The organism is Flavobacterium sp. MDT1-60, assembly GCF_014844035.1.
In the GTDB taxonomy this organism is placed as follows: Bacteria; Bacteroidota; Bacteroidia; order Flavobacteriales; family Flavobacteriaceae; genus Flavobacterium.
This window is the reverse complement of the sequence record NZ_CP062159.1, coordinates 3,921,298-4,151,983: the sequence shown is the minus strand read 5'-3', so window position 1 is coordinate 4,151,983 and position 230,686 is coordinate 3,921,298. Positions and strand designations below refer to the sequence as shown.

General features: G+C 33.5%; 210 protein-coding genes (1 of these 210 cut by a window edge). 134 read left to right on the top strand and 76 right to left on the bottom strand.

Going from position 1 to position 230,686, the window contains the following annotated elements:
• Window positions 1-763 carry the 5' portion of an SDR family oxidoreductase gene (locus tag IHE43_RS17390; RefSeq protein WP_192185079.1) on the bottom strand. 20 nt of this gene lie to the left of the window's left edge, so 763 of the gene's 783 nt are visible here — the first part of the coding sequence; it begins with the start codon at window positions 761-763; the stop codon falls past the left edge of the window.
• A 312-nt stretch (window positions 764-1,075) separates the two neighbouring features.
• Here IHE43_RS17390 and IHE43_RS17385 point away from each other — a divergent pair, with 312 nt between their 5' ends.
• The 24 genes from IHE43_RS17385 to IHE43_RS17270 all read left to right on the top strand — a co-directional run bounded on the left by IHE43_RS17385 (window position 1,076) and on the right by IHE43_RS17270 (window position 32,867).
• A complete protein-coding gene (locus tag IHE43_RS17385) occupies window positions 1,076-1,942 on the top strand; it encodes an AraC family transcriptional regulator (protein WP_192185078.1) in 867 nt (288 codons plus the stop codon).
• Between the two features lie 132 nt (window positions 1,943-2,074).
• Complete coding sequence (locus tag IHE43_RS17380) at window positions 2,075-3,217, top strand: aldo/keto reductase (RefSeq protein WP_192185077.1); 1,143 nt, start codon at window positions 2,075-2,077, stop codon at window positions 3,215-3,217.
• Between the two features lie 175 nt (window positions 3,218-3,392).
• The gene (locus tag IHE43_RS17375; protein WP_192185076.1) at window positions 3,393-4,235 is read left to right on the top strand and encodes an SDR family NAD(P)-dependent oxidoreductase; all 843 of its coding nucleotides are present in this window, start codon (window positions 3,393-3,395) and stop codon (window positions 4,233-4,235) included.
• Between the two features lie 15 nt (window positions 4,236-4,250).
• Entirely contained in the window at window positions 4,251-5,132 is an 882-nt protein-coding gene (locus tag IHE43_RS17370) for an AraC family transcriptional regulator (RefSeq protein WP_192185075.1), read from the top strand.
• A 187-nt stretch (window positions 5,133-5,319) separates the two neighbouring features.
• On the top strand, window positions 5,320-6,333 hold the full coding sequence (locus IHE43_RS17365) for a S9 family peptidase (protein ID WP_225585181.1): 1,014 nt from the start codon (window positions 5,320-5,322) through the stop codon (window positions 6,331-6,333).
• A 54-nt stretch (window positions 6,334-6,387) separates the two neighbouring features.
• On the top strand, window positions 6,388-7,071 hold the full coding sequence (locus IHE43_RS17360; protein WP_192185074.1) for an NAD(P)H-dependent oxidoreductase: 684 nt from the start codon (window positions 6,388-6,390) through the stop codon (window positions 7,069-7,071).
• 36 nt (window positions 7,072-7,107) lie between these two features.
• Window positions 7,108-7,713, top strand: coding sequence for an NAD(P)H-dependent oxidoreductase (locus IHE43_RS17355; RefSeq protein ID WP_192185073.1), 606 nt, complete (start codon window positions 7,108-7,110; stop codon window positions 7,711-7,713).
• A gap of 34 nt (window positions 7,714-7,747) precedes the next feature.
• A complete protein-coding gene (locus tag IHE43_RS17350; RefSeq protein WP_192185072.1) occupies window positions 7,748-8,350 on the top strand; it encodes an NAD(P)H-dependent oxidoreductase in 603 nt (200 codons plus the stop codon).
• Window positions 8,351-8,367: 17 nt separating this feature from the next.
• Window positions 8,368-8,808 (top strand): putative quinol monooxygenase, encoded by a 441-nt coding sequence (locus tag IHE43_RS17345; protein ID WP_225585180.1) that lies wholly within the window; start codon window positions 8,368-8,370, stop codon window positions 8,806-8,808.
• An 878-nt stretch (window positions 8,809-9,686) separates the two neighbouring features.
• Window positions 9,687-10,238 (top strand): DUF6252 family protein, encoded by a 552-nt coding sequence (locus IHE43_RS17340; protein WP_192185071.1) that lies wholly within the window; start codon window positions 9,687-9,689, stop codon window positions 10,236-10,238.
• A gap of 212 nt (window positions 10,239-10,450) precedes the next feature.
• Window positions 10,451-11,521 (top strand): magnesium/cobalt transporter CorA, encoded by a 1,071-nt coding sequence (gene corA / locus IHE43_RS17335; RefSeq protein ID WP_192185070.1) that lies wholly within the window; start codon window positions 10,451-10,453, stop codon window positions 11,519-11,521.
• 52 nt (window positions 11,522-11,573) lie between these two features.
• Window positions 11,574-13,667, top strand: a complete 2,094-nt coding sequence (gene pta / locus IHE43_RS17330) for a phosphate acetyltransferase (protein WP_192185069.1) — start codon at window positions 11,574-11,576, stop codon at window positions 13,665-13,667.
• Window positions 13,668-13,766: 99 nt separating this feature from the next.
• Window positions 13,767-14,951: an acetate/propionate family kinase gene (locus IHE43_RS17325; protein WP_192185068.1), complete on the top strand. Its 1,185-nt coding sequence runs from the start codon at window positions 13,767-13,769 to the stop codon at window positions 14,949-14,951.
• Between the two features lie 145 nt (window positions 14,952-15,096).
• Complete coding sequence (locus IHE43_RS17320; RefSeq protein ID WP_192185067.1) at window positions 15,097-15,492, top strand: hypothetical protein; 396 nt, start codon at window positions 15,097-15,099, stop codon at window positions 15,490-15,492.
• Window positions 15,493-15,608: 116 nt separating this feature from the next.
• Window positions 15,609-18,353 carry a histidine kinase gene (locus tag IHE43_RS17315; RefSeq protein ID WP_192185066.1) on the top strand — a complete coding sequence of 915 codons (2,745 nt, stop codon included), beginning with the start codon at window positions 15,609-15,611 and terminating at the stop codon, window positions 18,351-18,353.
• 244 nt (window positions 18,354-18,597) lie between these two features.
• A complete protein-coding gene (locus tag IHE43_RS17310; RefSeq protein ID WP_192185065.1) occupies window positions 18,598-21,615 on the top strand; it encodes a SusC/RagA family TonB-linked outer membrane protein in 3,018 nt (1,005 codons plus the stop codon).
• 4 nt (window positions 21,616-21,619) lie between these two features.
• A complete protein-coding gene (locus tag IHE43_RS17305; protein ID WP_192185064.1) occupies window positions 21,620-23,074 on the top strand; it encodes a RagB/SusD family nutrient uptake outer membrane protein in 1,455 nt (484 codons plus the stop codon).
• A gap of 18 nt (window positions 23,075-23,092) precedes the next feature.
• Window positions 23,093-24,070 carry a LamG-like jellyroll fold domain-containing protein gene (locus tag IHE43_RS17300; protein ID WP_192185063.1) on the top strand — a complete coding sequence of 326 codons (978 nt, stop codon included), beginning with the start codon at window positions 23,093-23,095 and terminating at the stop codon, window positions 24,068-24,070.
• 72 nt (window positions 24,071-24,142) lie between these two features.
• A complete protein-coding gene (locus tag IHE43_RS17295; protein ID WP_192185062.1) occupies window positions 24,143-25,531 on the top strand; it encodes a glucoamylase family protein in 1,389 nt (462 codons plus the stop codon).
• A gap of 10 nt (window positions 25,532-25,541) precedes the next feature.
• The gene (locus IHE43_RS17290; RefSeq protein WP_192185061.1) at window positions 25,542-26,255 is read left to right on the top strand and encodes a prolyl oligopeptidase family serine peptidase; all 714 of its coding nucleotides are present in this window, start codon (window positions 25,542-25,544) and stop codon (window positions 26,253-26,255) included.
• Window positions 26,256-26,265: 10 nt separating this feature from the next.
• Window positions 26,266-28,566, top strand: a complete 2,301-nt coding sequence (gene bglX / locus IHE43_RS17285; protein ID WP_192185060.1) for a beta-glucosidase BglX — start codon at window positions 26,266-26,268, stop codon at window positions 28,564-28,566.
• 151 nt (window positions 28,567-28,717) lie between these two features.
• Window positions 28,718-29,326, top strand: coding sequence for a glycerophosphodiester phosphodiesterase family protein (locus IHE43_RS17280; RefSeq protein WP_225585178.1), 609 nt, complete (start codon window positions 28,718-28,720; stop codon window positions 29,324-29,326).
• A gap of 137 nt (window positions 29,327-29,463) precedes the next feature.
• The gene (locus tag IHE43_RS17275; protein WP_192185059.1) at window positions 29,464-31,392 is read left to right on the top strand and encodes a discoidin domain-containing protein; all 1,929 of its coding nucleotides are present in this window, start codon (window positions 29,464-29,466) and stop codon (window positions 31,390-31,392) included.
• A gap of 86 nt (window positions 31,393-31,478) precedes the next feature.
• On the top strand, window positions 31,479-32,867 hold the full coding sequence (locus tag IHE43_RS17270) for a M28 family peptidase (protein WP_192185058.1): 1,389 nt from the start codon (window positions 31,479-31,481) through the stop codon (window positions 32,865-32,867).
• Between the two features lie 106 nt (window positions 32,868-32,973).
• On the opposite strand, the gene IHE43_RS17265 is transcribed toward IHE43_RS17270, so the two are convergent.
• From IHE43_RS17265 to kdsA, 3 genes are all read right to left on the bottom strand, one after another.
• Window positions 32,974-33,651, bottom strand: coding sequence for a YiiX family permuted papain-like enzyme (locus IHE43_RS17265; RefSeq protein ID WP_192185057.1), 678 nt, complete (start codon window positions 33,649-33,651; stop codon window positions 32,974-32,976).
• Window positions 33,652-33,730: 79 nt separating this feature from the next.
• Window positions 33,731-34,633: a hypothetical protein gene (locus tag IHE43_RS17260; RefSeq protein WP_192185056.1), complete on the bottom strand. Its 903-nt coding sequence runs from the start codon at window positions 34,631-34,633 to the stop codon at window positions 33,731-33,733.
• Between the two features lie 18 nt (window positions 34,634-34,651).
• On the bottom strand, window positions 34,652-35,470 hold the full coding sequence (gene kdsA / locus IHE43_RS17255; RefSeq protein WP_026982277.1) for a 3-deoxy-8-phosphooctulonate synthase: 819 nt from the start codon (window positions 35,468-35,470) through the stop codon (window positions 34,652-34,654).
• Window positions 35,471-35,813: 343 nt separating this feature from the next.
• Between kdsA and IHE43_RS17250 the strand changes: the two genes are divergently transcribed.
• The 3 genes from IHE43_RS17250 to IHE43_RS23700 are packed head-to-tail and all read left to right on the top strand — an operon-like array spanning window position 35,814 to window position 37,326.
• Window positions 35,814-36,371 carry a LemA family protein gene (locus IHE43_RS17250; RefSeq protein WP_192185055.1) on the top strand — a complete coding sequence of 186 codons (558 nt, stop codon included), beginning with the start codon at window positions 35,814-35,816 and terminating at the stop codon, window positions 36,369-36,371.
• The gene (locus IHE43_RS23705; RefSeq protein WP_225585176.1) at window positions 36,371-36,883 is read left to right on the top strand and encodes a hypothetical protein; all 513 of its coding nucleotides are present in this window, start codon (window positions 36,371-36,373) and stop codon (window positions 36,881-36,883) included. The genes IHE43_RS17250 and IHE43_RS23705 overlap by 1 nt, the downstream gene beginning before the upstream one ends.
• The gene (locus IHE43_RS23700) at window positions 36,835-37,326 is read left to right on the top strand and encodes a DUF3137 domain-containing protein (RefSeq protein ID WP_225585504.1); all 492 of its coding nucleotides are present in this window, start codon (window positions 36,835-36,837) and stop codon (window positions 37,324-37,326) included. The genes IHE43_RS23705 and IHE43_RS23700 overlap by 49 nt, the downstream gene beginning before the upstream one ends.
• A gap of 59 nt (window positions 37,327-37,385) precedes the next feature.
• On the opposite strand, the gene IHE43_RS17240 is transcribed toward IHE43_RS23700, so the two are convergent.
• From IHE43_RS17240 to IHE43_RS17155, 18 genes are all read right to left on the bottom strand, one after another.
• On the bottom strand, window positions 37,386-38,177 hold the full coding sequence (locus IHE43_RS17240) for an arylamine N-acetyltransferase (protein WP_192185054.1): 792 nt from the start codon (window positions 38,175-38,177) through the stop codon (window positions 37,386-37,388).
• A 12-nt stretch (window positions 38,178-38,189) separates the two neighbouring features.
• Window positions 38,190-38,681: a DUF6169 family protein gene (locus IHE43_RS17235; RefSeq protein WP_192185053.1), complete on the bottom strand. Its 492-nt coding sequence runs from the start codon at window positions 38,679-38,681 to the stop codon at window positions 38,190-38,192.
• Complete coding sequence (locus IHE43_RS17230; protein WP_192185052.1) at window positions 38,665-38,814, bottom strand: hypothetical protein; 150 nt, start codon at window positions 38,812-38,814, stop codon at window positions 38,665-38,667. The genes IHE43_RS17235 and IHE43_RS17230 overlap by 17 nt, the downstream gene beginning before the upstream one ends.
• A gap of 391 nt (window positions 38,815-39,205) precedes the next feature.
• The gene (locus tag IHE43_RS17225; protein ID WP_192185051.1) at window positions 39,206-39,529 is read right to left on the bottom strand and encodes a hypothetical protein; all 324 of its coding nucleotides are present in this window, start codon (window positions 39,527-39,529) and stop codon (window positions 39,206-39,208) included.
• A 4-nt stretch (window positions 39,530-39,533) separates the two neighbouring features.
• On the bottom strand, window positions 39,534-39,836 hold the full coding sequence (locus IHE43_RS17220; RefSeq protein WP_192185050.1) for a hypothetical protein: 303 nt from the start codon (window positions 39,834-39,836) through the stop codon (window positions 39,534-39,536).
• Between the two features lie 77 nt (window positions 39,837-39,913).
• A complete protein-coding gene (locus IHE43_RS17215) occupies window positions 39,914-40,366 on the bottom strand; it encodes a 2-dehydro-3-deoxyphosphooctonate aldolase (RefSeq protein ID WP_192185049.1) in 453 nt (150 codons plus the stop codon).
• A gap of 142 nt (window positions 40,367-40,508) precedes the next feature.
• A complete protein-coding gene (locus tag IHE43_RS17210) occupies window positions 40,509-41,186 on the bottom strand; it encodes a lysoplasmalogenase (protein ID WP_192185048.1) in 678 nt (225 codons plus the stop codon).
• Between the two features lie 9 nt (window positions 41,187-41,195).
• Window positions 41,196-42,467, bottom strand: a complete 1,272-nt coding sequence (locus IHE43_RS17205; RefSeq protein ID WP_192185047.1) for a sterol desaturase family protein — start codon at window positions 42,465-42,467, stop codon at window positions 41,196-41,198.
• Between the two features lie 104 nt (window positions 42,468-42,571).
• Complete coding sequence (locus tag IHE43_RS17200; RefSeq protein WP_192185046.1) at window positions 42,572-44,119, bottom strand: WG repeat-containing protein; 1,548 nt, start codon at window positions 44,117-44,119, stop codon at window positions 42,572-42,574.
• Between the two features lie 54 nt (window positions 44,120-44,173).
• Complete coding sequence (locus IHE43_RS17195) at window positions 44,174-44,449, bottom strand: ATP-dependent Clp protease adaptor ClpS (protein ID WP_192185045.1); 276 nt, start codon at window positions 44,447-44,449, stop codon at window positions 44,174-44,176.
• A 35-nt stretch (window positions 44,450-44,484) separates the two neighbouring features.
• Window positions 44,485-45,318: a 50S ribosomal protein L11 methyltransferase gene (gene prmA / locus IHE43_RS17190; RefSeq protein WP_192185044.1), complete on the bottom strand. Its 834-nt coding sequence runs from the start codon at window positions 45,316-45,318 to the stop codon at window positions 44,485-44,487.
• Window positions 45,319-45,466: 148 nt separating this feature from the next.
• Window positions 45,467-46,219 carry a triose-phosphate isomerase gene (gene tpiA, locus IHE43_RS17185; RefSeq protein ID WP_192185043.1) on the bottom strand — a complete coding sequence of 251 codons (753 nt, stop codon included), beginning with the start codon at window positions 46,217-46,219 and terminating at the stop codon, window positions 45,467-45,469.
• A gap of 59 nt (window positions 46,220-46,278) precedes the next feature.
• Window positions 46,279-46,788 (bottom strand): TlpA disulfide reductase family protein, encoded by a 510-nt coding sequence (locus IHE43_RS17180; RefSeq protein ID WP_192185042.1) that lies wholly within the window; start codon window positions 46,786-46,788, stop codon window positions 46,279-46,281.
• A gap of 375 nt (window positions 46,789-47,163) precedes the next feature.
• Complete coding sequence (locus IHE43_RS17175; RefSeq protein ID WP_192185041.1) at window positions 47,164-47,832, bottom strand: Mbeg1-like protein; 669 nt, start codon at window positions 47,830-47,832, stop codon at window positions 47,164-47,166.
• 69 nt (window positions 47,833-47,901) lie between these two features.
• On the bottom strand, window positions 47,902-48,054 hold the full coding sequence (locus IHE43_RS17170) for a hypothetical protein (RefSeq protein WP_192185040.1): 153 nt from the start codon (window positions 48,052-48,054) through the stop codon (window positions 47,902-47,904).
• A complete protein-coding gene (locus IHE43_RS17165) occupies window positions 48,051-48,524 on the bottom strand; it encodes a hypothetical protein (RefSeq protein ID WP_192185039.1) in 474 nt (157 codons plus the stop codon). The genes IHE43_RS17170 and IHE43_RS17165 overlap by 4 nt, the downstream gene beginning before the upstream one ends.
• Before the next feature lie 91 nt (window positions 48,525-48,615).
• The gene (locus IHE43_RS17160; protein ID WP_192185038.1) at window positions 48,616-49,737 is read right to left on the bottom strand and encodes a BT_3928 family protein; all 1,122 of its coding nucleotides are present in this window, start codon (window positions 49,735-49,737) and stop codon (window positions 48,616-48,618) included.
• A 91-nt stretch (window positions 49,738-49,828) separates the two neighbouring features.
• Window positions 49,829-50,371, bottom strand: a complete 543-nt coding sequence (locus IHE43_RS17155; RefSeq protein WP_192185037.1) for a DUF1599 domain-containing protein — start codon at window positions 50,369-50,371, stop codon at window positions 49,829-49,831.
• A 151-nt stretch (window positions 50,372-50,522) separates the two neighbouring features.
• Here IHE43_RS17155 and folP point away from each other — a divergent pair, with 151 nt between their 5' ends.
• Window positions 50,523-51,347 (top strand): dihydropteroate synthase, encoded by an 825-nt coding sequence (folP, locus tag IHE43_RS17150; protein ID WP_192185036.1) that lies wholly within the window; start codon window positions 50,523-50,525, stop codon window positions 51,345-51,347.
• 136 nt (window positions 51,348-51,483) lie between these two features.
• A complete protein-coding gene (locus IHE43_RS17145; protein ID WP_192185035.1) occupies window positions 51,484-52,131 on the top strand; it encodes a hypothetical protein in 648 nt (215 codons plus the stop codon).
• 61 nt (window positions 52,132-52,192) lie between these two features.
• On the opposite strand, the gene IHE43_RS17140 is transcribed toward IHE43_RS17145, so the two are convergent.
• The 8 genes from IHE43_RS17140 to IHE43_RS17105 form a co-directional block, all read right to left on the bottom strand.
• Window positions 52,193-52,663: a CHRD domain-containing protein gene (locus IHE43_RS17140; RefSeq protein ID WP_192185034.1), complete on the bottom strand. Its 471-nt coding sequence runs from the start codon at window positions 52,661-52,663 to the stop codon at window positions 52,193-52,195.
• A gap of 264 nt (window positions 52,664-52,927) precedes the next feature.
• Window positions 52,928-53,401, bottom strand: coding sequence for a 23S rRNA (pseudouridine(1915)-N(3))-methyltransferase RlmH (gene rlmH, locus IHE43_RS17135; protein ID WP_192185033.1), 474 nt, complete (start codon window positions 53,399-53,401; stop codon window positions 52,928-52,930).
• 93 nt (window positions 53,402-53,494) lie between these two features.
• Window positions 53,495-53,797: an antibiotic biosynthesis monooxygenase gene (locus IHE43_RS17130; protein ID WP_192185032.1), complete on the bottom strand. Its 303-nt coding sequence runs from the start codon at window positions 53,795-53,797 to the stop codon at window positions 53,495-53,497.
• 93 nt (window positions 53,798-53,890) lie between these two features.
• Entirely contained in the window at window positions 53,891-55,309 is a 1,419-nt protein-coding gene (locus tag IHE43_RS17125) for an adenosine deaminase (RefSeq protein ID WP_192185031.1), read from the bottom strand.
• A 226-nt stretch (window positions 55,310-55,535) separates the two neighbouring features.
• Window positions 55,536-55,820, bottom strand: coding sequence for a GNAT family N-acetyltransferase (locus IHE43_RS17120; RefSeq protein WP_192185030.1), 285 nt, complete (start codon window positions 55,818-55,820; stop codon window positions 55,536-55,538).
• A gap of 6 nt (window positions 55,821-55,826) precedes the next feature.
• Window positions 55,827-56,222 carry an OsmC family protein gene (locus IHE43_RS17115; RefSeq protein WP_192185029.1) on the bottom strand — a complete coding sequence of 132 codons (396 nt, stop codon included), beginning with the start codon at window positions 56,220-56,222 and terminating at the stop codon, window positions 55,827-55,829.
• A 4-nt stretch (window positions 56,223-56,226) separates the two neighbouring features.
• On the bottom strand, window positions 56,227-57,108 hold the full coding sequence (locus tag IHE43_RS17110) for a pirin family protein (protein WP_192185028.1): 882 nt from the start codon (window positions 57,106-57,108) through the stop codon (window positions 56,227-56,229).
• Between the two features lie 315 nt (window positions 57,109-57,423).
• On the bottom strand, window positions 57,424-58,524 hold the full coding sequence (locus IHE43_RS17105) for a DNA alkylation repair protein (RefSeq protein WP_192185027.1): 1,101 nt from the start codon (window positions 58,522-58,524) through the stop codon (window positions 57,424-57,426).
• 238 nt (window positions 58,525-58,762) lie between these two features.
• Here IHE43_RS17105 and nadC point away from each other — a divergent pair, with 238 nt between their 5' ends.
• From nadC to priA, 7 genes are read left to right on the top strand one after another with little or no spacing between them, the layout of a single operon-like run.
• Window positions 58,763-59,620: a carboxylating nicotinate-nucleotide diphosphorylase gene (gene nadC, locus IHE43_RS17100; RefSeq protein WP_192185026.1), complete on the top strand. Its 858-nt coding sequence runs from the start codon at window positions 58,763-58,765 to the stop codon at window positions 59,618-59,620.
• A 53-nt stretch (window positions 59,621-59,673) separates the two neighbouring features.
• A complete protein-coding gene (locus tag IHE43_RS17095; protein ID WP_192185025.1) occupies window positions 59,674-60,597 on the top strand; it encodes a YihY/virulence factor BrkB family protein in 924 nt (307 codons plus the stop codon).
• Window position 60,598: 1 nt separating this feature from the next.
• The gene (locus IHE43_RS17090; protein ID WP_192185024.1) at window positions 60,599-61,027 is read left to right on the top strand and encodes a DUF2147 domain-containing protein; all 429 of its coding nucleotides are present in this window, start codon (window positions 60,599-60,601) and stop codon (window positions 61,025-61,027) included.
• 7 nt (window positions 61,028-61,034) lie between these two features.
• Window positions 61,035-61,790, top strand: coding sequence for a subclass B1 metallo-beta-lactamase (bla-B1-FLAV, locus tag IHE43_RS17085; RefSeq protein ID WP_192185023.1), 756 nt, complete (start codon window positions 61,035-61,037; stop codon window positions 61,788-61,790).
• A 57-nt stretch (window positions 61,791-61,847) separates the two neighbouring features.
• Entirely contained in the window at window positions 61,848-62,084 is a 237-nt protein-coding gene (locus IHE43_RS17080) for a hypothetical protein (RefSeq protein WP_192185022.1), read from the top strand.
• A complete protein-coding gene (locus IHE43_RS17075) occupies window positions 62,084-62,488 on the top strand; it encodes a PIN domain-containing protein (protein WP_192185021.1) in 405 nt (134 codons plus the stop codon). The genes IHE43_RS17080 and IHE43_RS17075 overlap by 1 nt, the downstream gene beginning before the upstream one ends.
• Window positions 62,489-62,534: 46 nt before the next feature.
• Window positions 62,535-64,985, top strand: a complete 2,451-nt coding sequence (gene priA / locus IHE43_RS17070) for a primosomal protein N' (protein ID WP_192185020.1) — start codon at window positions 62,535-62,537, stop codon at window positions 64,983-64,985.
• Here priA and IHE43_RS17065 read toward each other — a convergent pair whose 3' ends face one another.
• Complete coding sequence (locus tag IHE43_RS17065) at window positions 64,986-65,684, bottom strand: LytTR family DNA-binding domain-containing protein (RefSeq protein ID WP_072971141.1); 699 nt, start codon at window positions 65,682-65,684, stop codon at window positions 64,986-64,988.
• Window positions 65,685-65,861: 177 nt separating this feature from the next.
• Between IHE43_RS17065 and rpsF the strand changes: the two genes are divergently transcribed.
• The 10 genes from rpsF to IHE43_RS17015 all read left to right on the top strand — a co-directional run bounded on the left by rpsF (window position 65,862) and on the right by IHE43_RS17015 (window position 88,651).
• Window positions 65,862-66,203: a 30S ribosomal protein S6 gene (rpsF, locus tag IHE43_RS17060; protein WP_192185019.1), complete on the top strand. Its 342-nt coding sequence runs from the start codon at window positions 65,862-65,864 to the stop codon at window positions 66,201-66,203.
• A 5-nt stretch (window positions 66,204-66,208) separates the two neighbouring features.
• Window positions 66,209-66,505, top strand: a complete 297-nt coding sequence (rpsR, locus tag IHE43_RS17055) for a 30S ribosomal protein S18 (protein WP_002987043.1) — start codon at window positions 66,209-66,211, stop codon at window positions 66,503-66,505.
• A 66-nt stretch (window positions 66,506-66,571) separates the two neighbouring features.
• Window positions 66,572-67,012: a 50S ribosomal protein L9 gene (rplI, locus tag IHE43_RS17050; RefSeq protein WP_192185018.1), complete on the top strand. Its 441-nt coding sequence runs from the start codon at window positions 66,572-66,574 to the stop codon at window positions 67,010-67,012.
• 100 nt (window positions 67,013-67,112) lie between these two features.
• Window positions 67,113-70,283 (top strand): TonB-dependent receptor, encoded by a 3,171-nt coding sequence (locus tag IHE43_RS17045; RefSeq protein WP_192185017.1) that lies wholly within the window; start codon window positions 67,113-67,115, stop codon window positions 70,281-70,283.
• A gap of 106 nt (window positions 70,284-70,389) precedes the next feature.
• Window positions 70,390-70,863 carry a DUF6495 family protein gene (locus IHE43_RS17040; RefSeq protein ID WP_192185016.1) on the top strand — a complete coding sequence of 158 codons (474 nt, stop codon included), beginning with the start codon at window positions 70,390-70,392 and terminating at the stop codon, window positions 70,861-70,863.
• Between the two features lie 1,219 nt (window positions 70,864-72,082).
• Complete coding sequence (locus tag IHE43_RS17035) at window positions 72,083-82,792, top strand: gliding motility-associated C-terminal domain-containing protein (RefSeq protein WP_192185015.1); 10,710 nt, start codon at window positions 72,083-72,085, stop codon at window positions 82,790-82,792.
• Window positions 82,793-82,838: 46 nt separating this feature from the next.
• Window positions 82,839-83,771, top strand: a complete 933-nt coding sequence (locus tag IHE43_RS17030) for a type IX secretion system membrane protein PorP/SprF (protein WP_192185014.1) — start codon at window positions 82,839-82,841, stop codon at window positions 83,769-83,771.
• An 11-nt stretch (window positions 83,772-83,782) separates the two neighbouring features.
• The gene (locus IHE43_RS17025) at window positions 83,783-85,717 is read left to right on the top strand and encodes an OmpA family protein (RefSeq protein ID WP_192185013.1); all 1,935 of its coding nucleotides are present in this window, start codon (window positions 83,783-83,785) and stop codon (window positions 85,715-85,717) included.
• 245 nt (window positions 85,718-85,962) lie between these two features.
• A complete protein-coding gene (ligA, locus tag IHE43_RS17020) occupies window positions 85,963-87,969 on the top strand; it encodes an NAD-dependent DNA ligase LigA (RefSeq protein ID WP_192185012.1) in 2,007 nt (668 codons plus the stop codon).
• Complete coding sequence (locus IHE43_RS17015; protein WP_192185011.1) at window positions 87,956-88,651, top strand: lysoplasmalogenase family protein; 696 nt, start codon at window positions 87,956-87,958, stop codon at window positions 88,649-88,651. The genes ligA and IHE43_RS17015 overlap by 14 nt, the downstream gene beginning before the upstream one ends.
• Here the strand turns inward: IHE43_RS17015 and IHE43_RS17010 are convergent.
• Together IHE43_RS17010 and IHE43_RS17005 are read right to left on the bottom strand one after the other, a co-directional pair.
• A complete protein-coding gene (locus tag IHE43_RS17010) occupies window positions 88,637-89,548 on the bottom strand; it encodes a bifunctional UDP-sugar hydrolase/5'-nucleotidase (RefSeq protein WP_192185010.1) in 912 nt (303 codons plus the stop codon). The genes IHE43_RS17015 and IHE43_RS17010 overlap by 15 nt on opposite strands.
• 52 nt (window positions 89,549-89,600) lie before the next feature.
• Window positions 89,601-90,380: a 5'-nucleotidase C-terminal domain-containing protein gene (locus IHE43_RS17005; protein ID WP_192185009.1), complete on the bottom strand. Its 780-nt coding sequence runs from the start codon at window positions 90,378-90,380 to the stop codon at window positions 89,601-89,603.
• 46 nt (window positions 90,381-90,426) lie between these two features.
• Between IHE43_RS17005 and IHE43_RS17000 the strand changes: the two genes are divergently transcribed.
• From IHE43_RS17000 to IHE43_RS16930, 15 genes are all read left to right on the top strand, one after another.
• Complete coding sequence (locus IHE43_RS17000; RefSeq protein WP_192185008.1) at window positions 90,427-90,939, top strand: hypothetical protein; 513 nt, start codon at window positions 90,427-90,429, stop codon at window positions 90,937-90,939.
• 15 nt (window positions 90,940-90,954) lie between these two features.
• Entirely contained in the window at window positions 90,955-91,842 is an 888-nt protein-coding gene (gene dapA / locus IHE43_RS16995) for a 4-hydroxy-tetrahydrodipicolinate synthase (RefSeq protein WP_192185007.1), read from the top strand.
• 130 nt (window positions 91,843-91,972) lie between these two features.
• Window positions 91,973-92,767 (top strand): outer membrane protein assembly factor BamD, encoded by a 795-nt coding sequence (locus IHE43_RS16990; RefSeq protein WP_056185383.1) that lies wholly within the window; start codon window positions 91,973-91,975, stop codon window positions 92,765-92,767.
• Between the two features lie 8 nt (window positions 92,768-92,775).
• Window positions 92,776-93,093 (top strand): DNA-directed RNA polymerase subunit omega, encoded by a 318-nt coding sequence (locus IHE43_RS16985; RefSeq protein WP_007807938.1) that lies wholly within the window; start codon window positions 92,776-92,778, stop codon window positions 93,091-93,093.
• 9 nt (window positions 93,094-93,102) lie between these two features.
• Window positions 93,103-94,317, top strand: coding sequence for a bifunctional phosphopantothenoylcysteine decarboxylase/phosphopantothenate--cysteine ligase CoaBC (gene coaBC / locus IHE43_RS16980; RefSeq protein ID WP_192185006.1), 1,215 nt, complete (start codon window positions 93,103-93,105; stop codon window positions 94,315-94,317).
• A gap of 66 nt (window positions 94,318-94,383) precedes the next feature.
• Window positions 94,384-95,268, top strand: coding sequence for a DUF4835 family protein (locus tag IHE43_RS16975; protein WP_192185005.1), 885 nt, complete (start codon window positions 94,384-94,386; stop codon window positions 95,266-95,268).
• A 52-nt stretch (window positions 95,269-95,320) separates the two neighbouring features.
• On the top strand, window positions 95,321-96,973 hold the full coding sequence (recN, locus tag IHE43_RS16970; RefSeq protein WP_192185004.1) for a DNA repair protein RecN: 1,653 nt from the start codon (window positions 95,321-95,323) through the stop codon (window positions 96,971-96,973).
• A gap of 107 nt (window positions 96,974-97,080) precedes the next feature.
• Window positions 97,081-98,271 (top strand): enoyl-ACP reductase FabV, encoded by a 1,191-nt coding sequence (gene fabV, locus IHE43_RS16965; protein WP_192185003.1) that lies wholly within the window; start codon window positions 97,081-97,083, stop codon window positions 98,269-98,271.
• 122 nt (window positions 98,272-98,393) lie between these two features.
• The gene (locus IHE43_RS16960; RefSeq protein ID WP_192185002.1) at window positions 98,394-99,392 is read left to right on the top strand and encodes a glycosyltransferase family 2 protein; all 999 of its coding nucleotides are present in this window, start codon (window positions 98,394-98,396) and stop codon (window positions 99,390-99,392) included.
• Window position 99,393: 1 nt separating this feature from the next.
• Window positions 99,394-99,990, top strand: a complete 597-nt coding sequence (gene coaE / locus IHE43_RS16955; RefSeq protein ID WP_192185001.1) for a dephospho-CoA kinase — start codon at window positions 99,394-99,396, stop codon at window positions 99,988-99,990.
• Between the two features lie 59 nt (window positions 99,991-100,049).
• On the top strand, window positions 100,050-101,636 hold the full coding sequence (locus tag IHE43_RS16950; protein ID WP_192185000.1) for a sensor histidine kinase KdpD: 1,587 nt from the start codon (window positions 100,050-100,052) through the stop codon (window positions 101,634-101,636).
• A gap of 3 nt (window positions 101,637-101,639) precedes the next feature.
• Entirely contained in the window at window positions 101,640-102,356 is a 717-nt protein-coding gene (locus tag IHE43_RS16945) for a response regulator transcription factor (protein ID WP_154781780.1), read from the top strand.
• Between the two features lie 521 nt (window positions 102,357-102,877).
• Window positions 102,878-104,269, top strand: coding sequence for an RtcB family protein (locus tag IHE43_RS16940; protein WP_192184999.1), 1,392 nt, complete (start codon window positions 102,878-102,880; stop codon window positions 104,267-104,269).
• 14 nt (window positions 104,270-104,283) lie between these two features.
• On the top strand, window positions 104,284-104,973 hold the full coding sequence (gene prfH, locus IHE43_RS16935) for a peptide chain release factor H (RefSeq protein WP_192184998.1): 690 nt from the start codon (window positions 104,284-104,286) through the stop codon (window positions 104,971-104,973).
• Window positions 104,960-105,496 carry a M48 family metallopeptidase gene (locus IHE43_RS16930; protein WP_192184997.1) on the top strand — a complete coding sequence of 179 codons (537 nt, stop codon included), beginning with the start codon at window positions 104,960-104,962 and terminating at the stop codon, window positions 105,494-105,496. The genes prfH and IHE43_RS16930 overlap by 14 nt, the downstream gene beginning before the upstream one ends.
• 133 nt (window positions 105,497-105,629) lie before the next feature.
• Here the strand turns inward: IHE43_RS16930 and IHE43_RS16925 are convergent, their stop codons facing one another.
• The 8 genes from IHE43_RS16925 to IHE43_RS16890 form a co-directional block, all read right to left on the bottom strand.
• Window positions 105,630-106,376 (bottom strand): acyl-[acyl-carrier-protein] thioesterase, encoded by a 747-nt coding sequence (locus IHE43_RS16925; RefSeq protein ID WP_192184996.1) that lies wholly within the window; start codon window positions 106,374-106,376, stop codon window positions 105,630-105,632.
• A gap of 72 nt (window positions 106,377-106,448) precedes the next feature.
• Window positions 106,449-107,369 carry a tRNA (adenosine(37)-N6)-dimethylallyltransferase MiaA gene (miaA, locus tag IHE43_RS16920; RefSeq protein WP_192184995.1) on the bottom strand — a complete coding sequence of 307 codons (921 nt, stop codon included), beginning with the start codon at window positions 107,367-107,369 and terminating at the stop codon, window positions 106,449-106,451.
• 155 nt (window positions 107,370-107,524) lie between these two features.
• Window positions 107,525-108,367 (bottom strand): ion transporter, encoded by an 843-nt coding sequence (locus tag IHE43_RS16915; protein ID WP_192184994.1) that lies wholly within the window; start codon window positions 108,365-108,367, stop codon window positions 107,525-107,527.
• A gap of 30 nt (window positions 108,368-108,397) precedes the next feature.
• Window positions 108,398-109,759, bottom strand: a complete 1,362-nt coding sequence (locus tag IHE43_RS16910) for an exonuclease domain-containing protein (RefSeq protein ID WP_192184993.1) — start codon at window positions 109,757-109,759, stop codon at window positions 108,398-108,400.
• An 82-nt stretch (window positions 109,760-109,841) separates the two neighbouring features.
• On the bottom strand, window positions 109,842-110,486 hold the full coding sequence (locus tag IHE43_RS16905) for a YggS family pyridoxal phosphate-dependent enzyme (protein WP_192184992.1): 645 nt from the start codon (window positions 110,484-110,486) through the stop codon (window positions 109,842-109,844).
• Window positions 110,477-110,998 carry a hypothetical protein gene (locus IHE43_RS16900; RefSeq protein ID WP_192184991.1) on the bottom strand — a complete coding sequence of 174 codons (522 nt, stop codon included), beginning with the start codon at window positions 110,996-110,998 and terminating at the stop codon, window positions 110,477-110,479. Before IHE43_RS16900 ends, IHE43_RS16905 begins: the two co-directional genes overlap by 10 nt.
• A 12-nt stretch (window positions 110,999-111,010) precedes the next feature.
• A complete protein-coding gene (locus IHE43_RS16895; RefSeq protein WP_072971110.1) occupies window positions 111,011-111,898 on the bottom strand; it encodes a 3-hydroxyacyl-CoA dehydrogenase family protein in 888 nt (295 codons plus the stop codon).
• A gap of 87 nt (window positions 111,899-111,985) precedes the next feature.
• Window positions 111,986-112,951, bottom strand: a complete 966-nt coding sequence (locus IHE43_RS16890) for a Gfo/Idh/MocA family protein (protein ID WP_192184990.1) — start codon at window positions 112,949-112,951, stop codon at window positions 111,986-111,988.
• 143 nt (window positions 112,952-113,094) lie between these two features.
• Here IHE43_RS16890 and IHE43_RS16885 point away from each other — a divergent pair, with 143 nt between their 5' ends.
• Complete coding sequence (locus IHE43_RS16885) at window positions 113,095-113,736, top strand: protein-L-isoaspartate(D-aspartate) O-methyltransferase (RefSeq protein WP_192184989.1); 642 nt, start codon at window positions 113,095-113,097, stop codon at window positions 113,734-113,736.
• Between the two features lie 25 nt (window positions 113,737-113,761).
• On the opposite strand, the gene IHE43_RS16880 is transcribed toward IHE43_RS16885, so the two are convergent.
• The 3 genes from IHE43_RS16880 to smpB form a co-directional block, all read right to left on the bottom strand.
• Window positions 113,762-114,769, bottom strand: a complete 1,008-nt coding sequence (locus tag IHE43_RS16880; RefSeq protein ID WP_192184988.1) for a helix-turn-helix domain-containing protein — start codon at window positions 114,767-114,769, stop codon at window positions 113,762-113,764.
• A gap of 88 nt (window positions 114,770-114,857) precedes the next feature.
• The gene (locus IHE43_RS16875; protein WP_192184987.1) at window positions 114,858-115,496 is read right to left on the bottom strand and encodes a lipoprotein; all 639 of its coding nucleotides are present in this window, start codon (window positions 115,494-115,496) and stop codon (window positions 114,858-114,860) included.
• Window positions 115,497-115,573: 77 nt separating this feature from the next.
• Entirely contained in the window at window positions 115,574-116,029 is a 456-nt protein-coding gene (gene smpB / locus IHE43_RS16870; protein WP_192184986.1) for an SsrA-binding protein SmpB, read from the bottom strand.
• A gap of 140 nt (window positions 116,030-116,169) precedes the next feature.
• Between smpB and IHE43_RS23695 the strand changes: the two genes are divergently transcribed.
• From IHE43_RS23695 to IHE43_RS16860, 3 genes are all read left to right on the top strand, one after another.
• A complete protein-coding gene (locus IHE43_RS23695) occupies window positions 116,170-116,319 on the top strand; it encodes a hypothetical protein (protein ID WP_225585174.1) in 150 nt (49 codons plus the stop codon).
• 71 nt (window positions 116,320-116,390) lie between these two features.
• Window positions 116,391-116,792 (top strand): hypothetical protein, encoded by a 402-nt coding sequence (locus IHE43_RS23690; RefSeq protein ID WP_225585172.1) that lies wholly within the window; start codon window positions 116,391-116,393, stop codon window positions 116,790-116,792.
• A gap of 108 nt (window positions 116,793-116,900) precedes the next feature.
• Window positions 116,901-117,122: a VF530 family DNA-binding protein gene (locus IHE43_RS16860; RefSeq protein WP_072971103.1), complete on the top strand. Its 222-nt coding sequence runs from the start codon at window positions 116,901-116,903 to the stop codon at window positions 117,120-117,122.
• Here IHE43_RS16860 and IHE43_RS16855 read toward each other — a convergent pair.
• From IHE43_RS16855 to IHE43_RS16845, 3 genes are all read right to left on the bottom strand, one after another.
• Window positions 117,119-117,676: a DUF3575 domain-containing protein gene (locus IHE43_RS16855; RefSeq protein ID WP_192184985.1), complete on the bottom strand. Its 558-nt coding sequence runs from the start codon at window positions 117,674-117,676 to the stop codon at window positions 117,119-117,121. The two genes, IHE43_RS16860 and IHE43_RS16855, sit on opposite strands and share 4 nt — an antisense overlap.
• A gap of 134 nt (window positions 117,677-117,810) precedes the next feature.
• On the bottom strand, window positions 117,811-118,359 hold the full coding sequence (locus IHE43_RS16850; RefSeq protein ID WP_192184984.1) for a GNAT family N-acetyltransferase: 549 nt from the start codon (window positions 118,357-118,359) through the stop codon (window positions 117,811-117,813).
• 10 nt (window positions 118,360-118,369) lie between these two features.
• Window positions 118,370-119,221 (bottom strand): aldose 1-epimerase family protein, encoded by an 852-nt coding sequence (locus IHE43_RS16845; protein WP_192184983.1) that lies wholly within the window; start codon window positions 119,219-119,221, stop codon window positions 118,370-118,372.
• 189 nt (window positions 119,222-119,410) lie between these two features.
• Here IHE43_RS16845 and IHE43_RS16840 point away from each other — a divergent pair, with 189 nt between their 5' ends.
• The 11 genes from IHE43_RS16840 (at window position 119,411) to argH (ending at window position 133,345) form a co-directional block, all read left to right on the top strand.
• On the top strand, window positions 119,411-121,681 hold the full coding sequence (locus IHE43_RS16840; RefSeq protein ID WP_192184982.1) for a M1 family metallopeptidase: 2,271 nt from the start codon (window positions 119,411-119,413) through the stop codon (window positions 121,679-121,681).
• A gap of 617 nt (window positions 121,682-122,298) precedes the next feature.
• On the top strand, window positions 122,299-122,940 hold the full coding sequence (locus IHE43_RS16835; RefSeq protein WP_192184981.1) for a GNAT family N-acetyltransferase: 642 nt from the start codon (window positions 122,299-122,301) through the stop codon (window positions 122,938-122,940).
• A gap of 64 nt (window positions 122,941-123,004) precedes the next feature.
• Window positions 123,005-124,198: an argininosuccinate synthase gene (locus IHE43_RS16830; protein WP_192184980.1), complete on the top strand. Its 1,194-nt coding sequence runs from the start codon at window positions 123,005-123,007 to the stop codon at window positions 124,196-124,198.
• On the top strand, window positions 124,191-125,168 hold the full coding sequence (gene argC, locus IHE43_RS16825) for an N-acetyl-gamma-glutamyl-phosphate reductase (protein WP_192184979.1): 978 nt from the start codon (window positions 124,191-124,193) through the stop codon (window positions 125,166-125,168). The genes IHE43_RS16830 and argC overlap by 8 nt, the downstream gene beginning before the upstream one ends.
• A gap of 159 nt (window positions 125,169-125,327) precedes the next feature.
• Window positions 125,328-126,467, top strand: coding sequence for an aspartate aminotransferase family protein (locus tag IHE43_RS16820; RefSeq protein ID WP_192184978.1), 1,140 nt, complete (start codon window positions 125,328-125,330; stop codon window positions 126,465-126,467).
• 84 nt (window positions 126,468-126,551) lie between these two features.
• Window positions 126,552-127,745 (top strand): glutamate-5-semialdehyde dehydrogenase, encoded by a 1,194-nt coding sequence (locus IHE43_RS16815; RefSeq protein ID WP_192184977.1) that lies wholly within the window; start codon window positions 126,552-126,554, stop codon window positions 127,743-127,745.
• Between the two features lie 165 nt (window positions 127,746-127,910).
• Entirely contained in the window at window positions 127,911-128,672 is a 762-nt protein-coding gene (gene proB / locus IHE43_RS16810) for a glutamate 5-kinase (RefSeq protein WP_192184976.1), read from the top strand.
• Between the two features lie 62 nt (window positions 128,673-128,734).
• Window positions 128,735-129,682, top strand: coding sequence for an N-acetylornithine carbamoyltransferase (locus tag IHE43_RS16805; protein ID WP_192184975.1), 948 nt, complete (start codon window positions 128,735-128,737; stop codon window positions 129,680-129,682).
• A gap of 102 nt (window positions 129,683-129,784) precedes the next feature.
• Window positions 129,785-130,558, top strand: a complete 774-nt coding sequence (gene argB / locus IHE43_RS16800) for an acetylglutamate kinase (RefSeq protein ID WP_192184974.1) — start codon at window positions 129,785-129,787, stop codon at window positions 130,556-130,558.
• A 228-nt stretch (window positions 130,559-130,786) separates the two neighbouring features.
• Complete coding sequence (locus tag IHE43_RS16795) at window positions 130,787-131,857, top strand: M20 family metallo-hydrolase (protein ID WP_192184973.1); 1,071 nt, start codon at window positions 130,787-130,789, stop codon at window positions 131,855-131,857.
• A gap of 207 nt (window positions 131,858-132,064) precedes the next feature.
• Window positions 132,065-133,345 (top strand): argininosuccinate lyase, encoded by a 1,281-nt coding sequence (argH, locus tag IHE43_RS16790; RefSeq protein WP_192184972.1) that lies wholly within the window; start codon window positions 132,065-132,067, stop codon window positions 133,343-133,345.
• Between the two features lie 76 nt (window positions 133,346-133,421).
• Here argH and IHE43_RS16785 read toward each other — a convergent pair whose 3' ends face one another.
• Complete coding sequence (locus IHE43_RS16785) at window positions 133,422-134,738, bottom strand: T9SS type A sorting domain-containing protein (RefSeq protein WP_192184971.1); 1,317 nt, start codon at window positions 134,736-134,738, stop codon at window positions 133,422-133,424.
• Window positions 134,739-134,957: 219 nt separating this feature from the next.
• Here IHE43_RS16785 and IHE43_RS16780 point away from each other — a divergent pair, with 219 nt between their 5' ends.
• A complete protein-coding gene (locus IHE43_RS16780) occupies window positions 134,958-135,959 on the top strand; it encodes a DUF2157 domain-containing protein (protein ID WP_192184970.1) in 1,002 nt (333 codons plus the stop codon).
• Entirely contained in the window at window positions 135,956-137,119 is a 1,164-nt protein-coding gene (locus tag IHE43_RS16775) for a hypothetical protein (RefSeq protein ID WP_192184969.1), read from the top strand. Before IHE43_RS16780 ends, IHE43_RS16775 begins: the two co-directional genes overlap by 4 nt.
• Window positions 137,120-137,202: 83 nt before the next feature.
• On the opposite strand, the gene ytxJ is transcribed toward IHE43_RS16775, so the two are convergent.
• Window positions 137,203-137,592 carry a bacillithiol system redox-active protein YtxJ gene (gene ytxJ, locus IHE43_RS16770; RefSeq protein WP_192184968.1) on the bottom strand — a complete coding sequence of 130 codons (390 nt, stop codon included), beginning with the start codon at window positions 137,590-137,592 and terminating at the stop codon, window positions 137,203-137,205.
• 207 nt (window positions 137,593-137,799) lie between these two features.
• On the opposite strand from ytxJ, the gene clpB reads away from it, so the two are divergent.
• The 4 genes from clpB to IHE43_RS16750 all read left to right on the top strand — a co-directional run bounded on the left by clpB (window position 137,800) and on the right by IHE43_RS16750 (window position 143,633).
• Window positions 137,800-140,403, top strand: coding sequence for an ATP-dependent chaperone ClpB (gene clpB, locus IHE43_RS16765; protein WP_192184967.1), 2,604 nt, complete (start codon window positions 137,800-137,802; stop codon window positions 140,401-140,403).
• 386 nt (window positions 140,404-140,789) lie between these two features.
• Window positions 140,790-141,680 (top strand): DUF808 domain-containing protein, encoded by an 891-nt coding sequence (locus tag IHE43_RS16760; RefSeq protein WP_192184966.1) that lies wholly within the window; start codon window positions 140,790-140,792, stop codon window positions 141,678-141,680.
• 382 nt (window positions 141,681-142,062) lie between these two features.
• Window positions 142,063-142,473, top strand: a complete 411-nt coding sequence (locus IHE43_RS16755; protein ID WP_192184965.1) for a hypothetical protein — start codon at window positions 142,063-142,065, stop codon at window positions 142,471-142,473.
• Window positions 142,474-142,745: 272 nt separating this feature from the next.
• Window positions 142,746-143,633 carry a carbon-nitrogen hydrolase gene (locus tag IHE43_RS16750; RefSeq protein ID WP_192184964.1) on the top strand — a complete coding sequence of 296 codons (888 nt, stop codon included), beginning with the start codon at window positions 142,746-142,748 and terminating at the stop codon, window positions 143,631-143,633.
• Between the two features lie 117 nt (window positions 143,634-143,750).
• Here the strand turns inward: IHE43_RS16750 and IHE43_RS16745 are convergent, their stop codons facing one another.
• Window positions 143,751-145,016 (bottom strand): OmpA family protein, encoded by a 1,266-nt coding sequence (locus IHE43_RS16745; RefSeq protein WP_192184963.1) that lies wholly within the window; start codon window positions 145,014-145,016, stop codon window positions 143,751-143,753.
• 209 nt (window positions 145,017-145,225) lie between these two features.
• Window positions 145,226-146,743: a choice-of-anchor I family protein gene (locus IHE43_RS16740; RefSeq protein ID WP_192184962.1), complete on the bottom strand. Its 1,518-nt coding sequence runs from the start codon at window positions 146,741-146,743 to the stop codon at window positions 145,226-145,228.
• 186 nt (window positions 146,744-146,929) lie between these two features.
• Here IHE43_RS16740 and IHE43_RS16735 point away from each other — a divergent pair, with 186 nt between their 5' ends.
• The gene (locus IHE43_RS16735) at window positions 146,930-147,970 is read left to right on the top strand and encodes an agmatine/peptidylarginine deiminase (protein ID WP_192184961.1); all 1,041 of its coding nucleotides are present in this window, start codon (window positions 146,930-146,932) and stop codon (window positions 147,968-147,970) included.
• A gap of 137 nt (window positions 147,971-148,107) precedes the next feature.
• Here the strand turns inward: IHE43_RS16735 and fahA are convergent, their stop codons facing one another.
• Window positions 148,108-149,391 carry a fumarylacetoacetase gene (fahA, locus tag IHE43_RS16730; RefSeq protein WP_192184960.1) on the bottom strand — a complete coding sequence of 428 codons (1,284 nt, stop codon included), beginning with the start codon at window positions 149,389-149,391 and terminating at the stop codon, window positions 148,108-148,110.
• A 108-nt stretch (window positions 149,392-149,499) separates the two neighbouring features.
• Here fahA and glyA point away from each other — a divergent pair, with 108 nt between their 5' ends.
• The 5 genes from glyA to IHE43_RS16705 all read left to right on the top strand — a co-directional run bounded on the left by glyA (window position 149,500) and on the right by IHE43_RS16705 (window position 154,289).
• The gene (gene glyA, locus IHE43_RS16725; RefSeq protein WP_192184959.1) at window positions 149,500-150,774 is read left to right on the top strand and encodes a serine hydroxymethyltransferase; all 1,275 of its coding nucleotides are present in this window, start codon (window positions 149,500-149,502) and stop codon (window positions 150,772-150,774) included.
• A 128-nt stretch (window positions 150,775-150,902) separates the two neighbouring features.
• A complete protein-coding gene (locus IHE43_RS16720) occupies window positions 150,903-151,496 on the top strand; it encodes a tRNA-(ms[2]io[6]A)-hydroxylase (RefSeq protein WP_007810758.1) in 594 nt (197 codons plus the stop codon).
• A gap of 230 nt (window positions 151,497-151,726) precedes the next feature.
• Window positions 151,727-152,767, top strand: coding sequence for a GMP reductase (locus IHE43_RS16715; RefSeq protein WP_192184958.1), 1,041 nt, complete (start codon window positions 151,727-151,729; stop codon window positions 152,765-152,767).
• A 17-nt stretch (window positions 152,768-152,784) separates the two neighbouring features.
• Window positions 152,785-153,282, top strand: coding sequence for a GNAT family N-acetyltransferase (locus tag IHE43_RS16710; RefSeq protein WP_192184957.1), 498 nt, complete (start codon window positions 152,785-152,787; stop codon window positions 153,280-153,282).
• Window positions 153,283-153,314: 32 nt separating this feature from the next.
• The gene (locus IHE43_RS16705) at window positions 153,315-154,289 is read left to right on the top strand and encodes a hypothetical protein (RefSeq protein WP_192184956.1); all 975 of its coding nucleotides are present in this window, start codon (window positions 153,315-153,317) and stop codon (window positions 154,287-154,289) included.
• Window positions 154,290-154,302: 13 nt separating this feature from the next.
• Here the strand turns inward: IHE43_RS16705 and IHE43_RS16700 are convergent, their stop codons facing one another.
• On the bottom strand, window positions 154,303-154,881 hold the full coding sequence (locus tag IHE43_RS16700; RefSeq protein WP_192184955.1) for a pentapeptide repeat-containing protein: 579 nt from the start codon (window positions 154,879-154,881) through the stop codon (window positions 154,303-154,305).
• A 248-nt stretch (window positions 154,882-155,129) separates the two neighbouring features.
• On the opposite strand from IHE43_RS16700, the gene IHE43_RS16695 reads away from it, so the two are divergent.
• The 5 genes from IHE43_RS16695 to IHE43_RS16675 all read left to right on the top strand — a co-directional run bounded on the left by IHE43_RS16695 (window position 155,130) and on the right by IHE43_RS16675 (window position 160,392).
• Entirely contained in the window at window positions 155,130-156,350 is a 1,221-nt protein-coding gene (locus IHE43_RS16695; RefSeq protein WP_225585503.1) for a BamA/TamA family outer membrane protein, read from the top strand.
• 167 nt (window positions 156,351-156,517) lie between these two features.
• Window positions 156,518-157,192 (top strand): response regulator transcription factor, encoded by a 675-nt coding sequence (locus tag IHE43_RS16690; RefSeq protein WP_192184953.1) that lies wholly within the window; start codon window positions 156,518-156,520, stop codon window positions 157,190-157,192.
• Window position 157,193: 1 nt separating this feature from the next.
• A complete protein-coding gene (locus IHE43_RS16685) occupies window positions 157,194-158,597 on the top strand; it encodes a HAMP domain-containing sensor histidine kinase (RefSeq protein WP_192184952.1) in 1,404 nt (467 codons plus the stop codon).
• Between the two features lie 77 nt (window positions 158,598-158,674).
• On the top strand, window positions 158,675-159,397 hold the full coding sequence (locus tag IHE43_RS16680; RefSeq protein WP_192184951.1) for a hypothetical protein: 723 nt from the start codon (window positions 158,675-158,677) through the stop codon (window positions 159,395-159,397).
• 47 nt (window positions 159,398-159,444) lie between these two features.
• A complete protein-coding gene (locus IHE43_RS16675) occupies window positions 159,445-160,392 on the top strand; it encodes a bestrophin family protein (RefSeq protein ID WP_192184950.1) in 948 nt (315 codons plus the stop codon).
• Between the two features lie 63 nt (window positions 160,393-160,455).
• On the opposite strand, the gene IHE43_RS16670 is transcribed toward IHE43_RS16675, so the two are convergent.
• The gene (locus IHE43_RS16670) at window positions 160,456-161,874 is read right to left on the bottom strand and encodes a PLP-dependent aminotransferase family protein (protein WP_192184949.1); all 1,419 of its coding nucleotides are present in this window, start codon (window positions 161,872-161,874) and stop codon (window positions 160,456-160,458) included.
• Window positions 161,875-162,057: 183 nt separating this feature from the next.
• Here IHE43_RS16670 and IHE43_RS16665 point away from each other — a divergent pair, with 183 nt between their 5' ends.
• Both IHE43_RS16665 and IHE43_RS16660 read left to right on the top strand, forming a co-directional pair.
• A complete protein-coding gene (locus tag IHE43_RS16665) occupies window positions 162,058-162,975 on the top strand; it encodes an EamA family transporter (RefSeq protein ID WP_192184948.1) in 918 nt (305 codons plus the stop codon).
• Between the two features lie 230 nt (window positions 162,976-163,205).
• A complete protein-coding gene (locus IHE43_RS16660) occupies window positions 163,206-165,467 on the top strand; it encodes an acyl-CoA dehydrogenase (RefSeq protein WP_192184947.1) in 2,262 nt (753 codons plus the stop codon).
• 120 nt (window positions 165,468-165,587) lie between these two features.
• Here the strand turns inward: IHE43_RS16660 and IHE43_RS16655 are convergent, their stop codons facing one another.
• The gene (locus IHE43_RS16655; RefSeq protein WP_192184946.1) at window positions 165,588-166,334 is read right to left on the bottom strand and encodes an NUDIX domain-containing protein; all 747 of its coding nucleotides are present in this window, start codon (window positions 166,332-166,334) and stop codon (window positions 165,588-165,590) included.
• 309 nt (window positions 166,335-166,643) lie between these two features.
• Between IHE43_RS16655 and IHE43_RS16650 the strand changes: the two genes are divergently transcribed.
• On the top strand, window positions 166,644-169,091 hold the full coding sequence (locus IHE43_RS16650; RefSeq protein ID WP_192184945.1) for a glycoside hydrolase family 3 C-terminal domain-containing protein: 2,448 nt from the start codon (window positions 166,644-166,646) through the stop codon (window positions 169,089-169,091).
• A gap of 148 nt (window positions 169,092-169,239) precedes the next feature.
• Here the strand turns inward: IHE43_RS16650 and IHE43_RS16645 are convergent, their stop codons facing one another.
• Window positions 169,240-169,584 carry a 5-carboxymethyl-2-hydroxymuconate Delta-isomerase gene (locus IHE43_RS16645; protein WP_192184944.1) on the bottom strand — a complete coding sequence of 115 codons (345 nt, stop codon included), beginning with the start codon at window positions 169,582-169,584 and terminating at the stop codon, window positions 169,240-169,242.
• 210 nt (window positions 169,585-169,794) lie between these two features.
• On the opposite strand from IHE43_RS16645, the gene IHE43_RS16640 reads away from it, so the two are divergent.
• The 4 genes from IHE43_RS16640 (at window position 169,795) to IHE43_RS16625 (ending at window position 176,096) form a co-directional block, all read left to right on the top strand.
• Window positions 169,795-171,435, top strand: a complete 1,641-nt coding sequence (locus IHE43_RS16640) for a DUF6377 domain-containing protein (protein ID WP_192184943.1) — start codon at window positions 169,795-169,797, stop codon at window positions 171,433-171,435.
• A 206-nt stretch (window positions 171,436-171,641) separates the two neighbouring features.
• Window positions 171,642-173,858: a glycoside hydrolase family 3 C-terminal domain-containing protein gene (locus IHE43_RS16635; RefSeq protein WP_192184942.1), complete on the top strand. Its 2,217-nt coding sequence runs from the start codon at window positions 171,642-171,644 to the stop codon at window positions 173,856-173,858.
• A 205-nt stretch (window positions 173,859-174,063) separates the two neighbouring features.
• Window positions 174,064-174,714, top strand: coding sequence for a DUF1349 domain-containing protein (locus tag IHE43_RS16630; RefSeq protein ID WP_192184941.1), 651 nt, complete (start codon window positions 174,064-174,066; stop codon window positions 174,712-174,714).
• Between the two features lie 242 nt (window positions 174,715-174,956).
• Window positions 174,957-176,096, top strand: a complete 1,140-nt coding sequence (locus tag IHE43_RS16625) for an acyltransferase (RefSeq protein WP_192184940.1) — start codon at window positions 174,957-174,959, stop codon at window positions 176,094-176,096.
• Window positions 176,097-176,392: 296 nt separating this feature from the next.
• On the opposite strand, the gene IHE43_RS16620 is transcribed toward IHE43_RS16625, so the two are convergent.
• Window positions 176,393-177,499, bottom strand: a complete 1,107-nt coding sequence (locus tag IHE43_RS16620; RefSeq protein ID WP_192184939.1) for an NADH:flavin oxidoreductase — start codon at window positions 177,497-177,499, stop codon at window positions 176,393-176,395.
• Between the two features lie 6 nt (window positions 177,500-177,505).
• Complete coding sequence (locus tag IHE43_RS16615; protein ID WP_192184938.1) at window positions 177,506-177,808, bottom strand: helix-turn-helix transcriptional regulator; 303 nt, start codon at window positions 177,806-177,808, stop codon at window positions 177,506-177,508.
• Between the two features lie 140 nt (window positions 177,809-177,948).
• Here IHE43_RS16615 and IHE43_RS16610 point away from each other — a divergent pair, with 140 nt between their 5' ends.
• A complete protein-coding gene (locus IHE43_RS16610) occupies window positions 177,949-178,446 on the top strand; it encodes a TlpA disulfide reductase family protein (RefSeq protein ID WP_192184937.1) in 498 nt (165 codons plus the stop codon).
• Between the two features lie 18 nt (window positions 178,447-178,464).
• Window positions 178,465-178,935: a hypothetical protein gene (locus IHE43_RS16605; RefSeq protein ID WP_192184936.1), complete on the top strand. Its 471-nt coding sequence runs from the start codon at window positions 178,465-178,467 to the stop codon at window positions 178,933-178,935.
• A gap of 180 nt (window positions 178,936-179,115) precedes the next feature.
• Here IHE43_RS16605 and IHE43_RS16600 read toward each other — a convergent pair whose 3' ends face one another.
• Genes IHE43_RS16600 through IHE43_RS16585 form a run of 4 tightly spaced genes read right to left on the bottom strand, consistent with a single transcriptional unit; the run spans window position 179,116 to window position 182,105 of the window.
• The gene (locus tag IHE43_RS16600) at window positions 179,116-180,276 is read right to left on the bottom strand and encodes a chromate transporter (RefSeq protein WP_192184935.1); all 1,161 of its coding nucleotides are present in this window, start codon (window positions 180,274-180,276) and stop codon (window positions 179,116-179,118) included.
• A gap of 12 nt (window positions 180,277-180,288) precedes the next feature.
• Entirely contained in the window at window positions 180,289-180,789 is a 501-nt protein-coding gene (locus IHE43_RS16595; protein ID WP_192184934.1) for a hypothetical protein, read from the bottom strand.
• A 56-nt stretch (window positions 180,790-180,845) separates the two neighbouring features.
• Window positions 180,846-181,712 carry a chromate resistance protein ChrB domain-containing protein gene (locus tag IHE43_RS16590; protein WP_192184933.1) on the bottom strand — a complete coding sequence of 289 codons (867 nt, stop codon included), beginning with the start codon at window positions 181,710-181,712 and terminating at the stop codon, window positions 180,846-180,848.
• Window positions 181,713-181,721: 9 nt separating this feature from the next.
• A complete protein-coding gene (locus IHE43_RS16585) occupies window positions 181,722-182,105 on the bottom strand; it encodes a hypothetical protein (protein ID WP_192184932.1) in 384 nt (127 codons plus the stop codon).
• 222 nt (window positions 182,106-182,327) lie between these two features.
• On the opposite strand from IHE43_RS16585, the gene galA reads away from it, so the two are divergent.
• The 5 genes from galA to IHE43_RS16560 all read left to right on the top strand — a co-directional run bounded on the left by galA (window position 182,328) and on the right by IHE43_RS16560 (window position 188,679).
• Window positions 182,328-185,150 (top strand): beta-galactosidase GalA, encoded by a 2,823-nt coding sequence (galA, locus tag IHE43_RS16580; protein WP_192184931.1) that lies wholly within the window; start codon window positions 182,328-182,330, stop codon window positions 185,148-185,150.
• Between the two features lie 334 nt (window positions 185,151-185,484).
• On the top strand, window positions 185,485-186,357 hold the full coding sequence (locus IHE43_RS16575; protein WP_192184930.1) for an AraC family transcriptional regulator: 873 nt from the start codon (window positions 185,485-185,487) through the stop codon (window positions 186,355-186,357).
• A gap of 182 nt (window positions 186,358-186,539) precedes the next feature.
• A complete protein-coding gene (locus IHE43_RS16570) occupies window positions 186,540-186,953 on the top strand; it encodes a cupin domain-containing protein (protein WP_192184929.1) in 414 nt (137 codons plus the stop codon).
• 30 nt (window positions 186,954-186,983) lie between these two features.
• The gene (locus IHE43_RS16565) at window positions 186,984-187,388 is read left to right on the top strand and encodes a cupin domain-containing protein (RefSeq protein ID WP_192184928.1); all 405 of its coding nucleotides are present in this window, start codon (window positions 186,984-186,986) and stop codon (window positions 187,386-187,388) included.
• Window positions 187,389-187,626: 238 nt separating this feature from the next.
• A complete protein-coding gene (locus IHE43_RS16560) occupies window positions 187,627-188,679 on the top strand; it encodes an NAD(P)-dependent alcohol dehydrogenase (protein WP_192184927.1) in 1,053 nt (350 codons plus the stop codon).
• Between the two features lie 165 nt (window positions 188,680-188,844).
• Here the strand turns inward: IHE43_RS16560 and IHE43_RS16555 are convergent, their stop codons facing one another.
• Window positions 188,845-189,432, bottom strand: coding sequence for a DUF4142 domain-containing protein (locus IHE43_RS16555; RefSeq protein ID WP_192184926.1), 588 nt, complete (start codon window positions 189,430-189,432; stop codon window positions 188,845-188,847).
• Between the two features lie 307 nt (window positions 189,433-189,739).
• Between IHE43_RS16555 and IHE43_RS16550 the strand changes: the two genes are divergently transcribed.
• The 6 genes from IHE43_RS16550 to IHE43_RS16525 all read left to right on the top strand — a co-directional run bounded on the left by IHE43_RS16550 (window position 189,740) and on the right by IHE43_RS16525 (window position 193,330).
• Window positions 189,740-190,180 carry a hypothetical protein gene (locus tag IHE43_RS16550; protein ID WP_192184925.1) on the top strand — a complete coding sequence of 147 codons (441 nt, stop codon included), beginning with the start codon at window positions 189,740-189,742 and terminating at the stop codon, window positions 190,178-190,180.
• Between the two features lie 58 nt (window positions 190,181-190,238).
• Entirely contained in the window at window positions 190,239-190,727 is a 489-nt protein-coding gene (locus IHE43_RS16545; RefSeq protein WP_192184924.1) for a hypothetical protein, read from the top strand.
• Window positions 190,728-190,895: 168 nt separating this feature from the next.
• Entirely contained in the window at window positions 190,896-191,126 is a 231-nt protein-coding gene (locus IHE43_RS16540; protein WP_192184923.1) for a Rho termination factor, read from the top strand.
• 110 nt (window positions 191,127-191,236) lie between these two features.
• Entirely contained in the window at window positions 191,237-192,328 is a 1,092-nt protein-coding gene (locus IHE43_RS16535) for a DNA topoisomerase IB (RefSeq protein WP_192184922.1), read from the top strand.
• 106 nt (window positions 192,329-192,434) lie between these two features.
• The gene (locus tag IHE43_RS16530; RefSeq protein ID WP_026985414.1) at window positions 192,435-192,596 is read left to right on the top strand and encodes a DUF1328 family protein; all 162 of its coding nucleotides are present in this window, start codon (window positions 192,435-192,437) and stop codon (window positions 192,594-192,596) included.
• Between the two features lie 302 nt (window positions 192,597-192,898).
• Entirely contained in the window at window positions 192,899-193,330 is a 432-nt protein-coding gene (locus IHE43_RS16525; protein ID WP_225585170.1) for a DUF5661 family protein, read from the top strand.
• Window positions 193,331-193,438: 108 nt separating this feature from the next.
• Here IHE43_RS16525 and IHE43_RS16520 read toward each other — a convergent pair whose 3' ends face one another.
• Complete coding sequence (locus IHE43_RS16520) at window positions 193,439-193,957, bottom strand: hypothetical protein (RefSeq protein ID WP_192184921.1); 519 nt, start codon at window positions 193,955-193,957, stop codon at window positions 193,439-193,441.
• A gap of 191 nt (window positions 193,958-194,148) precedes the next feature.
• Between IHE43_RS16520 and IHE43_RS16515 the strand changes: the two genes are divergently transcribed.
• From IHE43_RS16515 to IHE43_RS16505, 3 genes are all read left to right on the top strand, one after another.
• The gene (locus IHE43_RS16515) at window positions 194,149-194,751 is read left to right on the top strand and encodes a ferritin-like domain-containing protein (RefSeq protein ID WP_192184920.1); all 603 of its coding nucleotides are present in this window, start codon (window positions 194,149-194,151) and stop codon (window positions 194,749-194,751) included.
• A gap of 73 nt (window positions 194,752-194,824) precedes the next feature.
• Window positions 194,825-195,556, top strand: a complete 732-nt coding sequence (locus tag IHE43_RS16510; RefSeq protein ID WP_192184919.1) for a DNA-formamidopyrimidine glycosylase family protein — start codon at window positions 194,825-194,827, stop codon at window positions 195,554-195,556.
• On the top strand, window positions 195,553-196,266 hold the full coding sequence (locus tag IHE43_RS16505) for a DUF72 domain-containing protein (protein ID WP_192184918.1): 714 nt from the start codon (window positions 195,553-195,555) through the stop codon (window positions 196,264-196,266). Before IHE43_RS16510 ends, IHE43_RS16505 begins: the two co-directional genes overlap by 4 nt.
• A 106-nt stretch (window positions 196,267-196,372) precedes the next feature.
• Here the strand turns inward: IHE43_RS16505 and IHE43_RS16500 are convergent, their stop codons facing one another.
• Complete coding sequence (locus tag IHE43_RS16500; RefSeq protein ID WP_192184917.1) at window positions 196,373-196,876, bottom strand: pyridoxamine 5'-phosphate oxidase family protein; 504 nt, start codon at window positions 196,874-196,876, stop codon at window positions 196,373-196,375.
• Window positions 196,877-197,124: 248 nt separating this feature from the next.
• On the opposite strand from IHE43_RS16500, the gene IHE43_RS16495 reads away from it, so the two are divergent.
• The 3 genes from IHE43_RS16495 (at window position 197,125) to IHE43_RS16485 (ending at window position 199,737) form a co-directional block, all read left to right on the top strand.
• Entirely contained in the window at window positions 197,125-197,553 is a 429-nt protein-coding gene (locus tag IHE43_RS16495) for a response regulator (protein WP_192184916.1), read from the top strand.
• Between the two features lie 519 nt (window positions 197,554-198,072).
• Window positions 198,073-198,411, top strand: coding sequence for a hypothetical protein (locus IHE43_RS16490; protein ID WP_192184915.1), 339 nt, complete (start codon window positions 198,073-198,075; stop codon window positions 198,409-198,411).
• Between the two features lie 495 nt (window positions 198,412-198,906).
• A complete protein-coding gene (locus IHE43_RS16485) occupies window positions 198,907-199,737 on the top strand; it encodes a hypothetical protein (RefSeq protein ID WP_192184914.1) in 831 nt (276 codons plus the stop codon).
• Between the two features lie 169 nt (window positions 199,738-199,906).
• On the opposite strand, the gene IHE43_RS16480 is transcribed toward IHE43_RS16485, so the two are convergent.
• Window positions 199,907-200,170 carry a SemiSWEET family sugar transporter gene (locus tag IHE43_RS16480; RefSeq protein ID WP_192184913.1) on the bottom strand — a complete coding sequence of 88 codons (264 nt, stop codon included), beginning with the start codon at window positions 200,168-200,170 and terminating at the stop codon, window positions 199,907-199,909.
• A gap of 122 nt (window positions 200,171-200,292) precedes the next feature.
• Window positions 200,293-201,141, bottom strand: coding sequence for an SDR family oxidoreductase (locus IHE43_RS16475; protein ID WP_192184912.1), 849 nt, complete (start codon window positions 201,139-201,141; stop codon window positions 200,293-200,295).
• 311 nt (window positions 201,142-201,452) lie between these two features.
• Between IHE43_RS16475 and IHE43_RS16470 the strand changes: the two genes are divergently transcribed.
• The 5 genes from IHE43_RS16470 (at window position 201,453) to IHE43_RS16450 (ending at window position 208,112) form a co-directional block, all read left to right on the top strand.
• Window positions 201,453-202,667 carry a response regulator gene (locus IHE43_RS16470; RefSeq protein ID WP_192184911.1) on the top strand — a complete coding sequence of 405 codons (1,215 nt, stop codon included), beginning with the start codon at window positions 201,453-201,455 and terminating at the stop codon, window positions 202,665-202,667.
• A gap of 13 nt (window positions 202,668-202,680) precedes the next feature.
• Window positions 202,681-206,250, top strand: a complete 3,570-nt coding sequence (locus IHE43_RS16465) for a response regulator (RefSeq protein WP_192184910.1) — start codon at window positions 202,681-202,683, stop codon at window positions 206,248-206,250.
• Window positions 206,251-206,350: 100 nt separating this feature from the next.
• Window positions 206,351-206,716: a response regulator gene (locus tag IHE43_RS16460; RefSeq protein ID WP_192184909.1), complete on the top strand. Its 366-nt coding sequence runs from the start codon at window positions 206,351-206,353 to the stop codon at window positions 206,714-206,716.
• Between the two features lie 11 nt (window positions 206,717-206,727).
• Complete coding sequence (locus tag IHE43_RS16455; protein ID WP_192188240.1) at window positions 206,728-207,537, top strand: protein-glutamate O-methyltransferase CheR; 810 nt, start codon at window positions 206,728-206,730, stop codon at window positions 207,535-207,537.
• The gene (locus IHE43_RS16450; RefSeq protein ID WP_192184908.1) at window positions 207,519-208,112 is read left to right on the top strand and encodes a chemotaxis protein CheB; all 594 of its coding nucleotides are present in this window, start codon (window positions 207,519-207,521) and stop codon (window positions 208,110-208,112) included. Before IHE43_RS16455 ends, IHE43_RS16450 begins: the two co-directional genes overlap by 19 nt.
• On the opposite strand, the gene IHE43_RS16445 is transcribed toward IHE43_RS16450, so the two are convergent.
• Together IHE43_RS16445 and IHE43_RS16440 are read right to left on the bottom strand one after the other, a co-directional pair.
• On the bottom strand, window positions 208,109-208,882 hold the full coding sequence (locus tag IHE43_RS16445; protein ID WP_192184907.1) for a porin family protein: 774 nt from the start codon (window positions 208,880-208,882) through the stop codon (window positions 208,109-208,111). The two genes, IHE43_RS16450 and IHE43_RS16445, sit on opposite strands and share 4 nt — an antisense overlap.
• Before the next feature lie 10 nt (window positions 208,883-208,892).
• Window positions 208,893-210,014, bottom strand: coding sequence for a hypothetical protein (locus IHE43_RS16440; protein WP_192184906.1), 1,122 nt, complete (start codon window positions 210,012-210,014; stop codon window positions 208,893-208,895).
• 318 nt (window positions 210,015-210,332) lie between these two features.
• On the opposite strand from IHE43_RS16440, the gene IHE43_RS16435 reads away from it, so the two are divergent.
• From IHE43_RS16435 to IHE43_RS16415, 5 genes are all read left to right on the top strand, one after another.
• Window positions 210,333-210,656, top strand: a complete 324-nt coding sequence (locus IHE43_RS16435; RefSeq protein WP_225585167.1) for a DUF6660 family protein — start codon at window positions 210,333-210,335, stop codon at window positions 210,654-210,656.
• A 93-nt stretch (window positions 210,657-210,749) separates the two neighbouring features.
• A complete protein-coding gene (locus IHE43_RS16430) occupies window positions 210,750-213,869 on the top strand; it encodes an efflux RND transporter permease subunit (RefSeq protein WP_192184905.1) in 3,120 nt (1,039 codons plus the stop codon).
• Window positions 213,870-214,095: 226 nt separating this feature from the next.
• A complete protein-coding gene (locus tag IHE43_RS16425) occupies window positions 214,096-215,343 on the top strand; it encodes a TolC family protein (RefSeq protein WP_192184904.1) in 1,248 nt (415 codons plus the stop codon).
• Between the two features lies 1 nt (window position 215,344).
• Window positions 215,345-216,586: an efflux RND transporter periplasmic adaptor subunit gene (locus tag IHE43_RS16420; RefSeq protein ID WP_192184903.1), complete on the top strand. Its 1,242-nt coding sequence runs from the start codon at window positions 215,345-215,347 to the stop codon at window positions 216,584-216,586.
• Between the two features lie 381 nt (window positions 216,587-216,967).
• Window positions 216,968-218,959, top strand: coding sequence for a heavy metal translocating P-type ATPase (locus IHE43_RS16415; RefSeq protein ID WP_192184902.1), 1,992 nt, complete (start codon window positions 216,968-216,970; stop codon window positions 218,957-218,959).
• 104 nt (window positions 218,960-219,063) lie between these two features.
• On the opposite strand, the gene IHE43_RS16410 is transcribed toward IHE43_RS16415, so the two are convergent.
• From IHE43_RS16410 to IHE43_RS16400, 3 genes are all read right to left on the bottom strand, one after another.
• Window positions 219,064-219,714, bottom strand: coding sequence for a VOC family protein (locus IHE43_RS16410; protein ID WP_192184901.1), 651 nt, complete (start codon window positions 219,712-219,714; stop codon window positions 219,064-219,066).
• Window positions 219,715-219,930: 216 nt separating this feature from the next.
• Entirely contained in the window at window positions 219,931-220,365 is a 435-nt protein-coding gene (locus IHE43_RS16405) for a DUF1810 domain-containing protein (RefSeq protein WP_192184900.1), read from the bottom strand.
• Window positions 220,366-220,691: 326 nt separating this feature from the next.
• The gene (locus IHE43_RS16400) at window positions 220,692-221,063 is read right to left on the bottom strand and encodes a helix-turn-helix domain-containing protein (protein WP_225585165.1); all 372 of its coding nucleotides are present in this window, start codon (window positions 221,061-221,063) and stop codon (window positions 220,692-220,694) included.
• Window positions 221,064-221,132: 69 nt separating this feature from the next.
• Here IHE43_RS16400 and IHE43_RS16395 point away from each other — a divergent pair, with 69 nt between their 5' ends.
• Window positions 221,133-221,744 carry an FMN-dependent NADH-azoreductase gene (locus IHE43_RS16395; protein ID WP_192184899.1) on the top strand — a complete coding sequence of 204 codons (612 nt, stop codon included), beginning with the start codon at window positions 221,133-221,135 and terminating at the stop codon, window positions 221,742-221,744.
• Between the two features lie 112 nt (window positions 221,745-221,856).
• Here IHE43_RS16395 and IHE43_RS16390 read toward each other — a convergent pair whose 3' ends face one another.
• Window positions 221,857-223,137, bottom strand: a complete 1,281-nt coding sequence (locus tag IHE43_RS16390) for an acetyl-CoA C-acetyltransferase (protein WP_192184898.1) — start codon at window positions 223,135-223,137, stop codon at window positions 221,857-221,859.
• Window positions 223,138-223,459: 322 nt separating this feature from the next.
• Between IHE43_RS16390 and IHE43_RS16385 the strand changes: the two genes are divergently transcribed.
• On the top strand, window positions 223,460-225,907 hold the full coding sequence (locus IHE43_RS16385; RefSeq protein WP_192184897.1) for a TonB-dependent receptor: 2,448 nt from the start codon (window positions 223,460-223,462) through the stop codon (window positions 225,905-225,907).
• Between the two features lie 147 nt (window positions 225,908-226,054).
• Here the strand turns inward: IHE43_RS16385 and IHE43_RS16380 are convergent, their stop codons facing one another.
• From IHE43_RS16380 to IHE43_RS16370, 3 genes are all read right to left on the bottom strand, one after another.
• Window positions 226,055-227,074, bottom strand: coding sequence for an LLM class flavin-dependent oxidoreductase (locus tag IHE43_RS16380; protein WP_192184896.1), 1,020 nt, complete (start codon window positions 227,072-227,074; stop codon window positions 226,055-226,057).
• A 167-nt stretch (window positions 227,075-227,241) separates the two neighbouring features.
• Window positions 227,242-227,649 carry a DUF1634 domain-containing protein gene (locus IHE43_RS16375; protein ID WP_192184895.1) on the bottom strand — a complete coding sequence of 136 codons (408 nt, stop codon included), beginning with the start codon at window positions 227,647-227,649 and terminating at the stop codon, window positions 227,242-227,244.
• Complete coding sequence (locus IHE43_RS16370; RefSeq protein ID WP_192184894.1) at window positions 227,636-228,472, bottom strand: sulfite exporter TauE/SafE family protein; 837 nt, start codon at window positions 228,470-228,472, stop codon at window positions 227,636-227,638. The genes IHE43_RS16375 and IHE43_RS16370 overlap by 14 nt, the downstream gene beginning before the upstream one ends.
• A 280-nt stretch (window positions 228,473-228,752) precedes the next feature.
• Here IHE43_RS16370 and tnpA point away from each other — a divergent pair, with 280 nt between their 5' ends.
• The 3 genes from tnpA to IHE43_RS16355 all read left to right on the top strand — a co-directional run bounded on the left by tnpA (window position 228,753) and on the right by IHE43_RS16355 (window position 230,611).
• On the top strand, window positions 228,753-229,214 hold the full coding sequence (gene tnpA, locus IHE43_RS16365) for an IS200/IS605 family transposase (RefSeq protein WP_192184893.1): 462 nt from the start codon (window positions 228,753-228,755) through the stop codon (window positions 229,212-229,214).
• A 299-nt stretch (window positions 229,215-229,513) separates the two neighbouring features.
• Entirely contained in the window at window positions 229,514-229,996 is a 483-nt protein-coding gene (locus tag IHE43_RS16360; protein ID WP_192184892.1) for a TlpA disulfide reductase family protein, read from the top strand.
• Window positions 229,997-229,999: 3 nt separating this feature from the next.
• Window positions 230,000-230,611, top strand: a complete 612-nt coding sequence (locus tag IHE43_RS16355) for a thioredoxin family protein (protein WP_192184891.1) — start codon at window positions 230,000-230,002, stop codon at window positions 230,609-230,611.
• Window positions 230,612-230,686: the final 75 nt, after the last annotated feature.

Here is a 230,686-nt window from a genome sequence, read left to right as displayed (position 1 = left end):
CTTGTATTTCTTTAAACCCTCTATGTGCAAAATTAAGTAATATATTGGGCATTAGCCTGCTTACGGTTTTTATCACTCGAATTAAGAATGGTTTAAGTTCTTTCTTGTCTTTCAAAATCCCATCAATGGCAACTTTTACCATTTTGTCGGCAGTCATCATCCTTTTTTCATTGGGTTTTTTTACCCATTCATTTTGCAAATTGGTTTTCACTCCGGGGGGTATCATTTCAAACACCTTTATATTAGTATTTTCTAATTGCAAACGCAATGCTTGTGTATAGGCTCTAACGCCAGCTTTTGTAGCACTGTAAATTGGTGCAGCAGAGTAACACATAAATGCAATACCAGATGAAACATTTACAATGGCAGCCGATTTTTTACTTGTCAAATGTGGTAAAAATTGATGCACCATTTGAATAGTCCCAGAAAGATTGGTGGCAATTTCATGGTTGATATTTTCTAAATCCAAAGAAGTGTCCTGCAAATCAATCAGTCGCATTAATCCTGCATTGTTGATGATGATATTCAAGTCTGGAAACTTTTGTATCACCTCTTTGAATAACATTTCAATGTCTTTCGGATTGCTCACATCACTTTGAAAAGTGTGTACGTTTGGAAACGCCTTTTTTGTTTCGTTCAATGCGCCAAGCTTTCGTCCTGTAACAATAATATTTGCTCCTAGTTCAGTCAGTTGTTTTACAAACTCTAAACCAATTCCGCTTGTTCCTCCTGTAATGAGGATCGTGCTATCTTTTAAATTCATTTTTTTGATAATTTAATGTTAATTAATACTGCAAAGGTCAGCAGCAATCAGAAATTGAATGTAGTCAAAAGTCGTAACGTTGTAGTCAAAAGTAGGTTTCTTTTGGGATGAGAGTTTCGGTAGCTTTGCATACTTTCAGTTGATTACATCATTTTTAATTACTAAAAGTTATATCTATACATAAATAATAAGTTTTAAAAATCATAAATTTGAATTCTAATACTATTCCTTTAAAATTTAGAACTTAGAATAAAAATGTTTTTATTTTAAGATTTTCAATTACTTTTTGTCTAAAATTTCAATTTTACATATATGAAAACATTTACGGATTTTAAATCATATAATCAGTTTATGGGTATGGAAATGCCTTTAGATAATGATATTGACGTAGGTTATTATGATCCTCCAAAAATAATTTTAAGTTCTCAGCCTGTTCTTGTTGATTTTTACAGAATTTCTATCAAAATAAAATATAAAAGAAAATCTACTCCGGATGTTGCGCCTGTTTCTGCGGTATTTTTTAATACACGAGATTTAATTATCGAACCAGGTTGGGATGCCGAACCTACTTATACTGGGATGTATCTTCAACTATCAAAAAAGATCATCGAAGAAAACAGGTTTTTATTCAAAACTTACTTAGATTACGGACAGCACGAAGCTTTATATTTAACCGATGATGAGGTCGAAGAAGTGTCTGCAGTTTTTAAATTAATGATTAAATATTATGAAAGTGAGATAAAACATTTTGGAGTTTTACTTTCTTATGTGAATGTGCTTGTATCTTTGGTAGAAGCTTTTTATAAAAGGCAGTTTTCTACTGATCCCAAACAGTACAATCGTGTTGTCACAGATTTTCAGCAAAGTCTAATCGACTATTATAATCAGCCAGTAAAGCAACTTCCAAATGTCCAGTATTTTGCAGATCAATTGGGATTGACGGCGAATTACTTGGGCGATATCATGAAGCACTTTACTCAAAAATCGGCTTTGGAGAATATCCACGATTTTATTATTAAAAGAGCAAAAGAATTATTGGTTCAAAATCAAAAATTAAATACGGCTGAAGTTGCTTACGAATTAGGTTTTGAATATCCCAATTATTTTTCAAAATTCTTCAAAAAGCAGGTCAATCTCACACCAAGAGAATTCCGATTGCAAGCCATCGGCAGAAATTAAATAAAATCAAAACACCTCCCCAATAGGTGTTTTTTCATTTTCAGTAATTTGTATCTTTTTTATAGGTAATCTGTTTCTGTCGATTGTTTTTTACAATGGTAAATTTGCTAAGCAATTTTAAAACATCTTAAAATGAAACACGATAATACCAGTAACAAGGACGAAAATTCGAGACGAAAATTCTTTCAGCAAACAGCAATTGCCGGAGCAGGCTTAATGCTTACACCAAGTTTGATCACTGCTTCATCCGGCAATATTGAAATTAGTGAACAAAACAAGGATAGAGAAAATAAAATGACTACAAGAAATCTTGGAAAGTTAAAAGTTTCTGCATTGGGAGCAGGCTGTATGAGTATAAGTGCCAATTATGGTGCGCCGGCAAAAATTGAAGAGGGTATTAAAACCATTCGCAAAGCGTATGAAAGCGGCGTTACATTTTTTGATACTGCTGAAGTTTACGGACCTTATACAAACGAGAAATTAGTAGGAGAAGCATTGGCTCCATTTAGAGATAAAATATCTATTGCTACTAAATTTGGTTTTGAAATTGGTGCTCCAAATATCACATTAAACAGCAGACCCGAACATATTAAGAAAGTGGTTGAAGAATCATTAACCAGACTCAAAACAGATAGAATCGACCTTTTATATCAACACCGTGTTGACCCTAATGTACCAATTGAAGATGTTGCAGGTGCGGTAAAAGACTTGATTGCAGCAGGTAAAGTATTGCATTTCGGTTTGTCGGAAGCAAATACTGCAACCATTCGTAAAGCACATTCTGTACAACCTGTTTCAGCTATCCAGACAGAATATTCATTTATGGAACGAAGCGTGGAGAAAAATGGCGTTTTAGATTTATGTGAAGAATTAGGAATTGGTTTTGTGCCGTGGGGACCACTTGGAATGGGGTATCTGACGGGAAAACTTAATGCACAGACTCCTTTTGATAGTAAATTAGATTTACGTTCTGCATTTGACCGCTTCACTCCTGAAGGTTTGGCAGCCAATATGCCAATTGTGAATCTTCTCAACCGATTTGCATCCAACAAAAATGCAACAGCTTCTCAGATTGCACTTGCCTGGCTTTTGGCGAAAAAACCTTTCATCGTTTCTATTACCGGAACTAGAAATATTCCTCATCTTAAAGAAAATTTAGGTGCTTATGATGTTCAGTTATCTGCTGCGGAATTTCAGGAATTGGAAACCGAGTTTGCTAAATTAAAAGTATATGGAGGAAGAATGAATGAAATGCAAATGACTTTTTGCCAATAATACCGTAATTCATTTGGTATAACTAAAGATTAAATTATGTTACAAAAACGCTCTCTTTCCGGGAGCGTTTTTTTGTACCAGTAAAATGTTTCTTTTTTACTAGTAATCCGTTTCCATCAAAATTATTGCCTCTCTATACCTTTGTGTTGTAATTATAACATTAAAACATTAAAAAATGACAAATAATAAAGTTTGGTTAATAACCGGGGCAAGCAGTGGAATAGGATTGGAAATTACTAAAGCAGCACTTGCTGCAGGCAACAAAGTAATCGCCACTGGTAGAAATGCAGACAAGGTAGTAAAGGCACTTGGAGAGTCTACCGATAACTTATTGGTGGTACAAATGGATGTTACTAATGCTGAAGAAATAAATACAGCCTTAGATGCCGCCATAGAAAAATTTGGAACTGTAGATGTGTTAGTTAACAACGCAGGCAGCTTTTATGCAGGCTATTTTGAAGAATTAAGCCAGGCTCAGATGGAGCGTCAATTTGCTGTTAATGTATTTGGACCTATGAATGTGACAAGAGCCGTTCTGCCAATTATGAGAAGCAATAAATCAGGACACATTATTACCGTTTCATCAACAGCGGGATTAGTGGGTTATGAGCTTTGTACGGCTTATGCAGGATCTAAATTTGCATTAGAAGGCTGGATGGAATCGCTACAGTTGGAAGTTTCACAATTTGGGATCAATACTACTATCGTAAATCCGGGATTTTTCAGAACCAATTTATTAGAACCATCTTCAACCATTTGGAATGAATTGCATATTGAAGATTATGCAGAACGTATTGCAATGCTTCGTCCGGGTTGGCAAGCAATGAGTGGAACTCAGGGTGGAGATCCTGCAAAATTAGCAGCGGGTTTACTTACAGTAGCAAGCGAGGCAACACCTCCAAAACGTTGGTTTGCTGGCGCAGATGCGATTGCAGAAACAGAAAGAAAAATCCAAGAATTACAAGACCAAGCCGATGCCTACCGAGAATTATCTTCTTCATTGGCAATTGATAAATAATATCTAATTTTTTCAATGAAATTATTCAAAGACATAGAATCGTTTAACGAATACATTGGTTTACCAAAACCATTGGATAATAATATTGATATAGGATATTATGATGTTCCGGCAATACGCCTGAAATCAGAACCTGTGGCGATTGATTTTTATCGAATTTCGATCAAGAGTAATTTCATTGATAAATCTGTTCCCGGCTATGATCCACAAAACACTAAGCCTATTAATGCCGCTTTCTTTAACAGCCCGGAAATCGGAGGTGGATGGGATATGGAGCCTAATTTTAATGGGATTTATTTACAGTTTTCTAAAAAAATGATCGAAGAAAACCGTTTTCTTTTTAAGAACTATTACAATTACGGACTTCACGAACCATTATTATTAATTGAGGATGAAGAAAAGGAAATAAGAATGATTTTTAGTTTGATGTTGAAATATTATGAACAGAAAAAAGACAATTTCACCGTACTGATTTCTTATGTTCACGTAATGGTTTCTTTGGTAGAATCATTTTACAAAAGACAGTTTTCTACAAATATTAAACAATACAGTCCAATCATATCAGAATTTCAGCAACTGCTGATGGGGTATTACAATCATCCGGTCAATCAGATTCCTGCAGTTCAGTATTTTGGCGATAAGATGGGATTAACTCCAAATTACTTGGGTGATATTATAAAACAAATCACCAAGAAAACAGCCATAGAAAACATTCACGAGTTTGTAATTGCAAAAGCAAAAGAAATGCTTGAAAACAGAAACGATCTTAATACCACCGAGATTGCTTATACTCTGGGATTTGAGTATCCAAATTACTTCTCAAAATTTTTTAAAAAACAAGCAGGATTGACTCCGAAAGAATACCGTTTACAATACAATAAGATGCTTCAAAATTAATGCAAATACTTCGCCTTCGGGAATAGACTGAGAGTTTGTAAGACATAGTAAATTTAGAGAATTATTAGTTAATCAATAAAAAGGATAACGGTAAAATGTTTCTTTTATAGTGGTAATGTGTCTCCATCCGTTTCAGCACTGAGGTCTAATTTTGCAGTATCAAATTAATCATCAATTTAATATAAATATGTATAGAATTATTAAGGCATCTATCGTTGCATTTTTTGCTCTTACTGCTGTTCCTGCAATGGCACAAAATAAGACAGAACATAGTTTACAAAAAGAGATAAAGAATACAGAAGAAGCAAAAAATGATGAATTTATCAACGGAATTGCTGAGCTAATGGCACACTCTACCCGCACACCAATTTTGCGCACACCAAACGAATATGGGATGATTTATGAAGATATATTTTTTCCTGCAATAGATGGCGTAACATTAGAAGGCTGGTTTATTCCTGCGAAGAATTCAAATAAGCTAATCATTTGTAATCATCCAATGCCTGCAAACCGTTATGGTTATCCCGGACATTTGGAACCCTGGAAAAATTTTGGAGGTTTTGAAGTCAATTTTTTACCAGAATACAAAATTTTGCACGATGCAGGTTACAATATAATTGCTTATGATATGCGCAATCACGGACGTAGTGGTGCTGGTAACGGCGGCATTGTAGGACATGGAATTGTGGAATATCGTGACGTAATTGGTTCATTGCGTTATGCCAGATCCAGACCAGACACAAAAGATATGAAAATAGCATTGTACAGCCGTTGTCTGGGTGCCAATTCTACATTTGTTGCTATGGAAAAATATCCAGAAGAATTTAAAAACATTACTTCAATGATTGCATTGCAGCCTTCGCCTCCGCGTGCCTTTGTAAAGACGGCGATGGATAATGCAAAAATACCTAACGGTTATGAATTGTTCGATGCGGCCCTGCAAAGAAAAACCGGTTACGTATTGGATGATTTCAGACCAGTAGAAAATTCTCAGGCTGATCATATACCTACACTTGTGGCTCAGGTGAAAGCAGATTTTTTAATGCCTTTTCACTATGTGGAAGAAATCTACAATAACATTTCTGCAAAAGATAAAAAGCTCTTTTGGATTGAAGGAACAGACCAGCGTTTTCAGGGATATAATTATTTTGGGCAAAATCCAAGAGTAATGTTAGAGTGGTTTGATACGCATTTTAAATAGTGTAGCGCTTAAAAGTAGATCAGGAAATTAGATGTAATTTTAAATAACAATAGAATGAAAACAAGAATATTTTTTGCAATGCTGATAACAGTATTAACATTCGGAACTAAAATTAATGCACAAACAAAATCAGCAGATAAGCAGAAGACTGTTTTACTGATTAATGCACATTTAACTTATCTGGGATTATCAGAAGGTAAACTTAACAAGGCTTTTTATGATAAAGCCAAAGAATTTTTCCTGTCACAAAATTTTAAAGTTTTAGAAACGAAAATTGAGGCTGGTTATAACGTGGAAGAAGAAGTGGAAAAACATATGCAAGCCGACATTATCGTATTGCAAACACCCGTGAATTGGGAAAATACGCCTTGGATATACAAAAAGTATGTGGATGAGGTTTTTACAAATGCGATGTTTAGTAAAAAATTTCTCTCTGGCGACGGCCGCTCAGAAACAGACCCCACTAAAGAATACGGAACCGGAGGAAAAATGCAGGGTAAAAAGTTTTTGCTTTCTGCTACCTGGAATGCTCCTGAAGAAAGTTTCAACAATCCAAAACAACCGCTTTGGAAAGGCAAAAGCGCCGATGATGCTTTGTCTAATATAGGTGCAAATTATGCATTTGTTGGATATAAGGTACTTCCGGGACATTATTGCTACGATGTTTTTCATAACAAGCATATCAAAGAAGATTTGGAAAATTATCCCAAATATTTGAAAAAAGTATTTGGCCTTTAAACTATTAATCAATCAAAATATTTAAATAAAATTAAAATGAGTACGACAAAAAAAGTTCTATTAATCAATACACATTTAACGTATCCTAACTGGAGCGAAGGCAAACTGAATGATTCATTCCACCAAAAGGCTAAAGAATTCTTCGAAGTTAACAATTTTGAAATTTTAGAAACAAAAGTAGAAGATGGTTATGATGCAAACGAGGAAGTTGAAAAACATCTGGAAGCAGATATTATCATTTTACAAACGCCCATCAATTGGTTTGGAGCGCCTTGGATCTATAAAAAATATGCGGATGAAGTTTTCAATAGCGGATTAATGAGCAAAAAATTTCTTAGCGATGACGGGCGAACAAGAGAAGATCCAACTCGTCAATACGGAACTGGCGGACACTTACAAGGCAAGAAGTTCATGGTTTCTGCAACATGGAATGCGCCTAAAGCAAGTTTTGATGATGTGAATCAGGTTTTGTTTCAAGGTAGAAGTACGGCCGATGTTTTAATTCAAATTACAAGCAATTATCGTTTCTGTGGTGTAGATGTAGTAGCAGATTACAACTGTTTTGATATTTTTAAAGACGGAGATATTGTTGGAGATTTAGAAAATTACCCAGCCCATTTGAAAACAGTATTTGGCTTATAAAATTTGGACAACAAAAGATTAAAATAGAATTTAGATGGAAAACCCAAAAAAAGTACTACTCATTAATGCGCATTTAACTTACCCGAATTTTAGTGAAGGAATATTAAATGCGTCATTTTATCAGAAAGCGAAAGAATTCTTCGAAGCAAATAATTTCGGAATTTTGGAAACAAAAGTAGAAGATGGTTACGATACTGAGCAAGAAGTGGAAAAACATTTGCAGGCAGATATTATTATTTTGCAAACACCCATCAATTGGTTTGGGGCACCCTGGATTTACAAAAAATATGTTGATGATGTATTCAGCAGTGCAGGAATTAGTAAAAAATTTCTTGAAAATGATGGAAGAACAAAAGAAGATCCATCCCGACAATATGGAACTGGAGGATATTTGCAAGGTAAAAAATTTATGGTTTCTGCCACTTGGAATGCACCTAAAGCAAGTTTTGATGACCCAAAACAAGTTTTGTTTCAAGGAAGAAGTACAGCAGACTTCTTTATACCAATTACGAGTAATTACCGTTTTTGCGGTGTAGATATAATTCCAGATTATAACTGCTACGATATATATAAGGACGGGGATATTAGTAAAGATTTAGAAAATTATCCTATCCACCTTAAAGAATTCTTAGTGTAATATTAAAATCATTATAAATGAAAAAGTTAATCAATAATCTTCAGAGCAGTTTTCCAAATAGTTTATTCTTGTATTTAATATTTGCAACAATGTTTTTAACTTTCAGCAATATGTCAGCTCAAAAAAAAGATATGATGGTTCGTCTTTCAGAAATTGAAATTTACCCTGAATATTTATCCGAATATAAAGCCATTTTAAAAGAGGAGTCTTCGGCTTCAGTAAAATTAGAATCTGGTGTACTGGCAATATTTCCCATGTATCAAAAAAATGATTCAACTCAAGTAAGAATATTAGAGATCTATAATGATAACAATGCTTATCAATCGCATTTAAAAACACCTCATTTTCAAAAATATAAAACAACGACAAGTAAAATGGTAAAATCATTAAAGTTGGTAGACATGAATACAATAGATCCAGAATCAATGAAAATGTTGTTTAGAAAAATGATTGAATAAATAATTTATTATATGCGATTTAAATTATAGGCTCTCCTTGATGAAGATGAGGAGATACATTTTTCAAATTTAAAATCTAAGTTCTGATTCTTTACATTTTTTTTCAAGTTCAAAAAAATTTTGGTTTCTGGATTCACTCTTAACTTACTCGTAGACTTGTTTTAACTATGGTTCAAACTGTCTTTTGCCTACAATAAATAGTTTAGAAACCTCAAAATCATTTGTTTTTGAGGTTTTTTGTTTATCGAGAGTTTGTAATTATTGATCAGTTGCACATTCGAACCTAAACCTGTCAGTACTTGATTGGCAAGATATTTAATTTTTACAAAATAGTTTGTGCCACGATTCTGCCACAACTTCGACTAGTCAAATAGCTGTAAAACCGCCTTAGTTTTTTGTGGCAATAAAGGTATCCATTCCATTCCAAATGTGCCACGAATCTGTCATTAAAATTTGAGCAGTTTTAAAGATGATCAAATTAAATTTCTGATTAATAAGTTTGTTGAACAAGTGGAATTCAAATAGAATTTTATGTGCTGATTTTTAGTGAATTATATCTTTTGAATAGATAGAAATAAATTAGATTTTTTTGTGCCTTATTTGTACCATTTATTTTTTAATCAACTGATTTAAAGTAACTTGTATTTTAGAAGAAGTAAAATAATTATTTCGTAGGGACGCGATTAATCGCGTCTCTACATATAATAAATCAAAAACCGGGTCAGAAATGACTCGGTTTTTTTATGCAAAATAATTATGTAGGTTTTTATAAAAATGGTAGTCAGAATTATTTTTTAAGAATGAGGTTTCCCGTACTTTTTTTACAAGTTTTAGTATTTAATTTGAAAAAAAATAAACCAAAACTTAACCTAAAAACTATGAAAAAAATTCTTGGAGGATTATTGTTATTATCTATTTTGTTTACAAGCTGCAGTAGTGATGAAAACGACGATAATAGCTCAGTTTCAGCTACTGTAAACGGAGCAGAATGGAAGCCAACTAAAATTAATAGTGTTACCTTAATTAAAATTGCAGGAAGTGGACAAAGATTTGATATAAATATTCAGGATGGCTCACAAATGCTTATGCTGGCTTGTGAAAGTGAGTTTACAACTAATGATGCAATGCCGTTAAAAGAATATAATTTTTATGAAGATGTAGAAGACACTGAGGGAAATGAATGGATTCCTAACGATGCCTTATTTGTAAATGCTTATTTAATAGATGGAAATACTTATACGGAGCATATACCAGTAGTTGGAAAAATGACTATTACAGCAATGGACCCGAAGAAAAAAACAGTGTCTGGAACTTTTAGCTTTAAGGCGGAAAAAGACGATGCTCTTCAAACTAAAATCATAACCCCTAAAGTTTTTGAAGTAAAAAATGGAGTTTTCACAAATTTATCTTATACTGTATTGTCTGAATAAAACTTTGTAGCACATATAAATAGGAAACCGGACTAGAAATAGTTCGGTTTTTTTATGGATTAAATTCAAAGCTTTAAAATTATTCAATTTAAGTATCAGAAATAAAATGCTTAAACTATTTTTTTCGTTGCTTAATATCTTCCCGTTAAAATGACATTTGTCATTTCCCGTTCAAAATCTTTTTTGTAATATTACTATATAAATCATTTTGAATGAGAAAGATAAAATACAAAAAAGGACGTAAACTGCAACATACTAGTTTAGAGTATACTGGGATTCATAAAGATCATGAATCAGAAATGCAACTTTTTGTATATGACGATGCTGACGTTATTGAATATGAAAAATTTACTGTTTTTGCCTTAAATACCTGTATTAATTACACTAAAAATAATTGGCTGAATATACACGGCTTAAATAATCTCGACTTAATTAAGACAATTGGGACACATTTTAAGCTGGATGATTTTTTATTGGCCGATATTTTAAACACTACCAAAAGAACCAAATTAGAAGAACAGCAGGATGTTTTATTTTTTAACATAAAATCGCTTTTGCCTTCTGAGTATTCTGATGGCCTTAAAGTAGAGCAGTTGAGCTTCATTTTAAAAGACGGAATTCTGATTTCATTTCAGGAGAAAAGAAGTGATTTTTTTACTCATATACGCGAGCGTCTGCGCATGCACGCTGGAATTGTAAGAACTAAAAAAGTGGACTATTTGCTCTATTTATTATTGGATGCGGTAATGGAAAATTTTTACATTACAATTGAAGATGAAGAAGAGAATATTGAGGAACTGATTGATTTAACTAAAAAAGGAGCCGATCCGGTTATTTTGGAAAAGATCGAAAATCATCGTGATAATTTTAATTTTTTAAAACGGTCTATTATACCACTTCGCGATTCATTGTATTATCTGAAAACAATTAAGGATGATGATACAAATAGTTTGATTCAAAAAGAAACTTTTAATTTTTTCATCAGACTGCATCAAAAAAGTTTAGAGCTTTTGGAGCAAATTGATTCGGATATGAGTTCATTAGAAAGTGCTTCAAACTTTTATTTTTCGGAACAAAGCAGGAAGATGAATGAAATAATGAAAACACTTACGATCATTTCGGCCATTTTTATTCCGCTCACTTTTATTGTGGGAGTATATGGAATGAATTTCGAATATATGCCAGAGCTTCAGGAAAGAAACGGCTATTTTATGGTCATGGGAGGTATGTTTTTATTGGTAATAGCCCTGATTATTTATTTCAAAAAAAGGCGTTGGTTTTAATGCTTTCCTGATTAAAAATTACGATTACACATTAGTTTCAAAATAATAAATTATGAGTAAAGCAATATATATAGCGACAAGTGATCAGAATAGCGGAAAATCGATCGTTACACTCGGCTTGATGAGCATTTTGATTGGTAAAACAGCTAAAGTGGGTTATTTTAGACCTATTGTAGAAGATTTTGTTGATGGAGAATTAGACAATCATATTGAAACTGTGCTTTCACATTTTAATCTTGATATAAAGTTTGAAGATGCTTACGCCATTACCAAAAGCAAATTAATCAAGAAAAAAAATAAGGGTAAAATAGGCGAGGTTTTAGATTTAATTATCGAAAAATATAAAAAGCTTGAAGAACGTTTTGATTTTGTTTTAGTTGAAGGTACAAGCTTTACCGGCGAAGGAACTTCCATAGAATTAGATACAAATGTTTTAATTGCAAAAAACCTCGGAATCCCAACTATAATTATTGGTTCCGGTGTTGGTAAAACTTTAGATGAATTAGTTGATAGTTTATATCTCGTTTATGATTCTTTCAAAGTAAAAGAAGTTGAGGTTTTGTCTGTTTTTGCGAATAAAGTTCAGCCTGAAAATATCGAATTGGTAACAAAAGGGTTACAGAAAAGTTTGCCTGCCAATGTTTTGATAAATACGATTCCGTTAATTTCCAGTCTGAATAATCCAACAATGCAGGAAATTGTAAATGAACTTGACGCCAAAGTAATGTTTGGAGAAAACTACCTTAACAACGAAATTGGGCATTTTAGTGTCGGTGCGATGCAGCTGCACAATTATTTAGTTCACCTTCATGATAACGCTTTGGTAATCACTCCGGGAGATCGTTCAGACATTATTCTGGGTGCTCTACAAGCTAATGAATCTGCTAATTATCCAACAATTTCCGGAATTATCCTGACGGGAAATATTATTCCGGAACAAAGTATTTTAAAGCTTATTGAGGGACTATCTTCTATTGTTCCGATTATAGCAGTTGACGGAGGAACCTATAATGTGACCAATAAAATCGGCTCTATTAAATCAAAAATTTACGCGAATAACACACATAAAATAGAGACATCAATAAATACATTTGAAAAATACGTAGAAATTGAAGCACTATCCGAAAGATTGATCACTTTTGAAGCGGAAGGAATGACGCCAAAAATGTTTCAGTATAACATGGTAAAAAGAGCCAAACAACACCGTAAACATATCGTTTTACCTGAAGGAACAGATGAACGAATTATTATTGCAGCTTCAAGATTGCTGACTATGGATGTTGTTGACATTTCGATGATTGGCGATAAAAAACAAATAGAAAGTAAAGTTACCGAACTCGGAATAACCTTTGATTTTTCAAAAATAAAAATCATCAATCCAATTGAATCTGAGTTTTATGAAGATTATGCCAATACCTATTATGAGCTTCGAAAAGCCAAAAATGTAAGCATAACAATGGCAAGGGATTTAATGGAAGATGTCTCGTATTTTGGAACAATGATGGTGTATAAAGGACACGCTGATGGAATGGTTTCAGGAGCAGCACATACAACTCAACATACGATTTTGCCGGCATTGCAATTCATCAAAACTAAACCAAATTCATCTGTAGTTTCTTCAGTATTTTTTATGTGTTTGGAAGACAGGGTTTCGGTTTTTGGAGATTGCGCCATTAATCCAAATCCAACTGCAGAGCAATTGGCAGAAATAGCGATTTCATCAGCAGATTCAAGTTCTGCTTTCGGAATTGAACCTAAAATCGCTATGCTTTCCTATTCTTCTGGTACTTCGGGAAAAGGAGATGAAGTAGAAAAGGTGAGAACTGCAACAGAAATAGTAAAGCAAAAACGTCCTGATTTAAAAATTGAAGGTCCAATTCAATATGATGCTGCTGTAGACCGCGCCGTAGGAAAAAGCAAAATGCCGGACTCTGAAGTGGCAGGACAGGCAAGTGTACTTATTTTTCCGGATTTAAATACAGGAAATAATACGTATAAAGCTGTTCAACGTGAAACTGGAGCATTGGCTATCGGACCAATGTTACAAGGCTTAAACAAGCCCGTAAACGATTTAAGCCGTGGTTGTACCGTAGATGATATTATTAATACGGTAGTGATTACAGCGATTCAGGCACAGGGACTTTAATCAATTAAAAATTAGAAATTAAAAATTAAAACTTTGGGGTTTCGTCGCAACAATAAATAAACTTAGTGACTTAGCGCCTTTGTGGCAAAATATTCAAAAATGAAAATACTAATAATAAACTCAGGTAGTTCATCAATAAAATATCAGTTAATGGTAATGCCAACGAATGAAGTAATTTGTTCCGGTATGATTGATAGAATTGGTTTAGAAACTTCAAATATTACCTTTAAAACAGCATCTGATTCGATAGAAGAAACATCACCAATTTCCAATCATAAAGTGGGTTTGCAAAAAGTTGCAAATATGCTTTTGGATGTTGAAAAAGGAGTTATTAAGTCAACTTCTGAAATTGTAGCGGTTGGTCATCGTGTTGTGCATGGAGGTAGTGACTTTAGCGATACTGTGAAAATTGATGAAAAAGTAAAAGCCAAAATCAAACAACTTTTTGAACTGGCTCCATTGCATAATCCCGCCAATTTAGAAGGAATTAATGTTGCTGAAGAAATCTTTAGTTCAGCCGAGCAAGTAGCTGTTTTTGATACTGCCTTTCATCAAACAATGCCAGAAGTGGCTTATAAATATGCAATTCCAAATTATCTTTTGACAGAAAATAAAGTTCGTGTTTATGGTTTTCATGGAACAAGTCACAAATATGTTTCTGAAAAAGCAATCGAGTTTTTAGAGAACAATTCTAGAATCATTACCATTCATTTAGGAAATGGCTGTAGTATGGCCGCTGTTAAAAATGGAAAATGTATTGACACCACAATGGGTTTTTCTCCATCAAACGGATTGATTATGGGAACACGATCCGGGGATATTGATCAGTCGATTGTTTTTTATATGATTAAAAATCTTGGTTATACGGCTGATGAAGTAAATGCAGTTTTACTGAAACAAAGCGGTATGCTTGGACTAACTGGTTATAGTGATTTGCGTGATATTGAAGCAGAAGCTGAAAAAGGAAATAAAGAATGTCAGTTGGCTTTGCTAATGAATGCATATCGTATTAAAAAGTTTATTGGTGCATATGCTGCAGCATTAAATGGTTTAGATGCCATTGTTTTTACGGCTGGAATTGGTGAAAACTCTTCGTATATGCGTAAATTAGTTTGTACTGATATGGATTATTTCGGAATCGAATTAGATGAAGAAAAAAATCAAATCCGTTCTAAAGCTATTAGAGAAATCAATAAAATAGGATCAAAAGCTAAAGTTTTGGTAGTACCAACAGATGAAGAATATGAAATTGCAAATCAGGTTTATCATTTGCTTCAGAATTAAATTTTTATGATCTAATTAATTCTAAAAATAATAAACTATAGATGCCAGTAACAAAAGTTTCGCTTACAAAAACGGATATTGAATCTTTAAAAGGTAAAAAAAAGAGTAATTCAAAACTTAGAACAGGGATATCATTTTTTCTCTTTTGCTTCTTTTAATAGTTTATGTGAGTGTCGGTTTTGATACTTCGAATTCATTTTTTTACTATTTTAAAATAGTAGTAATTGTAATTAATGCATTTCTTTTATTAGGAACTCTAAGAGATACTAATTATGACAATGATTTAAATGAAAGAAAAAAATATGTAGGTTTAGTAAAAGTAAAGAAGAAAGAATATTTTTATGATAATGAAAATAATAGTGAATCACATATAATAACTTTTGATGAATGGAGAATTGGTGAGAAATCATTTAAGAAAGAATATTGGAATAAAATAATTGAAGGTGACGAATTTTATGTTGAACAAGCTGCAAACTCAGGCTTTCTGTTCAAATTAGAAAAAGAAAATACTGATTTTAAAACACGATTGGTTTTTCAGTAGAAAAAGATATAAACTTTGCGTTAAGTCTGAAAGTATAACTAGCAAGCTCCTCAATTTAGGAGCTTTTTTTACTTATTAAATATTTGTCAGTATCTTTGACTATAAAACTGAATATTTTGAAATCGATACTTCTAAAATCACTTTTCTTCTTTTTCATCGCTTCTCAAATTCACGCACAAGAATTACTTCCTTTCGTTGAAAATTATAATAAATCAAATTATCAGGGCGACAATCAAATTTGGAATGTTGTTCAGGGAAAAGATAATGCGATGTATTTTGCCAACAATCATTATTTATTGCGATACGATGGCGTAAAATGGGAAAAATATACCCTGCCTAATAAAACTATTATTCGTTCCATTTTAATCGTAGGGGATAAGATTTACTCCGGTTCTTATAAAGAATTTGGTTACTGGTACAGAAAAGAAGGCAAGATGCATTATGTTTCGATCACTAAAAATCTACGCTTGTTTGATGAAAAAGATAATGAGGAAATCTGGAAAATTTTCAGATTCAATGGTTCTCTATATTTTCAGTCCTTCAATGATGTTTTTATTTATAATGGAAAACATATTCAAAAAATAAAATTTCCATTTCTAATATCTTATTGTTTTGTTGTCGATCAAAACCTTTATGTGGCTTCTGTAGCGAAGGGCACTTTTAAAATGAACGGATCAAGAATTGCAAATCCAAAAGGATGGAATGTGCTTAAAAATTGTGTCGTTCATGCGATCGAAAAATACCAAAACAAGACTTATATTTTTACGCAGAAAAAAGGAATTTTCACAGTAGAAAAAGAAAGTTTAAAGCCCTGGAATAATCCTTTAAATGAAATTTTAAAAAGTTCTACAATTAATGTAGGTAAGTTCACTAAAAACAATAAACTTATTGTAGGTACTGGAAACAGAGGCGTTTTTATTTATGATTTTAAATCTGATACCTATAAAAACATTGACAGAAAAAATGTCTTAATGAATAACTCGATTTTGAGTATTGGTTTTGATAAAGAAAACGATTTATGGCTTGGTTTAGATAACGGAATTGCTCATGTTGAAATCAATTCTCCTATTTCAATCTTCTATGATAATTCGGGTATTTTAGGTTCTGTTTATTCAGTTGCTACAACAAATAAAGGTTATTTAATAGCAACAAATCATGGTGTATTTGAGTTTGATTCGGGTAAATTCAAAATGATGCCCAATACTCAAGGGCAGGCTTGGAATATTACAGAAATTAACAATAAATATATTATTGGTCATAACGATGGCACATTTTCATATGAAGCTGGTTCCTTGTCTAAAATAAATAATATTAGTGGTGGCTGGAATTTATCTAAAAGCAGTATCAATAATAACTATTTTCAGTCGACATATAGTGGCGTTGTTGTTTATGACAATCTTTCAGATTTAAATCAAAAGAAAGTAATTAAGGATCTTTCTAAACCTATAAAATATGTAGCTCAGAATAAAAAGAATGAAATTTGGGCGGCAGATAATTATCGGGGTTTGTATAGAGTTTTGTATGATGATAATTTTAAAACGAAAAAAGTTGAAAATATTACGCAACAAAGCAAGATTAAAAATGATTTTGGGGTTAAGATATTTGAGTTTAGAAATGAAATTCTGTTCTTGATCAATAATTCATGGTATACTTATAATTCAATAACCAACAAACTAGAAGAAAGTGAATTATTTAATCAGAACTTTAAAAAAGTTTCTGATGTTATAAGCATAGATGAAGATCACTTTATGGTACTTCAGGATGGAATCTTATATCATATTAAAGCTACCGGAAATAAATTTTTGTGGAATATTATTCAGGCAAAATATTATAAAGGAAAATTAATCAATGATAATTTAAGAATTTTTAAGCATGCTAATCACTATTTGCTAAATCTTGATGATGGTTTTATATCCTTACAATTGAAATATGAGAATAAGCAAAATTCAGCTGTTAAGATTGAATCTTTTAATGATGAAAATTTAGTACCAAATGATTCTAAAATTAAATATAATACTGAATTACAAATAAATGTCATCTCTGGAATTTACGGAGCCAGCAAACCTAATTTGTTTTATAAACTTGATAATGGAAAGGAATTTATTTCAGTTGCAAACGGATTGATTGTTTTAAATAATTTAAGCAGTGGAAACCATTCCGTAAATGTTTTTAAACATGATGGCGCAAACTATGATAATGTTGCAAGTTTTGAATTTAGTGTTGCAAAACCTTGGTATTTTTCATTTTGGATGATTTTGTTATACTTATTAATAATAGGAGCAGTGTTGTTTCTCTATTATAAATGGAATAAACTTCGCTATATGCAAAAATTAAGATTGCAGGCAGAAGAATTAAAACATCAGAGAGAGATTCTTGAAATGGAATTAAAAGCAGAAAATGAATTGAATATGCAGGAATATCAGAAGCATATTTTGGAACTTGAATTACAAACGAAATCATCTGAAGTGGCGGGAAAATCATTGTCAATTGCCAAACAAAGTGAAATGATTGAAAATATTCAAAATATTCTGGATTCAGAAAAAGACTTTAACAAACTTAAAAGCGAAATCAAAAAGGCTATTAAGATTAATGAAGTTAATAAACACGAATGGGAGATTTTTGAAACCAATTTAAATCAGATTCATAATGAATTTATTATAAGCCTCTCAAAGAAATATCCCAACCTTACTCCAAAAGATATAAAACTCTGTGTTTATCTGAAAATGAACCTTTCTTCAAAAGAAATTGCCCCTATGATGAATATATCATTTAGAGGCGTAGAACTGCATAGATATCGCTTAAGAAAGAAATTAAATCTCTCGCAAGAAGAAAACCTATCAAAATTTTTATTAAGTGTGTAAGATTTGCATTTAATTTTTGCGTTTTTTATATTTTTAAATACTATTTTTTATATAATTCCAATACATCATTACTACATCATAACGTTATGTTAATGAAATTATATTAACATTTATGATGTTGATTTTCATTAGTCTACATTCATTTTTTAACATAATGATGTAGCTATGTAGTAGTAGTATTTGATGTACTACAACGATGTAATTGTTTAATTTGGCTCTACTAACTTAAACGATTACGAACTGTATGAAAAATTTTATTTTTAGCTTTTTAGCGCTCTTATTGCTTCCGGCATATATGTCTGGGCAGGCAATCAAAGGAAAAGTAGTAGATAGTAGTGGAATGGGAATTCCGGGAGCAGTTATTAGTGCACCCAATTCAAGAACTTCTGCAGATGCTGATTTCGACGGGAATTTTACAATTAATGCCAAAGAAGGTGAGATTTTGAAAATCTCAATGTTGGGTTTTGATGCTGTTTCTGTACCGGCAACTTCAGCTCCCATGACAATTTCTTTAAAAGAGTCGGGAGATACAGCTTTGAAAGAAGTTGTTGTTATTGGTTATGGAACAAGAAAAAAAGTAGATAATACTACGGCAATTAGTTCTATAAAAGCTGAGGAAATTACTAAAACCAAAGTATTGAATGCCTCTCAAGCCATACAAGGTAAAGCGGCTGGGGTACAAGTGATTTCGTCAGATTTACCAGGAAGTACACCTTCTGTTGTTATTAGAGGTTTGGGAACTGCATTAGGTGGAAGAACACCTTTATATGTAGTAGACGGAATGCAAACGGAGAATATCAATAATATTAATACAAACGATATTACTTCTTATGATATCTTAAAGGATGCTTCGGCACTAGCAATTTATGGTACCAGAGCTGCAAACGGGGTAATTATTATTACTACTAAAAAAGGTAAGGGTGATAATAAAGTTTCTGTGGAAGTAGAAAGCTTTGCCGGTGTTAGAGAGCCACTTAAAAAAGTTAAAATGGCAGGTAGTAATAAGTATTCTTATTATACAAATGCTGCCTTGCAAAATACGACATTCTCACAAGATCAGCCTGTAAATACAGATTGGTTTGATGAAATTACAAGGAGCGGAACTTATACACAAAATAACGTTTCTGTTTCAGGCGGTTCTGAAAATGTTAAATATTTTTTCAGCTTAGGAAACTATGAAGAGAAAGCTATTCTAAACGGACTATCTTATGGACGTACCACTTTTAGAAATAATAATGAATATAAAATTTCTAAAAAACTGACTTTAAATCAAAACTTCAGTTTTACTTCAACAAAATCTACTCCTAAACCATTAGGGGCTTTTACAAATGCTTATAAACAATCACCGATAGTTCCCGTTTTTTTTCCTGACGGAAAATATGGAGTACCTAGAGTTGGAGCAGATGGTTTTGCAAGCGAAACAGGATCAGCATTTAACAACGTTGGTAATCCGGTTGCACAACTTGACTTTTTTGATGAACAACAAAAAAGTATAACATTACAGGGAGGTTTAAAATTGGATTATGAAATTTTAAAATCATTAAAATTTACCTCTCAATTTAATGGAGAATATTATACTTGGAAACAATATAATTTCGAAGACACTAAAAATGTTTGGCTTGCTGCAAATCCTAATAAGGTAGCAAGTGACTACGAAAAAGAATTCCCAAATGCTAATATCAATTTATTGACTAAGGGCAGAGAAGAATATTATAATTGGAATTTAGCTAACTACTTAACATATAATAAAGTATTTAATGAAATTCACGATATTGAAGTTGTAGCAGGTATTGAAACTAGTGTTAAAGGCGCTAGAGAAAAACTTACTATTAAAAGGAAAAATGTAAATTCAGATTCCAATTATTGGTCCTTGAAAGATGTAGAATATGCTGCAAATGTAACGAGCTACAAAGATGAAGTTTTTAATGAAGTAAAATTGGCTTCGTATTTAGGGCGTTTCCAATACAAATTGATGGATAAATATTTGGTTACCGGAACGGTAAGACGTGACGGATCTTCAAATTTTGGAAAAGATTATCGTTGGGGTACATTTCCTGCTTTTGGTTTAGGATGGATTCTTTCTAAAGAAGCTTTCCTGGCAGATTCAAAAACTATTAGTTTATTAAAATTAAGAGGAGGCTGGGGTAAATTAGGAAATCAAAATGTGCCATTAAACAGAGCAAGTTATACATCTGGTCAAAATGCTTACCTGGGAGGTTCTATATTAAATGAAGGAACTACTATTAACTCTCAAATTGATCCGAGTTTATCATGGGAAGTTACGGAAGAAACTTCTATTGGTTTAGATTTTGAACTTTTAGAAAGTAAATTAAAAGGAACTGTTGATGTATATGACAGAAATACAAACAACATAATTTTAAATACAAAACCATATGCTACATCTGGAATTACAAATTTCTCTCCGGCTCACGTAGGGGAAGTTTCGAACAAAGGTTATGAAATTTCTTTACGTTGGGATGATAAAATTGGCGAGAATTTTAGCTATTTCATTGGTGGGAATTTTTCGAACAATCAAAATGAACTTACTGGTTTAAAAAATGTTATTCTATCTCCACTTATCGGAGGAGGTTTAGGGAATGGACAAGATACTAAATTGTTAGATAATACTACTGTTGGTCAGCCATTAGGTAGTTTTTATATCTACGAGTATGCAGGTTTTGATGCTGCAAACGGAAAAATGTTGTATTACAATGCTGCAGGCGATAAAGTAACTCAGGATGCATTAAGTGCAACTACAGATAAAAAATATGTAGGATCAAGCATGCCAAAATCTAATTATGGAGTTTCTCTAGGATTTAATTACAAAAACTTTGATTTTTCTGTAGATGGTTACGGAACAAATGGTGCAAAAGTATACAATGGTAAAAAAGCACAACGTTTTGCTGGAGAGAATATCGAAAACTCACTTGCAACAGATTTTTGGACACCTAATAATTTGACAGCTTCAAATCCAGCTCCATTTAACCAGGTACCAGTTGCTTCTACTTATTACTTAGAATCTGGTGATTTCTTTAGAATCAACAATATTACATTAGGATACAAATTGCCATTGCAAAATACTAATTTTATTAGTTCTTGCAGAATTTATGTAAATGCTATTAACCCATTTATTACACAGAAATTCTCAGGGTTCTCTCCAGAATTAAACGGCGATGGAAATCCTTACGGAACTCAGGGAGTAGAGCTCGATGCTTATCCAACTTTGAGATCATTTGTAATGGGAGTTAACTTAAAATTTTAAAATTATGAAAAAGATATATATAGCAGCATTTGTATTATCAGCATTCTTTTTTACAGGATGTGCAGACGATTATTTAGATGTAGATCAAACAGAATCTATTTCTACAGATGACACTGAATTATTCAACAATGATGCAGGAGCAGCTCAGTTTGTAACCTCAATTTATAACAAATTCTTAAATTGGGATATGACCTCATTCGGATGGATTGGTCTGTCAAGTATTACATCAGATGATGCAGATAAAGGATCATCTCCGGGTGATACAGGAACGGATAAGGATGTTTTGGATGCTTTGACTTATAATGCGTCAAATCCTTCTGCGGAAAGTACTTTTAATGCTAATTACGATGGTATCAACAGATGTAATCAAGCTTTAAATATTCTTCCAAAATTAGATAAAGTAGATGCTAATTTAAGAGCTAGATTAGCTGGTGAAGCTAAATTTTTAAGAGCTTTTATGTATTTTACTTTAGTAAAATGTTATGGTGGAGTACCAATTGTAGATCACTTGCCAGTTCCAGGTTCTGATTCAGATAGAATTATGCAATTAACCCGCAAAACAGCTGCAGAGGTTTATGCTTTCATCGAAAGTGATTTAAATGATGCTATTGCAGCACTTCCTGAAAAAGGAGCGTATTCTGCAAATGAAAGATCAAGAGTGTCAAAAGGAGCTGCTTATGCCTTATTAGCAAAAGTAAGTTTATATCAAAAGAAATGGCAGCAAGTAATCGATAATACGAATAAAGTTACAGGTTACTCAATCGTTAGCGATTATGCCAGCATGTTTAAAGCGTCTGGTAAATTTGATTCAGAAACTATTTTCGAAATTTATGCTCAAGGTGCAGTTCCAGCGAAGGGAATCGAAGGATATTCTAACACACAAGGCGCTCGTGGTGCTGGTGGTTGGGGTTGGGGTTTCAACACGCCATCTCAAAGTTTAGTAAATGCTTATGAGCCAGGTGACGTAAGAAAAAATGCTACCATTATCTTTAGAGGAACAACTTTGTATGATGGAAGAGTTATTCCAACAACAGTTGAAAACGAACGTTATAACTACAAAGCATATTCTTCTGCTTATACAGATGCCTGGGAAACAGATGTTGATATTAAATATCTAAGATATGCTGAAGTTTTATTAATGAAAGCAGAGGCTTTTAATGAATTAGGTCAAACATCGAATGCTATTCCTTTGTTAAATCAAATCAGAAACAGAGCTGGCTTAGCGAATACAACTTATTCGTCTCAGGCTGATATCAGAACTGCAATTTGGAGAGAAAGAAGAGTTGAAATGGCTTTTGAGCACGACAGATTCTTTGATTTAGTTCGTACTGGTCAAGCCAAAGCAGCTTTTGCAATTGATGGAAAAACTTTTACTGAAGGTAAAAACGAATTGTTTCCTATTCCGGCTGCATTTATTAAACAAGCAGGTGGTTTAGCAACTCAAAATCCTGGTTATTAATCCTTAAAGACATTAAAAATGAAAAAAAATAAATCTATTTTCTTGCTTTCTTTTGTTTTAGCTTCAACAGTATTTGTGAGCTGTGAGGATAGTATAGATAAAGAAAATGCTCCAATTCCATATGAATCAATTGGAGGTTATGATAATTCTGATGAAGTTGCGTCAACTCACTTGATTTCTAAATTTAGTTTTGATGGAAATTTAAGTGACAGCAAAAGTAATATTACAGGAGTTGAAGGTATGAATGTTGCTTATGCTACCGGTGTAAAAGGAAATGCATATCAAGGTTCAAGTTCTGTTGCCCGATATGCAATAGGAAATGCTGCTTCAAAAATTACATCTTTAAATGATTACTCAATTTCATTTTGGATGAATACTGCTAACACAGTCCCTGACGGAGGAAGCCCTGGACAAGGAAAAGGAGCGCAGGGTATTTTTTCAATCGTTAGACCAACTGAGTTTTGGGGAGGGATTAATTTGTTTTTAGAAAATCCAGATAGTGCCAATCCAAACAGACTAAGATTAAAACTTGGAGTTGAAAATGGAAGAGCCGGAGTAGCATGGAGAGGACAAAGTGTAATCGTAAACCTTGATAATAGCTTAAACACCTGGATACATGTTGTTCTTGCATATGATTCTAAAACCAGTACTATGAATTGTTATACTAATGGTGCACCAAGTGCCAATGTTGGTGGTTTCCCATTTGCTCCTGCTGCAGGAGTTGTTGGAACTGCAATATGGTATGCGGATGATCCGGGAACTTATAATAACGCTAAAAACGCACCAAAATATGGTGCATTTCAAATGACAGGTACAAATGGTAAAGTTGTTTTTGGAACACATCAGTTCGAAACAACACCTCCATTAAACAATGGTTCTCAACAGGACTGGGCTACAAGTTATGCAGGATTGATGGACGAATTTAGAATTTATGATTCAGCTCTTGCAAGTAATGAAGTTTCAGCTTTATATAAACTTGAAAAAGACAAAAGATAGAAATCTTTATAATACACCTAGAATTTTCCATCTAGGTGTATTTTTAAATTATTAATACGCAAATTTATAAAAATGAAAATCGGTTTATATATTATTTTGTTCCTGAGTGCTTTTAGCTCTTGTTCTTCTTCTTCACCTGATGAAGGAAAAAGTGGCGGAACTCCGTTACCTACAAATCCAATCACCCCAACTAAGCCTTTGACAGATGCTGAAGCTATGGATCAGGTACAAAAAGACGCTATTAAATATTTTTGGGATTATGCTGATCCTAATTCAAAATTAGCTCGTGAAAGATATCTTACGGAAGATCCAAATTTTGAGTCAAACATTATTACTACAGGAGGTTCAGGTTTTGGATTAATGACTATTGTTGTAGGCGTAGAAAGAGGTTTTTTGCCAAGAGCTGAAGCTGTTTCTAGACTTACGACCGCATTAAGCTTTCTTGAGAAAGCGGATCGTTTTCACGGTGCGTGGCCACACTGGATGGATAATAAAGATGGGAAAGTAATTCCGTTTGGAACAAAAGATAATGGAGGAGATTTAGTAGAAACTTCTTTTGTTTGTCAGGCTCTAATTACCATCAGAGAATATTTTAAAAATGGAAGCACAACCGAAAAAGCATTAGCTGCCAAAGCCGATGAGCTATGGAAAGGTGTAGAATGGGATTGGTATACTCAGGGGCAAGATGCTTTGTACTGGCATTGGTCTCCAAATTATGGTTGGGAAATGAATTTTAAATTAGAAGGATATAATGAATGTCTGATTACTTATGTAATGGCAGCTTCTTCACCAACACATCCTATTTCTGCCGAAGCATATCATAAAGCATGGGCGAGAAGTGGTGCTATTATAAATGGTGGTTCTCAATACGGAATTCCGGTTGTTTTAAATTATAACGGAGCTACAGGAAATGTAGGCCCGATGTTCTGGTCACACTATTCTTATTTAGGTTTGGATCCAAATAATTTAAAAGATAAATATGCTGATTATTGGGCATTGACGCAAAATCATGCTAAAATAATGGTTAAATATAGTGAAGCTAATCCAAAAGGATTTAAAGATTATTCAGATAAATGCTGGGGATTAACAGCAAGTTATACCCGTAATCCTGATGGAACAACGGGATATACAGCTCATCAGCCTAATAATGATAACGGTGTTATTTCGCCAACGGCAGCATTATCATCTTTCCCTTATACGCCAGTAGAATCGATGAAGTTTTTGCATTATTTGTATGATGATAATAAAGCGAAATATGTTGGAATTGCAGGTCCGTATGATGCTTTTTCACCACAATACAATTGGGTAACAGCTCGTTATTTGGCAATCGATCAGGGAACAATTGCTCCTATGATTGAAAACTATAGAAGCGGTTTGCTATGGAAATTGTTTATGAATGCATCAGATACAAAACAAGGTTTAATAAAACTGGGTTTTAATTCAGGTAAATACGGATTCTAATATTTATTAAATGAAGTACAAACTAGCGTTATTACTTTTATTCTTTTTTGTATTCGGTTTTGCCCAAAGTGAAACAACAGGAACAATAAAAACCATTGTTGTTACAAAATATGAACTGGGTTACGCATTACACAAACCGGCGAATACAAAGGAAAAAAAGCCATTCATAGTTTTTATCTCTGGTGATGGAGAAAAAGGAACAGATATTGAAAAAGTAAAAATCCACGGACCTTTAAAATATTTAAAAACACATCAACTAGATGCTTATGTTTTGGCTCCTCAATGTAAAGAAAATGAAAATTGGGACATTGAATCTATTAACGAATTGATTCTAAAAATTCAAAGAGAAAACAAAATAGATGCTGACAGAATCTATGTTACTGGTTTAAGTTCCGGTGGCTGGGCAGCTTGGAATTTAGCGCTTTCCTATCCGGATAAATTTGCAGAAATTGTGCCAATTTCAGGTTTTGTTGATTTAGTTGAATTAGAAAGTTCTTGTAAAATTGCCAATATTCCAACCAGAATTTTTCATGGATTATTGGATGATGTAGTAAAGGTTGATTATGCAATAACCATTTACAAAGAATTAAAAAAATGCAATGCCAAAGATGTTCAACTAACCATTTTTGATGACGCAGGCCACGACAGCTGGTCGAGAGTTTATGACAATCCGGAAATATACAATTGGATGCTTAAACAGAATAAAACAAATACGAACAAATAAATATATTAGAATGAAAAACAAATTAGTCTTACTTTTTTTAGGATGTGCTGTTTTGGGTTATGCTCAAAAAAAGAACACTAAAAACACAGTAACAATTAAACCAAAATCAGAGTTTGTAGCTGAACTATTGTCTAAAATGACTTTAGACGAAAAATTAGGTCAGCTTAATTTACCAACTTCTGGAGATATTACGACAGGACAAGCAAACAGTTCTGATGTGGCTAAAAAAATTGCTGAAGGAAAAGTAGGTGGTTTATTCAATATTAAGTCTGTTCAAAAAATTAAAGAAGTACAAAAAATTGCTGTTGAAAAAAGCCGTTTAAAAATTCCATTGATTTTTGGTATGGATGTTATTCACGGTTACGAAACAACATTTCCAATTCCGTTAGGATTATCTTGTACATGGGATATGAATTTGATCGAAAGAAGTGCACAGATTGCTGCTCAGGAAGCAAGTGCTGATGGAATCAACTGGACATTTTCGCCAATGGTAGATATTTCTCGTGACCCACGTTGGGGAAGAATTTCTGAAGGTTCAGGGGAAGACCCTTATTTAGGAAGCCAAATTGCAAAAGCAATGGTAAACGGATATCAGCAAAATGATCTTTCTAAGAATAATTCGATAATGGCATGTGTAAAACACTTTGCTTTATACGGTGCGCCGGAAGCAGGTCGTGATTATAATACTGTTGATATGAGTCATATCAGAATGTTCAACGACTATTTTCCTCCTTACAAAGCAGCAGTTGATGCTGGCGTAGGTTCTGTAATGGCTTCTTTTAATGAAGTAGACGGAATTCCTGCAACTGGAAGCAAATGGTTAATGACAGATGTTTTAAGAAAACAATGGGGCTTTAAAGGTTTCGTAGTAACTGATTTTACAGGAATAAACGAAATGATAGAACATGGAATGGGCGATTTACAAGCAGTTTCAGCTTTGTCCTTAAATGCAGGTGTTGAAATGGATATGGTTGGTGAAGGCTTTTTAACAACTTTGAAAAAATCTTTAGATGAGAAAAAAGTAACAATCGAACAAATTGATAATGCTGTTAAACTTATTTTAGAAGCAAAATACGATTTAGGATTATTCCACGATCCGTACAAATACTGTGATGAAAAAAGAGCTAAAACGGAAATTTTTACTTCTGCAAGCAGAAAGGAAGCACGTCAGATTGCTGCACAATCTTTGGTTTTATTAAAAAATCAAAATCAGGTATTGCCTCTTAAAAAATCAGGGACAATTGCACTTATCGGACCATTGGCAGATGCTAAAGAAAACATGCCTGGAACCTGGAGTGTAGCTACTAAAATGGAGAATGCTATATCATTATTGGCAGGAATCAAAGAAGTGGCAGGACCTTCTACGAAAGTATTGTATGCAAAAGGAAGTAACTTAGACTACAATGAAACTTTCGAAACTAACGCGACAATGTTTGGTAAAACCTTACACCGCGATGGCCGCTCTAAAGAAGAATTATTAGCAGAAGCTTTAAAAGTAGCAAACCAATCTGATGTAATTGTAGCGGCACTTGGAGAATCTGCAGAAATGAGCGGAGAATCCAGCAGCCGTACAAATTTAGAAATTCCACAAGCTCAAAAAGATTTATTAAATGCCTTATTAAAAACAGGAAAACCAGTTGTTTTAGTTTTATTTGACGGTCGTCCGTTAGTTATAAAAGAAGAGAACGAAACTGTTCCTGCTATTCTTAATGTTTGGTTTGCCGGTACAGAAGCTGGTTATGCTATTGCAGATGTCTTATTTGGTGATGTAAATCCTTCTGGAAAATTAACGACAACTTTCCCAAGAAGTGTAGGTCAGGTACCAATTTATTATGCACACAAAAATACCGGAAGACCACTTGCAAATACTGAAGGCAAATTTGAAAAATTCAGATCTAATTATTTAGATGAAAGAAATGAGCCATTATTCGTATTTGGTTTCGGATTGAGTTATACTAATTTTGACTACTCAAACTTGAAAATTTCATCTGATGAAATGAATTTCAACGGAAAATTGAAAGTAACTGTTGATATTACGAATACAGGAAATTATGATGGAAAAGAAACCGTTCAGTTGTATATCCGAGATTTAGTAGGTTCAGTAACAAGACCCGTTAGAGAACTGAAAAATTTCCAAAAAATAGCACTTAAAAAAGGGGAGAAGCAAACGGTGACATTTGATATAACAGTTGAAGACTTAAAATTTTATAATTCTGATCTACAATTCGTAGCAGAACCTGGACAGTTTGATATTTTCGTTGGTGGAAATTCAGCTGCAGACAAGAAAGTTAGTTTTGAATTAGCTAAATAGTTGGTTTGTTGATTATTTAATGCCCTTCGTACTGGTTATACGAAGGGCTTTTTCACAAATAACAGATTTTAATTTTAAAAAAATGAATGATCTTAAAATATTCGGGGTCTGTCTTTTTTCACTCCTTATTGCATTTTCCTCTTCTTGTAACGTGAAAAAAAATGCAATCGTAGCACATCGTGGAGCATGGAAAAAAAACAATCTGCCAGAAAACTCTATTGCTTCTTTGAAGCATGCGATCGATTTAAAACTTACAGGTTCAGAATTTGACGTTTGGAGAACAGCTGATGATTCGCTTGTAATCAATCACGACGCACATTACAACAAATTACTTATTGAAGAAACAAATTATGCTGACTTAATTCAGTTTAAACTTTCTAACGGAGAAAAGCTGCCAACGCTACACGAATATATTACCGAAGGCAAAAAAAATAACAAGCATACTCTTCTGGTTTGCGAAATAAAGCCTTCAGAAATAAGCAAGGAAAGAGGAAAAAAGACCGCTTTAAAAACTGTTGAAACAATCAAACAATTAAACGCTGATAAAATCATCTGTTATATAAGTTTTGATTACGAAATCTTAAAACAAATTAGAGAAGTTGATCAGAAAACAGTTTTACAATATCTGGAAGGGAATAAATCTCCAAAAGAAGTAAAAGCAGATAAGATTTCAGGAGTTGATTATCATTATTCTGTATTTAAAAAACATCCGGAATGGATTGAAGAAGCAAAAGAGAATAATATTATTTTAAATGCCTGACAGTTAATGAAGCTTCTGATATGGATTGGATTATTGATCATAAATTCAATTACATAACCACAAATGAACCTGAACTATTAAAAGAAAGATTAAAGAAGAAAAAATAATCTTTTAAGCTTTCCAAATAAAATGAAACCATGAAAAAAGTATATCAATTCACACTGCTAATTCTATTGTTTTTGATGATTTTCAATAACAATGTTTTTGCACAGAAATCGAATATTCCGGGTAAAACAGAATGGTTTGATCCGAATAAACCGGCAACAACTTATTGCAATCCAATTAATATTGGTTACAATTATACAACACAAAATCACAACGGAATTCCGGAATCACGTCGTTCGAGTGCAGATCCCGTGATTATTACCTATAAAAACGAATATTATTTATTCGCCACAAATCAGGCAGGATTCTTTTGGAGTAAAGACATGTCTGACTGGAAATTTGTTTACGGAAGTTTTCAAAGAAAACCCGGAGATGATGATCAGTGTGCACCAGCAGCATGGGTTGTAAATGATACCTTATTTTATGTAGGCTCAACCTGGAAAAGAGACCATCCAATTTGGAAAACAGCGGATCCAAAATCGGGACAATGGCTAAGACATATGGATAAAGCAATGTTACCAACCTGGGATCCTGCAATTTTTCAGGATGACGATAAAAAAGTCTATATGTATTACGGCTCAAGTGGAAAATTACCTCTTGTTGGCGTTGAAGTCGATTATAATACGTGGCTCCCAAAAGGAAATCAGGACGATTATGAAAAATTATACAAAGCTACTGAGGTAGAGGATATTCAGCGTCCGTATGGTCAAATAAAAGAGGTGGCTATTCTTGATCCTTCAAATCACGGTTGGGAGCGTTTCGGACCAAATAATGATATGGAGCCTGCACCTTGGGGGAATTTTATTGAAGGTGCGTGGATGACCAAACACAACGGGAAATATTACATGCAATATGGCGCGCCGGCTACAGAATTTAAAGGGTATGCAAACGGTGTTCATGTTGGCGACAATCCTTTAGGCCCTTTTACGTATCAAAAACACAATCCGATGTCATACAAACCAGGCGGATTTGTAATTGGAGCCGGTCACGGAAATACTTTTGCTGACAACTACGGAAATTACTGGAATACCGGAACTTGTAAAATCTCTATTAAAGACCGTTTTGAGCGTCGTATAGATATGTTTCCTGCCGGATTTGATAAAGATGATGTTATGTATTCGATTACTGCTTACGGCGATTTCCCCATCGTATTACCAACAAATCAGAGAAATCAGGAAAAAGGAGCTTCTTCAGGATGGATGTTGCTTTCATATAAAAAACCAGTTACCGTTTCTTCTGCTGAAGAGTGTATGGAAGTGGAAACGCATAGAGTTGATAACGGTGGTAAAAAAGTCTATGAGAAATTCTGTTACGGTGCAGAAAATTTAACCGACGAAAATATTCAGACCTATTGGTCAGCAAAAACAGATGCGCCTGGCGAATGGTTACAGCTTGATTTAGGCAGACCAATGGAAATAAAGGCGCTGCAAATTAATTATGCCGATCATAAAGCGACGCAGTATAACAAGGCTATGGATATTTATTATCAATATAAGATTTTTATGTCTGATGATGCTCAAAACTGGACATTAGTGATAGATAAATCTCAAAATGCAAAAGACGTTCCTCATGATTATGTAGAGTTGACAAAGTCAATTAAAGCGCGTTACATCAAAATGGTAAATATTCATAATGCTTCAGGATTGTTTGCGGTTTCAGACTTTAGGGTTTTCGGAAATGGATTAGCGACAAAACCAAAAGCAGTTTCTAATTTTAAAGTTACCAGAAATGCAAAAGATTCCCGAAATGCAATGATTAGCTGGAAAAAACAACCGGATGCAGTTGGTTATACTATTTATTATGGAATCTCTCCAGACAAATTATACAACAATATTATGGTCTATGATGAAGCTATATATGATTTTAGAGGTTTAGATAAAGGCACAAAATATTACTTTACTATTGAGGCTTTTAATGAAAACGGAATTGGTGTACACAACAAGTTAATCGAGGTAAAATAATTTAAGAAAAGTTGCACTGAAATCTGTGGCAGGTCTAAAGAATTTTGTTCCTTTGTACAACAACCCAAAAACGCAAAAAAAAACCTATGAAAAAAACGATTCTTTTAACTGTTTTAGTTTTAAACGGATTGACATCTTTTGCACAGTCAAATGATGAGAAAAACATTAAATTATTTTATAAAAAAGCTTTAACCGAGGCAAAATGTTACACTTGGTTAGAGTATTTATCTAATGATATCGGAAGCCGTCTATCAGGTTCTCCAAGTGCTGAAGCGGCAGTAAAATACACAAAATCCCAGTTAGAGAGTTTAGGACTTGATAAAGTGTATCTTCAGGAAGTTATGGTGCCTCATTGGGTTCGTGGCGAAAAAGAAACTGCTTTTATTTTAGATAATAAAACGAAAACTGTAGTGCCAATTTGTGCTTTGGGAGGATCAATTGCAACGCCAAAAACAGGACTAACTGCAGAAGTGGTGGAAGTACAAGGTATCGATGAATTAAAGACTTTAGGTGATAAAGTAAAAGGTAAAATTGTGTTTTTCAACAGACCAATGAATCCTGAAAACATTGAAACTTTTACATCATACGGAGCTTGTGTAGACCAAAGATTTGCCGGCGCAAAAGAGGCTGCCAAATTTGGTGCTGTTGGAACAATTGTTCGTTCAATGAATTTACGTCTTGACGATTTCCCTCATACAGGAGCACAAAGTTATGGCGACCTGCCAAAAGAACAATATATTCCAACTGCTGCAATAAGTACAAATGGAGCTGAGTTATTAAGTAAATCTTTAAAAGTTAATCCAGCGTTAAAGTTTTATTTTAAACAATCATGTGAGACTTTGCCAGATGTATTGTCTTATAATGTAATTGGAGAATTGACAGGAACAGTAACTCCGGAGAACATTATAGTTGTTGGAGGTCATTTAGATTCCTGGGATCTTGCAGATGGTTCTCATGACGATGGAGCGGGGGTAGTACAAAGTATGGAAGTGGTGCGTATTCTTAAAAATTTAAACTACAAACCTAAAAATACAATTCGTGCAGTTCTGTTTATGAACGAAGAAAATGGCGGAAAAGGTGGTGCCAAATATGAAGAAGTTTCTAAACAAAAGAAAGAAAATCATATTCTAGCTGTAGAAAGTGATTCAGGCGGATTTACACCAAGAGGATTTTCTATAGAAGCTGATGATGCTAATTTGAAAAAAATCCAAGGATTTAAAGATTTTTTTGAGCCTTATTTAGTACATAGTTTTACAATTGGACATGCAGGTTCAGATATTAGTCATTTAACCTCGAAAGCGATTGTAAAAGCTGGTTTAAAACCTGATTCGCAACGTTATTTTGATTATCACCACGCAGCAAACGATAAGTTTGATGCCATTAATAAAAGAGAATTAGAATTAGGAGCTGCGACAATGACGTCATTAATCTATTTAATAGACCAAACCGGAATTGTTCTTCCAGCAGCGAATTAAGATTCGAAAAAAATAGAATAATAAAAAAGCGATGAGTTAAATCATCGCTTTTTTATTGAAAAATATCTGTGTAAATCCGCTCGATCAGTAAAATCTGCGGGCTATATTAATAAGTATCAATAACAGTTTTTAATAAATCAGAAGCAACAAGATCAGATGGAGCAACCACTTCTTCATCAAGCGGAACATCATTTCCGTATCGTTCTTTTAATATTTTTTGTACTCTTTCATCAGTTAAATTAAAATCCTTCAATTGTTTCAATTTTGACAATTCTATTCCGGCACCATTTTTATAGATTTTCCAGATTAATTCAGAACAATAGATTCGGTTATCCGTCCATTCAAAATAAGCATCATATTCTTTGCCTAAAAGTTGTTTACCGTAAGCTTTCATTTTATCCAGAGTGTCTTCAGTTAGAACAGTTTCGGCATTTTTCAGTCTCTTAACCAAGTATTTATGGTCTTTTCCATGAGCAATCCATTCCTCAAGAGGTGTTATTTTTACAGGCTGGACAGCTTCTAAAACAAATTCTCCGCCATTGACAAAGAAAATAATGCCACAATGCGAAAATTTCGAGTTTGTTGCAATTCGAACCGCTTCACATTGCTTTGATTCTGAGGTTTGAAAAATAAGATCTCCGTCATGAATTTTATTAGCACTACCATTCTCCGGCTTTGTTCCTGAAAAAGGATTGTTTGGAAAAACTTTCAAAGCGACAAATAGGGCACAACCGAAACTCAATAGAAATGTAATAATCGGAAATAAATACTTTCTCTTTTTCATATATTTTAAAGTTGATTCAATAAAAAAAGCAGAATTTCAATTTGATATGAAATTCTGCTTTTAAAGATATAAAAATCGTTTAGATTCTAAAAATTCCCCCTACAGCAATAATTCTTTGAAAGAAGAAAAAGTCTTGCGAAGCTTTGTCTTCATTACTAACTGTAGTTCTAATATCCTGCATGTTAATGTAACCTCCTTTTAACTCTCCTTGCAAGTAAAAATACTTGAAGAAAGTAAAATTGATTCCTGCCTTTGCAGACAAACCATAACCAGAAACATGAAAATCATCGTGACGTTCTTTTCCTAAAAGAGTTGTATTGGTTTTAGGATATAAAAGTCCAGCACCTAAACCTTCAGTTAAGTTAATCTGAACTTTATCTGTATTTGGCAAACCAAACCATTTCGAAATATCGTCATGTCTGGAAACCTCAGTATTAATATAGTTCAAACCATCTGTATGCTCGTACATTAAAAAAGCAGTACCATTCTGAATATCACCTTTCTCAAAACCACCTTCCTGAGCACCACCTTGAGACATATCTACAGGTGTATTATTATAAACTCCGTTGTAAATAGATCCAGCCTGATCAGCAGGTAAATTAATATCACCAGTAACATTAGCTATTTGATTTTGTGTCATCACATATTTCATGTGATCCCAACCAATAGAAACGCTGTAATGATCGTTAAAGAAATATCCCATTCTAAAATTAGTTTGCGGGATAGTCATGTTTGCCGGATTTACATAGTCAATATGGTATCCTTTTGGCTTATCGTGAGCTTTCATATCAGCAACCGTAAAGTTGTAATCTTTCCCTCTAAAATTCACATCAGATTTAGTGTAACTGTCTCTGTTTCCTCCCCAGGAAACGAAAAATTTACCTTTATTATGTGCTGTGTATCTTTCTACTGCGATTTCTTCCTGAGCAAAAGTGTTTAATGAAAAACACACCAGGAAAAAAAATAAAATATTTGTTTTCAATGAACGTGTATTAAAAAATTAGAATGAATTAACTGTTTTTCTGATGGCAACCAATTTGGTCATTAAACCTTCAAAATAATCTAAATGAAGCATATTAGCACCATCACTTTTTGCATTTGCAGGGTCAAAATGAGTTTCGATAAAAATACCGTCAACACCCACAGCAATACCCGCTTTGGCAACAGTTTCAATCATATCAGGTCTTCCGCCCGTAACACCGGCAGTTTGGTTTGGTTGTTGTAATGAATGCGTAACATCCAGAACAGTTGAAGCATATTGTTGCATAGTAGGAATTCCTCTAAAATCAACAATCATATCCTGATAACCAAACATAGTACCACGATCTGTAACCATCACGTTTTCGTTATGACAATCTAATACTTTTTGCACCGCGTGTTTCATGCTTTCCGGACTCATAAATTGTCCTTTTTTCAGGTTCACTACTTTTCCGGTATTAGCGGCAGCTACAACCAAATCGGTTTGGCGAACCAAGAATGCCGGAATTTGCAAAACATCTACATATTGTGCAGCCATTTCAGCATCTTCATTCGTATGAATATCTGTTACGGTCGGAACGTGAAAAGTCTCTGAAACCTTTCTTAAAATTTTTAATGCTTTTTCGTCACCAATTCCGGAAAAACTGTCGATTCTGGAACGGTTGGCTTTTTTAAACGATCCCTTAAATACATAAGGAATCTGAAGTTTGTCGGTAATACCAACTAATTTTTCAGCAATTCTGAGAGCCATTTCTTCTCCTTCAATGGCACAAGGTCCCGCCAATAAAAAGAAATTCCCACTATCAGTATGCTTAATTTGTGGAATATGTTGTATGTTCATAATATGATTTTTTGACAGTGCAAAGGTAGTTATGATTTACCAATAGCAGATTAAGATTTAAGTTTTTTTTAAGAAGCTAATCCTGCTATCCGTTTCAAACTTTTTCTCCAAAACCTTTTTTTATTGGTCTTTGCAGGAGCTTCCTCCGGTCGCTCTGCAAAAACCATAAAAAATAGGCTTTCTCAAAAAAGGATTTCCACTTTTATCAGGGCTAGGACTTTAGTGGAATTAGGAGTTTTTAAGATAAAAATCACTTCTTTTTAAGCGGTATTGTCTGATAAATAAAATCAAAACTTATTTCCTTTTTTCTATATTTGTTTTTAAATCAATTAAAACCATAGACATGATTATCGGACTTGCAATTATTGGCTTCTTATTAATTATAGGAATTTTTTATTATAACAATTTGATCGGAAAAAAGAATCAGGTTACTAATGCTTTTTCATCAATGGATGTAATGCTCAAAAAACGATTTGATTTAATTCCGAATTTAGTTGAAATTGTAAAACAATATACAGACTATGAGCAAGAAACTTTAACTAAAATTGTTGAACTTCGTGCAAAAGCTACATCAAGTTCAGTAACCGATATTGAAAAAGCAAGTTTAGATGCGCAATTAAGTACCAGTGTTAAAGGATTAATGGTAAACATAGAAAACTATCCTGATTTAAAAGCCAATTCTAATTTTAATAATCTGCAGGCAACTTGGACGGAAAGCGAAGAACAAATCGCTGCTGCCAGAAGAACTTATAATGCAGTTGTAACAGAATACAATAATGCAATTATGATGTTTCCTGGAAGTATATTTGCCGGAATGCTAAAATATCAAAAAATAGATGTTTTAGTAACATCAGAAGAAGAGCGTAAAAATATTAGTGCAAAAGAACTTTTCAACAATTAATGGATTCAGGAATTAAAAGCAATTTAGCCTTGCAAGAGGTATTAATGACATTAGAAATTGAACGCAAAAGGATTTCGTCAATTTGCACAAAAAGTTATGTTTTTCTTGGTATTGCAGTTGTAGTTGCAGTGATTGGTTTAATTTTAGGTTTTGAAATTTTAGCAGTTTTATTAGCCTTATTGCCGGGAATGATTGGCGGAGTACTACTTTTTCAAATAAACGATGATGTAAAAAAGTATAAAACTGATTTTAAATCAAATGTAATTGAATTGGCTTTAAAAGGAATAAACGAAAGTTTAACTATAGCCCCACAAAGTGGTTTTCCAGAATATGAGTTTATTAGTTCAGAACTTTTTAGAACTGAACCAGATCGCTATAAAACTGAAGACATGATAAGCGGAACTATAGATAAAACATCTTTTTATTTTGCCGAAGTTCATGCCGAATACAAAACTGAAACACGATCAAAAACGGAACACAAACACATTGGCATACCATCTTTAAAGGAATAATTTTTGTTGCCGATTTCAATAAAAAATTTAATGTTTCTACTGTCGTACGACCAAAAGATTTTGGAAATGCTGTGGGAGCCTGGTTCTCTAAAAACCTTTTCAGTTTTGGAAATCAAGAAATCATTCAATTAGAAAATACAGAATTCAATAATGAATTTGTGACTTATTCCAGCAATCAAATCGAAGCGCGATATATTTTGACGCCAGCTATGATGGAAAGAATTCTGAAATTAAACAGTAAATCGGACGAAACAATATCAATGTCATTTATAAATTCTAAAATGTATATTGCCTTTCCGTTAGGTACTAATTATTTTGAACCGCCTATTTATAACTCACTTTTAGATACTGACCTTTTAAAAGAAGATCTTTCTATAGTTCAATTCATGCACGATATTGTTCATGAAATGGATTTGAATACAAGGATCTGGGGAAAGGAATAAAAGTGATTATTAACGTTGCGCGCGTGACGGGTTGCTCGCGTTAGCCCAAAAAAGTTTAATTATATTTTTAAATTGAATTCTGATTCCAAAATACTTTCTAATTGATCGTCTTCAAAAGAAACAATTTCAGTCGTACCGTTCGTCACAGATTTTACAGCATTTTTAAATACTATTTTCTTACCCAAAGGATTTTGTAAAACCACAATTAGGTTTTGTACAAAAACGGAATCTGGATGTGAATAATTGTAATGATTGGCAGGTTTAAAATCGATCCATCTTTGAGGAGTCAAACCAAAAGAATAGAGATTAGACCATTCTTTTCCAATCAAAACTTGTAATAAAAATTCATTTTCTTCTGTTTTGACTAAAGTAAAAATATCAGAATCATGTTGAATCTCAGTTCCGGTATCGCCTAACTTCAAAGGTTTTCTGATGCTATTGCCTCCAAATCCTAAATCAATCAAATACTCTTCATCTTCAATTGTTGCAATGATTCCCAAATGTGTTTTCGGATTTTGACCCGGATTCACCATTGGACGCGCTGCAACATAATAATGCGGAATCCCAATTTCCTGTAAAACCAATGAAAACAAACCATTGATCTGATAACAATACCCACCGCGATTTTTATTTACAATTTGATTTACAATATCATCGCCATTTAACGATATAACTTTCCCGGCCTGCACATCAATGTTTTCAAAAGGAACAGTGAATAATTGAGAACGCATTAATTTTGTAATACCTTCAATATTCAATTCAATTTCTCCTGAAAATTTGATTCTGTCTAAATATTGTTGTAAATCGAAACTTGCAGTTTCAATTTTATTATGATTTTTTGATTGTTCCATTATTTTGATAAATTATTTCTCGTTTAAAATTTCTTGTATTGTATTAAAAACTTCGAGTATAGTTTCTTTATTCTTATTATTTTGATGATATAAAAGAGAAGAATAAATTATGAAATTCTGGTCATTAGAAAAACAATTTATGATGTTGTCTTTTTTTTCAATATTTATAAGACCACTATTTTTGTACCATCTGTTGAAAGTATTAAATCGTTTAATTCCTTTTTTATCCTTATCATCACAAATGTAAATCATTGCGTTCTGAGAATTTATGAAAAATGCAGTAATTATAGCTTTTATAGTTGACGAAACTTTAGCATCAAATCTTTCAATTTCATCATTAACTTTTTCAATTACGATTTGAAAAATATTATTGATTTCAAATCCTGATACAGCACTAAAAGTTTCATCTTGTATAAATGCAATACGATATTCTATTGCATTTTTTGTAGAAAAATAGAAGAATTGAGAATCTTCGCTTAAATAATAATTATAGGGGATTGGCAAGTCTAATTCCTTTTTCTTTTAATGATTCTATAGGAGTTTTGCCTTTTAAAAAAGAACGCACAGCATCTTTATCAGCAGCCATCTTAACTACAGATTCTAATACTACTTTTTTATTTATTGTAATCTTTTTCATACTGCAAATTTATAAATAATGTTTTATAAAAGCAAAAATTCAATTCAATAAAATGGTCTGGATCAACGGAATTGAAGTTAAGGAAGTCATAAAGATTTATTTTGCCAAATAAAATTCCTGGAACAGTTAAGCCAAAATGTATTAAGAATTTATAACTGATCTCTTTATTTAATTTTGAAAGCTTCCAATAATGAAATGTTACAACGCTTAAAATTTGATCAAATTCGAAATTACTTGACCAGGAATAATAGTAGTATTTCAGCCTGGAATTATTGAATAAAAGAAATCAAAATTTATAGTAAGAATAGCAATGTAATAAGGAAATACAATTAGCGATAAAAGTGTGGAAATTATAAAAGCTATTTTTGTTTTCATTACAATTTATTTGATCTTAGTTTATTTTCTTTCCTTGTTTTATAAAATATTGTACGGCTATAGTCACTAATAGCACAATAGTCAAAAATGGAAGGAGAAATATAAGACCTGCTATAGGTGTTAAACATCTGGTTTTGTCCGGATGTTCATCAAAATACTTTGAAAAATTATAATAAGTAACTCCAAAAATAGCAGTTGAAAATATTATTTGTAAAATGAAACTCGTTAAGGACACTTTTCCAAACGTCATTGAAGTAGTTTTAAAAATGGCTTTTGCTCCATATATAAACTGAAATAGCAAAGGTAATATCATTAAGATTAGAGATAGTATTCCTAACATGAACTTAATTTTTAATCACTGTTTCAATTAATTTCTCCTCTTTAAGTTTAACTATCCTATCAAAAGTCAATTCCTTAATTTTTAATTCATTTTCGCTTCTGAAAACTTCATATTTATTTTCTACCTGATTTGTATAAATTAAGGCATATAAATCTAAAGTGTCATTCTCTTTTGTGATTACGTCAGCTCTTTTCCAATTTTTTGTAATGATACCAAACTTTTGAGTTTGCTTGTTTACAATAATATCACCACTTTTTGAATCAAAATAAACTTCTTGTAAATCGCCATAATGATCGTCAATTTCCATTAAATACAATCCAAACCCTATCCATCCGAAAAGAGCTAATAGTATTATAAGAATGCTTAAGAGTATTTTTTTAGCATCTATTCCTTCTTCAAACTCAATCCCATCGGAACCATTAAAACTCCTTTTTCATACACATTCAAATAAAGCGTAATAGGTTTCTTTTGTCCTTGCCAGGTTAATTCATATACATTCAGAAATCCGGCTCCCATATCACTTCTTTTGGTTGGAAAGGGACAACATGTTTCCAGACGTTTATGAGTGATTTTTTCTCCGTTTGGTCCCGCCAAAGCATTCAAAAAACGGGTTTCATTTAAAGTTTCATTTCTAGTGTTTTGGTAAAAAATATTCACGGGATAATCGGGATCATAACCATATTTTCTGTCTTTGCTAAAAAGAGTTATGGCAAAAGTATTGTCTTTCTTCAAAATCAAATCGGGAGCGTTGTCATCTACATTTTTCAAAGTCGATTTTGTGCTCACGCATGAAGTTGCGGTAATAAGTAAAATGATAAAAAAAGCTATTTTTTTCATGGTTTAAGGTATTGGTCGTACAAATGTAAAATTAAAATAGTTTTTGCCACTTCCGATAGCTATCGGGATAAAGAATTAAAAAAGATTTAAAAAAAGCCGGCGAAAATCCACATAATCAGTCTCATCCGCGTTCCATTGCAAGTTATTCTGCTTTTTCAGGATTTAGTTTTAATATACCAACCACTATCAGATATTGTGCCACAAGATAAGTCAGCATAATAAAAAAGGAGCTTCTTTCGATTGACGTATAAAATTTATTGATTGCCAAAATACTATCAGAAATAACAAATACAATTGCTCCACTGATAACGTACTTATTTCCGGGGTTTTTCCAAACAAAAAAACCATTAAAAGCAAATAAAACCATGATCGAAATAACGCTCGCATATACGGTAACAGGTATTTTCAAATCGCCCAAAGAAGGCAATAAAACAGAAAGCATCCCAATTAAATAAAGCGCAATTATGACACTTCCAATTCCGAAAACAATACTGTTTTTTTGAGCTTTAGCTTTTATTTGATTATTAAAAAGAACACAGTAAATAACATGTGCAGCTAAAAAAGAAATAAGGCCTAAAATAAAATAGATTTCGGCAATGTCTGCAAACAGCAAAATAATGTCTCCAATCCATGAAAACAATAAAGCTAATAGGAGTGCATTTTTAGTAGGGAATTTTCGATTTAAATATACTTCAAAACCTAAAATTGGAATTAGGGCAGGTTTTAAAAACAAATCAAAATTTTCATATCCTAAAAGCAAAATAATTAGATAAAGCAAGCTAAATGCAATGTAGATTTTAGAAAAGTTAGCGTTTCTCATAATTTGGGGTTATGAATTTATTAATTGATTTTGAATAGTTTTAAAGTCTTTCGTAATAAAATATGCAGAAGCTAATAGTGAAAGACCTAAATAACTTAAAATGATATAATTTGAGAAAGGAAAAACCTTGTTTAAGCCAAACCAATCTCCATAATAGATTATAATGGCAATGGCCGTGATAAAACGTAATCCTTCCCAATAGATGGCATATGTGCTTTTATCCATCAATTCAGAGTAGCTGTAAATAGTAATTAAAATGAAAAAGCCATAAATAAAGATATTAGGTAAACCAATTTTGGCAATATTATCAAACAAATAGGTCACAAATAAAAGTGTTATTAATACTTGAGCGACAGACCAATAAATGAGCTTTTGAGAATTTTGCGTTCCATATTTTTCAAAATCATAAACATTCTCAATTTTGTGTACAGGATATTTTTCTTCAAAGTTTTCAGGACGCCAGCCGGTTGGTTTAAACCATATGGTGAGCTTGTCTTTCCAGTTTTCTGCACGCCAGGCATCTTTGATCAATAAGGTAAGATGTTGAAAATTAATCTTAATCGGATTCCATGTATGGGCCGGTCTCGTGATTCCGAAAACTGGTGGAACATCATCTAATTCGGCCTGAAAAGTACCAAAAAGCTTATCCCAAAAAATAAATATCTGTGAATGATTTTTATCTAAATATTCAGGATTTATGGCATGATGTACGCGATGATGCGAAGGGGTTACCAGAATATTTTCCAGAAAACCCATTTTTTTGATGTGTTTGGTATGGTACCAAAACTGCAAAAATAAATGCAGCGGCAAGGTAATAGCAATTACAGAAGCGGGAACGCCTAATAATGCTGCAGGAATCAATAAAAAAGTAAACAGATTAGCTAAACTCGCAATGGGCTGACGTAAGGCGCAAGCCAAATTAAATTCTTCACTACTATGGTGAATCGCATGTTTATTCCAAAAAAAATTAATTTGATGTGCCCATCTATGGCTCCAATAGCCATAAAAATCGATAACAAAAAACGCAATGAAATAGGAGAGGATATTAGCTTCAAGATGATAAATCGCAATGTTAGAAACCAGCCATTCGTAGGAAATAAAAGTCAGGCTCAAGCCTAGAACATCTTTTACCGAGTTGGTAATTCCGGAACTAATACTGGATACGCTGTCTATTAAAGGCGCAGTGTCTTCTTTTTTATAGATGCCATAAATTTTTTCAATTATAATTAAAATCAAAAAAATAGGCGTGGCAATAATTAATATTTTCCCGTATTCTTCCATAAAAAAACATTCTATTTTATTTCAAATATAGAATAAAATAGAATGTTTTTTAAATTATTTAAAATTAACTGTTCGAATGCATATACTTAATTCCTCATAAGCAACTATTCTGTAAATTCTTTAGAAAAGTCGACGGAATAAAATTTTGTTGCTTTTTGGTTTTTAATTCCAAATTTAACTACTTCTTTAATTATTTTAAAATTGTCATATTTTAATTCTAAAATGACTTGATTGCCACCACTTACAATTCCGTATTTTTTGTTTTTTTGAACAATAAACTCCCCTGTAGAATAGATTTCAGTAATAAAATCAAATTCAGATGGAATCACAATTTTATTTTTATTACTAATTACACCAATTTTATTTTCCTTTTTGAAGATTTGATAATTACTTTTTGAAAACCCGCCGAAGTTAAATTTTTCTTTAACAAATTCATCGACAAAAATTTCCGTTTCCCTGTAACTGCTGTCTTCTATAGTAAGGAGATATTTTTTTGATTTTTTTTCGGCAAAAATTTTATTGGACGATACATTGTAAAAATTGTAATCTTCAGGAATTATAATCGTACCATTTGATGAAAACATTCCGTTTTTATTATCCAGATTAGCTGTAATGTAATAGTTAGAAAGATGATCTATGTATTTATAAGAAATTGGAATTATCTCTTTCTCTAAAAATGGATTTATTACACCTTGTAAATCGCCTTTATGAACAAAATATTGATTTTGAAATTGAATAGTATCTTTATAAAAAACAGAAAAAATATGATTGTAAACTAACGGTTTTAAAACAGAATCCTTTTTATTTATAAAACCGCTTTTTTCATTATTTCTAACAACATAAATTAAATTAGACGGTGAAATTTCATCATATTTACATTCGATTTCATATTGCCCCAGGGAATTTATTACACCTTTTTTCTTTGTAATTGTATTAAATATAATATAAGATTCTGTATCAATTATATTTTCAAATTTATGATTTTTAAGAGAATTTAAAATTACATTTCCATTATCATCAATTATAAAAGTTGCCTTGTTTTGAAGAGTTACAATAGACCTTTTATCTTTAAAATAGGTAATGTCTTCGGCTTGAAAATTTGTTAACTGTTTTCCTCTAGCATCAAAAATATCGATTGTATTATTGGTTTGAACAAACAAAATCCCGTCGGACTCCATTATAAAATCAAAGTTTAAAGGTAAAATTATCTTGTTTAAAGTATCCAGAACTCCCGTTTTGTTGTTTTTTGACACTCTTATAAGACCATCTCCCAAATAAAAGACATCATCATATTCAATCGGGATTTTAATGTTTTCTTTTAAATCAATATAACCGCGTTTGAATTTTTTATTAGAAACAATTGCAACTTCAAATAAGTTTTTAAGCTCTTTTCTATTGTTAATAGATTGATAACTGGGTTTAATAATTAAATTTCCAGTGCTGTCAATCAATCCCATTTTTCCATTAAAAGTTCTGACTCTGGCGTAATTATTTTCAAAATTATAAACATACTCGTAGGTTTTATTTTTGGTCAGTTGTTTTCTAATAGATTCAAATTTTGCTTGTCCTTTTAGGAGACAAGGCATTAATAGAAGAAGTATAAAAAACCGAATAATTCTCATAATTTCAGACAGTTTAAAATGAAAACGCATTCTATTTCGTTTCAGTGTAAAACAAAATAGAATGCGTTTTTTAATTATTTGCAACTAAACAATTTCGGCGCTAAGTCCAGCTTCCAAAAGTTGTGTGCATTGGGGTTTTAATTTGTCCATTGGCCCTGTTTTTACAGTGCATTTTCCATTGTAATGTACGATTAAGGAACATTGTTCTGCCTGTTCAGCCGTGTGACTGCAAACACGCATTAAAGTGTCAATTACGTGATCAAAAGTGTTTACATCGTCATTATAAACAATGATTTCATTATTGAAACCAACTGCTTCTTTTTCACGAACTCTTTCTCTTACTTTTTCTTTAGTACTCATGTTTTTAGGTTTTTGTACTGTTGTAATTACTAAAACTAATTTACGTATTTTAATGAAACCCAGTTGTTTCTTTGAAATTTTTTAACATAGGTTAATCCTTTCTCAGTGCATGATGCATCGATAAAAGGAATATCTTCTTCATAAAAACCGCTAAAAAGGATAATTCCTTTTGGATTTAAAGAGTCAACATAACTTTGCATATCGTTCAATAAAATATTTCGGTTAATGTTGGCGATAATCAAATCGTATTTTTTACCGGCTAATAAAGCAGCGTCGCCTTCATAAACGGTGATATGTTTGCAGTTATTGCGTTCTGCATTTTCAATTGAATTCAAATAACACCAATTATCGATATCAATAGCATCGATCGGCTGAGCGCCTTTCATTTCGGCTAAAATGGCTAAAATCGCAGTTCCGCAACCCATGTCTAAAGTTTTTAAACCTGCAACATCCATTTCTAACAAATGCTGAATCATCATGTGTGTTGTTTCGTGATGACCTGTTCCGAAACTCATTTTTGGTTCGATTACAATATCAAATTCGGCATCCGTTTTTGGATGAAAAGGGGCACGAACATGACATTTTCCATCAACATCAATCGCTTCAAAGTTCTTTTCCCATTCTTCGTTCCAGTTTACCTGATCGATTTCTTCAACAGTATATTCAATTTTAAATTCTTTCGACCCTAAAATATAAATGTCATCCAGAATGTTTTCATCCCATAAATCTTTCTTCACATAAGCCGAAATTCCATTCTCAGTTTCTGTAAAAGTCTCAAACGCTTTCTCACCTAATTCGGCAATTAAAATTTCTGATCCCGGTTCTTTTGGCTCAATCGTAAAATGATATCCTAAATATATATTTGACATAAATAATTTTTTTGCAAAGGTAACAATAGAAAGCAGAAGTTGCTTAAAAATCTGGGAGAACATTTTAATTCAAGAATTATTTAAGCACAAAAAAAGCGTTCGCACCGCGAACGCTTTTTATATATAATGAGATTTCAAAATCTAAAATCTAGATTGCTGTAACAATTGCTAAGAAATCATCAGCTTTTAATGCAGCACCTCCAATTAAACCACCGTCTACGTCTGGTTTAGAGAAAATTTCTTTTGCGTTGTCTGGTTTTACAGAACCACCGTATAAAATAGAAACTTCATCGGCGATGTCAGCACCAAATGCTTTACGAACAACTTCTCTAATGAATTCGTGCATTTCCTGAGCTTGTTCTGGTGAAGCAGTTTCTCCGGTTCCAATTGCCCAAACTGGCTCGTAAGCTAAAACAACTTTTGACCAGGATTCTTTTGCAATATGGAATAATCCGTCACGTAATTGATTTTCTACAATATTGAAGTGATTTCCAGATTGACGATCTTTTAATTCTTCTCCAAAACAGAAAATTACAGTCATATCATGTTTCAAAGCGGTATCTACTTTGTTTGCGATCAATGCATCTGTTTCATGAAAAATAGCACGACGTTCAGAGTGACCAAGAATTACGGTATTTACACCAATGCTTGTTAACATATCTGCAGAAATCTCTCCTGTAAAAGCACCACCTTCAGCCTGGTGCACGTTTTGAGCAGCAACTCCAATAGTTGTGTTTTTTACTTTTGCAACTGCAGCCTGCAAGTTTACAAATGTTGGCGCAACAATTACCTGAGCAGTTGTTTGTGCAGGTATTTTTGTAATTAATTCACTTAATAATTCTTGAGTTTGTTCTGCGTTTTTATGCATTTTCCAGTTTCCTGCAACAATCTTTTTTCTCATTTTGGTAGTTTTTATTATTCTTTTAATTTTTGTTTTTTTGTGGTAATTTGTGAGGTGTTTTAAGCTTGTTTTAAACTTTTTAAGGTTTCATTGATTTTATCAAAATCAGTTTCAATAGCGCGGTAAAGCACTATTTTGCCAGTTTTGTCAATGATGATATATCTTGGAATCCAGTCTAAATCAATAGCTTTTCCAAATACACCTTTCATTCCGTCGTTCATCATAAAATGATCGCCTTTCAATTCGTGTTTTTCAATTCCGATTTTCCATTTTTCAGTCGTTTTATCAGCAGAAAGGAATAAATAAGAAACATCAGGATTGTTGGCTTGTAAGTCTTTTACTTTTGGCATTGCTTTTACGCAATCGCCACACCATGAAGCCCAAACTTCGATTACCAAAGTTTTTCCTTTATATTTTTTCAAAATGTTCTTGAAAGAAGTCTGACCTCCATCAACAGTCAATAATTTTTCTGATAACGCTTCTTTAGAAAAGCTTGTTTTTTCCGTTTTCTGAGCTTGAGAACATGAAAAAGTAATAAATGCAATTACAACCAGGGCTATTTGTTTCATACTTAGATAAATTTTGTTTTTAATAGAATATGATATACCGCTCTTCATTTCTTGTGATTCAGAAATACGGATAATTCATGCCGAACAAAGTTAAACAAACAAATTGAAAGCCAAATGGAGATTAACAAAATTTGAAGAGTCGTTTATTTTGTAACAAAACAAAGAATTTAGGTTATAAAAACACAATTGAAAACGTAATAGTTATTCTGAAAAATGAAAAATTTTGGAAATGATCTTCTAATGAAGTAAAATTTTGAACGTGTTTTTTGTTTTTTGGTAAATTTTAAAATTGAAAAAACGTCAGATTTCAACAAAAAAAGTCTTCAATAAAATTTTAAGTATTGAAGACTTTTAAAATATTTTTTTGTGAAATTATTAGTTTAAATCATAATTACCATTTGCCCATTTTTTACAAGGAGCAATCCATAAATCTGATGCTTTGTACAAAAAACCGTGCTTCAGATTGGTATTCAATTCAATTTCCTTAAAATGATTTATTTTAAGTTTCGAAGTTTCTTTCCTTTTGATTGCTGAAACACCGTAAACGTCTGATTTTTCATAAATAGTCAGAATGTTTCCGCAGTAATTGATATCCGGAATTTGTTCGATATCGGTATCCATAAAACAGCCTATATAAACAAAATTCATATCCGGATTGGCTACAAAAGTCGAAACGTATTGTGCAATATAACCGCCTTTCGAAGTTCCGATTACAGTTATTTTATTTGGAGGCACGCCTTTTTTAAGCAGTTTATTAACCTGTTTGGCTATTTTTTCAGCGTAGTCATAAGCATTAGTGTTTTTCTTTCTGATTTCACTGTAAACAATGAAGTTATCTTTTCTGAAGGAAGCTAAGATCTCGTTGTATTCTGCTTTTCCATACTCTGGGTGAGCGACACTCAAATCATTTTGCTCAACAAATGCATTATGAAGGAAAAAGATATATTTTTGATCATTCTTTGTAATTTGAGATTGACTACAAGCAATAGAACTTAATAAAATCGTTAGTAAAAAAGTAAATGAGAATTTTTGTAATTGTTTCATAAAAGGTGTAATTTTTTTTCATAAAAAAAAGTCCAATTTGAAAGGACTTTTTAGTTATAGATGTGGTAATTATAAATTCAAATTAAAAGTAAGTTTATTAACTTCTTCTTGCTTATTGGATTCTATAATTTTTAAATCGTCTAATTTTTTATCAATTTTCACCTTAGAATTAATAGAAGCCTTTTTATTTTCACCTGAAACTTTCTTTACTATAGTTTTCATAATTCTTTTCTTTTTATAATAAAACCAAAAAAATCACCATTGGGTTTGAAAGGAACACTAATAACACTTCCAAACTCATTCCTTATTGATCCAAAGATAGTAAAAGTTTCGGATAATTCTTCTAAATTCATAGAGATTGCCCTTCTATATAAACGTGTTCGTCCAAGTGTACTACCTTTAAAAAAGACCATCTTTTCAGGATATTTTTTTGTAAAAATATAAACCGATCTGGCAACGGTAGCTAAAATTATATTTCTGTCTCCATTGTCTGTAATTGTTGAATCATCCAAGATATATTTTTTCTGAACTTCATTATAAATCAAATCTCCAAATGCTAAATTATAAATTTCTACAGATTGAGTTGCGCTAAAAATTATGACTTTCGTTATTTCTCCATTTGCGCCAATACTTTTAAATTCGAAAATAGTTGTGTCAGTATTTCTATATAAGTCATATTTTATATGTTTCATTCTTTTAATTTGAATTCACAAAAATACAGAATTAAGTAAAAAAAAAGCTACAATTTTAATTGTAGCTTTTTTGAAGAGTAAATATTATTTATTATATACCATATGCAATATTTGATAATTTCAAATCATCAATATCGTTATAATTAACTTTTTGAACAATTGTTCCTTTGTGAATAACTACAATGCTCGGATTTGCTCTTTCAATCGTTTTTAAGGCGGTTGCATCGCAAAAATAAAAATCAACATTTAAGCCGTATTCTTTTTTAGCTTTTGCAATCTCATCAGCTCCTGAAGCGGTCATGGCAACCACTTTATAACCTTTAGATTGCGCTTCTTTATTTAAAGCTTCTAATTTTTTCATTCCATCTGGTTCAGATAAAGTCAGATCGTAAGTAACAAAAAGTAATAATTTAGGTTCTTTTAAAAGTTCCTCTTTATAATCAGAATCGTCTTTTGTCATGGTGAAATCGTGAATTGGCGGAACATAACCTTCCGTAATTACTTTGTCTTTTCTATCTACGAAAGTGGCACCTGCAGGGATATTCATTAAATCTTTTTCACCAAATTCTTTATCAACGCCGTTTACTTTGTAGATGAAAATCATTTCAACTACAGACTTTGGAGCGCCTTTCGGAATTTCCATTCCTTTTTCGATATTAGTTCCTACTTTGTAAGGGCGGAAATCTTTTATCGGATTGTGATTCAAAACCCAAACTGCCATAAAAGCACATAAAACAACGCTTACATAAACGGCAAAATTGGTTTGTGGAGTTGAAAATAAGGGTTTTATTAATTTTTGATTGAAGAATAAAATCAGAATAAAGAATAATAAAACCACATCTTTTGTGAAGGATTGCCACGGCGTTAAATGCAAAGCATCTCCAAAACAACCACAATCTTTTACCACATCAAAATAAGCCGAGTAGAAGGTAAGGAAGGTAAAGAAAACGATTAAAAGCAATAAAGCCAAAATCGTAGTTTTTACTTTATAACCCACCAATAACATGACACCTAAAACTACTTCTAAAATCACTAAAAAGATCGCTAACCCTAAAGCAAACGGCTCTAAAAAGGGCATATTGAAAACCGGCTCGCTAAAATACTCAGCCAGTTTATAAGAGAAACCAACCGGATCATTTAGTTTTATTAATCCTGATATGATAAATAATACGCCGACGAATATTCGGGAGAATTGAGTAATGATGTTTTTCATAAAATTTTAATTTTAAATTCCAATTTTTTTAAATTCCAAATTCAAAAATCTTGTGGGAAAATTGGAATTTGGAATTTATTTTTTGGAATTTCTATTTATTTATAGGATTGAGAATTAGGGCAAAAACGGCGTAATTAATCATATCCTGATAATTAGCATCGATGCCTTCAGAAACTAAAGTTTTACCTTTATTGTCTTCAATTTGTTTTACGCGAAGTATTTTTTGCAGAATTAAATCAGTCAGTGAACTTACTCGCATATCACGCCATGCCTCGCCATAATCGTGATTTTTGGCTTCCATTAACTCTTTGGTTAATTTAATTTTAGCGTCGTATAATTCGGTTGCTTTTTCTACATCGAGATCAGGTTGATCAGTAACTCCTAATTCTAATTGAATCAAAGCCATAATCGAATAATTGATGATTCCGATGAATTCTCCTTTTTCATCTTCATCCACTTTACGGATTTCGTTCTCCTGTAAACTTCTGATTCTTTGTGCTTTTATGAATATTTGATCAGTTAGCGATGGCAGTCTTAAAATGCGCCATGCACTGCCGTAATCTTTCATTTTATTGATATATAACGTACGGCAAATGGTAATTACATTATCAAATTCAAGGGAAGTATTCTTCATTTATTGCTGTATATTTGCTAAAATTTCTTCAAAAATAAGGATAATTTTTTAAGAGTTTCAAGTTTCTGGTTCTCTTTGTTTCAAGTTTTTTCTAAACAAAGTGTTAACGACAATAACTTGAAACCTGCAACAAATAAAAACCTGAAACAAAATGCTGATTAACTGCAAAGGCAAACTTATAGATTTATCGATTCCTAAAGTAATGGGGATTCTAAATGTGACGCCGAATTCCTTTTTTGACGGAGGAAAGTACAAAAATGAAGAGGAGATCATTTCACAAGTTGGAAAAATGCTTTCAGAAGGTGCGACATTTATAGATATTGGTGCTTATTCAAGCAAGCCAAGTGCTGAATTTGTAACCGAAGCCGAAGAAATTGAGCGTATTGTTCCGGTAATTGAATTGATTTTAAAGCATTTTCCGGAAGCTTTATTATCGATAGATACTTTTAGAGCCGAAGTTGCAAAAGCAAGTTTAGAAAGCGGAGCATCAATTATAAATGATATTGCAGCGGGAGAATTAGACGATAAAATGTTTGGGGTAATTGCACATTATAATGTTCCTTACATCATGATGCACATGCGTGGGAATCCGCAAACAATGCAAAGCCTGACGCAATATGAGGATATTGCAAAAGAAATGCTTTTTTATTTTTCGGAAAAGGTGAATAAGGCGAGAAGTATGGGAATCAACGACCTAATACTGGATCCCGGTTTTGGTTTCGCCAAAACAACGGATCAGAATTACGAGGTTTTACAAAAAATGGAACTTTTTAATTTGTTGGAATTGCCCGTTTTAGCTGGTGTTTCAAGAAAATCGATGATTTATAAAACGTTGAATATTACGGCACAGGAAGCTTTAAATGGAACAACGTTTCTAAATACAATTGCATTGACAAAAGGTGCTAAAATTCTGCGAGTACATGATGTAAAGGAGGCGATGGAATGTATTGCTTTGTTTAATAAAATGAATTTGTAAAAGTCTAGTTTGTCATTTCGACGAAGGAGAAATTTCCGCAAGTTGCTCGACAAAGATTGGCTATTAGCAACGGAGCTACTAGCGAGGATTTCTCCTTCGTCGAAATGATATAGCTATATGTTTAAAGAAAATAAATATGAAATACTTTACTCTAATTATTGCTCTTCTTCTTTTTTCATGTGGAAAAAAGAAAGATGTTCTACTTCCAAAATCAAACGTAACAATTGTAAAAGATGTACAGGATCATTCACCAATTTATATCTTTTTCAAAACTGAAGGCAAAGACACCATCGCCGAAGTAAACCGAAAAAACAGCATCATCTCAACCAATTGGATTTTCAATATCGACAAGCGTTTGCCTTTAAAATTGGTAATTCCGGAAGTAATGAAACTACAGGAAAAAAAGCGAGGAGAGAAAGCACACAAAAACGAAAAAGCCGAAAATTATTATTCCTACGCAGATTCAGTTGGAAAAAATTTAGCCTTTTTGCCTTTTACGAAAGTGTATTATAAAATGGAAATTGCCAATAACAGAAGTCAGTTGTATTTTAAAAAGAATGGCATGATAATATACAGCGGAAGAAAAACTTATGATTTTCCTAAACAGAATTTAAAGCCATTTTTAGATAGTTTAGTAATCAATCCTAAGGCGGAAATTAAATTCTCGTATGATAAAAATATGACTTATGGAAATTATATTCAATGTAAAATCTTAGTAAAGACAATTGCTGATAAAAAGATTCCATTTGTTTTTATAAATGAAGAACAAGAATTTATTTTCTAAAGAATGAAACAAAAAAATCCTTTCGGTATTAATATGGAAAGGATTTTTTTTAAGGTAAGCTTTAATAGCCGCCTCCACCGCCACCTCCACCGCCGGAAGTTCCTGTTTTAATAAGTGTTCCACTTATTTCTCCACTAGGGAAAGCTACAGTATGTAGGTTTACATAATAGTGATTCGCCATAAGCTCTGCTATTTGAGCATCTGTTATTGTAAAATTTAGAGTTATGGGAGAAGTAGTAACAACAGCATCAGGAAAAGGAAACAAAATTGCTCCGTCAGCTCCGTGGATATGACCATGGTTAGGTGTAATTCCTGAATAGGTTACGGTAATATCAAATGTTTTGGCAGACTGATTAAGTTTGAGCGTTGCATTACCGCTACCCATTGAACCTGTGCCGGTAACAGGGGTTAAACTAGCTGTAAAGGTCACAATGACTGGTGTAGTGTGGTTATCGTCATCATCATTACTGGAGCAGGAAATTCCAATTAAAAAGAAAAGGAAAATTACTGAAAATTTGAGCAGAGTTTTCATAATTATATATTTTTTAGGTTTAAAAAAAGGTTAAAAAAATATAATTATTAAATTTTATTATGATTTAATAAAAATATAACAAATTTAATGTTTTATTTTTACTTAGGAAACTTTTTGGGTTTAAATTGTTGATTGTTAGGTGGATAAAATAGATTTGGTGTATTGATATCGTATTGTAAAAGTTTACTTTAAAGTGAATGTGAAACTGAAATAAAAAAACCTCACTCGAGGCTGAAAGTCAAACAGGCGAAGCAAACAAAACTTTTACTGATGATGATAAGGTTCATTTCGTAAAATCGTAAATCCTCGATACAACTGTTCAATAAAAAATAAACGAACCATTTGATGCGAAAACGTCATCAGCGAAAGCGAAATTTTCCCCTGCGCTTTGCTATAAACCGTATCAGAGAATCCGTATGGACCACCAATTACGAAGACTAAAGTTTTGATTCCGGAGTTCATTTTCTTTTGTAATTCTTCAGAAAAACCAACGCTGGAGAAGTTTTTTCCGTTCTCATCCAATAAAATTAATTGATCTGTTGGAAAAAGTTTCGAGAGTATCAGTTCGCCTTCTTTTTCTTTTTGCTGACTTTCGGATAAGTTTTTTACATTTTTAATATCCGGAATAATCTCCAAATCAAATTTGATATAAAACGACAAACGTTTGGTATAATCGTCGATTAATGTCTGCAACGATTTATTGTCGGTTTTGCCAATGGCGATAAGTTTGATGTTCATTTATTAAAGTTTTTTGCCACGAATTATACTAATTTCCACAAATTAAAATTAGAAAAATCTGTGTGGATCTGTTCAATCCGTAAAATCTGTGTGCTATTTTTTATTCTCAAAAACAGTTTCAAAGTGTTCTACAATTGGAAATGGCTCATAATAATGATGTAAAATCTTTTTCCATTCCAAATACGCTTCAGATGTTCTAAAACCTATCGTATGATCTTCCAACGTATTCCAATCAACTAATAAAAGATACTTGTTTTCGACTTCAAGACATTTCTGTAGCGTGTGGCCTAAATATCCTTCAATTGATGATATATATTGACTTGCTTTTGCAAAATCAGTTTCAAATTTTGATACTAATTCTGGTTTTATAAAAAGATATACTGCTTCTAAAATCATATTTGAATGAATTTTTTATCTGCGTAATCTGCTAAATCTGCGAGAGAAAATTATACTCTCGCAGATTTAGCAGATCACGCAGATTTATTTTTATTAGTTTTTAGAAAATTTCGCTTCAAAATTTTTAAATCTCGTATCCAAATCTTTTAATAATTGTTTTTTTACAGATGCATCCTGAATGAAACTGTAATTGATACTGTTGTAAACATATTGTTTTATCGTCGCATACGAAACATCAGGATATCTTTTTGCCAATAAAACATATTGCTCTGTCATATTGGTTCTCAAAATTCCCGCATCGTCTGTACTGATTACGATTGGCACATTAAATTCTTTGTAAAGCGTAAACGGATGACGACCGTCTTTTACTTTCAAAATAAACTCATTACTAGCCAGATTAATTTCAATCGGAATATTGTTTTTTGCCATATAACGCAATAAATCATATGAGTTTTCTTCGTACGCGATGTCCACTCCGTGCCCAATTCTGTTGGCACCCGCAACGTGAATCGCATCATTAATATGCCATGTTAATTCTTCTGGCTGGACCAAACCTAGAGTAAGTTCGCCTGCGTGAAGCGTGTATTTTACGTCCGGAAATTTAGAATGGCAATATTTAAACATAACCATGTGCAACCAATAATCCTTCATAGAATTCTCTCCATGTTCAGGAGAAACGATATTTACGCCTGCTACCAATTTACTATCGTTTGCAGAGATAAAAGCAATGGTCAGATTTTTAAATAAATCAACCGGATCCATAAAACGAAGCACAAAATTTTGATAGCGCATCGTAAATTTATCGTCGTCAATTTTTAAGTCTTTATTAAGTTTTGCTATGAAATTAGTATTGAAATCCGTCGCATATTTTTTAGCCTCTTTTTGCTGAATCGCTTTATACAATTCATCTAAAAGTTTCATTACCGTTTTTTCATCTTTTTGAGCAGCAGCCTGACGCAGTTTTGTATTGAAATCAGTTAAATCTTCCACCTTCATATCACAGGGTATCGTTGACAATTGGGTCTCAATGTAACTTACGTTTTCTGCAATGGCACGCTTTTTTAATTCAAGTATTCCTTCTGCAAAATGACCTTTAATAGTAGGTTCGAATTTTTGAAAAGAATCAAAAAACAAGTCATCAGAAGGTACAGAAACACCATTGTAATCTTTAGCCGACCAGGTTTGCATTACTTGTTGCTGATAGAAAGATAATTTTCCTTCGTTTTTAAGAGAGGAAAAAGTTTGCCAATTGCCTTTTGAAGGTTTTGTTTTCGAAACCGCCATCGTTTCTAAATTCAGATAAAAATCTTCTGCAATAGCTCTTTCCAAAAGAGGTTCTGCATAAATTGATCCCGAAAAATGATGGTGTAAATCGCCTCCTTTAGGCATTTGTTGAAAAAAAGCTGTTAAGAGAGCTTCATTGTTTCTGATTTTTTCTAAATAGTTGTCAGCCGTTTGAGAAAAGCCGATTTGCGCTATAAAAAAACAGAAAAGTGTAATTATCCTCGTCATACTCTAAGTTTAAATTACATGCAAATATATGAATTTCTGCGGAGATTTTAAAATCCAATTTTCAATGTGGAGATTTAACCGCAAAGAGCGCAAGGTTTTTTTATATGCGAAACTTAATATAAACGCAAAGTTCGCAAAGCTTTTTATAAAAAGCTTTGCGTAATCCTTTGCGTGTTTTGCGGTTAAAAAAAACTTAGAGCCTTAGTAATTCAGAACCTTAGTGTCTTTACGAAAAAAGAACATCATGAATGTCTTCAACTTTATCAAAAACACTTTTGGCAAAAGGACAAAGCGGAATAATTTTTAGGTTGTTGGCTCTTGCATATTCTACGGCTGCCATAACTAATTTTTTACCAACACCTTTTCCGTTGAATTCTTCATTTACTTCAGTGTGATCAATAATGAATTTAGAATCTCCGGCCCAGGTATACGTCATTTTTCCCGCTTCTTTTCCATCTTCTATAGCTTCAAAATAGCCTTTTCTTATATCGTTTATTTGATTTATTTCCATGATAATTTATATTAATGTGGTTTTAATTTCTATTGAATGTGTAAGTACTTTATGAATGGGACAGCTGTTGGCGATGGTTTCCAGTCTTTGTCTCTGTGTATCATCAACTTCTCCAATTACTTCTATTTTTCTTGTAAATAAGGATACATTTCGATCAGAATCTCTTTCAAAATCAATTTTTACATTTATTTCTGATACGTGCCATTGCTTGCGATTGATATACATTCGCAAAGTAATTACGGTGCAGGAGGCCAATGATGCTGCCAAAAGTTCTGTTGGATTTAGGCCTAAATTTTTTCCGCCCAGTTCCTGTGGCTCATCTGAGATTAAAACATTTTCACTGGCAGATGTTATTTCCGTTCGATACAAACGTGTATCAATTTTTGCTGAGATCGTATCCATGTTTTTATTTAATTCTTGGTTCAGGTAAAGGCACAAATTCGGTTTCGCCCGGAACTTTTGGAAAAGTTTGTTCTGTCCAGTCTTTTTTTGCTTTTTCAAGTAATTCTTTGTCCGAAGAAACAAAATTCCAAAAGATAAAATGTTCTTCAGGGAATGGCTGTCCTCCAAATATATAAACGGTACTGTTTTCGGCAATTTCAAATTCGCATAAAGTGCTGTCGTTGGTAATCAAAATCTGTTTTGGTTCGTAAGCATGTTCTCCGCTTTTAATACTTCCTTCTAAAATATACAATCCGCTTTCGCCGAATAAATCTTTTCCGATATTGATCTTTTTAGCCTCTGTACTTTTGATTTCAATAAAATATAATGGACTATAAACAGGCACTGGCGATTTTTTTCCAAAAGCTTCTCCCGCAATTAGTTTATATGAAACGCCATCTTCTTCCCATTTCGGAATATCATCTGCTTCAACATGTGCAAAATTTGGATCCATTTGTTCCAATTCTTTTGGCAATGCCACCCAAATTTGTAAACCATGAAGCATTTTATCAGAATGTCTTAGATATTCCGGTGTTCTTTCAGAATGTACAATTCCTTTTCCGGCAGTCATCCAGTTTACGGCTCCCGGTTTTATTTCTAATTCGGTTCCCAAACTATCACGGTGCATGATGCTTCCTTCAAATAAAAAAGTCAATGTTGAAAGTCCGATATGCGGATGTGGAGGCACATCCATATTTTCATGATCACTTAAATGAGCAGGTCCCATATGGTCGATAAATACAAATGGTCCGACGGCTCGTTTTTCACGGAAAGGCAATAATCTGCCTACCATAAAATTGCCAATATTGGCAGCACGTTCTTCGATAATTAAATTGATATTTGACATGGTTATATTGATTTGAAAACAAAATTACAGTTGGAACCGTGATCTGTAACTTAATTTAGATTAAGAAAATTTGTTTTTAGATTTTTTGAGTTATAAAAATAAGAAAAATCAGTTATTAAGTTTTTAGGAGATCATTAAATTTAAGTTTAGAAGTCCCAGAGGGACAAAATATTTATAGTAAAGAAAAATATCACGTTACATAAAACTCCAGCGGGGCGATATATATGTCGCTCCTCTGGAGCTTTTTTTTATAGTAATACGATATTCCTCTTTAAATATTTTGCTCCGTCGGAGCATGAAAATTGGAATGTAAAATTATTCAATTAAATCAAAGCTCAGAGCTTCACTTTCAGTTCCATTAATAATAATAGACAATTGATGTATTCCGGTATGAAAAACGCGAGTCGTAATTAATTTAAAAGATTGCTTTCTTTCGATATTAGTCAATTGATTTGGCTGATAGATTTTCTCACTGATTTTAAAAACCTTTTTTGCTAAATGACCTTTTGATTTTTTGTAGTGAACGGCGTATTCTAAACGGATGGTTTTAGCTTCATCATTTTTATTATTTAAATGAAATTGAAACTGCAGATACTCTCCAATTTTTACTTTTGGCGTTTTGATTTCGAAATTTGAAAGTTCAATATTGGTACTTTCTAAACCATAATGACTCAGGATTTCAGGATGTCCTTGTTTTAATAAAGTGCGACAGCCGTGTTTTATAATTCCATCAGTTTCTTTGCTATTGTCTTTCCATTTTGAAGCAATTTCTAATACAATTTCTGGATTATCTTTGGCAATATCATTTAGATTATTGGCTATGCTTCGGCGAACATATTCTGAAGGATCATTTTTTAGATTCTCCAAAATAGGCAGAATAGAAGTTGGATCTTTCTTTAAAAACGGAATCGCCATTGCCCACGGTAACCTCGGTCGGGAACCTTCGCTGGACAACCTACGAACATGATGATTTTCGTGTAAAGACCATTTTACCATTTCATCAATCATCTTTTCTTTATATTTTAAAATGAAAGGACGAACGGCAAATTCACAACTAATAAATTGAGTTATTGAAACAAAAGCTTTCGTTGAGGTTTTAAAATCGTCTAAACCGTACTTTTCGATATAATCGGCAAAGAAAATAAAGGCCAGATTACCATCGGTAAAACTGTTTTTCTTCAGATTTTTAATAATTTTATCAATTAAAGCAACAGCTTCGGAAAAATTCGCAGGCATAAATTGATGCAAAACAACTGTTGTATGCTTCATGCGGTCTTTCCATTCTTTTTGGGCAAAATCGCCTTCGTAAATCGCTTCAATAAATTTTTGTTTGTTGAAGTCTGGATGTACTTCGGCCACAGCCTGACCAAATTTTTCGTAAAAGGAAACCGAGTAAATATCTTTAATTAAGCCCATGATTTTGTTTGAATGAACCTCAAAGATATTTAATGTTACTTATTAGTGACGAACAAAAAATAAAAATATTTAAACCATTAAGATATTAAGTTTCAGTAAGGAGAAAAGCTTAATTTTTCTTAATATCTTAATGGTAAAAAAAAGAGATAATTAAGATAGTAATTGACTTTTCGTGTTAAAAGAGCTTTTAAATCCACAAAATATGTCCTACTTTAGCATCTTATAAAATTTAAGAAAAATGATTAGCGAAGCACAATTTCAAACCGAATTACAACTATTGATCAGCAATGCAATTCGAGAAGATGTAGGTCCGGGAGATTATAGTTCATTAGCCTGTATTCCTGATACAGCACACGGACAAGCTAAATTATTGGTAAAAGATCAGGGAATTATTGCCGGTGTTGTATTGGCAAAAATGATTTTTGAATTTGTTGATCCAAAATTAAAAGTGAAAACTTTTATAGAAGATGGAACACATGTAGAATATGGCGATGTGGTTTTTGAAGTTTCAGGAAGTTCACAGTCTATTTTAAAGTCCGAAAGAGTGGTTTTGAATACCATGCAACGTATGTCTGCAATTGCTACAAAAACCAGTCAATTGATGCAACTTTTAGAAGGAACTGGCACTAAAATATTAGATACTCGTAAAACAACACCAAACTTTAGAGTCGCTGAAAAATGGGCCGTGAAAATAGGAGGAGGCGAAAATCATCGTTATGCCTTGTATGATATGATAATGCTGAAAGACAATCATATCGATTTTGCTGGCGGAATTACACTTGCCATAAAGAAGACAAAAGAGTTTTTGAAAGCTAATAGCTTAGATTTAAAGATTATTGTGGAGGCCAGAAATTTGGATGAAATCCGTGAAATCCTGTTAAGCGACGGTGTTCACAGAATCCTGATTGATAACTTTAATTATGAAGACACTAAAACGGCTGTAGCGTTAATCGGTAAAAAATGCCAAACAGAATCATCTGGAAATATCAACGAAAAAACCATTCGCGAATATGGTCTTTGTGGTGTAAATTATATTTCATCCGGGGCTTTGACGCATTCGATTTATAACATGGATTTGAGCTTGAAAGCTTTTTAAAAAGTTTTGAGTTATAAGTTATGAGTTTGTAATCTAAAATCTAAAATAATTATATGTCTCAAGAGATAGAAGATCGGATTGAAAAAGTACCCGTTGTACGTTCGTTAGCCCGGCTTTTAAAGAAAATAAAATTGCCTTGGTTAGAAGGATTCTCGTTATACGATTTGCTCGAAATGTATACGCTCGGAATTCTCGAAGGAGCATTTTCGTATCATGCGAGTGCTGTTTCGTTTAGTTTTTTTATGGCGCTGTTTCCTTTTGCATTGTTTATTTTGAACTTGATTCCTTATATTCCAATTGAAGGTTTTCAGGATGATTTTCTGCAGTTTGTTCAGCAGGGAGTTCCACCAAATACTTACGATGCAATTAGTAAAATTATCAGTGATATTTTGAATAATAGTCACTCTGGATTACTTTCATCAGGATTTTTACTTTCAATTTTTTTGATGTCAAATGGTATTAATGGAATCTTGAGTGGTTTTGAATCTTCGAAACATGTTTTTGATAAACGTGGTTTCTTTAGTCAATACTTGGTTGCATTAGCGATTTCACTTGTAATGACAATTATATTGTTTGTAACGGTGGCCACAATTGTCGTTTTTGAGGTGTTTATTCAAAAAACAATCATTCAGGATGTGTTGAGTGATCGTATTCCGCTCATTATTTTAGGACGATATTTGTTTGTTATTTTAATGATTTTGATAACATCTTCAATATTACTGCGTTATGGTACAAAACAGTATAGTAAAGTACCATTTATCAGCATTGGATCTGTTTTTACAACCATTCTAATTGTTATATCTTCGTTCTTTTTTGGGATTTGGGTTATAAAATTCTCAAAATATAACGAACTTTATGGTTCTATTGGGACATTATTAATTCTAATGTTTTACATTTGGATTAACTGTATGATTCTGCTTTTAGGGTTCGAATTGAATGCTTCTATCAGAAAATTAAAACAAAAAAAAAATAAATAGTATGAAAAATTGGATGTTAGCAATTGGTGTTTTTTTTCTAACAATAAGCACTATTCAGGCGCAAAGTGTCATTGGAAAATGGAAAACAATTGATGATGAAACTGGCGAGGCAAAATCGGTTGTAGAGGTTTACGAAAAATCGGGTAAGATATACGGTAAAGTGGTAGAGATACTTCGTGCCGATCATAAAAAGGATGTGTGCGTTAAATGTGAAGGCGCCGAAAAAAACAAACCAATTTTAGGAATGGTTATCATTAACGGACTTAAAAAAGATGGTTCTGAATATAACGGAGGAACAATTTTGGATCCTACAAATGGTAAAAAATACAAATGTTATATTGAGTTAGAATCTGCTGATAAATTAAAACTTCGTGGTTACGTTGGGATTTCTATTATGGGAAGAACACAATATTGGACACGAGCGAAATAAAATAAATATGCGAAGATTTGCGTCAATAATTTTATTCTTAGCAATACTATCCAATAGTTTTGGACAATCTAAGAATTCGCTATTACAAATAAGTCATCTTACAGGTGACTTTTATGTTTATAAAACATTTCATGATTATAAAGGAACTTTGATTTCTGCCAATGCCATGTATCTTGTTACAAATAAGGGTGTTGTTTTGTTTGATGCACCTTGGGATCAAACGCAGTTTCAGCCATTGTTAGATACTATAAAAAAGAGGTATAACAAAGAAGTCATTATGTGTTTTGCAACGCATTCTCATGAGGATCGTGCAGGAGGATTAGATTTTTACAGACAAAAAGGAATTAAGACTTACACCATAAAAACTACAGATCAAATCCTTAAGGAGAAGAACGAAAAAAGAGCTGAATTTGTAATTTCCAATGATACTACATTTACAGTTGGACAGCATTCTTTTGAGGTTTATTATCCGGGAAAAGGGCATGCGCCGGATAATATTGTAGTTTGGTTTGAAAAAGAAAAAGTGCTTTATGGAGGTTGTTTTATCAAGAGCGCAGAAGCAAAAGATTTAGGATATTTGGGTGATGCAGATGTAAAGGAGTGGGAGAAATCCATTAAAAAAGTACAATCTAAATTTAAGAGCCCTAAATATATCATAACCGGTCATGATGATTGGAAAGACCTGACTTCTTTAAAGCATACTTTGAAATTAGTTCAGGAATATAATGTTTCGAAAACTTCAAATAAATCCAAGAAAGAATAGGTTTTTTTTAAATAGCTTATTTTGCTTATATTTGAAATTAATTAAATTTAAAATAAGATGACCGTCACAGATAAAAATATACTTGAAAGCTATTCAGATTTATTTGAAGGACTTAGTTTTAATAATAAAATTGAACTTATTGAAAGACTGACAAAGTCTTTGAAAGTTAATAAATCAAAAGAAAATAACTTTTATAAATCGTTTGGTGCATTTGCTTCAGAGAAATCTGCAGAAGAAATTGTCTCTGAGATTAAATCCAATAGAAAATTTAAAAATACTGAAATTAAGTTTTAATGGGGTATTTACTGGACACAAGTATTTGCGTTTTCTTTTTAAGAGGAAGACTCAATCTGGATAAAATGGTAAAAGAAATAGGATTGGAAAAGTGTTATATTTCTGAAATTACTGTTGCAGAACTTCGTTTTGGAGCTGAAAATAGTGATAATCCTGTAAAGTCAAATAAAGCAGTTGATATATTTTTAAAAGGATTAACAATTATTCCAATTTTTGGTTCTATAAAAAGATATGCTATAGAAAAAGTACGACTTAGAAAAATTGGAAAACCAATGCATGATGAGTTTGATCTTTTGATTGGTGTTACAGCAATAGAAAACCAATTAATTCTAGTTACCGATAATATTAAGGATTTTAAACTTTTGGATGGAATTCGAATGGAAAATTGGTTTGAAAGAAATTAATTTCCACTGCTAAAATTTTCCTTTATAAATCCTATAAAATATTTACATGTTTTTTGTCGAAGTCATTTTACCACTTTCTCTAGCTAAAATCTTCACTTATCGTATTTCTGAGGCTGAATTCCATTTTATAAAAAAAGGGATGCGGGTGGCAGTACCTTTTGGTAAAAGCAAAATTTATACGGCTTTGGTAATAGATATGCATCAGAATGAACCAAGTTTGTATGAGGCTAAAGAAATTCATCAGATATTAGACGAAAAACCAATTGCTACCGAAACTCAGATTAAGCACTGGCTTTGGGTGGCGAACTATTATATGTGTGGCATTGGTGATGTATATCGTGGTGCTTTTCCGAGTGGATTATTGCTGGAAAGTGAAACTATTATTTCGCATAAAATAGATGTTATCGTCAATCAAAATGAACTTTCTGATGATGAATTTTTAGTTTACGAAGCTTTACAGCAACAGAGTTCTCTTAAAGTTCAGGAGATTATTTCAATTTTGAACAAAAAAAATATTCTTCCGGTTCTTCAAAAATTAATGGAAAAGGACATCATTGTTTTGGAAGAAGAAATAAAAGAAAATTATAAGCCGAAGTTGATTCGATATGTAAAATTGCATTCAAAATATGAATCAAATAATGGTTTAAGTGAATTATTAGAAGAACTGAAAAGTGCCAGGAAACAAAAAGAAATTGTTTTGGCTTATTTTCAAATTAGTGCTTCGGAAAAGAAGCCTATTACAGTTAAGAAATTGACTGAAGTTTCGAATTCGACTTCAACAATTGTAAAAACATTAATTGAAAAAGAAATTTTTGAAGAATATTATTTGCAACACGACAGAGTTTCTTTTGGTGGAAAGGCTTCAGAGAAACAATTAGTATTAAGCGATGCCCAGGAAACCGCTTTTTCAGAAATTAAAGATAGTTTCACAGAGAAAGAAGTTTGTTTATTGCACGGCGTTACATCAAGTGGTAAAACAGAAATATATATTAAGTTAATTGAGGACTATTTAGAAACAGGAAAACAGGTTTTGTATCTGTTGCCTGAAATTGCATTAACAACGCAATTAGTTTCTCGTTTAAGACTGCATTTCGGGGATAAAGTTGCTGTCTTTCATTCGAAGTACAGTAACAACGAAAGAGTAGAAGTTTGGAAACAGACGCTGGAAAATTCAGATAAAGCTCAAATTGTAATAGGAGCGAGGTCAGCTTTGTTTTTACCTTTTAATAATCTGGGATTATTGATTGTGGACGAAGAGCACGAACAGACTTTTAAACAAACGGATCCGGCACCAAGATATCACGCCCGGGATTCAGCAATTGTGTTGGCTAATTTTCATAATGCCAAAGTACTTTTAGGGTCAGCAACTCCAAGTATCGAAACCTATTTTAATACGCAAAGTAAAAAATTTGCTTTAGTTACAATTACAGAGCGTTATAATAATGTTCGAATGCCAGAAGTTGTTTTAGTTGATTTAAAAGACAAGCATTTTAGAAAAAGAATGACGGGGCATTTTAGTGATCTTTTAATCGAAGAAATTGCTGAAGCTTTGTCTTTGGGTGAACAGGTTATTTTGTTTCAGAATAGAAGAGGGTATTCTCCTATAATAGAATGTCTCACTTGCGGTCACGTACCTCATTGTCAACAATGCGATGTAAGTTTGACTTTTCATAAACATAAAAATCAATTGCGTTGCCATTATTGTGGATATTCAATAGCAAAACCAACACATTGCCATAGTTGTTCAAGTATTGATTTGACAACAAAAGGTTTCGGAACAGAACAAATAGAACAGGAATTAATAGCTCTTTTTCCGAAAGCCAAAACCGGAAGGATGGATCAGGATACTACAAGAGGGAAATTTGGTTTTGAAAAGATCATTGATACTTTTAAAAACAGAGAAATTGATATTTTAGTCGGAACCCAAATGCTGGCTAAAGGTTTGGATTTTGACAATGTAAGTCTCGTCGGAATTATGAATGCCGATAATATGTTGCATCATCCTGATTTTAGAGCTTTCGAGCGCAGTTTTCAGATGATGACACAAGTTGCCGGAAGAGCCGGAAGGTCAGAAAAACAAGGAAAAGTTGTGATTCAAACCTACAATCCAAATCATAATACGATTCAGCAGGTTACGACACATAATTATATAGGCATGTATAAGGAGCAATTATACGATCGCCAAATCTATAAATACCCGCCTTATTTCAGAATTATAAAGCTGACGTTAAAGCACAAAGATTTCGATAAGTTGAAAGAAGGATCGATGTGGTTGTACCAGGTTTTGAGCCAGAATTTGAATATGCCGGTTTTAGGTCCGGAAGAACCACTGATCAGCAGAATCAGAAATGAATATATCAGGACGATTTTGATTAAGATTCCGCAAAATATGAATTTAGGAAGCACAAAAAAAACTATTCAGAAAATGTTGAATAGTTTCGAGGCTGTCGCTCAGTACAGAGCTATAAAAGTGATTGCCAACGTCGATTTTTATTAATTACGACGATGTTGACAATGCTTTAACTAAATCTTCTTTTTTGTTTCGGCTTAATGGAATTTTTGTGATTCCAATTTCGGCAAATTTGCTGTTAAAGCGCTCTACCTTATCAATATTAATAATATAAGATTTGTGTACGCGAATAAATTTGTCTTTTGATAAATCATTTTCAAAAGATTTCATTGTCGAAAGAACCAGGTTGCTGTCGTCTTCTGTAACTACTCTTACATAATCTCCAAAAGCTTCAATCCATTTGATTTTAGACGTGAAAATTTTAAGCTTTTTAAGATTACTTTTGATAAAGATATGCTCGCCTTCTTCTTCTTTTACTTCCTTTTTAAGCAAGTGCATATCGATTGCTCTTTTTACAGAAGCATTAAATCGGTCAACTGCAATGGGCTTCTGAAGATAATCAGTGGCATCATAGTCAAAGGCTTTTAAGGCATATTCGGCTTTAGAGGTAATAAATATGATTTGAGGCTTTGATTTTAGTCCATCAAGGAAATCAAAACCATTGATAACAGGCATTTCAATATCTAGGAATATTAGATCGATATTATTTAAAGAGATACAACTTTTTGCTTCTATTGCATTAGAAAAGTCCCCGATTAAGTGCAAACCTGGGTGATTATTAACTAATTTTGCAATAATTGTCCTCTGTATAGAACTATCATCTACAACAACACAGTTTAGTTTCATAACATTTAAATTTAGAATAAATTCAGGATAGCAGTAGTAAATGTATTATTTTTCTAGAAAAAAAACTAAACTTAAGCCTTATTTTTTACATTACAACGAATAAAGCTAAAAAAGTGTTGTATATATAAAAATAATGGTTACTTTTGCACCCAATTTTAACAAATAAATATTGTATTTATGAATCATTATGAAACTGTTTTCATTTTAAATCCCGTTTTATCTGAGGTTCAGGTGAAGGAAACAGTAACGAAATTTGAAGAATTTCTTACTACTAGAGGAGCTGAAATGGTGTCGAAAGAGGATTGGGGTCTGAAAAAAATGGCTTACGAAATCCAAAACAAAAAAAGTGGTTTTTACCATTTATTCGAATTCAAAGTAGCTGGAGAAGTTCTAATTGCTTTTGAAACTGAATTTAGACGTGACGAAAGAGTTATGCGTTTCTTAACTGTAAGTTTAGACAAACATGCTATTTCATGGGCTGAAAGAAGAAGAGCCAAATTAAAATCTACTAAAGCTTAATTATTATGTCTACAATAGAGCAATCTGCAAAAGGAAAAAAAGACGGAGATATCAGATATTTAACGCCTTTAAACATTGAAACTAACAAAACTAAAAAGTATTGTCGTTTCAAAAAATCAGGAATCAAATATATCGATTATAAAGATGCTGATTTCTTATTGAAATTCGTTAATGAGCAAGGAAAAATTCTTCCTCGTCGTTTAACTGGAACTTCATTGAAATACCAAAGAAAAGTTTCTGTAGCTGTAAAAAGAGCTCGTCACTTAGCATTAATGCCATACGTGGCCGATTTATTAAAATAATATTAAAAGAATAGTTGTTGGTTTCCGGTAAGATGGAACCTAACTTCTCAAATAAAGGACAACAACATGGAACTTATCTTAAAACAAGACGTACAAAACTTAGGTTTTAAAGATGACGTAGTATCAGTTAAAGCTGGTTACGGTCGTAACTTTTTAATTCCTCAAGGATTCGCGCAATTAGCTACACCTTCTGCAAAGAAAGTTTTAGCTGAAAACCTAAAACAAAGAGCTCATAAAGAGGCTAAAATTGTTGCTGATGCTAAAGCATTAGCTGAAACTTTGAAAGCTCTTGAAATTAAACTTACTGCAAAAGCTGGTGGAGAGAAACTTTTTGGTTCTATCACAAACATCGACATTGCTGAAGCTTTAGAGAAATCAGGTAACGCTATTGATAGAAAATTCATCACTAGTGGTATCGTAAAACGTACTGGAAAATATTCTGCTAGCATCCGTTTACACAGAGATGTTATCGTTGATTTGCCATACGAGATTATCGCTGAAAAATAACATTTTGTTAACTTCTTGTTAATAAAATATAAAAACCACTCTTAAGAGTGGTTTTTTTTTGCCTAATTTTGAAAGTAATAACTTATTCAAAATCAGGAAAATGAAAAAAATCTTTGCATTATTGTTATGTTTGCTGGTCTTAACCGTGGCTAAAGGGCAAACAACAACTTCGAGTATTAAGGGTATTGTAAAAAGTTCTACGAATGAACTATTACCTGGTGCTACTATTTTAGCAATTCATACTCCAACAGGAGGTAAATATTCAGCTGTTTCTAATGAAGATGGAAGGTTTAATATTTTAAATATGAGAATTGGAGGCCCATACAAAATCACAGTTACTTTTGTGGGCTTTCAGGATCAGGAATATAATGACATATATCTTGATCTGGGAAAACCTTTTAATATTGATGTAGTTTTAGCAGATGCCAGTCAGGCATTAGAAGAAGTTAAAATTGTATCTAAAGATAAGGTCTTTAAAAGTGGAAAAACAGGTGCAGAAACTACAATTGGCCGAAGAGAATTAACATCTTTACCGACAATTTCAAGATCGGCGGAAGATTTTACCCGTTTAGAACCTACGGCGAGTGGTGGTTCCTTTGGGGGAAGAAATGATCAGTATAATAATTATTCTTTAAATGGAGCTGTATTTAATAATCCGTTTGGTTTAGATGCTGCAACTCCGGGTGGACAAACAGGTGCTCAGCCTATTTCATTGGATGCAATTGAACAGATTCAGGTTGCAACTGCGCCTTATGATGTAACACTATCAGGTTTTACGGGAGCTTCTGTAAATGCGGTTACAAAATCGGGAACCAATGAGTTTCATGGTACAGCGTATGCATTTTATAGAAATCAGGATTTAACTGGAAGTAAAATTAAAGGAGAAAAGATTTTTGTGCCAACTTTAGAACAGACTCAGGCTGGATTTAGTTTAGGAGCACCTATTATTAAAGATAAATTATTCATTTTTGGAAATTTCGAAATCGACAAACGAAGTGATTTAGGATCAAACTTTGTTGCAAACAATAACGATGGTGTAACCGGAATTAATGAATCAAGAGTTTTAGAATCTGATTTAATTGCAGTTTCAAATGCATTGGCCGCTTTAGGATATGATACCGGTGCTTATCAGGGTTTCATACATGAATCTAATTCAAATAAAGGAATTATTAAAGTAGACTGGAATATAAATGATAATCATAAATTAGCTGTAATTTATAATTTCTTAGATGCATCAAAAGATAAACCGGCTCACCCAACAGCCTTAGGTTTTAGAGGCCCAAATGCTTCAATATTGCAATTTAGAAACTCAGGATATCAAATCAATAATAATTTAAGTTCATTTTTAGTTGAGCTAAATTCAAAATTCAGTGAAAAAATCTCAAATAAACTACAGGCAGGGTATTCACACTTTAATGATTACAGAGTACCGTTTTCAGTTCCGGCTCCTGTAATTAATATTCAGGATGGCGCAGGTTCTAATTATATTATTGCCGGGCATGAACCATTTTCAATCAATAATACTTTAGACCAAAAAGTAATTCAGATTACTAATAATTTGACTTATACGGTGGGGAAACACGTGTTTACTTTTGGAGCTTCTTTTGAAAAATTCGGATTTAAAAATTCTTTCAATTTAGCCGGATATGATAATTTTGGAAATCCAAATGGCTATGCAGGAACTTTTTTCACGCCTTATTTTACAACACAAGACTTTTTAGACGATGCAGCTCAGCCTTATGCAACAAGCATTATTGCGCAAAACCTTCAATATGCGCAAGATACATTTAATACAAAAAGTCAATTTGAAGTTGGAGCTGATGGTGGATGGAAATTGGCTGAATTAAATGTAGGCCAGTTAGCATTTTATGCACAGGATGATATTAGCTTAAATGATGATTTTAAATTGTCTTTAGGTTTAAGAATAGATAAACCATTGTACTTTAATACAGCTGATTTGATTCAGAAATATATAGATACGGATAATGGAGGAGCGGGCAGAGACAATAGTATTGATTATTATGATCCGCAAACTGGTCAGGCAGTAAAACTAATATCTACAGATTTACCAAGCGATCGAATTTTATGGTCTCCAAGAATTGGTTTTAATTGGGATGTTAAAGGTGATGCAACTTCACAACTTCGTGGAGGTTCAGGTATTTTTACAGGAAGAATCCCTTTTGTATGGTTAGGAAATCAGGTAAGTGGTGCTGATGACAGTTTCTTGCAAATAATGGATCCTGATTACAAATGGCCACAAGTTTGGAGAACAAGTTTAGGATTTGATCATAGATTTGAAAGTAATTATATAGTAACATTAGATCTGTCTTACAATAAAGATATTAATGCGGTACATGTTCAGAATTGGGGATTGAAAGACCCGACAGGAACATTAGCCGGCGTAGACAACAGATTAATTTATACTGCAGCAGATAAAGGAGCAAATAATGCTTATGTAATGACCAATTCAGATAAAGGAAGTGCTTTTAATGCAACGGTTAAATTACAGAAGACATTTGAAAATGGTTTGTATGCCAGTGTTGCTTATAATTATTTGAAATCAAAAGATGTTAACTCTATTGAAGCAGAAATTACGGGAGATGCTTTTGCTTTTAATCCGGCACTTGGAAATGTAAACAATGATGTATTATCCAATTCTAAATATGGAGACAATCATCGTTTTATTGGAGTTGCTTCTAAAAAATGGAAATATGGAAATGACAAATGGGCAACAACAGTTTCGACTTTCTTGGAATATGCTCAGGGAGGTCGTTTTAATTATACTTATGGAGGAGATATTAATGGAGATGGTTCATCCGTAAATGATTTAATATATATCCCTACTACTGCAGAAATTTCTCAAATGACTTTTAGTGGGGCCGGTCAAGCCGAGGCATTTGATAAATTCATTGCTCAGGATAAATACATGAAAGACAGAAGAGGGCAATATGCAGAACGTTATGGCGCTATATCTCCATGGAGAGGAAGATGCGATTTAAAGTTATTGCAGGATTATAATTTTAGAGTTTCATCGGCTTCTGAAAAAAAGAATACAATTCAATTTAGTATCGATATTTTGAATTTTGGAAATTTAATCAATTCAGATTGGGGAGTTGTTCAGGTTCCAACCAGCGTTCAGCCAATAGGAGTGACCGTTGCAGGAAATACACCAACTTATACTTTTAATAATACACCAACTAAAACCTTTAGTTATGATGCTAGCTTAACCTCAAGATGGCAAATGCAATTTGGTATCAGATACATTTTCTAGTAAAGGAAAAAAAGTTATAAATTTGCCCTCGCATTTGCGAGGGCTTTTTTTTGAATAATAAAAAAATGATAAGGCTCTTTTTAGCATGTTTAAAGAAAAGAAATAAATGAAATACGCAAGACTTACAAAAGAGCAATTTGATGAATTGCACGCAGAATTTGCCAGCTTTTTAGCTACTCAGGCTATTGATAAAGCAGAATGGGATTCTCTTAAAATAAATAAACCCGAAGTGGCTGAACAGGAACTGGATGTTTTCTCTGATTTGATTTGGGAAGGTGTTTTGTCCAGAGCAGAATTTTTAGAACATTTTTCTAAAAATCATATTTTCTTGTTTCAATGTTTTGAAACACATGTTCAGTCAATAGTGTTAAAATCATTGGTTCCGGAAACTGATTTTCTAACCAAAGAGGGTTTGCAATGGTTAAGTGATAATATGTTTACTGAGACGATTGAAATGAAAGTTGGAAAGAAAGTATTTGCCGAAGATAGAAATGTATCTATTTTTGAATTGATTCAGCAGGGCGCTTTTTTAAGCGATGGACAATTATTTAAACAAATTAATACTATTTTGGAATCTTAATTCAGAAATAAATTGGATAAAATAGGCAAGCAATAATGTCAATTGTTTGCCTATTTTTTTTTTGTTTTTAACTTTTGTTTAATCTTTTATGTTTTTTTACCCCGTATTTCTACGTGTTTTTTTAGATAATGATAGAAATTTCACTTTTGCTGCTGTTTTAGTTGTTTATACAGTTAAAATGCTTTTTTTTAAGTTAATTACGACTAATGAAAGAGTTGTTTTAGTAAGTTATTTCTTTCTATTTTATGGTATTCCTAATGATGCCTATTTTTTTTTGTGATATTTATAACACTTGTTTTTTATTGTAAAGCCTTGATTTTTATGATTTTTTGGTGATTTATTTAACATTTTCCCATTTTCCACATTTAAAAAAATAAGAATTTTATTCTTGTTTATATCTTCATTTTAACTAATTTTAGTAAAAGAAAGATTAAACAAAAATATTTGTATGAGACATATAAAATTTAGCTTTGATCTTGCTTAATGAAATAAAATATTAATAAAAGATTTTTATTGCCTTAGAGTTTAAAGTTTTTTTAAATACCTTAATTAATCTGCTTATGGAATTGACATTTACTCTACTCATCAAATTTACATTTGGTCTTATTATTTTAGCCTTATTTTTTATTGTTACAGATAGAATTAAGGTTATTCAAAAAGCAAATTTTAATTTAATTATTAACGTTTTTCAAAAAAGCCAATATTACGTCAGCTTTATATCTACAAACCCCAATTGACGGTTTTGTTTTTAAAGGTATTGTCGTAATTTTTTTTATTGATAATCCTTCGCATTAAATAGTGTTTCAGCTTTAGAATTATATAAATTTCTAGGTAAAAATAAATAAATTGTCTAATCAACATTTTATATAAATTGAAACATACTCTTATATTTAATAGAATTCCCCAATTCTACTTCTAAACAAATTTTCTTTCCGAAAATTAACTTCCTAACAAATCATTCTATTTATTTGGAAAATTGATTTATATCAATATTCCACCAAAGTTTTTGAGACATTTTTTATTCAAAAGAATAAGAGGTGGTCTTTGTGTACTTCTGTATACGCAATGTTTTTTTAATGAAATGAAGTTTAAAATAACAGTCGACTAGTATTTTAAATCTCATTTTAAGTAACTGATTATTAACGTTTTTTAAAATTGCCTAAGCATATGTGCTTATCGCAACAGGTATTTTATTGTCCATTTTCTAATCTTCCAAATTATGAAAAAAAAATTTACTTTTTATGATCTCATTCTAAAAAAGAGATTGTTAAGTTTGGTGTTTTTATTGCTTTTGTGTAATAAAAACTTTGCACAAACTTTTTGTAGACCAGTATCAAATACGAATAATGTTTCCGGTATTTGCATTGGTTCAAGTGTAACAAATCCCACGGCAGCCTACGATAATGCAGGCTTAACGACATTTACAACATTGAGTACAGTCGTCGGCTTGGCATGTTCTGCTCAGGAAACTTTGGTTCTTAACCAAACAGCAAAGGCAGGCGATCAAATTGTTTTGTATATTGGTAGTGGTGCAGGGTTACTTAATCTGTCATTATTATCTACAGGCACAATTCAGCCGAAACTTAATAGTGCGAATTCGGGATCAGCAGTGGCGATAAACAATCCTTTGCTTAATCTGTCATTATTACCGGGAAACACTATTGGAGTATTAAGGTATACTTTGACAGGTGATACTAATCAGGTTCAAATACAGTTAGGTGGACTCGTAAGTGTACTGACTGATTTAAGAATTTATGATGTTCGTTTAGAATTTGCTGCACCAACGGTAACAGGAGGTTTAAATCAAACAATTTGTTCTGGAAATTCTACCACATTAACTGCAACTCCTGCATCCGGAACAACTGTAGCGTGGTATAGTTCGCCAACTTCAACTACAGCTTTAGCTACTACAAATTCGTATACAACTCCAGTTTTAACTGCAAACACAACTTATTATATAGGTGTTACAAGAGCAGCAGGTTGTGAGGGTAATGAACGTGTACCAGTTGTTGTTAATGTATCAAACCCTATTGCGCCTGCGATTAGTACATCCGGAACTTCAATTTGTTCAACTGGTGCAACTCAGCAAACTACATTATCGGTCGTTAATCCGATACCAGGAACTACTTATAATTGGTATAGTGGAGCAACCGGAGGTCCTGTATTGGCATCGGGCGACACTTATTCTCCAACTGTCCCTTTAGGAACAACTAGTTTTTATGTTGAGGCTGTTATAGGAAGCTGTTTGAGTCCTACAAGAACTCAGGTCGATGTAACTTCGAATGCTGTTCCAGCTGCACCAACGGTTTTAACGCAAAGTGTTACTATTCAATCAGGACAAAATGCTATATTAAATGCCGAAACTTCTCAAGCAGGAGTTACATTAAACTGGTATGATGTTGCAACCGGAGGAACAGCAATTGCCACAAATATGGCAACTTATACAACTCCGATTTTAACAGCTACAAAAACTTATTATGTTGAGGCTCAGAGTGCGGCAGGAAACTGTGTAAGTGCAACAAGAGCTCCTGTCACAGTAACAGTTATACCATCGGCTTTAGGAGGTTGTTTAGAAGCAGGCAGTCAACAAACAGTTCAAAATGGTTTATGTTTATTATGTAGTAGTACAAATCCTAATAACTCTGTTGACGGAAATCCTGCAACAGCAGCAAGACTAACCATTCCTGTTGGCTTAATAAATGGATGGGTTCAACAGACCTTACAATTTAATAATCCTGGTAAAGCAGGCGATATTGTTGATGTTGAATTAGAATTACCAGGTGGACTTGCAGATGTTCAATTATTAGGTGCCGTTAGTTTGGCGACTTATAATGGAGCAACTTATAATAATGATAGAATATCGGTTAATAATCCACTAATAACTTTACAATTATTATCAGGTAATCGTTTTAGAGCGAGTGTAGTTGCAGGAGCCAATTTTGATCGTGTCGAAATTCGATTAGGAGGCTTAGCAACACTTTTGACAACTGTAGATATTTTTCAGGCAACTTACAGATATAAAGCACCTACTATAACTGGTAACACAACTATTTGTGGAGGACTTACAACAACATTAACGGCTGATACATCTTTAGGAGAAACTATAAAATGGTATGATGCATTAACAGGAGGAAATTTATTAGTTAGTACAGCAGCTTATACAACTCCTGCGTTGACTGCTAATACAACTTATTATGTAGAAGTTACTCGTAATGGTTGTGTGAATAGCGAAAGAAATCCAGTCCTTGTTACCGTCAACAATCCGGTAGCCCCAGCATCAGTTGTCGCTTCTCCTTTAAATATATGTGATGGAGATGCAACAACGATAACTGTACAGTCACCAGTTGCAGGTACCACCTATAATTGGTATGATGCTGCTTCAGGCGGAAACTTAGTATTTACAGGTACCTCTTTTTCAACACCAACGCTAACTGCTTCTACAACTTATTATGTTGAGGCTGTAATTGGAAGTTGTCTTAGTGCGTCGCGTACATCGGTAAGTGTAAATGTAAATCCACGACCTGCGGCCCCTGTTCCTGTATCTTCTAATGTAATTATTCAGTCAGGTCAGAGTGTGATGTTAGCAGTTACAAGTAATCCTGGATTTGCGTATACTTGGTATGATGCTCCAACTGGAGGAACTATTTTGCAAGCTACTGGCAGTAGTACTTATATACCTACACCGGTTTTAACTGCAAATAAAACTTTTTATGTTGAGGCAAGAGATTTATTGTCAAATTGCGTGAGTAGTTCAAGAGCTGTAATTAATGTAACAGTAATTAATACGATTAGTAATTGTTTACAACCAAATTTTCAAACAACATCCACTGATGGTTTGTTATGTTTGTTATGTACTTCAACTAATCCTAATAATTCTGTTGATGGAAATATAAATACAGCTGCAACCCTTTTTACTCCTGTTGCAGCAGCTGGCGCATATATACAACAGCAGTTAACTTTTCCAACTCCGGGTCAGGCGGGAGATATTATAGATATTGAATTAGAATTACCTGGAGGACTTGCCGATGTTTCATTATTGGGAGGAGGAATTAGTTTAGCAACCTATAATGGAGTAACTTATAATAATGACAGATTTTTGCTAACTAATAATTTGTTAAGCTTACAGTTATTATCAGGAAATAAATTTAAAGCTAGTTTTGCTGCTACAGCGGCATTCGATAAACTTGAAATTCGTATAGGTGGAGGACTCGCTACTTTATTGACGACTTTAAATATTTATGGAGCTTCTTATAGATTTCCAAATGCAACAATAACTGGAGCGGCTGCACCAATTTGCGCAGGACAAACTGCAACATTAGCTGCATCTTCAACAGGAACAGAAACATTTACATGGTATGATGCTCCAACCGGGGGAAGTCTAGTAGCTGTTAGTCCAACTCTTCCATTAACTGGAACTACAACTTATTATTTAGAGGCAACACGCGGAGGAACTTGTGTTAATAGTGTTCGTCAGCCGGTGACGATTAATGTATTATCAATTCCAACAGCTACGGATATTACAATTGCAAGTCCTTTGACAGCTTCTTGTGCCGGAGGCATTGTATTGACTCCAACTTCTGCTTTAGCCGGGGCTACTTTTAAATATTATACAGATCAAAATAAAACACAAGAAATTAATACAGGAACTATAGCCGGAGTAACTTATGTTAAAGACGGTACAACAGGAGCACTAACTATTAGCGGACTTAATGCTTTGAATGCTCCTTATGCTTATTATCTTTCAGTACTTAACGGAGGTACCTGTGAAAACGTAAACGGAACATTAAAAGAAGTAATAGTTAATTTTCCAACAGTTACACCTTTAGCAGTAATCGGTACGCCTTTAGTAGGTTGTGGAAGTGCTAATTTAGCAGATGCTATTACAGGTTTTGATACTGCCGTAAATACATATACTTTCTTTAATCCGTCAAATGTGGTAATTACGGCAGAAGCTGCCGCAAATATAACGACTAGTGGTGTTTATTCGGTTCAGGCTCAGGCTACAGGATCGAATTGTCCATCAGCAATAGCGACCATAAATGTAACTATTAATCAATTACCAACTTTGACTGTCGATCCTGCACAATCAGTGCCAGTTGGAACTGATGTAACATTAAATGCGACATCAAATGGTACTATAGCATGGTATGACCCTCAGGGAAATGCACTTACAGGCTCACCATCATTTACTACTGGGGCACTTAGTACCCCTGGTATCTACACGTACACAGTAGTAGCTACTCTGGGAAATTGTTCCAGAACAGGAACGCTTTCTATAAATGTTAGAAATCCTAATGATTGTCAATCCTTAACTGAACGCGTTTATGCTAATGGCCAATCATCTGGTTCAATTATTACTGGCAGCGTAATTAATGCAACTAATGCGATTGATGGAAATCCACAAACCTATTCAACTATTGCAACTGGTATTGGACTTTTAGGAATTGGTACAACTTGGCAAAATTTAACATGGCCAGCAAATATTGTAAAAGGAACTCCGGTAACTATTAAGTTGGGATCTGAATACAGTGGAGTAGCTTTAGGTCAAAATTTATCAGTAATTGGTACCAAGGCCGGAGTTGATATTGGAACTATGCAATCTGTTTCAGGATCCTTATTGAATTTATTATCAGGAGATAATACATATGAATTCACTTTTGTTCCGGCAAATGCTGCAGGGCCACAAGATTATGATGGAATCAGAATTCAGTCCGCATCACTTGTAAGCGTAGCACAAAATACCAAAGTATTTGATGCTTATTATGAGAGATCAGTTGCAACTGTAGCTTGTACACCTGGTGATATTCAGGATATATTTTATGGAGCTACAGATTTAGGACTCCCTATAGGAGCACTAACCGCAACAGTAGGAGTAAGTGATGCATGGAATATTGCTGATAACGATGTAACGACTTTCGCAACAATGTACAGTGGCGTAGGTGCACTTGCAGCAGCAGATTTAATGGTAGATTTCAAAACCCCATCTATTGTAAGTGATACTTTAAGAATTGTGATTTCGAAACCAGCTGTGCTTTTAGATGTTAATTTACTTACTGGTTTCACTATTCAACGTTATTTGGGTAACGTTGCTGTTGGTGCACCAATTCAAAATACAAGTACATTATTGAGTTTAAGATTATTACCAGGAAATACCATGGCAGTGGCTCTGGTATCTTCGCCAACAGAATCATACGATCGCGTTAGAATTCGTTTTGGAGGAGTTGCAGGCGTATTAGAGTTTTTAAGAGTTCATACTATTGAACGAGTAGCAAATACCTCGGTTATAGGTGGAGATCCTGATAACAAAGTTACGGTTTGTCCGGGAACAGATGTTACGCTTCAGATACCAGAAGAGGCTTGCTCAACATATTTATGGTACGATGCGCCTACAGGAGGAGCAGTCGTAGCAAGTGGTATTACTTATACAGTTCCGGCTACATTACCAGCAGGAATCTATAAATACTATGTACAGCCAGTACGTTACGGTTGTGAATCATTTGCAAGAGGAGAAGTAACTATTGAAGTAAGATCTTCAAGCCCTGTTAATGCTTTAGCTAATATTACTTTAAATGGAGGTACAGCAACTACAATTTGTGCACCAACAGGTACTGTTAGTTTAGCGACAGTTTTAACCGGCACTCCTGCTATAACGAACCCTGTTTATCACTGGTATAGTTTTAATGGAACAACTAGTCAATTAATTGCAGGTGAAATTACCAATCAATTAATTGTAAATGGTTTGATTCCGGGAACCTATACTTATTTTGTAGGTGTTAGTGGAGATAATTATTGTGAAACTGCAGAAGCAGATAGAAAACAAATTACATTCACAATATTAAGACCTTCAGATCAAAACGATCTTTCAGTTTCTGATGTATCTATTTGTCATGATTTACCTGTAATCTTAACACCAACAGCAAGTTTATTGACAAATCCAGTATTTTATTGGTACTTGGATAGCAATAAAACACAACCTATTGTAAATGGATCGACTATTGGTGGAATAACTTATGCGATTAGTCCTCTAGGAGTGTTAACAGCAACAGGGATAACACTTGCAATGAGCCCTATTTCATATTATGTTGGGGTTTCAAGTGATACAACTTGTGAAAATATTGCAGGAACACTTCAAACTGCTACAGTAATTATAACCGATCCTGGCACGCCAGTAATTACAGATACTACACAGGAGTTTTGTTTGGTAAACGCACCAACTTTTGCAAGTATCAATGTAAGTCCAGCGGTTGCTGCCAATATTGTTTGGTATGATGCTTTGACCGGAGGAAACTTGATTGCCTCCACAACAGCACTCACTACCGGCACTTATTATGCGGCAATAAAAGACCCAATTACAAATTGTGAAAGCGCAGTACGACTAGCCATTGCGATTAGTGTAACTGATCCTGGTACACCAGTAATTACAGATACTACTCAGGAATTCTGTTTGGTAAATGCGCCAACTTTTGCAAGTATCAATGTAAGTCCAGCGGTTGCTGCGAATATCGTTTGGTACGATGCCTTGACAGGTGGAAATTTAATTCCATCTATTACAGCACTTACAACAGGCACTTATTATGCAGCTATAAAAGATCCAACAACTACTTGCGAGAGTAATGTCAGATTAGCGATTGCCATTAGCGTAACTGATCCTGGCACACCGGTAATTACAGATACAGCTCAGGAGTTTTGTTTGGTAAATGCGCCAACTTTTGCAAGTATCAATGTAAGTCCAGCGGTTGCTGCCAATATCGTTTGGTACGATGCCTTGACAGGTGGAAATTTAATTCCATCCACAACAGCACTTACAACCGGAACCTATTATGCTGCGATAAAAGATCCAATAACTACTTGCGAGAGTAATGTTAGATTAGCGATTGCGATTAGCGTAACTGATCCTGGAACACCAGTAATTACAGATACCGCTCAGGAATTCTGTTTGATTAACGCACCAACTTTTGCAACTATTAATGTAAGTCCAGCTACAAATATCGTTTGGTACGATGCTTTGACAGGCGGAAATTTAATTCCATCCACAACAGCACTTACAACCGGAACCTATTATGCTGCGATAAAAGATCCGACAACTACTTGTGAGAGTAATGTTAGACTTGCTATTGCGATTAGCGTAACTGATCCTGGCACACCGGTAATTACAGATACTGCACAGGAATTCTGTTTAGTAAATGCGCCAACTTTTGCTAGTATCAATGTAAGTCCAGCGGTTGCTGCGAATATTGTTTGGTATGATGCCTTGACAGGCGGAAACTTGATTCCATCCACAACAACACTTACTACCGGAACCTATTATGCCGCGATAAAAGATCCAACAACTACTTGCGAGAGTAATGTCAGATTAGCGATTTCGATCAGCGTAACTGATCCGGGAACACCGGTAATTACAGATACAGCTCAGGAGTTTTGTTTGGTAAATGTACCAACTTTTGCAAGTATCAATGTAAGTCCAGCGGTTGCTGCCAATATCGTTTGGTATGATGCTTTGACCGGAGGAAACTTGATTCCATCCACAACAGCACTTACTACCGGTACTTATTATGCGGCAATAAAAGATCCGACAACTACTTGCGAGAGTAATGTTAGATTAGCCATTGCAATCAGCGTAACTGATCCTGGTACGCCAGTAATTGCAGATACTACTCAGGAATTCTGTTTAGTAAACGCACCAACTTTTGCAAGTATCAATGTGAGTCCAGCAGTTGCTGCGAATATCGTTTGGTATGATGCCTTGACCGGAGGAAACTTGATTCCATCCACAACAGCACTTACAACAGGCACTTATTATGCCGCGATAAAAGATCCGACAACTACTTGTGAGAGTAATGTTAGATTAGCGATTGCGATTAGCGTAACTGATCCTGGAACACCGGTAATTACAGATACAGCTCAGGAATTCTGTTTGGTAAATGCGCCAACTTTTGCAACTATTAATGTAAGTCCAGCAGTTGCTGCGAATATCGTTTGGTACGATGCTTTGACAGGCGGAAATTTAATTCCATCTACAACAGCGCTAACTACCGGAACCTATTATGCTGCGATAAAAGATCCGACAACTACTTGTGAGAGTAATGTTAGATTAGCGATTGCGATTAGCGTAACTGATCCTGGCACACCGGTAATTGCAGATACTACTCAGGAATTCTGTTTGGTAAACGCGCCAACTTTTGCAAGTATTAATGTAAGTCCAGCGATTGCTGCGAATATCGTTTGGTACGATGCTTTGACCGGAGGAAACTTGATTGCCTCCACAGCAGCACTTACAACCGGAACCTATTATGCCGCGATAAATGATCCAATAACTACTTGCGAGAGTAATGTTAGGTTGGCTATTGCAATCAGCGTAACTGATCCTGGAACACCGGTAATTGCAGATACTACTCAGGAATTCTGTTTGGTAAACGCACCAACTTTTGCAACTATTAATGTAAGTCCAGCGATTGTTGCGAATATCGTTTGGTACGATGCTTTGACCGGAGGAAATTTAATTTCATCTACAACAGCACTTACAACCGGAACCTATTATGCTGCGATAAAAGATCCAACAACTACTTGTGAGAGTAATGGTAGATTAGCCATTGCGATTAGTGTAACTGATCCAGGAACGCCAACTACAGCAGATAATACGCAAGATTTCTGTTTGGTTAATGTGCCAACAGTTGCTAATATTCAGGTGAATGAAGCAAATGTAGTTTGGTACGGCACTCAAACAGGGGGAACAGTAATTCCGGTAACTACAGCTTTAGTAAATGGTATTTATTATGGTGCTATTTTAGATCCTGTAACAAATTGTGAAAGCACTACAAGATTGCAGGTAACAATTACTATCAGTGATCCATTGACACCAACTACTACAGATAATACACAAGATTTCTGTCTGGTAAATGCGCGAACAGTTGCCAATATTCAGGTTAATGAAACAAATGTAGTTTGGTACAGCACTCAAACAGGCGGAACAGCATTAGCTGCAACCACTCTTTTAACAACTGGAGTTTATTATGGAGCTATAAAAGATCCTGTAACAGGTTGTGAAAGCTCAGTTCGCTTACAAGTTACAATCAATGTGACTGATCCGGGAACGCCAACTACGGCAGATAATACACAAGATTTCTGTTTAATTAATGCGCCAACAATTGCTAATATCCAAGTGAATGAAGCAAATGTAATTTGGTTTAGCACTCAAACAGGAGGAACAGCAATTCCGGTAACAACAGCTTTAGCAAATGGCCTTTATTACGGAGCTATTTTAGATCCTGTAACAAATTGTGAAAGTGCAATCAGATTACAAGTTACTATTAACTTAACTAATCCGGCAACACCTACAACAACAAATGCTTCTCAAAGTTTTTGTATTACTAGTACACCAACGGTTGCGAGTATTCAGGTAAATGAAGCAAATGTAGTTTGGTATAGCACTTTAACTGGCGGAACAGCGCTTGCATCAACAACAGCCTTAACAAACGGAATTTATTACGGAGCCATTAAAGATCCTGTAACAGGTTGTGAGAGTACTGTTCGTTTGCAAGTAACAGTAAACATAAATAATCCTGCTGCAACTCCAACTACAAATAATGCAACTCAAAACTTCTGTTCGTTAAATGCACCAACAGTTGCTAATATCCAGGTTAATCAAACAAATGTAGTTTGGTATAACACAGCAACAGGCGAAACAGCATTACCAGTAACAACAGCTTTGGTTACGGGAACTTATTATGGAGCTGTTTCAAGTACAATTGGTTGTGAGAACCCAGTAAGATTGGCAGTTTTAGTGAATGTGAATATTCCGGGTGTTATAACAACACCAAGAACAACACAAACATTCTGCTTGTCAAAATTACCAACTCTTGCTAATATATTGGTAAATGAAACAAATGTAGTATGGTATTCTTCAGCAACTGGTGGAACCCCGTTAGCAGCAAATACACTGCTTACAGCCGGAACTTACTACGCAGGTGCTCTTAATAATATTACAAATGGCTGCGAAAGCGCTACAAGATTAGGAATAACAGTTAATTTCGAAAACGATGCTTTGGTACAACTTGCGTCTACAGATGATACTCCATGTGTTTTCCAGGGAGTAACTTATTCGATCGCAAACGGAAAATCAAACTATGTATGGTCAGTTACGAACGGAACAATTACTTCTGGCGGAGGAACCGCTGATGGTTCTGCGACTATTTCATGGTCTGATATCGGACCGGGTAAAGTTACTGTTACATACATTAATACTTGTGACGAAACTACCACTAAAACGTTGAATGTTACTGTTGCTACTTGTTCTGATTTAACAATTACTAATACTGTGAGCAATCCGACTCCAAATTTTGGAGAACAGATAACATTTACGATAACGGTTAATAATGTTGGACAAGGTAATTTTATAAATACAGTAGTTAGTGATTTATTACCGAGCGGTTATGATTTGGTAAGCAGCAGTACAACTGCTGGAACCTATAATCCGACAACATCACTTTGGACAATTCCAACTTTAAATGCTGGTCAAAGTGTTACGCTTACTATTGTTGCAGAAGTATTACCTGGTGGTGATTACCTTAGTGTTGCAACTGTTGAAATTTCAACTCCTTTAGATGTTGATGCAGCAAACAATTCAGCTTCAGTTTCTGTTGATCCAATTTGTTTGACAGTTTATAATGAGTTTACTCCAAACAATGACGGAGCAAATGATCTTTTCAGAATTGACTGTATCGAATCGTATCCAAATAATGAGTTAAAAGTTTATAACAGATATGGATCATTAGTTTACAGTAAAGAACATTATGAAAATGATTGGAACGGAACTGCCAATGTATCTGGAGTTATAAATAGAGGAGATATGTTGCCAACAGGTACTTATTTTTATGTGATAGACATTGGAGATGGAACGGTTAAAAAAGGATGGTTATCTATAATGAGATAAGCAACTGTATTAATCATCTAATTAATTTAACTAAATAAGTATCGTTATGAAACTATATATAAAATCATTAGAAACATATTTCATCTTAATATGTTCTTTTATCACGGTTTGTGTCAGTGCACAACAAGATCCGGAGTACACGCAATATATGTACAACACTATGGCGGTAAATCCAGCTTATGCTGGGTCTACCGGCAATTTAGAGGCAGCACTTTTGTATCGCTCCCAATGGATAGGAATTGATGGGGCGCCAGAAACACAATCGTTTTCTATTCATTCACCACTTCGTAATGAGAATGTGGGTTTGGGACTTAGTGTTGTTAATGACAAAATTGGTCCTTCAAATGAACTATATCTTGACGGAAACTTTTCTTATTCAATTCCTTTGGGATATGAAAAAAGGTTAGCCTTTGGTCTAAAAGCAGGTATGAGAATGCTAAATGTGGATTGGTCAAAAGGGAGATATTACGATCCAAATGATGTTTTGTTAAATCAGAACATTGATAATCAGGCAAAATTAGCCGTTGGAGCGGGGGTTTATTATTATACTGATAAATGGTATTTAGGGCTTTCAGTTCCGAGTTTTATTCAAAGTACTTATTACGATGATGTTCAGGAATCGATTGACTACGACCGTTTGCATTATTATTTGATGGGAGGTTATGTTTTTGATTTGAATCCAAATTTAAAATTCAAACCCGCATTTTTAGTAAAAGCAGTAACCGGAGCTCCGATTACTGCTGATATTTCTGCGAATTTTATGATTGCCGAGAAATTTGTAATAGGAGGGTCTTACAGAACAGATGATTCAATAAGCATCCTTGCAGGTTTTCAAATATCTAAAAGTTTTTATATCGGATATGCTTTCGATTATACCGTTAGTGATCTGAATAAATACAACGATGGCTCGCACGAAATAATCTTGCGTTATCAGTTTAACAAAGGCGAAAGTAAAATTAAATCTCCTCGATTCTTCTAAAAGTAAAACCTATGAAAAAATTATATATCCTAAGTTTAGTTCTGAGTTTTACGTTTAGTTTTGCTCAGACTAATTTAAAAAAGGCTGATGCTCTGTTTAGAAATTATGCTTACGTTGATGCTTCAAAAGCATACGAAGAAATTTTACAGAATATCAAAAGCCCAACAGCTCAGACGTTAAAAAACGCTGCCGATTCGTATTATTTTATTTCTGATGCCAGAAATGCTTTAAAATGGTACAAAAAACTATACGAAGTTCAGGGCAATAATTTAACTGATATTTACTATCTGCGTTATATCCAGTCACTAAAAGGTGTAATGGATTATGATGAAGCAGATAAAATGATCAAGGAATATTTAACCAAAAAAGGAGATCAAAAAGAAGTTAATAGTTATGTTGCCCAAAAGGCGAAAATAGACAGTTTATCTAAAGCGAAATCGCTGTACACGGTTAAAAATCTTGATATTAATACGAGTAAATCTGATTTTGGAGCTACTTTTTTTCAAGATAGAATTGTGTTTACTTCAGCAAGAGATACTACAAAGTTCAGCGAAAAGTTGTACACCTGGAACAATCAGCCTTTTTTAAATTTGTATGTAGCTGAAAGAAATCCTGCGGATGGAAGTTTATTTAACGAAACAGTATTCCTTCCAAATGTAATGACCAAATATCACGAAGCAACGGCTTCTTTTGATGCTGCCGGCAAAACAATTTATTATTCGACAAACATTGTTAAAAAGAACAAATTAATTATCGATGAGACCAAAACGAATAATTTTCAAATCGTTAAAGGTGATATTGTGAATAATAAATTAGAAAATCCACAAAAGGTTTTCTTTGATAGTAATGATTATTCCGTTGGGCATCCTTCTTTAAGTGAAGACGGACAATGGCTTTTCTTCGCTTCAGACATGCCTAACGGTATAGGTGAAACCGATTTGTATTATGTGAAAATCGCAACTGACGGAACAATGAGTTCTCCAGTGAATCTGGGACCAAAAATTAACACTATCGGAAATGATCTTTTTCCATTCTTCCACAATGGAAAACTCTATTTTTCTTCTGATGGGCATTATGGTTATGGAGATTTAGATGTTTACGAAAGTAAATTATTAGCTGACGGAACATTCTCAGATCCTGTAAATTTAGGAGCTCCAATAAATAGCAATAAAGATGATTTTTCTTTTATAATTGATAACACCGATAGTTATGGATATGTTTCTTCGAACAGAGAAGGAGGTAAAGGCGATGATGATATTTATTTTTTCACTAAAGGAAAACCTGTTTGTAATCAGACTATTTCTGGTATGGCAACAGATCGTAAAACAAAATTGCCTCTTGCTGATGTAACAATTATGGGATATAATTCCTATAGTGATGTTCTTGGTGAAACAAAAACGAATTATGAAGGTAAATATGCGTTAGTAGTTCCGTGCGGAAAAGTTGTCAAAATGATTGCTGCGAAACCAAATTACAGCAGTGATGAGAAAACAGTTGAAACTACCAACGAAAATGAAGGCGAAATTAAAGATGTTAACTTCGAATTGAGTAATTACGATGACTTAGTAGTGAAGAAGAAAGGGGTTGAAAAAGTTGATGTTAACCCAATTTACTTTGATTACGATAAATACGATATTACACCTCTTGCAATAGAAGAGTTAACAAAAGTGGTTTTTATTATGAAGAAATTTCCAAATATCAGAATCAAAATAGAGTCACATACGGATTCTCGTGGAAAAGATTCTTATAACCTGAAACTTTCAGATAATAGAGCGAAGTCAACAAGAGATTATATTGTTTCACAGGATATTGATGCGTCCCGAATTGAAAGTGCAATAGGCTATGGGGAAAGCCGATTGATTAATAAATGTAAAAACGGAGTGAAATGTACCGAAAATGAACATTTGTTAAATAGACGTTCTGACTTTATCATTATTCAAAAATAGTTTTATATTTGTGATCTAATTATTTGATAATCAGTGTAAAAGTATAAAACGAAGAAACCATTTGGAAGTTGGTTTTGTTTAATTCTTTTTTAAGAATAGTGGACAAGAAGAAAATCAGGTTGCATCGTTTTGCAACTTGATTTTTGATTTTTTAAAACTTTTGTTTTTTGATGTTTTTCAGCAAAATAATTCTAATTTTGATATTCGGTTATTCAACATTACAATCCGCATCATTTTAATATTTTATGAGTATTCAAGAAACAATACAGGCTTTACGAGACGAACTTAATCAGCACAATTACAATTATTATGTGTTAGATAATGCCACAATTTCAGATTACGATTTCGACATTAAATTAAAACAGCTTCAGGATCTGGAAGAAAAAAATCCTGATTTTTTTGATGAACATTCGCCAACGCAACGTGTCGGCGGAACTGTTACCAAGAATTTTAAAACTATTGCGCATCAATTTCGTATGTATTCTTTGGATAATTCTTACTCCAAAGAAGATTTACTAGAGTGGGAGAACCGAATTCAAAGAGTTTTAGGAAATGTACAATTAGAATACACCTGTGAATTAAAGTATGACGGAGCTTCTATTAGTATTACATATGAAAATGGAAAATTAGTTCAGGCTTTAACGCGAGGTGATGGTTTTCAAGGAGATGAAGTTACAAATAACATTAAAACAATAAAATCGGTTCCTTTACGACTTAAAGGAAATTATCCGGATAAATTCGATATCAGAGGTGAAATTATTCTACCTTTAAAAGGTTTCGAAAAAATGAATCAGGAATTAATTGAGATTGGAGAAACTCCATATTCAAATCCAAGAAATACAGCTTCGGGAAGTTTAAAATTACAAGATAGTGCTGAGGTTGCTAAACGTCCGTTAGAATGTTTATTATATTCTGTAACAAGTAATAATTTGCCTTTTTCTTCTCAGATTGAAGGATTAGAATCTGCCAGAAATTGGGGTTTTAAAGTGCCAGGCGAAGCAAAGTTGGTCAATAGTATGCATGATGTTTTCGAATTTATTGATTATTGGGATATTCATCGTCATAAATTGCCATACGAGACAGATGGTGTTGTTATAAAAGTAAACAGTATTCAGCATCAGCAAGAATTGGGGTATACAGCAAAATCTCCACGTTGGGCTATTGCTTATAAGTTTAAATCAGAACAAGTTTCGACTAAATTAAAATCAATTTCCTATCAGGTAGGGCGTACAGGAGCAATTACTCCTGTTGCAAATTTAGACCCGGTACAATTGGCCGGAACGATTGTAAAAAGAGCTTCTTTGCATAACGCTGATCAAATTGAAAAATTAGATATCAGAATAAACGATACCGTTTTTGTTGAAAAAGGAGGTGAAATTATTCCGAAGATTATCGCTGTCGATTTAGAACAGCGCCCCGAAAGTTCAGAAAAAACAGCATACATTACGCATTGTCCGGAATGTCAGACAGAATTAGTTCGTACTGAAGGTGAAGCAAACCATTATTGTCCTAATTTTTACGGATGTCCACCGCAGATTATTGGCCGAATTCAACATTACATTTCGAGAAAAGCCATGGATATTGAAGGGCTTGGTGGGGAAACCGTAGCGTTACTTTTCAAAAATGGGTTGGTTCATAATTACGCTGATTTATACGAATTGAAAGTTGCCGATATTTTGCATTTAGAAAGAATGGCGCAAAAATCAGCTGAAAACCTAGTTAATGGTGTTGAGAAATCAAAAGAAATCCCATTTGAAAGTGTTTTGTTTGCACTCGGAATCCGTTTTGTTGGCGAAACAGTCGCTAAAAAATTGGCAAAACATTATAAAAATATTGATGCACTAAGCAAGGCTTCTTTAATGGAATTAATATTAGTTGATGAAATTGGAGAACGAATTGCAAAAAGTGTAATCGAGTTTTTTGAAAATGAAGAAAATCAAAGAATAATTGAGCGCCTGAAAAATTATGGAGTTCAATTTGAAATAGTAGAAAAAATAAACCCAAATGCTACAGAAAAATTCATTGGAAAAACTTTTGTTGTTTCAGGAGTTTTTACTCAGTTTTCTAGAGATGATTTAAAGAAAACGATCGAAGATAATGGTGGAAAAGTTGGAAGTTCCATTTCTGCAAAAACAGATTTTGTTGTTGCCGGAGATAATATGGGACCAGCCAAATTAGAAAAAGCGAATAAATTAAATATTCCGATATTATCCGAGGAAGATTTTATAACCAAATTGAATGAAAGCGAATAAACCGTCGTTGATTTTGTATTTTCTGGCATTACTGTTTACTATCATTTTTGATTGGACAGAACAGGAATATATGGCAATTTATGCCAAGGCTATTGTTTTGCCTGCAATATTTTTCTATTTTTTTGTGAGCAGTGAATTTAAAATAGGAAAAACAGAAGTCTTTATTTTTTTATTTTGTTTTATCGGTCAGGTATTTGACTTAATGGATGTTGAGGTGTCAGAAATTGGCGGGGTTTTAAGTTTTTTAGTGGTTTATCTGCTTCTTTTAAAAATTTTCATTGCAGAGCGAGAAAAAGTTATACTAAGCAAGAAAGACATTTTGCCAGTATCAATAGTAGTAATATTTATTGTTTATTTGTTGGTTTCTGTTCTAAGTCTGCAGTCAGACAATATGAAAAAATTCAATGCACTTTATACTTTTTACGGTATTGTTCTTAGTGTTTTAAGTTATTTCTGCTTTGTACGATATATTACAAAAGGTACGCACATTGCTTTGATAATGTCCTTAATGGCAGTTTGCTATATATTTTCAGATATATTTTATATTTTCAATGAATATTTTTCGCACTCTGTTGTCCTTGTTTTAATTCGCGATGTAACGCAAATATTGGGCTACTATTTTATGGTTGAATATTTTCTTGAAAGATCAAAAGCAAAGAAAAAAGTATTATACAATAATTGATTTCCCTTGGTTTGTATGTGCTTTGTCTTTATCAAAATAAAAATCAATTCGGCCTAAATTAATTCCATAGCAACCTACCTGATTTACTAACACATTTTCACCAGTTTTATTCTTAACAATAGTTGGTTTGTCCAAAAATGTATGCGTGTGTCCGCCAATAATTAAATCTATATCTTGCGTCAATTCGGCTAATTTCAAATCACAAATTTTAGATTGGTCATCTCTGTAATTATAACCTAAGTGAGAGAGACAAATAACCAGGTCGCATTTTTCTTCTTTTTTCAGTAATTGCGTCATGTCCTGTGCAATTTCTACCGGATTGTTATAAACGGTTTCTTTGTACATTTTTTTATCGACCAAACCGTCAAGTTCAATTCCTAATCCAAAAACACCAACTTTAATTCCATTTTTATTGAAGATTTTGTACGGTTTTACAAGACCATTCATTACGGTATTTTTAAAATCATAGTTAGAATTGATAAATTCAAAAGTTGCATGAGGCATTTGTGCACACAAGCCATCAAGACCATTATCAAAATCATGGTTTCCTATAGTTGATGCATCATACTTCATCATGCTCATCAGCTTAAATTCAAGTTCGCCTCCATAATAATTAAAATAAGGAGTTCCCTGAAAAATATCGCCAGCATCTAACAACAGTACATTTGGGTTTTCTTTACGAATAGCTTCAATCAAAGCTGCTCTTCGAGATACACCACCTTTATTTGCATTACGCGGATCATCAGCCGGAAAAGGATCTATATGGCTGTGAACGTCATTCGTATGCAAAATAGTTAAGTGCTTAATATCGTTAGTTTCAAAACTACTTAATGACAAGCCTAAACTTAGTAGGGCAGTACTTGCAGCTGTTTTCTCGATAAATTCTCTTCTTTTCATTGTATATATTTTTTGCCTAAACGCAGTAATTTAATTTTTGTGTAGTAATGATTTATTCGACTGTAATTCGAACATCGGTTTTAACCGGAATAGTATCAACTTCTTTGAAATAATCAATCAATACGTTTCTGATTTTATAATTCAGATCAAACTTTTGAGTTGCTTTTAGAAAAAAGCTCATATTGTCGCCTCCGTTAGCTAAATAATCATTAGTAACCACGTAATACGTTTTACTAACATCAATAGGTTTTCCCTGAATCAGGATGTTTTTGGCGGTATTGTCTTTTGATATCGTAAAAGTCATTCCGGATAGTGGTTGCGGTTTTTTCTCTTTAATAATATAGCTTGCAATTTCAAGAATTTGATTACCACTTAATGCAACAACAATCAAGCTGTTTTCAAAAGGCATAATTTCGTACGCCGTTCTTGTTGTTACATTTCCTTTTGGTAAAATAGCACGAATTCCACCATGGTTTAACAAGCACAAATCGATATCTTTTTTCTCACGCGCTTTAAAAACTAAATTTCCTCTTTGTAAACAAACATCGGCCATTAAATTTCCAATTGTTGTTTGCCATTTTCCTGTGCTTTTGTCTAGAGTTTCAGGAGAATAAGCCAAAATACTATCTAAATCTCTATTAATATGATCGCGATAAGGTTTGATGAAATTTTCGATTTTGGGAGTTTCGCTGCCTTTTTCTGTTATCGGAAGCTGCTTTCCTTCTATCTTCGTTAGATTATAATTTTTCTCACTACAGGAGAATATAAAAAAAAGTGTTAAGAATATAACAAAAAGTTTTAAAAATCCGTTATACTTTTTTAGTTTTACCATCTTAAATGCGACTTAAATAATTAATTTTGTAATTGGTAAAAGTACTATGTTTTTAAATTATATAAAGGAATTTTTTGTAAAAAAATCATTAAAAAATAACCTGCATATTGTCAAAAACGAAGTCTTTACAAGCAATGTACAAACAATTGGTTTATTGATAGATGAAAGTAAATTTAGCCATTCAAAGGAGTTAGCTAAAGAGCTCGTTCTTCACGGAATTGCTTCTGAAAACATAAAAATTGTTGCGTACAGAGATAAATTTGACAAAAAAAAAGAGTACTCAAGGCTTACTTTTGGTGAAAAACATATCACCTGGAGAGCAGAGTCAACAGAAGAATTTTTGACTGAATTTATTGAAACGGAATTTGATCTTTTGATTAGTTATTATGAAATCGAAAAGCCAATTTTGATGCTGACAACTGCAAAATCAAAAGCGAAGTTTAAGGTAGGGTTTTCTTCGGTCGATAAAAGATTAAATCGATGGATGATTGATACCGAAATGGGAAATTATAAACTATTCGTTTCCGAATTGTTTAAGTATTTAAAAAGTATAAAATAAATTATAAACTAGAATATGCAATCATTAATAGGAACTGGTGTTGCGCTTGTAACTCCATTTAAAAAAGACTTTTCAGTTGATATCGAAGCTTTACAACGCATCGTTAATTTTTCGATTGATGGAGGAGTTGAATATCTTGTAGTTATGGGAACAACGGCAGAAAATGCTACTTTAACACAAGCCGAAAAAGAATTAGTTATAAAAACAGTAATTGATACCAACAAGGGAAGATTGCCTTTGGTTCTTGGAGTTGGAGGTAATAATACCATGCAGATTGTTGAGGAATTAAAGACAGGTGATTTTTCTGCTTTTGAAGCAATTCTTTCTGTTTCTCCTTATTATAATAAGCCAACCCAGGAAGGAATTTATCAGCATTTTAAAGCGATTGCAGAAGCATCTCCAATTCCGGTAATTTTATATAACGTTCCGGGAAGAACATCCAGTAATATGTTGCCTGCAACAGTAGTTCGTCTGGCAAATGATTTTAGTAATGTGGTTGCCATAAAAGAAGCGGCAGGAGATATGGCACAGGCTTTACAATTACTAAAAAATGCACCAAAAGATTTTCTTGTTATTTCTGGTGATGATATGATTGCTTTGCCAATTGTTTTGGCTGGTGGAGCAGGTGTGATATCAGTTATCGGGCAGGGATTTCCTAAAGAATTTTCAGAAATGATTCGTTTAGGTCTGAACAGAAAAGTAAATGAAGCTTTTAAAACACAATATTTTTTATCAGATTGTATTGATATGATTTTTGAGCAGGGAAATCCAGCCGGAATCAAACAAGTGTTTCAAGCCCTTGGTATTGCTGACAATACAGTGCGTTTGCCTTTGGTAGCTGTTGATGATTCATTGGCAGAAAGATTGAATAAATTTGTTAAAAACAGCATTAAATTAGAGTAAAATTATCGGTATTTTATTATACCAAAAAATATTTTGTAGTAGCTAAATTAATAACTAAATTTGCCACCGGAACTTCGGTGTGATTTTGCTTTGGCATAATTGTCTAAGAAATCATAATAAAAGTAAGAAAATGAAAAAAATAGTATCTCTATTAATTGTTGTTGTCCTTTTTTGTTCTTGTAGTGATTACCAAAAGGTATTGAAAAATGAAGATGTTGCGGCAAAATTTGAAATGGCAACAAAGATGTATGATGCAGGAAAATATTCAAAAGCAATTCGTCTTTTTGAACAATTGGCACCAGCATATAGAGGTAAACCTCAGGCTGAAAAGCTTTTTTATATGTTTTCACAATCTTATTACAAAACACAACAATATTATTTAGCTGGTTATCAGTTTGAAAGTTTTGTTTCAGGTTATCCACGTAGTGAAAAAGTACAGGAAGCTGCATTTTTAGGAGCTTACAGTTATTCAAAATTAGCGCCGGTTTATAGCTTGGATCAGGCTGATACGGTAAAAGCATTGGAGAAACTACAAGCATTTATTGATAACTATCCAAATTCAGAATACATCGCTCAGGCTAATGAGACTGTCAAAGTACTGAATGGTAAATTAGAGAAAAAAGCATACGAGAATGCTAAAGGATATAATACTATTTCAGATTATAAATCTGCATTAGTAGCTTTTGATAATTTTATTGCTGATTTTCCGGGAACACCTTTAAAAGAAGATGCGTTGTTCTACAAATACGATTCGGCATATCAATTGGCAATAAACAGTATTCCTGCAAAAATGGAAGAGCGTTTAAATATTGCTAAAGTTGCTTATAATAACTTATTGAAGTACAAAAGCGACACAAAATATAAAAAACAAGCTGACGAAATGTACGCCAGAGTTGAAACAGATTTACAAAAATTTACTAAATAAATAAAGTCATGGATTTAAAAAAGACGAATGCTCCTGTAAATACAATAACATACAATAAAACGGTTATTGAAGAGCCAACAGGAAATGTGTATGAAGCAATTACCATTATGGCTAAAAGAGCAAACCAAATTAATTCTGAAATCAAAAAAGAATTAACTGAGAAATTAGAAGAGTTTGCTACTTATAATGACAGTCTTGAAGAAGTTTTTGAAAATAAAGAACAAATTGAAGTTTCTAAATTTTACGAAAAATTACCAAAACCACACGCTTTAGCTGTTCAGGAATGGTTAGACGGAAAAACTTACCACAGAGGTTCAAACAAATAATATAGTATAATGTCAGTTTTAAACGGGAAGAAAATTTTACTGGGAGTTTCTGGTGGAATTGCAGCCTATAAAACAGCCTCATTAGTACGACTCTTTATAAAAGCAGGTGCACATGTCCAAGTGATAATGACACCTGCTTCTAAGGATTTTGTAACTCCACTTACGTTATCTACGTTATCAAAAAATCCTGTTCACTCTACCTTTTTTAATCAGGATGATGAAGATGCAGTTTGGAACAATCACGTTGAATTAGCACTTTGGGCTGATTTAATGTTAATTGCTCCGGCAACTGCCAATACATTGTCTAAGATGACTACAGGAAACTGTGACAATCTTCTTATTGCAACTTATTTATCGGCTAAATGTCCTGTTTATTTTGCTCCGGCAATGGATCTGGATATGTATAAACATCCTTCGACTTTATCTAGTTTCGCTGCCTTAAAACAGTTTGGGAATGTAATGATTCCTGCTGAAAATGGTGAACTTGCCAGTGGTTTGTCCGGAGAAGGAAGAATGGCGGAGCCAGAAAATATTATTTCTTTTTTAGAGGCTGATTTAGAAAGTAAATTACCTTTAAAAGGAAAAAAAATACTAATTACCGCCGGACCAACATACGAAGCGATAGATCCTGTACGTTTTATTGGAAACCATTCTTCAGGAAAAATGGGTTTCGATATTGCCAATGAAGCGGCAAAATTAGGCGCACAAGTAATTTTAGTTACGGGCCCAACTCATTTTAAAACTAAGAATAGTTTAGTTGAAGTTGTAAATGTGGTTTCTGCACAAGAAATGTACGATGCATGTCATTTGCATTATAGTCATGTTGATGTTGCTATTGCAGCTGCTGCAGTTGCTGATTACAAACCGAAAGTCGTTGCTTTACAGAAAATTAAAAAAGCTGCAGAAGAGTTTTCAATTGAGCTTGAAAAAACAAAAGATATTTTAGCATCATTGGGAGCGATTAAAAAAGAGCAGTTTTTAATTGGATTTGCTTTAGAAACTCAAAATGAAATTGAAAATGCTAAGCTGAAAATTCAGAAAAAAAACTTAGATTTGATTGTTCTTAATTCTTTACAGGATGAAGGCGCAGGTTTTAAAAAAGAAACCAATAAAGTTACTTTTATTGATAAAAATTTTAAAATTGAGCCAATGGAATTAAAATCAAAAGAATCAGTAGCGGTTGATATTTTAAACAAAGTGATTTCGCATTTTGCAAACTCATAAGTTATTTAAAGATTCAGAATAATTACCAGTATTTTATATTTACGCCAAGGCAAATAGTATCTTTCTATGAAAAAAATAGTTACTCTTTTAGTATTTTTAATTTTTGGCTTTACACAAGCGCAACAGCTAAATTGCACTGTAACTATTAATACTGAAAGGCTGCCAAATCCTAATCAGCAAGTATTTAAAACACTTCAAACTTCTTTATCTGAATTTGTAAATAAAACAGATTGGACAGGATCAGTATTAAAACAAAACGAACGTATCAATTGTTCGATGTATATCACATTGTCATCAAATAATTCGGACCAATTTTCCGGGACTATTCAGGTGCAATCATCAAGATTGATTTTTAATTCAACATACTCTTCTCCTATATTCAATTTTAACGACAAAGATTTTAGTTTTCGATATACGGAATACGAACCATTGTTGTTTAACCCTACCACTTTTGAGTCAAATTTAGTATCGGTGGTTTCTTTTTACAGTTATTTGATTTTAGGCATGGATGCAGATTCATTTCAAATGGGAGCAGGAAATCAATATCTTGAAACAGCTCAAAATATAGCAAACGTGGCGCAACAGGGTGGTTATAAAGGTTGGAGTCAGGCTGACGGAATTCAGAATCGTTATTATTTAATAACAGATATGATTTCGCCAATGTATAGCGATTTACGTCAGGTTACTTTTTTATATCATAGTGGTTTGGATAAAATGAGTGATGATTTAAAAGGTGCTAAAGAAAGAATTAAATCTTCAGTTCTGCTTATCGGAAAATTTAATTCCGTTAAACCGAATGCCTTTTTGACCCGGGTATTTTTTGATGCAAAATCGGATGAGATTGTTTCTATTTTTTCTGGAGGCCCAAGTATTACGGTGAGTGATCTGTCGGATGTTTTGAATAAAGTGTCGCCTCTTAATTCTACCAAATGGTCGCAAATTAAGTATTAATTGATTTTCGATTTTACTATTTCATTAATTTCTATTATTTACATTTTATCTTATGATTACTTCGCTGTCAATTAAAAACTATGCCCTTATTGAAAAATTGTCAATTGATTTTTCAAAAGGCTTTTCTATAATTACAGGTGAGACCGGTGCTGGAAAATCTATTATTTTGGGAGCTTTAGGATTAGTTTTAGGAAAAAGAGCCGATCTGACTTCTTTAAAAAATAAAGAAGAGAAATGTATTATAGAGGCACAGTTTGAAATTTCTAAATACAATTTGGCAGCATTTTTTGAAGCAAATGATCTCGATTATGAGGATGATACGATTATAAGACGTGAAATTTTACCTTCAGGAAAATCTAGAGCTTTTATTAATGATAGCCCTGTAAATCTTCAGGAGCTCCAGGATTTAAGTCTGTTTTTGATTGATATTCATTCACAACAGCAGACTCAGGAATTATCAGACGAAACCGTTCAGTTTAAAATAATCGATGCAATAGCAAATAATTTTGATGTTATTGCATTATACCAAAAGTTATTGAAAGATTATAAGTCAGATAAATCAAAATTAAATGCTTTATTGAAAAAACAAAGTGATTCCGGAAAAGAGCAGGAGTACAATACTTTTCTATTGAATGAATTGATTGCAGCTAAGTTAAAATCTGGCGAACAGGAAGAACTGGAAACTGAATTTGAAAAGCTTAATAACGTTGAAGTTATAAAAGAGTCTATAGATAAATCTCTTGTTATTGCAAATGAGGAGCAATTTGGGGTTTTTCATAATCTGAATGAAATAAAAGCGTCTCTTCAAAAAATTGCAACATTTTCGACAGAATATCAAAGTTTATTTGAAAGAGTAACAAGCGTGGCAATTGAATTTGATGATGTTTCAAGAGAGTTGCAAAACGCTTCGGAGAAATTATTAAATGATCCGGAAAGACTAGAACTTACAAATCAAAAATTACAATTGATTTATAATTTGCAAAAGAAACATCAGGTGATTTCTGTTGATGAATTACTTCAAATTCAGACCAATTTGGAAAATGCTGTTATCGAATTAGGTAATATTGAAGAAGAAATCACTTTATTGACAACTTCAATAGCGCAAAAAGTACAAGAATTAGATGCTTTTTCAGCTGAAATTCAACAGAATAGGTCAAATGCGATTCCGGTTTTATCGAATAAATTAATTTCGATTTTGGAAACTTTAGGAATGCCAAATGTTCGTTTCAATATGGAGCTTTTACCATCAGAAACCTATTTTCAAAATGGAAAAGATGAATTGCAATTTTTATTCTCCGCTAATAAAGGAACTGATTTTGGGTTGTTGAAAAAAGTAGCTTCTGGAGGAGAAATGTCACGTATTATGTTGGCTGTGAAAGCAATTTTGGCTCAATATTCAAAGTTACCAACTTTAATTTTTGACGAAATTGATACCGGTGTTTCAGGTGAAATTGCCATCAGAATGGGAGAGATCATGAAAGAGATGAGTAAGAATATGCAAATTTTTGCTATTACACATTTACCCCAAATAGCGGCAAAAGGAGATTCGCACTTCAAAGTATTCAAGTCAACTATTGATGATGATACACAATCAGAATTAAAGCTTCTGTCTCAGGACGAAAGAGTTATCGAAATAGCCCAGATGTTATCAGGTGCAGTTGTCTCTGATTCAGCTTTAAATCATGCCAAAGCCTTGTTGAACTAAAGAAATACTTTATATTTGTCATCTTAAAACTAATTCAATAAACGTAAATAAGCGGATCATTTACCTCACTTTAATGATTAGCAAATGAACGAATAAACAATAAAAATATGATTATAGAACCTAGAATGAGAGGATTTATTTGCTTGACAGCCCACCCAAAAGGAGCAGAGCAAAATGTTAAAAATCAAATTGAATATATAAAATCAAAAGGAGCAATTGCAGGTGCAAAAAAGGTATTAGTGATTGGTGCTTCGACCGGTTTCGGATTGGCTTCAAGAATTACAAGTGCTTTTGGATCTAATGCAGCTACAATTGGAGTATTTTTTGAAAAACCACCAGTTGAAGGAAAAACAGCTTCTCCGGGATGGTATAATTCTGCAGCTTTTGAAGCTGAAGCTCACAAAGCAGGTTTATATGCAAAAAGTATCAATGGAGATGCTTTTTCAAATGAAATAAAAAGACAAACACTGGATTTAATTAAAGCTGATTTAGGTCAGGTAGATTTGATTATTTACAGTTTGGCTTCACCAGTACGAACAAACCCTAATACAGGAGTGCTGCATCGTTCTGTTTTAAAACCAATTGGACAAACTTTTACAAATAAAACGGTAGATTTTCATACCGGAAATGTTACTGAAGTTTCTATAGCTCCTGCAAATGAGGAAGATATTGAAAATACTGTGGCTGTAATGGGCGGTGAAGACTGGGCTATGTGGATGGATGCCTTAAAAAATGAAAATTTGCTGGCTGAAGGAGCTACAACAGTTGCTTATTCTTATATTGGACCATCATTAACTGAAGCGGTTTATCGTAAAGGTACAATCGGGCGTGCTAAAGACCATTTAGAAGCTACTGCTTTCTCTATCACGGATAGTTTGAAATCTATCAGTGGACAAGCTTATGTTTCTGTAAACAAAGCTTTGGTTACTCAGGCTAGTTCTGCAATTCCGGTAATTCCTTTATATATTTCTCTTTTATATAAAATTATGAAAGAAGAAGGAATTCATGAAGGTTGTATTGAGCAAATTCAACGTTTATTCCAGGATAGATTATACACAGGATCTGAAGTACCAGTAGATGACAAGGGAAGAATCAGAATTGATGATTGGGAAATGCGTGATGATGTTCAGGCAAAAGTGGCTAAACTTTGGGAAGAAGCTACAACAGAAACATTGCCGGCTATTGGAGACTTAGCTGGATACAGAAACGATTTCTTAAATTTATTTGGATTCGAATTTGCCGGAGTTGATTATAAAGCCGAAGCAAATGAAGTTGTAAATATTGAAAGTATCAAATAATTACTTGCTACTATAAACGAAAACCATCAACCTAAAGTTGGTGGTTTTTTTATGAATATAACATATCTTTGTTAAAATTTTGAAACTTAAAAAATTGCTACTTTAATACCGCACATCCCATTATGATTTTTTCTTTAATTATACCCGTGTATAATCGTCCAGATGAAGTTGATGAGCTTTTAGAAAGTCTCTCGAAATCTGATTATAATGAACCTTTTGAAATTGTTCTTGTTGAAGATGGTTCATCGATTCCATGTAAAGATGTGGTAATGACCTATCAGGGAAAATTGAATATCTCTTATTATTTTAAGGAAAATTCAGGACCGGGAGATTCAAGAAACTTTGGAATGCAAAAGGCAAGAGGTGATTACTTTATCATTTTTGATTCAGATTGTATTATTCCGCCTAATTATTTGTCAGAAGTCCGCAAAGCTTTAAACGAAGAATATGTGGATTGTTTTGGTGGCCCGGATAAAGCCTTGGATAGTTTTTCAGATATACAGAAAGCGATTAATTTTGCAATGACTTCATTTTTGACTACCGGTGGAATACGTGGTGGGTCTGAAAAAATCAATAAGTTTCAGCCAAGAAGTTTCAATATGGGAATTTCTAAAAAAGCTTTTGAAGCATCAAATGGATTTGGTAATATTCACCCTGGTGAAGATCCGGATTTATCAATTCGTTTATGGAATTTAGGTTTTGAAACGAGGTTGTTTTCAGAAGCTTATGTTTATCATAAACGAAGAATTGATTGGGGAAAATTCTCTATTCAGGTGCATAAGTTTGGAATTGCAAGACCAATATTAAATAGTTGGTATCCAGAACATAATAAAATTACTTTTTTCTTTCCGACCGTTTTTATACTTGGATTATTATTAGCTTTTTTACTGTTAATTTTCAATATTGATATTTTATTACAATTATATTTCGTATATTTCGTTATAATATTTCTTACAGCTAGTATACAGAATAAAAGCATTAAAATTGGATACTTGTCAGTAATTGCGGTGTGGAAACAATTTTATGGATACGGAACGGGATTTTTAGAATCATTTGTAAAAATTATTCTTTTAAAGAAAAAACCGCAAGAAGTTTTCCCTCGTATGTTTTTTAAAATATAATATGACAAAAGTTATCGGTTTAACAGGGGGTATTGGAAGTGGAAAAACAACCATTGCTAATTATTTTGCAGAAATGGGTGTTCCTGTTTATATAGCTGATAATGGTTCAAGAGCTGTAATGCAATTAGATCCTGTTATAAAAGAAGTGAAAAATGTATTTGGAGAAATTGTTTTTGAAAATGATATTTTAAACAGAGGTAAACTTGCAGAAATTGTCTTTAATGATAAAGAAAAGTTGGCAAAATTAAATGCGATAGTACACCCAGCTGTAAAAAAAGATTTTGAGGTATGGTTATTGCGGCACAAAAATTATGAATATGTAATTTATGAGGCTGCTATTTTGTTTGAAAGTGGACGATATAAAGAATGTGATTTCATAATAACAGTTACCGCACCTGAAGAAATTAGAATTGATAGGGTCTTAAAGCGGGATAATACTACTCGCTCGCAAGTTTTAAGCAGAATGCAAATGCAATGGAAGGATGAAGATCGAATTTCCAAGAGCAATTTTGTTATTAATAACGTAAATCTTAAAATTGCTAAAGAAGAAGTTGTTAAAATTCTTAAAATTTTAGATATTAAACAAAATCAGTCTTAAATGTTAATATTTGGTTAATGTATTATTTAGTATATTGTTAAAATATTAATTTTGTTTCGATGAATAAATTATTTTTTAGAATACTTGTTTTGCTCATGAGCTTGTCCTTAATAGGGATTATTCTGGTTCAGGTATTTTGGTTCAACTCTTCGTTCAAAAATAATGATGAACAATTTAAATATCACGTTACTCAGGTAATTGGTAATGTTGCTGATAAACTTGAGCAGCAAGAAGAATACAGTTTTTATGATAAATATAATCGTATAAAAGATAGTACTGGTAAAATCCCTAAAAAAGAAGATTTACTGGAAGTTCTTTATGTACAGAGAAATACCAAAACAAACAAAACAATTGTATATTCTAATACACTGACCTCTGAAGATTATGATATAAGTGGCTCATTGTTTAATAAAAAATTCAGTAGCGAAAGGTTTAAGAATTTTAGTTCGAAACGCGTAACTGAAGTTTATAATAACAACAATGGTATTGATAATAATCCTTTAGGACAAAGTATTATTCCGGATTTAAAAATCGAGAAATCAGGAAGCTTAGATATTTTAAATAAAGTACAGCAACAAATTCAATATAAAGATATTGCTTCTTTAACGCCAATTGAAGGAAGAATTACAAAAGACAAGCTTAATAAGTTATTAAAAAAGGAATTAGAAGAATATGGTGTAAAAACCAAATTTGAATTCGGTGTTCTTAACAGTGGTTTACCAACAAAAGTAAAATCGGATGGTTTTCATTTTGATAAAGATGCAAGCTATCACATTCCGATATATACTGATAATGAAGGAAATAGTAAGTATGAATTATATATAACCTTTCCTTATAAAAAGAAATTTTTGTTATCAGAGTTATTAAGCATAACAATATTATCAATCGTTTTTACACTGATTATAATAATTGCATATACCAGTGCATTAAACCAATTGTTGCGTCAAAAACATATTTCTGAAATTAAAACAGATTTTATAAATAATATGACGCATGAGTTTAAAACTCCAATTGCAACAATAAATTTGGCCTTGGATGCGATTAAAAATCCGAAGATTATTGAAGATAAAGAAAAGGTTTTTAGATATCTTCAAATGATCAGAGATGAAAATAAAAGAATGCATGCTCAGGTTGAAAACGTTCTTCGTATCTCTAAATTAGAAAAAAGAGAACTGGATATTACAAAAGAACCAACTGCAATTCATGATATTATTGATGATGCAATTGAACATGTAAATTTAATTTTAGAAGATAGACATGGTACGGTTGTAAAACATCTAAATGCTTCAAGAACGACGTGTTTGATAAATGAAGTGCATTTTACAAATGTATTGGTAAATATTTTAGAGAATGCCATAAAGTATTCTCCGGATGTTCCTGAAATTGAAATTTTTACAGAAAACATAAAGGATATGATTCTGATAAAAGTTAAAGATAATGGATTAGGAATGAGTAAGGTGGCTCAAAAAAGAGTTTTTGAGAAATTTTACAGAGAACATACTGGAGATTTACATAACGTAAAAGGACATGGTTTAGGTCTTGCTTATGTAAAAAGAATAGTTGAAGATCACAATGGTCAAGTATATGTTGAAAGCGAAAAAGGAAAAGGTAGCACCTTTATAATAAAAATACCATTAATAAATTAAAATATGGAAAATAATAACAAAAGAATACTTTTAGTAGAAGATGACCTTAATTTCGGGGCAGTTCTTAAAGATTATCTAATGTTAAATGACTTTGAAGTTACTTTAGCTAAAAACGGTATGGAAGGTTTCGAAAAATTCAAGAAAGATGTATATGATTTATGTATTCTTGACGTAATGATGCCTTATAAAGATGGTTATACTTTAGCCAAAGAAATTAGAGAAAAGAATAGCGAAGTGCCTATTATCTTCTTAACTGCTAAATCTATGAAAGAGGATGTATTAAAAGGTTATAAAGCAGGAGCTGATGATTATTTGAATAAGCCTTTTGATTCAGAAGTTTTATTGATGAAAATCAAAGCTATTATTCAAAGAAAATCTGCCGATACAAAAGCAGAACAAGTACAGTTTGAGTTTAATATTGGTAAATTCCACCTTAATTCTAAACTTAGATTTTTAACTTTCGAAAATGATGAGCCAATAAAATTATCTCCAAAAGAGAATGAATTGCTTAAAATGTTGATTCTTCATGAAAATGATTTAATGCCAAGAGAATTAGCTTTAACAAAAATTTGGAGAGATGACAACTATTTTACTTCAAGAAGTATGGACGTTTACATCGCTAAACTTAGAAAATATCTAAAATCTGATGAAGATGTTGAGATTCTTAATATTCACGGTGAAGGTTTTAGATTAGTTGTAAAAAGCAAGGTAACCGAATAATAAATTCACTTAAATAAAATATAAGCTCTGAGAAATCAGAGCTTTTTTTTTGTTTACTTATGATTAAATTATTTTTTTTATTGTATTTATGTTATTGATAACGAATGTTTTGCTGTTATGTAAGTGATGTGTTTGTTTTCTTGACAAGAATTTTCTTTAATTTAAATTTGGAAAATTAAAAAACAATTCTGAATATTTGCAGACGAAAAAAATAATAACCCTTTAAAACGAAGAGAAATGTTTGTACTTACATCGACATCACAAAGCTTCACACCAAACAGATTTGGTGCATCGCTTCTTCGTGGCTTATTTCAATCTTAGAAATTCATTTTCAGATATAAAAAAAAGCCCGAAGACATTTAGTTTCGGGCTTTTTTTTATTCTAGACACTTCAAATTTTCCCGAATAATTGATTTTATTATTTATCCAAAACGGATAAAAGATTCCGCATACTTATGTTTTATTCAAATTCAATTTTGAAAACATTCGTTTGCAAAACAAACAAGATTTAATAAAAATTTATGGGAAATAAATTATCCGGAAAAGACCTGATTAAATTAGGCTTTCCGAAAAACAATTCAATAAATATCGCCTTAGGGCAAATAAATAGATATAGAAAAAGAGAAAAAAAAGAATCTATTCTAACAGAAGCCAAAGAAGTTTTGCTTCATCCTGAAAAGTATGAAGGACACGGAACCTGGGGTAAAGTTGCTGAAGGTTTGATAAATCCAGTTCATGTAAGAATGCATCAGCTGAAAAATACACGAGCGCCTTTTACCATATTTGGAGAAAATGAAATTGATCAACAAGCTAAGTTTCAGTTGTATGATTCTTTAAAATTACCAATTTCGATAGCAGGAGCTTTAATGCCAGACGCACATTCAGGTTATGGATTACCAATTGGCGGTGTTTTAGCAACAGATAATGCTGTTATACCATATGGAGTTGGAGTTGATATCGGATGTAGAATGAGCCTTTCGATTTTTGATTTGCCGGCATCCTATTTTAAAGGAAAAGAACATCAGTTAGAAGCAATTTTGAAAGATAATACCAAATTCGGGATGAATGAAGTTCATGCTTCAAGAGTAGATCATGAAGTTTTTTACAAAAGTGAATTTCAGGATATTCCGTTGTTAAAAAATCTTTTGCCAAAAGCTTACAAGCAATTGGGAAGTTCAGGCGGAGGAAACCATTTTGTTGAATTTGGAATTGCAAAAATTGACAATCCTGAAAATGAATGGAAGTTGGGAGTTGGTGAATATTTCGCTGTTCTTTCGCATAGCGGATCGCGAGGTTTGGGTGCAAATATTGCGAAACATTACACGTATCTGGCAACAAAACAATGTCCGTTACCTAAAAATGTGCAGCATTTAGCCTGGCTTGATTTAAATACACATGATGGTCAGGAATATTGGCTGGCGATGAATTTAGCAGGAGAATATGCAAAAGCCTGTCACGATGATATTCACAGAAGAATTGCCAAAGCTATTGGAAAAAGAGTAGTGGTAACAATTGAAAACCATCACAATTTTGCATGGAAAGAAATGGTAATTGGAAAAGAATGTATCGTACATAGAAAAGGCGCAACTCCGGCTGCAGAAGGGCAATTGGGAATTATTCCCGGTTCGATGACGGCTCCCGGCTATATCGTGAAAGGAAAAGGAAATGCGGAGAGTTTAAATTCGGCTTCGCACGGTGCAGGTCGATTATTTTCGAGAGCTAAATGCAAAAGTACTTTTACACAGAGTGAAATTAAAAAGGTTTTGAAAGCTAATGATGTCACTTTAATTGGAGGAAATATTGATGAAGCTCCGATGGCGTACAAAGACATTACAAAAGTGATGGGAAATCAAACGGAATTGGTTGAAGTTCTGGGAACTTTTACTCCGAGAATTGTTCGAATGGATCGTTAAAAAGAAAATTAAAAATGGAAAAAATAATTCAGATAACGGCAGGTCGCGGACCTGCGGAATGCACTTGGGTGGTTGCCCAAGTGCTTAAAAAAGTGTTGGAAGAAGCTCAGGAACAGCAATTGGAAACGACGTTATTACAAAGAGAAGTTGGTTCTGAAAATGGAACTGTTGAAACGGCAACAATTTCTGTAAAAGGGAAAAATGCAGCGACATTTGCGAATTCCTGGATTGGAACTATTCAATGGATTGGACAGAGTCCGTTTCGTAAAATGCACAAACGTAAAAATTGGTTTATTGGTATTTTTGAGATTGAACCACAAAAAAATAGTTCAGTTTCAGAAAATGATATTCAGTATCAGGCCATGCGGAGTTCCGGTGCCGGTGGGCAACACGTTAATAAAGTGAGTTCGGCGGTTCGGGCAACGCATATTCCAACAGGAATTGCAGTTGTTTCTATGGACAGCCGTTCGCAACACCAAAACAAAAAACGGGCAACAGAAAGATTATTAAAAAAATTAGAAGACGAAACTTTGCAGCAACTTAAAAATCATGTTGGTCAACAATGGGAAAATCAACTGCATATTGAACGTGGAAATCCTGTTAGGGTTTTTACCGGAAGTGATTTCAAAAATAATAAAGTAGAGAAAGGTTACAAAGGAACTCGTCAGAAATTAAAACAAGATTTACGAAATGAAAACAATTGATAAATACCTTTTTCAGGCTTTGGATAATTATCCGTACTCTCTTGAAGAAACGATTGAATCCTTAGATTATGCTTTTTCTTATGATGCAAAAAATACAATGGTTTTGTGTTTGTATGGAAGAATTCAGGCAGAGCAATTATGGAATTATGAAGAAGCTAAAAACTATTTTCAAGAAGCTTTATCCATTAATATTCATGCACTTGAAGTATATCCTTATTATTTGCATGTTTTGATTTTGAATGAAGATTACGAAGAAGCACAAAAATTGATCGATTTCGCTTTAACTATAAAAGGAATAAATAAATCTGAAATTTTTGTAAAGAAAGCGATTCTTCTTGAAGCTCAGCAGGAGTTTAAAAAGGCCTTAAAGGAAATTAAAAATGCTAAACTTACAACCTTACAGTTTGCTTTTGATTCTGATATTACAGAAGTAGAGAAAAGAATTAAAGGCAAAATTGAGTTGCTTGAAAAGAAAAAGAAGCCGAAGGAATCAAAGAAAGATTCAAAAAAGAAATCAAAATGATTTTTGATTTAAAAACAGAAACGGTGCAATTCTAAGTTTGGATTGCACCGTTTTTTATTTTTTGTGAATATTTTTGCCACGAATTTCGCAAATTAGCACAAATTTTAAATTAAGTCTTTGTTATTCCGGTAGTTTATTCCCAATGCAATTCTAAAGCAAAACACGTCTTTTCACCTTTTGTAATGCTGAATGTTGCAGTAGTATGATCATCGTCTTCACTTTCGTGAATAACGACATTATCTTTTAATGAAAGTTCTTTCATGAAATTCATTTCAAAGCTTTTAACTTCTTGTTTTAGAATTCTTTTGGAATCAACATGATCCAGGCACCATTCCAAATATTTGACATTATTCACGTGATTAACGATATCCAGATCTGATAAATAAACTATTTTTTCAAAAACGGCTTCTTTTTCATGATTGATATTGATTTTAGAAAAACCTTCTGTTGTTGCTCTGTTATTCGGAAATAATTCAAAATGTTCATAAGGTAAAGCCAAAGCTTCCGGACGGCGTAATTGTGTGTTAAAAACAGCCCAGTATGTTTCGCAACCTACAATTTTCTTTCCGTTCACATACATCTCTAATGCACGAACAGAACGTGAATTTTCTAAACTGTTAATCCATGTTTTTACAGTAACAATATCTTGCCATTTTGGTAAAGCGCTAATTTCAACACGCATTCTGCTTAAAACCCATGCCTGGTGGAATTCCTGCATGTCAAAAAAACTGATGCCTCCAACTTCAGAATGCGCAGCCGCAGTTAATTGCAGAATATTACACAAATCAGTATATTTTAAAAAACCGTTTGGTGTGCATTGTGTGAAATTGATTTCCCAGTCTTTGCTTAAAACTGATGTAAAATTTGGTGATATTGGCATTTTTATTTTATATTTATTTAGAGAATAGAATAAAGAGAATAGAAGAAAGATGCAAGAAAATAGACTTTTGATTTACGTTATAAGATTTTCTATGTAATTGATGATATTTTTTCTATCTGCTGCGTAATCAAACCATTTCGTGTTTTCGTTTCTTTTAAACCATGTTAATTGTCTTTTGGAAAATCTTCTGGTATTTTTCTTGATTTCTTCGATGGCAAATGGCAACGAAAATTCTCCGTCAAAATAACTAAATAATTCTCTATAACCCACCGTTTGAAGCGCATTTAAGGCTTTATTAGGATGCAAAGCTTTCGCTTCATCCAATAAACCTTCATTCATCATAATCTCAACACGCTGGTTAATACGATCATAAATTATTTTTCTATCTGCTTCTAAACCAATTAGAATAGGAGTGAAGTTTCGGTTGTTTTTCTTCTGGTTTAAAAAAGAAGAATATGGTTTTTGAGTCCCGATACAAACTTCTACAAAACGCATCATTCGCTGTGGATTTTGAAGTGTTTGTGGATTTTCTAAAGTTATTTTTTGAAAATAGTCCGGATCTAAACGTTGTAATTGCTCTTGTAAATACGTAATTCCAAGTTTTTCATAATTTGAATTTACTTCAGAACGAACTTCAGGATTTATTTCAGGAAATTCATCAAACCCTTTTAAAAGAGCGTCTACGTATAAACCTGAACCACCAATTAAAATAGCAAAATCATTCTTCTGAAATAATTCTTCTAATTTTAAAAGGGCTTCTTTTTCATAATCTCCAACGGTATAATTCTCGAAAATGGATTTGTTTTGAATAAAATGATGTGTTGCCGATTTTAATTCTACTTGATTTGGAACCGCTGTCCCGATAGTCATCTCTTTAAAAAACTGACGGCTGTCACAGGAGATTATCTCACAATTGAAATGCTGTGCCAAAGCAATGCTTAAGGCTGTTTTGCCTATAGCTGTTGGTCCGACAATGGTAATTAAGTATTTCATATTTCTTCTAGCCCGGATGGGAATGAAAACCCCGGACTTATGTTTGTTCGTTTTTTTGGGATAAAAGAGCGACCAGCGGAAGCTCCTTTTATGCCTTAAAAAAACAACAAAGATAAGGAGGAGTTGGAGTGTACAGCTGGAATAGCTCTATAAAATTAATTATTTGGTAATTCTGTTCCACATTCGTAACAATATCTGGCATTATCAAAATGAACCTGAGAGTTGCAGTTTTTGCAAGTTTTCTTTCCGCTTACTGTATTATTATTTTTTAAACTGTTTTTTGCAAACTCTGCAGTAACAATTCCGGTGGGAACTGCAATAATTCCGTAACCTAAAATCATGACCAATGAAGCAACAAATTGTCCTAAAGGCGTTATAGGTGAAATGTCGCCATAACCAACTGTTGTTAAGGTTACTATAGTCCAGTAAATGCTAGCCGGAATACTTGTAAAACCGCTTTCTTTGCCTTCTATCATGTACATAATAGAGCCGATAATTACGGTGCTGATCAATACAAAATAGATAAAAACCAGAATTTTTTCTTTACTGGCTTCAATCGCATCACGCAGTTGAAGGGACTGATGTGAAATTTGAGGAATGTGAAGTATTTTGAATAATCGGAAGAAACGTAAAGCTCTTATGACCGATAAAATACTCGCTCCCGGGAAAAATATTGACAGATACATCGGTAGTACAGCAAGTAAATCTATAATACCATAAAAACTAAAAATATATTTTATTGGTTTTTGAATGGAAATAATACGCAAAATATACTCGATGGTAAAAAAGACGGTGATTATCCATTCACAGATAATGAGTTGAGAATGGTATTTTTGGTTGATTCCCTGAACGGTTTCCATCATGACCAAAAGAACACTTAATAGAATTAATCCGAGTAGCACCAGATCAAAAAGGCGTCCAAGAATGGTATCTGTTCCGTAAAGAACTACTTTTATTTTTTCTCTAAAGCTTTCGTATTTGGATTTCATTTTTGTCATATTGACTAAGGTAATGAAAATTTAGAAATTTTAAAAATGTAGAATTTTGATTGACCTGCTTTTGCGCATGTAATTTTGAATTATGTTTTTTACATCGCGATTGTTTTGCATCGGGATAAGAATGTTTTTTAGGATTTCGATGTTGGTAATTTGATAGTTTAAATCATAAAAAGCATAGCCTTTATAAATACCATTTTCGATTAAAACAGCACTACGTTCGTTGATGTTCCTTCCTCTGTCAAGCAAAATCATGCTTTTGTTTTCAAAACTATTTTCAGAAATGAATTGTTGTACACGTGTATTGTAGATTTCAGGACTAACTTCACCAATACAAGCTCCATCACATTCTTTGATTTTGTATTGAAAACACTCTTTTTTAGTTTGATATAATCCTGTTAACTTTTGGCATAGATGATACTTTTCAGTGAACTTGAAAAGCATATTTTTGCCTTCCTGTAAAGAAGCAAATGAGGTGATTTCTTTTTTGCGACCATCAGCTTTTTGAAGTTTTATATTCAAATAGCCATTTGAATCTTTTTCCGCATACAAAGCAAATGGAAATACCGTTTTCTTCTGTGAGCGATTGTGTCTCGGGCGGTTTATTTTTACTTCTTCACTTTCTTTTAAAAGCGCAATTAATTCGCTTCCGGTTTCATCATATGTTATAGTGAAAACTTCAGCCTGGATTTTTTTGCTTTTTGTTGTGATTCCAGTGAAATGTTGATTTACCCTTTTTCTAATATTCTGACTTTTTCCTATATATATTAAGGTCCCGCTTTCGTTATGAATGTAATATACACCCGTTTTAGTTGGCATTTGGCCGACCAGATCTAATAATTTTGGTGCAATACCTTTTTCAACTTCGAGTTTAATAAAATCTTTTACAATCGTTTTCTCTAAGTCTTTTTCTAAAAGCATTTTAAACAACTTAGTCGTTGCCATAGCATCTCCACTGGCGCGATGACGATCTGCCATCGGAATTCCGAGTGCACGCACTAATTTTCCTAAACTGTAAGAAGGTTGTTCCGGAATTAATTTTTTAGCCAATTCAACAGTGCAAAGTGTTTTGGCTTCGAAATCGTATCCTAAGCGTCTGAATTCGGTACGTAAAATTCGGTAATCAAAAGAAGCGTTGTGTGCTACAATAATACAATCTGATGTGATTTCGATGATTCGTTTTGCAACTTCAAAGAATTTTGGAGCTGAATGCAACATAGCATTATTGATTCCGGTTAATTTCACCACAAAAGGCTGAATCGGAATTTCAGGATTAACAAGGCTAATGAATTGGTCAACTACTTCATGTCCATCAAATTTATAAATGGCAATTTCGGTAATTCCTTCTTCATTAAACTGGCCTCCAGTGGTTTCTATGTCTAGTATTGCGTACAAATTTAGTTTTCGGTATTCAGTATCAGTATTCAGTTTGTTTGTAAAGGCGTATCGCAGCACGTCTTACTATAGTTGATTTTTATCAGCGGTTTCCAAAAATGCTGCTTCCAATGCGCACCATTGTGCTGCCACATTCTATAGCAAGTTGATAATCGCCGGACATTCCCATGGAAATAATTGAAAAATTATCATTTTGAATCGAATCAAAAATCGATTTTAAATGTTGGAATTCTTTTTTGATTTGGTTTTGATCTTCTGTAAATGTTGCCATTCCCATTAAACCTAAGGTACGAATATTTTTGAGTTCTTTGAACTCTGATGAAGAAATAAGTTCATTTAATTCGTTTTCGTCCAAACCAAATTTAGATTCTTCTTCAGCAATATATATCTGAAGCAGGCAATCAATAATTCTATTATTTTTTAAAGCTTGTTTGTTGATTTCCTGCAATAATTTCAAACTGTCTACACCATGGATCAAACTCACAAAAGGTGCCATAAATTTGACTTTATTCGTTTGAACATGACCAATCATGTGCCATTGAATGTCTTTTGGCATTTCTTCCCATTTCTCGGCCATTTCCTGGATTTTGTTTTCTCCAAAAATGCGTTGACCAGCTTCATAGGCTTGCATTAAGTCTGAAACGGGTTTGGTTTTAGAAACAGCAACAAGAGTTACATTTTCTGGTAATGTGGATTTGATTGTATTTAAATTTGATGCTATTGACATTTTTCTATTTTTTCTTGAATTCTCAACAATATTAGTCTTTCGTCTACAATTATTTTTTCTTCCTTGAACTTTTTAAACTCATTAAAGATCTGTATTATTCCTTCATCAGAATAGGTGTCGATTGAATTTATAACGTAGTTATCTTTTTTATTTTTTAACATTAAATAAAAGGTCGCGCTACGTAATCCTTGTCGAGAACCGATACTCTGTATCTGTATATAAGTTTTTTTTATATTTATTGATTTTATCCATTTCGTATTAAATGTTTCACCATGTAAAATAATACTATTTTCTTTGAAAGTTACTGTATCAATATTGCTTTTGCTTTCGTTAATAATGGTAAAGGCATAAAATGTGAAAAGAGCTAATTCAATAGTAATTGTATAAAAGTTTAAAATTTTAGAAATGAAAATTAGATATGAATAAAAAATAAATGATATAAAATAGACCAAGTTTTTTGAGGTAAAAAGACGTTGACTGAAATTTTTATATTCGCTCTCAAATGTTATCATATTTAAAAATTCTTAAACAAACTGCTTCGAGATTTTTTCTGCTTTTTTACTTTCACTATAATCATAAAAACCTTCACCAGATTTGACGCCCAATTTTCCGGCTCTTACCATATTTACCAATAACGGACAAGGCGCATATTTCGGATTTTTGAAACCTTCGTACATTACGTTTAAAATCGCAAGACAAACATCAAGACCAATAAAATCAGCTAATTGTAGCGGTCCCATTGGGTGTCCCATTCCTAATTTCATTACTGTATCAATTTCATAAACTCCGGCGACTTTATTATATAACGTTTCGATTGCCTCGTTTAGCATTGGCATTAAAATTCTGTTTGCCACAAAACCTGGATAATCGTTTACTTCAACAGGAGTCTTTCCTAGTTTTACAGATAAGTCCATAATGATTTTAGTGACTTCATCGCTAGTATTGTATCCACGAATAATTTCAACTAATTTCATAATTGGCACCGGATTCATGAAATGCATTCCGATAACACGCTCTGGGTGTGCAACAACCGCTCCGATTTGTGTAATGGATATAGAAGAAGTATTCGTCGCTAAAATGGTGTTATGAGAACAAGCTTCGTTTAATTGTTTGAAGATGTTTAGTTTTAATTCAACATTTTCTGTTGCAGCTTCGACAACTAAATCAACTCCAACGACACCATCTTTAATATCTGTATAAGTGATAATATTGGTAATTGTTTTGGCAACATCTTCCTGAGTGATAGTTCCTTTAGACAACATTCTGTCTAAGTTAGCAGCGATTGTTGCCATTCCTTTATCCAGTGATTTTTCTGAAACATCAATTAGTTTTACGGTAAAACCACTTTGCGCAAAAGTATGAGCAATTCCGTTACCCATTGTTCCTGCACCAATTACAGCTATAGTTTTCATTTAAATTGAGGTATTATATTTATGATTTTAGCCACGAATTCACCAGATAATTCGTGAATTCGTGGCTAATTATATTTTTTGAATTTATTATTTATCGAAACAATCAATAATTTGATAGGCTACACGCAAAGCATCTGTAGCTTGTTCTAAAGTTACTACTGGAGTAGTATCAGTATTGATTGCATTTGCAAATGATTCTAATTCATCCAAAATAGCATTATTTTGCTCAACATCAGGATTTGTAAAATAGATTTGTTTTTTCACGCCTTCAGCATTTTGAAGAATCATATCGAAATCGCCGGGAACTTCAGGTGCATCTTTCATACGAACTACTTCACATTTTTTCTCTAAAAAGTCAACTGAAATGTAGGCGTCTTTTTGAAAGAAACGTGTTTTACGCATATTTTTCATCGAAATTCTGCTAGCAGTTAAATTAGCCACACAACCATTTTCAAATTCAATTCGGGCATTGGCAATATCCGGAGTATCACTGATTACAGAAACCCCACTAGCATGAATATCTTTTACTTTTGAATGAACTACACTCAGAATCGCATCAATATCATGAATCATTAAATCCAAAACTACCGGAACATCAGTACCACGTGGATTAAACTCGGCCAAACGATGTGTTTCAATAAACATCGGATTTTCGATCATATTTTTTGTCGCAATGAAGGCAGGATTAAAACGCTCCACGTGACCAACCTGACCTTTTACATTGTATTCTTTGGCTAAAGCAATAATTTCTTCAGCTTCTTCTACAGTGTTGGCAATAGGTTTTTCTATGAAGATATGTTTTCCTGATTTTATAGCTACCTTAGCGCATTTATAATGCGAAAGTGTTGGTGTTACAATATCGATGACATCCACAGCATGGATTAATTTTGCAATAGTGTTGAAGTTTTTATAGCCAAATTCTTTTGAAATTCTTTCGGCATTTTCTTGATTTTCGTCGTAAAATCCAACTAATTCGTATTTGTCAGATTGTTGTAATAAGCGTAAATGTATCTTACCTAAGTGACCAGCACCTAAAACTCCTACTTTTAACATGAGAATGTATTTTAAACAAAAATATAATTTATTTGTCGAAAGTAAAAGTTAATACAATAAAGATTTAGCGATTTAATAATTAAAAATCAATATTTGATTTCTTTTTTACTTTCTTATTTTTGCCAAAATAAAACCTACCCATTTTGAAAGACACTGCCAAACATCAAGGACTTCGTAATCAATTAGTAAGCACTTTAGAGCAAAAAGGGATTACTGACAGAGCGGTCCTGGATGCGATAAAAAAAATCCCAAGACACCTTTTTTTGAATTCAAGTTTTGAAGATTACGCTTATCAGGATAAGGCATTTCCTATTGGAGCCGGACAAACTATTTCACAGCCTTATACAGTTGCTTTTCAATCCCAGTTGTTAGAAGTTAAAAAAGATCACAAAATTTTAGAAATTGGAACAGGCTCCGGTTATCAAACCGCTGTTTTGTTTATGCTTGGTGCTAAAGTTTATAGTATTGAAAGACAAAACGAATTATTTAAAGCCACTTCAAATTTATTTCCGAAGCTAAATATCCGTCCAAAACATCTTTCTTTTGGAGATGGTTATAAAGGTTTGCCAAATCATGCTCCATTTGACAGTATTATTGTTACGGCAGGTGCTCCGTTTATCCCTCAGCCTTTAATGGCGCAGTTAAAAATAGGAGGCAGGCTGGTTATTCCGCTAGGTGAAGATGTTCAGATTATGACCTTATTAATTCGTAAAAATGAAACTCAATTTGAAAAACATGAGTTTGGAGAGTTTAGATTTGTTCCTTTATTAGAAGATAAAAATTAAATAGAAAAGCCCAGTTGGGCTTTTTTTATTGTGAAACCAATTGGATCGCACGATTTAAATTCGCTTTTTCAATTTGAAGAATATAATTAATAAAATGGGAGTTGTTATTCATTTTCTGGCATTCCGCTAAAACAGCGAAATATTGGGTGATATTTTCTTCACTTCCTTCAATGGTGGCAAATACATAGTCATTTTGAAGTAAAATCCAATTCATGATTAGATGAGCCATTTGTACAGTTGCATTTTCAAAGGGATTTATAGTCATAATTTTCAAATGCGTCTCCGAAGCCAAAAGTATGGGGTGTACATTGTTTTTTTGGGTTTCAAACCAGTTAAAAAACAAATTCATTTCGCGAATTACTAATGCATCATTTTTGTATTTTCCGGCATTTTTTGGCTTAATCCCTTTCAAAATTAAATTATGAATTGTCAGGAATTCTTTCTCATTTAAAGGGATTTTTTTCTGATTCAAATCTTTTATATAGGAAATAGTTTCGTGAAGATTTACAGCTTCAAGATGTTCTTGCATGCTTTTTCCTGGAATTGTTATTCCATCATTAATTACAGCTTTTGTTTCCTGAAATGTTAATGAGTTTCCGTTTAAGCGGTTGGTTTCGAAAATAAATTCTAATTCAATTATTTTGGAAATACGACGTAATTCAAAATGTTGAAAAGATTGGATTTTTTGCCGAAGCAGTTCAATTTCATCCAAAATATTTTGAACGGTTGATAAGACAGCAGCATTATTGTGTCTTTTATTGTTCTGAATTTCCTGTTCAACAAGTAATAATGCTTTTAGGGCAAATTCCTCATCGCCAATTTCATAAAGAATTTTTTCTTTAAGCCAGGCAATCATTAAAGTTTCAAAGTCAATTTCTAAGAGTTGAGAAAGTTTAGAAATTTGCTCCTTAGTAGGTTTTCTGGTTCCTGACTCAAATTTACTTATTAATGCCTGATCGATTCCAAGAAGCTGTGCCACCTCACGGGTTTTAAATCCTTTTTGCTCTCTTGCATTTTTAAGAAGTGTCCTCATTTGAATAAATGATTTAAATTGTCTTGACAAATTTGGTCATTTTTTAGTTTATAAAAAAAGCAATAAATAATTATTGCTTTTAATTATTTTATTTTGGTAATGATCCGTCTTTTTTCATTTCGCCAACTACGGCTTGCATAATGGCGTCTACAGTTTGTCCCAAATCCGTAACATATTCAGATTTTGTCGTTCCTGTCCAGATTAATTTGTTTTGTTTTAAGGAAAAAATATTAGTTTCTACCATATAAGATGTAGTTTCCTGATAATAGCCCGGATCGTAGAAATTTGGGGAATACATTCCGTACCAGTTACCAAATCCATATCCATACATTCCTGTATATGCGCCATCAAATCCTCCATAATACATTCCAGTATAAGTTCCTGGAACGTAGTTTGTCTCTTTATCAGTACTTACTAAACGCATCGTAACAACGCCATCAAAATTTTCATCTTGTAAAATTTTTAATTTTTGTTCCTGGGTAAGTTGTTTAGTGCTTTCGTTTAAATATTGATAAGAAGTTTTAAATATTTGATTACTGGCTGCAATCCTATTTTCTGTAATTCTTCTGGAAGCTTCATCTTTTACTAAAGCAACAACTAAGACTTTTTTAAAGTGCTCCTGTGCAACAGTTACATCTGGATCTCTCCAGCTATTTACAATTGATGTATTACTGCCACAACCTGAAAGTGTCAGTACGGCGATTAAGAAAACTAAGTACTTTTTCATATTTTACAGTTAAATTGTTTGTATAAAATTAAAGATAAAATATTAATAAACAACACTTTAGGGATAATTAAAGCAACTTAATTGTAAGCTTTTTTAATTCGGTCTAAGTCACGTTTTGTGTCTTGTTCTTTCAAAGATTCGCGTTTGTCGTAGTTTTTCTTTCCTTTACAAAGGCCTATTTGCAATTTTGCAAGACCTTTTTCATTTGTAAATAACTTTAGCGGGACAATAGTAAGTCCTTTTGCCTGTACACTTTTATGAAGGCTTTTTAGCTCCTTTTTATTCAAAAGTAATTTTCTTTCACTTCTTGACTTATGATTGAATTGATTTCCAAAAGAATATTCTTCAATATAAGTATTGATTGCAAAAAGCTCAAGATTATTAAATTCACAAAAGCTTTCAGTGATATTAGCCTTCCCTAAGCGTATAGATTTGATTTCTGTTCCGGATAAAACAATTCCGGCAGTATAAGTATCGATTATCTCGTAATCGAAACGAGCTCTCTTATTAAGTATATTGACTGTTTTTAACATAGTTGCAAATGTAAAACAAAATTGAAAAACTTTAATACAATCTAAGATAATTAAAGATTTTTTTTAATCTATGACTTAGATCATGTTTAAGGAAAAAACTTACATATAAGTTTGTTGAATAATTTAAAACAAACTCAAACATGAAAAAGATTTTATCATTAGTTGGTATTGTGATGATTGGTTTAACCGCAAAGGCACAAGAGGCAAATCAAAGTTTAAAAGGAGCGTGGTTCGCTACTTCTCAAATTGGTTATCAGCAAACTAAAACAGGAGATTTTAAAAAAACGTAAGTATACTGCCTGTTGTTGGTACATTTATAACACCGTCAGTAGCAGTTGGAGCTGGATTGGGATTTATTAATATGAAATCTGAATCAAATGCAGGAACGGCTGTAAAAACTGATTTAATCGTTATTGAACCACTAGCCAGAAAATATTGGAATGTTGCCGGTTCTTTATATTTCTTCGGACAATTAGCTGCTCCAATTATTACTGGAAAAGAAAAGGAAAGAGACTTAAAAGTAAATCAGGTTGGTTTAGCTTTATCTGGTGGATTTGATTATTTTGTAACTAAAAGTTTTTCAGTCGAGTTTTCTTATGATTTAGCAAATTTTACTTCCACGACCCTGGATCCAAAAGTTGGAGAAAAAACTACTGTTACTAATTTTGGGTTAGCCCACGTAGCAAATGTTGATTCAGCTTATTTGGTAGGGAATCCAAATTTAACCACACCACTTTCTTTCGGATTTAAATTTATATTCTAATAGTAGTCGATTTGATTTAAATTTAATTTCAATTCGTTAATTTTGCAAAAAGGAAAGACCGTACTTTTTTGGAGTACGGTCTTTTTACTATTATTTTAAAAAGATAAAATGCAAAATCAATCAAAAGATCCTTTACACGGAATTACACTTCAATCAATATTAGAAAAGCTTGTCGCTTATTATGGTTTTGATACATTATCAGAATTAATTCCGATAAAATGTTTTACTTCAAATCCAAGTATAAAATCCAGCTTGACCTTCTTACGTAAAACAGATTGGGCTCGTAAAAAAGTGGAAGATTTATATATTAAATCGCTTTCTAAATTTTAATTCAATTTATAAGAAAGCATTACACCGCCACGGTACGGAAGCCATTCTCCGCTTTTATTCCAATTTTCGGCTTTTTCATATCTACCTGGAGTTCCATCATTATAATAGCCATGATAGAAGCCCTGATGCCAACCACCTCCTGCAAAAATATCTAATAAAAATTTATCGTTTAATTTGATATTATATCCTATTGTAACCCCTAGTCTATATCCAAATCCATGTTCATATCTATTGCTATCCCAATAATTCCACTTTTGTATGTCATATACATCACCACCAATATGACCTCCAACATAAAAACCATTATATTTTTCTTTAAAATGGTAACGAATTTCAGGGGTCAAAGTAACAAATTTCATAGGATTATGACCATTTACAGATTCCCAGAAAGATGCCATAACATCAACGCTAAAAGTAGTTTTTTCTCCAATACTTGTTTCTATACCTACATTTGGAATAGCAAATAAAGCAGTTGCAGCATTAAATTTTAAGTAAGTTTGACTTTGACTTTGAACAGAAGAGAAAAGAACAAAAAGGATAAGTATTTTTTTCATAAAAATAAGTTTTCGGAATTCGAAATAAGGTTTAGTCATTTATTTCGCGTGCAAATATAACGCAATAGACCGATTTGCTATTGTGGAAAAAGTATATTTAACAAGATTTATTTTTATAGGAAACTAGTTGTTTTTTATTTGTCTAGTAATGAGTAAATTACCTTATCAAGAAAACGACCTTCATAAAATTCAGATTCTTTAAAATGCGCTTCTTTAATAAAACCACATTTTTGTAATACTTTTTCTGAAGCTAAATTTTCAGGATCAATTACCGCTTCAATTGAATGTAATTTCAGATCATCAAAACCATATCTGATTAATCTATTTACGGCTTCTGGAATAATTCCTTTTCCATGAAATTCAGGCAATAGCATATAGCCTATTTCAGCACGATAATTTTCAGGCTGCATTCTGTAATAGCCTATGATTCCTAACAATTTTGGGCTATCTTTTAAAGTGATACCCCAATTGATTCCAACATTCGTTACAATTTTATCTTCTATCATAGCTATATGCTCCAATGCATCTTCATAGTTTTTTACCAAAGGCCTTGGAATATATTTCATTGTTTCACGGTTTGAACGTAATTCAAAAACTTCTTTTACATCATCATTTGTAATTCGTCTTAAAAGCAAACGTTCTGTTTCTATAATTGGAAATGGAGAAAAATTGAATTCTAACATTTTTTAGATTTTATAATATTTGTATACTGAATTTTGAAGTGAATGTCTGATTTGCATCCAAAATTAAAATTCCTTCTTTTTCGAATAAATCTCCTGAATTAACAGCTGTATCAGAATATCCTAACCAAGGTTCAATGCAGATAAATGGAGCTTGTTCTTTTGTCCATATCCCTAAACTTGGAAAATCTTCAAAATCCACTTTTATATAAGGTTTTGAATTTTCAAGAATTGTAAGTGAATTTGATTCTAACGTTTTAAAAATTAACGCGTCATTCTCAAACAATTTATAATTTAATGAGACTAAACTATTCGTTGTTTCTAGAACTTCAGTTCTATTCGAAATTAAATCATTTTCAAGAAGATAATATTTCAGAACTTCTTCTCTTTCAAATTTTAATGCATAACTCTCAAAATTCTCTGGTAAAGCAATAGCCGGATGTGCACCTATAGAAAAAGGTATTTTACTTTCACTTTTATTAGTTATTTTATATTGAATATCTAAAGTGCTTTCATGAAGTGTATAGATGAGTTGTAATTCAAATTCAAAAGGGTATTTTTTCAGCGTTTCGGTATTTGACTTCAAGGAAAAAGCAGCACTATTTTCTCTTTTATCAATCAATTGAAATTCCATTTCACGAGCAAAACCATGCCTTGGCAGTTGATATTCTTTTCCGTTTACTCTATATGTATTGTTTTTTAAAGTTCCTACAATCGGAAAAAGAACCGGAGAATGCTTTCCCCAAAAATCAGGATTACCTTCCCAGATAAATTCCTTATTTTGACTGTTCTTTAATGATGATAATTCTGCTCCCGAATGTTTTATAGAAGCTTTAAGTGTTGAATTTGAAATAGTTGTATCCAATATGATAGAGTTGAATGAAAAAATAGTTTTTATCTAACGGTAAATATATTTTATAAATTTTAGTTTTTGAAGGAAATAGCTTAAATTATTTTTTTGATAAAATTTTGCTAAAAATCAAATTTAACCTTAAACTTCTCTCTGTAAATAGCTTTTTTTTTCATTAATTTGCTGCATAAACAGCTAAAAAATATGAAAAAACAATCCTCGAAAGCCATATTAACCATGGCTTTGTTTGTAGGGATTACTTCTGTTTGGGCACAACAAACCCCAGCTTCAACAGTAGCAAACCCGGTAAATAATTATAATTATCATGATGCTTTTGCACCTCATTTTTATACAAAAAACGGTACATCAACCCGTTCTGCCAGTGGTCAGCCTGGAGTTGAATATTGGCAAAACAGAGCTGATTATCAAATTACAGCAAAATTAAATGCTGTAAAAAATGAAATTGTTGGTACTGATGAAATTACTTATACTAATAATAGTCCTGATAGATTATCTTTTGTCTGGTTAAACTTAGAACAAAACTTATTTAAGGAAGATTCAAGAGGAAATGCTGTAGTTCCTTTGACAGGGAGCCGTAATGGGGCACAAGGACAAGTTTTTGATGGAGGAAACAAAATTAAATCAGTTAAAGTAATTTCTGATGGAAAAACTAAGGTTGAAACTGATGCTAAATTCATTGTTACAGATACAAGAATGCAAATTTTCCTTCCGCAAGAATTGGCTTCAAAAGGAGGATCGGTAAAAATTAAAATTGAATTTTCATTTATAGCGCCTTTTGAAGGATCTGACAGAATGGGGGTTTTAGAAACTAAAAACGGAAAAATCTTCACGATTGCACAATGGTATCCACGTATGTGTGTGTATGATGATGTAAGAGGGTGGAATACTGCACCATATTTAGGAGCTTCTGAGTTTTATTTAGAGTATGGTAATTTTGATGTAAAAATTACAGTACCTGCCAATCACTATGTTGTAGGTTCAGGGGAATTGTTAAACGGAGCAGAAGTCTTGCCTGCAGAACAGTTTAAACGTTATAAAGCTGCTTCACAAAGCGATAAAACGGTTATGATTCGTACTGCAGAAGAAGTTGCTGCTACAGCAAATACAAATGCAATAGCTGAAAAAACCTGGCATTATCAAATTAAAAATGCCCGTGATTTTTCGTGGGCATCCTCTGCAGCTTTTATCTTAGACGGAGCAAAAATAAACTTACCAAGTGGTAAAAAATCACTAGCATTATCAGCATACCCTGTTGAAAGTGCTGGAAATGATGCTTACGGTCGTTCTACAGAATATGTAAAATCATCAATCGAAAATTATTCAAAAAGATGGTTTGAATATCCTTATCCGGCTGCGACAAATGTGGCAGGAAATGAAGGCGGAATGGAATATCCTGGTATTGTTTTCTGCGGATGGAAATCTAAAGGTGATGATCTATGGGGAGTTACAGATCACGAATTCGGACATATTTGGTTTCCTATGATTGTTGGTTCAAACGAACGTTTATTTGCCTGGATGGACGAAGGTTTTAATACTTTTATTAATTCTGTAAGTTCTTTTGATTTTAATAATGGAGAATACAAGCAAAAGACTTCAGATCTTCATGAAGATGTGGAGTATTTAACTAGTCCAAAATTAGAAACTATTATGAGTTCTCCTGATAATATGAAAGAAGCTAATATTGGAGTTTTATGTTATGTAAAACCAAGTGCAGGATTAACAATTTTAAGAGAACAGGTTTTAGGACAAGAACGTTTTGATAAAGCATTGCGTACTTATGTTGAACGTTGGGCTTACAAACATCCAACTCCTGACGATTTTTTCAGAACAATTGAAAATGTTGCCGGAGAAGATTTAAGTTGGTTTTGGAGAAGCTGGTTTGTAAATAACTGGAGATTTGATCAGGGAATTAATTCTATTAAATATGTGAAAAACGACCCATCAAAAGGAGTTATAATTACGGTTGAAAATTTCGATAAAATGCCAATGCCAATTATTTTGGATGTAAAAACGAAAAGTGGAAAAGTAACCAGGGTTAAATTGCCTGTTGAAATTTGGCAGCGTAACAATGAATGGTCTTTCAAACATAATTCTACAGAAGAGATTGAAAGTGTAACACTAGATCCTGATCATGTTTTTCCAGATTATAACGAAAGCAATAATGTTTGGACAGCAACAAAAGGAATAATAGAGAAAGATATCATTTTAGATGCTTATGTTGGGATTTACTCGACTGCAAAAGCACCTTTAAAAATTGAAATTACAGAGAAAAGCAGCGTTCTTAGTGTAGAAATAACAAACTATCCAAAATTTTCTGTTGAGCCGGTTGCTGGAGAAAAAGATACTTTTCAGTCAAAAAGTGCTGGTCTAAAGTTCAGATTTAATGAAGCTAAGACAGGATTTGATATGATCGTTTTAGGAAATGGACAAGTAATTCCGTTTACCAAGAATTAAATAGTAAAGATATAAATTATTTAAAACCCGATAGTTATTAGTAACTATCGGGTTTTTTGGTTTGTCTTGTTTCAATTTTCAGGTTTTAATTTGTGAGTTTCAACCTCAGGTCAATGCTTTGGTTGTTGAATCATATTACTTAGTTTGGAATTTTTATAAAAATATGACTTTTAGAAAAACCTCAGAACCTTAGCATCTTAGAATCTTAGTGTTTCACAAAAATAACATTACGATAAAAAAATGTTAGAATTTTATTTTTTTGTTTTGTAAATAAAAAAATAGTGTACTTTTGCACCGATGAATAAAATAAGTTTACATATAACTTCTTTGTCACGGACAAACTCTCCTGTAACTTCTCCCGAAGTACGGATGCTATCTCTATAGTATTCACAGAGTTTTTCGTCGCGTATTTATTTATATTCATTTTTCATTTTGAAATCATCTAATTTGTCCATTGGACAAGCATATCCTAAAACTATATATTATATTTTTAATTTTCTTGATCAAGTTCTTGATTTTGAGAATGTTATTTCTATTTTGTCTACTTTTATTGGATTGATTTTTGGATTTCAAACTAAACAGTACGTTTTAATTTTTAACTCTAACTTCAACTTGAAATGAAAATCTCTATTGTTGTTACTCAGGAAGAACACTTCAAATTCGCACAGGAAATTTGCGATACAATAGAATCATCTGCCTTATTAAGAGGTACAGGGATTGCTAAAAGAACTCCTGAGTACATTCAGAAAAAAATGGCAAACGGTGATGCGATGATTGCTCTGGCAGACGGAAAATTTGCAGGTTTTTGTTATATCGAAAGTTGGCAGCACGGAAAATTCGTGGCGCACTCGGGTCTAATTGTACATCCGGACTACAGAAGTTTGGGTTTGGCAAAAAAAATCAAATCAAAAGTTTTTGACTATTCATTACAAAGATATCCAGATGCTAAAATATTCGGAATTACAACTGGTTTAGCCGTAATGAAAATCAATTCTGATTTAGGTTACAAGCCTGTGCCTTTCTCTGAATTAACAACAGATCCAAGTTTTTGGTCAGGCTGTAAAACCTGTACCAATTACGAAATCCTAAAAAGCAAAGAAAACAAAATGTGCCTTTGTACGGGAATGTTGTACGATCCAAAAGAAAAACAAAAAGATCCGCCAAGACATCCTTTTAATGAGGCTGTTTTAAACAGATTAAAAAAAATAAAACAAGCTTTATTCTTAAATAAAATTCTGTCTTTTATTTTTTTTCCATAAGAATACCAATAAAAAGAAATCTCAAACTTGCTAAATACGAAAGTATTAGCCTAAATTATATAAAATGAAAAAAGTTGTATTAGCTTATAGTGGAGGATTAGATACCTCGTATTGTTTGAAATATTTAAAAAATGAAAAAGGATACGAAGTTCACACCGTACTTGTAGATACAGGAGGATTTGATGCTGAAGAATTATCAGCAATTGAAAAAAGAGCCTACGAATTAGGGAGCGCACAACACGCAAATCTTACGATCGTAGATAAATATTATGATAAAGCTATAAAATATTTGATTTTCGGAAATGTATTAAAAAACAATACCTATCCTTTATCAGTTAGTGCAGAACGTGTTTTCCAGGCAATTGAAGCTATTAAATATGCTAAAAAAGTTGGAGCAAGCGCCATTGCACACGGAAGTACAGGTGCAGGAAATGATCAGATTCGTTTTGATTTGATTTTCCAAACCATCGCTCCGGAAATTGAAATCATTACACCAATTAGAGATCTAAAACTTTCAAGACAGGAAGAAGTAGATTATTTAGCTCAAAATGGTGTTCATTATTCTTGGGAAAAAGCACAATACTCAATCAATAAAGGGCTTTGGGGAACGAGTGTTGGAGGAAAAGAAACCTTAACTTCAAGCCAGCCATTGCCAAGTGACGCTTATCCTTCGCAATTGCAAAAAGAAGGGGAAGAAAAAGTAAGATTACATTTTGAGCAAGGGGAATTAGTTGGATTAAACGGTATAATGGATAAACCATCGAATAATATTGTGGCTCTTGAAAAACTGGCAAATGCGTTTGCAATTGGTAGGGATATTCACGTAGGTGATACGATTATCGGAATTAAAGGAAGAGTTGGTTTTGAAGCTGCAGCTCCATTAATTATTATAAAAGCGCATCATTTATTAGAGAAACATACGCTTGGAAAATGGCAACAATACTGGAAAGAACAATTAGGAAACTGGTATGGAATGTTGTTTCACGAAGGTCAGTTTTTAGATCCTGTAATGCGTAACATCGAAACGTTTTTGCAGGACACTCAAAAGACTGTAAATGGAGTTGTGACTGTTTCTTTAAAACCATATCATTTTTCACTTGATGGAATTGAATCAGATAATGATTTGATGAACACTGGTTTCGGTCAGTACGGAGAAATGAATAATGCGTGGACGTCTGATGATGCAAAAGGATTTATTAAGATTTTAGGAAATGCTCAAAACATATTTTCATCTGTAAACCATTTAGATCATGATTAATGTCGGAATAATTGGTGGTTCTGGCTACACGGCTGGAGAACTTATCAGAATATTAATGTATCATCCCAATGTAAACATCGATTTTGTTTACAGTACAACCAATGCGGGGAAAACACTTTCTGTGGCGCACCACGATTTGATGGGTGATATTGAAATGAATTTTACTGACACCATCAATCCAGATGTAAATGTTGTTTTCTTGTGTTTAGGACATGGAAAATCTATTTCTTTTTTGAAGGAAAATCAATTTGCAAGTCACACCAAAATCATTGATTTAGGTAATGATTTCAGATTGAATAAGGATGCTCATTTCGAAGGAAAAGATTTTATATATGGTTTACCAGAATTGAATAAATCGGAAATCAAAAAAGCAAATTATATTGCAAATCCAGGTTGTTTTGCTACAGCTATTCAATTGGCTTTGCTGCCTTTGGCTAAAAACAATCTGTTGAACAACGACGTTCATATTAATGCAACAACCGGAAGTACAGGCGCAGGAGTTGGACTTTCAGAAACCTCTCATTTTAGTTGGAGAAACAATAATATGTCGCATTATAAAGCTTTTGAACACCAACATTTGGGAGAGATTTCAGAAAGTTTGGTTCAATTGCAGGATGATTTTGAAAGCGAATTGCTTTTTATTCCGAATAGAGGAGATTTTCCAAGAGGAATTTTTGCAACATTATATACATTATCCGACGATAGCTTGGAACAATTGGTTGCTAAATACGAAGATTTCTATAAAAACGAACCGTTTGTAACTGTTACGACTACAAATATCAATATGAAACAAGTCGTTCAAACCAACAAATGTATCATCAGTTTAATGAAAAAAGGAAACCGGATTTTGATTAGTTCAATCATTGACAACTTAACCAAAGGTGCTTCAGGGCAAGCGATTCAAAACATGAATTTAATGTTCGGATTAGAAGAAACCACCGGTTTACATTTGAAACCAAGCGGATTTTAGGAAAATTTTGTTTCAGGTTTAAAGTTTCAAATTCCACGTTTTGCGTGACTTGAAATGGTAATACTGAAACTCAAATCAGTTTCAAGTTTAAAGTTACAAGTTTTACGTTTGATGCAAACTTGAAACCTGAAACCTGAAACAAAATAAACAAAAAGTAACATGAATTTATTTAACGTATACCCACTTTACGACATAACTCCTGTAAAAGCAATAGACTGCACAATTACAGACAATAATGGAGTGGAATATTTAGACTTATATAGCGGACATGGTGTAATTTCGATTGGCCACACGCAACCTGATTATGTTGAAAAACTTAAAAATCAATTGGATCATTTAGGATTTTATTCAAATGCAATTCAGAATCCTTTACAGGTTGAATTGGCTCAGAAATTAGGAAAGCTTTCAGGATTGGAAGAATATGAATTGTTTTTATGCAGTTCTGGAGCTGAAGCAAATGAAAATGCTTTAAAATTAGCTTCTTTTCACAATGGAAAATCAAGAGTTGTAGCTTTTGACAATTCTTTCCACGGAAGAACCTCTGCAGCTGTTGCGGTTACTGATAACAAAAAAATTGTTGCGCCTATTAATGCACAACAAATTGTTACTTTTTTGCCTCTAAATCAAATTGATTTAGTAGAAGCAGAATTGGCTAAAGGTGATGTTACGGCTGTAATTATTGAAGGAATTCAAGGTGTTGGAGGTTTAGACCAGGGAACAACAGCATTTTTTCAGGCTCTAGAAAAAGCATGTAAAAAACATGATGTTGTTTTGATTTTGGATGAAGTACAATCAGGATACGGAAGAAGCGGAAAATTCTTTGCGTTTCAACATCACGGAATAAACGCTGATATTATTTCAGTTGCTAAAGGGATGGGGAATGGTTTTCCTGTTGGAGCTATTTTGATTTCTCCAAAATTTGAAGCAAGTTACGGATTGTTAGGAACCACTTTCGGCGGAAGCCATTTATCTTGCGCCGCAGGAATAGCGGTTCTTGATGTAATGGAAAAATTAAAATTACAAGATAACGTAAATGAAGTTTCGGCTTATTTCTCAGAGCAAATCAAACAAGTTCCCGGAATCAAACAAGTAAAAGGAAAAGGTTTGATGTTAGGAATTGAATTCGATTTTGACGTAAGCGCCTTGAGAAAAAAACTAATTATCGAGAAACATATTTTTACAGGAAGTGCTAACAATAAAAATCTGCTTAGAATTTTACCGCCATTAACAGTAAAAAAATCAGATATCGATACTTTTATTAAAGCTTTGAAAGAAAGTTTAGAAGAACTTCAAAATTAAGTTTAACATATATTCTTAATTCGTTTAATCGTTTACTGGTTAAAGGATTAAACGAATTAAGAATTAACCAATTAAACCAAAAAAATGAATCCATTATCAATTGAAAAACGCAATCTGGTTTTGCGCTCCATGGCAAAGCTGGTCGAGCAGGAGCGGAGTCAAATTATTCTAACGAATCAGGAAGATTTGCTGGCTTATGACGGTTCAGATCTAGCGATGGAAGAACGCTTGAAAGTAGATAATAAAAAAGTCGACGAGATGATTTTATCATTGAATCAACTGGCTTCTCAGGAAGATCCTGTTGGAGTAGAACGCTTTCATTTTGTTCATGATAATGGAATAAAAGTGGTTAATAAAACTGCCGCTTTTGGAACGATTTTAATCATTTATGAATCTCGTCCGGATGTTACTATTGAAGCTGGTGGAATTGCTTTTAAATCAGGAAATAAGATTTTATTAAAAGGAGGAAAAGAGTCTTTAAGATCAAATTTGAAAATTGTTGCTTTATGGCATGAGGCTTTGGAAGAAAATGGCGTTTCGAGGGACTGGGTTGAATATCTGAATTACAATCGCACAGAAACACAGGCTTTCTTAGAAAAACCAACTCAAAAAGTCGATTTAATTGTTCCGAGAGGAGGAGAAAAATTGATTCAGTTTGTCAAGCAGCACGCCACTTGTCCGGTAATTGTAAGCGGTCGCGGAAACAATTTTGTGTACGTTCATGAAAATGCTGATACTGATTTGGCTTTGAAAGTCATTTTAAATGCTAAAATATCAAAAATATCTGCTTGTAATGCAGTTGATAAAGTTTTAATAGACTCTAAATTACCTAATTTCGAAGCGTTTACGGCAATGTTAATTGAAACCTTGGATGAATCGAAAGTTGAAATTATAGTTGATAAGTCATTAGAAAATTTCGAAAATACCGAAACACTTCAAAACGAAGATATTTGGTATGAAGAGTTTTTAGATTATAAAATTGTAATCGGAACAATTGATTCTAAAGAAAATGCGATCAAAAAAATCAACAAATATTGTGGCGGGCATTCTGCTGTAATCATAACAAAAGATAATAAAGTAGCCCAGGAATTCATGGAAGCAATAGATGCAGCGGCAGTATATCAAAACGCCTCAACGCGTTTTACAGACGGCGGACAATTTGGTTTAGGTGGAGAATTAGCCATAAGCACTGATAAATTACATCAAAGAGGACCAATTGGTTTACAACATTTGGTAACAAACAAATGGTATGTTTACGGAGAAGGGCAAATACGCTAGAATTTTAGATTTCTGATTTTAGATTTTAGATTGATGAGTAACGATTTTTGATTTCAAATTATTGGAATTTAAATTAAGATAAAGCTTTGCGAACTTAGCGTTTGTAAACACAAACAATATAAAAAACTTAGCGCCTTAGTGCCTTCGTGGCAAAACCAGAACAAAATGAGCAAAAAACGAATTTTATTAAAAATAGGAAGTAATACTTTAACCAAGGAAACCAATCATATTTCGCGGGGAAAGATTGAAGATATTGGTATGCAGATTGCTGCGTTAAACAAAGATTACGAATTTGTAATTGTAAGTTCAGGAGCAATCGCAGCCGCAAAACAATTTGTAAAACTCGAAAGTAAAGGCAAAGAAATTGCATTGAAACAAGCGTTAGCCTCAATTGGTCAGCCACATTTAATGCGGATTTTCCATGAAAATTTCAGCGATTTAGGGTTATTGACTTCGCAATGTTTGTTGTCTTATTCTGATTTTGAAAAACAACAATCAAAAGTAAATATTGTCAATACGATTAATGTTTTGGTGGAGAATAATTACATTCCGATTATTAATGAAAATGACACCGTTGCCACAGATGAGATTCGGTTTGGAGATAATGATAAATTAGCAGCTTTAACAGCAGTCCTTTTAAATGTTGACATTCTGATTATTGCAACCAATACAAACGGTATTTATACAAAGAATTCTATTCACGATGAAAATCCGGAAACGATAAAATTGGTCAATGATTTACAGGTCTTGGAAAAAGAAATCGGAGAGTCAAAATCATCACACGGAACAGGAGGAATGCAGTCTAAAATAGAAGCAGCCGGAATCGCAAAAGCTGCAAACATCGAAACCTGGATCGTCAATGGCTTAAATGATAATTTTATTCTGCGGGCGTTAAATAATGAGATTCCTTTTACTAAGATTGTGTAAATAGAACGCGAATCAGTAAAATCCGCGTCTAATTTAGGATAACAAATAAAAATAAGAAACAAATGAACTATATTTCCATAAAAGATATCAACTCATTATCAAAATGGGTAAAAAGCGCATTAAAAATCAAAAAGAATCCGCTTAAAAATCAAAGTTTAGGAAAGAATAAAACCTTAGGGATGCTATTCTTTAATCCGAGTTTAAGAACGCGTTTGAGTACTCAAAAAGCGGCTTTGAACTTAGGAATGAATGTTATGGTAATGAACTTTACCAATGAAGGCTGGACTTTAGAATTTGAAGACGGAGCGGTCATGAATTCTGGAGCTTCGGAGCACATTAAAGAAGCAGCAGAAGTAGTTTCACAATATTGTGATATTATCGCAATTCGTGCTTTTGCAAGTCTGGCAGATAAAGAAAAAGATTATGCAGAGAACGTAATTTCAGGGTTTTTAAAGCATGCTACAGTGCCAATCGTAAATATGGAAAGTGCCGTTCGTCATCCACTTCAATCTTTGGCTGATGCCATTACAATGGAGGAATACAAAACAAAACACAAACCAAAAGTGGTTCTGTCGTGGGCACCGCATCCAAAAGCTTTGCCTCAGGCAGTTGCGAATTCGTTTGTAGAAATGATGCAATTGCAAAAAGACATGGATTTTGTAATCACACATCCGGAAGGTTACGAATTGAGTCCTGAAATCACGAAAGATTGTAAAATCGAATACGATCAAAACAAAGCGTTCGAAAATGCTGACTTTGTATACGTAAAAAACTGGAGCAACTTTAACGATTACGGTAAAGTAACCAATATTGATCCAAGTTGGACTGTTACTGCTGAAAAAATGGCCTTAACAAACAACGGAAAATTCATGCACTGTCTTCCGGTTCGTCGTAACGTAATTGTAAGCGATGAAGTAATTGATAGCGAGAATTCAATTGTAATTCAGCAAGCCAATAACAGAACGTATTCGGCTCAATTAGTTTTACAGAAGATTCTAAAGAAGTTATAAATATTAGGTACAAAGGTACAAAGTTACAAAGGTTCAAAGGTTGAAAAGCCAAGAAAAAAACCTTTAAGTCTTTGTTCCTCTGAGCCTCTGAACCTCAAAAAAATGGAAGTTACAGTAATAAAAATTGGCGGAAACATCATAGATAATCCAACTGAATTAGAGCAATTCTTGACTGATTTTTCTAAAATTGAAGAATATAAAGTTTTAGTTCATGGCGGTGGAAAATCGGCTACTAAAATGGCGCAGAGTATTGGTTTAGTTCCTCAGATGATCGAAGGGCGACGTATTACTGATGCTGCAATGCTTGATGTTGTCGTGATGATTTATGCAGGGCAAATCAATAAAGATATTGTAGCACAATTACAGGCAAAAAACAACAATGCAATGGGTTTTTCCGGAGCTGACGGGAATTTAATTCAGTCAGTAAAAAGAAATCATCCGACAATTGATTATGGATTTGTTGGAGATGTAAAACAAGTAAATACTTCTTTATTGAAAACATTGTTAGAAAACGGAATTGTTCCTGTTTTCTGTGCCATTACACACGATAAAAACGGTCAATTATTAAACACAAATGCTGATACCATTGCAAGCGAATTATCAATTGCATTGTCTGAAGTTTTTGATGTTACGCTGACATACTGTTTTGAAAAACAAGGAGTTTTACAAGATTCAGAAGATGATTCTTCTGTAATTGCAGAAATCAATGAAGCATTATACAACAAGCTAAAAGAAGAAAAAGTAATTCATTCCGGAATGATTCCGAAATTGGATAATTGTTTCAACAGCTTGTCAAGAGGTGTACAGAAAATCAAAATAGGACATCATAAAATGTTGCAAAATCCAGATGTTTTGCATACCACAATTACATTATAAAATATTGCCACGAATTACACAAATTTCCACTAATTAAAATTTGAAAAAATTAGAGAAAATTTGTGACTCGAGCGACAGCGAACAGGCGAAGCAAATTCGTGGTAAAAAAAGAACATTACGCAAGGTATTTTAAATATTAATTTAAGAAATTTGCGCAAATTAAAAATGTCACAGATTTAAATAAAAACTTTGTGACTTCGAGCCTTCGTGGCAAAGAAACCATTAACTATGAAAAATATTGCAACGCTTACCCAGGAAGCAATTAGTTTATTAAAAAGCCTTATCGAAACCCCTTCATTTTCAAGTGAAGAAGATCAAACAGCGCTTTTGATAGAGAATTGGTTCAATCAAAACGAGATTCCTTTTAAAAGAGAAAATAATAATGTGTGGGCTTTCAATAAATATTTCGACGAAAACAAACCAACACTTTTACTGAATTCACATCACGATACGGTTAAGCCAAATCAGGCATATACTAACGATCCGTTTAAAGCGATCGAAAAAGACGGAAAATTATTTGGATTAGGAAGCAATGATGCCGGAGGTTGTTTGGTTTCGCTTTTGGCAACTTTTGTTCATTTTTATGAAAATCAAAACTTGTCACATAATTTGGTAATTGTGGCTTCTGCCGAAGAAGAAAGCAGCGGGAAAAACGGTTTAAATAGTGTTTTAAAACATTTACCAGAATTAGATTGTGCGATTGTTGGAGAACCAACATTAATGCAATTGGCAGTTGCAGAGAAAGGTTTGTTGGTTTTGGATGTAAAAGTAAAAGGAACCGCAAGTCACGCCGCACATCAAAACGAAGATAATTCATTATACAAATCAATTCCGGTAATGGAATGGTTTAAAAACTATAAATTCGATAAAATATCAGATGTTTTAGGTCCTGTAAAAATGACCGTAACGCAGATCAGTGCAGGTAAGCAGCATAATGTTGTGCCGTCAGAATGTGATTTGGTTGTAGATATTCGTGTAACAGATCGTTATACAAATGCTGAAATTTTAGAAGTGGTGAAAGCCAATGTAAATGCCGAAGTTACCCCAAGATCAATGCATTTAAATGCATCGTCTATTCCAATCGAACATGGTTTGGTTCAGGCCGGAATAGCTTTAGGAAGAACAACTTACGGGTCACCAACACTTTCAGATCAATCCGTTTTAAGCTGTCAGTCTTTAAAATTAGGCCCGGGAGAAACACTTCGGTCCCATTCAGCAGACGAATTTATTTTTGTAAATGAAATTGAAGAAGGAGTCGACTTGTATATCAAAATACTGAGCGATTTCTTTAAATTATAAAATTATTTAGGAGCTAATCCCGCTATTCGTTGCAATCTTTTCCTGGCTAAAGAAACCAGAAAAAGGATTTACACTACTATCGGGGCTAGAAACACGACTAGTATAAACAATGACATTAGTAATAAATTAGAAAAAATAAACTTTAGAAGACCAAAATCTAAGAAGTCTAAAAAATCTAAAAATCTAAGAAGTCTAAAAATCTAAGTTATGAAACTTTGGGAAAAAGGAATACCAACAGACAAAAAAATCGAACATTTCACCGTTGGAAACGATCGTGAATTAGATTTAGTTCTGGCAAAATACGATACTTTAGGTTCAATTGCACACGCGAAAATGCTTGGTCAGATTGGATTATTGACCACAGAAGAAACAACTTCTTTGGTCGATGCATTAAACGACATCATCGCTGATATCGTAGTTGGAAATTTCGAAATTGAAGACAGTTTTGAAGATGTGCATTCTAAAATCGAATATCTATTAACGATAAAACTAGGCGATGCCGGAAAGAAAATCCACACCGCGCGTTCTCGTAACGATCAGGTTTTGGTGGATGTTCATTTGTATTTAAAAGATGAATTAAAAGCAATAAAAGAGCAGGTAAAAACATTGTTCGATTTGTTAATGGAATCGGCAGAGAAACACCAAAATGTTTTATTGCCAGGTTATACGCATTTACAAATCGCAATGCCATCATCATTCGGAATGTGGTTTTCTGCTTACGCTGAAAGTTTAATTGATGATATTACCATGTTGAACGCTGCGTTGAAAATTGTCGATCAAAATCCACTTGGATCTGCTGCAGGTTACGGAAGTTCTTTTCCAATCAACAGAACTTTTACGACTCAGGAATTAGGTTTTGAAACTTTAAAATTCAATGCTATAGCTGCACAAATGAGCCGCGGAAAAGCAGAGAAAACTGTAGCTTTTGCCATGAGCAGTGTAGCAGCAACGTTATCAAAATTTGCAATGGACGTTTGCTTGTATATGAGTCAAAATTTTGATTTTATCAGTTTACCGGCACATCTTACAACAGGTTCAAGTATTATGCCTCACAAAAAGAATCCTGATGTCTTCGAATTAATCAGAGGAAAATGCAATAAGATTCAGGCTCTTCCATACGAAATAACTTTAATCACTAATAATTTACCAAGTGGTTATCATAGAGATCTACAGCTTTTAAAAGAAGGTTTATTCCCTGCACTTCAAAACCTAAAAGCGTGTTTAGATATTGCGATTTTCTCTGTAAAAGATATTACAGTAAAAGACAATATTTTAAAAGATAAAAAATACGATTATTTGTTTACAGTAGATACTTTAAACGAAATGGTGGTTGCCGGAATGCCGTTTAGAGATGCTTATAAGGCCGTTGCAGAACAATTGGAAGCTGGAACATATCAATCTCCAAAAGAAACAAAACATACACATGAAGGGAGTATCAACAATTTATGCTTAGATGCTATTAAGAATAAAATGAAAGCTGCTCTTTAAAAGCTTCTATTTACAAAATAAAAAACCGATTTGTATCAAAATACAGATCGGTTTTTTTATATTATTTAGTTGAAATCTAGTTTTTTATAAACTTAAAAGTTTTGATTCTGTTATCAATTTGAATTTTACAGATGTAATTTCCCTTTGCCAAATTACCCATATTTAATTCTATTTTTTCATCAGTTGTAATATTTTTCGAATTTGAATATACTTTGGAACCATTTGTAGAAAATATACTTATAACGGCAATTCCATTTTCTTTATTTGAAAACTGGACATTTAATAAACTGTCAATAACTGTAGGATAATATTTTAGGTCTAAATTGCTGGTATTTTCTGTAACTCCCAAATTAGTACTACAAGATGTAGAAATAACTCCTGCGGCCGAAACCTGAAGTGTGGCTCCGGAACCACAAGAAGTGTTGGTAATATATCCGGCAACGTCAGCTACAGGCAGAGTAGTGTAGGTATAGGATGGTTTAGTAACTGCCTCACCATAATCAGCCGGAGCTTTTAGAGAATTTAAAAATACTATACCAACAGTTCCTCCGTCAGTACTAATATAATTTTTAAAAGCTGTTCCTATTTTAGCAAAATCAGTTCCTTCAACATAACAGGTTGAATTTTTATCACCGCCACCTAAACCGATAGCCAGCGAACTTGTCACAGAAGTATTGTAATAGCAATTTAGAATGTGAAGTTCTGCATTTCTTGCACGCGGCATACGTTCTCTGCAGCCATCTGCCCAATAGCAATTTTTAAAAGTAATGCTATAATGGCCATCAGTTGGGGCATCGCTTTTTCCTGAACCCACTAAATCTGAGAATCTATGATCATCTGCTCCACCAGAACCTCCCGCTTTTGGAGCTTTCAAATATGTAAACTTGCACCATGAAACAGTAACATTGTCAGCGGCTCCTTTGTTGTCAAAATTCCCATCCATACCGTCCTGAAATTCACAATGATCAACCCAGATATTAGTTGCTTCTGAAGTCAGATTATCGCGCCCGTCAACATCATAAGCACCTGGTCCTTCAAATATTAAATTTCGGATAATAATGTTATTTGAACCAGGTTTTAAACTCAGAATTCCAGATCCGGCAGCAGTTTGATCTATATTGACCAATCGCGCGCCCGGCAATCCAATAATAGTTTTGTCATTAACTAATACACTTGCATAAGTACAATTAATAGTCCCTGAAACCAAAATAACCTGAGGGGTAGTTAATTTTAATTTTGCTGTTAAATCAGCGTAAGTTGAAACCGTTACAGGAGTTGCATTTCCGCCTCCAGTTGCTGTAGCTCCAAAGCCCTCTGGTGCTGACATGAAATAATTTTGTGCAGAAAGGTTAGTCAGGCCCAGCACGAAAATAATTAAAAATAGTTTTTTCATTTTAATGTGTGATTTGTGGTACGAAAAGTGGTTTGATGTAATCGATTACACGAATGTAATAATAAAAATGAAATGTTAATATTTTTTTGTAAAATATATGCTTCGCTAGTTTATAAACTCTATTATATCAATTAAAACAGAAAGATTTTATTTACAATAATAAAGTGTTATGGAATCAAAAAAAGACTATTTTTGATTTGCTATTTATAAAACCAAAACATGAATAAATTTGATGACCAGGCTACTAAATCGCTTCTGGATAAGAATCTAATTACTGAAAATCAATATAAGGAAATTACAGCTTATCGAAATCTGAATATTTTCTCCTTGAATGCAGAACTAAAGCTTTTTCTGTATTTATCTATTTTGCTTTTTACTTCCGGAATCGGAATTCTGATTTATAAAAATATTGACAGCATTGGTCATATTGCAATTCTTTCACTATTGCTTATCATTATCGGAGTCTGTTTTTATTATTGTTTTAAAAATTCGAAAGGATTTCAAAAAACAGAAACAGTTTTTGAGAGCCCAATTTTAGAATATTTGGTTTTAGGCGCCAATATTCTGACTTGTATCTTTATTGGTTATCTGCAATTTCAATACAAACCTTTTGGAACGCACTACGGATTGGCAACTTTAATTCCGACTCTGGTCAGTTTCTTTTGTGCCTATTATTTCGATAATAAAAGTGTTTTGACTATAGCAATTACAGGTACAGCTGCTTATATCGGACTTTCGGTAACGCCTCAGGATTTATTTCATAATGATTTTTATTCAAATCCAAACCTGAGTTATTCTGCCATTATATTAGGCGGTTTGTTTATTTTGTATACCATTTATAGCTCAAGAATAAATCTAAAAACTCATTTTAATATTATCTATCTAACGTTTGCCCTGCATTTAATAAGCATTGCGTCTATCAGCAATCTTGTAGATGATTACAATCATGATGGTATTTGGATGCTTTTTGGATTAGTTTTAGCGGGTTCATCTTATTATTTTTACAAAGTGAGTCATGAAGCTAAGGCAATGTCTTTGTATGTTTTTATGATCATTTACGCTTATATAGGTTTGAATATATTTCTATTCCGAATTTTCCAATTTATAGATTTCTCAGATATTTGGGAATTGTTTATTCTGATATTACCAGCCTATTTTATCGGCTCAATAGTATTATTTATTAAACTGATTAAAAAATTCAATAAAGAAACAGCCGAATGATAGTACACAATAAACAATTATTAAATGATTTGGCTTTGTTGGAAGAAGCAAATTCTTTGCAACAAGCGGGTTTTATAAGCAAAGAGCAAAGAGATTTAATTAAGAAACAATTACCGGATTTTAAAAACCAAAAGAATATTTTGGTACGATTAGGATTCTTTTTGTTGGGATCGTTTTTATACTCATCAATATGCGGAGCTATTTCGCTATTGGGCCTTAGCGGTGAAGAGTTCTTTTTCAAAATTTGCTGTTATATCTTTGCTGTAGTTGGTTTTGCCGGAGCGGAATTTCTAGCCAATCAAAAATATTACGGACACGGTTTAGATGATGCTTTTATTTTAGGCGCTATTTTAAACGTAGGTTTTGCTATCGGAATTTCAACAGATGGATATGAGTTGATAATTGCTGTTTTCATGGCTATCGTAGCCTTTGTAATGTACAGACGTTATTTGCACTTACCTTCATTATTGGTGTTTTGTCTGGCGTTGTCAGCAGTTTTATTTTACGGATTGTTTGAATTTGGCCCAATCGGAAAAACAATTTTGCCTTTTGTAGCAATGTTATTTGCGGCCGGATTTTACTTCTTTACTAAAAAATATATTCATAATCTTACAGAAAGCTATTACTACAATGGTCTTTTATTAGCCAATGGTTTTTGTTTGATTCTCTTTTATCTTTCTTGTAATTATTTGGTTGTAAGGGAACTTTCAATAATGCTTTTAGGAAATGAAATACTTCCGGGAACTGATATTCCGTTTGCGTATTTCTTTTATGCTTTCACACTTATTGTTCCGATTCTTTATTTGGTACAAGCTTTAAGAACAAAAGACAGAATAATGCTTTGGATAAGCTTTCTGGCCATTGCATTTTCAATTTACACCATCCGATTTTATTACTCGGTTTTACCAATTGAAGTTGCATTAACGCTTGGTGGAATAGTTTTGTTTGTAATAGCTTATTTTTCAATTAAGAAATTAAAAGAGAAGGAAAGTGGTTTGACTTTTAAACCGGATAGAATCAATAATTCAAATGCTCTGTTAAATGCTGAAGCCCTAATTGTAGCTTCAACTTTTGGAATGAAACCACAAGTTAAAACAGAATCTCCAATGGAATTTGGAGGAGGAGGCTTTAGTGGAGGTGGATCTGATGGAAGTTTTTAGAATTGTAAAGTGTAAAATATAAAATGTGAATTGTTTAGATGTTATAATTTCTCACAATTCACATTTTACATTTCACAAAAAAGCTAAATTTTACTTTTCAAAGTCTCTGCATCAATATCACTATGTGAAACATCATAAACAGCTTTACCATCTTTAATTAAGATAAGTTGTGGCGATTCATGATAAACACCAAATTTACTTGCAATTTCATTTGAAACATCACGATGTTCAATTAAATCTAAAAAGAAAGCATCTATAGTTTCATCCAAGTCATAATCTTTTTCAAATTGCTTTAAAGCAAAACGACTTATACTGCATCTTGTACTGTGCTTAAAAATTACGATAGGCTTAACACTAGACATATTCTCTATATCATTTAGCTGTGTTAAATTTGTAAGAGGAATCCAGTTCACATTACTTTTTTGTGACTCAGAATTGTCTGAATTTCCGAAGATAGAATTTAAAAAACTCATATTTTGACTGTATTTATGACTTTTTGTCGTTAAAAATTAGCTGAGAAGCTATTTTTAGTGACTTTTTGTCTTTATTTTTATAATGGAATATAATTTGAAAGTTCATCAGCAAAATTAAGCCATTTAAAATTAAAAAATGAATTCAATAAATTCGAATTTTAATGGTATCGATTATTAAAATGAAAATCAAACCTAAATATTAGATATATGAACATAAATAAATTTACAACTAAATCGCAGGAAGCCATTCAGCTTTCACAGCAATTAGCACAACGATATGGACAACAACAAATAGAAAATGAACACATTTTTAAAGCCATTTTTGAGGTGGATGAAAATGTAGCACCGTTTATCTTGAAAAAACTGAACGTAAATGTGCCTTTGTTTTTGCAAATTTTAGATTCAACAATTGAGAGCTTTCCAAAAGTTTCCGGAGGTGATATTATACTTTCGAGAGATGCTAATAAAGCTTTGAATGAAGCTGAGATTATTGCACAAAAAATGAACGACGAATACGTTTCGATCGAACATTTAATTTTGTCCATTTTCGATTCAAAAAGCAAAGTTGCCCAAATTCTAAAAGATCAGGGCGTAACCGGAAAAGCCTTAAAAGCAACTATTGAAGAACTTAGAAAAGGAGAAAGAGTAACTTCAGCATCAGCAGAAGAAACTTATAATGCCTTAAATAAATATGCAAAAAATTTAAACGAATTAGCAAGGACAGGAAAATTGGATCCGGTTATCGGGCGTGATGAAGAAATTCGTCGTGTGTTGCAAATTCTTACCCGAAGAACCAAAAACAATCCAATGTTAGTAGGAGAGCCGGGAGTTGGTAAAACTGCTATTGCAGAAGGTTTAGCTCATAGAATTGTTGATGGAGATGTGCCTGAAAACTTAAAAGATAAAATTGTTTTCTCTCTAGATATGGGAGCATTGATTGCCGGTGCAAAATACAAAGGAGAATTCGAAGAAAGATTAAAGTCAGTAGTAAAAGAAGTTACGGCAGCCGAAGGTGATATCGTTTTATTTATTGATGAGATTCACACGCTTGTGGGGGCGGGTGGAGGTGAAGGCGCAATGGATGCGGCCAATATCCTGAAACCAGCTCTGGCTCGTGGGGAATTGAGAGCAATTGGAGCAACGACTTTAGATGAATATCAAAAATATTTTGAGAAAGATAAGGCACTAGAACGTCGTTTTCAAAAGGTTTTAGTAGATGAACCGGATACTGAAAGTGCGATTTCGATTTTACGTGGAATCAAAGAAAAATACGAAACGCATCATAAAGTTCAAATTAAAGATGAAGCCATTATTGCTGCTGTTGAACTTTCTCAACGTTATATCACGAATCGTTTTTTACCGGATAAGGCTATCGATTTGATGGATGAAGCCGCCTCTAAACTGCGTATGGAAATCAATTCAAAACCAGAAGAATTGGATGTTTTAGATCGTAAGATAATGCAGTTAGAAATCGAAATAGAAGCTATCAAACGTGAAAAAGAAGAGAGTAAACTTAAGATTTTAGGAATGGATTTGGCGAATCTGAAAGAAGAACGCAACGAAATCTACACCAAGTGGAAATCGGAAAAAGATGTTGTTGACGGAATCCAATCAGTAAAACAAGAAATTGAAGATTTTAAATACGAAGCAGAACGCGCAGAACGTGATGGTGATTACGGAAAAGTAGCCGAAATTCGTTACGGAAAAATCAAAGAAGCACAAGAACGTCTGGCTATTTTATTGAAACAATTACAAGAATACCAATCGGGTAATTCTTTAATTAAAGAAGAAGTTACTCGCGAAGATATAGCAGAAGTTGTAGCAAAATGGACAGGTATTCCGGTAATGAAAATGCTTCAGACAGAAAGAGAAAAACTGCTTCATCTGGAAGAAGAATTGCACAGAAGAGTAGTAGGTCAGGAAGAAGCGATTGAAGCCGTAAGTGACGCCGTTCGCAGAAGTCGCGCCGGTTTGCAGGATATGAAAAAACCTGTTGGTACATTCTTGTTTTTAGGAACAACCGGAGTTGGTAAAACGGAGCTGGCAAAAGCTTTGGCAGAATATCTTTTTGACGACGATAATGCCATGACCCGTATCGATATGAGTGAGTACCAGGAACGCCACAGTGTGAGTCGTCTGGTTGGTGCGCCTCCGGGATATGTTGGTTATGATGAAGGTGGACAATTGACAGAAGCTGTTCGTAGAAAACCATATTCTGTGATTTTGTTAGATGAGATCGAAAAAGCACATCCGGATACTTTCAATATTTTATTGCAGGTTCTAGATGAAGGCCGATTGACAGACAACAAAGGGCGCTTGGCCGATTTCAAAAACACCATTATCATCATGACATCCAACATGGGAAGTCAGATTATACAAGAGAAATTTGAGAACTTAAAAGGTAGTGTTGAAGCCGCAACCGAAGCTGCAAAAGTCGAAGTTTTAGGCTTATTGAAACAAACAGTTCGTCCGGAATTTATAAATCGTATTGACGAAATCGTAATGTTTACGCCATTAACGGTTGACAATATTTCGAGAATTGTAAGTTTACAGCTTAAGAGCGTTAGCAAAATGCTGGCTTTACAAGGTATTACAATGGATGCAACCCCAGAAGGAATCAAATACCTTTCAGACAAAGGTTACGATCCTGAGTTTGGTGCAAGACCGGTAAAACGTGTAATTCAAAGAGAGGTTTTGAATCAATTGTCTAAAGAAATTCTGGCTGGAAATATTACAACAGACAGTATAATTTTAATAGATGCTTTCGATGGTAAATTGGTTTTCAGAAATCAAACACAGCCAGTAGCATAATTTTTTTTAATAATTTTTAAAACACCAGTTGTAAAACTGGTGTTTTTTTTTGAAAAAAAACAAAAACCGTGAATCATGAAACTTTTTTTGAAAGTCATATAAAGAAATTGATTCATTAAATTATGAACTTTATATTTATATAAAAATCATTATATTTAATCAAATAAATAACTAAAAACCAATAGTATGAACAATATTTTTAGAGGATTAATCGCAGGTTACGGAGCAAAAAAATTAGGTGGAGGATGTTTTGGAACAATCTTAGTTTTTATAATTATCTGGGTGCTTTTAGGACAGTGCAGCTAATTTTTTAGCAAAAAATCGAATCAAAAGTAGTAGATTCGCGCTACCAAATTAAGGAGAATCACAAAATAAAAACAATTATAATGGCGTCAGGTTTTTTCGTACTATTAGATGATATTGCAGCAATTATGGACGATGTTGCAGTGATGAGTAAAGTTGCAGCAAAAAAAACTGCAGGAATTTTAGGAGACGATTTAGCTGTTAATGCCGAAAAAGCTTCCGGATTTGCTTCTTCGAGAGAACTTCCGGTATTATGGGCAATCAGTAAAGGATCATTACTTAATAAAATAATTATTCTTCCAATAGCCTTCTTATTAAGTGCTTTTTTTCCAGTAGCTATTATTGTAGTTTTAGTTTTGGGAGGATTATTTTTAGCTTACGAAGGAGCTGAAAAAATATACGAATTTATATTTCCTCATTCACATGAAGAATCAGAAGGAATAACAGAAGAAACCTTTACCGAAGAAGAAATTTTGGAAATGGAAAAAGGAAAAATAAAATCAGCCATAGTAACCGATTTTATTCTTTCCGTCGAAATCGTAATCATAGCATTAGGAACCGTAATTGGCAAACCTATTTCACAGCAAATAATTGTAACATCAATAATTGCTTTAATCGCAACAATTGGGGTTTACGGTATTGTAGCATTAATTGTACGTATGGACGAAGCGGGTTATAAGCTTATTAAATTTAGTAAAAGAGAAAAAAGTATATCAAAATTTATTGGTAATATTTTGGTAAAAGCGCTTCCTTTAGTTATAAAAGCTTTAACCGTAATTGGTACAATTGCGTTACTATTAGTTGCCGGCGGTATCTTTGTACATTATATTCCGTTTTTCCATCATTTATCGCCTAAAATTAATCTGCCTTCAATTATAAAAGAATTTGTAGTTGGTTTAGCATTAGGACTTGTAGTTTTAGCAATTGTAAATCTGATAAAAAAAATACTTCCTAAAAAAGCTTCTGCAGAATAAATTACATTTCCCTAAAGATATTCAAACACTAGTCGAAAGGCTGGTGTTTTTTTTGAAGCAGAAAATCAGTTTCCAGAACAAGACTTGTCCCGCTATCCGCTTGTATCTTTTTATCCGCAGAAAAAGCGGCTAAAAAGTATACTACTTCAAATGAAATTCACTGAACTCCTATGAAAATAAATATTATGTGAAGTAATCGGGGCTAGGCTATAAATTTTAGTTTTCGTAAGAAATAACGATAGTTGCGCAAAGTTTTTTCAAGAAGCAATATCTTGAAATACAATTGTTTAATGTATTTGAAAAAATATTTAACATTTTGCCAAAGCAACCAATGCAACGCATTCACATCTTCATAGTAATTAACAATTAATTATTATTTTATATGAAAAGTTTTAAAATTAAATCAACTTTAGTAGTATTATTTTTATCAACTGTATTGTTTTCATGCAGCAATGATGATGACAAAGTTGTAGACAATGGAACGGCAAAAAATGCGTTGGCAACAGAAGTTAAAGGTCCGGCAACGGGAAAAGTAAACGAAGAATTGAGCTACGATGTGACTTTTACAGCAGATAATGCTTGCGGAGTATTCAATAAATTTACAGAAGTGACAATTGGTACAGAAAAAGGATTGCAAGTAGAAGTGAAATACCCATCTGAAGTTTGTACAATGCAAGTTCCAACACCTCAAAAAGCAGTTTACAAATTCAAATCAACAGTAAAAGGAACTTTTGATATTAAATTCAAAAAATCAGAAACTGAATTTATTACAACAAAAGTTGTTATTGACTAATACATTTTTAGGGAATAAAATTTAGGTTGGAAGCCATTTTACAAATGTTTAATTCATTGAGAATAGAATTTAATATTTGTAGAATGGTTTTCTTTTTTTGAAATAATTAATTTCCGTAAAGTATAAATACGCTTTGTGTTCTTAAACTCAACATGCAAAGTGAAGAAAACATAATCTTCGTGAAGTTTGCGTAATTCTTTGCTTTCTTTACGGTTAAATCGACTTTGTCATTCCTCTAAAAATTACTATTTTTGCACTCTAAATTTTATGTCATGCCGAAAAGAAAATATAAAATAGCCGTTGTTCAGTTGAACCTTAACGACGTTGCCGAAAATAATCTTAAAAAATGTATTAGTTGGGTAAAAGATGCTGCCAATAAAGGTGCAGAAGTAATCTTGTTGCCAGAATTATATAGCAGTCATTATTTTTGCCAAAGCGAAGATGTAGATAATTTTGCTTTAGCAGAACCGCTTTACAGTACTTCATTTATTGCTTTTAGTGCCCTGGCAAAAGAATTGGGAGTGGTTATTATTGTTCCTTTCTTCGAGAAAAGAATGGCTGGAATTTACCACAACAGCGCTTATATTATAGATACAGATGGAACTGAAGCTGGATTATACCGTAAAATGCACATTCCGGACGATCCTCATTTCTACGAAAAATTCTATTTCACTCCGGGTGATTTAGGTTTTCAGGCAATTGAAACTAAAAAAGGTAAGATAGGTACACTTATTTGCTGGGATCAATGGTATCCGGAAGCAGCACGTATTACCGCTTTAAAAGGTGCTGAAGTATTGTTTTATCCAACAGCAATTGGATGGCATCCAAAAGAAAAAGAACAATATGGAGAAAATCAATATGGTGCGTGGATGAATGTAATGAAAGGCCATGCGGTTGCAAATGGAGTTTTCGTTGCAGCGGCCAACCGAATTGGTTTAGAACAATACATAGACGGAACTGACGGAATCCAATTTTGGGGTGCATCATTTATCGCAGGACCACAAGGTGAAATTTTAGCTCAGGCTTCTCACGATCAGGAAGAAATCTTAATTGCCGAAGTTGATTTGGATTTACAGGAAAATGTACGTCAAAACTGGCCATTCTTCAGAGACAGAAGAATTGATGCTTTTGGTGATATTACAAAAAGAGCAATTGACTAATTAAGCTTTAAACATAAAAAGCAAAAAGGACAAATATAATTTGTCCTTTTTTTATGGGAAATAAAAAAGGCTGTTTCAAATATTTGAAACAGCCTTTTTGCAAATTATATATAGAAATTATTTCACTTTGAAAGTAACTCTTCTTACGATTTGACGAGCTTCTTTTGAGTTTTTGTTTACAGAAGTATCTTCTCCGTTAGCAATTACATTTAATCTTGAAGCATCAATTCCAGCATTTATAGCTACATTTTTAACAGCTTCAGCTCTTTTTCTTGATAATTCAGTGTTGTAGCTTGAATTTCCAATTTCATCAGCATATCCAATGATATCAGCAGATTTACCTGGATTGTTTTTCAAGTATTTTACTAAGAAATCAACACCTGATAAAGAAGCATTTGTTGGTTTAGAAGAGTTAAAATCGAAGTATACATTTACATATCCACCGTTAATTAATTCTTCTACAGTATTATTTGTAGCACCTTCTTTACCATTTTGTCCGTAAGTTTTTTCTAAATAACTTTCTAATTCATCCGGAACACCATTTTGGTTCGTATCTATAGATTGTCCTTTTGTGTTTACGGCAACACCAGTAATTGAATTAGGTTCTAAATCATATAAATCAGCTACACCATCTTTGTCTGTATCTAAAAGACCAGTTTCAATTAAATCAACTCTGCCTTCTAATTTATCTAATCTGTCATTTTCTTCAGCATACCAGTCAGCATGTTTTTCATTTTTACCTAAGTAAAAAGTAAGACCTAAAGAAGCATTTAATAAAACACCATCAAATGCGCCAGTTTTGGTTTGTCCCATTCCATCAAAGTTCCAATTTTGTTTTCCATTCACAATTCCTGTAAGATCTCCCGTAAGAGCAACGCTGTTACTTAATCTAAGCTGTCCTGTTAAACCAAGGATTCCATGTCCTATATAATCCTCTCCGTCAAAGCCACTATCAGAAGTTAGTTGAGAAACTCCAACACCCCCATGTACTAAAACACCAATGGTTTTTGTCCAGGTTTCAAAGTTTAAAGCTCTACCAACATTAATAACCCCTTGTAAACTTGTTCTGATAATTTGGCTCTCGAATGGAGCAGTGTCATCGCGCTCTTGGAATTTATCATATCCAAAATCTAATTTTGCACCAAATGTTGGGCTAAACATATATCTTACTCCTAAATCTGCGTGAAACGGATTTAGTGTTGCAGTTTGGTAACCCGGCGTCATTGTTCTGGTTGGCTTATTGACACCACCATTCAATTCTATAGACCATTTATCATAAGCAGGTTTATCAACTGAAGTCACTTTTGATGTTGTCGTCATATCTTGTGCACTTGCGGCGAATGATAGTATTAAAAACGATAATGAAGCTAATTTTTTTTTCATGATATTTAAATTTAGTTGGTATTTTACTTTGTTTTATTTTAACTCATGACAAAATTATACTTAGAGTCTTAGATTGTGTTGTATATGCTGTTACATAATTCCCACGTTTTGGCTTTTATTTGTGTGTAATTGTTAATGAAAGCTAAATTTTAAGCATAAAAAAGGGCAAAATATTTTATTTTGCCCTTTTCTCAAATTGATGATTGAAACTATTTTAAATCTGGCTGATAGATCTTTACAGTTCCGTCACCTTCGCTACTCACCACTAAAAGACTTCTTTTAGTTGGACTTTTAGAGGCCGGAATGAATAAAACACCTTCTGGTGCATCTCCTGTTTTTACAGTCTGTAAATATTGTGGCGATGTAGGATTTGTCACATCATAAGTCATGAAAGCATCAGATCTTTCTATACCTACAAACAAAATATTCTGATTTCCCATTTTAACTACTTTTACTGCTTCCGGCTCAGAACCTTTGTCATCACTACGTTTATCATCATAAGTTCCTAGTTCTTGTGTTTTTTTGTCTACATCATTTTTGCTGTCATAAACGATCTTTCCAGTGTTTCCATTCCAAATAGAGAATGAGCGTGCTCCAAAACTAACCATTTCGTCCAAATCACCATCACCGTCAGTATCCCCCATGTCAGCGATAAGGTTTAATCTTCCTAAATTCGGTTCTAATTTTAAAGTTGCGGCATCAGGAAAAACAGTTGCGTCTAATTTCATGTCTTTCATTCTTTTGATATCAGTATTAGCAGTATATTCTCTTGCATCACCTTCATTAGCCGTAACAAAATACGGAACATTATTTGAAGAGAAATGACTGATAGCATCCGGCATAAACATTCCTTTTACCTTCCATGGATTAAAAGCTACTTTATCATCTTTATCGCTTACATCAATAGCGTTTTCAGCTGTATTGAAATCTTTAAATCCTAATGGATAAATAGCAGTAATCGTTTTAGAAGCCAAATCTACTTTTGCTACACCATTATTCTCCTGCAAAGTTACCCAAGCTGTTTTAGAATCATCAGAAATCGTTACGTATTCCGGTTCAATATCCTGAGCAAAACTTTTTGCAAAAGATGAAACTCTGAATCCGTCTTTTTTCAAAGTCGCTGCCTGAGAGCTGAAAGATGCAAAATCCAGTGTTGTAACAGTATAAGTGCTTGTTTCAATAATAGAAATTGTTCCGTTTGGATCTTGAGAATAATCAGTATTTGGTTCACCTTCATTAGCAGTCATAATAAATTTTCCGTCAGGCGAAAAAGTGATCATATCCGGCAATGCGCCTACAGTTACTTGTTTAATTAAACTATAATCTGTCGTATTGAAAATTACTACTTTTCCGCTTCCTTGTCTGTTTACAGTTGATTCTAATGCAACGGCTAGTTTTCCGTCATAAACATCAACACTATTTGAAGCTCCTTCATATGGAGTCAAATCAATTTTACCTATTTTGGTTGGTTTTGTTGGATCTGAGATATCAATTACGTCAATTTGATTCGTTCCGCTATTGTTTACTGTAAAAAGTCTTTTTGTTTTTTCATCATAAGTAGAAATTTCAGCTGCTGCCTCACCACCAATAGTGATAGAGCCAATTTCTTTAAATGTAGCAGGATTTTCGTTTACGACAACTTCTGGTTCGTTGTTTGAATTTTCATCATTATTACAACTCGTCATAATTAAAAGAGCAGTTAATAATGAGATAGTTACTTTTTTCATTTTATTAGTTTTTAGTTTGACCAAAAGTAAGTAGCAGATCTTGGTCGCATATTAAGCCTTTATTATTTAATCTTTAACTTAATTTTTATCAGATATTTTGGCTTAATTGTGGTGGATTTCAAATAGACTGTTTTATAATCCTTATGAATGATTATCTTTGTACCCTTTCAAATTTAGAACCTCTTTATGTCAACAAATAATAGAAGATTTCCAGCAGAATGGGAAAAACAACAAGGAATTGTATTATGTTTTCCACATAACGGTAATGACTGGCCAGGAAAATACGAAGCTGTTCAATGGGCTTTTGTAGAATTTATTAAAAAAGTAGCCACTTTTGAAACTGTTTTTTTGGTCGTAGCCGATGAAAAACTGAAAGAAAAAGTAAATGAAATGTTAGAAAGAGCATGTGTAAATCTTGCGAATATTTCTTTTATAATTCATAAGACAAACAGAAGCTGGATGCGTGATTCTGGGCCAATTATTGTAAAAAATGGTTCAAAAAGAGAAGCCTTGAATTTCAATTTTAATGGTTGGGCAAAATATAAAAATTACCAGTTAGATAAATTCGTTCCAGGTAAAATTGCCGATTTTATTGATGTTCCCTTAACACAGGTTATTTATAAAGGAAAACCAGTAATTGTTGAAGGTGGGGCGATTGATGTAAACGGAAAAGGAACTTTATTAACTTCTGAAGAATGTCTGATGCATCCAACGATTCAGGTTCGAAATGCAGGTTTTACAAAAGAAGATTACGAAGCTGTTTTTAAAGAATATCTTGGTGTTACTAATGTCATTTGGCTTGGAGATGGAATAGAAGGAGATGATACACACGGACATATCGACGATTTATGCCGATTTATAAATGAAGATACAATTGTAACCATTGTTGAAACAGATAAAAACGATTCCAATTATAAACCATTACAAGATAATTTGAAACGTCTTCAAAATGCAAAATTAGAAGATGGAAAATCGCCAACAATTGTGGCTTTGCCAATGCCAAAGCGTGTTGATTTTGAAGATTTAAGATTACCGGCAAGTTATGCTAACTTCTTAATTTTGAATAAATGTGTTTTAGTGCCAACATTTAATGACAGCAACGATCGTGTGGCGTTAAATATACTTTCAGAATGTTTTCCGGACAGAGAAGTTATCGGAATAAGCTGTATTGACTTTATCTGGGGATTTGGAACATTGCATTGTTTGAGTCAGCAGATTCCGGCTTAGTTGAAATGAAATAAAATCAGAAAAAATCATTCTGATCCTTTAATCTGTGGCAAAATAATAAACATAAAAAAAAGCTTGTTAGTACGAAACTAACAAGCTTTTTTATTTGTATAAAATTAATATATTTTATCTTCTCTTCATGGTCTAATAAAAGGAGGTAATAATTGACTACAAACCTCTCCAAAACCAAGTCTTACTTCAGCATTTTCGCAGAATCCCCTGATTATTACAGTATCGTTATCTTCGATAAATTTGCGTTCACTACCATCTTTTAACTTTATTGGATTTTTTCCTCCCCAGGTTAATTCTAACATAGAACCGAAACTATCAGGAGTTGGACCAGAAATAGTTCCTGAACCCATCATGTCACCGGAATTTACACGACATCCGTTTGAGGTATGATGTGCTAATTGCTGTGCCATAGACCAATATAAATACTTGAAGTTTGATTTAGAAACTACAGTTTCTTCCTGATCTTCTGGTTGTATTGAAACTTCTAAATGAATGTCAAAAGCTTTTTTTCCTTTGGTTTGTAAATAAGGAAGTGGAGACGGATCTTGTTTTGGTCCTTTAGTTCTAAAAGGTTCCAATGCATCCATAGTCACAATCCATGGAGAAATTGACGTTGCAAAGTTTTTGGCTAAGAATGGTCCAAGAGGCACATATTCCCATTTCTGCATATCACGTGCGCTCCAGTCATTCAATAAAACCATTCCGAAAATATAATCTTCAGCTTCATATGTTGGGATGTTTTCTCCCATTATATTAACATCAGTTGTAATAAAAGCAGTTTCTAATTCAAAATCAACTAAACGGGACGGCCCAAAAACAGGATATTTTTCTCCAGCCGGTAAAGTTTGTCCCATAGGTCTGTGAACAGGAATTCCTGAAGGAACAATGGTAGAGCTTCTTCCGTGGTAACCTACAGGTATGTGAAGCCAGTTTGGTAATAAAGCATTTTCCGGATCGCGGAACATTTTTCCAACATTGGTAGCATGCTCTCTACTGGAGTAAAAATCAGTATAATCACCAATTAATACAGGTAATTGCATTTCTACATCGTCTATTTTAAAAATAACAATATCGCGGTCTTTTGTGGAATCTCTAAGTTGTGGGGTATTTTCGTCGAAAATATCAGCGATACGATTTCGAACCAGGCGCCATGTTTTTTTTCCGTCAGAAATAAAATCATTAAGCGTATCCTGCATAAACATATCATCGGTTAAATCTATTCCTTCAAAATAGTTTAATTGTTGTAAAGCCCCTAAATCTATAGCGTAATCACCAATTCTTGTTCCTACAGTAACGATATTTTCTTTAGTAAGAAATACACCGAAAGGAATGTTTTGAATAGGGAAGTCGCTATTTTCTGGTACTTCCAACCATGATTTTCTTTTGGTATCGTTGGCGGTTATTGGCATGTGTATGTTAATTATTTGTTGAAAAATTCTATGTCAAATATATCATAATCTAACAGTTTGACAAACGTTTTTTTGTATTTTTGCATCAAATTAACGAAAAACGAAAAAATGCAACGCGACGAACAAATTTTTGACCTTATACTAGAGGAACAAGACAGACAAATTCACGGATTGGAGCTTATTGCTTCAGAGAATTTTGTAAGTGACGAAGTAATGGAAGCAGCTGGTTCTGTTTTAACTAACAAATACGCTGAGGGATATCCTGGCAAAAGATACTACGGCGGTTGCGAAGTAGTTGACGTTATTGAGCAAATTGCAATCGACAGAGCTAAAGAATTATTTGGAGCTGTGTATGCAAACGTACAACCTCACTCAGGTTCTCAGGCAAATACGGCAGTTTATCACGCATGCTTAAATCCTGGTGATACTATTTTAGGTTTCGATTTATCTCACGGTGGTCACCTGACTCACGGTTCTCCGGTAAACTTTTCAGGTCGTTTATACCGTCCTGTTTTTTATGGTGTAGATGCTGAAACTGGTCGTTTAGATTATGATAAAATACAGGAAATTGCCACTAAAGAACAGCCAAAATTAATTATCGCTGGAGCTTCGGCTTATTCTCGTGATATGGATTTTGAGCGTTTCAGACAAATAGCTGATAGTGTAGGTGCAATCTTATTTGCTGATATTTCTCACCCTGCAGGTTTAATTGCTAAAGGATTGATGAATGACCCAATTCCACATTGTCATATTGTTTCTACAACAACGCACAAAACTTTACGTGGACCACGTGGAGGTTTGATTTTGATGGGGAAAGATTTTGAAAACCCGCAAGGTTTGAAAACTCCAAAAGGAGAAATCAGAATGATGTCATCTTTATTAGATCTTGCTGTTTTCCCAGGAAATCAAGGTGGACCTTTAATGCACATCATCGCTGCTAAAGCAGTTGCTTTTGGTGAAGCACTTAAAGATGAATTCTTTACTTACGCTATGCAATTGCAAAAAAATGCAAACGCTATGGCAGATGCTTTTGTAAAAAGAGGATACAAAATTATTTCCGGCGGAACTGATAACCACATGATGCTTATTGACTTAAGAAATAAAAATATTTCGGGTAAAGAAGCGGAGAATGCATTAGTAAAAGCAGAAATTACAGTAAATAAAAATATGGTTCCTTTTGATGATAAATCACCATTTATCACGTCTGGAATTCGTGTTGGAACAGCTGCAATCACTACTCGTGGTTTAGTTGAAGAAGATATGGAAACAATCGTCGCTTTAATCGATAAAGTATTGGCTGATCATACAAATGAAGCAGTTATCGAAGAAGTAGCTAACGAAGTAAACGAAATGATGAGCGAAAGACCGATTTTCGTATACTAAAATCAGTCATAAAGTCTTAAAGTCGAAGGTCGAAAGTCTTGAAATGGAATGTAATTCTATTTTAGTTTTGATCTTCGACTTTTTTTGACTTTACAACTTTATGACCTTCTAACTTTAAGACTTAAAAAATGGGCGTACTAAGATTACAATTGCCAACAGATCCAAGATGGGTTAATATTGTAGAGAAAAATATAGAAGAAATCCTGACAGATCACGCTTGGTGCGAGCAAAAAGCAGCAACAAACGCAATAACCATTATCACTAATAATTCTGAACATCAGGATTTAGTTAAAGATTTATTGGCTTTAGCCAAAGAAGAAATCGATCACTTTGAACAGGTTCATAATATAATCATCAAAAGAGGATTAAAACTAGGACGTGAACGCAAAGACGATTATGTAAATGAATTGTATTTGTATATGAAGAAAAGCGGTGATGGAAGCCGTGTTTCAGGTTTAGTTGAAAGACTGCTTTTCTCAGCCATGATTGAAGCAAGAAGCTGTGAGCGTTTTAAAGTTTTATCTGAAAATATTCAGGACGAAGAATTAGCTGTATTTTACAGAGAATTAATGGAAAGCGAAGCCGGACATTATACTACTTTTATTACTTACGCAAGAAAATACGGAGTCGGAATTGACGTTGAAAAACGTTGGAGAGAATGGCTTGCCTACGAAGAATCGATTATTTCTAATTACGGAAAAGGAGAAACAATTCATGGGTAATATTAGTTTTCAGTCGCAGTCTCAGTTTTCAGTTTTATTGAAATCGAAAGACTTCACAATAAAATGCTTTGTGAATCTCCGTGAAATCTTTGTGTGTCTCTGTGGAATTTCTAAATAATCTGCAATCTAAAATCTACAATTGTTAATAACTGAATAATTAGTTTTCTATTGATTTTAAAGTCGTCATTTTCAAAATTAATATCTTTGAGAGTAAAAGAAAATTTAAAGCCATGAGAATAGAAACTGATTTGAAATTAGGATTTAAAGATGTAATGATTCGTCCAAAAAGATCAACGCTTAAAAGCCGATCTGAAGTCTCTTTGGAACGAAATTTTAAATTTTTGCACAGCACCACAATCTGGACAGGAATTCCGATTATGGCTGCGAATATGGATACAGTTGGCACTTTTGAAATAGCAAAGGTTTTGGCTAGTGAAAAACTTTTTACAGCGATTCACAAACATTATTCTCCTGAAGAATGGAATGCCTTTCTAAAAAATGTACCAGAAGATTTCTACAATTATATCGCAATAAGCACAGGAACAGGAAAAGAAGATTTTGCTAAAATTGGTCAAATTATAACAGCGAATCCGCTTTTGAAATTTATCTGTATTGATGTTGCGAATGGCTATTCAGAACACTTTGTTCAGTTTTTAAAACAAACCCGAAAACAGTATCCTGATAAAGTAATTATCGCCGGAAACGTTGTAACTGGCGAAATGGTCGAAGAATTGCTTTTGGCTGGAGCCGATATTGTAAAAGTAGGCATTGGACCTGGTTCTGTTTGTACAACCCGAGTAAAAACGGGAGTTGGCTATCCACAGCTTTCTGCGATTATTGAATGTGCCGATGCTGCTCACGGTTTAGGCGGACATATTATTAGCGACGGTGGATGCAGTACTCCGGGCGATGTTGCCAAAGCATTTGGGGCGGGCTCTGATTTTGTTATGCTTGGCGGAATGTTAGCCGGACATACGGAAAGTGGAGGAGAACTAATCGAAATTAACGGTGAAAAATTCAAACAATTTTACGGAATGAGTTCAACAACTGCTATGGACAAACATGTTGGTGGCGTTGCTGAATACAGGGCAAGTGAAGGAAAAACAGTTCAGGTTCCTTTTAAAGGAAAAGTTATCAATACCATATTAGATATTTTGGGTGGTTTACGAAGTACATGTACTTATGTTGGTGCGTCAAGATTGAAAGAGCTTACTAAAAGAACAACATTCATTCGCGTAAGCGAACAGGAAAATCAGGTTTTTACAAATTAAATATTTAGGAATAAAAAATGATTACAATTTCAGAAGCAGCTATTAGTGATATTAAACAAATTCAGGATATAGTTCATATAACATGGCCCATTACTTACGGTGAAATTCTATCAAAAGAACAATTGGATTATATGTTAGATCTTTTTTATTCTGATGAGGTGCTGCTTGATCAATACAATAAAAAAGAACAATTATTTTATATGATTTATGAAGATCAAACCAATTTAGGCTTTATCGGAATAGAACATAATTACAATGCGAAAGCTGTAACCAAAATTCACAAAATATACCTTCTGCCAGAAACACAAGGAAAAGGAATTGGTAAAAAGGTTATTGATGAAATTGCAGAATTAGCTTTAGACAACAATTCAACAGCATTAATTTTAAATGTAAACCGTTTTAATTCGGCTTTAGGTTTTTATAAAAAAATAGGTTTTGAAGTTGTTGATGAAGTTAATATAGATATTGGAAAAGGCTATTTAATGGAAGATTATGTGATGGAGAAGAAGTTGTAAAATATTATTTTGAAATATAATAAATAAGAGTAGTGAAACAGACAATTGTATTGTTTTTATTAATGTTTTTAAGTTATAGTTGTGAAACTTCCGGACAGTTAATAAATATTCCCGATCAAATTAAAATTTCTGGCATTGAAAATAAAGTAAATGTGAAAGGGACAAAAATATTAATAAATGAATCTAAAGATTATATATACTATAAAGAGTTAAAAAGATTTCAGAAAGATTCTAAAAATTATTTTCAAGTTATTGAAATTCCAAATCAAGACTACTATAAAGCAATTCCAAATATAATTGCTAAAATAGATGAATTAGAAAAGCAAGGTGGAAGAATAAGAATAAAGAAAGAATTGAAATTAGGGATTTATGATGCTTATTTTGGACTTGCTCCCCAAGGTCAAGATTCTGAACAAATAATTTTTTCATTTGGAGATACTTCCTTTTCGGTTTTAGTTGCTGGAGTTTTTCAAAATGATGAGAAAGAAAGAGAAGAAATTATTGATTTAGTTTTAAGTACATATTATGATAAAGAAATAAAAACAAACATTGATGATAATTTATTTTATGATGTTGATTTAAAAAAGTCAGAATTTAAATTATTGAGTGTTATGAGTAATTTTGGGGTTTATACTATTGATAATGAAAAAATGACAGGAAATGGAGTCTATATGACTAATTTCTTAATTGGATTTTTACCTAATAATCTTCATGGTTTTGATTTAAAAACTTATAGCGATAAATTGATTTATAAGTATGAAAATAATGTTTATAAAGAGAAAAGTATTAAGGTAAAAGTTATTTCTGAAGAAAAATATAAGGAAGGTGAAAACGAAATTATAAAGGTAGAAATGTTTGGAATTTTCGAAGGAAAAGAGATGAAAATTTATCAATATATAAAGCAAACACCGAAAGGTATAATTCAGTTTTTAGGAACAGATATATCTAAAAAATATATTCATTTTGCTGAGTACAAAAAAATAGCTGAAAGTATAAAAATAAAATAATAGAATATTTTTATTAACTCACAATCACATCATGCTTAAACAACAATCCTTTCACCTCTTTCAAAGCAAAAACGGCTTTCTTTAATTTCGTTTTTGATGGGTCAATAGTGTAATTGTAACTTGTTTTAAAATCGGCTTTGTTGGCGATGGCTTTGTCAAACTCAGACCGGTATAAATCGCAATTGTCAAAAAGAACACTTGTAAGGTCTGTTGCCATAAAATCTACTGCAATCAAACTACAATTGGTAAACGTTGTTCCTTTTATTTTTAAAGTATAAAACTTCGAAAAATCAAGAATACAATCATAAAAATGAACCTCGAAAATCAATTTATCGCACATTGCAAAATTTACTTCTTTGATTTCGCAACGATTAAAAGTGGCGGTTCTAAAAGCTACATAATTGATTTTGGCTTCGCTAAAAATGCAATCATTAAAAGTACAATCAATAAAGGTAACGGCTAAAAATATGCAGGCAGAAAAATTACAGTTATTAAAAACACAACATTCAAAATCTTTGAAATTAAGCTCGTCTCTGCCATAGACAATACTATCATATTCTTTATCAAGAAAGTATTCAGACTCTTTTTTCAATGTTGTTTTTTGATGATTATTTGAGAGTGAAAAGATAATGATTACACTAATAATTTGGTGCGTTTTGAATCCTAAATTTTTAAAAGGTTATGAGGTTTTTCATTTTAATTTAAAAGAATATTCGTGTAAAATGTTGAAAATAAGGCTTATATTTACAGTAAGATTGAATTATTATTTCCAAAAAATAACATTCTCAGATGGTAAAATTTTTAAAAAATAATTGCTTTCAGAAGAAATATAAAATCTTAGTGTCATTGTTTTTTATACATTTTGCTTCAATCGCCCAAAACGATTCCATTAGTCCTGAACTTTGTCCTCCCAAAACAATATTAGAAATCTTTAAAAAGAAAGATTCTGTTTATATGGTTAAGCCTATAAAAAATAGCTTCTTTTTAGTCATTCCCGCCATTGGTTCCCAGCCTGCAACCGGATTCTTTTTTGGAGCAGTTGCCCAATATACCTTCAAAGGAAAAGAAAAAGCAGACAAATATTCAATTGCTAATCTAGGGATAACGTACACCACAAAAAAGCAATGGCTGGTAAATGTCAAAAACAATATTTTATTAAAAAACAATAAGATATTTTTAAGTGGTGATTATCGTTTATATATATTTTCACAACCCAATTATGGTTTAGGAACTAATATTATTCCGCCCGCCCGGGATAAAGAGCCAGGCTTTAGTATTGATTCAATTGCTCAAGCCATGGATTATAATTATTTTAAATTTCATCAGGCAGCTTCATTTGAAGTAAGGAAGAATTTTTATGTTGGCGGAGGAATCAATATCGACTGGTATTCAAGTATAGTAGATAAAGAACTGGATTTAGCAAACGGAAAAACTACTTATCATTATGAATACAGTCAAAAATATGGATTTAATAATCTGGAGTATTTTTTAACCGGTGTGAGTCTTAATTTAGTTTATGATTCCAGAGATAATCAGGTTAATGCAAGTCGGGGATGGTTTGCGAATTTAAATTATCGTATTAATCCAGTATTGTTTAAAAATCAGGAAAATAGTAATGTTCTTTATGCTGAGTATCGAAATTTTATTCCGCTTTCTCAAAAAAATGAACGTTATATTTTGGCTCTTTGGACCTATGGACAATTTGTGACGAGCGGAAAAGTTCCTTATTTAAATTTACCTGCCATTGGCTGGGATCAGCGCAGTCGAAGTGGAGAAGGGTATACACAAGGATTATTCAGAGGAACAAATTTAGTGTATCTGGCTAGCGAATTTAGGTTTCCAATTACCTGCAATCAAATGTTTAGCGGGGTTGTATTTACGAATTTTGTAACGACAAGCAATCCGGAGACTAATACAAATCTTTTTCATTCCATTCAACCTGCCGCAGGTTTAGGCTTGCGTATTTTAATTGATAAAGCAACCCGCACCAATTTGATTGTTGATCAGGCGTGGGGAAATAGTTCTAAAGGATTTTATCTTAATGCCGGTGAAACCTTTTAATTCAAAACATTTTAAAACATCTTCTAATAGCTCTAAAAGTAACTTGTATAAGTTGCTTTTTTTATGAATACTAAGTTCAACTGTTCATAATTAAATCATAATTTATAACTATTGAGATTTATATTTTTAAAGGCAATCCTTATTTTTGTTATTATAGATTTATTTAGATGAAATTACTTATAGTCGAAGACGAACCAAATTTATTATCCATTTTGCGTAAAGGATTCGCTGAAAATAACAATGATGTCAGCGTTGCTCTTGACGGTAAGACGGCTTTAGAAATGATTCAGAATTATACTTTTGATGTAGTAATTTTAGATGTAATGTTGCCGGATATCAACGGAATCGAAATTTGCAGAAGATTACGAGCAGACAAAAATTTTGTCCCGGTTCTGCTTTTGACGGCTCTTGGAACTTCAGAAAATATTGTTACCGGATTAAATGCCGGCGCAGATGATTATGTGGTAAAACCCTTTAAATTTGGAGAACTTGATGCAAGAGTTAACGCATTGTACCGAAGAGCCAATCAGGAAACTGAAAAAATAGATTCTATAATAATTAGCGACTTAGAAATAAACAGCAAATCTAAAACAGTTAAAAGAAACGGAGAATCAATTGTTTTAACAGCCAAGGAGTTTAAGTTATTATATTATTTAGCTAAAAATACGGGCAGAATTGTTTCCCGAGATCAGATTTTAGACAATGTTTGGGACATTAATTTTGATATGAATACCAATGTCGTTGATGTTTATATCAATTACCTAAGAAAAAAAATAGACAAACCTTACGCAACCAAACTGATTCATACTATGAAAGGTTTAGGTTATGTTATACAGCCATAAAATGGATATAAGAAAAAAAATCACTTTTACTTATGTTGCCCTTTCTACCTTTAGCACATTGTTATTATGTGTTTTAGTTTTTGTGTTATTTCGCGAAAATAATCGATATCATTTTTTAAAACGTCTGGAAGACAGAGCAAAAATCGTGGCTTCAATTCATTTTCAAAATGATCCTGAAAAGAAGAAATACTATAGCAATCTTAAAAAAAATGGACTTGAAGAACTTATTGAAGAAGAAGAATATGTTCTTAAAATAAACAGTGCTAATAGTTTTGATTATAATACCAAACTGAATTTACCTAATACGTTTTACTCCAACATTTTGGAAACCGGAAAAGACTATTTTGAAGTTAATAGTAAATATTACTTAGGTCAGGTTTTTACAGAAAATAATCAAAAATATATTGTAATTGTTGGTGCGCGCGACCGCAGAGGAAAAACAACAACAATATATATTGTCAAAATATTGCTTTTTGGCGGAATTGGATTTGTGATTCTGGCTTTCTTTTTAGGTCGCTTTCTGGCTAAACGTGTTATTAATCCAGTAGCGAGAATTACAAAAGAAGTAAACCGAATCAGTGCTTCTAATCTTCATAACAGATTACCTGACGTTAAGAATTCTGATGAAATTTCAGATCTTACCCATACTTTTAATGATATGCTGGACCGATTAGAAACGTCGTTTGAAATTCAGGCGAATTTTATTAACAATGCTTCGCACGAATTAAAAACGCCCATTACAACGATTATAGCGGAGTCTGAAATTATGCTTTTGAAAGAAAGGGAAGTTTCGGAATATATTCAATCTCTGGAAAATATTTACAGTCAGGCCTCAAGATTAGGAAATCTAACCGAGAGTTTATTAAAATTAACGCAGACTGGTTATGACGGGAAAAAACAAGTTCTCGACATTGCCAGAATTGATGAATTATTAATGGATGTAAAATCGGATTTGGATAAAATTTATCCGGATAACCGTGTTAGCATCAAACTTAATTTTGCTCCAAAAGATTCTAATTTATTTTTAATTCCGTGTAATAAACCGCTTTTAGAATTAGCAATCAATAATATCATTACAAACGGAGTAAAATATTCCGATAATAATGAAGTATTTGTTACGCTATCAGCCAATAAAGACTGGATTAAAATTGCGATTAACGACATCGGAATCGGAATTCCACCAGAAGATATTCCGCATTTATATGAACCTTTCTTCAGAGGAAAAATTGCAGCCAAATATATTGGTTATGGTTTAGGCCTTCCTCTGGCTTCTAAAATTATCCGCATGCACGATGGCGAAATACAAGTGCAATCGGAACAAAACAAAGGAACTATTGTAACGATCATTTTTAAGAAAGAGATCGCTAAAAAAGCCAACATTAGAATTTCTAATGTTGAATCTTAGGAAATTCTAATTTTACTTTAAGATCCATCTAATTTAAGAGGAGTTATTTTGTATGTATAAACTAAACAATTATACATATGAAAAATTTCCTTATACCAACGACTTTAGAAGAAGATACGATCAGCGCTGTAAAATCGGCTATTAATCAGGCAAGAAATACCAATTGCGAGATTATTTTAATGATGGTTTCAGATACTCCTGATACTTTTTCATCTTCACAGTTTTTGCGCGAAATGAGAGTTAGTCTAACGTCAAGTCAGGAAGTAGTTCTTGAAACTTGCAGATATATTATAGAGCATACTCCAAACTGTAAAATTAAAATTCATAATCAATACGGACTTTCGGCTCCTGTTTTTAAAGGAATAATTGAAGCCTTTGATGTGAAATTGATTGTTCTGACGCAATCTTATAAACAAGAAACAAAACGAGTTCATCAATATTTGATGCAATTGGCCGGAAATCAAAAATGCCCGATTTTACATTTAGGGAACGAGCAATTTAAAGAAGATTTTAATAAAGCACTTTATATTGAGAATGCCAGGGGCAATATGCATGTTAAAGATATTCAGCAGTATTTAAGTGCCAATTTTTCTTTTGAAATCGTAAGTCAAACATCCAATTTTGACGATAACTACGAAGCATTTGCTCCTTATTTGTCAGAAGCTATTACAAAATACGACATCGATTTGTTAGTGGAAACACGTAAAAGCGAAAAAATAAAATTCAAAAAAAATAAAATAGAAAATAACAACGATAGATTAGGACTTCCTGTTTTGTCGCTATACGAAGAATTGGCGTAAGCTATATTATTTCAAAATAAATAAAAAATTAATTAAAAGCCGAAAATATGTTATTAAAGAAAAGAATTCCAATGAGGTACATTCTCGGAAAAATTAAAGTAGAATTAGCACTAGTAATGACTTACACTATTTTGTTTGAAATTTTTCATTACTATTTTATAAACCTGCCAGTAGATATTCCAATTGCTATTCCAACAATGATTGGAACCATTATATCCTTATTATTAGCTTTTAAATCAAATCAGGCTTATGACAGATGGTGGGAAGCCCGTATTGTCTGGGGTGCAATTGTAAACGATTCAAGAACCTTAATTCGTCAGGTGTTGACATTTTATAAAGACCCAAATTTTTCTGTAGAAGCAAGCGAATTCAAGGAAAATTTTGCAAAAAGACAAATTGCGTGGTGTTATAGTTTAGGTCAGGCACTTCGAAATAAAGATGCTATAAAACCGCTTAAAGGTTTAGTAAGTGATGAAGAAATGAAATTTATTAAAAATCATCAAAACGTTCCAAATGCGATTTTAATGTTGCATGCGCGTGATCTTAGAAATGCTAAAAATGACAAAAGCATTAATATGTATCAGCAAGTAGAAATCGACAATACTTTATCAAGATTATGTGATCATATGGGTAAATGTGAAAGAATTAAAAATACCATTTTCCCAACAACATACAGTATGTATATCAGATTAACCCTGTGTTTGTTTATTTTATTGTTGCCATTTGGGTTAACAAGTGTATTGAGCTGGTTCGCTATTCCGTTGATTACTGCGATCGCCGCTGCTTTCTTTTTGATTGAAAGAATGGCAATTCACTTGCAGGATCCATTTGAAAACAGACCAACAGATACACCTGTTACTGCCATTGCAAATACAATTGAAAAAAATATAATGCAAATGCTTAATGAATATCAAAGTGAATTTGACATCATTAAAGAATTTGATCTTAAACCAGAAACCAAAGAAGCGAAAGCAGAAGCTTACTTTGTTTTGTAATTAAATGTTGGAGTTAGATTAATTGAAGCCAGACAGCGTAATTGTTGTCTGGTTTTTTTATTTTTAAGAATGCAGCAATCTTCCCAATGTTTTGATAGATTCACGCAATTCATTACTCCAGGGCAAACCAAAACTCAATCGCATGCAATTGGAGAACTGATCCTGAAAAGAGAAAATTCTTCCGGGTGCAAAGCTAATATTGTGTTTCATGGCCAAATGATAAAATGCCGCTGTGTCTATATTTTTGTCCAATTCAATCCAAAGAAAAAATCCGCCTTGTGGCTGACTTACCTTGGTTCCAGTCGGAAAAGATTCTAAAACCGTATTAATATAATTATTGCAGTTATGATTCAGAATTTGGCGAATTTTTCTAAGATGGTTTTCATAACGTCCATTTTTAAGGAAATCACCCACAACTTCATGTGTAATAGTAGGTGAGGAGAGTGTATGGTAAATTTTATTTCGCAATATTTGTTTTTTGAATTTCCCCGGCGAAACCCAACCCACGCGATACCCCGGAGCCAGAGTTTTAGATACAGAACTGCAACAAAGCACAATGCCACTTTCGTCATAAGTTTTGCAATTAGTTGGTCGGCTGGAGCCAAAGTACAAATCGCCGTGAATATCATCTTCAATTAATGGAACATTGTAAAACTCCATCAATTTAACCACTTCTTTTTTATGTTCAACAGGCATCATGCTTCCGGATGGATTACTAAAATTACTCATCAACAAACAAAGCTTTATCTTTTTTGTAGCAAGTGCCTTTTTTAATGCTTCCAGTTCAATTCCTGTAGTCATATTTGTAGGCAATTCCATTATATACAAACCCAATGATTTTGCCAATTGTAAAATTCCAAAATAGGCCGGGCTCTCCGTAATAATAGTATCTCCCGGTTGTGTCAAAGTCATCAGACAATGCGAAATAGCACTCGTGCAGCCAGGCATTGTAATAATATCATTTTCAGTCAGCGAGCCACCCCAGGTAAAAGACCAACGGGCAATTTCCTTTCTCAAATTAAGATTTCCCTGTACTTGCTCATAACTTGTACCACTGTTAGGCAACTGACGCATCGCCTGCAGCATGCCCTTGTTTAATTTCGCAATGGGCAGCAATTCGTTAGAAGGGAAACCAAGCGAAAGCATTGTAATATTTTTATCGGTCATATTGCCGTAAACCTGATCGATTAAATCTTCTCTGTCGATATTTTCGCATCGTAGAATCGGGCTGCTGGATGAGGGCTCGGGAATCGTTCTGGCCGAAGTATTACTCACATAATACCCGGATTGTGGCCTCGATTCAATCAAAGATCTACTTTCCACTTCATAATAGGCTTTGCTTACTGTGCTCATGCTGTAACCTGTTTCAGCACAGACTTCCCGTATTGAAGGCAGTTTGTCTCCCACATTCAAAACGCCCGACTTAATTTGCTTTTCGATCCGGTTCGCAAACTGTAGATATAAGTAATTTGAATTTTTCATATGAAGTTAATATTTGTTTTTATTGGAATATGGTATCGCCATGAGATTCATTAATAGTTTGTAATTAAGAATCATGGCGATTTCATAAAAAAACTGTTATGGTGCAATTTACAAAAACTGTATCTGTATTGCTGTTTTATTTTTAAGAAATTTGTTTCAGTAAAGAAATTAAAACCAGAAACTGTGAAAACCACCAAATATTACTTAGCTGCCATTACCTGTTTTACAATATGGGGATTTTTCAGTTTGGCGCTGAAACCAATACACGACTATCCATCATTAGATATTTTATTTTACCGCGTTTTTAGCTGTAGCATTTTGATGCTTTTGATTTCCTTTTTATTCAGAAGAAAAAAAATTCAGGATACTATTGCAATTTTCAAATCTTTATCCACTTCAGAAAAAAGAAAGGCGTTACTCTTAAATATTGGCGGAAGCGTATTTTTAATGGCAAACTGGTTCACTTTTATTTATGTAATGAACCATGTGAGTGTAAAAGCAACTTCTTTGGCCTATTTGGTATGTCCAATTCTAACGACATTATTAGCTTATTTTCTTTTACATGAAAAACTAAGTAAAACGCAATGGATCTCAGTTGGACTAAGTATTACCGGCTGTTTATTGCTTTCGTATGCTGATATTATGGACATGGTTTTCAGTATCATAATCGGATTTACGTATGCCTGTTATTTGGTAAGTCAGCGTGTCAATAAAGGTTTTGATAAGTTTATTGTTCTAACGTTTCACATTACGTTGGCTGCACTCTTTTTATTGCCCTTTTATCCGGCTTACAGCGGACCTGTTCCAACAGAATTTAAGTTCTATTTTTGTATTGAAACTATCGCCGTACTCTTTACCATATTTCCATTGTTTTTGAATTTGTACGCACTTTCAGGAATCAATTCATCAACAGTCGGAATGCTTTTAAACATCAATCCTATGATTGCTTTCGCATTGGCGGCTTTCTTTTTTCATGAAAAAATTGGCGTACTGCAAATTGTAGCGTACAGCATTATTTTTGTTGCTGTTGTCGTTTTTAATTCACATCATTTATTTGCATTAAAACAAAAATATATCCTGTCGTCTAAAGATTCGATCTAAATGTAATTGGCATACTTTTTTATTGGTTTAAAAATAAATTACCAGAATCTTAACAGGATTTTAAAACAGGAATGAGTATTTTCATTCCTGTTTTTTTTATGCAGTAAAGCGTAATAAAAATAAATGCCACAGATTAAAAAGATTTCAAGATAACTAATAAAAAATCCTTTAAATCTGTGAAATCTGTGGCAAAAAAATAAAATTCTATTCCTAAACCGATTCTATATTTTATGAAAAATACCAAACTCCAGGCCTTTATACCGTTAGTCTATTTAGTGTGGTCTGATGATTTACTCACTCAAAAAGAGTTCGCCACAATTCAGCAGTTTATACATGATTTGACCTGGCTTTCGCCTGAAGAAAAACAACAGCTGCTCTCTAAAGTTGATATTTCAAACCCGCCTTCGCGAAATGAACTCGCACAGTGGAAACTGGATATAGAGAAAAGTATTCAGGATAAAGCTTCTATAAAATCTATTTTTGATATTGCTGAAGCACTTTCTGAAAAAGATGTAGATATTTCGGCAGTAAAACCTGAATTTATAAAGCTTGAAAATGATCTTGGAATTTTAGGCGAAGAAGTAATTCAGAATTTTAAAACCAAAGCCAGTTCTTTTACAGCTAATTCTCAAACCACTTCTAATTTTGATATTCAGAAAATAACTGAGCTTTTAGATGGAAAAGAAGCAGCGATTATCAAAAGAGTCAAATCAGTCATTTCCAGACCTGAATTTGCTTATGAGACTTCAACAGACATTAATGTTTACCGCCAAACCGTGTACAACTGGTGTAAAATTTTAGCCGAAGAAAACCTCGGAAATATGGCCTATCCAAAACAATATGGTGGAGGAGAAAACATAGCCGATTATTTTGCAATAATGGAAACCCTGAGTTATCACGATTTAAGTTTGGTGATAAAATTTGGTGTTCAGTTTGGCCTTTGGGGGATGAGTGTTCAATCATTGGGGACTGAAAAACATTATGCCAAATACTTAAAAGATATTGGTTCGTTGAAAATTCCGGGTTGTTTTGCAATGACCGAAACACATCATGGTTCAAACGTAAAAGGATTGGAAACGACAGCAACTTACAATCACAACGATCAGACTTTTACGATTCATACTCCTAACAAAAATGCTCAAAAAGAATACATTGGCAACGCCGCAGTTCACGGACAAATGGCAACCGTTTTCGCTAAACTAATCATTGATGATCATGATTATGGCGTAAACGCTTTTGTGGTTCCGTTGCGAGATACAAACGGAAATGTGTTAAACGGAGTTACGATTGGCGATTGTGGTCACAAAATGGGTTTAAATGGCGTTGATAACGGAACAATTTCGTTTAATAATGTTGTGATTCCAAAAGAAAATATGTTAGATCGTTTTGCTTCTGTAAATGACAAAGGGGAATTTGAAAGTCCGATTCCGAGTGATAACAGGCGGTTTTTTACTATGCTTGGAACTTTAGTTGGAGGCCGAATCGGGATTCCGCGTTCTGCTTTGGCGGCAGCCAAATCAGGTTTGACTATTGCCATTCGTTACAGCGATCAAAGAAGACAATTTGGCCTGGAAGGAGGCTCAGAAGTTCCTATTTTAAATTACAGAATGCATCAGAGAAGATTATTGCCACATTTGGCCAAAACTTATGCTGTTCATTTTGCATTGCAATACCTGACCAAAAGATTTTTGAATAGAACAGAAGATGAAATGCAGGAAATTGAAGCTTTGGCGGCCGGAATGAAATCCTATTCTACCTGGAGTACCCGGGATATTTTGCAGGAATGCCGAGAGGCTTGTGGCGGAAAAGGATATTTATCTGAAAACAGAATCGATGCCTTAAAAAATGATACTGAAATTTACACCACTTTTGAAGGTGATAATACCGTTTTGATGCAATTGGTAGCCAAAAATCGTTTGTCGGAATTCAGAAAAGCATTTGGAGAAATGGGTTCTTTGGGAATCATCAATTATGTGTATGAAAATGCCAAAGCAGCTATTACTGAAAAAAATCCGATAGCAACCAGAAGGACAGATGATGAACATTTATTGGATGAACAATTTCATTTGCAGGCTTTTATCCACAGAGAAAAAACAATTCTAGCATCGGCTGCACAACGTATTAAAAAATTAGTTGATAACGGTTTAGAACCTTACGATGCTTTCAATGTAGTACAACACCAAATGATCGATGTTGCTCAGGCTTATCTGGAACGAGTAGTTTTAGAACAATTTCAGGCAGCGATTAAAACGGTTGAGGATGAAAAATCAAAAGTAATATTGACCCAATTAAATCAGTTATATGCGCTTTCGCAGTTAGAAAAAAACAAAGGCTGGTATCTTGAAGATGGTTATATGGAAGCAGTAAAAACCAAAGCAATCCGTAAAATGGTCAATCAGCTTTGCTGGGATATTCGCCCGGATGCCGTTGCATTAGTAAATGCTTTTGATATTCCGGAAAGTTGTCTGTCGGCGCCAATTGCTGTTAATTGAGAATATAGAATATAGAGTAAAGAAAATAGATCTCAGCTTTGTCAAATATAGCCCCTGGTTCAACCACGGGCTATGTTTGAAAATAGAAATTAAATGTGGTTCACTTATATGGTGAAAAGATCACCAGTTTCCTTTCAAACCTTCACTTAAAGCGCTGTTATATTTCTCTAAATCAAAACTGTACAAATCCGGAGCTTTGTGCGCGCCTCCTTTTCGAGATTCGTCTAATTTTGTTAGTATATCGTAACGCAGTATCTTTCGATAAAAATTTCCTCTATTTAGTTTTTTTCCTAAAATAGCTTCATATAATTTTTGAAGTTCCGGCATTGTAAATTTCTCCGGCAAAAGATTATAGCCAATGGGGTGATTGTTTAATTGTTCGCGAAGTGTAAGCAAGGCTTTATCAAAAATTGTTCTGTGGTCCATCATAAATTCCGGTAAGGAATCAATAGATTTCCACTCGCAGGCGTTCGAATATTCATCAATAATTAAACTTACTTTAGAATGTTCTGCCAGCGCATAATAACCAATCGAAACAAAACGTTGTTTGTTCCAAATGCTATCATCATACGCTTCAAAAGCACTTTCTGAGCGTTTTAAATTCCCGAAAGTATAAAATTGCTGTAGGTAAATATTTTCTGTTCCTGTTCTGTCTTTTAAAATACGAACGGCTGCATCATCAACATTTTCTTCTTTTTTTACATAACCGCCAGGCAATCCCCATAAATCCTGATCCTTCATTTTTACCGTTAGAACATGAAGCGACTTTTCATGGAAACTAAAAATAACACAGTCAATAGAAAGTGTTGGAATGTATTTTTTCCATGACTCCTCAGATTGCTGCTCCAATATTTTTTTTAGTTCCATTGTATTGATTTGATTTCAAATTTACTCTTTTTGAAAATTAAAAATCAATTTAATTTATCAAAAAAGTAATCGTAACCTTTAAAATAAATGCTTTTAGAAGGTTTTTACTTATGCATAATTTTCAATCGAATATTTATCCGACTAAGAATATGTTAAGCTACTGCGGAACTAGTTACGATAAATGAAATTTTAAGACATTTTATTTGTTGATCTCGAAAAAAGTAATTAATATTGCTTCATTAAGAAGCAATGAAAATTATTAAATATTAAAACTTTACAATTTATCCACTGCATTTAAAATTTTCAACAATGAAAAAAACAATTATAAAAACAGCCCGAGTGTCGCTTTTGACAGCATTAGTGATTTCTAACATTTCATGGAATAACATTTCTAATAATGAAAATCCGCCGATTCTTACTGTTAACGGATTTACTTTTCAAGACTTTAACAGAAATGGAAAATTAGACCTTTGGGAAGACACGCGTCTTTCTGCAGATCAAAGAATTGATGCGATCATCAAGGAAATGACCAATGCAGAAAAAGCAGAATTGCTTATCGGAACCGGAATGCCTGGAATTGAAGTGCTAACTGGTCCTATTGGAGATTCTAAACAAGGTTTGGTTCCCGGTGCTGCTGGCGGAACAGCTGCTTTTAAGCGATTCGGAATTCCTGCAACTATTGTGGCCGATGGTCCTGCAGGTTTAAGAATTGCGCCAACGAGAGAGAACGACTCAAAAACCTATTATGCAACGGCATTTCCGGTAGGAACAGCTTTGGCTTCGACATGGAATAAAGTACTTTTAGAAGAAGTGGGAAAAGCAATGGGAAATGAAGTAAAAGAATATGGTGTTGATGTTTTATTAGCGCCGGCTTTGAATATTCATAGAAATCCCTTGAACGGAAGGAATTTCGAATATTATTCTGAAGATCCTTTGATTTCTGGAAAAACAGCAGCTGCGATTGTAAACGGAATTCAGTCTCAAGGTGTAGGAACTTCGATCAAGCATTTTGCTGTTAATAATGAAGAAACCAACCGATTGACCATCAATGCAAACGTTTCTGAAAGAGCAATTAGAGAATTGTATTTAAAAGGTTTTGAAATTACAGTTAAAGAATCTCAGCCGTGGACGATCATGTCTTCGTACAATAAATTGAACGGGGAATATACTTCTGCCAGAAAAGATTTACTGACTGAGGTTTTAAGAAATGAATGGGGTTTTAAGGGAATTGTAATGACCGACTGGTTTGGAGGTTTTCCAGGTTTTGAAACTATAAAAGAAGGTTCAAATTCTGATGTAGTGAAACAAATGATTGCTGGAAATGATCTTTTGATGCCTGGAATTCCGATTCAGAAAAAAGCATTGTTAGAAGCTTTAAATTCAGGTAAATTATCTCAGGAAGTTGCCAACATAAACGCTAAAAGAATTTTAGAATATATTTTCCGTACACCAACTTTTACAAAATATAAATACAGCGATAAACCCAACTTAGCTAAAAATGCCGAAGTAACGAGAAATGCAGCGGCGGAAGGAATGGTTTTGCTTAAAAACACAAACAACGCATTGCCTTTTGCCGACAAACAAAAAGAGATTTCTGTATTTGGAGTTACATCGTATGCCTGGATTACAGGCGGAACCGGAAGCGGAAGCGTAAATAACAAACACACAGTCTCTCTTTTAGAAGGCTTGAATGCTGCCGGTTACAGATTAGACAAGGAATTGGTTGATTTGTATAAACCGTACGCTGATAAAGAAGCAGTTGCCGAAAAGCAAAGAAGAGAAGAAAAAGGAGTTATGGCTCTCCCTGAAAGACTTCGTGAATTGAAAATGGATAATGCTTTTATTGCTAAAAAAGCAGCAAGCTCTGAAATTGCATTGGTTACTTTAGGAAGAAACTCCGGAGAATTTAACGATAGAGTTGTTGATAATGACTTTAATCTGGCAGCAGAAGAACTTGAAATGCTGGATAAAATTTCAAAAGCTTTTCATGAAAAAGGTAAAAAAGTAGTTGTTATTTTAAATATTGGAGGCGTAATTGAAACAGCATCGTGGAAGGATAAAGCAGATGCCATTTTATTAGCCTGGCAACCAGGACAGGAAGGCGGACATTCTGTTGCAGATGTAGTTTCGGGTAAAGTAAATCCGTCAGGAAAATTAACAATGACGTTTCCAGTTAAATATACTGATACACCGTCGGCAAAAAATTTCCCTGGAATTCCTGTTAATAATCCGAAAGAAGTGACGTACGAAGAAGGTATTTATGTTGGATATCGTTATTACAATACATTCAATATAAAACCATCTTATGAATTTGGTTATGGGAATTCGTATACTACTTTCGATTATTCAGATTTAAAATTAAGCTCAGCAACTTTTGCAGATAAATTGACGATTTCAGTTACAGTGAAAAATATTGGTAAAACTTCAGGAAAGGAAATAGTTCAGCTTTATCTTTCAGCTCCGGCAAAATCTATTGATAAACCAAAAGAGGAATTAAAAGCGTTTGCTAAAACAAAAGAATTAAAACCAGGTGAAAGCGAAACTTTGATATTGACATTATCTCCAAAAGATCTGGCTTCGTTTTTAGAGAATAAAAGCGCCTGGATTGCTGAAGCAGGAACCTATAAAGTTCTAGTTGGAGCCTCGTCATTAAACATAAAAAAGACAGCTGAGTTTTTAGTGTCAAGCGAAATTACGGTGGAAAAAGTAAATAAAGCTTTTGAGTTAACTACAGCATTTACAGAATTAAAACCCTAATTGAAAAACAAATTTTGTTGGTTAAAACTTGTTTTTAAAATTATAATCCCACTTGAATATTCAAATTGAATGCTCGAGTGGGATTATTTTTTTTATAACAAAGTATATATGCGATTGACTTTATTATATCATTAAATAATAAGGTCATTTAAATCATAGTTTTATTAAAATAACTGGCCTTCTCAAAATCTTTGATATTGATTGATATGACTGGTACTTCAGGCAAGATATTGTTTAACGTTGTAACAATCGCTTTTGATAATTTTGCTTTTTGCTCCGTATTTCGGCCTTCCATAATATACCCAAATACATGAATGAAATCATCCAAAGTATCTCCGTTATTATAATACGAAAATGGATTGATGCGGACTTTAATTTCAGAAGGAATAAAAAGATCAGTAGATAAAGCTGCATTAAAAACCTGACTCATAATTTCTTCAGCGGATTTTAATCGGATGACGCTTTCGGAACAATCAATAACAAAATGTGGCATGGTAATGTAGTTTTTTAATTAAGAAAATGTTGTTCTAACAAAATTATAAAATCATTGTGGTGATTTCTTTAAAATGGATTTTTTATAAGGCAGTTTTTCTACTTTTTTTGTTATGAAATTTAAGATTCTGAAAAAAGAAAGCCTTAATAATTAAATCCAATTAATTACATCACTTTATTATATTTGTAGGTATCATTTATCTTATTTAGTTTGAAAAATTATTTTCTGTTTCTTTTATTGGTTCTTTTAGGAAACCCGGTTCATGCATCAGATAGTACAGATACTATTTTGGATAAGCTAAACGATGCTTTAAAAAACAAACAACGGTATGTTCAGCTTAAAGAGGAACGTATTTTAAACTTCAAAAAAATTAAGTCAGACGATTTAACCAAAGAGCAGGAGTACAACTACAATAAAACCTTATATACAGAATATCAAAAATTCAATTCAGATTCGGCTATCTTTTATATCAAAAAGAATTTAAAAATTGCTGATGAACTTCAAAATAAAGACTTATCGAATTTAGCAAAAATACAATTGGTTACGCTTTATTCTTCTTCAGGAAAATACAGAGAATCAGAAGCGCTTATAAAAAGCATAGACAAGAAAACTTTGTCAAAGGAATTGCTTCCCAATTATTACGTAGCGTATCGTGAGTTTTTTGAGCATTATGCTGCTAATAGTTATAGTGCTCAATACATGCAGCAAATTCAAAAATACCGTGATTCTCTTTTGATGGTATTAGATCCTAATTCTTTAAATTACAAAATCAATAAAATTCAGCAGGGAATGTATCTCAAAATGGGTACAGCTGAAAAGCAACTAAAAGTTTTACTGGAAAATACCAAAGAAGATAATCCGCAATATGCAATGATTACTTATCTTTTGGGTAGTATTTACGAAAGGTCGCATCAATTAGAATTGCGAAAAAAATACTATGCACTTTCTGCCACTGCCGATATAAAAAATGCCAATAAAGATAACGCTTCACTTCAGGAACTGGCTTTGGTTTTTTATGAAATTGGAGATGTCGATATGGCGTATAAATTGACGCAATCAGCGATTGAAGACGCGCTTTATTGCAATGTTCAATTTCGTACGCTTTTGATGTCAGAGGTTTATTCGATTATAAATACGGTCTATTTAGAAAGAGAAGCAAAAAGAAAAACAGAGCTTCAACTTTATCTTTTATGTATTAGTTTATTATCAGCATTTTTAATCGTGGCGGTAATTTACGTTTACAAACAAATGAAAAAGGTATCCAGAATTCGTGGAGAACTTTATGAAACCAGTCAAAAATTAGCCGAATTAAACAAAGATATTACTGAGACCAACAATCAATTACAGGAACGTAATGCACAATTATCAGAATCAAATCATATTAAAGAGGAATATATTGCGCACTTCTTTAGTCTTTGTTCCGCTTACATCAATAAGTTAGAAAACTATCGTATCATCTTAAATAAAAAGGCAACGGCGAAACAATTTGATGAAATCTATAGAATGCTTAAATCAACAACTTTGGTTGATAATGAATTGGAAGAATTATACAAGAATTTTGATATCATCTTTCTGAATTTATATCCAACTTTTGTAAAAGACTTTAATGATTTGCTTATTAAGGAAGAACAGATCGTTTTGAAACAAGGTGAATTACTAAATACAGAACTTCGCATTTTTGCACTTATCCGACTTGGAATTACAGACAGTGTAAAAATTGCCGCTTTTCTGCGTTACTCTTTAAGCACTATTTACAACTATCGCACGAGAGCTCGAAATAAAGCGGCAGTTTCCCGAAATGATTTTGAAGAAATGGTCATGAAAATCGGTTTAATATCATTGAAAATGTAATGATTTATTTTAAATCTACTACTTTTTTTACCTTTTAAAAAATAGTAAACAACTGAAAATCATTATTTTAATTTTTTATTTCACTACTTTTTTTCGTTTAAAATTCTAACACGAACTATAACGTTTTAGCTTTACAATATTATTATAAGGTACTTTTGACTAAAAGTCCCCACTTGTAAATTAAATGCTTTAATAAATTAATAGTTATGTTTAAAAACGTTAAAACTCTTCTTGTTATACTTATGTTGAGTTCGTTTGGGATGAATGCCCAAAACAGTGTTCCGGTTTATCTCGATGATAAAAAGCCAATTAACGAACGTGTAGAAGATGCGCTTTCGAAAATGACAACGGCCGAAAAAATTGCCATGATACATGCGCAGTCTAAATTCAGTTCACCAGGTGTGAAGCGTCTCGGAATTCCCGAAAACTGGATGACCGACGGGCCACACGGAATTCGTACCGAAGTTAAGTGGGATGAATGGGATCAGGCAGGCTGGACAAACGATTCTTGTATTGCATTTCCGGCTTTAACAGCACTTTCTGCAACATGGAACAAAGATTTAGCTTCTTTATACGGAAAATCAATTGGTGAAGAAGCGCGTTATCGTAACAAAAATGTATTGTTAGGTCCTGGTGTAAACATTTATAGAACACCTTTAAACGGACGTAACTTCGAATATATGGGCGAAGACCCTTTCTTAACTTCAAAAATGGTGGTTCCTTATATTAAAGGAGTTCAATCGAATGGAGTTGCTGCCTGTGTAAAACATTTTGCTTTAAACAATCAGGAAACCAATCGTAATGCTGTTAACGTAATCGTTGACGATCGTGCCTTGTACGAAATTTACCTTCCAGCTTTTAAAGCAGCTGTGCAAGAAGGTGATGCGTGGGCAATTATGGGCTCTTACAATAAATACAAAGGACAGCAATGTTGCCACAATGAGTTTTTATTGAATGATATTCTTCGTGGAGAATGGGGTTTCAAAGGTGTTGTAATCTCAGATTGGGGAGGAGTTCATGATACTAAACAAGCGATTCATAATGGTCTGGATATGGAATTCGGTTCCTGGACCAACGGACTCACATGGGGAACAAGTAATGCTTATGATAACTATTATTTGGCAAAACCCTATTCAGAAATGATTAGAAAAGGGGAGATAGGAACTAAAGAATTAGACGAAAAAGTACGTCGTATTTTACGTTTGTCTTTCCTGACTACTATGAATAAAAATAGACCTTTTGGATCTTTTGGTACAGAAGAACATACTAAGGCAGGTTTGAAAATTGCTGAAGAAGGAATTGTATTGCTTCAAAATAACAATAACATTTTGCCAATCAATCTTTCTAAAACAAAAAAGATTGCTGTTATTGGAGAAAATGCAATCAAAATGATGACTGTTGGTGGTGGAAGTTCTTCATTGAAAGCCAGATATGAAATTACACCTCTTGAAGGATTAAAAAAGAGAATTGGAAATCAGGCTGAAATCGTTTATGCTCGTGGTTATGTTGGAGATCCGACAAGTAATTATAACGGAGTTATTGCAAAAGTAAGTTTAGAAGAAAAACGTTCTCCGGCGGAATTAACCGCCGAAGCGTTAAAAGTAGCAAAAGATGCTGATATTGTGCTGTTTATTGGAGGCTTGAATAAAAGTCCAAATCAGGATGATGAAGGGCATGATCGTAAAGGACTAGAACTTTCATACGGTCAGGATAAATTAATATCTGAGTTAGTTAAAGTAAATAAAAACCTGGTTTATGTAAATATTTCAGGAAATGCTGTGGCAATGCCGTGGGTAAAGGAAGTTCCGGGAATTGTGCAAGGATGGTTTTTAGGTACAGAAGCAGGAACTGCTCTGGCTGCAGTTTTAGTAGGAGATGTAAATCCTTCCGGAAAACTGACTTTTACTTTCCCTGTAAAATTAACTGATAACGGAGCACACGCTTTAGGAGATTTTCCTGGAGGAGATGAAGTTACTTATAAAGAAAGCATTTTTGTAGGTTATCGTTGGGCTGACAAGCAAAAAGTAAAACCATTATTCGCTTTCGGACACGGTTTAAGCTACACCACTTTTGAATACGGAAAAGTAACAGCAGACAAAAAACAAATGTCGACTGGAGATGAGATTACATTTTCTGTAAAAGTAAAAAATACAGGAAGCAGAGAAGGTTCTGAGGTAGTTCAGCTTTATATCAGTGATTTAAAATCTTCATTGGTTCGTCCAATTAAAGAATTAAAAGGTTTTGAGAAAGTTTCACTAAAAGCAGGAGAAGAGAAAACAGTAACTTTTACGGTTGACAAAACGGCGTTGAGTTTCTTCGACGATAAAAAACACGACTGGGTTGCTGAACCAGGAGCTTTTGAAGCGATAATTGGTGCATCATCTACAGATATAAAATCTAAAGTGAGTTTTTCACTTCAATAATTTCATTAATTTTCTAAATTGGTTGGTTGTAAAGCTGCAATGGTAAAAAGTTGCAGCTTTGCTTTTTCAATAAATTAGATGTAAAATATTAGATGTTAAAGGTTTGAAAATCGTTAAACTTAATGCCTTAATGTATTTTTGAAACTCTAGCACAGTTATACTTTATTTTCTTAATATCTTAAAGGTTTAATAAAAAACAAATGACATGAAAAATATTCTACTTGGTGTTATCGCTTTATTTGTAGCACAAAATCTTTCGGCACAAAGCCTGAACAAAATGCAATGGTTTAATGAACCTGAAAAATGGGAAATTAAAAACAATGCTTTGATTATGAATGTAACCGCGAGCAGTGATTATTGGCGTATTTCGCATTACGGATTTACTGTTGATGATGCGCCTTTTTATTACGCCACTTACGGCGGAGAATTTGAGGCCAAAGTAAAAATAACAGGGAATTATATCGCCCGTTTTGACCAAATGGGATTAATGATTCGTATTGATGAAAAAAACTACATTAAAACCGGAGTTGAATTTGTTGACGGAAAGTTCAATATAAGCACGGTTGTAACGCATGATAAAAGTGATTGGAGTGTAACAACGCTGGATAAAGCACCGCCATTTGTATGGATCAAAGTTGTGAGAAGATTAGATGCTGTTGAAGTGTTTTTCTCTTACGATGATAAAAATTATATTATGACAAGAAATGCGCCGTTACAAGATAATACACCCGTAATGGTTGGTTTAATGGCCGCATCACCATACGGAAAAGGTTTCGAAGCTAAATTCGAAAATTTTAAAGTAACACATTTACCGGATCAACGAAGATTAGAATGGCTTAAGAATCACCAGGAATAGATAATTAGATAATTGAGATAATTAGAAAATTAGATAATTATGTAGTTTTACGTAAAGCTTTGCGAATTTTACCGCAAGGTGCGCTAAGTATTTTTTTATCGTTGTGTTTACGTTGTCTTTTTAAGTTCGCAAAGCTATGTGAATAAAACTTAGCGAACTTGGCGTAAAACCTTTGCGTACTTTGCGGTTAAATACACAAACCAAGATTAACTAACCTTTAATAAACCAAAAACAATTTTTTTATGAGTTCAATTTCTACTGATTTTAAACCAAAAAAACATTACGAAATTCTGGATGGCTTACGTGGAGTAGCCGCTATTTTAGTTGTTGCATTTCATATTTTTGAAGCGCATAACGGAGGAAGCCGATTTAAACAAATAATAAACCATGGTTATTTAGCCGTTGATTTCTTTTTTCTTTTGTCCGGATTTGTGGTAGCCTATGCTTATGACGATCGCTGGGCAAAAATGACACAATGGGAATTTTACAAACGACGCTTAATTCGCCTTCAGCCCATGGTCATTATGGGAATGATAATTGGCGCCATATTCTATTATTTTCAGGCTTCGGATATTTTGTTTCCTCAAATCGCTGGTATGGAAGTGTGGAAAGTAATTTTAACCATGGTTATCGGTTTTACATTATTGCCAATTCCACCCTCAATGGAAATCAGGGGATGGGGCGAAATGCATCCGCTTGACGGGCCGGCATGGTCGCTTTTCTTTGAATATATAGCCAATATTTTATATGCTGTTTTATTTCGTAAATTCTCCAATAAAGTCATGACCATTTTTGTATTGATATTCGCCGGAATGCTGATTAATTATACTGTTTTCGGACCAAAAGGAGATGTGATTGGCGGATGGTCTTTGAATTTAGAACAAATGAATGTTGGTTTTACACGTTTGTTATATCCGTTTTTTGCAGGTGTTTTACTTTGTCGTTTAGGTAAATTAATCCACATAAAAGGTGCTTTCTGGGTTTGCAGTTTACTGATTTCTGCAGTTCTTATTATACCAAGAATCGGAGATGAAAATAGCTTATGGATGAATGGTTTGTATGAATCTTTCTGTATTATTTTAGTATTTCCTCTAATTGTTGCTATTGGTGCGGGAGGTGAAATTAAAAGTGCTTTCTCTGCTAAAATATGCAAACTTTTAGGTGATATATCTTATCCAATTTATATCACACATTATCCGCTAATTTATTGGTATTTTGCCTGGGTGGTTGATAATAAAGTAGCATTAGAAGATGGATATATGGTAGGAATTGGCGTTTTAATTACCAGTATTGTTATTGCGTATTTATGTTTGAAATTATACGATGAGCCTGTTAGAAATTGGCTTCAAAAGAAATTTCAGAGAAGGAGCAAAGTGGCATAGCTACAAAGGTTCAAAGGAAAAACTTTGTCCCTCTGAGCCTTTGCAACTCTGAACCTAATTAAAAAATATTGAATTTCTAATTTTGTTAGTTATTAGCTATTCAAAAAAAGGGATGAAACATACTTTGTTTCATCCCTTTTTGCATTTATGATTTGATCTTTTTTGTTGATATACTTTGTGTAGACGCACTGCTGTGCGCCTCTACAATGGCGCATATAATGGTTACGATTTTATATAAGTTCAGAAAAAAACCTTTGTCCCTCTGAACCTCTGCAACTTTGTATCTTAAAAAAGACTTATTCCAAAACCAATTGCCCTAAAGCTTCTTTGCTGAAACCTTTCAATTCATCTGTTTTTCCGGCTTTGATTTTTGCAACCCAATTCGGATCAGATAAAAGAGGTCTTCCAACAGCAACCAAATCAAAATCGCCTCTGTCGAAACGTCTGTTTAATTCTTCTAAAGAAGTTGGTTCAGAACTTTCTCCGGCAAAAGCTCCAAAGAAATCTCCTGAAAGTCCTACAGAACCAACAGTAATTGTTGGTGCTCCAGTTACTTTTTTAGCCCAACCTGCAAAGTTTAAATCAGAACCTTCAAATTCCGGTTCCCAAAATCTGCGTTGTGAAGCGTGTACAATATCAACTCCGGCATCCACAAGAGGTGTAAGCCATGCTTCTAATTCCTGTGGGTTTTTTGCCAGTTTATAATTGTAATCAGAAGGTTTAAATTGAGAAAAACGCATGATTACTGCAAAATCTTTACCCACTTGTTTTCTTACTTCTTTTACGACTTCAATAGCAAAACGATTACGCTCCGGCAATGTTTTTCCACCATAAATATCAGTACGTAAATTAGTTTCTGCTCTAAAAAACTGGTCAATTAAATAACCGTGAGCCCCGTGAATTTCAATGGTATCAAAACCTAGTCTTTTGGCATCAGCAGCAGCTTGTCCAAAAGCAAGAATAGTATCTTCAATATCTTTTTCAGACATGGTTACACCATTTCTAAAGTCAGGTCGGTTTAGTCCAGAAGGACCTTCAAAAGGAACGGGCGGAACCCATCCAGAATGATGATTGTCCATAATTCCCATATGCCAGATTTGCGGTCCCATTTTTCCGCCTGCAGCATGAACTTCATCAATAACATTTTTCCATCCTTTTAAAGCTGCATCACCATGAAAATGAGGTACATTAGCATCATTTGATGAGGAAGGCCTGTTGATTACGGTTCCTTCAGATAATATTAATCCAACTTCACCTTCAGCTCTTTTTTGGTAGTAAGAAGCTACTTCATCAGTTGGTATTCCGTTTGGAGAAAAGGAGCGCGTCATTGGCGCCATTACGATTCGGTTTTTAAGATTTAACGTTTTTAAGTTAAATGGCGAAAACAGGTTGTTTGTACTCATAGTAATTTACAAATTAGATTGAATTAATTTACTGAGTGCTTCAAAGGCACCTTCGTTGCGTTTATAGTAGGTCCATTGTCCAACGCGTGTGGCTTCTATAAAGCCGGCACGTTGTAAAATGGACAGGTATTCAGAAACTGTTGATTGCGTCAGGCCCGCCTTGGCTTGTATTTGCCCAACACAAACGCCATGTTCAAATCCTGCATGCTGGAGTTGTTCCGGGAAGTGTATTTCGGGTTCTTTTAACCATTCCAGCATTTGTAATCTGGATTTGTTCGACAGTGCCTTAAATATTTCTATTTGTTCCATGATGCAAATATATCGACTTTTCCCGATATACCAATTTAAAGAAAATTATTTAGGAAAATTTTATGAAGAAGGGAAGAATAATGAATAAGTATTTATATTTGCTTTATATAATGATAACCCCAAATTTATCGATGATTATTATGAAAAAAACTTTACTCATTTTGGCATTCTTATGCTCCGTTTTAACCTCAAATGCACAAGTTGTTGGTCTTGAAGTGGGAGATATAGCCCCTGAAATCGATCTTCCGGATACAAAAGGAAATAATGTGGCCCTTACTTCCTTAAGGGGAGATTTAGTTTTAATTGACTTTTGGGCGTCCTGGTGTGGACCATGCACAAAGGAACATCCGGAATTGATAAAATTATATAATACGTATCCGGGTAAATTATCCATTTACAGTGTTTCAATGGATACTAAAAAGCCACTTTGGTTAGGAGCTATTGCCAAACAAAAACTTCCATGGATACAAGTAAGTGATCTTAAATATTGGAAATCTCCTGCTGCTGTAGATTATATGCTTCAATCTGTACCATTAAATTTTTTAATAGACAAAAACGGAATTATTCTGGCTAAAAACATTCATGGAAATGCTTTGAATGAAATGGTGAAAAGTATATTGGCACCACAGCAAAACTAGAAAGGAAATTTTAATTAAATGGAATCAAAACTCAGTTTATCTGAATTCAGAACAAGATTAAAAAACAATACTGAAATTGGTTCTACAACTGCACACACGGAAAAGGTTAGAATATTTCCTATATCCGGTACAATAAAACCCTTTTATGGTTCTTTTGATAATACAAGTTTTAGATTAACAGTAAATTCTCCGAAGTCATCGACACCCTTTATTGTAAAAGGAAATTATAAGGATGTTAATAATAAAGTCAGCGTCGACTATGTTATTGAAGCAAACAATAAATTTCAAGTTATTTGGACAAGATATTCTCCGATAATTCTAATTCTGGTAATCAATATATTTTTTCTGTTTTTTGCAAGAGGACTCAGAAGAGCGTCTACAATCGTTAATTTGTTTTTACTTTTTATGGCCTTTTATTCGAGATGGAATGAAGAGAGAAAAAGGAAAAAACTAGAACAAAAGTTTATCAGTATTTTCGAAATTAGATAAGATTGGTATGTTGAGCTTAGCGAGTTAATTTTACCGCAAAGTGCGCAAAGTATTTTTATATTGGTGTGCGATAGTTGGTGTTATTAAGTTCGCAAAGCTGTATGTGATTAACTTTGCGAACCTCGCGTAATCCCTTTGCGAACTTTGCGGTTAAACTACACAATCAAAAACCTTACATCTTTATATCAATTTTATAATTAAGCCAACAACAGCAGCAATAAGTATGATGTAGGGTTCAGCTATATTTTTAACATACAACAAAGCAGCAATAGTTATAGTAGCTATAAAAGCAGTTGGAATATCAATTATAGTACGGGAAGCAATTACAAAAACAGATCCAACCAACGCTCCAATAACCGCTGCCGTTATACCATCAACAAATGCTTTGACCGATTTATCTTTGGCAATTTTATGAAAGGAAGGCGCCATTGCAACGGTAAATAAATAGCAAGGCAAAAATGTTGCTAAAGCAGCAACCAAAGCCCCAATAAATCCGTCAACCAAATAGCCAATAAATCCGACTGTTATAACTACAGGTCCAGGCGTAATCATTGCGACAGCGACAGAATCCAGAAATTGCTGTTCTGTGAGCCAATGATTTTCGATTACAACACCGGAATGTAAAAAGGGCACGATGGCTAAACCGCTTCCAAATACAAATGTTCCTGCCTGGGCGAAGAAAATTGCAATTTTTAGTAGTGTATCGTTTTCATAATTCCAAAAAGGAATTTGTAGAAACAATATCGAATTTATAGATTTTGAGTTTAACCATTTCGGAGGTGCTTTTATAAGCATATATAAAAAACCTGCAACAATAAATAGTAAAACGGGTTCTTGCTGTGTTATAAAAGTTACGCCTAAAGCAATGAGAAAAAACAGCCACAAAAGCCAATTTATTTTAAAAGATTCTATGTTGAATTTACCAATAGATTTTACGGTAAGTTTATACGAACTAACCAATATAAGGCCAATAACAGCTGCGCCAACACCATAAAATGCAGCCTGAATCCAGGATAATCCTCCATATAATTTGTATACGATTCCTAAAAGAACAACCATTAAAAAGGAAGGTAATATAAATGCAAATCCGATTAAAGTAGCGCCTAATAAACGATAATGTATAAAACCAATATAGATACCTAATTGTGCAGCTAACGGTCCGGGAGCCAATTGTGCCAAAGCTAAGCCTTGTTTGTATTCTTCATCAGAGATCCATTTTCGATTTTCTACTAGGTCTTTGTGCATATAGCCTACAAGGGCAACCGGACCTCCAAAACCTATTGTGCCTAGTTTTAGAAAATACAGGGTTAGTTCTCTTAATGTATATTTTAAATCTGCCATTGATAAAGTTTTTTAAAAAGCAATTCCAAATTGAAAACCAACTGTAAATGTTGCAGGATGATCATTACCAAATCTTACGGGTAAAGGAACCGCAACAAAATAACTGCAATTCTCACTTTTTAGAACCGTTTTATTAATTACAGGTGTAAAACCATATCGACCACTGCTTTCAAACGCTGCTCTTCCGGCAAAAGTATAACCCTTTCCTAAAGCAACCAGAACACCGGGATGGAATAATATATTGGTTACTTTGTCACTAGCACCCTGAACTTTTATATTCGGAACAATTTCGAAAGAGAAACCTATTTTTGAACTTTTCCAGATGTTGATTCCGGTTGGAAAACCAACGGCGTAGTAATCTCTGAAATTTAAATTCGTTTGCTCATTGCTTATCGTTACAATTGGATGAAGGATACCGAAATACCCTGTTATTTTAGGATAAGTTGTTTGAGAAAATGCCGTAATAGTGCTTATAAATACAGCAATAATAGTAATGTGTCTAAATGAAATCATGATAGTTTTTGTTTATAAAACAAAACTATATAGACTTAGTAGATATAAATAGAATCTTATTTACCTTTTGTATCTGGTTTACTTTTTAGCGAATTTTTTCGGTACGATGAAGGATTTTTTCCGGTGTGTAGTTTAAAAATTCGTGTAAAATGACTTTGGTCTGAAAAGCCCGTCATATAAGCAATTTCAGTTAGGGTATAAGTAGAATTTTGAATAAGGTTTATCGCTTTTTCGATTCGCAATTTCCGAACATATTCACCAAAATTCAAATCTTCAAAATACTTAGAAAATTCTCTGGATAGATAGGAAGGATTAAGTTCTAAATCATTTGAAATTTTCTTTAGATCAAAAGCAAACTGGGTATCAATCTGATCCTGAATTATTTCTTTTAAATCCTTAACCCACAAAGGTGTTTTTTGATTTGATTTCTTCTCAGCTAAAAATTTGTTGTACACTTCATGAAGCAAACTTTCAAAGGGACTGTTTTGCAAATGATTTTGTTTGTACAAATGTGTTGCCCAGCTGTAAAGTGCATCATAGATAACTATTCCGTTCGTCAATAGTTCAGCATCGTTGGTGATATTATGTGAAAGCCCTGCAGAAATTGCCCAGAGTCCGGCAGCTTCTTTTGCAATTTCATGTTGATCAGTATCAGCTCCACGAACAATTTTGGCTATTATTAGAACGGCAGGATCCTTAATTTGATGCTTTTTTACAATGTAATCAAAAGTGCATTCTTCGTTGTAATGCGTATATTCGACATTGGGAATGTCAAACGGAATTGCATTTAATGCTTCGGCTTTCGCAACCACTTCATTAAAGGGAACATAAATGAATTCGGCATCCTGATCAACAAATTTTTTGATTAGCCATGGGCACGCAATTCTGTCAATTTTAGGTCTTTCTCTGGTAATCCATTTCATTGGCGATAGTTAATTCATTTCTTCAGTAATATCTCTTATGCCTCCAAAACTGGTTTTTAGCAATTCTCTTACCTGAAACTGTGTTTTATTTCTGGTAATGCTGTTCCATTCCTTAAAGTCATAAACGTGAATTTGTTTCGCATAAGGATTAGTAACGAAAGAAAGTCGGGAAATGGAATATTTAAAATATTTTAATTCGTGCGAAATATGTCGGTTTGGAACGATAATAAGTATGGTTTCAAAATCTAGAAAATTCTTTGGAACATCTGGCCTTTCGGTTAATCCAAGGTGGTCAAAAAAGGCAATTATTTTTTGATCATTTAATTTATCTATTTTTTCATCAATACGCTTAATGGTGCTAAGAAGCGTATTTTCGTCTTTTATAACACTCATGATTAAATTTGGTTTTTGTTGATTTTAATATAAAATTACATTAAAAGAACAAGATTTGTTCCAGAACCGCTGATAGAATGATTCTAAATTTTTAACGTCTAATTTTTAGTTATTATTGTTTGACATAAAGATCATCTTTTGACAAAATACTATTAATTTATCACGCTTTTAAACTTTAATTTTATAGCTATTTGCTAACCATTTCTGTAAACCACATTATTCATGAAAACTATTTTTCAGAAGGAAATACTATCCTGTTTTATTTTTTTGATTTCGTTTTGTACTTCGGCACAAAATAAATCAGATAGAGAATTGATTTTAATTGATAAAGATTGGCGTTTTTCATTTGGCCATTTGTATGATACTCAAAAAGATTTTGGGCATGCCGAAGGTTATTTCTCTTATTTGACAAAAACCGGATTTGGCGATGGACCGGCAGCGTCAGGTTTTGATGACCGTGCCTGGCGAAAATTGGATTTGCCTCATGATTGGGTTGTTGAACAATCCTTCAGCAAAAAAGCAAGTTACAGTCATGGATTTAAAATGGCCGGAAAAGGTTTTCCTGAAAAAAGTATCGGTTGGTACCGAAAAAAAATCAATATTCCCGAAAGCGATAAAGGCCAAATTATTTCTTTAAAGTTTGATGGCGTTTTTAGAAATTCAAAAGTGTTTTTTAACGGCTATTTCCTCGGAACAGAAGAAAGTGGTTATAATGGATTTGAATATGATGTTTCAGCTTATGTGAATTATGGCGGAGAAAATACAATTGTCGTTCGGGTCGATGCTTCAATGGAAGAAGGCTGGTTTTATGAAGGTGCCGGAATTTACAGACATGTATATCTGCAAAAAACAAATCCGATTCATGTGGTGACAAATGGTACTTATGTTATTTCGGAAATCAAAAATGATAATGCTGAAATTACGGCTGAAGTTACTATTGAAAATAAAGGAAATGATAAAGGTTCAATTGAAATTATTCAGACTATATTGGATACTGGAAGAAAACAAATTACTTCTGTTTCTGAAAATGTTCCGGCTCCTGAATTTTACAAAAAGGCAAATTTTACTTCAAAATTAAATGTAAAAAATCCATTGTTATGGGATATTGAGAATCCGAATTTATACCATTTAGAAACTCAAATTAAGCAAAATGGAAAAATAATTGATCGTTATGAAACGCCTTTTGGAATCAGAACAATGAAGTTTGATGCTGAAAAAGGTTTTTTTCTGAATGGAAAATCGGTTAAACTAAAAGGAACCAATAATCATCAGGATCATGCCGGAATTGGAACCGCTTTGCCGGATGAATTACAGTATTACCGAATCAAAAAGCTCAAAGAAATGGGCTCCAATGCCTATCGCTGTTCGCACCATCCGCCAACTCCGGAACTACTTAAAGCCTGTGATGAATTGGGAATGCTCGTGATTGATGAGACCCGTTTAATGGGAATTAACGATTATCATTTGAATGATTTAAAGCGAATGATTGAGCGCGACCGTAATCATCCTAGTATTTTTTGCTGGTCGGTTGGAAATGAAGAATGGAACATTGAAGGTAATATCGTTGGTGAACGTGTTACTAATGTAATGCAGGGATTTGCGAAAAGTATCGATACTACAAGGCCAGTAACAGTTGGAATAAGCAGTGGTTTTAAAAGCGGAATATCTTCTGTTGTGGAAATTATGGGTTATAATTATTTAGGAAACGGCGATATTGATGCACACCGAAATCAGTTTAAAAATCAGCCTGGGATGGGAACGGAGGAAGGTTCAACTTTTGCTACGCGAGGTATTTATTTTACAGATGATGCCAAACATTACCAAAGTGCTTACGATAAAAAGCCACGTCCAACATTTTACAGCATCGAAGAAGGATGGAAATTTTATGCCGAAAGACCCTATTTGGCCGGAGTATTTTTTTGGACAGGTTTTGATTATCGCGGAGAACCAACACCTTATGGGTGGCCATCGGTGACGTCTTATTTTGGAATGATGGATGTTTGCGGTTTCCCAAAAGATAATGTGTTTTATTTGAAATCCTGGTGGGGAAATGAACCTGTTTTACATATTCTGCCACATTGGAACTGGAGTGGAATGGAAGGAAAAGAAATAGACGTTTGGGCTTATTCAAATTGTGATGAGGTAGAATTTTTTCTCAATAAAAAGAGTCTCGGAAAAAAGAAAATGGAGCAAAATGGTCACTTAGAATGGAAAGTAAAATATGAACCCGGAACTTTGGAAGCAGTCGGTTTTAAAAATGGAAAAAAGGTGTTGACAGAAATTCAAAAAACAACAGGAAATCCGGAAAAAATAAAACTTTCTGTTGATAAAGAAAATCTTTCCAATTCAAGTATTGTGGTTGTAACGGCCGAATTGACTGATAAAAATGGTTTACACGTCCCAACTGCCAACGACGAAATCACGTTTTCAATTAAAGGCGGAAAAATTCTCGGAGTAGGAAATGGAAACCCAACATCATTAGAGAGTGATAAATTTATTGATAACATTGATCTTGTTGCTATAAATAATTTTAAGGAGAAGAAATTAGCTTCAGCTGATTTTCCAGATAAAATTAAGGATGATTCTGATACGGATTGGAGTGAGGCTTTTAAAGACAGGGATTATAAAAATCAAGCTCCGGCCTATGTCTATAGAGGAGAATTTGAGTTGAAAAATAACCCGGATTCTAATATGGTAACATTCTTCTATAAGAAAATAGGAAAAGAAAACGTAGTTTTTGTAAACGGAAATAAAGTTGAACCAAGTGCAGCAGATGCTCAAAAATACATTTTAAATAAAGCTATTTTAAAACAAGGAAAAAATACAATTTATATTGTAACAACGCCTTTGCAAAAAATAAAAGACTGGGATGTAATGAATACCGATCCCGGAATTATTCAGATAGTAACTCCGGCAGAACCCTGGAAGAGAAAACTCTTTAACGGATATGCACAAATCATCGTTCAAAAAGAAGAAAAATCGAAAGAAGTTATTTTAACTGCTTCAGGGAAAGGATTAAAATCAGGAGTTTTAGAAGTTAAGTAGTTTAACCGTAAGGTGCGCTAAGATCTACGCAAAGGACGCAAGGAAAAAAACTTTGCGTCTCTGCGACTTAACGAGATTATTTCGTCCAACCAAAAAAAGCGTAGTGCACCTTGCAGATCTTTAACCGTAAAGTTCGCAAAGGATTACGCAAAGAGTGTAAGGAAAAAACTTTGCGTCTCTGCGACTTAGCGAGATTATTTCGCCCCAACCAAAAAAAACTTAGCGACCTTAGCGTAAATTCTTTGCGGACCTTGCGGTTAAGTCTGTCCAACTTGAACCTGAAACTTGAAACAAAATAAACTATTTTTTTATTTGATTTTCATAACTTTGCAAAATGAAAGAGCAATTAGATTTTCAGGCTTCAGAACTTGGTATAAACGATTTAAAGCTGAAAGGTTTTAAAGTATACGAAATTAATGGTGATGTAAGTAAAATTCCGACCTATAACCGCAGGGATTACTACAAAATTTGCATCAATACCAGTAAAAGTCTTATACATTATGCGGATCGCGGGATAGAAGTTGACGGAACTATTTTGTTCTTCGGAAATCCGCATATTCCATATTCGTGGGATATTATTTCTCCTTCCTATGAAGGTTATGCCTGTGTTTTTACTGAAGAATTTTTGAAAGTAAAAGACCGTTCAGAAAGTCTTCATGAATCGCCTTTGTTTAAAATAGGCGGAACTCCAATTTTTTCCTTATTACCTGAACAAAAAGTATTTATAGATTCATTGTTTAAAAAAATGATCGAAGAACAGGAAACAGATTATGTTTTTAAAGATGATTTAATCCGTAATTATATCAATTTGATTCTGCATGAATCAATGAAAATGCAACCTTCAGAGAATTTCTTTAAACACAAAAATGCTTCGGCAAGAATCACTTCATTGTTTTTGGAACTTTTAGAGAGACAATTTCCGGTAGAAACAAAAGATCAGCCCTTAATTTTGAAAACACCACAAGATTATGCTCAAAGTCTTGCAGTACACGTGAATCACCTCAATCGTTCGGTAAAAGAAGTTACCGGAAAACCTACCACAGCGCATATTACCGAAAGAATTATCGGCGAAGCCAAAGCTTTATTGCAACATACTGACTGGAGCATTGCAGATATCGGTTATTCACTCGGATTTGAGTATCCAAGCTATTTTAATAATTACTTTAAAAGACTTACCGGAACCATTCCGAAATCGTTGAGAATGTAAAATTGTTTCATATTCTTAATTTTTTGTTTGATTATCATTATCTGAGGTCGGTTTTACTAAAGTAAATTTGCATCGAAATAATTAGTATTAATCTTTTATCGGTTTTAATAAACTAAATCTAACTTCCTAAAGCGCATTCTTGCTTTTTGATTTAGTTGTATCGATAGTAAAAACAAATAATTATGAAAACTTCAGAAAATCAATTAAACGAAATTTTTCCTAAAGGCGATTTAGCTTCGGCAGATTACTTTACAGGAAAAGCCTGGGTTAAAATGCTGGTACCAAACGACCCGGTTTTAAATACTGCAGTTGGTAATGTCGTTTTCGAACCTGGTGCCAGAAACAATTGGCACACGCATCCCGGCGGACAAATTTTAATCGTAACGCACGGAACAGGATATTATCAGGAAGTAGGGAAACCAATTCAGTTATTGCAAGTTGGGGATGTTGTCAATATTCCACCCGAACTTAAACACTGGCATGGTGCATCCCCAAACAGCGAATTTACCCATATCGCCATCAGCACCAATACCCAAACAGGAATTGTAGATTGGTTAGAACCTGTAACCGATGAGCAATACAATAGCTTTAATTAAAAACTAAACCAAACTCAAAAATAAATAATTATGTCAACAAATTATGCAACGGTTATAGAAGAAGGAAAAGTCCCTAATACCTATATGACAGGTGACGTTTCTTATAAAAAACAAACGAGCAATATTCACCCTGAAAATACAATGATTAAAGAAGTTACTTTCGAGCCTTGTGCAAGAAGTAATTGGCATATTAATTCAAGTCTTCATTTGCTTATTGCAAAAGAAGGTGTGGGCTATTATCAGGAAAAAGGAAGTGCAGTTCGCCTGATTCATAAAGACGAAGTGATTACAATTTTACCAGGAATTGAACATTGGTATGGAGCAACTCCGTTTAGAAAATTTTCTTATGTAGCAATTATAACTGAAATTGACAAAGGACATGGTGTATGGCTTGACAGCGTTACTGATGAGGAATATCACAGTTTTGGGAGTTAGAAAATTAGTCAATTAGATAATTAGATAATTGGATAATTGGATAATTGGATAATTGGATAATTGGATAATTGGATAATTCAGGACTTACCTGACCACAATTTTGTCATCCCGAGGAACGAAGGATAACACTAGAAACTCCGTTCCTATAAGTTACCAATCTTAGCGACTTAGTGTCTTAGTGGCAAATATTAAAGCAACCTGAAACCTAAAACAAAGAAAAACTGAAACAAAAAATATTATGGAAACAAAAGACATAAAAGCCTTTGGTACAGAAGCTGCTGAAGCACCATTAAAAACATTAGATATCAAAAGAAGAGCTGTGCAAGTGCATGACGTAGAAATAGAAATCTTGTATTGCGGAATCTGTCATTCTGATTTACATTCGGCCAGAAATGAATGGCATGGTACTGTTTACCCAATTGTTCCCGGTCATGAAATTGTAGGGAGAGTTGTAAAAGTAGGCGATCACGTAAAGAATTTCAAAGTAGGTCAATTGGCGGGAGTAGGCTGTATGGTTGATTCTTGCAGAGAGTGTGAACATTGCAAAAATGATTTAGAGCAATTCTGTGATGAAGGAAATATACTAACTTTTAATTCACCTGACTCACATTTAGGCGGACAAACTTTTGGAGGATATTCTCAAAGTATTGTGGTTGATGAAAATTATGTATTGCACATTTCAGACAAATTAGATCTTGCGGGAGTTGCTCCTTTATTATGTGCAGGAATCACAACTTATTCTCCGTTAAAACACTGGAAAGTGGGGCCTGGTCAAAAAGTTGGGATCGTTGGTATTGGAGGTTTAGGACATATGGGAATCAAATTGGCGAAAGCCATGGGCGCTCATGTGGTCGTTTTCACTACTTCGTTATCTAAAACCGAAGATGCAAAACGTTTGGGTGCTGATGAAGTTGTTTTATCTACAGATCCGGAACAAATGGCGAAATACGCCAAAACATTACACTTTATTTTAGATTGCGTATCAGCCGAGCATAATATCGATTCGTATTTAAATCTGCTTAAAGTCGATGGAAATTTGGTGTTAGTTGGTGCTCCAATGGATCCGCTTCCTGTAACCTCATTCAGTTTGATTTTAGGAAGAAGAAGTTTTGCCGGATCAGCCATTGGTGGAATCAAAGAAACTCAGGAAATGCTTGACTTCTGTGCGGAACACAATATTACCGCAGATATTGAAATAATAGGCGTAAATGAAGTAAATGACGCTTACGAAAGATTATTAAAAGGAGATATCAAGTATCGTTTTGTGATTGATATGGAGTCGTTGAAATAGGTGCAAAGGCACAAAGAGGCAAAGGTTTGGAATTTGGAATTTAAAGATTGGAATTTTCCTTTGAACCTTAGTATCTCAGAGCCTTAGAAGCTTAAAAGAAAACCCCTCAAGCAATTCAACTCTTGAGGGGTTTTTAAAATAAAATAATAACCAATTAAATTTATTTTATTTTTTGTCTAAATTTTGCTTTAGCAATTTAGCATGTTCTAAATGCGCGGTCAATCCGGCAATATTATTCGATGCCCAAGTTCTAACATCTGCATCTTTTGCATCCTCAGAAGCTTTTTTCAACTTGTCAATTGCTTTTTCGTGACCATCAATCATCATGTCAGCGAATTTTTTATCAAAATCAAGACCTGATTTTTCGTTTAGTTTTTTGTATTCTTCCTGTCCATCTTCAGTCAAAGAAGTTGGTAAAGTAAAGTTTTTTGCCTGAGCTAAAGCACTTACTTCAGAAGCGGCTTTAGTATGATCATCAACTAACATTTTTCCAAATTTTTTCACTTCAGGATTAGTCCCTTTTGTTTGTGCCAGTTTTCCGATTTCTATTTCAGCTAAATTAACTTCAGCCTGATCTACTAAAAATTCAGAGTCATCTTCTTTACTATCTATTGAGTCAAATTTTGCTTCGTTTGCATCTTCAGCCACTTCTTTTGAATCTTCTTGTTTAGTTTCATTTTTACAAGAATTCAAGAATATAATGATTAGTCCCGCTCCTAAAATTATTTTTCCGGCTAATAGTATCTTTTTCATGATTTTATAGTTTAAATGTTATGGTGTAAAATTATTCAGATGAATGAAGAATCTTTTACAGCATTATTAAATAATGTTACAGGATTTAAAGATTAGATTTTTTTATCAATTGCGGTTTTCCGTAAGGAAGTGAACGATTTAAATTATAATATTTGAAAAACAGAATTTTAACGTAAATAAAACAGAAAATGATTAATGTTATTTTATGGTTGGTAACGACTATAGTTGTTATCTTGGGGAATCTTTAGGCGATGTGTTTTGAGATCAAATCTTATAAAAATCTATAATTTAATGCCGATGTAAACTAATGAAAAGACTCGTAATTGCATTTGTAATTCCCCTTACTATGATTTCATTGCTTGGATTGACAAAATGGTGGTATGTAGATGTTATTGATGGAACGGACGGAATTATGTATGGTTTTCCGTTAATATATAAATCGTGGGGATTTCATACCTCAATGTCGAATCAGTATTTCTGTTTAGAATTTTTATTTGATTTGTTGTGTCATTTTGCTTTCTGGACAATTGTGTTTTATCTAATAAAGAAGGCTTTCAAAACTATAAAAGCAAAAAAAGCTATTTCGTTATTCTTATATACAATTGCCGGACTTATAGTTATTCTTGAAATGCTTTTTGTAGTTGATCCAATTAATCTATTTAAAATTAAAAGAAACTTTGATGTAGAGGTAATCGAAACTGGATACAGTTTGTTTTGGCAAAATGTTCAAAGACAAGAAAAAGAATAATGGTCATATATAATTTTCCAACAAAATCAAACCTTTTGCATTAATGAGGAACTACGGTATGAATAAAATTATAGCATTTTCCATTATACTTGTCATTCTTACTGGTGGTTGTGCTACAACGAATGTATTACCTGCTTTTAAAGAGGAGCAAAAAATAGTAAATTATGCAGATTCTCTTTCTACAATTTGGATTACAAAATCTTCAAAATCCCGAGACATAAACTTGGTATTTCTTAAGCAATTTAAGGATAGTATCGATATTTATCTGAATAATGACAAAGTTAAAAGTTTTTATAAAAATGATTTTCATTATGATGAGAATGGCAAGGAATATATAATTCATGATGAATCTCCAAATGTTGAAGCGAAAACCATTTTTCTTAAAAAGAAGTCAAAAAACCAGATTATTATTGCTTTGAAAAATAAGAACAAAAAAGTAAGTTTCGTTATTAATAAACTTTATGATGTTTATTTGGTAAGTCACTATAATGATAGTTGGTTTTTAGTGGGAACAAAATCCAGATTAGAAAAAAAAAAATTAAATTAATTAGAAACATAAAAAATCTCAATTCCTTCAAGAATTGGGATTTTTTTTATGCTCCAGATTTAAAGTTAATTATGAAAATTATTACAAGAATTATATAACAGGCTGAAACTGTTTTATTTTGAAATTTGATATACCAAACATTCAATTTTAAACCTAAAAATCTTAATCATGTATGCGACAACTAAAAATGATTATCACGGACTTTTAAAGGAAGGGTATAACAAAAATGAATCAGCTCAGGTTACTACAAAAAAAGATCCTGATTTAAAGGGTGAAAAAACAAAACCTTATGAAGAATGGACTAAAGAAGAATTGTATCAGGAAGCTATAAAAGCTGGTATTCCGGGACGTTCTTACATGAGTAAAAAAAATTTGATTCATTCTTTAAAGAAAAATTAAAAAATGCCACAGATTCCACCGTTTATAAAAATGGTTGTTGAAAAATCTTTTTAAATCTGTGCAATCTGTGGCAAACATCCGCTTGACGGGAAATATTAAATCGAATAAACATGAATACAACAGCAACAGCCAAAGCTGAAAAATTAGTAAACCAATTAATTAAAACACCGCATTTGGTGCTGGAAAAATTAGATTTAGTATATATAAGTAATCAGCAATTGACTATTGAAAGATGTCAATGTGAAGAGGGTTTTATTTATAAAAAAAATGGCCGTTGCATTAAGCAAAAAAGCGAATTGAAACGTATTAGTAGTTTGGTTTTGCCTCCAGCCTGGCAAAATGTACAAATTTCAGATTTACCAAATGCACATTTACAAGCTGTTGGTTTAGACGATAGAAACAGAAAACAGTATCGATATCATCCGAAATGGAATTTGATCAGAAATCAGACTAAATTCTATAAAATAGCAGAATTTGGATCAAAACTACCCGCTATCAGAAAACAAGTTGATAAAGATTTAGAAAGAAAAGAATGGAGAAGAGAGAAAGTAGTGGCTTTAGTGATTCGGCTGATGGAAGAAACCCATATCAGAATTGGGAATGAAAAATACGCTAAAGACAATAAATCATACGGACTTTCGACTTTGAGAAAACGTCATATTAACATTGATAAAAATTCACTTCGATTTGAATTTGTCGGAAAAAAGGGAATTCAGCATACGATTACAACCAAAAATAAGCAACTTATAAGATTAGTAAGTCGCTGTGAGGAAATCCCAGGTTGGGAAGTTTTTAAATATTATGATAAAAATGGCGAAAAAAAGGTCTTAGACAGTCATATGGTCAATGAATATTTGCATACAATTTCTGGTGAATATTTTAGTGCAAAAGATTTTAGAACCTGGGCCGCTTCAATTATATTTTTTGAAACTTTAATGGAAATCGGAACCACATCAGACGAAAAAGAAATAAAAAAGAATATTCTCGAAGCCTATGATATCACAGCAGAAGCGTTGGGAAATACCAGAAATGTTTGCAAAAATTATTACGTTCATCCTTTGTTGGTTTCAACTTATGAAGATGGTTCGATTCAGAAATATTTTGATAGGGTAAAAAAAAGCCGAAGTAATCAGAAATATTTTTCGAGAACCGAAATTGCCTTTTCTGAATTAATACAGAATTATCAGCTCAATTTATTGTAAATCAGTGCTTATAGAGCTATAAATATAATGTTTAGAGTTAATGTTTATCTTTTAAAAACATGAAATTTGAGTAAGAAACAAAAATATTAATTTAAAAATCACGCTTATGTTACGTTGGACTGTCATTTTTATTATTCTGGCCATAGTGGCAGGAATATTCGGTTTTGGTGGAATCGCCGCCGGAGCAGCAGGAATAGCTAAAGTCTTATTCTTTATATTCATAGTATTATTTATTCTTTCGCTTATTAGCGGACGTAGAAGTATTTAATCTATAGCGCTCAGTAAATAAAAACGAACTTGAAACGACACATTTTTTGGTAAATGTGTCGTTTGTATTTTAAAATTATAAACAAATAATATGGGAACAAAAAGCGGTGCTTATCAGGATATATACATAAAAAGAGAAGATGTAATGGTAAGTTTGAAAAATGATGTGACAGATTTTTGTGAAAATATATAAAACCTGTTCATCCTGAAAATTGGGATTGGTCGGTTCGCGATTTTGAAAATCCCGAAAATGATCCAACGATCGATGAGGCGAGAGCAATAGGGAATGTGGTTTATAAGGATTTGAAAAATAAAGAAACAGATGTTGATCTCTCGACAATGAATAATGTAAAAGCAATTGAAGCCTACTTGAATCCGGATAGTAAACATGAGGAATTTAATATGGAAGAATTCGCTTTTGCCTTAAAAGTTGAATTGGAACACGGAAGAATAAAAGATGTAAATGTAACTAACAATCATCCGTTTTTAACAGCCATGATTGCATTGGCACACATGACAGAAAGTTTGACGTATTACAAAAGATTAAAAGTGATGGAGGCCGAAGGTGAAATTTATGAAATCATGCGTAAAATTGAAACTTCAGAAACTGGAAACGAAGAATGGTATAAAGAATTAGGCAAAGCCGAACAAGAATTGAATGAAGCGAGAGCAGAACTTGCAGAACGCCTGGAAAAAATGGATGATATTCCTGCCTTGGAAAAAATTGGAGATTAGTCTGGAAGAACAGATTCTAATCTTTTTTAATCTCTTAATCTGTGGCATCAAAAACAAAAAAAACCGTTAAGTGATTAACGGTTTTCTTGTTTCTTAGCTTTTTTGACCTTAGAATTTTCTGGGATCATTTGCAGGATAATCTTCTTCAGAATTTTCTTCTTCAATTTGATCCTCTTCAATTTCATCTTCTTCAATTTCATCCTCATCATCTTCGTCGATATCTTCCAAATCGTCAACTTCATTAAAGTCACCATCTTCGCGTTCACGAATGTCTGAAGGATTATCCAATTCATCAACAGCAGGATCAAGATCAGCATCTACGGCATCATCATATAAATCATCACTATTATGAATTAGATCTTTTTTAGAGTGAAAATCGTCGTCCAGATCCTCAATATCTTCCTTATCATAAAACATTTCATCAGGATTTACCTCATTTGGATTATGACCATTTCTAACCATATATCCGCGTTCTGCGATTTCGCTGTTATTGTCGTCAGTTTCTTTCATGTCGTCGATATCATACAGTTCTTCATTCATCAGTCTGTTTTTATCGGCAGTATTTAGATTTTGATTTCTCGGATCTCTATTACTGGTTGTACTGTTTTTTTGTTCTGTAGTATTCATAATATAAAGTTTTATAGTATTAGTGTGTTACAAATCTAACCCTGAACATGAAGGATTTTCTTATATGATTTTTAAATGCAATTGTATAATTAACAGGTGTTTAGAATGAAATTTTATTAAATAATGATATAACTAAAACCGATCTCTGGTAAAGTAATTTTAAAAAATATTAATCCATATAAATTTTTATTATGAAAACTACAACGAATAAAAAAGAGACAGCTGCAAAAACAACTGCAAAATCTGCTTCAACTACAAAGACTGCAACAAAAGCAGGAGTAACAAAACCAAAATCTGATGCCGCGTCAGGATTAACAGAATTATTTGAAGACGGACTAAAAGACATTTACTGGGCTGAGAAAGCTTTGACAAAAGCACTTCCGAAAATGGCTAAAAATGCAACATCAAAAGAACTTATTGATGCATTAAACAATCATTTGACAGAAACAGAAGGACAAATTAGCCGTTTAGAGCAGGTTTTTGAACTGGCCGGACAAAAAGCTACTGCAAAAAAATGTGACGCAATGGCGGGTTTAATTGAAGAAGGAAACGGAATTCTGGAAGAAACAGAAATTGGCGTTGTTCGTGATGCCGGAATAATAGCTGCCTGCCAGAAAATTGAGCATTATGAAATTGCTACTTATGGTACCTTAAGACAATTTGCAGAAACATTGGGAATGTCAGAAGCTGCATCTTTATTAGAGCAAACGCTTGAAGAAGAAAAAGGTGCTGATAAAACATTAACAATTGTGGCTGTAAATGCCGTAAACTTTGAAGCTGCAGAAGCGAATTAAGTTTTTTGAAAATACAATATAAAAGTGCAGTTTTTAAACTGCACTTTTTAATTATAAATTTAAAAGCCATATTATGCCCGAAGGTCCATCTATAGTGATATTAAAAGAAGATGTGCAACAATTTACAGGAAAAAAGATCATCGACGTTTCCGGAAATAGTTCTATTGATATTCAGCGGCTTAAAGACAAAACTATATTGGAGTTTAAAACCTGGGGAAAACATTTTTTAATTTGTTTTGAAGGATTTACTCTAAAGATTCATATGCTGATGTTTGGAACGTATCGTGTCAACGAACGAAAGGAAACCCCACCGAGATTAAGTCTGGTTTTTTCTGATGGCGAAATCAACTTTTATACCTGCTCGATAAAAATTCTGGAAGGAAATATTAATGATTTCTATGATTGGAGCGAAGATGTGATGAACGATAATTGGGATCCAAAAAAAGCAATGCAAAGCTTAGAAAAACTTCCAAATGAAATGATTTGCGATGCAATGTTAGACCAAAATATATTTGCCGGAGTAGGGAATATCATTAAAAATGAAGTTTTGTACCGATGCCACATTCATCCAGAATCTTTGGTAGGTAAAATTCCGTTTGATCATCTTAATGAAATTATTTCAGAATGTTCCATTTATAGTTTTGAATTCCTGTATTGGAAGAAAAAATATGAATTAAAAAAGCATTGGGAAGCTCATACGAAAACAGTCTGTTTGCGCTGTAATTTACCACTGATAAAAAAATATACAGGCCACAAAAAAAGACGAAGTTTTTTCTGTACCAATTGTCAAAACCTGCACACATGAAAAATGAAATTCAAATAGGATGCTCCAGCTTTAATAACCGATTTTGGAAAGGAATTTTCTATCCGGAAAACTTACCTGCTTCAAAATGGTTTGACTTTTATTGCCAGCACTTTAATACATATGAATTTAACGGAAGTTTTTATAGATTCCCAACAGTAAAAGTATTCGAAAATTGGTATAATAAAGCACCGGAAGATTTTGCATTTTCAGTCAAAGCGCACAAAGAAATTACGCATATTAAAAAGTTTATTAACTGCGAAGATTTGATTTCTGAATTTTATCAGATTTGTAAATTAGGTTTTAAAGATAAACTAGGTGCAGTTTTATTTCAATTTCCACCAAGTTATAAGTTTAGCCCTGAAAATCTGCAGTTAATTATTCAAAACCTTAATACTGAGTTTAAAAATGTAATTGAGTTTCGACATGAAAGCTGGTGGATACCTGAAGTTTGGGATGCTTTTTTAGCACACAATATAACATTTTGCAGCGTGAGTCATCCGCAATTGCCAAAAACTATTTTTACTAATTTTCCTTTGGTATTTGTTAGATTTCATGGCGTTCCGAAAATGTTTTATTCGAGTTATGATACTGAGGAATTACTTCAGATAAAAAAAGAAATAGCTTTAAAACCAGGGTTTGTATATTTTAATAATACTGCCAGTGACGCTGGAATTTTAAATGCGTTGGAGTTTAAGACAATGAATTTTTAACCGCAAAGTTCGCAAAGGGTTTGCGCAAGGTTCGCAAAGATTTTTAGTATTTTTCTTTGTGTCCTTTGCGTAAAATCCTTGCGAACTTTGCGGTTAAATAATAAAACTATTGCAACGTTAAGTTACCTTCAATTCCGTCATCCATAGTTTTCCCGGTTACAAAGGCAGCAGCCATTTTTGCAATAGCAACCATTTTTCCGTTTTTGTTATTCCAATAATAACCATCTTCCGGAACGACTTTAATAACACTTAAATTTGGATCGTCTTCACCGCCCGGCATCCAGACTTTAACAATTGGATTCCATAATTCTTTTATTGTTTCGCGATCGTATGAAATAGTTGCAGTGCCGTGTAAAGTCAGAAATTTATCATGCGGTTCAGAAAAGAAAATTTCAACTTGTGGATTCAGGCTGATTTCTGCATTTTGACTGCTGTTTCTATCTGATAAAAACCAAAGTTGACCCAAATCATCAATTTTTTGAACAGACATTGGTCGTGATTGTAATCTGTATTCATTGTAGGTACAAAACATACATGTTTTTATGTTTTCTGCAAGATCTTTTATTTTATCTACAGCAAATTCGTTCGTAAGGTCTTTATGATCTCCCATGACTTTTATGTTTTAATTAATGATTGTAAAATAGTTAAGCGTCTTATTTACTATGAGTTAAAATAGTATTTGTAAAGACTCAGTTTATAAAAGTAAAATTGCTTTTTATATATTATTTGAGGTTATATAATTTACTTTATTAATTATGAGATTACAACTATTAATTTATTGTGAGGGTTTGTAAACAAAGTAATAAATCTATAAATTTGACCTATCTTTGATTAAACTTAAATAGTTTCACTTAATACATGACAAATTTGACGATATTTTACACGGATGATGATGAAGACGATTTGAGTATTTTTGAAGATGCAGTGGAGTTATTACAAGAAAAAATACACCTAAAAACTTATAATGGAGGAGATAAATTGCTAGTAGCAATCTATAATCCGCCACCAACACCACATGTCGTTTTTTTGGACCTGAACATGCCGGGAAAAAATGGTTTTGATGTTTTGAAAGAACTGAGAAGTTCAGAAAAAAAAGATACTCCTGTTATCATTTTTTCAACTTCTAATGAGCCTGGTATTATAGAAAAATGTCGTTTGTTAGGGGCTAATTTGTTTATAACCAAGCCCGTTCTAATGAAGGATATTGTAAAATCTATCGAACATGCCTTAAGAATCAATTGGAAAGAATTTGTCACGGACCATAAAAATTTTGTGTACAAATCGTAAATAATAAAATTTTAAACCTATATAAAACACATAAGTATTATTTAAGCTTGTGTGTTTTTTATTTTACTATAATTCAGGTAAACAAATATCAAAAGTAGCTCCTTCATCTTTTTCGCTGTACGTTGTAATAAAACCTTTATGATTCTCAACAATTTTTTTTTACAATCGCTAAACCAATTTCACATAAGCTTGTGACCATGATTCGACCGGACCTACTGCAGTTTTACTCCGGTCTTTAGCGCGTGTTAGGCCTCCATTTCACCACCTTTGGCCAGAAAATCCTGATTTACTTTGGTCATCAAATTTTGGTTTTTATTATAAAGAATAAATATATTTTTTTAAATACTACTTTCTAAAATCATTTTAGAGAATTTAAAATTAGTAAAATAATTATTGATTTTATTTCGCCTTTTTTAATTGAGGCAAGATTTAAATCTATTGAGTTAATTTTATTTGATAGCAATGATGAAATTTGATAAATCAAAGATTTACAAAATAATCCCGCTTAAAACTTAAGTCATGAAAAAAGAACAAAGACACGAAACCGATTATATTAAGAAATATCAGGAAGAGGGTTATACTGCAAATTTTTTGTTTGAAAATGGCTGCCTGTTAGACTCAGAAACAAAATACGCTTATAAACCAGAAGAAATTTTTATAGTTGCACACCATCGCTACGAAGGTATGAGTGATCCGGACGATATGTCTATTTTATATGTAATACAAACCGGTGATCAAAAAAAAGGAACTCATTTAATAGGATACGGCCCAACAGCCGATTTAGAAGAAGCGGAATTCTTTAAGGATATTCCGGAGGAAAATTATTCTGTTAATGCAGATATCCATAAACTTACGTAAGATAATTAAGTAGGTATTTTTATTTTGCTGAGAAGCAGCTGTTTTCAGATTTTTCTGAAGGCAGCTGTTTTTTTTTGAGGTGCAAAGGTTCAGAGTTCCAGAGGTTCAAAGGTATTTATTTGTATGTGAAATTCAGTAAATGAATTGCGTAAGTACCACATTAAAGATCCAAATATAGAAATATAGGTAGCCTTTGCACCTTTGAGATCAGAGGTTAAGAGGTTCAAGGTATTTATTCGTATGTAAAATTGAATTGATGAATTACGCAAGTGCCACATTGTAGATCCAAATATAGACATATTGCTAGCCTTTGCGCCCTTGCACCTTTGAACCTTTGCACCTCCCTTCTAATAATTATGAAAATTCTCTCCAAAATTGTGTAATAAATTGATTTGCAATATGTACGAACTTTGAAGTATCAAAATAACAAAGTAAAAACCAAAAATAGGTTTGTAGTACATTATACTAAACCACTTTTATTTAAACCAGACCAACATGAAAAAATTATACTTAAATACTGGAGGATTCAATACTATTTTTAATGACCTTAAAGAAAGTTTTGATGGTGAATTATCAGTAAGCAACAATGAATACACATTAAATATAAAATCAAAATGGGCACGAGGAACGATCAAAGCGATACGTTTTGAAAAAGAAATGTCATACCTTAATTTTGATCTTGTATTTAATCACGATGTAACTTTAAGTATAGAATCGCTCCAAACGGCTCCAGTCTTTTTTGCTTATTGCGAACAAGGAACGTTAGCACATAGTTTTGGTGCGAATGGAACGCAAAAAAAAATTAAAAAGAATCAGACGGCAGTTTTAAATAATACGTCTCTTATAAATAGTGTGTTGTTTTTTGAGAGCCATAAGCCAATTCAGTTTTCATTAGTAGGAATGCCAACTCAGGCTTCTGTTAAAGAAAATAATATTACATTGGTTTCTCAACTTAAAAAAAGATTCACTACAGAATCCGGGCAGTTTTTATATATCGGAGCCAAAAATCAAAAAATTGCTGAAAAATTACAAGAACTAAATAATATACCTCAAAAAGGAATTGTTAAAAGTTTACTTCAAAAAAGTATCCTAAACATTATTTTAGAGATGGAGATAGCCCAACATAGTTACAATTATGTTAAAACTTTTGAGCCAATAATGAATTTAGCTAACAGACAAATTAATGAAATCAGGAGAATTTCGAATCTTAATTTCGCCGATGTAATTAGTGCGGCAGGTTTAGCAAGCCGAAATTATCTGCCACGTATTTTTAAAGAAAAATATCATTTTTCATTTAAACCATACAATCAAAAATTAGCTAGCTAATAAGCATCACATATCTTAACTAACTATTATGAAAAAACAGCTTTTATAACGAGCTGTTTTTTTTATTTCCATAAGCTCATTTTTGTCATCCCTCGTCCCCTCGGCATGACATTGTTGATAGTTAAAAAATCTTAGAACCTTAGCGCCTTAGTATCTTAGCAGCTCAGTACTAAGATTCTTTCTCATAATAAATAATAAAATAAACCATAAGCAGGTTCAGACAAAAAGAAACACTGTTGGTAATTATTATAGGAAGATCATTTTTGAGAATGCCATAAATAATCCATACCATAATTCCGAAAGTCAGGATGCTAAAAGTTTTCAGCGAAATAGCCTTCACTTTTTTAGTTCTCCACACCTTCAAAATCTGAGGAATGACGGATATAGTAACACAAGTTCCTGCAAATAATCCGATAATATCTATATAATTCATCTTTTAAATTTCTAAATTTTTATCTCAGTGACAGTTTTCAGTCTCAGTCACAAAGCAAGGTGACTAGAAACATGAAAAGCAAAATCTTTGAACCTTTGTAACTCTGAGCCTTTGAGCCTTTTTTACCCTCCAACGAGTTCTCCACCATTAATATGAATAAATTGCCCTGTAATATAGCTGCTGTCTTCGCAGGCCAAAAACACATAGGCAGGCGCAACTTCTGAGGGTTGCCCGGCTCTTTCCATTGGATTATCTTTTCCGAAATCGGATAATTTATCAAAACTGGCTACAATCAAAGGCGTCCAAATAGGACCTGGTGCAACGCCGTTTACACGTATTTTCTTTTTGGCCAGCATAGTTGATAACGATCTGGTAAAACTCACGATGGCGCCTTTTGTACTCGCATAATCGGCTAAATGTTCGCTGCCACGATACGCTGTGACTGAACTTGTATTGACAATAGTGTCGCCTTCTTTTAAAAACGGCAACGCTGCTTTTGTAATATAAAAATAAGGATAAATATTAGTTTCAAAAGTTTTATGAAGCTGCGAAGCCGTTATTTTTTCCAATTCATTTTGAGGAAATTGTGTTGCAGCATTATTGACTATAATATTTAATTTTTTGAAATGGGTATGGCATTTTTTTACAGCGTTTTTACAGAATTTTTCGTCTTTTAAATCACCGCTTATTAGCAAGCATTCTTGTCCTTCTTTTTCTATTAGGGCTTTTGTTTCAAGTGCATCTGTATCTTCTTTAAGGTAAACAATAGCAATATTGGCTCCTTCTCTGGCAAAATGAACGGCTACGCTTCGGCCAATACCGCTGTCGCCACCGGTTATAAAAGCAACTTTCCCTAATAATTTACCACTTCCCACATAGTTTTCTCTAATGATTTCCGGTTCCGGATGCATCAAATGCTCGTTACCTGGAAGTTTTTGTTTTTGTTCCGGAAATGTTTTTGTCTTTTTCATAATTCATAATTAGAACAATATTCAAGCTCTAAAATAGATAGATATAACACAATAGCTTGACTGAATTGATTTTAAGATTGTCTCAATAAAAAAAATGTATTAACCCAAACATGAATATTCTGTAAAATTGACATGGGAATTATGTAACTATTTTTTTTCCCGATAAAATAGCTTCCATTAAAATTTTTATAAATTTGGGAGTTACGCCGAAACGAGTAATCAACGTTTCGGATTTTCATAAACAAACAAATATTTATCGGAATCGAATTTAAACTAACAATTTTAATTCATAACGCTTTACCCAAACAGGCATGGTATTAATTGTAGACGATATAAGAGCAAATATAATTGCCTTAAAAAAGACATTAGAATTGCATGATATCGATGTTGACACTGCTGAATCAGGAGAGGAAGCCCTGAAGAAGATTCTCAAAACAAATTATTGCCTGATAATCATGGACGTTCAGATGCCCGGACTTGATGGTTTTGAAGTGGTCAAAATTCTTTCCGGAAATAAGCGGACTAAAGACATTCCGGTCATTTTTCTTTCGGCATTAAATATTGAAAAAAAATACATTTTTAAAGGTTACGAAACCGGTGCTGTAGAATACATTACAAAACCTGTTGATTCTGATTTACTCATTCTTAAAGTAAAAACATTCATAAAAATCTACGAGCAGCAAAACGAATTAAAAGGAATGAAAGACCTTCTGTCTAAAGAAATAAAAATAAGGAAAGAAGCTCAGGATAACCTCGAAATAAAGATTGCAGAAAGAACCAGAGAACTGGTTTTAAAAAATGAAGAACTGGAACTTAGAAACCATGAACTTCAACAATTTTCCTGGGTAGTTTCTCATGATTTGAATGAACCCATCCGGAAAATCCAAATCTTTATAAAAATCATCAAGGAGCTTTATTTAACTGCAGATGAAAAAGCAATCGATTATGTGGATCGAACGATTAAATCGGCAGAAAGAATGCAGACTTTAATTACCGATTTGCTGGCGTACTCAAGATTATCTTCACAAGTAAAACCTGAAACCACAGACTTAAATGAGGTGCTCCAGGAAGTACTATCCGATTTTGATTATCTGATTGAACGCAAAAATGCAACAATCAAAACCACTGAACTCCCAACTATAGACAGTATTCCGAGTCAGTTGCGACAGGTTTTTCAAAATCTAATTGGAAATGCACTTAAATTTTCCGGAAATACAGATAAACCACTAATCGAAATTACATCTGAAATCATTGCAGAAAAATCTTTTGAAAGCCCGGTTTCGGCAGACGGAAAATTTTGCAGAATTGTAGTTAAGGATAACGGAATTGGTTTCGATGAAATTTACCTTGATCGTATCTTCATTATTTTCCAGAGTTTAAACGACCGACAGAAATACGAAGGAACCGGAATTGGCCTGGCAATCGCCAAAAAAATCATTGAAAAACACAATGGGTTAATCACGGCAAAAAGTCAAATAGGAGAAGGTGCAAGTTTTATAATTGTACTTCCAGTAAAATACGAATAATTATAAATAAAAGATGAAGAATAACTTTAAAAGAAATTTATTAATCAGTTCACTGGTTTCATTATTAGTATTAATGATCAGTTCAACAGCTTCCTTTTTTAGTATTAAAAGCTTATTGAATAGTAATTTTTGGGTCAACCATACTCAGGAAGTTATTTACAACTTAAATGAAGGATCAGCTATCATAACCGAAGCGCAAACCAGCATGCGCGGCTACCTTATTACCGGCGACGAGCAATTTGTAGAAAGATACAATGATGCCGAGACAAGATCTAATAATTATTTTGAAAAAGTACAGGAACTTACTGTTGATAATCCATCACAACAAAAACAATTAGAAGAATTAAAACCGCTTAGAGTTAATTTTTTCAAATACCTGAACAATCAAATTGTAAAAAAACGACTCGGAAAAGATGGCGTTTCTTTTGATCTCAATGAAGGTCGAATAATGATGAATGATTTACGATCTAAAATAAAAATAGTTGAAGTTGCAGAACAAACTTTATTGAAAGAACGAGGCGAAAATTCAGAACGCTATGGAAATTACAGCTTAGTTTTAATTATTGTAGCTTTTATTACCGCCTTTGTAATTTCGATTGTCTTTTTGTTCAGAATTTTAAAAGATTATAACGAACGTTTGATCCTTCAAAATGAATTAGAGAAAAAAGATAAAGAAACCGCCGCAAGAATTGAAGCAATCAGTACGATCGCCAGTAATATTTCGAATGGTAATTATGATATTCGTGTTACTGACACCCAATCCGATGCATTGGGAAGCGTGGGAGAATCACTAAACAGCATGGGGGTTTCGTTAAAAAACTCTTTCAATTTATTATCACAAAAAGAATGGATGCAATCAGGAATTGCAACTCTGAATAATGTAATGCTTGGAGATAAAGCCCTTCAGAAACTATCAAAAGATGTTATTGAGTTTTTATGTCATTATACCAACAGCAATGCTGGAGTTCTGTATGTGTTAGAAGGAGATGAACTTTGTTTTTCGGGTGGTTACAGCTATATTCCGGGCAAAAATCGGGAGCGTATTCAAAAAGGAGAAGGTCTGATTGGACAGGCAATTATTTCAAAAGAATTGCTTGAGCTGAAAGAATTGTCTCCAGATGATATACAAATTAATTATGCGTTAGGCCAAATAAAACCTACACATATTGTAGCCCTTCCTTTGTTAGATACCAGGGTAGAAGGTGCTATCGAGCTGGCTAGTATTTATGGATTCTCTGATCTTCAAATAGAGTTCTTAAAGACGGTGGCAAACAACATCGGAATTGCGATTAAATCGACTCAAAATAGAAAAAGAGTGATGGAGTTGTTGGAAGAAACCAAATCGCAGTCAGAAGAATTGCAAGCACAACATACAGAACTGGAAGCAATAAATGCAGAGCTTGAGGCGCAAACAGAAAAACTTCAGGCATCAGAAGAGGAACTTAGAGTTCAACAGGAAGAACTGGAACAAACCAACGAAGAATTGTCTGAAAGAAGTGTTTTATTGGAAGAAAAAAACAATGAAATTCAGAAGAAATCTGAAGCATTAGAATTGACAACTCGTTATAAATCAGAGTTCCTTGCAAATATGTCTCATGAATTGAGAACACCGCTTAATTCAATTTTACTTTTAAGCAGGTTATTATCTGAAAATAATAACAAAAGCATGGTCGCTGAGGAAATTGAATTTGCAAAAGTTATTCAGAGTTCAGGAAATAGTTTATTGGGATTGATCGATGAAATTCTGGATTTATCTAAAATTGAAGCCGGAAAAATGGAACTCGAATTTTTAGATGTTTCCACTAAAGAGATTACAGATACAATGTGGAATCTCTTTAATTTGATGGCTAAAGAAAAAGGAGTTACGTTTGAAATTATTTCTAAAGACGCGCCAATTGTCATTAAAACAGACAAAATGCGTTTAGAACAAATTCTGAAAAATTTAATTTCGAATGCGATTAAATTTACAGAAAAAGGAACTGTTAGTCTTGAAATTAAGATCAATACTGATGACGATAAAATCATTTGTTTTATTGTAAAAGATACCGGAATCGGAATTCCGTTAGAAAAACAGCCACTTATTTTTGAAGCTTTTCAACAAGCCGACGGTTCGACCAAACGTAAATATGGCGGAACAGGTTTAGGATTATCGATCAGCCGTGAATTAGCAAAATTACTAAGAGGTGAAATTATTTTGCACAGTAAAGTAGAAGAGGGAAGTACGTTTACGTTATGTCTGCCGGTTTTTGGTTCGGCCATAAACAAAATAAATGTAGAAAAAATTCCACCAACAGAATTTACAGAAGTTGAAAATATTGGAAAAGATGACACAAAAAATAAATATTTAAGTGCCGTTATTCCTGATGAAATTGAAGATGACAGAGATTCAGTACAAGAAAGCGACAAAGTAATTTTGATTGTCGAAGACGATATTAATTTTGCAAAATCACTTTTAGCCTTTACGAGAAATAAGGGTTATAAAGGAATTGTTTCCGTTCGTGGCGACTATGCCTTAAATTTTGCAATGCTGTATAAACCTGTGGGGGTTTTGCTGGATATTGAGCTGCCAATAAAAAGCGGTTGGGAAGTTTTAGAAGAATTAAAAAACAATTCACAAACCAAACATATTCCAGTGCACATTATGTCATCGCATAAATTGAAACAGGAAAGCCTGTTAAAAGGAGCGGTCGATTTCTTAGACAAACCTGTAGCTTTTGATAAGATTCCGGATGTATTTTTAAGAATTGAACATATTGTAAATAAAGAAGCGCAAAAGGTTTTAATTATCGAAGACAATCCAAAACATGCAAAAGCATTGGCTTTTTTCTTAGAAACATATAATATTAATGCAGAGATAAAAAGCGAGGTTTCTGATGGTTTACAAGCGTTAAACAATACAGAAATTGACTGTGTTATCCTGGATATGGGAGTTCCGGATAAGCAAGCGTATGCAATTTTAGAAGGTGTAAAGAAAAACCCGGGACTAGAAAATCTGCCGGTAATTGTTTTTACCGGAAAAAGCTTGTCGATTAAAGAAGAAGTGAAGATTAAGAAATATGCCGATTCGATTATTGTAAAAACGGCACATTCGTATCAAAGAATGCTTGATGAGGTTTCTCTTTTTCTTCATTTAGTTGAAGAGAAAAAAGATCCAAAAGACAAAAAGGAAAGTTATAAAAAGCTAAATTTACTTAATAATATCCTGTTTGAAAAAAAGGTATTAATTGTAGATGATGATGTTCGTAATATTTATTCATTGACAAAAGCTTTAGAAGTCTTTAAAATGAATGTGATTACGGCTTTTGATGGAAAAGAAGCGATCAAAATTCTAGACGAACATCCGGACACAGACATTGTTTTATTAGATATGATGATGCCAAATATGGACGGTTACGAAACAGCGGAAAAAATACGCAGCATGCCAAAATTCCTGAATTTACCACTGATTGCCGTAACAGCAAAAGCGATGACAGGCGACAGGGAAAAATGCATCAAAGCCGGAGCATCAGATTATATAACAAAACCAGTAGATATCGATCAATTGCTGTCGTTATTACGCGTGTGGCTTTACGATAAAATATAAAAAAAGTTTTGCCACAGATTTTACAGATTAATTGAAAAAAATCCTTTAAATCTTTTAATCTGTGGCAAAAAGATAAAAACCAAATTAAAAGCAGGCGAATATGAATAAAAAAAGACTCTTAATTATTGATGATGATTCTAGAAATATTTTTGCTTTAGAAAACACTTTACGTGCCAGATCATTCGATTGTTTGTCTTGTTTAAGTGCCGAAGAAGCTTTAAAATTATTAGAATCTGAAGAACAAATTGACGCCGTTTTAATCGACATGATGATGCCGGAAATGGACGGTTATGAAGCAATTCCACTAATAAAAGCGATTCCTTCAAGAAGATTAACTTTTGTTATAGCGGTAACCGCCCAGGCGATGATGGGGGACAGAGAAAAATGTTTAGAGGCTGGGGCAGATGCCTATATTTCGAAACCAGTTGATGTAGATAAATTGCTTCAGGTGCTGAAGGAAATATGAAATGAGTTATGATGATTGAGGATATCGAGTTAGAAACACTTATAAATGATGTTTACGAATATTACGGTTTTGATTTTGGAAGTTATTCGAGAGCTTCACTGAAAAGACGTGTGAACAGAATCTATCATTTAGATGGATTTACCCATTTTCATGAGTTTCTTTCCAGAGTTCGATATGATCCCGAATATTACAAAAGAATGGTAGACGAAATCACGGTAAATGTAACCGAGATGTTTCGTGATCCTGTTTTTTATAGTGTTTTAAGAAATGAAATTCTACCGTTATTAGGAACCAAACCTTTTATCAGATTGTGGCACGCCGGCTGTTCTACTGGCGAAGAAGTGTATTCGATGGCTATTATGCTAAAAGAAGCGGGTTTACTTCATAAATCACTTATTTATGCGACAGATATTAATACTTCGGTATTAGAGACAGCCAAAAAAGGAATTTTTCCCCTTCGAATGATGAAAGAATATTCAGAAAACTATCGCGACGCTGGTGGCAGGGAAGATTTTTCAAGTTATTATATTGCCAATTACGGAATTGCAAAATTTAATGAAGAACTCGCTGAAAAGATGGTTTATTCACAGCATAATTTAGTGTCAGATACTTCATTTAATGAATTTGACATGATTTTATGCCGCAATGTTTTAATTTATTTTGACAATGATCTTCAAAAAAGAGTCATTAATTTATTTGATGAAAGTTTAGCCGTTTTAGGATTCCTTGCTTTAGGGACAAAAGAAACCATAAAATATTCGATTACTACAACTAAATACAAACAGTTTGATAAAGAAAAAATATGGAGAAAAGTGAAGTAATATCTGGCTGTAAAGTGGTTATCATAGGTGGATCGGCAGGAAGCCTTAACGCTTTAATGCAAATCTTACCGGAATTGCCGAAGTTAAATGGTTTTGCCATTGTAATTGTAGTGCATCGAAAAAGCACTGACGAGCAAACACTAGAAGATTTAATTAGTTTAAAATCTAGTGTGCCATTAAAACTTGTTGAAGATAAGACACCACTAGTTCCGGGTTTTGTATATGTTGCGCCTTCAAACTATCATTTATTATTCGAAAAAAACGACTTGTTGGCATTGGACACTTCTGAAAAAATAAATTTTAGCCGGCCAAGTATTGATGTTTCTTTTGAATCAGCAGCAGAAATTTATGGAGAAGCTTTAGTGGGTATTTTATTATCCGGTTCAAATACCGACGGAACTCTGGGATTACAGGCTATTAAGGCTCATGGAGGTACTGTTGTGGTTCAAAGTCCGCTGGTGGCTGAAATGCCTTTTATGCCAAACAATGCCATTTTGTATACAGAACCCCATTTTATTTTGCAAAATCATGAAATATTAAGATTGATTGTTTCTATCAATAACCCTAATAATTAATTTTTAGATTTTGGCGCTTCTTCCTCAGGTAAAATAATGCGGTTTAATTCGGCTTCTTTTTCTGCTTTTTTTCGGGCTGCTTTTCCACGGCCAATTGGTATTCCAGCTGTAACGTACAACGATCGGTTGAATTGTTCGGGACCATCTCCTTTCATTACCGGAACCAATCCGTAATAATATTGGACCGTCATATTCAATCCGTTTCCAACATTCATATGATAACCGGCACCAAGTGCAATACCGGCATCAATTACGTGTATTTGATCTCTGATATTGTGTTTGTAAACTACTTCGTCACCGTCATATTCTTTTCGGAATTTGTCAAAAGCTTTGGCTAATAATCCAAGCTGCGGACCTGTTTTTAAATAGATATTATTTTTGAACTGATATTTAATCAAAATTGGAACATTAAAATAACGGATTTCACGATCGACTTTTCCTCCTGCAAAAGTATTATCCAGATTGGCATCTCCTAAAGAATAAACGGGCATACCATGTGCTCCCATTGGAGATTTTACGATTACGCCGGTATTAATCATCCAGGCTGGATTTTTTTTAGATCGGATATCAAAATAAAACCCAAGATTAAAACCTACTTCGGTACCCGAGGTCTCCATATTTGAAATCGTCGAAAAGTTGACCCCGCCATCCAGACCAAATTCTAAAAAGGGAGAATTCAGTTTGTCTCCAAAAAGAAGGGAAATTAAAACTTGTGATTGTGCTGGTGTGATACAAAAGAAAGCGATAAGTAATACTAAACCTTTTTTCATAAGATCTGGATTAAAGTCCAAAACGATACTGAAGACTACCTAATGCCTGCGTACGACTGCCTAAGAAACCAACTTCAGCCCGAAACATTAAATGTTTACTGAACTGATATTGAGATCCAATAATAAAATTCCACATGTCTTTTGGTCTTTTTTGAAGCGAATATTGAACAGATGAATCTGAAGCAGTACTCAAAGCTCCGTCTAATGTGCTTAAAAATGTTCCGGCTCTTTCAAGTGCCCGATTTGCAGTATTATGTTTTGTAACATTCACTGGATTTTTTTGCTCAGCCGGTGTCAGGCCATCCCACCAGTTATCTACTTTTGTTTGATTTTCAGAAACTTTTGCAAGACCATTGTCTACTTTTAACTGGGCATCAGATAAATCTATAAAATCAGACAGAGGTAAATCTCCATTAGTATCACCGGAAATATGAACTCGAAAGCCTCCAACCCAAACCGCAATATTTTGGTCCGGTTTATTAAATTTAAAAGTTTTACCTAATCTTGGCCCAAAAATATAGGAAAAAGCAGGTTTGTCAAGAGAACTAATGTCAGTCCAGGCCATATTCATATCCAGTGCAAACCATCCGCCTCCAATACCAATTGTTGGGGTCATACCAATACCAAACGTAGTGGCATTAAAATTAGCTTTAGTACTGAAATTGGCTATTTGAGACCAGTTATTATCTGCATCCGGAACATAAATTCCAGCATTAATTTTTGTTGCCGTATTGGCTTTGCCAAAAATTCCGTATACATTTAAAAAAGGAAGAAGCCATACATCTGGACGAACTGTCAGTGCCGATGCTTCGACAGATGATTTGTCAAAACGAACGATTTCATCTAAGTTATATTGCGGACCATGATTGAAACCAATATTTAAATCATTTATAACAATTTCAGATTCCTGCCAAAAATAATTTACAGAGACTCCCGCAGAATAAGGTAATTTATATCCTTTTTGGGCAACTTTTTCTCCCCAGATTGGCAATGCATATGGATACTTTTCGACTTTAAGACTATCTTTCAGTTGTTCATTTTTTTTACCAACTATTTTGTCCGTATAAACCTGGCCGAAAATTTGTATGCTAAAAAATAATAATATGGCAGATATTAGCGTATTATATTTCATTGACTTGTAGTGTTAAAATTAATTAATAAAACTGTTTAGAATAAATAAGTACTAATGTTATTATTAGGAGGAATGTATGCTTATGTATCTGGCTTGTAGTGAAATAAGTTTTACGTGCTTTAAAATTAAAACCGGGATGATATGTTAATTATTGTTAAAGTTAAATAATTTTTCTTACTATTTCTAATCTTTTTTTAGAAAGTAAAATTTTAAATAAAAAATGTTTATCCAAATTTTATTGAAAAATTTACCTCATTATGAATATCATTTTCAATTATTTAGATTTTAGTATAAAAAATAAATAGTATTTTTACGATCATGAAATGGATCGCTATAGTATTGTCAATTTATTTGATGGCACTTTCAAATATGCCCTGCGCAGATATGGAAGTGGATAGCGCTGCGCATAAAACAGTTCAATTTTCATCAGAAGCCAATCATTCGCATGATAAAGACAATGATTTATGTTCTCCGTTTTGCGCCTGCAATTGTTGTGGTGCACAGGTTTTGAGCTATCAGACTTTAGAAACTATTGAATTTCCCGTGGCTTTTACGATTATTTCAAAAGCATTACCCAATTATAATTCTGTTTTCGCTTCCAATTTCTACGGAAGCATTTGGCAGCCTCCTCGAATAGCATAATGATGCCCGGCTAGTTCGGGTTAGAGCGTTGTGGACTTTCCACAAAATGAACAGACAAACTTTGTCTGATTTCTCACGTCATTATAGAATCAAATGTTAGATAAAATTATACAGTTCAGTATAAAGAATAAGTTCTTTATACTGCTATTTACCCTTGTATTAATAGCCTGGGGAAGTTATTCGCTTAAAAAATTACCGCTGGATGCCTTACCAGATGTTACCAATAATCAGGTGCAAATCATTACAACAGCGCCAACTTTGGCCAGTCAGGAAGTCGAACAATTAATTACATATCCGCTGGAACAGGCTGTAAAAACAGTTCCGGATGTTATAGAACTCCGCAGTATTTCCCGTTTCGGATTGTCGGTTGTAACCGTCGTCTTTGAAGACGATGTCGATATTTATTGGGCCAGAGAACAAATATTTCAGCGCTTAAAACAAGCCGAAGAAAACATTCCGGCTTATGCTGGTTCTCCTGAATTAGCGCCCATTACAACCGGTTTGGGAGAAATTTACCAATATGATGTTTATGCCAAAAAAGGCTATGAAAACAAGTACGATGCAATAAAATTAAGAACCATTCAGGATTGGATCATTATTCCGCAGTTACAAGGAATTAAAGGTGTTGCCGAAATAAGTACTTGGGGAGGAAAACTGAAACAATATGAAATTGCCGTAAACCCAAATACATTGAATAGTCTTGGAGTTACGATTACCGAAATTTTTGATGCGTTAGAAAAGAACAATCAAAATACCGGAGGCGCTTATATTGAAAAAGATCAGTACGCCTATTTTATCCGCGGTGTCGGAATGGCAAAAGGAATTAATGATCTTGGAAATGTGGTAGTAAAAAACAGAAATGGTTCGCCCGTTTTAGTCCGTGATGTTGCCGAAGTTCGCGAAGGAATTGCGTTGCGTTACGGTGCTTCAACCAAAGACGGAAAAGGAGAAATCGTTTCGGGATTGGTTTTGATGTTAAAAGGAGAAAATTCCAGCGCAGTTGTCAACAGAATTCATGAAAGAATGATTCAGATTAATAAAAGCCTGCCTGAAGGCGTTGTAGCCGAAGCTTTTATTGACAGAGGAAAATTGGTTGATAATGCCATTGGAACAGTGACTAAAAATCTTTTAGAAGGTGCCTTAATTGTCATCTTTGTACTGATTTTATTTCTGGGGAATCTTCGTGCCGGATTAATAGTTGCTTCTGTTATTCCGCTTGCCATGCTTTTTGCTGTGATTTTGATGAATGCTTTTGGCGTAAGCGGAAATTTAATGAGTCTGGGAGCGATAGACTTCGGAATTATTGTCGATGGAGCTGTTATTATTGTCGAGGCCACGATGCATCATCTGCAAAAAATCAAAAATAAAACAGCCCTTTCACAGAAAGAAATGGACGTTGAAGTGTATAATTCGGCTTCAAAAATCAGAAATAGTGCAGCCTTTGGAGAAATCATTATTTTGATTGTTTACTTGCCAATACTGGCTTTAGTTGGAACCGAAGGAAAAATGTTCAAGCCAATGGCGATGACAGTTGGTTTCGCGATTGCGGGTGCATTTATACTTTCGCTGACGTATGTACCAATGATGAGCGCCCTGTTTCTATCTAAAAAAACAGAACACAAAAAAAACTTCAGCGACCGAATGATGCGTTGGTTCGAATCCATTTATACACCCTTTTTAAATAAAGTATTGCAGTTTAAAAAAGTGGTTTTAGGAATTTCTCTCGGGTTTTTTGCTTTAGCATTTATCATTTTCCAAAATATGGGAGGAGAATTTATTCCAACTATTGAAGAAGGTGATTTGGCTATCAATGCTACAATTATGACAGGAAGTTCGCTTACGCAGATGGTAGAAACGACGACAAAGTACGAGAAATTATTAAAAGAGAAATTTCCTGAAATTAAAACAATAGTGACCAAAATTGGAAGCGGAGAAATCCCAACTGATCCAATGCCCATTGAAAGCGGCGATTTGATTATTGTCCTGAAAGACAAAAAAGAATGGAAAGGCAAATACCATAATTGGGAAGATTTGGCTAATGCGATGAAAGAAGAAATGGAAATCATTCCGGGTGCCAATATTGAGATTTCACAGCCGATTCAGATGCGTTTTAACGAATTAATGACCGGAAGCCGAAGCGATATTGCCATCAAGATTTTTGGTGATGATTTAGAAATCCTTGACGCCAAAGCAGCTGAGTTAATTTCGAAAATCAAAAATATAGAAGGAATCGGCGATTTAAAAGCCGATAAAGTAACAGGTTTACCACAAATTACCATCAAATACGATTATAATAAAATCGCTTTATACGGACTGAATATTTCTGATATCAATCAGATTATTCGTTCCTCTTTTGCTGGTGAAAGTGCCGGTAAAATCTACGAAGAAAGCAAAAGATTTGATGTTGTTGTCCGTATGAATCAGGACAACCGTGCTGATATTACCGATGTCAGCAATTTGTTTATCCCGCTCCCAAACGGTCAGCAAGTGCCGCTTTCTCAGGTTGCTTCTGTAGATTATGAGCAGGGTCCGGTTCAGGTAACCCGCGAAGATGGAAAACGCCGAATTACTGTGGGCTTAAACGTCCGCGGACGCGATATCAAAAGCGTTGTGGAAGAAATTCAAGAGAGATTAGTTCGGGATTTTAACCTTCCTTCCGGATATTACATAACATACGGCGGTCAGTTCGAGAATTTGATCAAAGCTACAAATAGATTAATGATAGCATTGCCAATTGCTTTGGGATTAATATTGATCTTGCTTTATCTAACGTTCAACAGTTTTAAACAGGCAGCTTTAATTTTTACGGCAATTCCGTTAGCCGCAATTGGTGGTGTTTTTGCACTTTGGATGCGAGGAATGCCTTTTAGTATTTCCGCCGGAATTGGTTTTATTGCTTTGTTTGGAATTGCCGTTTTAAACGGAATCGTTCTGATTTCGTATTTCAATCAATTAAAAGCAGAAGGAATACAAGATCCACTTCAAAGAGTTTTAATCGGAACCAAAACAAGATTACGTCCGGTTTTAATGACTGCTGCCGTGGCTTCGTTAGGATTTTTGCCAATGGCATTATCCACAAGCGGCGGAGCAGAGGTACAGAAACCTTTAGCAACTGTTGTTATCGGCGGTTTAGTTTCAGCAACATTATTGACATTAATCGTATTACCAATTTTGTATTTAATGCTGGAGAAATTTAACCACAAAATAAAATAATTTTTTCACGCAGATTTTGCAGATTATAGCAGATTTAATTTTAAGATAATAAATAATAATCTGCGCATATCTGCTTAAATCTTTTTAAATCTGCGTGAAATAAAAAATAAGTATAGATGATTTTTCTCGCAGATTTGGGAGATTTAGCAGATTTAAATTATAAAAAGAATCAAAATGATCTGCTCAATCTGCAGAATCTGCGAGAGACAACAAAATAATAAATAAAATGAAAACAATATATAATTTAAGCTCAAAAGCCTTTGTGAACTCTGTGAAATCTCCTTTGCGTTCTCTGTGGTTAATTGCACTTCTATTGACAAGTACAATATCATCTGCGCAAGCCAAAATATCTTTAGAAAAAGCTATAGAACTTGCCAAATCAAACAACATCGATTTAAAAATCGCCGATAAAGAAATCGAAAAACAAACCATCCTTAAAAAGACCGCATTTCAGGCAGATCCGCTTCAGGTACAATATCAGGGTGGACAATTCAATAGCGCCGATTTTGACCATAACGTATCAATTCAGCAATATTTCCCCATCGGAAATATTACAAAAGCGAATCGACAATTGCAGGAAGAATTGGTAAAACTAGCCGAAAAACGAAAAGCGTTATCCTCCTATGAAATTGAAAAAGCCGTTACATTGGCCTATTATCAATATTTGTACGGTGTTTCGATTCAGAAATTAAACTCGGAATTAAATGACATTTATACCAAATTTTTAAAGAATGCTGAGTTGCGTTTTCAAACCGGAGAAAGCGGCAACATTGAAGTTATTAGCGCTAAAGCGAAAGTAAAAGAAATTGAAACGCAGAAAGCACAATTAGAATACGATCTGACAATTTACCAAAAGCAATTGCAGTTTTTTGTACAAACTAATGAAAATATAATTGCTGATGAAAAAACAGCTTTGCAATATTCCAGTATAAAAGAGGAAGGAAGTTCGAAAGCAGAAGTTTTATTGACGGATTATTATCAACAACAAATCTCGGTTTATCAGAAGGAAACCAATACCTACAAAGCGATGAGAACTCCAAAATTGGGATTAGGTTATTTTGCGCAAACCATTAACACAGAATCGTTGTTTCAGGGTTTTACAGCAGGCTTGCAGATTCCGTTATTTGGAGGCGTAAATTCGGCGAAAGCCAAAGCTTCTGAGATTAGTATTTCGCAATCGCAATTAGCTTTGGATAAAAGTAAATTAACCTTGAATTTGCAACAGCAAGAATTGCAAAACAACTTTACAAAACAGCAAAAAGCTTTAGATTATTATCAAAATGAAGGCTTGCAATATGCTGATCAGATTATCAGTACGGCACAAAAAAGTTATGCCAATGGCGATATGAGTTATTGGTCGTATATCAGCTTTTTAAACCAGGCGATTGATATTAAAAAACAATATGCCGAGGCGACTCATAATTACAATCAAAGCGCCATCGAACTTCAATTTCCAACTATCAAAAACAATTAAAATGAAAATAAATTTAACCGCAGATTTAACCGCAAAGTTCGCAAGGTTTTTTTCGCAAAGTTCGCAAAGAATAGCAGCTTATAGCATATTCCTTATTGCCTACAGCGTTTTACTAAGCTGCAATGAGAAAAAAGCAGAAGAAACACATGAAGAGGAGAAATCACAGACAGAAGTCGCCTTAACTGCTTCCCAATACAAAACGATCGGTATTGAAACGGGATTTGTTGAAGATCGAAATCTCAATAAAGTCATAAAAGCAAATGGTTATACCACTGTTCCGCCTCAAAATTCTGCTGAAGTTTCGACTTTAATTGGCGGAACGGTAAAAGATATTTTTGTTTTGGAAGGCACTTTTGTGAATAAAGGAAAAGTGTTGGCAACCATTCAAAATCTGGAAGTTATAGAAATGCAGGAAGAATTTCATTCGGCTACAGCCAATATTGAATATTTGCAGTTAGAGTACAATCGCCAGAAAACACTGAGTGACGAGAATGTAAATCCAAGGAAAACATTTCAGGAAGTAAAAGCAAAATTAGCGTCAGAAAGGGCAAGAGCTCAGGCAGCAAAAAATAAATTAGAAGCTTTGCATGTGAGCACCAAAGGGAGTACTTCTTTAGTGCCTATTGTCGCACCAATAAGTGGTTATGTTGGTAAAATAAGTATAGCAAAAGGAGCTTATGCACAAACGGGAATTTCCTTGTTTGAAGTGGTTGACAATAGCCAAATGCATTTGGACTTGAATGTTTACGAAAAAGATTTAGGATCTATTTCTGTTGGACAGGTAATTGATTTTGTATTGACAAATCAATCGAATAAATCTATTAAAGGAAAGATTTTCGGAATCAATAAATCTTTTTCAAATGAAAGCAAAACGGTTGCCGTCCATGCTAAAATTGAATCGGCTGATGCCAAAGGATTGATTCCGGGAATGTATGTTTCTGCTAATATTAATATTACGAATGCCACGGTTCCCGCTTTGCCAAAGGATGCTGTGGTTCGAAATGCAGATAAATATTTTGTTTTTTTACAAGAAGATGAACATCAGGAAAAGGAAAACGGGAATAAAGAAAATCACGAAAAGGAAATTCATTTTAAAGCCATTGAAGTAATTCCGGGAACGACAGATTTAGGTTTTACCGAAGTGAAGTTTGTTGATGAAATTTCTCCAAACGCTAAGATCGTTACGGAAGGTGCTTTTTATTTGTTGTCTGCGATGAAAGGCGGGGGAGAGCATGAACATTGAATTTGCCACGAAGGCGTTAAGGCGCAAAGTTATTAAAGCTGGTGTGGAATAATCTCGCAAAGGCGCGGAGGCGCAAAGTTTTTAAATTTTATGTGTTGAATTGCCTCCTGCTTTAGCTGGAGATAATTAATTGAAATGTTATAATGGCTTTAGCCAAAAATGCGCATTCTGGCTAAAGCCATTTAAATTTGACATCATTAACCTCCAGCTAAAGCTGGAGGCAATTCAAACTAAAACTTTGCGACTTAGCACCTTTGCGAGATTAAATAAAAGCTATTCGATAAAAACAATTGCCTTAAAAGATGTAACTTTAAAAAGTGTTTTCTACACAGTTCAAAACTTGAAACTTTGAACAAAGAAAACTTGAAACAAAAGATTTTTATGGAACATATACATGAAGAAAAAATAATAAAGAAGAAAACAAACCAATCCGGTTGCTGTTCAGCGCATGAAGAACATCATCATTCTGAGGATGACGGACACAATCACGATCACGAACATAATGCTGAAGGAAGTTTGTTCCAAATGTTTCTTCCCGCGATCATTTCGTTTGTTTTATTGCTTATCGGAATTGGGTTTGACAATTATTTTCCACAAAACTGGTTTACAGGATATGTTAGAATTGTTTGGTACATCATAGCTTATTTACCGGTTGGAATTCCGGTTTTGAAAGAAGCTTACGAAAGCATTATAAAAGGCGATGTGTTTTCAGAATTTTTCCTGATGTGTATTGCTACGATTGGCGCTTTCGCCATTGGAGAATTTCCTGAAGGAGTTGCCGTAATGCTTTTTTATACGATTGGAGAAAATTTTCAGGGATTGGCGGTAAGCAGAGCAAAATCGAATATTAAAAGTTTGTTGGATCAGCGTCCCGATGAAGTTACTATTTTAGAAAATAATGTGGCGACAAAAGTTAAAGCTGCTGATGTCAGAATCGGATCTATTATTCAGCTTAAAGCCGGAGAAAAATTAGGTTTAGACGGAGAATTATTGTCTGATACCGCTTCGTTTAACACCGCTGCGCTTACAGGCGAAAGTAAACCATCGACGAAAGTAAAAGGAGAAACCGTTTTAGCCGGAATGATCAACGAAAATACAATTGCACAGGTAAAAGTTACGACAGATTATAAAGACAGTAAATTATCTAAAATCCTTGAAATGGTGCAAAATGCTACGGCTAAAAAAGCTCCTGCAGAATTGTTTATACGAAAATTTGCTAAAATCTATACGCCAATTGTAGTGTATCTGGCGATTGCAATTTGCTTATTGCCAATGCTTTTTGTTGATAATTATGTTTTTAGTGACTGGCTTTACAGAGCTTTGGTTTTTCTGGTGATTTCTTGCCCTTGTGCTTTGGTAATTAGTATTCCTCTAGGATATTTTGGCGGAATTGGAGCTGCAAGCAAAAATGGAATTCTCTTTAAAGGCAGTAATTTTTTAGACAGTATTTCTACAATTCAGAACGTTGTGATGGATAAAACCGGAACAATGACCGAAGGCGTTTTTAAAGTGCAGGAAGTGATTATTTCGGATGATTTTGATAAAGAAGAAATATTGAAACTGGTGAATGTTTTAGAAAGTCAAAGTACACATCCGGTGGCGACGGCGATTCACAATCATGTGGGAAAAATTGATGCTTCAATCGAATTGAAAAATGTAGAAGAAATTTCCGGACATGGTTTAAAAGCGGAAATTAACGGAAAAGAACTTCACGTTGGGAATTTTAAATTGATGGATAAATTCGGGATTAAATATGATCTGGATCCAAATTCTGTGGTTTATACCACGATTGCCATTGCTTATGAAAAGAAGTTTGCAGGCTATTTGACCATTGCAGACGAAATTAAAGAAGATGCCCTCGAAACAGTAAATAAACTAAAATTATTAGGTGTCAAAGTAACGATGCTGAGCGGTGATAAAACCAATGTTGTACAGTTCGTTGCCAATAAACTCGGAATTGCAAATGCCTTTGGAGATTTGCTTCCGGAAGATAAAGTCAATAAACTTAACGAAATTAAAGCTAAAAATGAAACCGTAGCTTTTGTTGGCGACGGCGTAAACGATGCTCCGGTTATTGCTTTAAGTACAGTTGGAATTGCGATGGGCGGTTTAGGAAGCGACGCCACAATTGAAACTGCCGATATCGTAATCCAGGATGATAAACCAAGTAAAATCCCGATGGCAATCAACATCGGAAAGCAAACTAAAAAAATTGTCTGGCAGAATATTACATTGGCTTTTGTTGTAAAAGCATTTGTACTAATTTTAGGTGCAGGTGGACTAGCAACGATGTGGGAAGCTGTTTTTGCTGATGTTGGAGTAGCATTGTTGGCGATATTAAATGCAGTTAGAATTCAGAAGATGAAATTTTAGAAACTTTTAGATGATAAAATTAAAGCCCAATTCAAACTTGAATTGGGCTTTTCTATTTTGTAAATTTATTAAACAATGGTAAGCGTTGAAAGTAAGAAAGGGGATTAAAAATCTAATTCAATCTTAGTTCCTTTATTTTCAATTATTATTTCCGTTTTATTGCTTTTAGAAGGCGTTTGAGTTGGATACCAATTACGGTTGGGTTTTACAATGATCAGCAAACCTTCATCGTCTCCAATTGCAGCAAAATTTTCGCTATTATAATTTTTTTCAAAAAACAGCAAATCATGATTTGTTATTAATTGTTCTCCCAATTCCATTGGATCTTCATGGACAATACCAATTTCGCTAATATTTAAAATTGATTTAGAACTGAATTCTTTTATTTGAAAATTATCTAAATCATGTCTGGCAATAAATTCTAGTAAATTGCCATTATTGTCATAAAAATAAATAGCATTTGCATTCCAGGTTTCAAAATTTGCAATTATGCGTTTGTCTTCAATCAGTATTAAATCTATTTTGTTGGTGCACCAGTTAATCGCTTCTTCAAGTTTATTTTCAGGAATGTTAAAAGCGAAATGATAAATAGAATCAAAATCAGTGTTTTCAATAAATTTTAAAACGGAATCTCCTGCCTTAATAGTAATGGAGTTTGATTTTTTTTCCAGGATTGAAAGCCCAAGCGTATCTTTATAAAATAGTTCCGTTTCTTTTATATTATTGGTTTGAATCTGGATGTGTTCTAATTTCATAATAGCATTTTTTTAAAAGAAGAAGCTTCTTTCGTTTCCAAACAAATTTAAAAAATCATCTTTTTAATTTCACCCCGAAACTATTTTATACTTCAATGCAGGAATAGTAAATTATTATCAAACATTTGCTAAAAAATCCTTTGCTGGATTATAGAAAATCAAATACCAATCCTGATTATCCGGAGAGAGTAAGCAAGAAGACAAAATAGTTAAGAACTATAAATTACTGTATAATAATTGCAGCGTATGAAAGTCAGATGAGCCATCAAAATATTTGTGCAGGGCTTCCTGAAAAACCGGTTCTGTATTTTGAATACTGGCAAACAAAGTCAGACAGGATTGCAATTTTTCGTCATCCGGATTTCCAAATATTTCTGTTGCTGTTTTTTCTTCTGTTTTGATTAATTCTTCTGTAATTTCAATAAGATGTTTTCCCAGAATTGGATGCTCTAAAAAAGCAATTGCTTCATCGGCATTTTTGATTTCGTAGAATTTTGAAGTATCGCAGGATCCAAATCCTTTAATCTGAGGAAAAACAAACCACATCCAGGGAGATTCTTTTTTACCTTTTTTAATTTCAGAAAGAGCTGAAAGGTATAACTTGTTCTGCGCGTCTAAAAAACGCATTAATTGATTGTTATTGTAAGCCATTATGTACTGATTTTATTTGGGGGATCAGACCATAAAACTACAGAAAATATGTTTAGTTGTATATTATGAAATCCTTTTTTTACTGTTGCTTTTTTAAAAATACGACAATAGAAAATTATGCGCTTTTTGAATAGCATAAATTGCGAATAATCTATAAAAAATGTTTTTAATCACGAAAAAGGCACAGAGGCAAAGTGGTTAGTTTTTCTTTCGGATTGCATGATTTTTTTTTCAGCAATGTAAAAATTCACGCAAAGGCACAGAGGCGCAAAGTTTGTAGCTTTCATCTCAGCATCTCAGAACCTTAAGAATAGGGTCTCAGCAACTTATTTCCCAATAATTTCTTTGCGATGTAAGGTTCCCCAGTCTTTTAATGCCATTATAACAGGCGTTAAAGATTGGCTGTGCTCTGTTCTTGCATATTCAACAGTTGGCGGGAATGTATCATAAACGGTTCTGGTTACCAATTTGTTTATTTCCAGATCTTTGAGTTCTTTAGAAAGCATTTTATCTGTAATTCCGTCAATATCCTTAGAGATCTCCTTGAATCGTTTTGGTCGGTCAGACAAAGCAATTAAAATAGGGAGTTTCCATCTGCCACTTAAGACTTCCAAAGCATCTCTTACTGGCAGTAAAGCTCCTGTACACGCTTCTTTCATAATTATCGTATTACTATCCTTAATGATAGCGCTATCCATTAGGATAGTACTATAAAAGAGATAGTAAATGTAGATAAGTTTGTATTGTAAAACTAAACAAATATAAAAATGAGTAAAAGAATCCTGAATATAGTAACAAGTATCAAAGGCGATACTTCTTTTAGTAATCAATTATCCAATGCAGTTATTGAGAAACTGACAAATATTTATACAGAGATTGAGGTAAATACACTTGATCTCTCAAAAACACCTTTGCCATATTTGACTGATTTGCATATAAGTGCAATTTATACGCCTGCAGAACTTCATACAGAAGACCAAAAAGAGGCTCTTAAATATTCAGATGCAGCAATAAAAGATGTTTTGGAAGCCGATATTATTGTAATTGGTGTACCACTTTATAATTTTGGAATTCCGGCAGTATTAAAAGGCTGGATCGATCAGGTTGCGAGGGCAGGTAAGACTTTTAGTTATGATGAGAACGGACCAAAGGGATTATTAACAGATAAAAAAGTATTTTTATCTATTGCTTCAGGAGCTATATTTTCTGAGGGGCCTTATAAAAGTTATGACTTTTCAGAGTCGTATTTGCGAACTGTATTAGGATTTTTAGGAATTATGGATATTACAACTTTCAGAGTTGAAGGAACTGCAATTCCTGATTTTGCAGAGAGTGCTTTACCGAAGGCTTTAGCTAGTGTGGAAGAATTTGCTTTTTAAGAAAAATCAAAAAAAATCTGTCAAATCTGCTAGATCTGCGTGAAAAAATTACTCTCGCAGATCTCTCAGATTCATCGGATTTTTATAATGAGACCAAAAATGTTTCAAAATATTATTTTTCAATAATCATCGTAATTCCCTGTCCTCCAGCGGCACAAATTGAAATAAATCCTCTTCCTGAACCTTTTTCATTTAATAATTTCGCCATAACGCCAATAATTCTTCCACCTGTTGCGGCAAAAGGGTGCGCTGCTGCCAAACTGCTTCCTTTTACATTCAGTTTTTCTCTGTCTATTGCGCCAAGTGTTTTCTTTAAACCTATTTGAGCACTCAATTCAGGACTTTCCCAAATTTTTAATGTTGCTAAAACTTGTGCAGCAAATGCTTCGTGAATTTCGTAATAATCAAAATCCTGCAGATTCAAGCCGGCTTTTTCGAGCATTCTGCTAGCTGCAAATAAAGGAGCCAGTAAAAGATTTTGTTGATTTTTTACATATTCAATAGCGGCAACTTCAGCAAAAGTGATGTAAGCTAAAATCGGAAGCCCGCGTTCTTTTGCCCAATCTTCACTGGCTAAAAGTATGCATGAGGCTCCGTCTGTAAGCGGTGTTGAATTACCTGCCGTTAATGTTCCGTTTGCCTTATCAAAGGCTGGATTTAATTTGGCTAATTTTTCAATCGAGCTGTCTTTTCTGAGATTATTATCTTTATCCAATCCGTTGAAAGGCGTAATCATATCATCAAAAAAACCTTCATCATAGGCTTTTGCCATATTCAAATGACTTTTAAGCGCCAAATTATCCTGATCTTCTCTCGAAATTTGATAATGTTTGGCTGTAATTTCGGTGTGGCCTCCCATTGAAAGTCCGGTTTGTGATTCCTCATTTCGTGGAACCAAAGGCGTTAAATCTGCGGGACGAAGTTTTAAAAACGTTTTAATTTTTTCTCCCAATGATTTTGCCTGTCGTGCATTAAGCAGAATTTTTCTCAGTTTTTCACTAACGGCAATTGGCATATCGCTGATGGAATCAACACCTCCGGCAATTCCGGATTCAATTTGTCCGAGAGCAATTTTATTGGCAATATAAATAGCGCTTTCGATTCCGGTATCGCAGGCTTGCTGTAAATCACAGGCTGGGGTTGCAGGATCGAGAGCTGTTTTCATGACACATTCCCGAATCAAATTGCTGTCGTAAGTATGTTTAATCACAGCGCCGCCGACTACTTCGCCTAATAATTGACCTTTTAAATTGTATTTATCAATAAGTCCGTTTAAGGCTGCAGTCATCATTTCCTGATTTCCCACATTGGCGTAGGCCGTATTTGCCCGTGCAAACGGAATTCGGTTATAACCAACAATGGCGACTTTTCTGATTGTATTGCTATTATTCATCTTAGAACTGGATTTGTTTTGAAGAATAAAGATAATTAGAAATGTGTCAATTAGGAAATGTGCCGATTAGATAATTGAATTTTTAAATTTTCTAACTACCAAATTAGCTCATTCTTTAATTACCACATTTTTTCATTTTATTATAATTGAAAAAATGTGCGAAAACCTGTTTCAAAAATGAGACAGGTTTTTTATTGGTACTCAGGTTCATACAAATGTTATTTAAAAACAATAACTATTTTTATTTAGAATGATTAAAAATAATTTGGAAAACCAAATATTAGGGATTACTTTTGCCAACGAAATTTAACACCTTACTAAAATGAACATAAATACTACCAAAAAAGTTTTCTTTTTTACGTTGCTTTTAACATCATTAAACATGATGAGCCAGGAGCTGGGAAAAGTTAGCGGAAAAGTTTCCTTAAGTGGAAATGTCCCTGCAGAAAACATTGCCGTTGCTCTTAAAGGAACAAAATATACTGCCATTACTAATTCAAATGGACAATACGAGATTAAAAGTGTGAAACCAGGAAGTTATGTAATTAGCATTCGTGCTGTAGGAATTCATGCATTTGAAGATAATATTGTTGTAAAATCGAAACAAACTACGACTAAAAATTTCTCGCTTTCTGAAAGTCAGGAAGATCTTGAAGAAGTTGTTATTACAAAAAATAAATACAAGCAAGACAAACCTTCTTTGTCATTACGTCTTCAAACACCAGTTTTAGAGATTCCGCAAAACATACAAATCATTAGTGGTCAGACTCTAAAAGATCAGCAAATTACAAGTATGAGCGACGGTGTAATTCGTAACGTGAGTGGTGCTGTACGTTTAGAGCACTGGGGCGATTTGTACACTAATATAACCATGCGTGGTTCGCAAATTCAGGCTTTCCGTAACGGATTTAATGTAGTTTCTTCTTTCTGGGGGCCATTAACGGAAGATATGAGTTTTGTAGATCATATCGAATTCGTAAAAGGACCAGCAGGATTCATGCTTTCAAGTGGAGATCCAAGCGGACTTTACAATGTAGTGACTAAAAAACCAACCGGAATTACAAAAGGAGAAGTTTCTGTACTAGGTGGAAGCTATGATTTTTATAGAGTTAGTATCGATCTTGATGGTAAATTAGATAAAAAAGGAAAATTATTGTACAGATTTAATGCAGCTGCTCAAAATAAAGGTTCTCACCGTGCATTTGAGCACAATAATCGTTATGTACTTGCTCCGGTAATTTCATATCAGGTTGATGATAAAACAAAAATTACTGCCGAATATAATTTTCAGTACGCAAATATGACTGAAGTTGGTTCATACTATGTTTTCGGACCTGCGTCTGAAGGATATGGAACTTTGCCTGTAGGATTTACCATGACACAGCCTGGCTTGCCAGATACAAACATACAAGACCACAGTGGTTACCTTATGTTCGAGCATAAATTTGATGACAACTGGAAATTGACTGCACAAACTTCATATTTTAAATACCTTCAACAAGGATACAGTTCCTGGCCAGGTGTTGTTGGTCCGGGTCCTGTAGACAGAGATTTTAACGGTGTACCGGAAGGAACTCTAGCTGCTGGTGAAATTATTCGTAATGTAGGAATCTGGGATGCAGAAAGTAATATGTATTTAGGGCAAATTTTCCTAAATGGAAAATTCAATACAGGATCTGTTAGCCACAAAATTTTAGGTGGTGTCGATTTAGGAAGCAAAGATTATGCGGCAGATTGGGGACAATCTCATGATCTTGATACTGTTGATAATCCATTCAATGTTAATAGCCCAAATTATGGAACGCCATCTAATGGTTTCCCTGATTTTGATCATACAACTCCACTTTCAATCAGAGCTAAAAATGCTGGAGGTTTAATGAGTTCAGAGTATGCAGCAGGATATATTCAGGACGAAATTGGTTTCTTTCAAAATAAATTGAGACTGACACTTGCAGGAAGATATACCTGGATTAGTCAGGCAAGCTGGGGTGGAGCTCCAATTTCCGATAGCCATATTACACCACGTATCGGAATTAGTTATTCGGTGACTGAAAGTCTTGCTGTTTATGGATTATATGATCAGGCTTTTACACCACAATCAGGAATTATTAAAAGCGGTGAAAGTGTAAAACCATTAACGGGTAATAACGTTGAATTTGGTATCAAAAAAGACTGGTTTGACGGTTCATGGAGTACTACTTTAGCAGCTTACAGCATTTTAAAGAAAAACGAACTCACTTCTGATCCGGCTAATACACCGGGAGAGCAATATAGTGTTGTTTTAGGAGAGAAAAGAGCACAAGGAATTGAGCTCGATTTAAGGGGAAAACTATTCGACGGACTTAATTTAATTGCAAATTATGCTTTTACCGAGTCTATCGTAAATGAAGTTGATCCGGCAGTTTCTGCTGCAACCGGTATTAACAAAGGAGATATTGTTCCTGGATATTCAAAACACACAGCAAACGCATGGTTAAATTATACGGTTCAAAGCGGAAAAATTAAAGGATTTGGAGTTTCTTTAGGAGGAACTTTCCTTGACGGACGTCAAACAGATACCTGGAGCGAAGGACTTCAAAAATTACCATCTTACTTTAAATTAGACGGAGGTTTATCTTATGAAACAGGAAAAGTAAAAGTTACGGCAAATGTTTTCAATATTTTAGATAAATACCTTTACAGTGGTTCGTATTATCAGTGGCTTTCTGCTTATTACTGGCAAACAGAAGCACCAAGAAACTTTAGAGTCGGGGTAACTTATAAATTCTAGTTTTTAAATATTACATACAAAAACATCCGCCAATGGCGGATGTTTTTGTATGTAATAGGTTCAAAGGGGCAGAGTGACAAAGGTTCAAAGATTTAGTTTCTTAGTGTGTAATAAAATCTTTTTAATCTTTACAATCTGTGGCAAAAATTACCCCTTATGAATTAAAGGAATTACTTTTGTACCAATAAGTTCTATCGCATTCATTAATTGTTTATGTGTAAGTCCCGCATTATCCATTTGGAAAGTAAATCGGTCTACACCGCCAAGAGATTCGCTGTGTCTTAATAATTTTTCGACAACACGTTCCGGACTTCCAACAATTAAAACGCCATCATCATCAATCAGTCCGTCAAATTTGGCTTTGGTAACTGGCGGCCAGCCACGTTCTAACCCTAATTTTGTCCAAAGTTCGGCATAACCTGGGTAGTATTCTTCTATAGCTTTTTCAGTTGTACTTCCAACAAAACCCGGCGAGTGTATACCTACTTTTAGTTCTTTTGGTTTATAACCTGCTGCTTTTCCTGCTTCGCGATATAAATCGATTAAAGGGCGAAAACGATGCGTTTGCCCTCCAATAATAGCGACCATTAAGGGTAAACCCAGACTTCCTGCTCTTACAAAAGATTCCGGAGTTCCTCCAACACCCAGCCAAACAGGTAATTTTTCCTGTAATGTCCTCGGATAAATTGGAAGATTATTTATTGCAGGACGGAATTTTCCTGACCAGGTTACAAATTCATTATCGCGAATTTGTAGAAATAGTTCTAATTTCTCCTTAAAAAGCGCATCATAATCATTCAGATTAAATCCGAAAAGAGGATAGGCTTCAATAGAAGAACCACGGCTCACAACAATTTCTGCTCTTCCTTTTGAAATCAAATCCAAAGTAGCAAAACTTTGATATACCCTTACCGGATCTGCAGCGCTTAGAACCGAAACAGCACTAGCCAGTCGAATGTTTTTTGTTCTCGCAGCCGCAGCACTTAATATTACTACAGTTGCAGAATCTAAAAACTCTTTTTTATGATGTTCCCCAATACCAAAAACATCCAAACCAACCTGATCGGCAAGTTCAATTCTTTGGAGTAATTGTTCCATTGCATCAACGCTACTCAAATTGTTACTACCGTACATTGCCGAAGCAAAACTGTCAATTCCTATTTCCATTTTTTTAAGGCTTTAGGCTATACGCTATAGGCTTTAAGCTTTTTTGGAAAGCTTGCAGCTAACACTTATAGCAGATTTTATTTTTATTTTTAGCTTAAGATTATAGGTAATAGGCTTTAAGCTTTTTTGGAAGCCTATAGCCTATAGCTTACAGCCTAAAGCGATGACTAATGAGAGAAGCCAAACGAAACACTGATCAAAATAATCAGGATAACAATCAGCGTAATAACAACATAAAGATAATCTTTCTCCAGAAGGAAAGAAAATAAAGAAAGCAAAACGCGAAATACAGGTGTCAGAAAAAGCAAAATGATTCCGAAGAAGATCAGTGATTCACCTTTTCCCTGAATAACACCCTGATAAACATCAGAAACCACTTCAAATATATTTCGGTCATTTTCATGAAAGACAGCGTAATTTTCAATATCTGTACTATGTCCCATCAAATAAACGATTCCCCCAATAAAAGCGACTGATAATGAGATCCAAACGCCGTAGCGCAATAAATTTCCTATTATGGTTTGAAAATCTTTTTCTCCGAATTTTTCTTGCTGCATACTGTTAGATTTTTCCATTTAGTCCGTTATAAATCATATTTACTGCCAAAACAAAAATCAGGCAGGCAAAAAAGATCCTTAGTTTTTTAGGGTTTGTTTTTACCAATACTTTTGCTCCGGCCATAGCACCAAACAAAACGCCAATAACCACCGGCATACAAATTCCGGGCTCAATATAGCCTTTCTGAATATAAATTACAGAACTCGCCATTGCCGTAACACCCATCATAAAATTGCTGGTTGTAGTTGAAACTTTAAACGGAATCTTCATAATATTATCCATTGCAATTACTTTAAAAGCACCTGAACCAATTCCGAGTAAACCCGACATCATTCCGGCAATTCCCATCATACTGAAACCACCAATTACATTTTTGGTTCCATAACGGATGACTTCACCATTATGCGAGGGATAAGTGCCCTGAAGTCTTAGTTTTTTGGCTAACGGACTTGATTCCAAAACAATATGTTCTTCTTTTTTTCGAAGGGAATTAATCGCAGAAAAGATCAAAGTCATACCGAATAAAACGGCAATAAATGAAGTAGGAGCAATAGTTGAAAGAAGTGCGCCGCAAACAGCCCCAATAGTGGTAGCAATTTCGAGGAAAATTCCCAAACGCATATTGGTAATTCCTTCCCGCACATAAGCAGCGGCAGAACCGGAGGAAGTAGCGATTACAGAAACCAAAGCGGCACCGATGGCATAATGAATATCAACTCCTAAAATGACAGTTAAAAGCGGAATAATAATGATACCGCCTCCTAAACCTGATAATGAACCAATAAAACCTGCTAAAAAAGCACCAAGAAGCATAATCAGGGTAAACGTAAGTACTGTCATTCGGATCAATTTTGTTTTTGCTAATTTACGAATTGATATTTGGTAAGGAAATGTTTAGGTGCTTAAAAAGTCCTTAAAAAAGCGAAAACGATTTAATTAATAAGAAAAAAACATGCTATTATCTTATTTTAATATTGATGTAATTTATGCGGGAAAAGATTAGAAATGTTCTACCCTAATTTTGTTGTATGTTTTTTGTTCCGTAGGAACATTTCATCGGTAGAAAAAAATATCATTAGAGCACGTTCCGTAGGAACGTTTGATTAAACACAATAAGAAAATGGCCAACACATACACACAGTTGCATATACAATTCGTTTTCGCTGTAAAATATAGAAAAGCATTAATCGATAAAGAATGGAAAGATAGATTACATCAATATATAACAGGTATAATTCAATCAAATAATCATAAAATGCTTTGTATAAATAGCATGCCGGATCATATCCATATATTTACTGGCATGCGTCCAACTCAATCTATTTCTTCGCTAATTCAAAATGTTAAAACAGAAACCAGCAAATGGATTAAAGAACAGAAATTGTCTTCCAGTTTTGCATGGCAGGAAGGATATGGTGCTTTTTCATATTCGAGAAGTCATGTGCAAAATGTAATTCGTTATATCCAAAATCAAGAGCAGCATCATAAAAAACAAACATTTTTGGAAGAATATCATAAACAGTTAAAAGCATTTGAGGTAGAATATGATCAACAATACATTTTTAAAGAACCAATTTTGTAATATCAAATATAACACCGGACGTTTCCACCGATGATAACGGATTATACCGATGAAATATTACCGATGAAATGTTCCGATGGAACATATTTTTTATACCAATGAATGTTACGATGGGACGTGATTTTTCTAACGACGAAATGTTCCGATGGAACATATTTTTTCTACCCATGAAATGTTCCGATGGAACATAATTTTATGTTTGCGATTAATTTCTCAGCATTAAACTTTTATTAACAACTCCGACAAAACTTATCGGTTATATTTGTAAGGCTCAATTCACAAATTAATCCTTTAATGGTATGACGAAAATTCAAAAAAATGCGATTTGCGCCTTTTTATTTTTGGCTTTTTCATTTTCGGCATACAGCCAAAATGTTAAACTGCTCAATATTGACCAGCTTAACGAAAGAGTAAAAAACGGAAAAGACAGTACTTATGTCGTTAATTTTTGGGCAACCTGGTGTGCGCCATGTATTAAGGAACTGCCTCATTTTGAAAAACTCCAAGCCGACTATAAATCGGAGAAAGTGAAAGTTTTGCTGGTAAGTGTTGATTTTAAATCAAAATTGAGTTCGGCTGTGCTGCCATTTGTTAAAAGAAAAAATCTGAAAAATGAAGTGTTTTTACTGAATGAAAGCAGCCCGCAGGAATATATTGACCGCATTGATCCTTCGTGGTCAGGCAGTATTCCGGCAACACTTTTCATCAAAGGCGATAAACGAAAATTTGTCGAAAGTGAATTTACCTATGAACAATTATTAACTGAATATAAAAAACTGTAAACCATGAAAAAAATAATCCTTTTAGTTATGCTGGCATTTTCTGCCTTTCTTTCGCAGGCGCAAAATGCAACTCTTAAAGCTGGTGATACTGCACCGGACTTTAAATTGAAAAATATTGATGGCAAAGAGGTTTCATTTGCCAGTTTTCCAAAGGCAAAAGGTTATATTGTCGTTTTCACCTGCAATACTTGTCCGTACGCTGTTGGTTATGAGCAAAGAATAATTGATTTGGATAATAAATTCAGACCGCAAGGATATCCTGTAATTGCGATCAATCCGAATGATCCTGAAGCTTCAACAGCAGATACTTTTGAAAAAATGCAGGAATTGGCCAAAAACAAAAAATATCCTTTCCCTTATTTATTTGATGCAGGACAAAAAATAACGGATCAATATGGTGCAAAGCGTACTCCGCATCTTTTTATTGTATCAAAAACAGCTAAAGGAAATGTGGTTGAATACGTAGGAGCCATCGACAATGATCCGGAAGGAAACAATGCACAAAAAACGAAATATGCTGAAGATGTGATTGCATCATTAAAAAGCAATCAAAAACCAGCGATTACACAAACAAAAGAAATTGGCTGTACAGTTAAGAGAAAAGCAAAAGCTTAATTTTAGTTGTCTTTCATTTATTTAAAAATCGCTTCAGATATCTGAAGCGATTTTGTTTTTGTCTCAATATTGTGC

What these genes read in the sequence shown, in the direction of transcription:
- IHE43_RS17385 (WP_192185078.1), top strand. Translation starts at nt 1,076, where the DNA reads ATGAAAACATTTACGGATTTTAAATCATATAATCAGTTTATGGGTATG.
- IHE43_RS17380 (WP_192185077.1), top strand. Translation starts at nt 2,075, where the DNA reads ATGAAACACGATAATACCAGTAACAAGGACGAAAATTCGAGACGAAAA.
- IHE43_RS17375 (WP_192185076.1), top strand. Translation starts at nt 3,393, where the DNA reads ATGACAAATAATAAAGTTTGGTTAATAACCGGGGCAAGCAGTGGAATA.
- IHE43_RS17370 (WP_192185075.1), top strand. Translation starts at nt 4,251, where the DNA reads ATGAAATTATTCAAAGACATAGAATCGTTTAACGAATACATTGGTTTA.
- IHE43_RS17365 (WP_225585181.1), top strand. Translation starts at nt 5,320, where the DNA reads ATGTATAGAATTATTAAGGCATCTATCGTTGCATTTTTTGCTCTTACT.
- IHE43_RS17360 (WP_192185074.1), top strand. Translation starts at nt 6,388, where the DNA reads ATGAAAACAAGAATATTTTTTGCAATGCTGATAACAGTATTAACATTC.
- IHE43_RS17355 (WP_192185073.1), top strand. Translation starts at nt 7,108, where the DNA reads ATGAGTACGACAAAAAAAGTTCTATTAATCAATACACATTTAACGTAT.
- IHE43_RS17350 (WP_192185072.1), top strand. Translation starts at nt 7,748, where the DNA reads ATGGAAAACCCAAAAAAAGTACTACTCATTAATGCGCATTTAACTTAC.
- IHE43_RS17345 (WP_225585180.1), top strand. Translation starts at nt 8,368, where the DNA reads ATGAAAAAGTTAATCAATAATCTTCAGAGCAGTTTTCCAAATAGTTTA.
- IHE43_RS17340 (WP_192185071.1), top strand. Translation starts at nt 9,687, where the DNA reads ATGAAAAAAATTCTTGGAGGATTATTGTTATTATCTATTTTGTTTACA.
- corA (WP_192185070.1), top strand. Translation starts at nt 10,451, where the DNA reads ATGAGAAAGATAAAATACAAAAAAGGACGTAAACTGCAACATACTAGT.
- pta (WP_192185069.1), top strand. Translation starts at nt 11,574, where the DNA reads ATGAGTAAAGCAATATATATAGCGACAAGTGATCAGAATAGCGGAAAA.
- IHE43_RS17325 (WP_192185068.1), top strand. Translation starts at nt 13,767, where the DNA reads ATGAAAATACTAATAATAAACTCAGGTAGTTCATCAATAAAATATCAG.
- IHE43_RS17310 (WP_192185065.1), top strand. Translation starts at nt 18,598, where the DNA reads ATGAAAAATTTTATTTTTAGCTTTTTAGCGCTCTTATTGCTTCCGGCA.
- IHE43_RS17305 (WP_192185064.1), top strand. Translation starts at nt 21,620, where the DNA reads ATGAAAAAGATATATATAGCAGCATTTGTATTATCAGCATTCTTTTTT.
- IHE43_RS17300 (WP_192185063.1), top strand. Translation starts at nt 23,093, where the DNA reads ATGAAAAAAAATAAATCTATTTTCTTGCTTTCTTTTGTTTTAGCTTCA.
- IHE43_RS17295 (WP_192185062.1), top strand. Translation starts at nt 24,143, where the DNA reads ATGAAAATCGGTTTATATATTATTTTGTTCCTGAGTGCTTTTAGCTCT.
- IHE43_RS17290 (WP_192185061.1), top strand. Translation starts at nt 25,542, where the DNA reads ATGAAGTACAAACTAGCGTTATTACTTTTATTCTTTTTTGTATTCGGT.
- bglX (WP_192185060.1), top strand. Translation starts at nt 26,266, where the DNA reads ATGAAAAACAAATTAGTCTTACTTTTTTTAGGATGTGCTGTTTTGGGT.
- IHE43_RS17275 (WP_192185059.1), top strand. Translation starts at nt 29,464, where the DNA reads ATGAAAAAAGTATATCAATTCACACTGCTAATTCTATTGTTTTTGATG.
- IHE43_RS17270 (WP_192185058.1), top strand. Translation starts at nt 31,479, where the DNA reads ATGAAAAAAACGATTCTTTTAACTGTTTTAGTTTTAAACGGATTGACA.
- IHE43_RS17265 (WP_192185057.1), bottom strand. Translation starts at nt 33,651, where the DNA reads ATGAAAAAGAGAAAGTATTTATTTCCGATTATTACATTTCTATTGAGT.
- kdsA (WP_026982277.1), bottom strand. Translation starts at nt 35,470, where the DNA reads ATGAACATACAACATATTCCACAAATTAAGCATACTGATAGTGGGAAT.
- IHE43_RS17250 (WP_192185055.1), top strand. Translation starts at nt 35,814, where the DNA reads ATGATTATCGGACTTGCAATTATTGGCTTCTTATTAATTATAGGAATT.
- IHE43_RS23705 (WP_225585176.1), top strand. Translation starts at nt 36,371, where the DNA reads ATGGATTCAGGAATTAAAAGCAATTTAGCCTTGCAAGAGGTATTAATG.
- IHE43_RS17240 (WP_192185054.1), bottom strand. Translation starts at nt 38,177, where the DNA reads ATGGAACAATCAAAAAATCATAATAAAATTGAAACTGCAAGTTTCGAT.
- IHE43_RS17230 (WP_192185052.1), bottom strand. Translation starts at nt 38,814, where the DNA reads ATGAAAAAGATTACAATAAATAAAAAAGTAGTATTAGAATCTGTAGTT.
- IHE43_RS17225 (WP_192185051.1), bottom strand. Translation starts at nt 39,529, where the DNA reads ATGTTAGGAATACTATCTCTAATCTTAATGATATTACCTTTGCTATTT.
- IHE43_RS17220 (WP_192185050.1), bottom strand. Translation starts at nt 39,836, where the DNA reads ATGGAAATTGACGATCATTATGGCGATTTACAAGAAGTTTATTTTGAT.
- IHE43_RS17215 (WP_192185049.1), bottom strand. Translation starts at nt 40,366, where the DNA reads ATGAAAAAAATAGCTTTTTTTATCATTTTACTTATTACCGCAACTTCA.
- IHE43_RS17210 (WP_192185048.1), bottom strand. Translation starts at nt 41,186, where the DNA reads ATGAGAAACGCTAACTTTTCTAAAATCTACATTGCATTTAGCTTGCTT.
- IHE43_RS17205 (WP_192185047.1), bottom strand. Translation starts at nt 42,467, where the DNA reads ATGGAAGAATACGGGAAAATATTAATTATTGCCACGCCTATTTTTTTG.
- IHE43_RS17200 (WP_192185046.1), bottom strand. Translation starts at nt 44,119, where the DNA reads ATGCGTTTTCATTTTAAACTGTCTGAAATTATGAGAATTATTCGGTTT.
- IHE43_RS17195 (WP_192185045.1), bottom strand. Translation starts at nt 44,449, where the DNA reads ATGAGTACTAAAGAAAAAGTAAGAGAAAGAGTTCGTGAAAAAGAAGCA.
- prmA (WP_192185044.1), bottom strand. Translation starts at nt 45,318, where the DNA reads ATGTCAAATATATATTTAGGATATCATTTTACGATTGAGCCAAAAGAA.
- tpiA (WP_192185043.1), bottom strand. Translation starts at nt 46,219, where the DNA reads ATGAGAAAAAAGATTGTTGCAGGAAACTGGAAAATGCATAAAAACGCA.
- IHE43_RS17180 (WP_192185042.1), bottom strand. Translation starts at nt 46,788, where the DNA reads ATGAAACAAATAGCCCTGGTTGTAATTGCATTTATTACTTTTTCATGT.
- IHE43_RS17175 (WP_192185041.1), bottom strand. Translation starts at nt 47,832, where the DNA reads ATGAAACAATTACAAAAATTCTCATTTACTTTTTTACTAACGATTTTA.
- IHE43_RS17170 (WP_192185040.1), bottom strand. Translation starts at nt 48,054, where the DNA reads ATGAAAACTATAGTAAAGAAAGTTTCAGGTGAAAATAAAAAGGCTTCT.
- IHE43_RS17165 (WP_192185039.1), bottom strand. Translation starts at nt 48,524, where the DNA reads ATGAAACATATAAAATATGACTTATATAGAAATACTGACACAACTATT.
- IHE43_RS17160 (WP_192185038.1), bottom strand. Translation starts at nt 49,737, where the DNA reads ATGAAAAACATCATTACTCAATTCTCCCGAATATTCGTCGGCGTATTA.
- IHE43_RS17155 (WP_192185037.1), bottom strand. Translation starts at nt 50,371, where the DNA reads ATGAAGAATACTTCCCTTGAATTTGATAATGTAATTACCATTTGCCGT.
- folP (WP_192185036.1), top strand. Translation starts at nt 50,523, where the DNA reads ATGCTGATTAACTGCAAAGGCAAACTTATAGATTTATCGATTCCTAAA.
- IHE43_RS17145 (WP_192185035.1), top strand. Translation starts at nt 51,484, where the DNA reads ATGAAATACTTTACTCTAATTATTGCTCTTCTTCTTTTTTCATGTGGA.
- IHE43_RS17140 (WP_192185034.1), bottom strand. Translation starts at nt 52,663, where the DNA reads ATGAAAACTCTGCTCAAATTTTCAGTAATTTTCCTTTTCTTTTTAATT.
- rlmH (WP_192185033.1), bottom strand. Translation starts at nt 53,401, where the DNA reads ATGAACATCAAACTTATCGCCATTGGCAAAACCGACAATAAATCGTTG.
- IHE43_RS17130 (WP_192185032.1), bottom strand. Translation starts at nt 53,797, where the DNA reads ATGATTTTAGAAGCAGTATATCTTTTTATAAAACCAGAATTAGTATCA.
- IHE43_RS17125 (WP_192185031.1), bottom strand. Translation starts at nt 55,309, where the DNA reads ATGACGAGGATAATTACACTTTTCTGTTTTTTTATAGCGCAAATCGGC.
- IHE43_RS17120 (WP_192185030.1), bottom strand. Translation starts at nt 55,820, where the DNA reads ATGGAAATAAATCAAATAAACGATATAAGAAAAGGCTATTTTGAAGCT.
- IHE43_RS17115 (WP_192185029.1), bottom strand. Translation starts at nt 56,222, where the DNA reads ATGGATACGATCTCAGCAAAAATTGATACACGTTTGTATCGAACGGAA.
- IHE43_RS17110 (WP_192185028.1), bottom strand. Translation starts at nt 57,108, where the DNA reads ATGTCAAATATCAATTTAATTATCGAAGAACGTGCTGCCAATATTGGC.
- IHE43_RS17105 (WP_192185027.1), bottom strand. Translation starts at nt 58,524, where the DNA reads ATGGGCTTAATTAAAGATATTTACTCGGTTTCCTTTTACGAAAAATTT.
- nadC (WP_192185026.1), top strand. Translation starts at nt 58,763, where the DNA reads ATGATTAGCGAAGCACAATTTCAAACCGAATTACAACTATTGATCAGC.
- IHE43_RS17095 (WP_192185025.1), top strand. Translation starts at nt 59,674, where the DNA reads ATGTCTCAAGAGATAGAAGATCGGATTGAAAAAGTACCCGTTGTACGT.
- IHE43_RS17090 (WP_192185024.1), top strand. Translation starts at nt 60,599, where the DNA reads ATGAAAAATTGGATGTTAGCAATTGGTGTTTTTTTTCTAACAATAAGC.
- bla-B1-FLAV (WP_192185023.1), top strand. Translation starts at nt 61,035, where the DNA reads ATGCGAAGATTTGCGTCAATAATTTTATTCTTAGCAATACTATCCAAT.
- IHE43_RS17080 (WP_192185022.1), top strand. Translation starts at nt 61,848, where the DNA reads ATGACCGTCACAGATAAAAATATACTTGAAAGCTATTCAGATTTATTT.
- IHE43_RS17075 (WP_192185021.1), top strand. Translation starts at nt 62,084, where the DNA reads ATGGGGTATTTACTGGACACAAGTATTTGCGTTTTCTTTTTAAGAGGA.
- priA (WP_192185020.1), top strand. Translation starts at nt 62,535, where the DNA reads ATGTTTTTTGTCGAAGTCATTTTACCACTTTCTCTAGCTAAAATCTTC.
- IHE43_RS17065 (WP_072971141.1), bottom strand. Translation starts at nt 65,684, where the DNA reads ATGAAACTAAACTGTGTTGTTGTAGATGATAGTTCTATACAGAGGACA.
- rpsF (WP_192185019.1), top strand. Translation starts at nt 65,862, where the DNA reads ATGAATCATTATGAAACTGTTTTCATTTTAAATCCCGTTTTATCTGAG.
- rpsR (WP_002987043.1), top strand. Translation starts at nt 66,209, where the DNA reads ATGTCTACAATAGAGCAATCTGCAAAAGGAAAAAAAGACGGAGATATC.
- rplI (WP_192185018.1), top strand. Translation starts at nt 66,572, where the DNA reads ATGGAACTTATCTTAAAACAAGACGTACAAAACTTAGGTTTTAAAGAT.
- IHE43_RS17045 (WP_192185017.1), top strand. Translation starts at nt 67,113, where the DNA reads ATGAAAAAAATCTTTGCATTATTGTTATGTTTGCTGGTCTTAACCGTG.
- IHE43_RS17040 (WP_192185016.1), top strand. Translation starts at nt 70,390, where the DNA reads ATGAAATACGCAAGACTTACAAAAGAGCAATTTGATGAATTGCACGCA.
- IHE43_RS17035 (WP_192185015.1), top strand. Translation starts at nt 72,083, where the DNA reads ATGAAAAAAAAATTTACTTTTTATGATCTCATTCTAAAAAAGAGATTG.
- IHE43_RS17030 (WP_192185014.1), top strand. Translation starts at nt 82,839, where the DNA reads ATGAAACTATATATAAAATCATTAGAAACATATTTCATCTTAATATGT.
- IHE43_RS17025 (WP_192185013.1), top strand. Translation starts at nt 83,783, where the DNA reads ATGAAAAAATTATATATCCTAAGTTTAGTTCTGAGTTTTACGTTTAGT.
- ligA (WP_192185012.1), top strand. Translation starts at nt 85,963, where the DNA reads ATGAGTATTCAAGAAACAATACAGGCTTTACGAGACGAACTTAATCAG.
- IHE43_RS17015 (WP_192185011.1), top strand. Translation starts at nt 87,956, where the DNA reads ATGAAAGCGAATAAACCGTCGTTGATTTTGTATTTTCTGGCATTACTG.
- IHE43_RS17010 (WP_192185010.1), bottom strand. Translation starts at nt 89,548, where the DNA reads ATGAAAAGAAGAGAATTTATCGAGAAAACAGCTGCAAGTACTGCCCTA.
- IHE43_RS17005 (WP_192185009.1), bottom strand. Translation starts at nt 90,380, where the DNA reads ATGGTAAAACTAAAAAAGTATAACGGATTTTTAAAACTTTTTGTTATA.
- IHE43_RS17000 (WP_192185008.1), top strand. Translation starts at nt 90,427, where the DNA reads ATGTTTTTAAATTATATAAAGGAATTTTTTGTAAAAAAATCATTAAAA.
- dapA (WP_192185007.1), top strand. Translation starts at nt 90,955, where the DNA reads ATGCAATCATTAATAGGAACTGGTGTTGCGCTTGTAACTCCATTTAAA.
- IHE43_RS16990 (WP_056185383.1), top strand. Translation starts at nt 91,973, where the DNA reads ATGAAAAAAATAGTATCTCTATTAATTGTTGTTGTCCTTTTTTGTTCT.
- IHE43_RS16985 (WP_007807938.1), top strand. Translation starts at nt 92,776, where the DNA reads ATGGATTTAAAAAAGACGAATGCTCCTGTAAATACAATAACATACAAT.
- coaBC (WP_192185006.1), top strand. Translation starts at nt 93,103, where the DNA reads ATGTCAGTTTTAAACGGGAAGAAAATTTTACTGGGAGTTTCTGGTGGA.
- IHE43_RS16975 (WP_192185005.1), top strand. Translation starts at nt 94,384, where the DNA reads ATGAAAAAAATAGTTACTCTTTTAGTATTTTTAATTTTTGGCTTTACA.
- recN (WP_192185004.1), top strand. Translation starts at nt 95,321, where the DNA reads ATGATTACTTCGCTGTCAATTAAAAACTATGCCCTTATTGAAAAATTG.
- fabV (WP_192185003.1), top strand. Translation starts at nt 97,081, where the DNA reads ATGATTATAGAACCTAGAATGAGAGGATTTATTTGCTTGACAGCCCAC.
- IHE43_RS16960 (WP_192185002.1), top strand. Translation starts at nt 98,394, where the DNA reads ATGATTTTTTCTTTAATTATACCCGTGTATAATCGTCCAGATGAAGTT.
- coaE (WP_192185001.1), top strand. Translation starts at nt 99,394, where the DNA reads ATGACAAAAGTTATCGGTTTAACAGGGGGTATTGGAAGTGGAAAAACA.
- IHE43_RS16950 (WP_192185000.1), top strand. Translation starts at nt 100,050, where the DNA reads ATGAATAAATTATTTTTTAGAATACTTGTTTTGCTCATGAGCTTGTCC.
- IHE43_RS16945 (WP_154781780.1), top strand. Translation starts at nt 101,640, where the DNA reads ATGGAAAATAATAACAAAAGAATACTTTTAGTAGAAGATGACCTTAAT.
- IHE43_RS16940 (WP_192184999.1), top strand. Translation starts at nt 102,878, where the DNA reads ATGGGAAATAAATTATCCGGAAAAGACCTGATTAAATTAGGCTTTCCG.
- prfH (WP_192184998.1), top strand. Translation starts at nt 104,284, where the DNA reads ATGGAAAAAATAATTCAGATAACGGCAGGTCGCGGACCTGCGGAATGC.
- IHE43_RS16930 (WP_192184997.1), top strand. Translation starts at nt 104,960, where the DNA reads ATGAAAACAATTGATAAATACCTTTTTCAGGCTTTGGATAATTATCCG.
- IHE43_RS16925 (WP_192184996.1), bottom strand. Translation starts at nt 106,376, where the DNA reads ATGCCAATATCACCAAATTTTACATCAGTTTTAAGCAAAGACTGGGAA.
- miaA (WP_192184995.1), bottom strand. Translation starts at nt 107,369, where the DNA reads ATGAAATACTTAATTACCATTGTCGGACCAACAGCTATAGGCAAAACA.
- IHE43_RS16915 (WP_192184994.1), bottom strand. Translation starts at nt 108,367, where the DNA reads ATGACAAAAATGAAATCCAAATACGAAAGCTTTAGAGAAAAAATAAAA.
- IHE43_RS16905 (WP_192184992.1), bottom strand. Translation starts at nt 110,486, where the DNA reads ATGTCAATAGCATCAAATTTAAATACAATCAAATCCACATTACCAGAA.
- IHE43_RS16900 (WP_192184991.1), bottom strand. Translation starts at nt 110,998, where the DNA reads ATGATAACATTTGAGAGCGAATATAAAAATTTCAGTCAACGTCTTTTT.
- IHE43_RS16895 (WP_072971110.1), bottom strand. Translation starts at nt 111,898, where the DNA reads ATGAAAACTATAGCTGTAATTGGTGCAGGAACAATGGGTAACGGAATT.
- IHE43_RS16890 (WP_192184990.1), bottom strand. Translation starts at nt 112,951, where the DNA reads ATGTTAAAAGTAGGAGTTTTAGGTGCTGGTCACTTAGGTAAGATACAT.
- IHE43_RS16880 (WP_192184988.1), bottom strand. Translation starts at nt 114,769, where the DNA reads ATGAGGACACTTCTTAAAAATGCAAGAGAGCAAAAAGGATTTAAAACC.
- IHE43_RS16875 (WP_192184987.1), bottom strand. Translation starts at nt 115,496, where the DNA reads ATGAAAAAGTACTTAGTTTTCTTAATCGCCGTACTGACACTTTCAGGT.
- smpB (WP_192184986.1), bottom strand. Translation starts at nt 116,029, where the DNA reads ATGTTAAAAACAGTCAATATACTTAATAAGAGAGCTCGTTTCGATTAC.
- IHE43_RS23695 (WP_225585174.1), top strand. Translation starts at nt 116,170, where the DNA reads ATGAAAAAGATTTTATCATTAGTTGGTATTGTGATGATTGGTTTAACC.
- IHE43_RS23690 (WP_225585172.1), top strand. Translation starts at nt 116,391, where the DNA reads ATGAAATCTGAATCAAATGCAGGAACGGCTGTAAAAACTGATTTAATC.
- IHE43_RS16860 (WP_072971103.1), top strand. Translation starts at nt 116,901, where the DNA reads ATGCAAAATCAATCAAAAGATCCTTTACACGGAATTACACTTCAATCA.
- IHE43_RS16855 (WP_192184985.1), bottom strand. Translation starts at nt 117,676, where the DNA reads ATGAAAAAAATACTTATCCTTTTTGTTCTTTTCTCTTCTGTTCAAAGT.
- IHE43_RS16850 (WP_192184984.1), bottom strand. Translation starts at nt 118,359, where the DNA reads ATGTTAGAATTCAATTTTTCTCCATTTCCAATTATAGAAACAGAACGT.
- IHE43_RS16840 (WP_192184982.1), top strand. Translation starts at nt 119,411, where the DNA reads ATGAAAAAACAATCCTCGAAAGCCATATTAACCATGGCTTTGTTTGTA.
- IHE43_RS16835 (WP_192184981.1), top strand. Translation starts at nt 122,299, where the DNA reads ATGAAAATCTCTATTGTTGTTACTCAGGAAGAACACTTCAAATTCGCA.
- IHE43_RS16830 (WP_192184980.1), top strand. Translation starts at nt 123,005, where the DNA reads ATGAAAAAAGTTGTATTAGCTTATAGTGGAGGATTAGATACCTCGTAT.
- argC (WP_192184979.1), top strand. Translation starts at nt 124,191, where the DNA reads ATGATTAATGTCGGAATAATTGGTGGTTCTGGCTACACGGCTGGAGAA.
- IHE43_RS16820 (WP_192184978.1), top strand. Translation starts at nt 125,328, where the DNA reads ATGAATTTATTTAACGTATACCCACTTTACGACATAACTCCTGTAAAA.
- IHE43_RS16815 (WP_192184977.1), top strand. Translation starts at nt 126,552, where the DNA reads ATGAATCCATTATCAATTGAAAAACGCAATCTGGTTTTGCGCTCCATG.
- proB (WP_192184976.1), top strand. Translation starts at nt 127,911, where the DNA reads ATGAGCAAAAAACGAATTTTATTAAAAATAGGAAGTAATACTTTAACC.
- IHE43_RS16805 (WP_192184975.1), top strand. Translation starts at nt 128,735, where the DNA reads ATGAACTATATTTCCATAAAAGATATCAACTCATTATCAAAATGGGTA.
- argB (WP_192184974.1), top strand. Translation starts at nt 129,785, where the DNA reads ATGGAAGTTACAGTAATAAAAATTGGCGGAAACATCATAGATAATCCA.
- IHE43_RS16795 (WP_192184973.1), top strand. Translation starts at nt 130,787, where the DNA reads ATGAAAAATATTGCAACGCTTACCCAGGAAGCAATTAGTTTATTAAAA.
- argH (WP_192184972.1), top strand. Translation starts at nt 132,065, where the DNA reads ATGAAACTTTGGGAAAAAGGAATACCAACAGACAAAAAAATCGAACAT.
- IHE43_RS16785 (WP_192184971.1), bottom strand. Translation starts at nt 134,738, where the DNA reads ATGAAAAAACTATTTTTAATTATTTTCGTGCTGGGCCTGACTAACCTT.
- IHE43_RS16780 (WP_192184970.1), top strand. Translation starts at nt 134,958, where the DNA reads ATGAATAAATTTGATGACCAGGCTACTAAATCGCTTCTGGATAAGAAT.
- IHE43_RS16775 (WP_192184969.1), top strand. Translation starts at nt 135,956, where the DNA reads ATGATAGTACACAATAAACAATTATTAAATGATTTGGCTTTGTTGGAA.
- ytxJ (WP_192184968.1), bottom strand. Translation starts at nt 137,592, where the DNA reads ATGAGTTTTTTAAATTCTATCTTCGGAAATTCAGACAATTCTGAGTCA.
- clpB (WP_192184967.1), top strand. Translation starts at nt 137,800, where the DNA reads ATGAACATAAATAAATTTACAACTAAATCGCAGGAAGCCATTCAGCTT.
- IHE43_RS16760 (WP_192184966.1), top strand. Translation starts at nt 140,790, where the DNA reads ATGGCGTCAGGTTTTTTCGTACTATTAGATGATATTGCAGCAATTATG.
- IHE43_RS16755 (WP_192184965.1), top strand. Translation starts at nt 142,063, where the DNA reads ATGAAAAGTTTTAAAATTAAATCAACTTTAGTAGTATTATTTTTATCA.
- IHE43_RS16750 (WP_192184964.1), top strand. Translation starts at nt 142,746, where the DNA reads ATGCCGAAAAGAAAATATAAAATAGCCGTTGTTCAGTTGAACCTTAAC.
- IHE43_RS16745 (WP_192184963.1), bottom strand. Translation starts at nt 145,016, where the DNA reads ATGAAAAAAAAATTAGCTTCATTATCGTTTTTAATACTATCATTCGCC.
- IHE43_RS16740 (WP_192184962.1), bottom strand. Translation starts at nt 146,743, where the DNA reads ATGAAAAAAGTAACTATCTCATTATTAACTGCTCTTTTAATTATGACG.
- IHE43_RS16735 (WP_192184961.1), top strand. Translation starts at nt 146,930, where the DNA reads ATGTCAACAAATAATAGAAGATTTCCAGCAGAATGGGAAAAACAACAA.
- fahA (WP_192184960.1), bottom strand. Translation starts at nt 149,391, where the DNA reads ATGCCAATAACCGCCAACGATACCAAAAGAAAATCATGGTTGGAAGTA.
- glyA (WP_192184959.1), top strand. Translation starts at nt 149,500, where the DNA reads ATGCAACGCGACGAACAAATTTTTGACCTTATACTAGAGGAACAAGAC.
- IHE43_RS16720 (WP_007810758.1), top strand. Translation starts at nt 150,903, where the DNA reads ATGGGCGTACTAAGATTACAATTGCCAACAGATCCAAGATGGGTTAAT.
- IHE43_RS16715 (WP_192184958.1), top strand. Translation starts at nt 151,727, where the DNA reads ATGAGAATAGAAACTGATTTGAAATTAGGATTTAAAGATGTAATGATT.
- IHE43_RS16710 (WP_192184957.1), top strand. Translation starts at nt 152,785, where the DNA reads ATGATTACAATTTCAGAAGCAGCTATTAGTGATATTAAACAAATTCAG.
- IHE43_RS16690 (WP_192184953.1), top strand. Translation starts at nt 156,518, where the DNA reads ATGAAATTACTTATAGTCGAAGACGAACCAAATTTATTATCCATTTTG.
- IHE43_RS16685 (WP_192184952.1), top strand. Translation starts at nt 157,194, where the DNA reads ATGGATATAAGAAAAAAAATCACTTTTACTTATGTTGCCCTTTCTACC.
- IHE43_RS16680 (WP_192184951.1), top strand. Translation starts at nt 158,675, where the DNA reads ATGAAAAATTTCCTTATACCAACGACTTTAGAAGAAGATACGATCAGC.
- IHE43_RS16675 (WP_192184950.1), top strand. Translation starts at nt 159,445, where the DNA reads ATGTTATTAAAGAAAAGAATTCCAATGAGGTACATTCTCGGAAAAATT.
- IHE43_RS16670 (WP_192184949.1), bottom strand. Translation starts at nt 161,874, where the DNA reads ATGAAAAATTCAAATTACTTATATCTACAGTTTGCGAACCGGATCGAA.
- IHE43_RS16660 (WP_192184947.1), top strand. Translation starts at nt 163,206, where the DNA reads ATGAAAAATACCAAACTCCAGGCCTTTATACCGTTAGTCTATTTAGTG.
- IHE43_RS16655 (WP_192184946.1), bottom strand. Translation starts at nt 166,334, where the DNA reads ATGGAACTAAAAAAAATATTGGAGCAGCAATCTGAGGAGTCATGGAAA.
- IHE43_RS16650 (WP_192184945.1), top strand. Translation starts at nt 166,644, where the DNA reads ATGAAAAAAACAATTATAAAAACAGCCCGAGTGTCGCTTTTGACAGCA.
- IHE43_RS16645 (WP_192184944.1), bottom strand. Translation starts at nt 169,584, where the DNA reads ATGCCACATTTTGTTATTGATTGTTCCGAAAGCGTCATCCGATTAAAA.
- IHE43_RS16635 (WP_192184942.1), top strand. Translation starts at nt 171,642, where the DNA reads ATGTTTAAAAACGTTAAAACTCTTCTTGTTATACTTATGTTGAGTTCG.
- IHE43_RS16630 (WP_192184941.1), top strand. Translation starts at nt 174,064, where the DNA reads ATGAAAAATATTCTACTTGGTGTTATCGCTTTATTTGTAGCACAAAAT.
- IHE43_RS16625 (WP_192184940.1), top strand. Translation starts at nt 174,957, where the DNA reads ATGAGTTCAATTTCTACTGATTTTAAACCAAAAAAACATTACGAAATT.
- IHE43_RS16620 (WP_192184939.1), bottom strand. Translation starts at nt 177,499, where the DNA reads ATGAGTACAAACAACCTGTTTTCGCCATTTAACTTAAAAACGTTAAAT.
- IHE43_RS16615 (WP_192184938.1), bottom strand. Translation starts at nt 177,808, where the DNA reads ATGGAACAAATAGAAATATTTAAGGCACTGTCGAACAAATCCAGATTA.
- IHE43_RS16610 (WP_192184937.1), top strand. Translation starts at nt 177,949, where the DNA reads ATGAAAAAAACTTTACTCATTTTGGCATTCTTATGCTCCGTTTTAACC.
- IHE43_RS16605 (WP_192184936.1), top strand. Translation starts at nt 178,465, where the DNA reads ATGGAATCAAAACTCAGTTTATCTGAATTCAGAACAAGATTAAAAAAC.
- IHE43_RS16600 (WP_192184935.1), bottom strand. Translation starts at nt 180,276, where the DNA reads ATGGCAGATTTAAAATATACATTAAGAGAACTAACCCTGTATTTTCTA.
- IHE43_RS16595 (WP_192184934.1), bottom strand. Translation starts at nt 180,789, where the DNA reads ATGATTTCATTTAGACACATTACTATTATTGCTGTATTTATAAGCACT.
- IHE43_RS16590 (WP_192184933.1), bottom strand. Translation starts at nt 181,712, where the DNA reads ATGAAATGGATTACCAGAGAAAGACCTAAAATTGACAGAATTGCGTGC.
- IHE43_RS16585 (WP_192184932.1), bottom strand. Translation starts at nt 182,105, where the DNA reads ATGAGTGTTATAAAAGACGAAAATACGCTTCTTAGCACCATTAAGCGT.
- galA (WP_192184931.1), top strand. Translation starts at nt 182,328, where the DNA reads ATGAAAACTATTTTTCAGAAGGAAATACTATCCTGTTTTATTTTTTTG.
- IHE43_RS16575 (WP_192184930.1), top strand. Translation starts at nt 185,485, where the DNA reads ATGAAAGAGCAATTAGATTTTCAGGCTTCAGAACTTGGTATAAACGAT.
- IHE43_RS16570 (WP_192184929.1), top strand. Translation starts at nt 186,540, where the DNA reads ATGAAAACTTCAGAAAATCAATTAAACGAAATTTTTCCTAAAGGCGAT.
- IHE43_RS16565 (WP_192184928.1), top strand. Translation starts at nt 186,984, where the DNA reads ATGTCAACAAATTATGCAACGGTTATAGAAGAAGGAAAAGTCCCTAAT.
- IHE43_RS16560 (WP_192184927.1), top strand. Translation starts at nt 187,627, where the DNA reads ATGGAAACAAAAGACATAAAAGCCTTTGGTACAGAAGCTGCTGAAGCA.
- IHE43_RS16555 (WP_192184926.1), bottom strand. Translation starts at nt 189,432, where the DNA reads ATGAAAAAGATACTATTAGCCGGAAAAATAATTTTAGGAGCGGGACTA.
- IHE43_RS16550 (WP_192184925.1), top strand. Translation starts at nt 189,740, where the DNA reads ATGAAAAGACTCGTAATTGCATTTGTAATTCCCCTTACTATGATTTCA.
- IHE43_RS16545 (WP_192184924.1), top strand. Translation starts at nt 190,239, where the DNA reads ATGAATAAAATTATAGCATTTTCCATTATACTTGTCATTCTTACTGGT.
- IHE43_RS16540 (WP_192184923.1), top strand. Translation starts at nt 190,896, where the DNA reads ATGTATGCGACAACTAAAAATGATTATCACGGACTTTTAAAGGAAGGG.
- IHE43_RS16535 (WP_192184922.1), top strand. Translation starts at nt 191,237, where the DNA reads ATGAATACAACAGCAACAGCCAAAGCTGAAAAATTAGTAAACCAATTA.
- IHE43_RS16530 (WP_026985414.1), top strand. Translation starts at nt 192,435, where the DNA reads ATGTTACGTTGGACTGTCATTTTTATTATTCTGGCCATAGTGGCAGGA.
- IHE43_RS16520 (WP_192184921.1), bottom strand. Translation starts at nt 193,957, where the DNA reads ATGAATACTACAGAACAAAAAAACAGTACAACCAGTAATAGAGATCCG.
- IHE43_RS16515 (WP_192184920.1), top strand. Translation starts at nt 194,149, where the DNA reads ATGAAAACTACAACGAATAAAAAAGAGACAGCTGCAAAAACAACTGCA.
- IHE43_RS16510 (WP_192184919.1), top strand. Translation starts at nt 194,825, where the DNA reads ATGCCCGAAGGTCCATCTATAGTGATATTAAAAGAAGATGTGCAACAA.
- IHE43_RS16505 (WP_192184918.1), top strand. Translation starts at nt 195,553, where the DNA reads ATGAAAAATGAAATTCAAATAGGATGCTCCAGCTTTAATAACCGATTT.
- IHE43_RS16500 (WP_192184917.1), bottom strand. Translation starts at nt 196,876, where the DNA reads ATGGGAGATCATAAAGACCTTACGAACGAATTTGCTGTAGATAAAATA.
- IHE43_RS16495 (WP_192184916.1), top strand. Translation starts at nt 197,125, where the DNA reads ATGACAAATTTGACGATATTTTACACGGATGATGATGAAGACGATTTG.
- IHE43_RS16490 (WP_192184915.1), top strand. Translation starts at nt 198,073, where the DNA reads ATGAAAAAAGAACAAAGACACGAAACCGATTATATTAAGAAATATCAG.
- IHE43_RS16485 (WP_192184914.1), top strand. Translation starts at nt 198,907, where the DNA reads ATGAAAAAATTATACTTAAATACTGGAGGATTCAATACTATTTTTAAT.
- IHE43_RS16480 (WP_192184913.1), bottom strand. Translation starts at nt 200,170, where the DNA reads ATGAATTATATAGATATTATCGGATTATTTGCAGGAACTTGTGTTACT.
- IHE43_RS16475 (WP_192184912.1), bottom strand. Translation starts at nt 201,141, where the DNA reads ATGAAAAAGACAAAAACATTTCCGGAACAAAAACAAAAACTTCCAGGT.
- IHE43_RS16470 (WP_192184911.1), top strand. Translation starts at nt 201,453, where the DNA reads ATGGTATTAATTGTAGACGATATAAGAGCAAATATAATTGCCTTAAAA.
- IHE43_RS16465 (WP_192184910.1), top strand. Translation starts at nt 202,681, where the DNA reads ATGAAGAATAACTTTAAAAGAAATTTATTAATCAGTTCACTGGTTTCA.
- IHE43_RS16460 (WP_192184909.1), top strand. Translation starts at nt 206,351, where the DNA reads ATGAATAAAAAAAGACTCTTAATTATTGATGATGATTCTAGAAATATT.
- IHE43_RS16455 (WP_192188240.1), top strand. Translation starts at nt 206,728, where the DNA reads ATGATTGAGGATATCGAGTTAGAAACACTTATAAATGATGTTTACGAA.
- IHE43_RS16450 (WP_192184908.1), top strand. Translation starts at nt 207,519, where the DNA reads ATGGAGAAAAGTGAAGTAATATCTGGCTGTAAAGTGGTTATCATAGGT.
- IHE43_RS16445 (WP_192184907.1), bottom strand. Translation starts at nt 208,882, where the DNA reads ATGAAAAAAGGTTTAGTATTACTTATCGCTTTCTTTTGTATCACACCA.
- IHE43_RS16440 (WP_192184906.1), bottom strand. Translation starts at nt 210,014, where the DNA reads ATGAAATATAATACGCTAATATCTGCCATATTATTATTTTTTAGCATA.
- IHE43_RS16435 (WP_225585167.1), top strand. Translation starts at nt 210,333, where the DNA reads ATGAAATGGATCGCTATAGTATTGTCAATTTATTTGATGGCACTTTCA.
- IHE43_RS16430 (WP_192184905.1), top strand. Translation starts at nt 210,750, where the DNA reads ATGTTAGATAAAATTATACAGTTCAGTATAAAGAATAAGTTCTTTATA.
- IHE43_RS16425 (WP_192184904.1), top strand. Translation starts at nt 214,096, where the DNA reads ATGAAAACAATATATAATTTAAGCTCAAAAGCCTTTGTGAACTCTGTG.
- IHE43_RS16420 (WP_192184903.1), top strand. Translation starts at nt 215,345, where the DNA reads ATGAAAATAAATTTAACCGCAGATTTAACCGCAAAGTTCGCAAGGTTT.
- IHE43_RS16415 (WP_192184902.1), top strand. Translation starts at nt 216,968, where the DNA reads ATGGAACATATACATGAAGAAAAAATAATAAAGAAGAAAACAAACCAA.
- IHE43_RS16410 (WP_192184901.1), bottom strand. Translation starts at nt 219,714, where the DNA reads ATGAAATTAGAACACATCCAGATTCAAACCAATAATATAAAAGAAACG.
- IHE43_RS16405 (WP_192184900.1), bottom strand. Translation starts at nt 220,365, where the DNA reads ATGGCTTACAATAACAATCAATTAATGCGTTTTTTAGACGCGCAGAAC.
- IHE43_RS16400 (WP_225585165.1), bottom strand. Translation starts at nt 221,063, where the DNA reads ATGGATAGCGCTATCATTAAGGATAGTAATACGATAATTATGAAAGAA.
- IHE43_RS16395 (WP_192184899.1), top strand. Translation starts at nt 221,133, where the DNA reads ATGAGTAAAAGAATCCTGAATATAGTAACAAGTATCAAAGGCGATACT.
- IHE43_RS16390 (WP_192184898.1), bottom strand. Translation starts at nt 223,137, where the DNA reads ATGAATAATAGCAATACAATCAGAAAAGTCGCCATTGTTGGTTATAAC.
- IHE43_RS16385 (WP_192184897.1), top strand. Translation starts at nt 223,460, where the DNA reads ATGAACATAAATACTACCAAAAAAGTTTTCTTTTTTACGTTGCTTTTA.
- IHE43_RS16380 (WP_192184896.1), bottom strand. Translation starts at nt 227,074, where the DNA reads ATGGAAATAGGAATTGACAGTTTTGCTTCGGCAATGTACGGTAGTAAC.
- IHE43_RS16375 (WP_192184895.1), bottom strand. Translation starts at nt 227,649, where the DNA reads ATGGAAAAATCTAACAGTATGCAGCAAGAAAAATTCGGAGAAAAAGAT.
- IHE43_RS16370 (WP_192184894.1), bottom strand. Translation starts at nt 228,472, where the DNA reads ATGACAGTACTTACGTTTACCCTGATTATGCTTCTTGGTGCTTTTTTA.
- tnpA (WP_192184893.1), top strand. Translation starts at nt 228,753, where the DNA reads ATGGCCAACACATACACACAGTTGCATATACAATTCGTTTTCGCTGTA.
- IHE43_RS16360 (WP_192184892.1), top strand. Translation starts at nt 229,514, where the DNA reads ATGACGAAAATTCAAAAAAATGCGATTTGCGCCTTTTTATTTTTGGCT.
- IHE43_RS16355 (WP_192184891.1), top strand. Translation starts at nt 230,000, where the DNA reads ATGAAAAAAATAATCCTTTTAGTTATGCTGGCATTTTCTGCCTTTCTT.